Raw genomic sequence first — 227997 nt, 5'->3', positions numbered from 1 at the left:
AAGGGCCACATATAAGAGGAGATGTAGTCAACATGAATCAAACCGCTTCGAAGAAACAGCAATGGTTGCGCGTCACGCAGATCGCCGTGGCGAGCGCCGCGTTCGCCGCGCTGGCGGCATGCGGCGGTGGCGGCGACAACAATAGTTCGAGCAGCAACACGCCGCCGGGGGGCGTCTCGCTGCAGGTCGTGTCGTTCGGCGACAGCCTGTCGGATGTCGGCACCTACCAGGCCGCGGTTCAGGCGAACGTCGGCACGGGCGGCGGCCGCTTCACGACCAATCCGGGCGAAATCTGGACGCAGAAGGTCGCCGAGTACTACGGCGGCACGCTCACCCCCGCCTACGTCGGCGGCTTCGGCAACCCGCTCACCGCGGCGGGCGGTCTCGGTTATGCGCAAGGCGGATCGCGTGTCGATTTGCAACCGGGCATCGGCTTCGCGCCGAACAGCATGGCCGCGACTACGGTGCCGGTCACGACACAGGTCAGCCAGTATCTGTCTGCGCACAACAACAGCTTCAATGGGAACCAGCTCGTGCTGATCAACGGCGGCGCGAACGACATCTTCATCGCGGTGCAAACGATCTCGGCTGCCAGCGCGCAAGCGGCGGCAACGGCGGCGGCGGCGATCGCAAACGGCGCCAACCCGGCCGACGCGCAGGCGGCAGCAACTGCCGCGATCCAGTCGGTCGCGCAGGCCCAAGGAGCGGCGATCGTGACCGCGGCGACCAAGTTCGTCGGCACAGTGCAAAAGATCGTCGCCGCGGGCGCGCAACATGTGGTGGTGTCGAACGTGCCTGATATCGCGAAAACGCCGCAAGGCCTCGCCGCGGGCCCACAAGGCCTGGCAGTCATCGACGGGCTGGTCCAGGCCTACAACAGCGTGCTGAAGCAAGGCCTCGCGTCGACCTCGCAGGTCATCTACCTGGACTCGTACACGTTGCTGGACCAGACGTTGGCCAACTATCAGGCGCTCGGCTTCACCGTGTCGAATACGGGCACCGCGTGTAACTTGGCGTCGATGAACGCGGCCGCGACCGCCTACGCGACGAAGAACCCGAGCGTGCTCGCATCCGGTCAGACGCCCGCGGATTTCGGCAACTTACTCGCGTCGTCGCTGTTCTGCTCGCCGCAGACCTACACGGTGGCCGGCGCGGACCAGAGCTACGTTTTCGCCGACCTCGTGCATCCGAGCACCCATACGGGCGCGCTGATCGCGCAGCAGGTCGAGAAGCAAATCGCTGCTAGCGGGCTTGGCAAGTAACACAGCGTCAAGCTTGCCTGGATAGCAAAAGGCCCGGCTCGTTGAACGAGCCGGGCCTTTGCCTTTTTCGGGTAGCCGCGCTATGCACCGCAGCGAGCCGATCGCATCAGTTCTGCGCTTCGAATGCCGCCGCCGCGCGCCCGAGCCGATCGTTGACCGCGATCCATTCGATCGTGTCCGGCAGCTTCTCGATCAGAATTCGCGTGACGTTCGCGCGATCGAGCGCGCGCAGCAAGCCGTAGAGTTCGCGTGCATAGACGTGCGGATCTTCCGGCGCGGCGACGAAATGCACGCCGTCGGCATCGGCCCACTGTCCCGCACGCGACGCGCGCGCGACCAGCGCGACGCGCTCGCCCTGCTCGCGCACCGCGAGCAGCGGCTCGAGCTCGCTGAACGGCAGCAGCGCGAGCGGCGTGCGCGGCGCGTAATGCGCTTTCAACGTGCCCGACGCGCGTGGCGCGGTCGCGTCCGACCCGTCGGGCAGACGCGGCGCCTCGCCGAGCACGTCGGCGATATCCTGCGGCGTCACGCGACCTGGCCTCAGCAGCGCCGGAAAGCCGCGCGACAGATCCAGAATCGTCGACTCGATGCCGACATCCGACGCGCCGCCATCGAGCACATGAATCGCGCTGCCGAACTCGTCGCGCACATGCTGCGCGGCGGTTGGGCTCACATGTCCGAAGCGGTTGGCCGACGGCGCGGCGACGCCGCCATGCCCGCTGCGCAACGCGCTGAACGCTTCGAGCAACGCCTGCGCAACCGGATGCGACGGGCAGCGCAAGCCCACCGAGTCCTGTCCGCCGCTGACCGCCGCGGGTATGCGCGCGGCGCGCTTGAGGATCAGCGTCAGCGGTCCCGGCCAGAATGCGTCGATCAGGCGCTGTGCATCGGATGGCAAATGTTCGACCCAGTAGTTCGGATCGCCGTGCGGCGCGAGATGCACGATCACCGGATGATTGGCCGGCCGCCCCTTCGCCGCGTAAATGCGCGCGACCGCGTCCGGGTTCTCGGCATCGCCGCCGAGGCCGTACACGGTCTCCGTCGGAAACGCGACCAGCCCACCCGCGTCGAGCAAGGCCGCCGCCTGCTCGATCTGCGCCGCGCTGACCGGCAACGCGTTGGTAGCGTCCTCGGCGGGTTTCTGTTGATCCGGCATGGCGCGCGCTTCAGCTGGTAGCGATATGCAGCAGCCGCGCGCAATCGCGCGCCGCCGTGCGGGCTTCTTCGAGCGTCGACGCGGTGAAGTTCACGTGACCCATCTTGCGGCCGCAACGCGCCTCTTCCTTGCCGTACAGATGCAGGCGCGCGGCCGGCATCGCCGCGACTTCCTGCCACGGCGGCGTGACCGCCGCGCGCTTCGGACCGTCCGGGAACCACACGTCGCCGAGGATGTTCAGCATCACCGCCGGCGAATGCTGGCGCGTGTCGCCGAGCGGCATGCTGGTCATCGCGCGCACCTGCTGCTCGAACTGGCTCGTCGCGCACGCGTCGACCGTGTAGTGGCCGGAGTTGTGCGGACGCGGCGCCATTTCGTTGGCGACCAGCGAGCCGTCTTCGAGAACGAAGAACTCGACGCACAGCACGCCGACATAGCCGAGCTTCCCGGCGATCTGCAGCGCGGCCTGTTGAGCCTGCTGCACGAGCGCGGGCGATGCGTCCGGCGCGGGAACGATGGTGTGCGACAGCACGCCGTCGCGATGGGTGTTCTGCGCAAGCGGATAGACAACCGACGCCCCGCTCGCCGTGCGCGCGATCAGCGCCGACACTTCGAACTTCAGCGGCAGGCGCTTCTCCAGCACGCACGGCACGCCGCCGAGCGATGCATGCGCCTCGCGCACTTCCTCGGCGTTGCGCACGCGAACCTGGCCCTTGCCGTCGTAACCCATGCGCGCCGTTTTCAGGATGCCGGGCAGCACCGCTTCGAGCTCGGCATCGCCCAGCGCCGCAAGCGCATCCGACGACTCGATCACGACGTGCGGCGCAACCGTCACGCCCGACGACGCGATAAAGCGCTTCTCGGCGATCCGGTCTTGCGCGACGGCGACGCAACGCCCGGCCGGGCTCACGAAGGTAGTCTTGCCGAGAAAGTCGAGGCTCGCGGCCGGCACGTTCTCGAATTCGGTCGACACCGCCGCGCACAGCCGCGCGAGTTCGGTCAGCGCCGCTTCGTCGTCGTAGGCTGCGCGCAGGTGGCGGTCGGCGACCGCGCCGGCCGGGCTGGTTTCGTCCGGATCGAGCACGGCGACGCGATAGCCCATCGCCTGGGCGGCAAAACAGAACATGCGGCCGAGCTGGCCGCCACCGACCATGCCAAGCCATGCGCCGGGCAGAATCGGTGAAACCGGTGTGTTGTCTGGGTTCATCTTGGTGGTCGGTCGCAGCCGGATACGCGTCGCGCTCGCATACAGAGCGGCGGGCACCCGGCCGGGGGTCGGACAGGGGACGTCTTATCAAACAACCGGCGCGCTTACAGCGCCGGCAATACCATCGCGTGAGCCGCTTCGTTCTGGCGCACGCGGAATGCAGCGAGCTTGTCCGCGTATTCGGTGCTGGTGCCGGACAGCAGCGACACCGCGAACAGCGCCGCGTTCGCGGCGCCCGCCTCGCCGATCGCAAAGGTCGCGACCGGCACGCCCTTGGGCATCTGCACGATCGAATGCAGCGAATCGACGCCCTTCAGATACTTGCTCGCGACCGGCACGCCGAGCACCGGCACCGTGGTCTTCGCGGCCAGCATGCCCGGCAGGTGTGCGGCGCCGCCCGCGCCCGCGATGATTGCGCGAATGCCGCGCTCGCGCGCGCTTTCAGCATAGGCGAACATTTCGTCTGGCATGCGGTGCGCGGACACGACCTTCGCTTCGTACGGCACGCCGAATTCCTGCAGAATCGCGACGGCGTTTTTCATCACTTCCCAGTCGGAACTGGAGCCCATCAATACGCCGACGACCGGCGCATCATGCTTGTGGGCGGTTTGTGCTTCACTCATCTTTACGGCTTCCTTGTTTCCGGGCGATGCGCGCCTGACACGGCGCGCGCAATCAGATCAGTCGAGCTTGTGCCCGGTCAGGCGCTCGAGCGCTTCCTGGTACTTCTCGCCCGTCTTCGCGACCACGTCGTCCGGCAGCTTCGGCGCCGGCGGCTCTTTCTTCCACGGCTGGGTTTCGAGCCAGTCGCGCACGAACTGCTTGTCGAACGACGGCGGGTTGGTGCCGACCTGGTACTGATCGGCCGGCCAGAAGCGCGACGAATCGGCCGTGAGCGCCTCGTCCATCAGATACAGCTTGCCGTGGTTGTCGAGACCGAATTCGAACTTCGTGTCCGCGATGATGATGCCGCGCGTCGCCGCGTAATCAGCGGCTTCCTTGTACAGCCGGATCGAGATGTCGCGGATCGTGGCCGACAGCTCGGTGCCGATGCGGCGCTCCATCTCGTCGTAGGTGATGTTTTCGTCGTGGTGGCCCATCTCGGCCTTGGCGGCCGGCGTGAAGATCGGCTCGGGCAGCTTCTGCGCGTTCTGCAGGCCTGCCGGCAGTTGCACGCCGCAGACCGAACCGGTGGCCTGGTAATCCTTCCAGCCGCTGCCGGCCAGATAGCCGCGCACCACCGCTTCGACGAGAATCGGCTCGAGACGCTTGACGACCACCGCGCGACCCTTGACCTGCTCGACTTCGTCCGGCGCGACCACCGACTCGGGCGCGACGCCCGTCAGGTGGTTCGGCACCACGTGCTGGAGCTTCTCGAACCAGAAGTTCGCCATCGCGTTGAGCACGCGGCCCTTGTTCGGAATCGGCTCGCCCATGATCACGTCGAACGCCGACAGACGGTCGGTCGTGACGATCAGCAACTGGTCGTTGCCCACCGCATAGTTGTCGCGGACTTTGCCGCGGCCGAGCAGCGGCAGCGAGCGGAGCGTGGATTCGTAGAGGGTAGACATCGTCGTGATTCGCTAAAAGTGGGGCAAAAAATGTGACCGGAACAAAAGGGAAACGCCGTTCCCCCGATGATGCGGGAACGGCGATCGGACGACAACCTGGCCAAACGGCCAGGTGCGGAGCCAAAACTACAGCTTAGCGGACGACTTGCGAGAGCTCGCCCGACTTGTACTTCTCCGCAATTTTATCAAGCGAAACCGGCTTGATCTTGCCAGCCTGGCCTTCGCAGCCGAATTGCATGTAACGGTCGATACAGATCTTCATCGCCGCTTCGCGCGCCGGCTTCAGGTAATCGCGCGGATCGAACTTGCTCGGGTTGGTCGCCATGTAGCGGCGGATCGCGCCCGTGATCGCCAGACGCAGGTCGGTGTCGATGTTGACCTTGCGCACGCCGTGACGAATACCTTCCTGGATTTCCTCGACCGGCACGCCGTAGGTCTCCTTCATGTCGCCGCCGAATTCGCGGATTTCCGCGAGCAATTCCTGCGGCACCGACGACGAACCGTGCATCACGAGGTGCGTGTTCGGAATGCGCTGATGGATTTCCTTGATGCGCTGGATCGAAAGAATATCGCCCGTCGGCTTCTTGCTGAACTTGTAGGCGCCGTGCGAGGTGCCGATCGCGATGGCCAGCGCGTCGCACTGGGTCAGCTTGACGAAGTCGGCGGCCTGCTCCGGATCGGTCAGCAGCTGCTCGCGCGTCATCGTGCCTTCGGCGCCGTGGCCGTCTTCCTTGTCGCCCTTCATCGTTTCGAGCGAACCGAGCACGCCCAGTTCCGCCTCGACGGTGACGCCGATCGAGTGCGCCGCTTCGACGACTTTGCGCGACACTTCGACGTTGTACTCGTACGATGCGACCGTCTTGCCGTCGGCTTCGAGCGAACCGTCCATCATCACGCTGGTGAAGCCGCTGCGGATCGCCGCCATACACACCGCCGGCGACTGACCGTGATCCTGGTGCATCACGACCGGAATGTGCGGATACGACTCCACCGCTGCTTCGATCAGATGGCGCAGGAACGGCTCGCCCGCGTACTTGCGCGCACCAGCCGACGCCTGCATGATGACCGGGGCGTTGACCTTGTCGGCCGCGGCCATGATCGCCTGCACCTGCTCCAGGTTGTTCACGTTGAATGCCGGAAGGCCATAGCCGTTTTCCGCGGCATGGTCCAGCAGTTGACGCATTGATACGAGAGGCATGCTTAAACTCCTTGGATTGAAACGAATTCTTTTGCCGTCGGCATCTTTTGCGGCGATTTTATCGCGAAGCAGGCGGCGTTCCCGCGGCGACACCGGCGCTTTGGTGCGCCGTCGCACATGGGCCGTGCGGCTCTCGCCGGCCTGCTTCGCTCAATCGAGCCCGTGCCGATCGAGCAGTCCTGCCTGATCAGTACGGCTCACCGACCCGCACGATCTTCAACGTATTGGTGCCGCCCGCTTGACCCATCGGCTCGCCGACCGTCAGCACGACCATGTCGCCGTGCGAAGCGTAGCCCTTGCCGACCACCGTTTCGAGCGCCTGCTGCAGCGCCGTGTCGCGGTCGGTGTTGGTGTCCAGATGCAGCGACGTCACGTTGCGGTAAAGCGCCATCGCCCGTTCGCTGCCGACGCGCGGCGTCAGCGCGAAGATCGGCACGTGGGTCCAGTGGCGCGACATCCACAGAGCGGTCGAGCCCGACTCGGTCAGCGCGACGATCGCCTTGGCGCCGAGGTGATAGGCGGTGAACAGCGCACCCATCGCGATCGACTGGTCGATCCGCGTGAACGTGCGGTCGAGGAAGTCCTTGTCGAGCTCCGACTGCTCGGACTTTTCCGCTTCGACGCAGATCGCGGCCATGGTCTCGATGGTCTGCACCGGATACTTGCCCGCCGCCGATTCCGCCGACAGCATCACCGCGTCGGTGCCGTCGAGCACCGCATTGGCGACGTCCGACACTTCCGCGCGGGTCGGTACCGGCGCGTGGATCATCGACTCCATCATCTGCGTCGCGGTGATCACGAACTTGTTCGACTCGCGCGCCATGCGGATCATGCGCTTTTGCAGCGCCGGCACGGCGGCATTGCCCACTTCCACGGCCAGGTCGCCACGCGCGACCATGATGCCGTCCGACGCGTCGAGAATGCCTTGCAGCGCCGGAATCGCTTCAGCGCGTTCGATCTTCGCGATCATCTTCGGCTTGATGCCGTACGGCGCGCCGGCGATGTTCGCGAGCTGGCGGGCCATTTCCATGTCGGTCGCGTTCTTCGGGAACGACACCGCGATGAAATCGACACCGAGCGACATCGCCGTGCGGATGTCCTCCATGTCCTTCGCGGTCAGCGCGGGCGCCGACAGACCGCCGCCCTGGCGGTTGATGCCCTTGTTGTTCGACAGCTCACCGCCGATCTTCACGATCGTGTGGATCTCCTGGCCGATCACGCGCTGCACGTTGAGCACGATCAGGCCGTCGTTGAGCAGCAGCACGTCGCCCGGTTTCAGGTCGCGCGGCAGATCCTTGTAGTCGAGGCCGACGCGCTCGTCGTTGCCGAGCTCGCATTCCGCATCGAGGATGAAAGGATTGCCGGTGACGAGCGTCGTCCGGCCGTTCTCGAATTTGCCGACGCGAATCTTCGGGCCTTGCAGGTCCGCCATGATGGCGACTTCGCGGCCGGCCTGACGGGCCGCCTCGCGAACGTATTCGGCGCGCTGACGATGGTCGTCGGCGGTGCCGTGTGAGAAATTGAGCCGCACCACGTCCAATCCTGCCTGAATCATTTGCAGCAGGATTTCCGGCGTGCTGGAAGCCGGACCGACAGTAGCGACAATCTTGGTGGCGCGATGCATGAGTCTCCTCGTCTGGATGGGATCGCTGGAAAGAGCGCTGCGGGGCTGCTGCGGAGTTCGCGCATCGAAAGATGCTACGTGGGGTCGCGCGCCGGTTGTGGCCGGTGTCGCTTTGTGGAGTGAGGCAGGTGATGCGGGTGATGCGGTATTCGGGACCGGCGCCTCGCGCGCCGGAGATCCGCTGTGCTGCTTGCCGGAAGGCTGTTCCGGCCGGGCCGAATCGTGTTGGCCAGATTCGGCTTGCAAAGTTGGCGGCTGCTCCGCGTCGGTGGCCGCCGGCGCTACTAGCGCCTCGGCGGCCACGTCCTGTTCGGCCCTCGCCGACGCAGCGACCGCGCGTGTCGCGCGCTCCCGTGCCGGCGTTGTCGCGTTACCGCGCGGCGCTTTCGCGCCACGCGCCTTGGTCGACTTCGCCGCTGGGGAGCGCGTCGCCACGTTAAGCCCGCGATTCCAGAACTTCGACCGCCGGCAGCTTCTTGCCCTCGAGGAACTCGAGGAACGCGCCGCCGCCCGTCGAAATGTAGCTGACCTGATCGTGGATGCCGTACTTGGCGATCGCCGCGAGCGTGTCGCCGCCGCCCGCGATCGAGAACGCCGCCGAGCGCGCGATCGCGTCCGCGAGCGTCTTCGTGCCGTTGCCGAACTGGTCGAACTCGAACACGCCGACCGGGCCGTTCCACACGATCGTGCCGGCCTTCTCGAGCTGTGCGGCGAGCACCTTGGCCGTTTCCGGGCCGATGTCGAGGATCATGTCGTCGTCCTGCACATCGGCGACGGCCTTCACTTCGGCCTCCGCGGTCGGCGAGAACTCCTTGGCCGTGACCACGTCGGTCGGGATCGGCACTGAGGCGCCGCGGGCCTTCGCCGCGTCGATGATCGCCTTCGCTTCGGCGACAAGATCGGCCTCGGCGAGCGACTTGCCGATCTTCAGGCCGGCCGCGAGCATGAACGTATTGGCGATGCCACCGCCGACGATCAGCTGGTCGACCTTCTCAGCGAGCGACTTCAGGATGGTCAGCTTGGTCGACACCTTCGAACCCGCGACGATCGCCACCAGCGGACGCTTCGGTGCGCCGAGCGCCTTGCCGAGTGCCTCGAGCTCAGCCGCGAGCAGCGGACCGGCGCAGGCAACCGGCGCGTACTTCGCGATGCCGTGCGTGGTCGCTTCCGCGCGGTGCGCGGTGCCGAACGCGTCGTTCACGTAGATGTCGCAGAGCTTGGCCATTTTCTGCGCGAGCTCGTCGGAATCTTTCTTTTCGCCCTTGTTGACGCGGCAGTTTTCGAGCAGCACGACCGAGCCCGGCGCGACGTTCACGCCGTTTTCGACCCAGTTCGCGACGAGCGGCACGTCGCGGCCGAGCAGCTCGGCGAGACGCTTCGCCACTGGCGCGAGCGAATCTTCCGGCTTGAAGTCGCCTTCGGTCGGGCGACCCAGGTGCGAGGTGACCATCACGGCGGCGCCGGCGTCGAGCGCGGCCTTGATGGCCGGTACGGAAGCGCGGATGCGGGTGTCTTCGGTGATGTTGCCTTGATCGTCCTGCGGCACGTTCAGATCGGCGCGGATGAACACGCGTTTGCCGGACAGCTTGCCTTCGGCGATCAGGTCGGAGAGACGCAATACCTTGTTCATGGGCTTGAGTAGGCGAGTTGATGAGAAGGCGGTGGCGGACAGCGCGCGGGGACGAGGCGCGGCGAACTCCGGCGCTTCGGCCCAACGGCTCCGCGGGATCGGGCGCCGGCGGCCGGCCGCGGCACTAGGCGCCTTGCTGCGGCGCGCTCAACCCGGAAAAGGGCATTTTAACTGATCCCAACGGCCATCTGACCGCGACGCGGCGAATGTCGCGTATTTGACCGCGAGGCCGTCGATGCCGCGCGCCGCGGCGTCATCGCCACACCTGGGGCCGGACCGTCACAGGAAGACGCGCATCAGCGTGAACACGACCATCCCGGTCACGATCGTGCCGAGCATGGTGCGGCGCCACAAAAACCAGCCGAGGCCGGCGAGGGTCGCGTAGAGCTCATGATTGGAAGCCGCGAACGACAGCCCCTCGGGTGTCGTCAGCACGTCGGGCACCACCACGGCGGCGAGCGCGGCGGCCGGCGCGTAGCGCAGCATTTTCTGCACGCGCGCGGGCAGCACCGTGCGCTCGCCGCCGATCAGGAACATCGCGCGCGTGAGCGCGGTGACGAAGGTCATGCCGATGATGGCGAGCCAGATTTGCGTTGAGGTCATCGGGAGTCTCCGGCGCGATCGTTTACGCCGCGGATGCGGCGCAGGTCCGCGCGCTCGATCATCAGGTCGGCTGCGCTGCCGGCGACGATCGCCGCGATCACCGCGAACGGCAGCGCGAGCCGGTACGGCAGATCGAGCGCGAGCAGCGCCACGATGGCGGCCACGCTGACCGCGGCCAGCGTGGAGCGCGTCGCGACCGCCGACACCATGATGGGCAACAGCGCGAGCGTACCGGCGAGCGCGAGCCCCCAGTTGTCGGGAATCAGGCTCGCGAGCAGGATGCCGACGATCGACGACACCTGCCACGACAGCCAGCTCGCTACCGCCATGCCCCAGAAGTACGCCTCCTTGCCCGGCACGTAGCCGGTCGGAAAGCTCCTCTTGACGAACAGCAGATAGATCACGTCGCCGTTGAAATAGCCGAGCACGATGCGCCGCCACATCGGCAGATAAGAGAAGTGCGGCGCGAGGCCGACGCTGAAGATCACGAAGCGGGTGTTGACCATCGCCGCGGTCAGCAGCACGGTCCACACCGGCAGCTTCGCCGCGAGGAGCGGCAGCACCGCCAGCTGCGACGAACCGGCGTAGCACAGCAGCGACATCGTGAGCGCCTGCGGCAGCGTCAGCACGGACTTGCTCATCGCGATGCCCGTCACGAGGCCCCAGGAAAAAATTGCCATCAGCGTGGGCGCATAGGCGCGCGCGCCTTCACGAAAAGCGCGGCGATCGGTGTCGGACAGTCGAGCGAGCATCGGGCGAAGATTGCGGGCGCAGGAAACGCCGTCGAGAAGGCCGGGCCGGCACCAGCTTGCGAGACCTCCTGCTGGCGCATCCCGATTGGATTTATGCGTGCGCTGGATTATAGCGTCCAGGGTGCGCCCAAATGCCCGTTGTGTGTGCAAAAGACGCTAAAATAGCGCTCCCGGCTATGTCCTGCGCTCATGGCCGCACCTCATAACGCACCTGCTGGAGAACCGTATGTCAATGGCCGACCGCGACGGCAAGATCTGGATGGATGGCAAGCTCATCGACTGGCGCGATGCCAAAATCCACGTGCTCACCCACACGCTGCACTACGGCATGGGCGTGTTCGAGGGCGTGCGCGCTTACAAGACGGCCGACGGCGCCACCGCGATTTTCCGCCTGCAGGAGCACACCAAGCGCCTGCTGAACTCGGCGAAGATCTTCCAGATGGACGTGCCGTTCGACCATGAAACGCTCGCCGCCGCGCAGCGTGAAGTGGTGCGCGAGAACAAGCTCGAAACCTGTTATCTGCGCCCGATCATCTGGGTCGGCTCGGAAAAGCTCGGCGTGTCGGCCAAGGGCAACACGATCCACGTCGCGATCGCCGCGTGGCCGTGGGGCGCGTACCTCGGCGAAGACGGCATCACCAAGGGTATTCGCGTGAAGACGTCGTCGTTCACGCGCCATCACGTGAACGTGTCGATGGTGCGCGCAAAGGCGTCGGGCTGGTACGTGAACTCGATCCTCGCGAACCAGGAAGCGATCGCCGACGGCTATGACGAAGCACTGCTGCTCGATGTCGACGGCTACGTGTCGGAAGGCTCGGGCGAGAACTTCTTCCTCGTCAACAACGGCAAGCTGTACACGCCCGACCTGTCGTCGTGCCTCGACGGCATCACGCGCGACACCGTGATCACGCTCGCGCGCGACATGGGCATCCATGTGATCGAAAAGCGCATCACGCGCGACGAAGTCTATACCTGCGACGAAGCGTTCTTCACCGGCACGGCAGCCGAAGTCACGCCGATCCGTGAACTCGACAACCGCCAGATCGGCGCCGGCGTGCGCGGCCCGATCACCGAAAAGCTGCAGTCCGCCTTCTTCGGCGTCGTGAACGGCAAGAGCGAGAAGTACGCGCACTGGCTCACGAAAATCTGAGCGACGTTCTGAGATGCGCAGCGCCGCCCGTCGGCGGCGCACTGCAAGCACCCCGCATACAACGAGAAAGTGTCATGAGCGAAATCAAGGAAATGCCGCTGGTCGAACTGACGGCAAAAGATCTGCCGGCATATTGTCCGAACCCGGCCATGCCGCGCTGGAGCGCGCATCCGCGCGTCTTCATCGACGTGTCGCACGGCGAAGCGCGTTGCCCGTATTGCAGCACGCGCTACAAGCTGCGCGACGGCGAAGTGATCAAGGGTCATTGATCGAACGCATCGAGCGGTTCTGAGCCGGCTTCAGCGGCGCGAGGCGTGACGTTCTGATCGCGCGCTCGACGCGCCGCAGGCTCGATCGCACGACCCGCGGGCCTCGCGCCGCGCGGCTTCCCGCTTTCCCCTTCTACCCATCCGAGCGCCACGCGCATCGCGCGCGGCGCTTGTTATCGACACCGGACACTCACCCTGATGCGTCGCGCGTTGGTTATCGCACCGAACTGGATCGGTGACGCATTGATGGCGCAGCCGCTGTTTGCGCGCCTCGTGAAATTGCATCCGCGCATCGTCATCGACGCGGTCGCGCCCAGCTGGGTCGCCCCCGTGCTCGAACGCATGCCGGAAATCCGCGACGTCTACGCGACCGATCTCGCCCACGGTAAGCTGCAGATGCTGCGCCGCTGGCAGCTGTCGAGCGATCTGCGCGACGTCGGCTACGACGCGGCCTACGTGCTGCCGAACTCGTTCAAGTCAGCGCTGATTCCGTGGCTGGCGGGCATTCCGCTGCGCATCGGCTACACCGGCGAGAGTCGCTACGGCATGTTGAACGTGCGTCACGCGAATCCGCGCAAGGACGCCCGGCCGCCGATGGTCGGCCACTACGCCGCCCTCGCCTACGCGCCCGGCGCCAAGGTCCCCGAAGATCTGCCGATGCCCCGTCTCGACACGGATCTGAACGAGGCGTCGCGCGTATCGGCGCGCTTCAATCTCGATACCCGCGTGCCGCTGCTGGTGTTCTGCCCGGGCGCCGAGTACGGTCCCGCCAAGCGCTGGCCGCCCGAGCACTTCGCGGCGCTTGCGCAGATGGTCGGCCAGTCGTTCCCGTACACGCAGATCGTCGCGCTCGGTTCGCCGAAAGACGCGCCGCTCGCGCAGGCGATCGCCGAAAAAGCGCCGAACGTGCGCAACCTGTGCGGCCAGACCGCGCTCGGCGAGGCCTGCGCGCTGATCGCTCGGGCCAACGCGGTCGTCACCAACGACTCCGGCCTGATGCACGTCGCCGCCGCGCTGCGCCGCCCGCTCGTGGCCGTTTTCGGTTCGACCGATCCGCGCCACACCCCGCCCTTGTCCGAGCTCGCGAAGGTACAATGGCTTCATCTCGAATGCAGCCCCTGTTTTGAGCGCGAGTGCCCACTCGGTCATCTGAACTGCCTGAAGCAGCTGAGCGCCGAGCAGGTTTTCGGCGATTTGCGCGGCATGCTGCTCGCGCAGCGCTGAGCCGACTGGTACTTGCACGCAACACCGCACGCCCCCGAGCGCGTCGCGTCATGTTCGCGCCTTGCGGCACGGGCAAGCTGACGCCCGGGGGCGATGGTCCGGCGCTCTGGACCGTCCCGCTACCGCTGACCCGCAACCGCGCGCCGCGCACTAGAGACTGACGAGCCATGCCACGTTTTGCCCATATCTTCGAAGCCGCCGCCGATACCCTGAACGCCTACTATCAGGCCGTCGCCGAGGTCAATATCGACAGTTTGATGGGCTTGTGGATCGACGAGGAGTTCGTCAGCTGCATCTGCGCGGACGGCTCGCATCTGCACGGTATCGAGAACATCCGCAATGGCTTGCAGGCTCAGCTCGAAGCGCTGCCGGTGTCGATCGAGCCGCTCGACATCCGCGTCTACGACAGCCTCGGCACCGTCGTCTATGCGATTGCCGAAGCGCATCGTCCGGCCGATCCGACCGCCACGCCCGCGATGGTCTTCACCACCTACGTAATGGTCCACGAGCGCGGCGAATGGCGCATTGCGCATATTCACGCGAGCCCGATGCCGAACGAGGCCGCCAGTCAGTTCGCGACCAAGATGCGGCATGGCCAGGGCCCGCTGCACTGACGCGCGGCACCACGACCGATTCAGATTCACGTTTTTTCGCTTTTCCGCCGGTATGAGTTCGACGCCACATAAACCCGCTTCCTCCGGTACGGCCCCCGCCAAGGTGGCGGCCGCCGTCGAGGCGACCGTCGAGCTGCTGTACCGGGCGCCGCTGTGGCTGCCCAACCGGCATGCGCAGACGATCGTCCCGTCGTTGTTCGCGCGCCGCCCCGCCGTGTCGTTTCGGCGCGAGCGCTGGGACACGCCGGACGGCGATTTCATCGATCTCGACTGGGTCGCGCACGAAACTCCGCCCACCGATACCGCTCCGCTTTTCGTGCTGTTTCACGGCCTCGAAGGCAGTTCGTCGTCGCACTACGCGGTCGCGCTGATGGCCGCCGCGCGCGAATACGGCTGGCACGGCGTGGTGCCGCACTTTCGCAGCTGCAGCGGCCCGCTGAACCGGCTGCCGCGCTTCTACCATCTGGCCGACAGCAATGAGGTCGACTGGATCCTGCGCCGCCTGCGCGCCGCGCATCGGGGGCCGGTGGTCGCGGCCGGCGTGTCGCTCGGCGGCAACGTGCTGCTTCGCTGGCTCGGCGAGCGGCAAAACGATGCGGCGCAGGTGGTAGCCGCCGCCGCCGCGATTTCGACACCGATCGACGTCCACGCGGGCGGCCGCGCGCTGTCGCAGGGCTTCGGCCTCGTCTATACGCGCAGCTTCCTGAAGACGCTGAAACACAAGGCCAACCAGAAGCTCGAGCAGTTCCCGGGCCTATTCGATCGCGACGCGATGCTCGCGAGCCGCACGATGTACGAGTTCGACAACGTGGTGACCGCGCCGCTGCACGGCTTTCGCAATACCGACGACTACTGGAGCACCGCAACCACCCGTCCGCTGCTGCCGCTCATTCAAGTGCCCACGCTGGTGCTCAACGCGCGCAATGACCCGTTCCTGCCGGCCGAAGCGCTGCCGTCGCGGCAGGAGGTATCGGCGGCGGTCGAGCTTTATCAGCCCGAGCACGGCGGCCACGCGGGTTTCATGACCGGGCCGTTCCCGGGCCGCATCGACTGGCTATCGCGGCGCTTGTTCGGCTATCTGGAACAACACGTCGATCATGGATGACATCGTCAAACAGTCACTCGCCAAATGGCCGAACGTGCCGAGTTGCACCGGCTGGTTGATGCTCGACCGGCGCGGCAACTGGCGCATGCGCGACGAAGCGGCCCAGGCGAGCGGCGCGCACGGCGTGCCGATCCGGCACGAGGCGCTGCTGGGCTTCATCAACCGGAACTACGAGGCCGATGAGCGCGGGCAGTGGTATTTCCAGAACGGGCCGCAACGCGTGTATGTCGAGCTGGCTTACACGCCGTGGGTGGTCAGATTGTCCGCGCGCGCGGATGGCACGCTCGCACTGCACGACCAGGGCGGCGGCGCGTTCGAGCCGGCGGCGGTGTTCGTCGATGAAGACGGCGGCATTCTGTTCGCCGATCGCTCGCAGCCGGCACGCATCGCGGCGCTGCACGATCACGACCTCGAAATCTTCTCGGATCACGCGACGCTCGCCGACGATGGTTCATTGAGCGGCGCATTCCACTGGAGCGCTCAACTCACACTGCCGCTGCAAAGCGTGCGACGCGATCAGGTGGCCGCGCGCTTCGGCTTCGTCGCAAGCCCGGCGGCGGCGCAGGTCTGACGCACGCGCCGGCGTGCACCTGCGTCCACCCTACCCCTTCTCGTCGAGCCGCTCCTCCTTGTAGCGGTTCTCCATCTCGTGCAGACGCGCGTCGACGGTCGCCAGGTCGTAATAGCCGATCGTCTTCAAGTCGCGCGCGTCCTTCAACTGCCGGATCGCCGAGGGCCACGCGCCCTCCAGCGCGAACTTTTCCGCCATCGCGCGATGCTGCGTCAACGCATCGCCACTGCCCGCACTCGCCTGCGCGAGATACAACCACCACGCGGGTTGATCGGGATGCGTCCGGGTTTCCTTCTTCGCGAGCGCCTGCGCGTCGGTGAAACGGTGCAGCGTCAGCAGCGTGCGGATATGCATATCGATCGCGGCGTTCGACTGCGGCCAGCGCTTCTGCGCGAAGTCGGCGAGACGCGCGGCTTCGTCCGCATGACCGGCACTGCGCGCGATGTCGGTCGCGAGCACGTCGAGGCTCGGCGAATCGCGCTCAGGCTCGCCTTCCGCACGCGCGCCGGAGACGAACGTCGCGCGCGCGCTCGCAAGGGAGGCGGCCGCGTCGTCGTAGCGCTCGAGCAACATCTGCCCGTAGGCGATGCCGTACCAGTTGGCCGCAACGTTCAGCGCGGTGCGGTCCTCGATTTCCGAGCGCAAACGCGAAATCTCGTCCGCGTAGTCGCTGCGCGAATGGCCCTGCAACAGACCCGCGCGCGCGCGCACGAAGCCGTACTCGGAGTCTTGATGCGGCTGCCGGTACGGCGCGCGGCGCGCACGGTCCTCCATGTCGGCGATCCGCTCGCCGGTCAGCGGATGCGTGCGCGCGTAGGCCGGAATGCCGTTGTCGTTCATCGCCGCGCGGTCGAGCCGGTGGAAGAACGTCGGCATCGCGTAGGGATCGTAGCCGGCACCGGCGAGCAGCAGAAAGCCGACGCGGTCCGCCTCCTGCTCGGCCGATCGTGAGAAGCGCAACTGGCTGTCGACCGCATACGCCTCGCTGCCGAGCGCGATCGCGCTGCCGAGGTCGCCGCTATGCGCGAGTACGCCTGCCAGCACGCCGAACAGCACGCCGACGAGCGCCGCGTAGCCGCTGCGCTCGCCGTTGGAGATCATCCGCGAGATGTGCCGCTGCAGCACGTGTCCCATCTCGTGACCCAGCACCGCCGCGAGTTCGGACTCGGTCTGCGTCGCCACGATCAACCCGGTGTTCACGCCGATGAAACCGCCCGGCAGCGAAAACGCGTTGATCTGCGCGTCGCGCACCCCGAACAGTTCGAAATCCGGACGGTAACCGCCGATATACAGCGCGCTGGCCGCCGCTGCGAGCTTGGCGGCGACCGAATTCAGGTAGTCGCGCACGAGCCAGTCGTCGAGATAATCGGGGTCGCGGCGTATGTCGCGCATCACGCGCTCGCCGAGCTTGCGTTCGGCCTGCGGAGTCAGCGAGCCGGCGCCGCCGCTGCCGAGATCGGGCAACTGCTGCGCGACGATCGGCGCGCGCCAGTCGTTGCTGCCGGTTTTGCCGCCATTGCTGCCGCTAGCGCCGCCATTGGAAAAACGGCTCTGCGCGCCGCCGTAGGTGCCGAACACGCCGCGCGCGATGTCGGGCGGCAGGCTCGGATCGACCGCGTCGCTCGGGCCGCTAACGAGCGGCGCCTCGGACGATGGGGTTCCCGGCGCGAGGGCCGCTCCGCCGGTCGATTGCGCGAACGCGCCGGGCGGCATTGCGAGTGCGACAGATAGCAAGGCAGCGAGGAATCGTTTTGAATGCATCGCGAAGCCGGTCTGACGAAGTCGAAAAACATCGCCCGTGGCCCGGACTAAGATAGCGGGCAAGGACGTCGAAGGACGCGTACAAGGCAAAACGCACGGTACCGCACAGCGCAAGTGTAATCAGCCGCCGCGCCGATTCGGGGCCGCGCCGCACTGCTATGATAGGCGCCCTCTGAAGGAGTCAACCATGCTTGAACTCACTCATTTCGATGCGTCTGGTGACGCGCATATGGTGGACGTCGGCGGCAAGCAGGAGACGAAGCGCATCGCGATCGCGCGTGGCTCGATCCGCATGCTGCCCGACACGTTCGCGCTGATCCGCGACGGCAACGCCAAAAAGGGCGACGTGATCGGCGTCGCGCGGATCGCGGCGATCCAGGCCTCGAAGCGCACCGCCGATCTGATTCCGCTGTGCCACCCGCTCGCGCTGACACGCGTGAAAGCCGACTTCGAACTCGACGAGCAGATGCCCGGCGTGCATTGCACGGTCCAGGTCGAGACGTTTGGACGCACGGGCGTCGAAATGGAAGCGCTCACCGCCGTGCAGGTCGGGCTGCTGACCGTGTACGACATGTGCAAGGCGGTGGACCGCGGCATGACCATCACCGATGTGAAGGTGATGGAAAAGCATGGCGGGAAATCGGGGGACTGGGTCGCGCAAGCTTGAAGCGCGGGTCGACAACTATCCGGGTAGCACCATGACCATCGACGAACTGCTCAAGCAGCTACTGGCGTTTCGCGACGCGCGCGACTGGCGGCAGTTTCACACGCTGCGTAACCTGATCGTCTCCACCGGCATCGAAGCCGGCGAGCTTCTGGAGACGATTCAATGGAAGTCCGACGCGCAGATCGACACGCTGCTCAGTGATCCCGAGCAATCGACGAACCTCCGGCACGAGTGCGCCGACGTCTTCATGTACCTGCTGCTGGTGGCTCATACCGCAGGCTTCGATCTCGTCGACGCGGCCGCGGAAAAACTGAAGCTGAACGAAGCGCGCTACCCCGTCGACAAGGCGAAAGGCACGGCCGCGAAGTATTCCGAGTTGTGAACTTAGAGGCGAGGAGGCCTGCCTTGACGCGAGCACGCCGAAGCCTCCGCGGCCCGATCAATCTTCGTCGCTGTCGTCATCCGGTGCCGCATCCGCTGCGGGCCTGCCGTAGCGCTTCACCAACTGCTCCTTGAAACCCGCGAGCGACTTCTGCTCGTCGACGAGCTGGTACACATAGCCGAGCTGCGCGGGCCAGTCCTTCAGTTCCTCCGCGAAAATCCGCAAGCGTTCGACCGTATCGAGCGCCGCCGCGGTATCGCCGGTCAGCGCCTGTAGCACCGCGTAGCGACGCAGCACGGTTTCGCCCGGCAACAGTGCGATCGCCTGCTTGTGCATCGCGAGCTTGCGTTGCAGGTTCAGCGGATTCATCGGCTGCAGTGTCGCCAGACCGTATTCGCCCCACGCGCCGAACATGAACGAAGGATCGGCGGCGTACTGTTCGGCTGGACGCTGACCGTAGTACAGCACCTCGGCGCGCGCATAGTCGCGATAGATCGGATACAGCGCGGCGAGTCCGCCGAATACCACGACCGCGAACGCGCCGAGCGACAGTTTCGCGGGCACCGCGCGCAACGGCCGCGTTTCGAGCAAGCCGAACACGAACATCGCAGGCAACAGGAAGAACATGTACTGCTGCGGATACTCGACGAGCGCATGCATCGTCAGCACGCCGATCAGCGCGATGCCGAACACGCGCGTGGCGCTTTGCGGCGCACGCACGACACGCACGAGCCACGCGACGAGACCCACGAGCACGATCCCGAGTCCGATAAGACCGGTTTTGGCGAGCAGATCGACGAAGATGTCATGCGAGTTGTTGGCGATTTCGACGCCGCCCAATTGCCTGACGAGCGCGAACTGATAGCTCGGAAATTCGCCCCAGCCGACGCCGAGCAGCGGATGCTGCTTGAACATCGTCCAGCCGTATTTCAATAGCGCGATGCGCGGCGCGATTTGACCGGCATCCTGGAAGCGCTCGGCCGCCGACTGCCCGAGTTCGAGGTGAAAACGCACGTTGGCCCAGCGAATCACCGCATTGACCACGAAAAACAGCACCGCGAGCGCGATCGGCACCAGCCAGTCACGGCTGCTACGACGCGATTGCGGTTCGTTGCGAGTCTGCGCGAACGCCATCCAGAAGCCGGCCACGACGATCACCCCCATCTGCAGCCACGGACCGCGCGACACGGTCAGCGCGAGGCCGACGGAGAAAATCGTCGACACGAGCAGCCAGATAGGCAGCGCGATGCGGCGCGTCTGCACGAGGTACAGCGCGCCCGCCATCGCGAACGCGATATAGGTCGCGAGGTGGTTCGCCTGCGCCATGTTGCCGAACGGCCGGCGATCGACAGTGATGTTGTACGCGACGATGAGCGGCGCCACGCGCGTTTCGAGGTGAAACAGCTGGATCACCTGGCTGAACACCGAGAACAGGCCGCCGACGATCAACGCCCCCGCCGCCCAGCGCAACGCGGTCTCGTCGAGTTTCACACGCGTGAAGCCATAGCCCACGTGCGCGGCCATCCACGCAGCGAGCAGGAAGCCCGCGCCGAGCCAGTTCATCGACGGCTCAGCGACCGGCAGCACGAACGTTTGCAGCACCAGCAGGAGGCCGAACAGCAAGGGCACGAGCGCGACCATGGGCGACGCGAAGCTCACGCGCGGCCGGGCGGTCGCGACCGTCAGCATGACGGCCGCCCCGGTCAGCAGATACAGCGCGAGCGAGGTGAATTCGGAGTAGAAGGTTGGGATCGGATACGTATGGTTGGCAACCGCGTAGGGCAGGATCAACGCAAGAGCCAGCAGTACGAGAGACAGGTAGCGCGCGAAAGGGGTGGGCATCGAATCAACGGTGGGCGTCAGCAACCGGCGCACTATACAAAAATTTCGTTGCACTGTGCGCCGGTTCGGCCGAAATAGGCTGCAAATCAGCCCTTTACGTTGTGGCTTCGAGTCGTCCGGTCAGCGCCCGGCCGTCGTCTCGTTGGCTTGTTCAGTTCATCTGCCCCTTACGATCGGCACTCGGGCGGCGCCAGATTCGCCGCGAGCGTCGGCGCTTCACCCGGCATCGGCCCCGACCCCGGCGCCGGCAACGAAGACGCGCTCTTGCCGCTCGCAAAGCATTCCCACGTCAGCGCGCCCGTCTGCACCGTGTCCTTGGCCAACGCGACACGTGCGCTCGGCGCATCGGCGTTGTCCGGCACCGAGGGCACCAGCGTTATCGTGTTCGCGCCGGCCTGCGCGACGCGCGTCGAGTACCTGATCGTGATCTGACCGGTGTCGTCGTCGATCTGGATGGACTCGACGTTGCGGGTGGCGGGCGGCGACGCATAACCGCCGCTGAATGCGTTGCCGCTCGCGGCGTTTTCGGCCACCGCGAGCCGCGCCGACGCCGCGAGCGACAAGCCCTCGCCGACCCGGCTGCGCGCCAGATAGTCCTGATACGCGGGAATCGCATAGGCCGCGATCACGCCGACGATCGCCAGCACGATCATCAGCTCGATCAACGTGAAGCCGACGCCGCAGCGCCGGCAAAGGCGCGCGAACCAATTCTCGCGCCAACGTGCGCGGCGCGACCTACGCGAAAATTGCGTCGATTGAGAGTAAGGGGAATACGGCAGGGTAACGATCATCGGCAGACTCCTGATACGAGAAACGCGTGACCCGTGGATCGGGAACAGGCGTTTCCATCGTAGCGAGCGACGCTTGCGCGTCACAGTCAGCCGGATGGCCAGGCTTGCATTCGGACGGCATCACGGCTTAGGCAGCGGCGCACCGTCGATGCCATGCTCACACCGCCGCGCGTTTCGCGTTACGGCGCTTCAACAGATAACCGACGATCACGACGAACAGCGCGCCCGCGATGCTCATCCCGTATTCCGCGACGGGCGTGTCGAGGATCGGCCAACGGTCGCCGGCCGGGTCGTTGACCATCAGACCGCCCGCGATCCAGCCGAGCAGGCCCGCGCCGAACAGCACGATGCCCGGAAAGCGATCGAGCAGCTTCAGAATCAGCTGGCTGCCCCACACGATCAGCGGAATGCTCACGACGAGGCCAAAGATCACCAGAGCCAACCGGTGCTCGTGCTCCGCGGCTTCGGCCGCGCCCGCGATCGCGATTACGTTGTCCACGCTCATTACCGCATCCGCGATGATGATCGTCTTCACCGCCGAGATCAGCTTGTCGGCCGGCTTGACGTTGTCGTGAACGTCGTGCGCGGGCGCGAGCAAGCGCACGCCGATCCACAGCAGCAGCAACCCGCCCGCGAACTTCAGGAACGGCACGTCGAGCAGCGCGACCGCGAATGCGATCAGCACGACGCGCAGCAGGATCGCGCCGGCGGTTCCCCACACGATGCCGCGCATGCGTTGCGACTGCGGCAGGTTGCGGCAGGCGAGCGCAATGACGACCGCGTTATCGCCGCCGAGCAGCACGTCAATGACGATGATCTGAAAGACCGCGCCCCAATTGAGCGTCGTGAAGAATTCGAGCATGGAAAAAAGAATAAGAAAAAATCTACCGAGCGGACAGCACGACGGCGCAAGTGCGGACGAAAAAAAAGCGGGGGAGTCTGCACTCCCCCGCTTTTCGGGACCGCTCGCTCACGAAAGGACTTCGTAAGCGTATCAAAATCGCGCGCTCACGGCACGCGAATTCGATTTACAGCATCGCCTTCAGAAGACGCGCCATTTCCGACGGGTTCTTCGTGACCTTGATACCGCATGCGTCCATGATTTCCAGCTTCGCTTCAGCGGTGTCCGCACCGCCCGAGATCAGCGCGCCGGCGTGGCCCATGCGCTTGCCCGGAGGCGCCGTGACGCCGGCGATGAAGCCAACCACCGGCTTCTTCATGTTGTCCTTGATCCAGTGCGCGGCGTTCGCCTCGTCCGGACCGCCGATTTCGCCGATCATGATGACGGCGTCCGTATCGGGATCGTCGTTGAACATCTTCATCACGTCGATGTGCTTCAGACCGTTGATCGGATCGCCGCCGATACCGACTGCCGAAGACTGGCCGAGGCCGATCGCGGTCAGCTGGCCGACTGCTTCATACGTCAGCGTGCCCGAACGCGATACGACGCCGATGCGGCCCTTGCGGTGGATGTGACCCGGCATGATGCCGATCTTCAGTTCGTCCGGCGTGATCGTGCCCGGGCAGTTCGGTCCGAGCAGCAGCGTCTTGCGGTTTTCGCGACGCATACGGTCCTTGATCTCGATCATGTCGCGGACGGGGATGCCTTCCGTGATACAGATTGCGAGATCCAGGTCGGCTTCGACGGCTTCCCAGATTGCCGCAGCAGCGCCTGCCGGCGGAACGTAAATCACCGACACGGTTGCGCCCGTTTCAGCCTTGGCTTCAGCGACGCTAGCGTAGATGGGGATGCCTTCGAAATCTTCGCCGGCGCGCTTCGGGTTCACGCCCGCGACGTACGCTTCGCGGCCGTTTGCGTATTCACGGCAAGCACGCGTGTGGAACTGACCGGTCTTGCCGGTGATGCCCTGCGTGATGACCTTGGTGTCTTTGTTGATCAGAATCGACATGTATTGACCTCTGTTCGTTTGGCGTCGCGCGGTAGCGCCACGCGGCGCGATGCTTCACGCCTGTGTCGCTCGCGCGCCGCCACTCGTCATTTTGGCAAATGAGCTGGTAAATGCGCCGTAGACAGGTGGCTTACGCCTTGCCCGAAGCAGCCGCGACGACCTTCTGAGCCGCTTCTTCCATGCTGTCCGCCGAGATGATCGGCAGGCCGGATTCGGCGAGCATCTTCTTGCCCAGGTCTTCGTTCGTGCCCTTCATGCGGACCACGAGCGGCACCTTCAGCGACACGGCCTTCGACGCCGCGATCACGCCTTCCGCGATCACGTCGCAGCGCATGATGCCACCGAAGATGTTGACCAGAATCGCGGTCAGGTTCGGGTTCTTCAGCATGATCTTGAACGCTTCGGTAACCTTCTCGGTCGTAGCTCCTCCGCCGACGTCGAGGAAGTTCGCCGGTTCGCCGCCGAACAGCTTGATGGTGTCCATCGTTGCCATTGCGAGGCCAGCGCCGTTCACGAGGCAGCCGATGTTGCCGTCGAGCGAGATGTACGCGAGGTCGAACTTCGACGCTTCGATTTCAGCCGGATCTTCTTCGTCCAGATCGCGGTAAGCGACGATTTCCGGGTGACGGAACAGCGCGTTCGAATCGAAGTTGAACTTCGCGTCGAGTGCGATGACCTTGCCGTCGCCGGTCAGGATCAGCGGGTTGATTTCGGCGAGCGATGCGTCGGTTTCCCAGAATGCTTTGTACAGGCCTTGCAGGATCGCGCGGGCTTGCGGGATCGAAGCGTCGGGCACGCCGATCTTCTTCGCGAGGTCGTCTGCTTCCGAGTCCTTCAGGCCGGTCGACGGATCGACCGCAACCTTGTGGATCAGCTCAGGCGTCTTTTCCGCGACTTCTTCGACGTCCATGCCGCCTTCGCTCGATGCCATCACGACGATCTTCTGCGAAACGCGATCGATCACGAGACCAACATACAGTTCCTTCTTGATGTCAGCGCCTTCTTCGATCAGAAGGCGATTGACCTTCTGGCCTTCCGGACCGGTCTGGTGCGTGACGAGCTGCATGCCGAGGATCTGGTTCGAGTACTCGCGAACCTGTTCCAGCGACTTGGCGACCTTGACGCCGCCGCCCTTGCCACGGCCACCTGCGTGGATCTGAGCCTTGACGACCCACACCGGGCCGCCGAGCTCTTCCGCGGCCTTGACCGCATCATCCACCGAGAAGACCGGCTTGCCGCGCGGTACCGCGACGCCGAATTTCCGCAGGATTTCCTTACCCTGGTACTCGTGAATCTTCATGCGTGATTCCCTTCAGTCTGAGAGTTGGATAGAACTTCGATTCCGTTTTGCCGCCGTTCAGGCCGGCGCGTCGCCGCTTGGTGCGCGAGTCGCCGCGTCGTCCGACGAGGCCGCGCGTTCCGCCGGACGCGGTGCGTGGCCATACCAGCGCGGATAAAACTGTTTCACCGCCTCGCCGTCGAAACGCAGCGCGTGGCAGCGTCCCAACTGGAATGGCGGTTTGTCGTTGGAATGCTCGCCTGTGCCGTTAGACGATTCGTCTCCCGAACCCGCGTTCGCGCCCGGCGTGCCTTCATCGGTGTTCCAGACTTCGCCGGCGAACGCCTGGATCGCGGCGGTCGGCAGCATCGCGCACAGCTCGGTGAGATGCGTGCAACCGGCCGTGCCGGCCAGCAAACGGGCAGCATCGCGACGGAAGTTGTGGAACAGATTGAGCCCGATGAGGGCACGGTAGGCGGGATTGCTGGCCTGGCATAACCCTGGATAGGGTACCCAGTCGGACGACGCCTCGGCGTCGACGACATTGAGCTTGCGATCGATGGTGATGCGAAGCCAGAGTTCATGGATCGGCTGACCATTGGGCCGGATTCCCGACGGAAGCGCCACATCTCGAGGCTTTTCGTCGGTCAGGCACGCTTCCACATCCCACAGGCCATCGGCTCGCTCGTAAGCTTCCGCTCTGATTGCGCGACGATGGCGCAACTGACGGGACACTGGCGGGGAGAGCGACATGCGGGAAGGAAAGGCCGGATTGGAAAACTTCTGGATTTTAGCATAACGGGTATTTGGGACAGCCCCGATTGCGCACGGCCTCGCGCCGGGCTACGGCGCGGCAATCGACCGGCCGTCGGGGCTGACGTGCTAGTCGCCGTCCCAGATGTCGTCAATACCCTTCAGGATTTTGCCGATCGTCGCGCCGGAGAAGCCGCGCGACGCCAGGAAGCGCGCCTGCTTCGCGCGCTCGGCCGGGGTTTTCGGCAGCTGGCCGAACTTCTTGCGCCAGACCGCCTGAGCGCGCGCGAGTTCGGTTTCACGCAATTGCGCACTCGCCTCTTCGACCAGCACTGGGTTCAGCGCGTGCTGCTTCAGTTCGCCGAGAATGCGGCTCGTGCCGAGCCGCGTTGCGCGCCGGTGAACCAGACTTTCCGCGAAGCGCGAGTCCGATAGCCAGTTTTCGGCTTCCAGTGAGTCAAGCACCGTGTCGAGCGAATCGGTTTCCTCGACGTAGGGCTTCAGCTTGCGCGCGAGTTCGGCGCGGCTATATTCGCGACGCGACAGATAGCCGAGCGCGCGCGCTTTCAGCGGACGGGTTGGGCGTTGTGATTTTCTGCTGTCGTCTTGGTCGGCCTGCCCCGGTTTCGCTTCGCCGGCCTGGCGACGCGAACGGGTGTAGGTGACTTCGGAGGGGGATTGGGAATCGTGTCCGGAGAGATCCGGGCTGGACGATGCTGCAGGGGATCCGGACCGTGTACGCTGCGGCCCGCGGCCTGCGGCGCGGTCATGTGCGTCGAACGATTCGAACGGATCGAATGGATCGCCGGAATCAGGCGATCCATCCGCCGTGTCGCGCGGGCCGTCCGGATAGCGTCCGGAGTCGGAACCGGACAGAGGCCGGCCTTTGCGTATCACGTGATGCTTACTCTTCTTCGCCCGCGACTTCAGCGTCCGCGCCGGTCACGGCGTCCGCCATCGCGGTGACGCCCAGCGATTCGCGGATACGGTTTTCGATTTCGCGAGCGATGTCCGGATTTTCGCGCAGGAATTCACGCGCGTTGTCCTTGCCCTGACCGATCCGCTCGCCGTTGTAGCTGTACCATGCGCCAGCCTTGTCGACGATCTTCGCCTGCACGCCGAGGTCGATGATTTCGCCCTGACGCGAGATGCCCTCACCGTACAGGATGTCGAAGATGGCTTCGCGGAACGGCGGCGACACCTTGTTCTTGACGACCTTCACGCGTGTTTCGTTGCCGATCACTTCGTCGTTCTTCTTGATCGAACCGATGCGGCGAATGTCCAGACGCACCGATGCGTAGAACTTCAGCGCGTTACCGCCCGTGGTGGTTTCCGGGTTGCCGAACATCACGCCGATCTTCATGCGGATCTGGTTGATGAAGATCACGAGGCAGTTCGTGCGCTTGATCGTGCCGGTCAGCTTGCGCAGCGCCTGCGACATCAGACGCGCCTGCAGACCCGGCAGCGAGTCGCCCATTTCGCCTTCGATTTCCGCCTTCGGCACCAGCGCCGCGACCGAGTCGATCACGATCATGTCGATCGAGCCCGAGCGCACCAGCGCGTCGGCGATTTCGAGCGCCTGCTCGCCGGTGTCCGGTTGCGAGACCAGCAGGTCGGCGACGTTCACGCCGAGCTTGCCCGCATATTGAATGTCCAGCGCGTGTTCCGCGTCGATGAACGCCGCAGTGCCACCGAGCTTCTGCATTTCGGCGATGACCTGCAGCGTCAGCGTGGTTTTACCGGACGATTCCGGACCGTAGATTTCGACCACGCGGCCGCGCGGCAAACCGCCGACGCCCAGTGCGATGTCGAGGCCGAGCGATCCGGTGGAGACCACCTGGATGTCTTCGACTGCCTCACCTGCGCCGAGCCGCATGACCGACCCTTTGCCGAACTGCTTTTCGATCTGCGCGAGCGCGGCGGCGAGAGCCTTGCTCTTTTCAGCAGTCAGTCCAGCCGAGCCTTTCTTGCTTTCTTCCATGAATCGTCCTTTGCTATGATGAACGGCGTCTGAGGCAGGTGTGCACCCGTGGTTTCACTCGAATTGAGCGGAGCCTGCAGGACATCACACGAAACGCAGACACTGTATAAAAAAACAGTGGTTTTGGCAAGCGCGATTATGATGCGAACGCGCATTTTTAATGTCGCGTCACCCCCACTACCCACAATAATGTTCGGAGACCGCTGCGCGCCGGGGCAAGCCCCACGGTGCCGGCAAAGCCAGGCTGGCGCACCATGCGAATTCTGATTGCCGAAGACGACAGCATACTCGCGGACGGTCTGGTTCGATCACTCCGCCAATCGGCCTATGCGGTCGATCACGTCAAAAGCGGCGTAGAAGCCGATACCGCGTTGTCAATGCAGACGTTCGACCTATTGATCCTCGATCTGGGCCTGCCGCGCATGTCCGGGCTGGAGGTGCTGCGCCGCCTGCGCGCGCGCAATTCGAACCTGCCCGTGCTGATCCTGACCGCCGCAGACAGTGTCGACGAACGCGTCAAAGGCCTCGACCTCGGCGCCGACGATTACATGGCCAAGCCCTTCGCACTGAACGAACTCGAAGCGCGCGTGCGCGCGCTGACGCGGCGCGGTGCCGGCGGCGGCCCGACCGTCGTGCGGCATGGCTCGCTGTCGTTCGATCAGGTGGGCCGCATCGCCTATGTCAACGACCAGGTGATCGATCTGTCCGCGCGCGAGCTCGGTCTGCTCGAAGTGCTGCTGCAACGGATCGGTCGGCTGGTCTCGAAAGAGCAGCTCGTCGACCATCTGTGCGAATGGGGCGAGGAAGTCAGCAACAACGCGATCGAAGTCTACGTGCACCGGCTGCGCAAGAAGATCGAGCCGAGCGGCGTGCGCATCATCACCGTGCGCGGGCTCGGCTACTGCCTCGAAAAAGCGGCGCCGCCCGCGAATGCGAACACGCCCGCCGCCGGCTCCGAGCCGCAAACGGCGCAAACGGCACAAGCGGCACAAGCAGCACCACCTTCCCCCGCGCCGTCGTCCGCCGCGATGCCGGCGAGCCATCACTACAAATAGAGGCCAGCGATGTCCGCACGCGCTGATCGCGCCACGGCGCACGCGGCGGACCTCGACGAGGCGCGCGACGCGCGCTACGCCAACCCGTTCGCCCCGCCCGACGAAACCGAAGCCGCCGCCGAGGCGCGTCCGCGCTCGCTGTTCGGCGAGATTCTCGACTGGATGCTCGCCCCGCTGCTGCTGTTGTGGCCGATGAGCCTCGCGGTCACCTATCTGGTCGCGAAATCGATCGCGAACGGGCCGTTCGACCGCGCGCTCGAAACCGACGCCTATGTGCTCGCGCGCCAGATCCATCCGGTCAACGGCGTCGCGGAGCTGTCGCTGCCCGACTCGACGCGCGACTTCCTGCGCGCCGACAACGTTGACAGCGTGTTCTTCCAGGTGCTCGGCACGCGCGGCGAGCTGGTGGCCGGCGAGCGCGACATGCCGCTGCCGCACGAGGAGGACCGCCCGCCACCGGGCCTCGTCGAATTCCGCGACGACGTGCTGCGCGGCAACGACATCCGCGTCGCGTATACGACCGTCGAGTTTCCGCAGACGCCGGGCGCGCAGCCCGTGCTGGTGCAGGTCGCCGAAACGCTCGACAAGCGCAGCCAGCTCGCCAACGACATCATCAAGGGCGTGATCCTGCCGCAGTTCGTGATCCTGCCGCTCGCGATCCTGCTCGTGTGGTTCGGGCTATCGCGCGGGCTCGAGCCGCTGCATGCGCTGCAGGCGCATATCCGCGCGCGGCGGCCGGACGATCTGTCGCCGCTCGAAGCGCGCCGCGCGCCGCCGGAAATCGAGCCGCTCGTCACGTCGTTCAACGATCTGCTCACGCGCCTCGAACAGAACATGGAGCTGCAAAAGCGCTTTATCGCCGACGCCGCGCATCAGATGAAAACGCCGCTCGCCGGGCTGCGCACGCAGGCCGAGCTTGCGCTGCGCCAGAACGCGTCGGCCGAGGTGCATCGCTCGCTCGAACAGATCGCGACGAGCTCCGAGCACGCCGCGCGGCTCGTCACGCAGCTGCTCGCGCTCGCGCGCGCGGAGAACCGTCGGTCGGGGCAGATCTTCACGCCGGTCGAACTCGGCGAACTCGCGCGCAGCGCTGTGCGCGAATGGGTGCAGGCCGCGCTCGCGAAGCAGATGGACCTCGGCTACGAAGCGCCCGACGAGCCGGTCGAGGTCGCCGGCAATCCGGTGATGCTGCGCGAAATGCTGTCGAACCTGATCGACAACGCGATCCGCTATACGCCGGCGGGCGGCCGCATCACCGTGCGCGTGCGGCACGACGCCCCGGCGCGGCTCGTGCATCTGGAAGTCGAGGACACCGGGCTCGGCATTCCGGCCAGCGAGCGCTCGCGCGTGGTCGAGCGCTTCTACCGGATTCTGGGCCGCGAGGGCGACGGCAGCGGCCTCGGTCTCGCGATCGTGCGCGAGATCGCGGCGATGCACGGCGGCGAGCTCGCCATCGACGACAACGTCTACCAGGAATCGCCGCGGCTCGCCGGCACCCTGGTGCGCGTCAGCTTGCAGGTGCTCGAACGGGGGCGGGACTTACCCTAACACGGCCGTATTGTCAGCTTGATCGTCAGCGTGTTTTTGAGATATTTCAGCGCGGATCGCGCAAATATCGCCGCACATTGACCGAAATTGATCGCCTGTTCGCCGGTTTACCGGACTACCCCAGGTTTTGGCGTCGAGTCAGAACGCCGTAAGTTTCCACTCCAATAATCGGTTGCACGGGGACGCCTGCGCTGGCGATCCGTGTGTATATCAATATTGGAGACGACATATGGCTACCGTTGGCGGGCAACTCTCGCACGCGCCGATGACGCGCGATGAGAAGCGGGTGATCTTCGCATCGTCGCTGGGTACGGTTTTCGAGTGGTACGACTTTTATCTGGCCGGTTCGCTTGCGGCCTTCATCAGCAAGAGCTTCTTTTCCGGCGTCAATCCGACCGCGGCGTTCATTTTCACGCTGCTCAGCTTCGCCGCGGGCTTCGCGGTGCGGCCGTTCGGCGCGGTAGTATTCGGACGGCTCGGTGACATGGTCGGGCGCAAGTACACGTTCCTGATCACGATCATCATCATGGGTCTGTCGACGTTCCTCGTCGGCTTCCTGCCCGGCTATGCGGCGATCGGCATCGCTTCGCCGGTGATCTTCATCGCGATGCGCCTGCTGCAAGGTCTCGCGCTCGGCGGCGAGTACGGCGGCGCCGCGACCTACGTGGCCGAACACGCGCCGGCGAACCGCCGCGGCTTCTACACCGCGTGGATCCAGACCACCGCGACGCTCGGCCTGTTCCTGTCGCTGCTCGTGATCCTCGGCGTGCGCACTTTCATGGGCGAAGACGCGTTCGGCGCCTGGGGCTGGCGCATCCCGTTCGTCGTGTCGATTCTGCTGCTCGCGGTGTCGGTGTGGATTCGCCTGCAACTGCATGAGTCGCCGGTGTTCGAGCGCATCAAGGCCGAGGGCAAGACCTCGAAGGCGCCGCTCTCCGAAGCGTTCGGCCAGTGGAAGAACCTGAAGGTCGTGATTCTCGCGCTGCTCGGCCTGACGGCCGGCCAGGCTGTCGTGTGGTACACGGGCCAGTTCTACACGCTGTTCTTCCTCACGCAGACGCTGAAGGTCGACGGTACGAGCGCCAACATCATGATCGCGCTCGCGCTGCTGATCGGCACGCCGTTCTTCCTGTTCTTCGGCTCGCTGTCGGATCGCATCGGCCGCAAGCCGATCATCATGGCCGGTCTGCTGATCGCCGCGCTGACGTACTTCCCGCTGTTCAAGGCGCTCACGCACTACACGAACCCGGCGCTCGAAGCCGCAACCGCGAAGTCGCCGATCGTCGTGATCGCCGATCCGGGCGAGTGCTCGTTCCAGTTCAACCCAGTGGGCACGGCTAAGTTCGTGACCTCGTGCGATATCGCGAAGGGCGCGCTGTCGCGAGCCGGCCTGAACTACGACAACGTCGCGGCGCCGGCCGGCACGATCGCGCAGATCCGCGTGGGTGATACGGTCGTCAACACGTTCGACGGCCGCGCCCCCGACGCGAAGGAGCAAGCCAAGACCTTCGAGAAGACGCTCGCCGCGACGCTGAAGGCCGCCGGCTACCCGCCGAAGGCCGATCCGGCTCAGATCAACTGGCCGATGAGCGTCGTGATCCTGACGATCCTCGTGATCTACGTAACGATGGTCTACGGTCCTATCGCGGCGATGCTGGTCGAGATGTTCCCGACGCGCATCCGTTATACGTCGATGTCGCTGCCGTATCACATCGGCAATGGCTGGTTCGGCGGCTTCCTGCCGGCGACCGCTTTCGCAATCGTCGCCGCGCGGGGCAACATCTACTCGGGGCTCTGGTATCCGATCATCATCGCGGTGATCACCTTCGTGATCGGCATGCTGTTCGTGCGCGAAACCAAGGACTCGGATATCTACGCAAAAGATTGAGTGGACCGCGAGTCCGGGCCACCTGAAAAAGTTGTGCGCCGGGGGTTGACAGCCTCCGGTTGCCCCAGCATAATCTCGCTTCTTTCGGCGAATTAGCTCAGTCGGTTAGAGCGACGGAATCATAATCCGCAGGTCCGGGGTTCGAGTCCCTGATTCGCCACCAGCTTCAAGAAAAAGCCGCTGTCCCACAAGGACAGCGGCTTTTTTGTTTTTCAACGCTGCCACGTCAACTCAGGTCGTTACGCGATCCGGCCGGTGTCGGGTGAAAGAGAAGCGCCACGACGGTCACCACACCGAACGCCGCCCCCGCATAAAACGTCATGGCGGCACCCACACGTTCCCACAGCTGACCTGCGATAACGCTCGAAACCAGCGTCACGATGCCGCTCAGCAGATTGAAGAAACCAAATGCAGTCCCACGCAGATGCGCCGGCGCCGTGTGCGCGACCATCGTGGCGAGCAGGCCTTGAGTCATCCCCATGTGCAGCCCCCAAAGCGCTACCCCGACGACGACGACACCCCAGTGGGTGCCGTGCGCCAGCACGAGGTCGGCGCCGATCAACACGATCAGACCACCGATCAGCAGCCGCGTATGACGCATCGTGTCCGCGAGTTTCCCGAATGGATAAGCGGACAGCGCGTAGACGACATTCATTGCCACCATGACCAGCGGAACGAGCGCAATCGGTACGCCGCTACCCATCGCACGAAGCACCAGGAAAGCCTCGCTGAATCGCGCCAACGCGAACACAGCCCCTATCCCTACGACCCACCAGTAGTCCAAACCAAGGTCCTTGAGACTCTGCCACCTCACAGGGTTGCTTCTCTTCGCGCGAACCTCGTGCTCGGGCTCGGTGATACCGAACGTCAAAAGCGCGACCGCGAGCACGCCGGGAATGACGGCAAGCCAGAACGCAAGCCGAAAATTGTCTGCCCATATCAGCATGATGAGAACGGCCAGCAGTGGTCCGACAAACGCACCGACCGTATCGAGCGACTGGCGCAGGCCGAAGGCCGCGCCACGAAGGTGTTGCGGCGTGACATCTGCGATGAGCGCATCGCGAGGCGCACCACGAATGCCCTTGCCGACACGGTCGATGACGCGCGCCGTCACCACGACTCCCACCGACGACGCAATGGCAAAAAGCGGCTTGCTCATCGCGCCGAGCGCATACCCGGCGACGGCGAGCCACTTCCGGTTGCCGAGGTAGTCACTTAGCGTTCCCGAAAACACCTTGACGATTTGAGCCGTGGCCTCCGCGACGCCTTCGATGAGCCCAATCGCGCCGGCCCCGGCGCCAAGGCTCGCCAAGAGAAACATTGGCAGCAGGCTGTGGATGATTTCGGATGAGATGTCCATGAAAAGACTTACACATCCTAGAACCCACACGCTGCGTGGAATCTGCCGCACGACATTGACTTGCGATTCGTTTCGCATTCGATAGGGATGGCATCAAATAACGCGGTAGAAACGGTACGGACGCATGCGAGCGCTAGCGCAGTTCGCTACGACCGCTACATCTTATCTGGCATCGCTGAGTCGGATACCTCCGCGGCGCGTCACCGATGGCGGCGCAAGAATTGCTGTCGCACTGTGGGAAATGCCCAGCGCTGGGTCTGGCTCGTTCATCGCGAGCGTGGCTTGCGAGCGAGCGTTACGCGAGCATCCGGATGGAACGAACGATGAGCAATGGCGTCGCAGAGTATGGGCAGTGAAGCGCCGCGGGTTTCGTTGGCAGCTCCGTCTCTTGAGAGAATAGCGCCCCGAGAAAGTCTGGCAAGTTCTCTCCGGAGGTTCAACGCGCGTCCACAATGCAGAACCTGGCAGGCTTCCTTCCGCAATTCCGTCGCAACTTCGAGGAGGTTCCTAAATGACGTTCCGCACCGTCGCGCTTGCCGCAACCACCGCTGCGCTCACGCTCGCCGGCACGACCGCCGCCCTCACCGCACAGGCCCAAACGCCGAGCACGTCCGACAGTCAATGGCGCGCCAGTTCGACCATGCTCGCGACGCTGCTGCAGGACGGCTACAAGATCGTCGCCGTGGTCAACAACGGGCCGGCCGACACGATCTTCGTGCAGCGCGATCAGAGCGCGTTCAAATGCATCGATGCGCAGCAACCGGAAGCAAAAGCGAAAACGGCGGCCGCGGGCTGTTATGAGCTGGTACCGCCGAGCGGCGGCGCGCCAGCGTCGGAATCCAAATAACGTGATTTGAAGCGCGTGCCCAACGTCGCTCGGGCTCGCGCGAAAGACTTCAGCGCCTCGCCGACACCGCGACGCTTCAGCGATCCACCAGCCGGCTCAGGTTGCCGCGCACCCGCTGGAGCAGCGCGATCAACTGCGCCGCTTCTTCATCGCTGAAACCATTGAGCGCTTCGAGCGCGACCTCGTCGCCGACCTTGCGCGCCTTGCCGAGCGTGCGCTCGGCCTTCGGTGTCATGCGCACCTGGCGCTCGCGGCGATCCTGCGGATTTGCGGTCCGCGCGATCCAGCCGCCCTCCTCCATCCGATCGAGCAGCCGGCCCGCCGAGATCGGCGCGACCTCGAGCAGATCCGCGAGCCGGGCCTGATTGATCTCGCCGTAATGGCCGAGATAGGCGAGCACGCGACACTGCGCGCGAGTCAGGTCGACCGACGACTTCGCGTGATCGTCGAATCGCTTGCCCGCCAGCCGGCCGACGTCGTAGATCAGAAAGCCGAAGCGCTCTTCGAATTGGGTTTTCATGCGCGGATTATACGGAAGCAGTTCGGCTTTCAGCGTGCTTACCCCCTGCGTTCGAGGTTCAGCACAACTCCCAATAGCGCAAACCCGCATTGGCGATATACTAAGCATGCTTACGATATCGACCCTCCCCACCTTTCATGTCTTCCGCCTCCACGCCGGCGAGCGCCACTGAGCTGCTCAACCGGCCGATGATCACAGTCTCGATCATGCTCGCGACGCTGATCCAGACGCTCGACAGCACGATCGCCAACGTGGCGCTGCCGCATATGCAAGGCACGCTGTCCGCGTCGCAGGACGAGATCACGTGGGTGCTGACTTCCTATATCGTCGCCGCCGCGATCGCCACGCCGCTGACTGGCTGGCTGGCGGACCGCCTGAGCGTCAAGCGGCTGCTGCTGATTGCAATCGGCGGCTTCACGGTGGCATCGGCGTTGTGCGGTCTCTCCGAGACGCTGTCGCAGATCGTCGTGTCGCGTTTGCTGCAAGGGATTTTCGGCGCGTCGCTCGTGCCGCTGTCGCAGTCGATCCTGCTCGACATCAACCCGCGCGAAAAGCAGGGCCAGGCGATGGCCGTATGGGGCATGGGCGTGATGGTCGGGCCGATTCTCGGGCCGACGCTCGGTGGCTGGCTCACCGATAGCTACAACTGGCGCTGGGTGTTCTTCATCAACGTGCCGATCGGCGCGTTCGCGCTGTTCGGCGTCGCAACCTTCCTGCCCACGCGCGAGCCCAAGCACGACGTGAAGTTCGACGCGTTCGGCTTCGTCACGCTCGGCCTCGCAATCGGAGCGTTGCAGGCGATGCTCGATCGCGGCGAGCAGCTCGACTGGTTTTCATCGACCGAGATCGTGATCGAGGCGCTCGTCGCGGCGATCAGCTTCGCGTTCTTCCTCGTCCACACGGCGACGGTCGGCGAGCGCTCGTTTTTCAAGTACAAGTTGCTGAAGGACCCGAACTTCGCGACCGGCACGTTTTTCATCTTCGTGATCGGCGCGGTGATGTACGCGACCCGCGCGCTGCTGCCGCCGATGCTGCAGAACCTGATGGGCTATCCGGTCGCGACCACCGGCCTCGTCACCGCGCCGAGCGGCGCCGGCACGATGGTCGCGATGCTCATCGCCGGCCGGCTGCTCAGGCGCGTCGACGCGCGGCTTCTATTGCTCTGCGGCTTCCTGATCTCGGCGTTCGCGCTGTGGCAGATGATGCATTACACGATCGTGCTGTCGGAGTCGAACATCGTGTGGCCCGGCGTGATCCAGGGCTTCGGGCTCGGCCTCGTGTTCGTGCCGCTGTCCGCACTGACGTTCTCGACGCTGTCGCCGGAGCTGCGCGCGGACGGCACCGCGACCTATAGCCTGATGCGCAATATCGGCAGCAGTATCGGCATTTCGATCGTGCAGACGCTGATGACGCGCAACACGCAAATCTCGCACGCGGACCTCGCCGCGAACGTGACTGCGTTCAATCCGGCGCTGCAGTCGATGCTCGACGGCGGCTCGAGCTACGACATCGCGGCACTGAACGCGTCGATCACGCAGCAGGCGGCAATGGTCGCGTATCTGAACGACTTCAAGCTGATGTTCGTGGCGACGCTGCTGGTCATCCCGCTATTGCTGCTGATCCGGCCGTCGCATAAGGCGCCGGATGCGTCGGCCGCGCATGCGGCGATGGATTGAGATCGAGCTCGGCGCTGTCCGCCTCAGCCTTCGATTCGCCCGCGCGTCACGCCGAGCAATGACGACATCGCCGCGTACGCCGCCGCGGTATCGCGCGCGCGGATCGCGTCGTACACCGCCGTGTGCTCGGCGAGCGACGCGTTGAACACATCGGCGCGTTTCGCATTGAGCCGCAACTGTGCCTCGAGCGTGCGCTCGATCAGCGCGCCGAGCGGAATCAGCAATTCGTTGCTGCACGCGGTCAGCACGCACAGATGGAACTGCAGATCCGCACGCACCCATTCATCGACGTTACGCGCCGCCACCATCGCGGCATGGGCGGCCGCAAGCGCGCCCAAGGTGTCATCGGTGCACGCGGTGGCCGCGAGGCCGGCCGCGTAAGGCTCGATCATCTCGCGCATTTCCTGCAGCTTGAGTGCGAACGCCATCGGCTCGGCGACGCGCGAATACCAGTCGAGCAGATCGGCATCGAGCAGATTCCACGCGGACTTGACCCGCACGCGTGTACCCACGCGCGGCCGCGATTCGATCAGTCCTTTCGACGTCAGCGTGCGCAGCGCCTCGCGCAGCACCGTGCGGCTCACACCGAACGTCTCCATCAACTCGGCTTCGCGAGGCAGGATCGACTCCGGCGCATAGTCGCCGCGCAGAATCGCGGTCGCGAGCAGTTGGGTGACTCGCCCATGCAGATCGTGCGGAATGGTTTTCTCCTCGCGGGTGGTGGTCTCGTCGCGCAACGGCGACGAGTATTCCAAATCTCACCACTATGTGACAAATAGTACTATTAATAGTATTTTAGTGCACTTTTGTTGTAGCATGGAACTCCCAAAATTCTTTGCGTGCCGGCAGATCGTCAGGAGACTCACATCATGAAAATCACCAAGCTCGAAACCTTCATCGTCCCGCCGCGCTGGTGCTTCCTCAAGATCGAGACCGACGAAGGCATCGTCGGTTGGGGCGAGCCGGTGGTGGAAGGCCGCGCGCATACGGTCGCCGCCGCCGTCGAGGAACTCTCCGACTATCTGATCGGCAAGGACCCGCTGTTGATCGAGGACCACTGGCAGGTGATGTACCGCGCGGGCTTTTATCGCGGCGGTCCGATCACGATGAGCGCGATCGCCGGCGTCGACCAGGCGCTCTGGGACATCAAGGGCAAGCATCACGGCGTGCCGGTGCATGCGCTGCTCGGCGGCCAGGTGCGCGACAAGATCAAGGTGTACTCGTGGATCGGCGGCGACCGCCCGAGCGATGTCGCGAACAACGCGCGCGCGGTGGTCGAGCGTGGCTTCAAGGCCGTCAAGATGAACGGCTCGGAAGAGCTGCAGATCATCGACACCTTCGACAAGGTGCAAGGCGTGATCAACAACGTCGCGGCGGTCCGCGAGGCGGTCGGGCCGAACATCGGCATCGGCGTGGACTTCCACGGTCGCGTGCACAAGCCGATGGCGAAGGTGCTCGCCAAGGAACTCGATCCGTACAAGCTGCTGTTCATCGAAGAGCCGGTGCTGTCGGAGAATGCAGAGGCGCTGCGCGACATCGTGAACCAGACCAATACCCCGATCGCGCTCGGCGAGCGTCTGTATTCGCGCTGGGACTTCAAGCACATCCTGTCGGGCGGCTACGTCGACATCATCCAGCCGGATGCCTCGCACGCGGGCGGCATCACGGAGTGCCGCAAGATCGCCGCGATGGCCGAAGCCTACGACGTCGCGCTCGCGCTGCATTGTCCGCTCGGCCCGATTGCGCTCGCAACCTGCCTGCAGATCGACGCGGTCAGCTACAACGCGTTCATCCAGGAACAGAGCCTCGGCATCCACTACAACCAGGGCAACGACCTGCTCGATTACATCAAGAATCCGGAAGTCTTCAAATATGAAGACGGCTTCGTGTCGATCCCGCAGGGCCCGGGCCTCGGCATCGAAGTGAACGAAGAGAAGGTGCGCGAGATGGCGAAGGTCGGTCATCGCTGGCGCAATCCGGTGTGGCGTCACACGGACGGCAGCGTCGCCGAATGGTGATTCGTAGGCCATTGCGCCCGCGCGTTCCGGCCACGTGACGCGCGGGCCGCCCGCCCTGCCTCGATCTCCGCCCAGCCTTATCCCGCCCGGCCCTCGCCACGTTTGTTCGGTATCGGACAGACGCATGGTCTGCTCCTTGCTGAAATGCATGCCGACAACGCATGCAGCGGGGACACCATGGGCGAATTCCTTCCTGACTATCTGATCCGCGAACAGGCGGCGGTCGGCGCGCTGGTCGTCTTCGGCGTGCTGCGCATCATCGGCGCGATGGTCGCCTACGAGCGCGGATGGAGTATCGCGGTGGTCGGGAAATGCTTTATCGCGGCGGCAGTGCTGTACTGCCTGCCGCAGGTTTTCGATCTGCTCACGCAGATGGTCGGCACGCACGCGGCCGGCGCCGAACTCGAAGGCAAGGCCGCGGGCTGCGCGATCGCGTTGTTCTGCGCGCCGATTCTCGGTCACCGCCTCGGTCTCGAGTAAGCGCGCTTCGAGCCGGGCCGCGTGATGCGACTGACGCCTGCATTGCCGGAACGGGCGCGCGACGACGCGCCGTTTGCCTGAAGAGTAGTAGCGGGTGCGCTGGCCACAGCCAGGCGACCGTGTGTATTGCGCCGCACGTGCTTCGCAGTGCGGCGCTTTTTTATGCGGCTCGCCGCGCGTTCAACCGAGCGCAGCAAACGCCGGCACGGTGTGCGACAACGCGGCCGCGACGACGAACACACCGATCATCACGAGCGCTTCCAGATAGATCACGTTGACGAAGGTATGCGCATCCATCGTCGACGCGGTACGACGCAGCCGCGGCAGCGCCGAGGTTCGATTCAGCGCGCCGAGCACGAGCGCGAGCGCGACCAGTACGAGCTTCAATGTCAGCACATGGCCCCACGTGCTCCCCTGAATCGCTTCGAACGACCCGCCCGAGCCGCGCACGGCATTGAAGACGCCCGACAGCAACACCAACGCGACCGCGACGAGCGACACGTTCGACACCTGGGTCGCCGTGCGAATCAGCATGCCGCGCGCGGTCGATGCGCCGAGCGCCGGCAGCACCGCGAAGCCCGCGGCCATCGCGACACCGCCCCATACGCTCGTCGCGAGCACGTGCAGCGTCTGCATGCCGATCGCGGCCGACATCACGCCGGCATCCGCAGCATGACCGAGCGACGCCTTGCCCGCCGAGATCGCGAGCACCGCGAGCCACAGCAGCGTGTTACGCAGCATGCCCGTGCCATGGCTCAGCGCGGTGCCGAGCAGCACCAGCGCGCCGCCGAACGCGACGCTCCAGCCATAGCCGACATGCGTTTGCGTCAGCACCATCGGCACCATGCCGAAAGCCGCGGGCAACGCGACGCCGCTCATCGACGCCGCCTGATACAACAGCCAGCCGAGATCCGCGAGCACCAGCACGATGGTCGCCGCGAGCATCGAGCGATGTGCGCGCATCCAGCCGGGGCGCGCCGGTGAAGTGCCTTGCAGCCCGTCTTTCGCGAGCCAAGCGCCGAGTAGCGCCGAGCCAACGGCGAAGCCGAACGCGACGTTCATGAGCGCGGCCATTGCGACCTGCCCGATCCACAGTCCGTCGAAGTTCATTTGACGTTGAACGCGAAGTCGCCTTGCGTACGATGGCCATCGGTGGCCACCGCGACCCAGTGCACCGCATAGCGGCCGCTCGACAACTGAGGCAGCGCGAGGCGCATCTCGCGGGCGTCCGCGCTGTCGACCGTCGATGCGGTCGAAGCCGCGGACTTGCCGCTTCCATCGGCGAGTGTGATCTTGCTGAACGCCGGCTCGAGCGGCTCGGTGAAATGAATGGTCACGTCGGCGGGCGCGACGGCCTCGGCGTTCGCGGCCGGCACGCTCGAGATCGGATGCGCATGCGCGAACGCGGTGGATGACATGGCCAGCGCCACCGCGCCGGACATCAACGCTCGCAGCGTCGATGAGGAGAAATCGAATAGCTTCATGTAAGGCCGATAGCGGATGAGAACGAACGGAACAAAGCCGGGCCGACGACGCGCATCGTCTGCACGACGGCCGGCGAAGCCCGGAAGTGTACGCTTCGATGGCGCGCGCGGGGATCGGTTCAACCTTGCTTGATGAGACAAAGCTGTTGATCACGACGCGCGACGCAACTGAAGTCCCAAACTGGCAAACGCGACACACTGTCGCATGGCGGTCACACCTGGAACCGCATCTAATGCGGCAAATAGTCACCATTACCCTTCGATGATAGAATGCTGCGTCGCCGCAGCGACGGCTGTCCTTCACACCGAGCCGCCCGAAGTTCGGTCAGGTCCCCGATTCTGATGGAGTTACGCGTGTCTTCAAGACGCCTCTTCCGCCCGTTGCTTGCCCTTCTGCTGATCGGCTCCGCGGGTGTCTATAGCGCTGCGAAAGCGCAGACCCAACCGAAGGCCCCCGACACGATGGAAGCGCGCGTGCAAGGCTGCACGGCCTGCCACGGCTCGCATGGGCAAGGCACCGACAACGACTACTTCCCGCGTCTCGCGGGCAAACCGGCGGGATATCTGTTCAATCAGTTGCAGAACTTCCGTGAAGGGCGCCGCAAGTACCCGCCGATGAACTACCTCGTCACGTATCTCTCCGACGACTACCTGCATCAGATCGCCACCTTCTTCTCGCAGCAGCGCCCACCGTATCCGACGCCGGCCAAGCCGACGGCCTCCGCCTCCACGCTCGCGCGCGGTGAGCAGATCGTGCTGCATGGTGATGCGAACAAGCAGGTTCCCGCGTGCGCGGCCTGCCACGGCAAGGCACTGACCGGTATGGAACCGGCGATCCCGGGTCTCGTCGGCCTGCACGCCGACTACATCAGCGCGCAGCTCGGCTCATGGCGTTCGGGCACGCGTCGTGCGATCGCACCGGACTGCATGCACACCATCGCCACGCGCCTTAGCGACGAAGACGTGAACGCCGTCGCGGCCTGGCTTGCCACGCAGCAGGCTCCGCAAAACCCCGTGCCGGCTCCGGCCCGCTCCTTGAAGACTCCGCTTGCCTGCGGCAGCGAACCGCAATAAGGCGCCGGGAGAGACATTCAAATGAAACGCAAGTCTTTGTTCGCCCTCTCGGCAGTCGTCGTGGTCGCGGCCGCCGCACTCGTTCCCGTCCTGTGGTCGGGCGGCGACCATCTGCACAGCAGCGGCGCGGCCGTCGCGGCAACGCCCGCGGACCAGGCCGACCTGATCAAGAAGGGCGAGTACCTCGCCCGCGCCGGCGACTGTATCGCCTGCCATACCGTGCGCGGCGGCCAGCCGTTTGCGGGCGGCCTGCCGATGGCCACGCCGTTCGGCACGATGTTCACGCCGAACATCACGCCTGACGACCAGTACGGCATCGGCAAGTGGACCCAGGACGACTTCTATCGCGCGATGCACACCGGCCGCTCGAAAGATGGCAGCCTGCTCTATCCGGGCTTCCCGTTCACGAGCTACACGAAGGTCACGCGCGCCGACTCCGACGCGATCTACGCGTACCTGCGCTCGGTCACGCCGGTCAACGTACCGAGCCGTCCGCACGAACTGAAATTCCCGTTCAACCAGCGCAACATGCTGATCGGCTGGCGCACGCTGTTCTTCCGTGAAGGCGAGTTCAAGCCGGACCCGACCAAGTCGGTCGAATGGAACCGCGGTGCGTATCTGGTCGAAGGCCTCGGCCACTGCGGCATGTGCCATACGTCGATCAACGCGATGGGCGGCCCGGTCAGCTCGGCGGCATTCGCGGGCGGTCTGATTCCGCTGCAGAACTGGTATGCGCCGTCGCTGACGTCGAACAGGGAAGCCGGCCTCGGCGACTGGGACCTGAAGGACATCGCCGATCTGCTGAAGACCGGCGTGTCGAACCGCGGCGCGGTGTTCGGTCCGATGGCCGAAGTGGTTCACAACAGCCTGCAGTATCTGTCGACCGAAGACATCAACGCGATGGCGACGTACCTGAAGACGATTCCGCAGAAGAGCGAAGCGCCGGAACCGCTGCAGCTCGAAACCTCGGAAAAGTTCGGCGGCGAACTGCTGAAGCAAGGTCAGAAGATCTACGCTGACAACTGCGCGAAGTGCCACGAAGACAATGGTCTCGGCCGTCCGCCGGCATTCCCGCCGCTCGCGAACAACCAGTCGATCCAGATGCCGTCGGCGGTCAACCCGATCCGCATGGTGCTGAACGGTGGTTATCCGCCGAGCACGGACGCGAACCCGCATCCGTACGGCATGCCGCCGTTCGCACAGTCTCTGTCGAATCAGGAAGTCGCAGCGGTCGTGACGTACATTCGTATGTCCTGGGGCAACCACGGTACGGCCGTGTCGCCGCAGCAAGTGGCCGAGCTGCGTTCGGCGCCGCTCGACTAAGCAGGGTTTGACGTACCCTGGGCGCGGCCTGCGAGTTTCGCGGCCGCGCCCTTCGTTTTTTCAGGACCGGTATCATGTGGGCCTGTTTGTGTTGGCGGTCGCCTTCGTGGGACCGTGCAGGAGGAAAGAGTCGTGCCTGTCGGTGAGCGTTTGAACAGCATTACCCATCTCGTCGGCGCCGTGCTGTCGGTGGTGGGGCTGGCGGCGCTCGTCACGATGGGCGCGCTCGCCGGCGACGCGTACAAGGTCGTCAGCTTCAGCGTGTATGGTGCGATGCTGTTCATGCTGTATGCGATCTCGACGCTGTATCACAGTGTCAGCCATCCGCGTCTGAAGGCGATTCTGCAGAAATGCGATCATTCGGCGATCTACCTGCTGATCGCCGGCAGCTACACGCCGTTCACGCTCGTCACGTTGCGTGGACCGTGGGGCTGGTCGCTATTCGGCGTGAGCTGGGGGCTCGCTGCCCTCGGCATCGTGCAGGAACTCACGCTCGGGCGACGCACCCGCAGCGTGTCGATGGTGCTATATGTGTTGATGGGATGGCTCGCGCTCGTAGCCGTCCGCCCGCTGGTGCAGGCGTTGCCGGCCGCGGGTACCGCGTGGCTCGTGGCCGGCGGCGTCATCTATAGCGCCGGCATCTATTTCTTCATCAACGACGAGCGCATCCGCCACGGACATGGTATCTGGCACCTGTTCGTACTGGCGGGCAGTCTGTGTCAATTCGTCAGTGTCGCGCGCTATGTCGCGTGACGTTCCACGGCGACGAATTGCAACTTAAGGCCAGTCGACGTGTCTGCATAGCGCGTTGAAACCATTCGGCACATCTGTGAGCGTGCCGCCGATTTCTCCGTGAACGGAACCGGGCTGCGGCCTCGCACACGCCATGCTGGCGTGTCGATGCCGCGCTGGTTTTTCCGCGTTGGGGTCCTATGGACTCAGCGGGGCCGTTCGCGAAACTGCATTGCAAAGAGCTTTTATGTCTTTTGATTCCCTCGGCTTGTCCGAACCGCTGGTCCGCGCTGTCAACGAACTCGGCTACACCAGTCCGACTCCGATCCAGACTCAGGCGATTCCGGCCGTGCTCAACGGCGGCGATCTGCTCGCCGGCGCGCAAACCGGCACCGGCAAGACCGCCGGCTTCACGCTGCCGATCCTGCAGCGCCTGAATTCGATGGCGCCGGCCGCCGGCGGCAAGCGCGTGGTGCGCGCGCTGATCCTCACGCCGACGCGCGAACTCGCCGCGCAGGTCGAAGAAAGCGTGCGTGCTTACGGCAAGTATCTGAAGCTGAAGTCGACCGTGATGTTCGGCGGTGTCGGCATCAATCCGCAGATCGATGCGTTGAAGCGCGGCGTCGATATCGTCGTCGCGACGCCGGGCCGTCTGCTCGACCATATGCAGCAGAAGACCATCGACCTGTCGCATCTCGAGATTCTCGTGCTCGACGAAGCGGACCGCATGCTCGACATGGGCTTCATCCACGACATCAAGCGCGTGCTCGCGAAGCTGCCGCCGAAGCGCCAGAACCTGCTGTTCTCGGCGACCTTTTCCGACGAGATCAAGGCGCTCGCCGACAGCCTGCTCGACTCGCCGGCATTGATCGAAGTCGCGCGCCGCAACACGACGGCCGAAACGGTCGCGCAAAAGATTCACCCGGTCGATCGCGACCGCAAGCGCGAACTGCTCACGCATCTGATCCGTCAGCACAGCTGGTTCCAGGTGCTCGTGTTCACGCGCACCAAGCACGGCGCGAACCGCCTCGCCGAACAGTTGACGAAGGACGGCATCAGCGCGCTCGCAATCCACGGCAACAAGAGCCAATCGGCCCGCACGCGCGCGCTCGCCGAGTTCAAGGACGGCACGCTGCAGGTGCTGGTGGCGACCGACATCGCCGCACGCGGCATCGACATCGATCAGCTGCCGCACGTGGTCAACTTCGATCTGCCGAACGTGCCGGAAGACTACGTGCACCGCATCGGCCGCACCGGTCGCGCGGGCGCGACGGGCGAGGCGGTGTCGCTCGTGTGCGTCGATGAACTGCAGTTGCTGAAGGACATCGAGAAGCTGATCAAGCGTCCGGTCCCGCAGGAAGTGATCGCCGGTTTCGAGCCGGACCCGACCGCGAAGCCGGAGCCGATCCAGCGACGCGGCCAGGGCGGCGGCGGGCGTTCGCCGCGCCAGGGACAAGGCGCCGGGCGCCGTGACGGCGGTGCTGGTGGTGGCGCATCGGCCAAGCCGGCTCAAGGCTCCGGTCAGCGTTCGGGACAGCGTGCGTCGAATGCTCAGCCCGCGCCGCGGCCGCAAGGTGCGAAGCCGGCCGGCAATGGCGGTCAGCCGCGTCGCGATATGCAGCGGCACGACGATCGGCCGCGTGCGGCCGCGCACGATGGCGCTCCCGCGCACCAAGCGCCGCGCAAGCCGCAAGGCAATCGTTCGTCCAACGGCAATCCGGGCGCGTTGCTCGGCGGCGGCGTGAAGCGCAACGATGCGCCGCGCGGCGCGCAACCGTCGCGCAACGGCGACCGCGGCCGTTAAGCGTCGCTCCGCCTAAAGGCTGCCGGCGCATCAGCCGTTTAGCGCTTCCTGCTCGAAGACTAACGGCTGCTCGCGGCGGCAGCCCGCTTCAAATGCTCGACCTGCTGTTCCCATCGCTCGAGCACCGCATTCCCCTCTCCCTGCAATTCGAACGTGATGCCGCCCGTCAGGCGCGCATAACGGACGCTTTGCGCTTCCGCTGTGTCGATCGAGCCGAGCAGATAGACGAGGCCGCTGTCGTCGCCCGCAACCTCGGGCAGCGGCACAACACGCAACTGCACCTGATAGAACGCCGCATCGCAGACGAAGCTCAGCGCCGCGCGCCCGCTTTGCGCAATCGCGCGTGTCGCGCGCGCTTGCGGCCAGAGCGCAATGCACAGCGTGCGCGAGTCGGGTGCATAGAGTTCGCCGACGCTCAGCAGCGATGTGCGCACGTGCCCGTTCGCATCGACGCTCAACAGCGACGCGGTGAAGCCCGCCTTGTCCGCAAGCGACGACCCGTCGAACAATGCGCGCACGTTGGCCGGCCATTCGTCGAACACGTTCTGTTCGAGCGGACGCGCGGAGGTAGATGCGGAGGAGGAATCGCTCATGCCATCGATCCAGTCGAAGTAGTCGGTAAAGCACAATCATGCCTCGAAAAAAGCAAAGCCCGCATCAGCGGGCTTGGCTTTCTGATTCTCCTCGAAGGCTCAGCGAAAGAACACATGCTGCGTGATCTTCGCGAGCGGATAATGCACACCCGGCTGAATGCGCGCCGGCAGATCGAGCGGCTTGAGCAGCATCTTCACGCACATGTCGGCGGACAGATTGCGCCGCACCAGCTTATTGATGCGCGCCGCGCGCTCACGGTTATACGCGGAGTCGTGCACGCGCTCCGGATAGCGAATCGCGAACACGTGGCGCAATGCGATCTCCGAATCTTCGTTCTTGATTTCCATCACGCGACGCATCAACGCGCCGAGCACCGCGAGCCGGCCATTGCCCTCAATCCGGTTGTACTTCTTGAAGTACTTGAAAAAGTGTTTGTAGTGGCGGACTTCGTCGGTGCGGATGTTGTCGGTGATCTGCTTGAGCACCGCCTCGTCCGAGCATTCGTTGATCGCTCGATACAGCGTCGCGGTACCCGTTTCGACGACGCAACGCGCGACCATCTCCAGCGCGCGGGTCTTTTCGAAATCCTCGACCGAGCAAGTCAGCGAATATTCGCCCATGAAATTGCGGAACGCGGTGTGCCAGTCGAACTCGGGCCATACGTACGCGATATAGGTCTGCAGCGCCCGGCCGTGCTGCATTTCCTCGGGCTCCCACTCGTGGTTGAGCCAAGCCGAGACCTCAGGGTCGTCGTTGAAAAATGTACTCAGATTGCTGGTGTAGAGATCGGTGCCGCTTTCGATGAACGAAGCAGCGCACAGCAACAGCAGCAGGTCTTCGTTGGCCGCGGCCTTCTGCCGGTCGATGCGAGTCAGATCGATGTCCTCGATCCGCCAGGGCATGACATGGTTCAGCTCCGTGTGCATTGTGTCTTGCTCCCATGCTGTACCGACCCGTGGAGTTCTTCGCAACCGCCCCCGCGCTCGCCGTGATGTTCTCCGTGCCGGATACAACGCCGTGAATTAGAGTTGGGCCCTTGTACTCTGCATGTTAGCCGGAGATATCCGACCATGCAGTTCACACAGCACAGACCATGCCGCAACGACGCAGTTCCGATTCCAAGATAGTCGAAATCTTGCCGCGTATTAAAACGATGTGCGCAAGGCAAAAAAAAAGCCAGCCCAAAAGGCTGGCTTTTCGGACAGACACCAGGTCCGGCGGGGTTGGGGCACGGGCGCCCCAAGTGGCCGCCCTCTTCCTCAGGCATCAGGCAGGTTGTACCTCGCCCGAGACGGGGCGGTCGCGACGCATGCGCAGCGCAACGATGATCAGCGATACGCCCGAAAGCACCGCCGCAAGCAGCACGTAATAACTCGGCGCGAGTTTGTCGCCGGTCAAATGAATGAAGGTTTCGACGATGGTCGGCGCGAAGCCGCCGAAGATCGTCACGCCGATGCTGTAACCGATTGAAAGGCCAGTCGAGCGCACCCGCGTCGGGAAGATCTCCGACATCAGCGCGGGCATCGGCCCCGAGTACGAAGCCTTGAAAATACCGGCGACGCCTTGCAGCACGAGCAGCCAGCCAATCGTCGGATGGGTCTGCAACCATGCGAACATCGGATAGATCAGCAGGCCCATCAGGATCGACGTGCTCAGCATGATGCGAATTCGGCCGATGCGATCGGACAGCGCGCCCATGATCGGCGAGAAGATGAACTGCATGCCGCCGTTCAGCACGACCACGCCGAACGACGCGGCCGCCGCCATATGCAGTTGCTTGACCGCGTAGAGCGGCATATAGAGCTGCAGCACGTACACCCCGACCGTCGACTGCGCAACGATACCGATCGCGAGCAGCAGGTTGACCCACTGATTCGAGAACGACGCGTCCTTCGAACCGTTCACGGCCTTGGGTTCGCCAGCCGCTTCGCTAGCCGCGCGCTCTTCACGCAATGCGAGGAATTCGGGCGTCTCGTCGAGATGCGAGCGGATGTAGTAGCCGACCGGCCCGACCAGCAGACCGAACACGAACGGCACACGCCAGCCCCAACTGTTCAGATGCTCGGCCGGCAGCCACGCGGTCAGCAGCGAACCGAAGGCTGCCGCGGTGATCGCCGCGAGACCCTGGCTTGCGAACTGCCAGCTCGCGTAGTAGCCGCGCCGCGTCGCGCTGTGTTCGACCATGAACGCGGTCGCGCTGCCGAACTCGCCGCCGACCGCGAAGCCCTGCACGAGCCGCGCGAACAGCACCAGCAGCGGCGCCGCGAGACCGATCGTCGAAAACGGCGGCATCACGGCCATCGTGAAAGTACCGACCATCATCAGCGCGATCGCGAGCGTCAGCGCCGCCTTGCGGCCCTTGCGGTCGCCGTACACGCCGAGCACGATCGCGCCGAGCGGGCGCATCAGGAACGAGATGCCGAAGGTGGCGATCGCGAGCAGCGTCGACAGCCACTCGTCCTGCATCGGGAAGAACTGTTTCGCGATGACCGTCGCGAAGTAGCCATAGACCAGGAAGTCGAACCACTCGAGCGCGTTACCGATCGACGACGAGAAAACGATCCGCCGCACCATTGCTTTCGAAAGCGGCGCGGCGTGAGGAGAAGCGCTTGTCGCATGCGACGCGGGGGTGTGCATGATGGTCTCCTGCTTGCCTGCTGCGTGATTGCTGTGTTGGGCGCGGCTTCGCCTGCATCGGCGAGGCGGCTGGTGGGCGGGCAATAGCGCGGCATATGGAATGCCGCGCTTTCATTGCCTGTTGCCCGGTGTCTGAGCTGAGCTGGGCTCCGGCGTGGACCCCAGCTCCGCGCGTTGCCTCGTCGTGGCCTAGAAGCCGGCCGCGAGACCGTCGCGGCGGCTGTCGCTAGCCGCCACGTAGCCGCGCTCCGGCTCGTTGCGATCGAGCTTCCAGATGAACTGGCCGGAGCCGAAGTCCATGTACGGATCGTCGACCGACTTGATCGTGTGGCCGAGCTTCTGCAAGCCCTCGGTGGTCTTCGGATCGAGCGTCGACTCGATATCGACCGTGAAGTCGCGGTTGACCTTCCAGCGCGGCGCATCGCACGCGGCCTGCGGCTGCTGAGCGTAGTCGAGCATGCGCACCACGGTCTGCAGATGGCCTTGCGGCTGCATGTCACCGCCCATCACGCCGAAGCTCATCACCCCTTCCTGCCGGCCGTTCACCTGCTGCGTGAGGAATGCCGGAATGATCGTGTGAAACGGCCGCTTGCCGCCCTCGACGACGTTCGGCGACTTCGGGTCCATCGAGAAGCCGCAGCCGCGGTTCTGCAGCGCGATGCCGCTGTCGGGCACCACGACACCCGAGCCGAAGCCCATGTAGTTCGACTGGATGAAGCTGACCATCATGCCGCTCTCGTCCGCGGCCGACATGTAGATCGTGCCGCCCGCCTTCGGCATGCCGAAGTCGAAGTGGGTGGCGCGCTTCGGGTCGATCAGCTTCGCGCGCGAGCTCAGATACGCGTCGTCGAGCATCTGCTCGGGCGTGACTTCCATCGAGCGCGGATCGGCGACGTAGCGATACAGATCGGCAAACGCGAGCTTCATCGCTTCGATCTGCAGATGCTGCGACTCGACGCTGTCGACCTTCAGCGACTTCACGTCGAACTTTTCGAGGATGCCGAGCGCAACCAGCGCCGCGATGCCCTGGCCGTTCGGCGGAATCTCGTGCACGGTGTAGCCGCGATAGTCCTTGCCGATCGGCTCGACCCAGTCAGCGCGGTAGTTGCGCAGATCGTCGGCGGTCAGCGCGCCGCCACCTGCGCGCGCGAAAGCGGCGATCCGCTCGGCGATCTCGCCTTCGTAGAACGCACGCGGGCCTTGCTCGGCGATGAGGCGCAGCGTCTTCGCGTGACCGGGGAAGCGCACCAGCTCGCTGACCTCGGGCGCACGGCCGCGCGGCATGAAGGTCTGCGCGAAGCCCGGCTGATCCTTCAGCTCCGGCACCGCGGCCGCCCACTTGTACGCGACGATGCTCGCCACTGCGTGACCGCGCTCGGCGATCTGGATGGCCGGCTCCATCAGGTCGGCGAACGGCAGCTTGCCGAACTTCCGGTGCAGCGCTTCCCAGCCGGCGATCACACCCGGCACCGTGACCGCATCCCAGCCGCGCTTCGGCTGCTGCGCGAGGCCGTTTTCCTCACCGTATTTGCGCCTGAAGTAATCGACGTTCCACGCGGCCGGCGCTACGCCCGACGCGTTCAGACCATGCAGCTTCTTGCCGTCCCACACGAGCGCGAACGCGTCGCCACCCAGGCCGCACGACACCGGCTCGACCACCGTGATCGCGGCGGCGGCCGCGATGGCCGCATCGACGGCATTGCCGCCCTTCCACAGCATGCGCAGCCCGGCCTGCGCGGCGAGCGGGTGCGAGGTCGAAACGATATTGCGTGCGAATACGGGCAGACGTTGCGTCGGATACGGGTTTTGCCAGTTGCTGAAGCCAGTCATGTCGAACACTCTCGAAAGCGCGGGCCGGCACGAAAAAGTCGCCGGACATCAGGGGAAAGGTTGTAAAGCAGGTCAATCGCGAAACCCAGGATTGCATCGCGAAGCGCGCCAAAAAACAAATTCATTTATTAAATGAATAAATGCGGAATGCGCCTGAATGAGGGGGATCGAGCAAATCCGGCGTGCTCGCGGCGAATCCAGCGGACTGCGCCAGTTGGCGGACAAGGGGCGCGATGGTCTTACAATAGCCGCAACCGCGTTCGTCGACGGCCGGCCATCGGCCAGCCCGCTTGATGACGGCGACGGACCGCGCCGACACAACAGCCACGACACTCCACACATGACACGAGACCCCCGCCTGACTCTCAACGCCCGGCAACAGGAATTGCTGGAGTGGGTGCAACGCGACGGCTTCGTGACCGTGGACGACCTCGCGAGCCACTTCGACGTCACCCCGCAGACGATCCGCCGGGACGTCAACTGGCTCGCCGATATGAACCTGCTGCGCCGCTATCACGGCGGCGCCAGTCTGCCGACCAGTTCCGAGAACGTTTCCTACACCGCGCGCCAGCGCATGTTCCATGAAGAGAAGCGACGCATCGCAGCGCTGGTGGCCACTCACATTCCGGATCAGGCATCGCTGTTCATCAATCTCGGCACGACCACCGAGGAAGTGGCACGGGCGCTGAACCGTCACCGCGGCTTGCGCGTGATCACGAACAATCTGAACGTCGCGAGCATGATGAGCGGCTACCCGGACTGCGAAGTGCTAGTGACGGGCGGCATCGTGCGGCCGTGGGACAAGGGCATCGTCGGTGAGCTGGCGATCGATTTCATCCGCCAGTTCAAGGTCGATTTCGCGATCATCGGCACGTCGAGCATCGAAACGGACGGTACGCTGCGCGATTTCGACACGCGCGAAGTGCGTGTCGCCGAGGCGATCATCGAGCACGCGCGCACCGTTTTCCTCGCCGCCGATCACTCCAAGTTTGGCCGTCCCGCGCTAGTTCGCCAGGGACATCTGGAGCAGATCGACGCGCTGTTCACCGACGCCGCCCCGCCCGCCGACATGGCCGAAGCGCTGAACGCCGCGAATTGTCAAATCTACATCGCCGGATAATTCCAGGCGTTCTCCGCCATGCTGCGGTGCACGCAAAACCTCGCGTGAAATCAAGAATTTGGCCGCAGGGCCGGACCGCCTATCGCGCCGCCAATTGTCAAATGGAAAATTAACGGGGACCAGGTTGGCGTTTCATCGGTGCTCGCCTACACTCCAGTTCCCCAGCGTACGTTGCGAGTTTCGCACGGCGTCGGTTGTGTGAATCTGTCGTGTAAGCCGTACCTCCCGCCCTGATCTTCAGCGGACCCCCGCCCCGGCCCAAGGCCGACTGCAAGGCTGTCCGCCATTTGCTGACATGGAGAGAACGATGCTGAGTCCGCATGAATTCGCCACGTTGTTGCTCGTCAAGGACGCCCCCAACCAGGTCGAAATGGACCGAGAAGAACTCGACGCGTTGCTCGAACGCCAACTGGTGCAACTCGAACGCCTCGCATCGGGCAACGAAGAATGGCGCGTGACGGAAACCGGCGACACCGCATTGCGGGCCATAAAACGTTATTCCTGAATGATCCCTGCAGTTGACAGCGGGCCGCCTTTGCGGCCCTTTGTTGTGCGCGTCTCATTTACGCAGTAAATTCACGCGACGGACTTCTCACCCTCGCGCATGCCAAAGACGCTCTCCGCCGACGACATACAGCAGTTTCGCGAAGCGATGCGACGCGTCGCGGAAAACGCGTTCGCTACCCGCGGCGCGCAAGGCGTGACGATGCGCGAGCTGGCGAAGGAGCTCGGCTGCAGCGCGATGACACCGTATCGCTACTTCCGCGACAAGGAAGAGATTCTGGCGATGGTCCGCGCCGCCGCGTTCAACCGCTTCGCCGCGCGCCTCGAAGCGGCCGCGAAAGCGATCCCCGCGACCGCCCCCGCCATCGATCACAGCGCCGTCAGCCGGGCCTATGTCGACTTCGCGCTCGATGAGCCGCACGCCTACCGTTTGATGTTCGATCAGACGCCGCAACAGCAAGGCGCTTACCCTGAACTGGCCGCGGCGTCGCAGCGCGCGTGGCGTCTGCTGGAAGCGCACTTCGAGCGGCTCGTCGAGGCGGGCGTTCTGGAAGGTGATCCGCGTCTGATCGGCTACGCGTACTGGACGAGCCTGCACGGCTTCACGATGCTCGCGCTCGTGAACCAGTTGCCGCCGCCGGCGGCACAACAGGCCGATTCCGCCGGCGACGGCGCACATGAGCCGTCGCGCGAAGCGGTGTTCGCGCAGATCCTGCGCATGTTGTGGCGCGGAGCGTTGTCGCCGCAAAAGTGAACCGGTGCGCCGGGCAGGAGGCGCGAGAGTCGGGCTCGCCAGTCACCCACTGCCGTTTAGCCGCTCCGCAAGGTCGGATCGACAGTCGCCCGCCAGCCGAGCGCTCTTGCGCGCTGCTCGTTGAAGAACTCGACCCACTGGTTGCGCACCTTCGGATCGCTGCTCGTCCCCTCGCTCGCATGGCGCTGCGCGATCGACGCCTGGAACGCGCAGAAGTCGTCGTTCGACAGCCGACCGCGCCGGTTTGCGACATACGCATCGAAGAACGTCTCATAGACGATCTGCGCGTCGTGACCGTAGTCGACGGTTTGCGGCGTGCACATCTTCTGCAACGCCTCGAACGACGTCGCGCCCCTCGTCCCTTCCAGACTCGGCGTGCTCACGCATCCTGCCAGAAGCGCGGCAGCGCCGATCATCAAAAATCCTCGCATTCATCACCTCGAAATGGCTGCTGCCAAGAGTATCGTCCGCGGTCGCGCGTAACGCCACTCCGGCGCCTTTCGGTCCGCGTTCGTTCAAGTCAAGCGAACTTTACTTTTTCGAATATGTTCATTAGAGTTCGAAAACGAACATGATTCGTTCAATTAGCTTTCCAAACCACGTCCCGATTCGATCCAGAGGGCTCAGCAGGTGACGCAACGCACGAAATACGATTTGCTCGTCGTCGGTGGCGGGATCAACGGCGCCGGCATCGCCCGCGACGCGGCCGGCCGTGGTCTGTCAGTGCTGCTGTGCGAGCAGGACGATCTGGCCGCACACACGTCGTCGGCGAGCACCAAGCTGATCCACGGCGGCCTGCGCTACCTCGAGTACCGCGAGTTCGGGCTCGTGCGCAAAGCGCTGCAGGAGCGCGAAACGTTGCTGCGCGCGGCGCCGCACATCATCTGGCCGCTGCGCTTCGTGATGCCGCACCTGCCTGATCTGCGCCCCGCCTGGCTGATCCGCGCGGGTCTGTTCCTGTACGACCATCTGGCTAAACGCGAACTGCTGCCGGGCTCGCGCGGCATCGTGATGAGCCGGCATCCGGCCGGCGCGCCGCTCGTCGAAACGATCGAGCGCGGTTTCGTTTATTCGGACGGCTGGGTCAACGACGCCCGCCTCGTCGTGCTGAACGCGCTCGACGCGCACGAGCGCGGCGCGACGATCCTCACGCGCACGAAGCTGATCGCCGCCGTGCGCGCCGGCGGCGAGTGGCGCGCGCAACTGCAACGCGCGGACGGCGCGACGCTCGACGTGCGCGCCGCCGCGATCGCGAACGCGGCGGGCCCGTGGGTCGGCGAGCTGCTGAAGGGGCCGCTCGGCCGGCCGTCGTCCCATAGCGTGCGGCTCGTCAAGGGCAGCCACATCGTCACGCGGCGCCTGTTCGAACACGACCACGCGTACATCTTCCAGAACCCGGACAAGCGGATCATCTTCGCGATTCCGTATGAGCACGACTACACGCTGATCGGCACGACCGACCTCGAATATCGCGGCGACCCGTCGCAAGTCGCGATCGACGCCAACGAAACGCAGTACCTGTGCGATTCGATCAACCGCTACTTCAGGCAGAAGATCTCGCCCGCCGACGTGCGCTGGAGCTATTCGGGCGTACGCCCGCTGCTGGAGGACGAGAACGCGGACAATCCGTCGGCGGTCACGCGCGACTACTCGCTCGAACTCGACGCGCCCGCGAACGAGGCGCCGCTGCTGTCGGTATTCGGCGGCAAGATCACGACCTTTCGCAAGCTGGCCGAGCAGGCCGTCGATACGCTCACCGATGCGCTGCGCCGCGGCGCACCCGCGTGGACCGCCGACGCGCCGCTGCCGGGCGGCGACATCGCGCAGGCGAACTTCAATCGCTTCCTTGGCGAGTTCTCGCGCGAACATGCGTGGCTGCCGGCATCGCTCGCGCATCGGCTCGCGCGCGCGTATGGCACGCGCGCGAATCGCGTGATCGGCTCGGCGCGCTCGCGCGCCGAACTCGGTCGTGAGTTCGCGCCGGGACTGCACGAAGCCGAGCTGATTTATCTGCGCGATACGGAGTGGGCGCGTACCGCGCAGGACGTGCTGTGGCGGCGCTCGAAGCTCGGCCTGCATGTCGAGCCGGGCACGCTCGAGCAGGTCACGCGCGACATCGACGCGTGGTTCGCGCACGAACCGGCCCCGCAGAGCGCTTAGGCGACGCGGCAGACGCCACCCCGCGAGCAGAGCCGGCCACCCACCGCTGCTTCGGCTGGACGACGCCGGCACGCGCCCTCACACTATGGCGGCCCGCTCACAACAACACGCCGCCCGCATCGCCGGCCAAACGATCCGGCGATCCGTAACATGCATGGAGAAGAGACAATGCAGGATCAGTACGTCCTCGCGCTTGACCAAGGCACAACGAGCTCGCGCGCGATGCTGTTCGACCGGCGCGGCAACGTCGTGTCGACCGCGCAAAAGGAATTCCAGCAGATCTACCCGCAGCCGGGCTGGGTCGAGCACAATCCGCAGGAAATCTGGTCGAGCCAGGCCGGCGTCGCCGCCGAGGCGGTCACGCGAGCCGGCATGAACGGCCCGTCGATCGCGGCGATCGGCATCACGAACCAGCGCGAAACCACGATCGTGTGGGATCGCGAAACCGGCCATCCGATCTACAACGCGATCGTCTGGCAGGACCGCCGCACCGCCGACTTCTGCGACGAACTGAAAGCGCAAGGTCTCGAAGCGAGCGTGCGCGCGAAGACCGGTCTGCCGATCGACTCGTACTTCTCGGCGACCAAAATCCGCTGGATTCTCGACAACGTCGAAGGCGCGCGCGAAAAATCGCGACAGGGCCGGCTCGCGTTCGGCACCGTCGACAGCTGGCTCATGTGGAATTTCACGAAGGGCGCGTTGCACATCACCGACGTAACCAACGCGTCGCGCACGATGCTGTTCAACATCCACACGCTGAAGTGGGACGACGAACTGCTCGCCGCGCTCGATATTCCGCGCAGCATGCTGCCGGAAGTGCGGCCGTCGTCGGAGGTGTACGGACCGACGGTGACCACCGTGTTCGCCTCGAAGATTCCCCTCGCGGGCATCGCCGGCGATCAGCACGCTGCATTGTTCGGCCAGATGTGCACCGAGTCCGGCATGGTCAAGAACACCTACGGCACCGGCTGCTTCCTCGTGATGAACACAGGCACCAAACCGATCGAATCGAAGAACAATCTGGTGACGACGATCGCCTGGCAGATCGGCGATCGTATCGACTACGCGCTCGAAGGCAGCATCTTCATCGCCGGCGCGGTGGTGCAGTGGCTGCGCGACGGCCTCGGCATCATCAAGAACGCGGCCGAAATCGAAACGCTCGCGCGCAGCGTGCGGCATTGCGACGGCGTGTATCTGGTGCCGGCGTTCGCCGGCCTCGGCGCGCCGCACTGGAACGCACGCGCCCGCGGCACGCTGTTCGGCGTCACGCGCGGCACGACCTCCGCGCATATCGCGCGTGCGGCGCTCGATTCGATCGCGTATCAATCGCTCGACGTGCTGAAGGCGATGGAAGCCGACTCGGGCATTCGCATCGGCGAGCTGCGCGTGGATGGCGGCGCCTGCGCGAACAATCTGCTGATGCAGTTCCAGGCCGACATCCTCGGCGTCGACACGGTGCGCCCCCAGGTGTCGGAGACGACCGCGCTCGGCGCGGCCTATCTGGCCGGTCTCGCGGTCGGCTACTGGAAGGACATCGACGAGTTGAAAAGCCAGTGGAAGCTCGAGCATCGCTTCACGCCAGCGCTGCCGCACGCGGAGGTCAGGACCTGCCTCGATGGCTGGCAGCGCGCGATCCGCGCGGCGAAGGCCTGGGCCGATACACCATAAGGCCATAAGTCTGCGGGCGGCAGAACATCGAAAGAACGTGGTCAGAAAGCACGTATGATGACGCTTTTCACCCCGACGAGCGGGCTTGCAACCCGCCGCCCGCGCGCGTTGCGCTTATCGTTTTTCAGGCATGATCGACCACCTCATCTGTGACTGCGACGGCGTGCTCGTCGACAGTGAAGTCATCGCCGATCGCGTGATGTTCGACACGCTGACGGCCACCTTCCCCGGCATCGATTTCGCCCCTGTCATCAAAACCGCGTTCGGCCAGCAAACTTCGCGCTTTCTCGCCGGCCTCGAAAAGCAGTTCGACATCACGCTGCCCGCGAACTTCCTCGATACGATCGAGCACAACGTCGAGCTCGCGCTTGCCGCGTCGCTCGGTCCGATCCACGGTGTGCGCGACGCGCTCCAACGCGTCACACTGCCGGCCGCCGTCGTGTCGAACAGCCGCATGACGCGCGTCAGCGCATCGGTGCGGCGTGCGGGTCTGCAGCAGATTTTCGGCGAGCGCGTGTTCAGCGCCGAGCAGGTCGCGCGGCCGAAACCCTATCCCGATGTCTATCTGTTCGCGGCCACCTCGCTCGGCGTCGAACCGGCGCGCTGCCTCGTCGTCGAGGACAGCGTCTCGGGCCTGAACGCGGCCCGCGCGGCCGGCATGAAGACGATCGCCTTCGTCGGCGCGAGCCATATTCCGGACGGCTATGCGGATGCGCTGCGCGCGATGGGCATCACGCGAATCATCAAGCACATGGATGAACTGCCGGCGCTGATCGACGCGGGCGTGCGCGGTGAGTTCGGCGACGTGCAGTCGTAGCGGCTTCGCGCAACGCCGATAAAAAAGCCGGTTCTTCGTGCGAAGAACCGGCTTTTTGCGTGATGGCACCGCGTACCGCTCGACGGATGATGGCCCGTCAAGCCTCGGCCAACGCACCCTCGCGCACCTGCGCGAGCGTCTCGCGAAACTCGACCAGCTCGGCGATCGTCAGCATCGGCAGATCGTGTTGCGCGGCAAAGCGCTCGACGTCCGCGCCGCGCGTCATCGTGCCATCGGCGTTCATCAGTTCGCACAGCACGCCGGCCGGCTTTAGGCCCGCGAGGATCGCGAGATCGACGGTGCCTTCGGTGTGGCCGCGCCGCGCCAGCACGCCGCCGGGCATCGCGCGCAGCGGGAACACGTGGCCCGGGCGCACGATGTCGGCGGGCTTGGCCGTATCGGCGATCGCCGCGCGGATCGTGGTCACGCGATCCTGCGCGGACACGCCGGTGCTGACGCCTTCACGCGCTTCGATCGACACCGTGAACGCGGTGCCGTGACGGCTTTCGTTGTTGACGGCCATCGGCGGCAGTTCGAGCGCGCGGATCTTGTCGTCGGGCAGGCACAGACACACGATGCCGCTGCATTCACGGATCAGCAGCGCCATCGTTTCGACCGACAGGCGCTCGGCCGCGACGATCAGATCGGCTTCGTTCTCGCGGTCGTGGTCGTCCTGCAGCACCACGGCGCGACCGTCGCGCAGCGCCTGCAAGGCGGCGGCGATACGCGGCGGAACGGCTTCGGTGGCAAGCAGAGGGAGATCGGCGAAGGCATCGTCTGCGATCGTCGACGGAGCGGGAAAAGTAGCAAAGGACATGTTGAAACGCTCATCGCAAAAGTTGGGCGAGAAACGTTTCAGGGCATTGCAAACAGACTGACACGCTGCCGCCTGGCACGCCGCACGAAAGCGGACGATGATCGGCCGCCCAGGCTACGGGCGGCATCGCGGAACGCACATGACTATCTGCACATCTTCTTCCATCCGGACTATGACCGTCGGCTCTGGCTTCTGACCAGATCTGCTGACCCCGCCGCGGTCTGCGCTACTGCGTAGACCACTCGATGCGGGCGCTCGCGGGCTTGCCGGCTCACGCTGTCGCGCTGCCGGCCTACCGCCGGTGGGGAATTGCACCCCGCCCTGAAGACGCACTGATTGCCGGTTTGACCGGCCGGCGAAGCATACAACAGTCGCGCGAGCGCTGCAGCGCGACGAATAAAGACCCTACTGACGGCGTTGGCCCTGCATCGACGCCCTGACCTGCGCCAGAACCTCGAACGCCGTCGATCCTCAACCCGGTACGCCTTCGCGCGCAGCTTCATCGCGTGCGGCGCTCGCGGCCCGCACTTCCCAGCGCGGCGGCGTCTCAGCCCGCAGCGTCACGCGAAACGCGCGTGCCTCGGTGTCGCCGGGATTGCGCAGGCTGTGCGGCTGGTCGGCGTCGAACACGATCGCGTCGCCGGTCGCGAGCAGCTGGCGCTGGTCGTGCACGCTGACTTCGAGCGTGCCGTCGCTGACCACCAGATTCACCGTCGTGCCCGGCGCGCGGCGAATGCCCGCCTCCGTATGCAGCGGCGCGATCCGCAGTTCGTGAAACTCGGCAGCGATCGACTCGTCGTCGGGATACAGCGGGCGCACCGAGTAGCGCCCGTTCGCGCTGACCACGCGGGCCGAACGCTCGGCCGGCAGATGCTCGAAGCCGTTGGTCGCGTGACGCCGCAGGAACGCCGCCACCGACACCTTCAGCGCCGCCGCCACCTTGCACAGCACCTTGATCGACGGCACGCTGCGCGCCGACTCGATCTGCGCGAGCATCGCGCGCGATACGCCGGACGCGCGCGCCAGCGCATCGAGCGAAAGCTGCCGTTCGGCGCGCAGCCGCGCCAGATTCACGCCGACCAGCTGTTCGAGCGCATCGAACGGTTCGGCGGAGCGCGGAGCGGCGTTGGTATCGGCATCGGCCGAAGGATCGCGGACCAGCGCGAGCGGGGAATGCATATTGGCCTCCAGAGCGCCGCCCGGCGGCGCGAGAGCAGTAAGTGGAGGCAAGATAGCATCGGCTTTCGCCGCGCCCAACGAAGTTATCTTCACACTGTTATCAGCATCGCAGAGGCAAGCAACTGACGACTTACGTGCTTTGCGCGAGCGCGCGCGCCGGCGCATCCATCCGCGCCGCGAACCATGTGAGCAGCAGCGCGGCGACGCTGACCGCGGCGGCGACCCAAGGCAAGGTATCGAGCGCGTGACCGTGATTGATCACGAGACCGCCGAGCCACGCACCCGCCGCATTACCGACATTGAACGCACCGATGTTCAGCGTCGACGCGAGATTCGGCGCGGCGGCCGCCTTCTCGACCACGCGCATCTGCAGCGGCGGTACCGTCGCAAACGCCGCGATGCCCCACACGAATACCGTGACCGCGGCGGCCAGCGGCGAATGGCTGGTGCGCGCGAAGAACGCCATCACGACTGCGAGCACGGCGAGGATGCCCATCAGCGACGGCATCAGCGCACGGTCCGCGAGCTTGCCGCCGACCATGTTGCCGACCGTCAGGCCCACGCCGAACAGCACGAGGACCAGCGTCACGCCACGCGGCGAGAAGCCGCTCACCTGCTCGAGGATCGGCGCGATATACGTGAACACGACGAACACGCCGCCGAAGCCGAGCACCGTCATTGCGAGCGCGGTCCACACTTGCGGGTCTTTCAGCACGCGCACTTCGTGGCCGAGGCCGGCCGGCCCGGTGTCGTGGCGGTTCGGCACCAGCGCGCTGATGCCCGCGAGCGACAGCACGCCGAAACCGCTGACGATCCAGAACGCCGCGCGCCAGCCGAACTGCTGGCCGATGAAGGTGCCGAACGGCACGCCGAGCACGTTGGCGAGCGTCAGGCCCGTGAACATCAGCGCGATCGCGCTCGCGCGCTTGTCGGCCGGCACGAGCGAGGCGGCGACCACCGCACCGATGCCGAAGAACGAGCCGTGCGCGAACGAGGTCACGACGCGCGCGATCATCAGCACCGAATAGCTCGGCGCCAGCGCGCACAGCACATTGCCGACGACGAACACACCCATCAGCAGTTGCAGCGCGAATTTGCGCGACATCCTGCTCGTGATCACCGCGAGCAGTGGCGCGCCGACCGCGACGCCAAGCGCATAGCCGCTGACGAGCAGGCCCGCGGACGGAATCGACACGGCCAGATCGCGCGCAACCTCGGGCAACAGGCCCATGATGACGAATTCGGTCGTACCGATCGCGAATGCGCTAATCGCGAGCGCGAGTAATGGAATGGGCATTTTTCTGCTCCGGGAATGAGGTTGGATCAGGACTCGGGCTGGATGGTCTGGCGCGCCGCTGTGACGAATTCGATGACGACGCCCGGCGCGAGCGCGACGAACAACTGCCGCTCCGCCGGTTGCGCGGCGCTCGCCGGCACCTGCGCGGTCTGATAGCCGATGTAGTGCGCGTCGAGCCGCTCGAGCAACGCTTGCCATTCGCCCGCGCTATCGAGCCGAAAGGCGATGTGATCGACGCGCGGCGTGATGCGGCCCACCGCGCCGGAAGCCGGCGCGCCGATCAGATGCACGAGCGGGCGGCCGCTTGCGTACAGCCAGTAGCCGTCGACGGAAAACGACGGGCGCGCGCCGTCGGTAAGCCCGGCGATATCGACGAAGAAACGTCGGGCCGAATCGAGCTCGGCGGTGACGATGGTCGCGTGATCGAGTTGCATGGCTAAGGACAGCAGCGGAGTTTCGACGGGTGCATTGTCGCGGCGCCGCCCCGATTTGATAATTGGCGTAGCATTTGAAGCATTTTCAAATTCCGCTTGAAAGCCAGCGATGGATAACCTCGGCGACATCCGCCTCTTCGTCGAAGCGGCGCAGCAAGGCAGCCTCTCGGCGGCGGGCCGCAAGATGGGTCTGACGCCCGCCGCGGCGAGCGCGCGGCTCGCGAAACTGGAAGCGAGGCTCAAAGCGCGCCTGTTCGAGCGCACCACCCGGCAACTTCGGCTCACCGACGAAGGCCGCCTCTACCTGAACTGCTGCCGCCAGGCGCTGCAATCGCTCGACGACGCCGAAGCCGCGCTGCAAGCGGGCCAGGGCGTCGTGCGCGGCAAGGTGCGGGTGTCGGCGACTTCGGACTTCGGCCGCAATCTGCTGATGCACTGGCTCGACGAATTCAACGCGCTGTACCCGGACGTGACGTTCGCGTTGACGCTGTCCGATGCGCTGGCCAATCTCGTGCAGGAAGACATCGATCTGGCGATCCGCTTCGGCGTGCCGCAGGACAGCTCGCTGGTTGCGCGCCGGCTCGCGCCGAACCGGCGCGTGTTGTGTGCATCGCCGGAATACATCGGGCGTCGCGGCGAGCCGAAAAACCCGCTCGACCTCGCCAATTTCGATTGCATCGTGCTCGGTACCACATCGGGGCCGGCCAGCGAATGGCGCTTCACGCGCGGCGACGAGGTGCAGCACTACAGCGTGCCGTTCGAAGCGGCGCGCGAAACCAATGACGGCGCGGTCGCGCGCGAATGGGCGTTGCGCGGCTACGGCATTGCGATCAAATCGATGTGGGACGTCGAAGCGGACCTGCGCGCCGGCCGCCTGAAGATCCTGCTGCCGGAGTGGCGCTACCCGGACGCGCCGCTGCACGCGCTGTATCACCGCAACCGCTTCATGGCGCCGCGCGTACGCGTGCTGCTCGATTTCCTCGCCGAGCGCTTCGCGCAGGTGTCGGATGAACTGGAACGCCTGTTGGGACTGCCGCCGGACCGGCCAGTGAGCGCCCAGTGAGAGCCCAGTGAGCGCCAAAACCCCCGCAGCGTGAAGGGCTATAATATGCAGTTACGCTGCGAAGACGCGCGCAAGCCGGCCATCACGCGCCGCGCTGCCGCGCGCCGCGGCCTCCTTCACCTTTTTACGACGCCCCCAGGTTAACCACTGCGACCGGCGAAATTCGATGACCAAGAAAGTTTATGTAAAGACCTTTGGCTGCCAGATGAACGAGTACGACTCCGACAAGATGGTCGACGTGCTCGGTGCCGCTGAAGGACTCGTCAAGACCGACACGCCGGAAGATGCCGACGTGATCCTGTTCAATACCTGCTCGGTGCGCGAAAAAGCGCAAGAAAAAGTCTTCTCCGACCTCGGCCGCGTGCGCGAGCTGAAGGACGCGAATCCGAATCTGATCATTGGCGTGGGTGGCTGCGTCGCTAGCCAGGAAGGCGCATCGATCGTGGCGCGCGCGCCGTACGTCGATATCGTGTTCGGTCCGCAAACGCTGCACCGCCTGCCGCAAATGATCGACGAGCGCCGCGCGAGCGGCCGCGCGCAGGTCGATATTTCGTTTCCCGAAATCGAGAAGTTCGATCACCTGCCGCCGGCGCGCGTCGAAGGTCCGAGCGCGTTCGTGTCGATCATGGAAGGCTGCAGCAAGTACTGCAGCTACTGCGTGGTGCCGTACACGCGCGGCGAGGAAGTGTCGCGTCCGCTCGACGACGTGTTGACCGAAATCGCCGGTCTCGCCGACCAGGGCGTGCGCGAAGTCACGCTGCTCGGCCAGAACGTGAACGCTTATCGTGGAAAATTCGGCGGCGCGCTGACCGTGGGCTCGACCGAGATCGCCGACTTTGCGACGCTGATCGAATACGTCGCGGACATCCCCGGCATCGAACGGATTCGCTACACGACGTCGCATCCGAAGGAATTCACGCAGCGCCTGATCGATACCTACGCGAAGGTGCCGAAGCTCGTCAGCCACCTGCATCTGCCGGTACAGCACGGCTCCGACCGCATCCTGATGGCGATGAAGCGCGGCTACACCGTGCTCGAGTACAAGTCCGTGATCCGCAAGCTGCGCGCGATCCGCCCTGATCTGTCGCTATCGACGGACATGATCGTCGGCTTCCCCGGCGAGACCGAGGAAGACTTTGCGAAGATGATGGCGCTCGTCGAAGAGATGAAGTACGACACGAGCTTCTCGTTCATCTACAGCCCGCGCCCCGGTACGCCGGCCGCGAACCTGCACGACGACACGCCGCGCGAGGTGAAGCTCAAACGCCTGCAGCATCTGCAGGCCACGATCGAAGAGAACGTGCAGCGCATCAGCGACGCGATGGTCGGCAAGGTCGAGCGCATTCTGGTCGAGCGCCCGGCGCGCAAGGACCCGAACGAGCTCGCGGGCCGCACCGAGAACAACCGCGTCGTCAATTTCCCGGCGCCGGTCGCGTCGCATGCACGGCTGATCGGCCAGATGGTCGACGTGAAGATCGTGCACGCGTACCCGCACTCGCTGCGCGGCGAACTCGTGATGGTTCACGACGACAGCGCCGCCGTCACGCACTGAGCACACTGAGCGCACTGACCGACATTCTGAGTATCGCAACCGACAGGATCGACTCACCGCCTTGAAGACCACTCAGCAGCATCTGGAATTCACCGCACCGCGCGAAGACAACGCGCGGCTTGCCAACCTCTGCGGACCGCTCGACGAAAATCTGCGGCAGATCGAGCAGGCGCTCGACGTGACCCTGCAGCGCCGTGGCCACCGCATCACGATCCTTGGGCGCGGCGCGAAACTCGCGCTCACCGCGCTCGAAAACTTCTACAACAGCGCACGCGAGCCCTTGTCGGTCGACGACATCCAGCTCGCGCTCGTCGAAGTGCGCCATCCGGCGCGCCATCGTTCGAATGGCAACGGCAATGGCGACGGCGACGGCGACGGCGACGGCGACGCGCGCTTCGCGGGCAACCCCGATCATCCGTTCGACCAGCCCGCCGATGCGAATGCGAGCGAAGACGATTTCGAGGAATACGGCCCGAAGCTGTACACACGGCGCGCGGATCTGCGCGGCCGCACGCCGGCGCAGCGCGAGTACCTGAAGCAGATCGTGTCGCACGACGTCACCTTCGGCGTCGGCCCGGCCGGCACCGGCAAGACCTACCTCGCGGTGGCCTGCGCGGTCGACGCGCTCGAGCGCGACCAGGTCAAGCGCATCGTGCTGACGCGCCCGGCCGTCGAAGCGGGCGAGCGGCTCGGCTTTTTGCCGGGCGATCTCGCGCAGAAGGTCGATCCGTATCTGCGTCCGCTGTACGACGCGCTGTACGACCTGCTCGGCTTCGACAAAACCGCGAAGATGTTCGAGCGGCAGATGATCGAAATCGCGCCGCTCGCGTACATGCGCGGCCGCACGCTGAATCACGCGTTCATCATTCTCGACGAGGCGCAGAACACCACGCCCGAGCAGATGAAGATGTTCCTCACGCGGATCGGCTTCGGCTCGAAGGCTGTCGTCACCGGCGACACGACCCAGGTCGACCTGCCGCGCGGCCAGAAGAGCGGGCTGATCGAAGCGCAGCAGGTGCTCGGGAACGTGCGCGGCATCGCGCTCACGCGCTTCACGAGTGCGGACGTGGTGCGCCATCCGCTGGTCGCGCGAATTGTGGAGGCGTACGATGCGCATGCGCAGAAGTCGACCGCCGCGGCCGATTCGCGCTAAAGCGATGCGCTTCGCAGCGCGAGGCCCGCGTGGCCTCGCGACCACGCCGCAAAAAACGAATGAGCCACGAACGCCACGCATAGAATCCGCATGAGCCGCACCCCAAAACTAACACTGAGCCTGCAATTCCCCGCGGCCAAAGCCTGGCCGGAACACAAGGCGTTGCTGCCGCGCGCGACGGTGGCAGGCTGGATCAAGGCGGCGCTGTTCGCGGACGGCGAACTGACGGTTCGCTTCGTCGACGCCGAAGAAGGCCGCACGCTGAACCGCACCTATCGCGGCAAGGATTACGCGACCAACGTGCTGACCTTCGCCTATGCCGAATCGGAAGACGACCCGGTGACGGGCGATCTGATTCTGTGCTGCCCGGTGGTCGAGAAGGAAGCCGCCGAGCAGGGCAAACCGCTCGCCGCGCATTACGCGCACCTGCTCGTGCACGGCACGCTGCATGCACAGGGCTACGACCACGAAATCGAAGAAGAAGCCGAGGAAATGGAAGCGATCGAAACCGAAATCCTCGCCCGGCTCGGCTTTCCGGACCCTTATCAATAGACGTCCCCGCCCCTCCTCCAACCGAATCCACCGTGAGCACTCCGTCCCCCGAAGCCGAGATCCCCGTGCGCTGTCCGGACTACCCGCCGGTGCTCGGCGACTCGCGGCTTCTGACGGACGACGAACTGCGCGCGTCGCTCGAATGCACGTTGCGCGGCTGGGACCGCCAGAGCGACCTGTGGCTGTTCGGCTATGGCTCGCTGATCTGGAACCCGGGCCTGCCCACCGTCGAAGCGATGCGCTCGAAGGTGCACGGCTATCACCGCGGCCTCTATCTGTGGTCACGGGTGAATCGCGGCACGCCCGAGCAGCCCGGCCTCGTGCTCGCGCTCGATCGCGGCGGCTCGTGCACCGGCATGGCGTTCCGGCTCGCGGCCGATGGCTCGATGCCGCACCTCGAAGCACTGTGGCGCCGCGAAATGCCGATGGGCTCGTACCGTCCCGCGTGGCTGCCATGCGTACTCGCGGACGGCCGGCGCGTCGACGCGCTCGCCTTCGTGATGCGCCGCGACGTGCCGAGCTACACCGGCAAGCTGCGCGACGACATCATCCAGACCGTGCTGGGCTGCGCGAGCGGCCGCTACGGCACGACTTTCGATTACGTGAGCCGCACCGTGCATGCGCTGCGCGAAAGCGGGATGCCGGACCGCGCGCTCGAAGCGCTGCTCGCGCGCTGCAAGCCGGCCGTGTAATTTCGTCATCTCGGCGAAAACCCCACCCGCGACTTTTTTGCCGGCGAGCGCTTTTGCCCGCGTAATCGGTTAGGATGATTCCACGCTCCGCCTTCGCGGCGCGTCCGTTTCACCTTGGCTTCACTCATCGCCAGGCCCGGCCGGACACGGTTCCGCCATGTGCCTGGTGTATCCTTAACGCTCTGTAACAGCGCGCTCAGTCTCGCCGGGCGCACTACCATGAACGACACGTATCCCAGTCGACGCCATACCGGACGCCATCTCGACAAACCGCAGGAAAAGCGCTCGCTGCTCGAACGCCTGACCGACTTCATCTCGCCCGAACCCGACTCACGGGCCGAACTTCTGGAAATTCTGCAGGACGCGCACGAGCGCAACCTGATCGACGCCGACTCGCTGTCGATGATCGAAGGCGTGTTCCAGGTTTCGGAATTGAGCGCACGCGACATCATGGTGCCGCGCGCGCAAATGGACGCGATCAATATCGCGGACAATCCCGCCGAATTCATCCCCTATGTACTGGAGAAAGCGCATTCGCGCTATCCGGTCTATGAGGGCAATCGCGACAACATCATCGGCGTGCTGCTCGCGAAGGATCTGCTGCGCTACTACGCCGAAGAGGAATTCGACGTGCGCGGCATGCTGCGCCCGGCCGTGTTCATCCCCGAATCGAAGCGGCTGAACGTGCTGCTGCACGACTTTCGCGTGAACCGTAACCACCTCGCGGTGGTCGTCGACGAATACGGCGGCGTCGCGGGCCTGATCACGATCGAAGACGTGCTGGAGCAGATCGTCGGCGACATCGAGGACGAATACGATTTCGACGAGGAAAGCGGCAACATTATCGCGTCGCCGGACGGACGCTTCCGCGTGCGCGCGCTGACCGAAATCGAGCAGTTCAACGACACCTTCGGCACGCATTATTCAGACGAAGAAGTCGACACGATCGGCGGGCTGGTCACGCATCACTTCGGCCGGGTGCCGCATCGCGGCGAGAAGGTCCGCCTCGACGATCTGATCTTCGAGATCCTGCGCGGCGACGCCCGCCAGATCCACATGCTGCTGGTGCGCCGCGACCCGCTTGCGGGCCAGCGTGAACGCGAGTCGCAGCACGTGCAGACCTGAGCCGGCGGCTCGGGCCGATGCACGGCCCGAGCGCCCGCGCGCTGTTATTGCAGGCGCATGTTGTCTACGCGTTTTCCTACTGATTTACCCTTTCAACTTCCGACGCCGACCGCGCAACAATGGCCGACCCGATCACTTCCGACTCGCACCGCGGCGTGAGCGCTGCCGCCCCCGCTCCCACCGACGACGTCACGCGCAGCCGCGCGCTGCCGCGCTGGCACTACCTCGTCGCACTGGCCGCGGGCGCGGCCAATACGCTGTCGTTCGCGCCGACGCCGCATGGCGGCTGGCTGCAACTCGCGATCTTCGTGTTCTTCTTCGCGTGGCTCACGCGCAGCACCGGCTGGAAAAGCGCCGCGCTGACGGGCGGCGCGTTCGGCTTCGGCAACTTCGTGAGCGGGGTCTGGTGGCTGTATGTGAGCATGCACTACTACGGCGGCATGCCGGCGCCACTCGCGGGCACGGCGCTCGTGCTGTTCTCGCTGTATCTCGCCCTCTATCCGGCGCTCGCCGCGGGGATATGGTCGTTCTGCGCGGGCCACGCGCGCAACGGCGCGGCCGACGAGCGCGCGCCATTCTCGCCGACCTGGCACGGTGCACTCGCTTTTGCCAGCGCGTGGGCGATCGGCGAATGGCTGCGCGGCACGGTGTTCACCGGCTTTCCGTGGCTCGCCACCGGTTATGCGCAAGTCGACGGTCCGTTGGCGGGGTTTGCACCGGTGGTCGGCGTGTATGGCGTCGGCTGGATGGTCGCGCTGACGGCCGCATTGATTGTGCAGGCGTTGCTTGCGCTGCTGCCGTCGTGGCGCCCCGGGTCTGCCAATGAATCGCGCGAGCCGGATGCCGCCGCCGCTGGTGACGTCGACAGCCGCGCCGCGCGAGGCCGCGGCACGCGCGTCGCCGCCATCGCGGTGCCAGCCTGCGTCGCCCTCGCGCTGCTCGTGGTCGGCCTGCTGCTGCCGCTCGTGCAGTGGACGACACCCGCCAACGCGCCGCTGACGGTGCGGCTACTGCAAGGCAACGTGAAGCAGGAGATGAAATTCGAGGAAGCTGGCTTGCGCGCGGCGGTCGATGAGTATCTACAGATGATCACGTCGAAGCCGGCAGATCTGATCGTCACGCCGGAAACCGCGATTCCAGTGCTCGCGCAGCAGCTTCCGCCGAACTTCGCAGCCGCGATCCGCCAGTTCTCGGATTCGACCGGCAGCGCGCTGCTGTTCGGCGCGATCGGCGGCACCATCACGCCGGATGGCCGGGTGGTCGACTACACCAACAGTCTGTTCGGCGTGACGCCCGGCTCGCACGAGATTTATCGCTACGACAAGCACCATCTGGTGCCGTTCGGCGAATTCGTGCCGTGGGGCTTCCGCTGGTTCGTGAACCTGATGAACATTCCGCTCGGCGATTTCTTCCGCGGCCCGCCGGTGCAAAAGCCGTTCATGGTGCATAACCAGCCGGTCGCGGTGAACATCTGCTACGAGGACATCTTCGGCGAGGAAATCGCGCGAATGCTGCGCGAGAACGCGACGCCCGCCGGCGTGCTGATCAACTCGACCAACCTGGCCTGGTTCGGCGACACCATCGCGCTCGACCAGCATCTGCAGATCGCGCGCATGCGCTCGCTCGAAACCGGCCGGCCGATGCTGCGCGCAACCAACACCGGCATGACGGCCGCGATCGACGCGAACGGCCGCGTGATCGGGCGCCTGACGCCATACACGGTCGGCTCGCTCGACGTCAACGTGCAAGGCACCGCCGGCAACACGCCTTACGTGATGAGCGGCAACAACACGGTGCTCGCGGTGTCGGTGCTGCTGCTCGCGATCGGTTTCGCGTTCGGACCGGGGATCGCGCGGCGACGCAACGGCAAGCGGTAACGCCGGCCCCGACGTCAAACGAACACCACCCGCATAAAAAAATGCGCCTGACATGCAGGCGCATTTTTTTATGCTCATTCGAGCTTCATCAATCCTTCGGCGCGGTATCGATGAACGACTGCCGCTGCGACAGCTTCTGGAAGTGCTTGTCCAGGTTCGGATGCGATTCGCGCCAGTTCAGTTCCGGCATACGGAAGTCCAGATAGCCGAGCGCACAGCCCATCGCGATGTCGGCCAGCGTGTAGTGAGTGCTCGCGCACCACGGCTTGCTGCCGAGTCCCTGCGACATCGCGATCAGCGCTTCGTCGATCTTGCGCTGCTGCCGCGCGACCCACGCGTCCACGCGCTGTTCGGGCGCGCGCTGCGTGCTTTCGAGGCGGATCAGCACGGCCGCGTCGAGCACGCCGTCGGCTAGCGCCTCCCAGCAGCGCACTTCGATGCGCTCGCGCCCCGACGGCGGAATCAGCTTGCCCACCGGCGACAGCGTATCGACGTATTCGCAGATCACCCGCGAATCGAACACGGCCTCGCCGTCTTCCATCACTAGGCACGGCACCTTGCCGAGCGGGTTGAAGGTGTGAATCCGGGTATCCGGCGCCCAGACGTTCTCGGGCACCAGTTCGTAGTCGATCTTCTTGTCGGCGAGCACGATGCGCGCTTTACGCACGTACGGGCTGCCGAGCGAACCGATGAGTTTCATCATGACCTTCTGCCTTTTTCTGAATCCGGCGAAAGTATAAGTGGTCTAAGCCTTTCGCGAACGTGCTGGCGGCATCTTCGCGAACTGCCCGCCGAGCCGCTGTAGACGGATTGCAACATGACGGCGACCGCCGCGCCGTCGGAATCCGCACAAAGCGAGTCGATGTCGCGCGCGGAGAATGGGGCCAGGAGACACGCGGCGCTACAATCGCACGATGAACCAGCCGACCGAACCCACCATCGCCATCGACGTCTACCGCACGCGCCGCGAGCGCGTTCTCGCCGCGCTGCGCGCCGCGGGCGGCGGCGTCGCCATCGTCCCGACCGCGCCGGAAGCGCTGCGCAACCGCGATACTGACTATCCGTACCGCCACGACAGCTACTTCTATTATCTGACCGGCTTCACCGAGCCCGAAGCGCTGCTGGTACTCGACGCCAGCGCCGCGCCCGGCGCGCCCGCGTCGGTGCTGTTCTGCCGCGAGAAAAACGTCGAGCGCGAGACGTGGGAAGGCTTCCGCTTCGGCCCCGACGGTGCGCGCGAAGCATTCGGGCTCGACGCCGCGTTCCCGATCGGCGAACTCGACACGCAGCTGCCGCGCATCATCGCCGACAAGCCGGCGCTGCACTACGCGTTCGGCAGCTCGGCACATCTGGACGAGCAGGTGCGCGGCTGGCTCGACGCGGTGCGCGCGCAAAGCCGCAGCGGCACCGTCGCACCCACGGCCGCGCGCGACCTGCTGCCGTTGCTCGACGAGATGCGGCTCGTCAAGGACGACCACGAGCTCGCGATCATGCGCCGCGCCGGGCAGATTTCGGCGGCCGCGCATCGTCGCGCGATGGCGGTGTGCCGCCCCGGCGTCCGCGAGTACGAACTCGAGGCCGAACTGCTCTATACGTTCCGCAAGTTCGGCGCGCAGGCGCCGGCCTATACGTCGATCGTCGCGGCCGGCGCGAACGCGTGCGTGCTGCACTACCCCGCCGGCAACGCAATCGCGCGCGACGGCGACCTGATCCTGATCGACGCGGCCTGCGAACTCGACGGCTATGCGTCCGACATCACGCGCACGTTCCCGGCGAGCGGCCGTTTCACGCCCGCGCAGCGCGAGCTGTACGACATCGTGCTGGCCGCGCAGCAGGCCGCCGTCGATGCGACGCGCGCCGGCGCGAGCTTCGACGATCCGCACCAGGCCGCGCTGCGCGTGCTGTCGCAGGGGCTGCTGGACACCGGCATCGTGCCGCGCGCGAAGTTCGCGTCGGTCGACGACGTGATCGCCGAGCGTGCCTACGCGCCGTTCTACATGCACCGCACCGGCCACTGGCTCGGCATGGACGTGCACGACTGCGGCGACTACCGCGAGCGCGGCGCGCCGCGCGACGAAGCGGGCGCGCTACCGTGGCGCACGCTGCGCGCGTCGATGACGCTGACGATCGAGCCGGGCTTGTATGTGCGCCCGGCCGAGGGTGTGCCCGAGCGCTACTGGAACATCGGCATCCGCATCGAGGACGACGCGATCGTCACGCCGACCGGCTGTGAGCTGATTACGCGCGACGTGCCGGTCGCCGCCGACGAGATCGAGGCGCTGATGCAGGAAGCGCGAGCGGTTCATCAACAGAGGACCTGATCGGCGATGAACGAAGCATCTCCATCGGCGGTGATCCTGAGGCCCGCCTCCCACCAGCAGGGGTTCGATTTCGATGTGACGATCGTCGGCGCCGGGCCGGTCGGCCTCGCGCTCGCCGGCTGGCTCGCGCGCCGCAGCGTGACGCGCGAGATGAAGATCGCGCTCGTCGACGCGCGCGAGCCGGAAGATTCGATCGCCGATCCGCGCGCGATCGCGGTCTCGCACGGCAGCCGGATGATCCTCGAGCCGCTGCGCTGGCCGGCCGACGCCACCGCGATCGAGCGCATCCACGTGTCGCAGCGCGGTCATTTCGGCCGCACGCTGATCGATCATCACGAGCACGGCCTGCCCGCGCTCGGCTACGTGCTGCGTTACGGCTCGATCGTGCATGGCCTCGCCGACGCCGTGCACGCGACGCCGGTCCACTGGTTCCGCTCGACGTCGGCCGGTGCGCCGGTTCAGGAGCTCGACGGCGTCACGCTGCCGATCGAAACCGCGGGCGTCGCGCGCCAGTTGCGCACGCGGATTCTGGTGAACGCCGAGGGCGGCCTGTTCGGCGACCAGAAGCACGCGAAAAACCCGAGCCGCGCGACGGACGAAGCCGCCGGCGCACGCAGCATCGGTAAAAACGCCGCCGCCTCGCGCGACTACGGCCAGACCGCGCTGGTCGGCACGGTCACCGTGTCCGCACCGCAGCCGCACGTCGCATGGGAGCGCTTCACGTCGCAAGGCCCGATCGCGCTGCTGCCGATGGGCGGCGTGCGCGGCGCCGACTACGCGCTCGTCTGGTGCTGCGCGCCCGACGAAGCCGCGCGCCGCGCGCAGCTCTCCGACGAAGCGTTCCTGCGCGAACTCGATGCCGCGTTCGGCGACCGCATGGGCCGCTTTACGCACATCAAGGGCCGGGCGTCGTTTCCGCTCGGTCTCAACACGATCGACACGCTCGTGAACGGCCACATCGTGGCGATCGGCAATGCGGCGCAGACCTTGCATCCGGTGGCGGGCCAAGGCCTCAACCTGGGTCTGCGAGACGCGCACGCGCTCGCCGATGCGCTGTCGGTCGAGGGCCCGACACCGCTCGCGCTCGCCACTTTCGCGCAGCGCCGCACGCTCGACCGGCGCCTGACGATCGGCTCGACCGACACGCTCGCGCGCCTGTTCACCATCGACTTCGCGCCGCTCGCGGTACTGCGCGGCCTCGCGCTGACCGCGCTCGAATTCGTCCCGCCGGTGAAAACCGCGCTTGCCCGCCAGATGATGTTCGGCCAGCGCCGCTAGGGGCGCAAAACGCCGCGCGGCTCTATGAGCCGCGCGACTTTCATAGAAGATTTAACAAGTTACGAGACCTGGTTCGCGAGTCCCGGCAACCCGTTAACGCTAAAATGGTGGTTTTCCCTCGCATTTCGCGCTGCGCCGGCCGTCACGATTGTCAAATCCTGAGCCGACGTCGGCGCACGCTCACGTCATGCCCACTCTTGGCCCCCACAATCTGCGCAACAACCTGTTCGTCGCCCCGATGGCCGGCGTGACCGACCGGCCGTTCCGCCAGCTCTGCAAACGGCTCGGCGCGGGCTACGCGGTGTCGGAAATGGTCGCGTCGAACGCGCAGTTGTGGAAAAGCGAAAAGACCATGCGCCGCGCCAATCACGAAGGCGAGGTCGAACCGATCGCGGTGCAGATCGCTGGCGCCGACCCGGACATGATGGCCGAGGCCGCCCGCTACAACGTCGCGAACGGCGCACAGATCATCGACATCAACATGGGCTGCCCGGCCAAGAAGGTTTGCAACGTGGCGGCCGGCTCGGCGCTGCTGCAGAACGAACCGCTCGTGCAGCGCATCGTCGAGGCCGTCGTGAACGCGGTTGGCGTCGGGCCCGACGCGGTACCCGTCACGCTGAAAATCCGCACCGGCTGGAATCGCGAGAACAAAAACGCGCTGAACGTCGCGCGTCTCGCGCAAGCAGCGGGCATTTCGATGCTGACCGTGCACGGCCGCACGCGCGCCGACCTGTACCACGGCGACGCCGAGTACGAAACCATCGCCGCCGTCAAAGCGGCGGTCAACATTCCGGTCGTCGCGAACGGCGACATCACGTCGCCGCAAAAGGCGCGCGAGGTGCTCGCCGCGACCGGCGCGGACGCGATCATGATCGGCCGGGCCGCGCAGGGCCGTCCGTGGCTGTTTCGCGAGATCGAGCATTTCCTGCAGACGGGCGAGCTTCTGCCGCCGCCGCGCATCGACGAAATCCAGCAGGTGATGAACGAGCATCTCGAAGATCACTACGCTTTTTACGGGGAATTTACCGGTGTTCGCACTGCGCGCAAGCACATCGGCTGGTACACTCGCGGCCTTTCCGGCGCCAACCTGTTCCGGCATCGCATGAATACGCTGGACACCACGCGCGAACAACTCCTCGCCGTCAACGAGTACTTTGACGCGCAAAAGGCGATCTCAGACCGCCTCGTCTACGTCGACGAAGCGCCCGGCAACCCCGGGCTCGACAGCCAGGGCGAGGACAACACCGACCGACTAGCAGCATGAGCAAGAACAACATCGAACAATCTGTCCGCGACAGCCTGGATGTGTATTTCCAGGATCTCGACGGCTCCAATCCGCACGACGTCTACGACATGGTCATTTCATGCGTGGAAAAACCCTTGCTCGAAGTGGTGCTCGAGCAGGCCAACGGTAACCAGTCGCTGGCCGCCGAGTATCTCGGCATCAACCGCAATACGCTGCGCAAGAAGCTGCAACAACACGGTTTGCTGTAGCGCGTTGTAGTTTCTCGCGCCCTGCCACGTTTCCCCTTCGGCTTTTCGTCTTCATCATGATCAAGCAAGCGCTCATCTCCGTTTCCGACAAGTCCGGCATCGTCGACTTCGCCAAATCGCTGTCGGACCTCGGCATCAAGATCCTGTCGACCGGCGGCACCGCGAAACTGCTCGCGGACGCGGGCCTGTCCGTCACCGAAGTCGCCGACTACACGGGCTTCCCGGAAATGCTCGACGGGCGCGTGAAAACGCTGCATCCGAAGGTGCACGGCGGCATCCTCGCGCGCCGTGATCTGCCCGAACACATGGCCGCGCTCGAGAAGCACGACATCCCGACCATCGACCTGCTGGTCGTGAACCTGTACCCGTTCGTGCAGACGGTTTCGAAGGAAGAGTGCTCGCTCGAAGACGCGATCGAGAACATCGACATCGGCGGCCCGACGATGCTGCGCTCGGCCGCGAAGAATCATCGTGACGTGACGGTGGTGGTCGACCCGGCCGACTACGCGGTCGTGCTCGACGAAATGCGCGCGAACGGCAACGCGGTGTCGTACAAGACGAACTTCCGTCTCGCGACCAAGGTGTACGCGCATACCGCGCAGTACGACGGCGCGATCACGAACTATCTGACGAGCCTGACCGACGAGTTGCAGCACTCGTCGCGCAACGAGTACCCGGCCACCTTCAACATGGCGTTCAACAAGGTGCAGGACCTGCGCTACGGCGAAAACCCGCACCAGAGCGCGGCGTTCTACCGCGACCTGACCGTGCCGGACGGCGCGCTCGCGAACTACAACCAGTTGCAGGGCAAGGAACTGTCGTACAACAACATCGCCGACTCCGACGCGGCGTGGGAATGCGTGAAGACCTTCGACGTGCCGGCCTGCGTGATCGTCAAGCACGCGAATCCGTGCGGCGTCGCGGTGGGCGCGAACGCGCACGAAGCGTACTCGAAGGCGTTCCAGACCGACCCGACCTCGGCGTTCGGCGGCATCATCGCGTTCAACCGTGAAGTCGACGAAGCGGCCGCGCAAGCCGTCGCGAAGCAGTTCGTCGAAGTGCTGATCGCGCCGTCGTTCAGCGCCGAAGCGCGCCAGGTGTTCGCGGCGAAGCAGAACGTGCGTCTGCTCGAAATCGCGCTGGGCGAAGGCCATAACACGTTCGATCTGAAGCGCGTCGGTGGCGGCCTGCTGGTGCAGTCGCTCGACTCGAGGAACGTGCAGCCGCGCGAGCTGCGCGTCGTCACCAAGCGTCATCCGACGCCGAAGGAAATGGACGATCTGCTGTTCGCATGGCGTGTCGCGAAGTACGTGAAGTCGAACGCGATCGTGTTCTGCGCGAACGGCATGACGCTCGGCGTCGGCGCCGGTCAGATGAGCCGCGTGGACTCGGCGCGTATCGCCAGCATCAAGGCGCAGAACGCCGGCCTGACGCTGGCCGGTTCGGCGGTCGCATCGGACGCGTTCTTCCCGTTCCGCGACGGTCTCGACGTCGTGGTCGCGGCAGGCGCGACCTGCGTGATCCAGCCGGGCGGCTCGGTGCGCGACGACGAAGTGGTCATGGCCGCCGACGAGCACAACATCGCGATGGTGCTGACGGGCGTGCGTCACTTCCGTCATTGATCGGCTGAAGGTCGCTAGCTGAAAAAAGGCCCGGCGGGTTGTCCCACCGGGCCTTTTGTCTTGCAGCGACGCGTTCAATCGTCCGGTTCTTTGCGGGCGTAACCGTCCCGAACCTGCTCATGCTGGCTGATGTACGTGCCCAAACCCTGGCCTCGCCGCGCGAGACGCTTAAGTACCGTGAGATGCTCGGCGCCGACACTTGCCTCTGTGTACCAATACACGGTGCCCGGCCGAAAGCGCACCTTGATGAAATCGTCGCCGATTTCATAGGCGTCGACGCCCGAGTCGCGGCTGAGATTGCGGTAGCGCTCCATTCCAGATCGCCCTCCTCGTGCAAAGCCTTTAGCAGCTTTTATTCCGCTAAGCGTGCTGCCAGCGGTCCGCCGCACGCCGCGTTCGTTGTAGTATCGCAGGCACCTGGTTTTTATCGCTTGTGCGGCACTTCATGAGAATTCTCGGCATCGACCCCGGCCTGCGCGTGACCGGCTTCGGCGTGATCGAACAACACGGCCACACACTGAGCTATATCGCGAGCGGCGTGATCCGCACCGCCGACGCGGATCTGCCGTCGCGCCTCGGCACCATCTTCGCGGGCATCTCGACGCTGATTCGCGAGCACGCGCCGGATCAAGCGGCGATCGAAAAAGTCTTCGTCAACGTCAATCCGCAGTCGACGCTGCTGCTCGGCCAGGCCCGCGGCGCCGCGATCTGCGGGCTCGTCGCGGGCGGCGTGCCGGTCGCCGAATACACCGCGCTGCAGCTTAAGCAGTCGGTGGTCGGCTATGGCCGGGCGACCAAGGAGCAGATGCAGCAGATGGTCGTGCGGCTCTTGAGCCTGTCGGGCGTGCCCGGCACCGACGCCGCCGACGCGCTCGGCATGGCCATCTGCCACGCGCACGGTGGCTCGACGCTGAGCACGCTCGGCGGCATTGCCCCGGCGCTCGCGAAGAAGGGTCTGCGAGTGCGGCGCGGGCGTCTGGTCGGCTAGCGCGACGCGGATACGCGATGACGTTCGCGCCGCCGATCCGCTGCGCTACACTCGCGCATTCCCACCCGACTCTGAAAACTAATCCGCCATGATCGGTCGCATCGCCGGCGTTCTGCTGGAAAAAAACCCGCCGCATCTGCTCGTCGACTGCAACGGCGTCGGCTATGAAGTGGACGTGCCGATGAGCACGTTCTACAACCTGCCGTCGACCGGCGAGCGCATCGTGCTGCTCACGCAGATGATCGTGCGCGAGGACGCGCATCTGCTATACGGCTTCGGCACCGCGCAGGAACGCGCGACCTTCCGCGAGCTGCTGAAGATTTCCGGCATCGGCGCGCGCATGGCGCTCGCGGTGCTGTCCGGCATGAGCGTCGCGGAGCTCGCACAGACCGTCACGATGCAGGACGCCGCGCGCCTCACGCGTGTGCCGGGCATCGGCAAGAAGACCGCCGAGCGGCTGCTGCTCGAACTGAAGGGCAAGCTCGGCGCCGACCTGGGTGCAATGGCGGGCGCCGCGTCGCCATCCGATCACGCGTCGGACATCCTCAATGCGCTGCTCGCGCTCGGCTACTCGGAAAAAGAAGCGCTCGCGGCGATCAAGAACGTGCCGGCCGGCACGGGCGTGTCCGAGGGCATCAAGCTCGCGCTGAAGGCGCTGTCGAAGGGCTGATGCGCGATCCGCGCGCGGTACAATGGACAGATGATCGAAACCGACAAACTCGCCGCCGAGCGCATCATCGCGGCCACGCCCGTGTCGCCGAACGAAGAAGCGTTCGAACGCGCGCTGCGCCCGCGTCAGCTCGACGAATATGTCGGGCAGGAGAAAGTCCGCGGCCAGCTCGAAATCTTCATCGAGGCCGCGAAGCGCCGTTCCGAATCGCTCGACCACGTGTTGCTATTCGGTCCGCCGGGCCTCGGCAAGACCACGCTCGCGCACATCATCGCGCGCGAGATGGGCGTCAATCTGCGGCAAACGTCGGGGCCGGTGCTCGAACGCGCCGGCGACCTCGCCGCGCTGCTCACCAATCTCGAAGCCAACGACGTGTTGTTCATCGACGAAATCCACCGGCTCTCGCCGGTCGTCGAGGAAATCCTCTATCCGGCGCTCGAGGATTATCAGATCGACATCATGATCGGCGAAGGACCGGCCGCGCGCAGCGTGAAGCTCGATCTGCAGCCGTTCACGCTGGTCGGCGCGACCACGCGCGCGGGCATGCTGACCAATCCGCTGCGCGACCGCTTCGGCATCGTCGCGCGACTCGAGTTCTACAACGCCGAGGAGCTTGCGCGCATCGTCACGCGTTCGGCCGCGCTGCTCGGTGCGCAGATCCATCCGGACGGTGCATTTGAAATCGCCCGTCGCGCGCGCGGCACGCCGCGTATCGCGAACCGCCTGCTGCGGCGCGTGCGCGACTTCGCCGAAGTAAAGGCCGACGGCAACATCACCGCGCAGGTGGCCGACGCCGCGCTCAGCATGCTCGACGTCGACGCGGTCGGCTTCGACCTGATGGACCGCAAGCTCCTCGAAGCGATCCTGTACAAGTTCGACGGCGGCCCGGTCGGTGTCGACAATCTCGCGGCGGCAATCGGTGAGGAGCGCGACACGATCGAAGACGTGCTCGAGCCGTATCTGATCCAGCAGGGCTTCCTGCAGCGCACGCCGCGCGGCCGCGTCGCCACGCTGCTCACGTATAGGCACTTCGGGCTGGCCGCGCCGGATTCGTCGAGCGCGCTGCCGGGTCTGTGGAATTCAACGAACTGAGTCACACGACGAGGTCGACCAGGATGTCCGATCAGACCGAGCAACCCGGCCCTTCCAACCGTTCACCCGTCAATCCCGCCGGCGACCCGTCCGGTAATTTCGCGGCGCGCCTCACCCACCGCCTGCGTTCGAAGCTCGCCGCCGGCGTCACGCATCTGACGACCGGTAGCGGACCGGTGCTCGACTACTCATCGCCGCCGGGCGATCCTGGCCTGTTCGGGCCGAACTCCGTGTGCTGGAAAGTCCACGCCGACTTCACGTCGATGATGGCGGGCGGCATCAGCGCGCTGCTGCTGCAAGCGCTGCATCCGCTCGCGCTCGCGGGCGTCTGGGACCACTCGAGTTTTCGCACCGACATCCTGGGCCGGCTGCGTCGCACGGCGACGTTCATCGCCGGAACGACATACGGCAGCAAGAGCGATGCGCTCGCGTTGATCGAGCGCGTGAAGCGCATTCATCTCGACGTGACCGGCGTCGCACCGGACGGCCAGTCGTATCGCGCGAGCGAGCCCGCGCTGCTGACGTGGGTGCACGTCGCGGAAGTGTCGAGCTTCATGACCGCGCATTTGCGCTATGTGAATCCGGTGCTGTCCGTCACCGCGCAGGATCAATACTTCGCGGAAACCGCGCGCATCGCGGAAATGCTCGGCGCCGTCGATATTCCGCGCTCGCGCGCCGAGATCGAGGCCTACCTGCTTGCGATGCGGCCCGCCCTCGTCGCCAGCGAGCGCACGCGCGAAGTCGTCAGGATTCTGATGAACGCGCCCGCACCGAGCTTCGCGATGCGGCCCGCCGGCACGCTGATGCTCAACGCGGGGGTCGATCTGTTGCCCGACTGGGCGCAGACGATGCTCGACCTGAATCGCTACGCGGTGCTGCGTCGAACCTTCGCACGGCCTGGCGTGCGGGTCGTCGCGCCAGTAATCCGCTGGGCGCTGGTCAATGGCGTATCGAAGCGGGCGCGGCGGCGCGCGGCGGCGGCGCGGCGGCAGGATTGATCGCGCCGCGCGAGCCGGGCCATTCTCGGCTTCGGCTTACCGCTTCGACTCCGGTCCCTTCCTGAAACCATCGTCGTCGGCGCTGCCGGCTTCGAGATGCGATACGTCCGCCCACGTCACGATTGTCGCGCGATCGTTCCCGTAATCCACGACGTTCAGGCTGGTGTTCAGCAGCGGGTAATTGCGCGGTGCGTCGAGCGGCATACTGGTTGCAAAGCGGTGCACACAGTCGAGCACGCCGCCATGCGTGACACACACGATGCGCCCACCCGGATGCGCGGCGACGAGCGGTTCGATCGCATGCATGATGCGGTGGTAGAACACGCGTTGCGACTCGCCCTCGGGCGGCGCGAAGCCGGGATCGCGGGTTTGCCACTGCGCGTATTCGTCAGGGAAACGTAGCGCGATCTCGTCGCTGTCATGGCCCTGGAACGCGCCGTACGAGCGCTCGCGCAAGTTCTCACGCGATTGCAGCGGCAAGCCGAGCGCCTCGCCGATCGGCTGCGCGGTCTGCTGCGCGCGCTGCAGGTCGCTCGAGTAGATCGCGTCGAGCCGCGCGCCCTGCTTCGCCTCGGCGGCTAGACGCTGCGCGAGACGTTGCGCCTGCGCGATGCCGGTCGTCGCGAGCGGAATGTCGATGTGGCCTTGAATCCGCTTGATGCGGTTCCAGTCGGTCTCGCCGTGCCGGATGAACAGGATCTGCGTCGTCATGAGAGAGGGGTGCGGTTCGCGGTTGTGTCCAGCGGCTATTGTCGCAAAAAGCGGCGGCGCGGCTCGCATGCCGCGACCGCAGCTCGCACCGTTCGCTCTCTTTTATGCGTTGGTCTGCAACCAGAACGTGACCGGTCCGTCGTTGACGAGCGACACCTGCATGTCCGCGCCGAACTCGCCGGTCTCGACGATCGGATGCTTCGCGCGCGCGGCCGCGACGAAATAGTCGAACAGGCGCTTGCCCTCGTCGGGCGGCGCGGCCGGTGTGAAGCTCGGACGAAGGCCGCTGTTGGTATCGGCTGCGAGCGTGAACTGCGACACCAGCAGCAGGCCGCCCGCGCGTCCTGCGCCGTCGAGATTTTGCACCGACAGGTTCATCTTGCCGGCCGCGTCGCTGAACACGCGGTAGCCGAGCACCTTGGCGAGCAGCTTGTCGGCCACCGCCTCGGTGTCGCCGCGCTCCGCGCAGACGAGCGCGAGCAAGCCGGCGTCGATCGCGCCGGTTACGCGATCGGCGACGCGCACTTCGGCGCGCCGCACACGTTGGATCAGCGCGATCACGCCGTCAGCGTCACGCGTGCGAAGCGGCGCTTGCCGACCTGCACGACGTACTCGCCCGCCTCGACCTTCAGGCCTTTGTCGGACACCGCGGTGCCATCGATCTTCACGCCGCCCTGCTCGATGTTGCGCAGTGCCTCGCTCGTCGACGGCACGAGGTTCGCCTGCTTCAGCAACTGGCCGATCGCAAGCGGTGCGCCCGCGAGCGTGACAGCCGGAATATCGTCGGGCACGCCGCCCTTCGCGCGATGATTGAAGTCCTCGAGCGCGCGCTCGGCATCCGCCTGCGAGTGGAAGCGCGCGACGATTTCCTGGCCGAGCATCACCTTGAAGTCGCGCGGATTACGGCCCGCTTCGGCTTCGCGCTTGAAGCCGGCGATTTCGTCCATCGGACGGAACGACAGCAGCTCGAAGTAACGCCACATCAGCGTGTCGGAGATGCTCATCAGCTTGCCGAACATGTCGGTCGGCTTTTCGCTGATGCCGATGTAGTTGTTCTTCGACTTCGACATCTTCTCGACGCCGTCGAGCCCTTCGAGCAGCGGCATCGTCAGGATGCACTGCTGCTCCTGGCCGTACTGCTTCTGCAGCTCGCGACCGACCAGCAGGTTGAACTTCTGGTCCGTGCCGCCGAGTTCGAGGTCCGCGTTCAGCGCGACCGAGTCGTAGCCCTGCATCAGCGGGTACAGGAACTCGTGGATCGAGATCGGCACGCCGCCCTGGAAGCGCTTCGTGAAGTCCTCGCGCTCGAGAATGCGCGCGACCGTGTAGCGCGACGCGAGCTTGATCATGCCGTCGGCGCCGAGCGGCATCGACCATTCGCTGTTGTAGCGGATCTCGGTCTTGTCGCGATCGAGCACCAGTGCGGCCTGCTCGAAGTAGGTCTTCGCGTTCGACTCGATCTGCTCGCGCGTGAGCGGCGGGCGGGTCGCGTTGCGCCCGGACGGGTCGCCGATCAGCGACGTGAAATCGCCGATCAGAAAAATCACCGTGTGGCCGAGGTCCTGCAGCTGGCGCATCTTGTTCAGCACGACCGTGTGGCCGATGTGGATGTCGGGTGCGGTCGGATCGAGCCCGAGCTTGATGCGCAGCGGCTTGGCCGTCGCCGCGCTGCGCGCGAGCTTTTGCGCGAATTCGTCTTCGATCAGCAGTTCGTCGACGCCGCGCTTGGTCACGGCGAGCGCGTGACGGACTTCGTCGGTGATCGGGAAGGCGGAAGCGGGATTGGGCTGGGTGGACTCGGTGCTCATGCTGGAAACGTGAAGTCGCGAAAAAACAGGATTGTCCCATAGATGCGCGCCGCCGCGCCCACTGACGCGCCCTGCGCGGCCACGCGGCAGGCGATTTCGTTGCCGCTCGCGTCGCTTTCGGCGTTTGCGCCGATAATCTGCTACAACGAATCGCAATGAACATCGACAGGAGCAGCGACGTGGCGCAAGACCCCGCAGACGGCATCTATTTCGGACTGATGTCGGGAACCAGCATGGACGGTGTGGACGGCGTGGCCGTCCGGTTTGCCACGGGGAAACCACCCGAAGTGCTGGCCGAGGCGTTCGTCGGCTTTTCGGCCGGCATCCGCGACGCGCTATTCGCGCTGCAACAGCCGGGGGATAACGAGATCGAGCGCGAGGCGCTCGCCGCCAACGCGCTCGCGACGCGCTATACGGTGTGCTGCCACGATCTGCTGCGCGACAGCCGCGTATCGGCCGACGAGGTCCGCGCGATTGGCGTGCATGGGCAGACCGTGCGGCATCGGCCGGAAAAAGGTTATACGCGGCAGATCAACAACCCGGCGCTGCTCGCGGAGATGTTGCATATCGACGTGGTCGCCGACTTCCGCAGCCGTGACGTCGCGGCGGGCGGCCAGGGCGCGCCGCTCGTGCCCGCTTTTCACGCGACGATTTTCGGCGCGAAGGACGAAACACGCGTCGTCTGCAATCTCGGCGGCATCAGCAACATCACGATCCTGAACGCGACGGGCGGGGTGCGCGGCTTCGACTGCGGCCCGGCGAACGCGCTGCTCGACGCGTGGGCCGAGCGCCATCTCGGCAAGCCATTCGACGAAAACGGTCATTTCGCGGCGAGCGGCCAGGTCGATCGCAAGCTGCTGAACGCGCTACTCGACGAGCCGTTCTTCGCCGAGCAGCCGCCGAAGAGCACCGGCCGCGATCTGTTCAACACCGCATGGCTCGATGCGAAGCTCGAACCGTTCGCCGCGCTCGCACCAGCCGACGTGCAGGCGACGCTCGTCGCGCTGACCGCGGTGACGGTCGCGCGCGAGATCGAGCGGCATGCATCCGACGCGCGGGCTGTGTACGTGTGCGGCGGCGGCGCGCGCAATCCGGAGATCATGAAGGCATTGCAGCAGGCACTCGAAGACAGCGGCGTGAGCGGTGTGCCCGTGCTGACTACCGACGCGCTAGGCGTGCCGCCGAGCCAGGTCGAACCGCTCGCGTTCGCGTGGCTCGCGATGCGCTGCATCGCGCGTCTACCGGGCAGTCTGCCAAGCGTGACGGGGGCGTCCGCGGAGCGGGTGCTGGGCGCGATTTATCCGCGGTGAGGAGAGGTCACAGCGAAGAAGCCCACGCCTTCTCTTGCCGCCGCGCTGCTTTCGCGGCGCGGCGGCAATAAAAAAACGGGGCCGAGGCCCCGTTTTCGCTGTGGCTTGATCAGCCTTTTCGCTCAGACTGAGAACGACGAACCGCAACCGCAGGTCGTGGTCGCGTTCGGGTTCTTGATGACGAACTGCGCGCCGTTGATGTCATCCTTGTAGTCGATCTCTGCGCCGACCAGGTACTGGTAGCTCATCGAGTCGATCAGAAGCTGCACGCCGCTCTTGTTCATCACGGTGTCGTCTTCGTTGATCGCTTCGTCAAACGTGAAGCCGTACTGGAAGCCCGAGCAGCCGCCGCCCTGCACGAACACGCGCAGTTTGAGCTCCGGGTTGCCTTCCTCATCGATCAGTTGCTTGACCTTGTCAGCCGCTGCGTCGGTAAAGACGAAGGGGGCCGGCATCTCGGTCACGGGGGTGTCGGTGACTGCGTTCATTCGAACTCTCCAAAAAGCTTTAGCCGATATTGTAGGGCTGTTCCGGATATCGTGCTGATGCCCACAAAATCAATGGGTTCTTGTTGCAAGGTCGATGCAAGGCGAGCCGTTGCCGCTCGAGCGAACGAGACCTAGTCGCGAACCCCAGTGAACCATAAAAAAAGCCGCCTTCGCACATGGCGTTGGCGGCTTTTTGCTGCAAACCGGCGTGAAGGCCGGTTCGCGCCCGAAACGATTAACGCTTCGAGAACTGCTTGCGGCGACGTGCCTTGTGGAAGCCGACCTTCTTACGTTCGACTTCACGGGCGTCACGGGTAACGAAGCCAGCGTTCGACAGTTGCGGCTTCAGCGTTGCGTCGTAGTCCATCAGAGCGCGGGTGATGCCGTGGCGAACCGCACCGGCTTGACCCGTTTCACCGCCACCGGTCACGTTGACCTTGATGTCGAACGTGGTGCCGTGGTTCGTGAGTTCCAGCGGCTGACGCACGATCATCAGCGACGTTTCGCGGGAGAAGTAGTCGGCGATGGGCTTGCCGTTCACAACGATGTCGCCCTTGCCTGCCTTGATGAACACGCGAGCGACGGCGCTCTTGCGGCGGCCCGTGCCGTAATTCCAGTTACCGATCATGTGGGCTCCCCTTAGATCTCGAGCGCCTTCGGCTGTTGTGCCGAATGCGGATGCGTTGCGTCAGCGTAGACCTTCAGCTTCTTGATCATCGCGTAGCCGAGCGGGCCCTTCGGCAGCATGCCCTTGACCGCCTTCTCGAGCGCGCGGCCCGGGAAGCGTTCCTGCATCTTGCCGAACGTCGTTTCATAGATACCGCCCGGGTAGCCCGAGTGACGGTAGTACTTCTTGTCGGTAACCTTGTTGCCCGTGACCTTCAGCTTGCCTGCGTTGATAACGATGATGAAATCACCGGTGTCGACGTGGGGAGTGAATTCAGGCTTGTGCTTGCCGCGAAGACGGTGTGCCACTTCGCTGGCGACACGCCCGAGAACCTTATCCGTCGCGTCAATCACGTACCATTCGCGCGTCACCTCATGGGCTTTTGCGGAAAACGTCTTCATGATCGATCCAAAAAAATTGCTGCGCCCAGTGTGTTCTTTCCTGCTTGTAGTGTGCGCATCGAGGCGCGTGCAGGCTCTCCCTGGTTCTTCTTCCGCGGGCGCGGATGCGGAAAAGCCCTGAATTATAAAGGAATTTGTAGCCGCAAGTCAAAAGGCGCGATGCGCTCGCCATGGGCGGTCCGAAATCGGGGCAAAACGACGGACAACGGCCGGCGAAAAAAAACCCGAACAAGTGGTTCGGGTTTAATCCACCAAAGGAGGAGGTGGAGGAGACAGCGGAGGTTGCAGAACTGCTGCAACGATGAGTGGATTATAAGAGTCGCCCTTGTGCAACGCAAGAATATTTGCATTGCGAAACGCGCTTTCATAATGCGATAGATTCGGCGCACTGAGAAGGTTTTGCAAAATCCCTTATGGATCAAGCACCAAGGGCAAAACAATTCAAACGGCATCAGACATCCGCTAGAGTAAAACCCCTAAAGCGAGCACGGAATGAGGGAATCGTCCGTCCATTCCGCGCTGCAGCAAGAAAGCAATCAGTGTGCATGGATAGCGGATGCGGTCGGCCTGAGCTAATTGTCAGACACCGGGCTACAATGCCGTCTCGACAAAGCGATGCGCGGTGGGAGTGACAGCATGGAATGCAAAGTAAGCTGGATGGGACAGGACGGGATGGCGTTCGCGGCCGAGACGGGCAGCGGCCATCTGATCGCGATGGACGGCGCACCCGAGGGTGGCGGACGCAACCTCGCACCGCGTCCGATGGAAATGGTGCTGCTCGGCACCGGCGGCTGTACCGCCTACGACGTCGTGATGATCCTGAAGAAGAGCCGCCAGGAGATCGCCGGCTGCTCGGTGACGCTGAAGGCCGAGCGCGCAAGCGAAGATCCGAAAGTGTTCACGAAGATCCACTTCCACTTCACGGTGACGGGCAAGAATCTGAACCCGGCGACCGTCGAGCGCGCGATCAATCTGTCGCACGACAAATACTGCTCGGCGTCGATCATGATCGCGAAGACCGCCGAACTCACGCATTCGTTCGACATCGTGGCGCTCTGAGCGCGATAGGGGCAGCGGCCACGGGCCGCCATCCGCGCCCCAAATGAAAAAGCCGGCGTCCCAACGGACGCCGGCTTTTCTTATTCAGCGGCAAAGCAGGCCGATAAGCCGGATTCTGTGCACGCCCCACGTCCGGAGACGCGACGCGCGTGGCAGCCATTCCTCTAGGCGCGCCATTACTGACGCGCTCAAGCTTCCTACCCGCAGACGAGACGGGGGCCCCGTCCTGCATCGCGAAGATGCGCGCCTGCCTACTTGGAATTGCTCCGGGTGGAGGTTACCGTGCCGGTCTGCCTTGCGACAGCCGCGGTGCGCTCTTACCGCACCGTTTCACCCTTACCTGATCCCGGCTTGCGCCGGGCCATCGGCGGTTTGCTTTCTGTTGCCCTGTTCCGCGTGTCGCCACGGATGGCCGTTAGCCATCACCCTGCCCTGTGGAGTCCGGACTTTCCTCGCCCTCGTTGGCCGAAGCCGCCGAGGCCGCGACTGCCTGGCCTGCTTTGCTGGCGCGGATTTTAACACCGAACGCAAAAGCGCCTAACGCTTGCGCCGCCCCGCTCGGAACACGTTCGTGTCGTCATAGAACGCGGGTGATTCGTTCTCGGGCCACCAGCCCGGAATGCCGAGCACCGGCAGCGGTGCGAACAGGCGGCTGGTCAAAGCGTCGGTGCCGAGCAGCGCGGTGCTGACCGCTTCATCGAGCCATGCGTCGCGCGCCAGGGTGTCCCAGTCGAAATATTCGGCCGGAACGTCGACGATCCACGCATGGCCGGTGCAGCCCTTGAACGGCGCGACCAGCTTTTCGAGCAGCGCATGACCGAAGCAACGTACTTCGCAGTCGCGCCCCCATGCGTCGCGCCGTGCGACGAACAGCGTTTGCCAGTCGAAACCACGTAGCGCGGCGCTCAGCGCAGGATCGGCGCAAGCGAACAGCAGCGCGTTTTCGTCGAACAGGGTCAGCATGTCGCGCACGCCGCCACGCGTCGGGCCGACGCCGAGCACGTCGAGTTCCGCCGACTGGCGCGCGTTCAACGCCGCCTTGATGCGCGGAAACGCGAACCACATGGAGCCGTTGAAGAAGTCGTGCAGATTGTGGCGCGTCGGCACGCAACCGGTCGACGCGATATGCCCCTCGTACGCGGCGCCCGGTGGCAGATCGTCCTGCGCGATAAACGCGAGCCGCTGGCCGCGGCCGGTGGTCTGTTGCATCTGGGCCGCGTCGGCATTCATCGCGGCGAGCAGGTCAGCGTGGCCGGTCAGCGCGGCTTGCTGCCAACGCTCGCCGCGTGCGGCGAATTGCGCGAACCACGGCGTCGACCAGTCGATTGCGGCGAAGCCTGCTGGCACAGGCTCGGGTGCCATGCCGCGTACAGCTTGGGCCGCGGCTTCACGCGCTACCGCGGAGCCGGCGTTCGCCGCCACATCAATATTGGCAGCGCGCTGCCCCGCCTCACGCTCGGGCATTTAACACAGCCTCAAACGAGACGCCAGCCGATCGATTCACCGCCGCGCAGCGGCACGACCGGCGTATCGCCAGCCGGCAGTTCGGCCGGCAGCGTCCATTCCTCGCGACGCAGCGTGACCTTCTCCGTATTGCGCGGCAGACGATAGAAGTCCGGCCCGTGAAAGCTCGCGAAGCCTTCGAGCTTGTCGAGCGCGCCGGCCTTGTCGAATGCCTCGGTGTAGAGCTCGAGCGCGTGCAGCGCGGTGTAGCAGCCCGCGCAGCCGCACGCATGCTCCTTCAGCCCCTTCGGATGCGGCGCGCTGTCGGTGCCGAGGAAGAAACGCGGATCGCCCGAGGTCGCCGCCTCGACCAGCGCGACGCGATGCGTCTCGCGCTTGAGCACCGGCAGGCAGTAGTAATGCGGACGAATGCCACCCTGGAAAATCGCATTGCGGTTGTACAGCAGATGGTGCGCGGTGATGGTAGCGCCCAGCAGCTCCGGCGCGACGCCCGCTTCGCGGACGTAGTCTGCCGCGTCCTTCGTCGTGATGTGCTCGAACACGACCTTCAACGCCGGAAACGCGCGGCGCAGCGGCATCATCACGCGATCGATGAAGACCTTCTCGCGGTCGAACAGATCGATGTCCGAATCCGTCACCTCGCCGTGCACGAGTAGCGGCATGCCTACTTCCTGCATCACTTCCAGTGTCTTCGCGCACTTCATCAGATCGGTGACGCCCGCGTCCGAGTTCGTCGTCGCGCCCGCCGGGTACAGCTTCACGCCGTGCACGAAGCCGCTCTCTCGCGCGCTGCGGATTTCGTCGGGCGGCGTGTTGTCGGTCAGGTACAGCGTCATCAGTGGCTCGAATTTCGCGCCCTCGGGGATCGCGGCGATGATGCGCTCGCGATACGCCTTCGCCATCGCGGTCGTCGTGACCGGCGGCTTCAGGTTCGGCATGATGATCGCGCGGCCGAACTGGCGCGCGGTGTCAGGCAGCACGGCCGCGAGCATCGCGCCGTCGCGCACGTGCAGGTGCCAGTCGTCCGGGCGGACCAGCGTGACGGAATCGGGGGAAACGTTGGAAGCAGTCATGGCAGGAATTCGAGACTTCGCGCGCCTCGCTGATCGACCGGTCAAACCGCGTTATAGCGGCCCAAACACGTGTCAATTTTGCTATTTGGCGTCTACGGCTCGGTGATATGCTTGGAAAATCATCATTGTAACGGCTCGCTCCGTTCACAGGCTCACCCGCAACATGTGCCAACTTCTCGGAATGAACTGCGCCGCGCCGACGGACGTTACCTTTTCCTTCACCGGATTTGCGGCGCGCGGCGGCGTCACCGATCACCACGCCGACGGCTGGGGCATCGCCTTCTTTGAAGACAAAGCCTGCCGCCTGTTCATCGATCATCAATCGTCGGCCACCTCGCCGATCGCCGAGATGGTCAAGCGCTACCCGATCAAATCGAAAAACACGATCGCGCACATCCGCAAGGCGACCCAAGGGCACATCCTGCTCGAAAACTGCCACCCATTCATGCGCGAACTGTGGGGGCGTCACTGGATCTTCGCGCATAACGGCGATCTGCAGGGCTACGCGCCGGAGTTGAACGGCGTGTATCAGCCGGTCGGCACGACCGACAGCGAACTCGCGTTTTGCGCGCTGTTGCAGGGTTTACGCAAGGCTTTCCCGGCCACGCAGCAGCCGCCGCTCGACGAGCTGTTCGGCGCGCTCGAGGCGCTCACGCGTGAAATCACGCAATACGGCGTGTTCAATTTCCTGATGTCGAATGGCCAGGCGCTGTTCGCGCATTGCTCGACGCATCTGCATTACCTCGTGCGTCACTGGCCGTTTTCGACCGCGCATCTGGTCGACGCGGACGTATCGATCGATTTCGCCAAATACACGACGCCCGAAGACCGCGTCGCCGTCATCGCGACCAAGCCGCTGACCGACAACGAAGTGTGGACCGCGTTCAAGCCCGGCGATCTGCTGATGTTCCGGCATGGCGAAGTGATCGGCCAGGCCCATATCCCGGTGCCGAACTCGGTGCTCGAAAAGCTGCGCAATCCGGCGCTCGATGCATCCGCATCGGCGACGACGATCGCGGCGTCGAACGGCGCGCAGCCGGTGGGCACGCACGGAGCCACGCATTCGCCCGACAGCGAACCCGATCTCGAAGCCGCGGATGATGCGGCGGCGTTCGAGTCATAAACCGCTGACGTCGCCCTCAGCCAGGCAACAAAAAGCCGCTCCACCGAGCGGCTTTTTTGATCCCCACGCAAGCCTCGGCAACGAGGCCTGCCCGGCGAATCTCAGTGCAGGATCTTTGCGAGAAAGTCCTTCGCGCGATCCGACTTCGGATTCGCGAAGAAGTCTTCCTTGCGGTCGTCTTCGACGATCAAACCCTTGTCCATAAAGATCACGCGATGCGCGACCTTCTTCGCGAAGCCCATTTCGTGCGTCACGCACATCATCGTCATGCCTTCCTGCGCGAGTTCGACCATCACGTCGAGCACTTCGTTGATCATTTCCGGGTCGAGCGCCGAAGTCGGCTCGTCGAACAGCATTGCGATCGGGTCCATGGACAGCGCTCGCGCAATCGCCACGCGCTGCTGCTGACCACCGGACAGCTGCCCCGGATACTTGTCCGCATGCGCGCGCAGACCGACGCGATCGAGCAGCTTCAGGCCCTTCGCGGTCGCCTCGTCGTTCGAGCGGCCGAGCACCTTGACCTGCGCGAGCGTCAGGTTCTGCACGATCGACAGATGCGGGAACAGCTCGAAGTGCTGGAACACCATGCCGACCTTCGAGCGCAGCTTCGACAGATTGGTTTTCTTGTCGGTCAGCGACTGGCCGTTGATGACGATCTCACCCTTCTGGAACGGCTCGAGGCCGTTCACGGTCTTGATCAGCGTGGACTTGCCCGAGCCGGACGGCCCGCACACCACCACCACTTCGCCCTTTTTGACTTCCGTCGTGCAGTCGGTCAGCACCTGGAAATGGCCGTACCACTTCGAAACATTCTTGATAGAGATCATCTTGCGACCTTTTTCTGAAGACTTTTGACGAGGCTCGACGCGATAACGCAGATCACGAAATAAACCGCACCCGCGAACAGTACCATCTCGACATTCGTGCCGTCACGATCGCCAATATTCGTGGCCGTGCGGAAGAAGTCGGCGAGGCTGATCACGTACACGAGCGATGTATCCTGAAACAGCACGATCCCCTGCGTGAGCAGCAGCGGCACCATCGCGCGAAACGCCTGCGGCAGCACGATCAGACGCATTGCCTGCCCATAGGTCATGCCGAGCGCGAACGCGGCGTTGACCTGACCGCGCGGCACCGCTTGAATGCCGGCGCGAATGATCTCCGAATAGTACGCGGCCTCGAACAGCGAGAACGCGACCATCGCCGAGGCGAGCCGGATGTCGATGTCGGCCGACAGACCGAGCACGCTTTGCAGCACCTGCGGCACGATCAGGAAGAACCACAGCAGCACCATCACGAGCGGGATGGAACGGAACAGCGTCACGTAGCCCTGCGCGAACCATGCGAGCGGTTTGACCGACGACAGTCGAAACATCGCGAGAATGGTGCCCCAGATGATGCCGAACACGATCGCGACGAGCGTGATCTTGAACGTGATGATCGCGCCGGTCCACAGCGTCGGCAGCGCGCCCGGAATACCGCTCCAGTCGAAATGATGCATCACTTGCCTCCGATGTAGCCTGGCAGCCGGGACTTCGCTTCGACCCAGCGCATCAGGAGCATCACGATCACGTTGATCAGCATGTACGCGACCGTGACCGCGATGAACGACTCATAAGTTTGCGACGTATAGTCGACCAGCTGGCGCGCCTGCGCCGACAGATCGAGCAGACCGATCGTCGAGGCAACCGCGGAGTTCTTGAAGATGTTCAGAAACTCGGAGGTGAGCGGCGGCACGATGATCCGGTAGGCGACCGGCAGCAGCACGTAGCGATACGTCTGCCATTGCGTGAAGCCCACCGCGAGACCTGCCGCGCGCTGGCCGCGCGGCAACGCGTTGATGCCCGAGCGCACCTGCTCGCACACGCGCGCGGCGGTGAAGAGGCCCAGACACACGATCGACGCCGAGAAGAACTGCGCGCCCGGCGGCAATTGCTTGAACCAGGTGCCGATCGACACGGGCAGCAACTCCGGTATCACCAGATACCAGATGAAGAACTGCACGATCAGTGGAATGTTACGGAAAATCGCGACGTAGACGGTGCCGACGCCCGACGCCCATTTGTTCGGCACCGTGCGCAGCACACCGAACAGCGAGCCGACGATCAGCGCGATCACCCATGCCGACAGCGACACGGTGACCGTCACCCACAGCCCCGAGAGCAGCCAGCCCAGGTAGGTGGTCGGCTCGCCCGTGGAGACGGGACTCAGCAAAATGCCCCAGTTCCAGTGATATGACATGACCAAGACTCCGGCAAAAAGAAACGGAAGAAGCGCGTGGCCCCTTCCGTTCCGTTCAGCGTTTCGAAAGTGTCGAAAAAGCAGCTAGGGTTTAGTCGATTGCCTTGTCGTTCGGGTTCTTGAACAGCGCACGCATGTCGTCGCTCATCGGGAAGTTCAGGTTCAGGCCCTTCGGCGGGATCGGCGATTCGAACCAGCGCTTGTAGATCGTTTCGCCTTCGCTCGACAATTGGACCTTCGCGATCGCGTCGTCGGCGACCTTCTTGAAGTCGGCGTCGTTCTTGCGCAGCATGCAGCCGTATGCCTCACGCGATTGCGGCGTGCCGACGATCACGAAATCGTTCGGGTTGCTCGACTTGGCGCGCTCGCCGGCGAGCAGCGCGTCGTCCATCATGAACGCGGCGGCACGGCCCGTCGACAGCGTCAGGAACGACTCGCCGTGATCCTTCGCGCTGATGATGTTCATGCCCATGTTCTTGTCCTGGTTCATCTTGCGAAGCAGGCGCTCGGACGTGGTGCCGGCGGTCGTCACGACCGTCTTGCCCTTCAGGTCCGGGAAGTCCTTGATGCCCGAATCTTTCTTGGTCATCAGGCGCGTGCCGATCACGAAGATCGTGTTCGTGAAGGCGGCCTGTTGCTGGCGCTCGAGGTTATTCGTGGTGGAGCCGCACTCGATGTCGACCGTGCCGTTCTGCACGAGCGGAATGCGGTTCTGCGACGTGACCGGCACGAGCTTCACCTTCAGGTTCGGCATGTTCAGCTTCTGCTTGACGGCCTCGACGATCTTCGTCGCGTAATCCTGCGAGTAGCCGATCACGTTCTGCTTGTCGTCGTAATAAGAGAACGGGATCGACGACTCCCGATGGCCCAGCGAAATGACGCCCGTATCCTTGATCTTTTTCAGCGTCCCCGAGTCTTGCGCATGCGCGCCAACCGTAAACAATCCGAGAGTGGCGAGCAACAGCGCAGCTTTTTTAACCTTCATCTTGATCTCCTTGGCAAGAACCGGCGCCAGTGTAACAAAGTAATTTTTCTGAAAGTATTCCTATTAACCATGCTGTTGCGCGCACGCCTCGATGGGCCCGCGGCGCGGTCGCACAGCCGTTTCGCGCATACGAGAAGGCGGGCGGCATCGATAGGATGCCGCCCGCCGGTCAAACACGCCGTCTTGTGGACAGCGCTGATGCACAAAATTTCGGCGGTTTCGCCTCCCGGCCCGGATACCGGGCCGCGTCACCGCCGCTTCCAACAAGATAGGACAGGGTCCATCAGGGATACAAGCCGCGCATCTCGCGCGCTTGCAAAATCCGCTTACACGCGACGATGAACGCCGCCGTCCGCACCGACACGTTCTGCTCGCTCGACACCTGCCACACCGCCGCGAACGCTTCGCGCATCACGCGCTCGAGGCGCTCGTTGATCTCGTCTTCGGTCCAGAAGAAGCTCGAAAAGTCCTGCACCCATTCGAAATATGACACTGTCACACCGCCCGCATTCGCGACCACGTCCGGAATCACGAGGATGCCGCGATCGTGCAGGATGTCGTCCGCCGCCGTGGTGGTCGGGCCGTTCGCGCCCTCGACGATGATCCTGGTCTTGATCTTGCCTGCGTTCTTTTCGGTGATCTGGTTTTCCAGCGCCGCCGGAATCAGGATGTCCGATTCGACGGTCCAGAACTCATCAGCGGTGATCGCGTCGGCTTCAGGGAAACCGCCGACGCCGCCCTTCTTCGCGACGTAATCGAGCAACGCGACCGCATCGATCCCGGTGGACTTGTACACCGAGCCGGTGTGGTCCTGCACCGCGACGACCTTCGCGCCCGCTTCCTGGAACAGACGTGCGGCGATGCCGCCGACGTTGCCGAAGCCCTGCACCGCAATACGCGCGCCTTCGATGTCGAAGCCGATCCGGCGAGCCGCTTCGCAGCCCACCACGAACACGCCGCGGCCCGTCGCCTCGCGGCGGCCGAGCGAGCCGCCGAGCGTGATCGGCTTGCCGGTCACGACGCCGGTGGCCGTCTGCCCCTGATTCATCGAGTACGTGTCCATCATCCACGCCATGATCTGCTCGTTCGTGTTCACGTCCGGCGCGGGGATGTCGGTATTCGGTCCGATGATGATGCCGATCTCGCTCGTGTAGCGGCGCGTCACGCGCTCGAGCTCGCCCCGCGACAGCGTGCGCGGATCGACACGGATACCGCCTTTCGCGCCGCCGTACGGCACGTTCACCGCCGCGTTCTTCACCGACATCCACGCGGACAGCGCCATCACTTCGGAGAGCGTAACGTCCTGGTGATAGCGCACGCCGCCCTTGCCCGGACCGCGCGACACGTTGTGCTGCACGCGATAGCCCTCGAAGTGCGCGACCGTGCCGTTGTCGAGTTCGATGGGCACATCAACGACGAGAATGCGCTTCGGGCGCTTCAGGGTTTCCAGCCAGCGGGACAGCGAACCGAGGTACGGCGCGACGCGGTCGACCTGGCGCAAGTAGTTGCCCCAAGGGCCGAGGTCTTCTTTGTTGAGGTAGGAGGGAACGGACTGCAACGTTGAGGCGGCTTGTGCCGATTCTGCGGCTTGTTGCTGGGATGACATGAACGCTCCGGCGTTTGATCGAGTACGGGCATTGTGGAAAAACGCCGTGTTGAAATCCAATGCCGTTTCCTTATCCGGTTATGTCTTTCTTGCATAACGTTCGGAAAGCCGCAAGTTCGTGTCGCCGCGACGCAGGTTCGAGCTCGAGTTTTATGCCGCGTTTCAGGCGGCGCTCCGCCTGAGCTCCTCCGACACCACGTCCCACAACTGACGCACGAGGATCTGGCGCGCGTCGTCGCTTTTCGCGGCGAGCTTGTCGCGGTACAGGCGAATCTCCATGCTGAGCGTCAACTGCCCTTCGGGCGTGCCGCGCATCGCGCGATCGAGGCGGATCAGCCGGCCTTCGGCCACCGCATCTTCGACCGCGCTATGCGGCAGAAACGCGATGCCGTGACCAGCGAGCGCCATCGCCTTGAGCCCCTCGGCCATGTCGGTTTCGTAGAGCCGGTCGAGATACAGGCGCTCCGGCGCGTTTGCAAGAATCACCTCGGTCATGCGCCCGAGGTATGCGTTCGGCGTGTACGACAGATACGGCGCGGGCGCGTCGGCCGAGCCCGGCAGCGTGTGACGCGGACGGCCCGCGCGGGCGGGCGCCGAGAACGGGCTGATCGGCTCGTGGCCGAGCGTCAGCATGTCGTAGCGCGCCGGATCGAGCGCGACCGGGTGGCTCGGATGGTGATAGCCCATCATCAGATCGCAGCCGCCTTCCACCAAGGACAGCGCCGCGTCGTGCACGTTCAGCGCGCGCAGCCGCGTGTGGATCGGGCCCATCTGCGCTTCGATGCGCTGCAGCCAGCGCGGAAAGTAAGTCAGCGACAGCGTGTGCGGGACCGCGAATTCGATCGTCGCCTGCGGCGTCGCCGTATGGCCGCGCAACAGCGCGCGCGCCTCATGGAATTGCGACAGCATCGCGAGCGCCTGCTCGTTGAACACCTGCCCGGCCGCCGTGAGCCGCGTTGGATAAACAGAACGGTCGATCAGTTCCGTGCCGAGCCACGCTTCGAGCGCCTGGATGCGGCGCGAGAAAGCCGGCTGCGTGACGTGGCGCAGTTCGGCCGAGCGGCTGAAACTACGCGTTTCCGCGAGCGAAATGAAGTCTTCGAGCCATTTCAGTTCCATGCGAGTGCGTTTGCCGGCGAGAGGGAAGAAGTCTGCATTCTAGCGGCGCGAGGTGCGGCCGACGCATCCGGACGGGCGCATCGCATCACAGTGGTAAAATCCACGGTTCCCTCCGTTCCCGATCCGCTCGCTGAGCGCTCAGTGCCTTAACCCGCGCCTCAACCTGCGCCTCAACCCGGTCCTCATCATGTCCGACACCCGCCCCGACACCCTGTTCGCGCTGAACGCGCTCTCCCCGCTCGACGGCCGCTATGCCGCCAAAACCGAAGCCCTGCGCGACTGGCTCTCGGAAGCCGCTTTCATGCGCAATCGCGTGACGGTCGAAATCCACTGGCTGATCGCGCTGTCGCGCGCCGGCTTCGCCGAAGTGCCGCGCTTCTCCGACGCATCCGAGCAGTTCCTGCTGCAACTGGCTGAGCGCTTCACCGCGCACGACGCCGCGCGCATCAAGGAAATCGAGCGCGTGACGAACCACGACGTGAAGGCCGTCGAATACTGGCTGAAGGAGTCGGTGAAGGGTCAGGAAGAACTGGAACGCGCGAGCGAGTTCATCCACTTCGCGTGCACGTCCGAAGACATCAACAACACGTCGCACGGTCTGATGCTCGCCGGCGCGCGCGAACACGTGATCCTGCCGGCGCTGCGCTCGGTGCATCAACGCCTCGTCGCGCTCGCGCATGCGCAAGCCGCCCAGCCGATGCTGTCGCGCACGCACGGCCAGCCGGCCAGCCCGACCACGCTCGGCAAAGAAATCGCCAACGTCGCCGCGCGTCTCGCGCGCGCGATCGAGCGCATCGCGAAGGTCGAACTGCTCGGCAAGATGAACGGCGCGGTCGGCAACTTCAACGCGCACCTGTCCGCGTATCCGGAGTTCGACTGGGAAGCGTTCTCGAAGGACGTCGTCGAGAACCGTCTGAAGCTCACGTTCAATCCGTACACGATCCAGATCGAACCGCACGACTACATGGCCGAGCTGTTCGACGCGATCTCGCGCGCGAACACGATCCTGCTGGATCTCGATCGCGACGTGTGGGGCTACATCTCGGTCGGCTACTTCAAACAGCGCACGAAGGCCGGCGAAATCGGCTCATCGACGATGCCGCACAAGGTCAACCCGATCGACTTCGAAAACTCCGAAGGCAACCTCGGCCTCGCGAACGCGACGCTGCGTCACCTCGCCGACAAGCTGCCGGTATCGCGCTGGCAGCGCGACCTGACCGACTCGACGGTGCTGCGCAACATCGGCGTCGCGTTCGGCTACTCGCTGCTCGCGTACGACTCGCTGATCCGCGGCCTCGACAAGCTCGAAGTGAACGCGCAGCGTCTGAACGAAGACCTCGACAACTGCTGGGAAGTGCTGGCCGAGCCAGTGCAAACCGTGATGCGCCGTTACGGCATCGAGAACCCGTACGAGCAGCTGAAGGAGCTCACGCGCGGCAAGGGCATCACGCGCGAGGCGCTGCAGAGCTTCATCGGCGGCCTGGCGATTCCGCAGGACGCGAAGGACCGTCTGCTCGAAATGACGCCCGGCTCGTACATTGGCAAGGCCGTCGAACTGGCGAAGCGGATCGGCTGATCGGCTGGCCCAGCTTCGGCGCATAAAAAAGCCGCTCCGAGGAGCGGCTTTTTTTCGTCCCGCGCTCGAAGCCGGAACGCGGGGGAATCAAAGACTCAGCGCGCTTCGACCTGCCTGAGCGCCTCGTCGACGATCTGTTCCGGCGTCAGATCGATGCTGACCGTGATCGCTTCATCGTCACCCGGCTCCTCGAGCGTATCGAGCTGGCTTTGCAGCAGCGACGGATCGAAGAAGTGCCCGGTGCGATGCCCGAGACGCTCCGCGAGCACCTCGCGCGAACCCTTCAGGTAGACGAAGCACACGTCCTTGTCGCCGGCGCGCAGAATGTCGCGATACGAGCGCTTCAGCGACGAACACGTGAACACCGCCGTCTCGCCCGCCTTCTGCTTTTCCTCGATCGCCGCGCGGATCGTCTTCAGCCACGGCCAGCGGTCTTCGTCGGTGAGCGGAATGCCGTGGTGCATCTTCTCCTTGTTCGCCGCGCTATGGAACGCGTCGCCGTCGGTGAACGTGCAATGCAGACGCGCGGCCAGCATTTCGCCAATCAGAGACTTACCCGCGCCCGACACGCCCATTGCGATCAGAATCATTTGAAACTCCTTACAGGACCGCCGCGAGTGCGAAGGTCAGGGCCAGCCCCATCACCGAAATGATGGTTTCTAGGAGCGACCACGTCTTGAAGGTCTGCACCACCGTCATGCCGAAATATTCCTTGATCAGCCAAAAGCCGCCGTCGTTCACGTGCGAGAAGATCAGCGAGCCCGAGCCGGTTGCGAGCACCATCAGTTCCGGTTTCACCTGCACCGCACCGGCCGCCGCGATCGGCGCGACGATGCCGCAGGCGGTCGTCATCGCAACGGTGGCCGAACCGGTCGCGAGCCGGATCATCGCCGCGACGATCCAGCCGAACAGCAGCGGCGACAGATGCACCGCGGTCGCGACGTTGGTGATTTCCTTCGAAATGCCGCTATCCATCAGCACGCGGCCAAAACCACCGCCTGCGCCGACGATCAGTGTAATACCCGCGATCGGCGCCAGACACTCGCCGCAGAACTTCTGGATCTGCTCGCGGTTAAAGCCGCGGCTCGCGCCGAAGGTCCAGAAGCTGACCAGCACGGCCGTCAGCAGCGCGACGTCGGTGTTGCCGAAGAAGCGCAGCAGATCGTTCGGCAGCGTCTTCGGTTCGAACACCAGGTCGGCCCAGCTGCCGACCAGCATCAGAACCACCGGCAACAGGATCGTGGCCAGCGTGATGCCGAAGCCTGGCAGTTCGCGCTTCGGTGCGTTGGTTGCCACGCCGTTGCCGTTATTCGCGTCGTGACTGAGAAACTGCGCGGCAAGCGGATTTTCCTTCGGCAACTGGATATGGCGGCTCACCAGCAGCGCGAACAGCGGACCGGCGACGATCGCGCAGGGGATGCCGACGATCAGACCATAGGCGATCGTCTTGCCGATATCCGCGTGATAAGCCTGCACGGCGAGCAGCGCGGCCGGGTGCGGCGGGATCAGCCCGTGCACCACGGACAGACCCGCGACCATCGGCAGGCCGACCAGTAGCAGCGATTTGTTGGTGCGCTTGGCGACGTTGAATGCGATCGGAATCAGCAGCACGAAACCGACTTCGAAGAACACCGGCAAGCCGACGATGATCGCGACGACCATCATCGCCCAGTGAATGTGTTTCTCACCGAACCAGTTGATCAGCGTGGTCGCGACGCGCTCGGCGCCGCCCGATTCGGCCATCATCTTGCCGAGCATCGTGCCGAGACCGACGACGATGGCTATGTGCCCGAGCGTGTTGCCGTTACCCGTTTCGAACGATTTGACGATGGTCTGCATCGGCATGCCGGCCACGAGGCCCAGCAGCAACGACACGATGATCAGAACGAGAAACGGATAGACCTTCAGGCGCGTGATCATGAAGATCAGCAACGCGATCGCGATTAACGCGTAGACCAGCAACATGCTTCCGTGGGCAGATTCCATGAAGCCCCTCCTTTGGTTTATTGGTTTCAGAGTGCGGATGCGGCCGGCACTTCGTCTCACGGCAACCTGCGCGATGCCTGAAAACCCGGCTGGCCGCGCGGACGCTGAATTTTACTGTTTGTTTCAAAAACGCGCGCAAATCCAGCACGCATATCAAGCAAAAAAAGAGTCTCGGCGCGACAGCCTGATGCGGCTGTATCGACGAGACTCCTGTGCCCGGTTTAGCTAACCGATGCGCTGTCGTTTTGCGGGCTTAGTGCGCGGGCGCCGCCAACTGGCTCGCGGCGCGCGCGAGGCGCGTCACCTCATCCCAGTTCTGCGCGGCGAGTGCGGCCTTCGGCGTGAGCCACGAACCGCCGACGCAGACCACGTTCGGCAGCGACAGAAAGTGCGGTGCGCTTTCCGGCGTGATGCCGCCAGTCGGGCAGAACTTCAGCGCCGGGAACGGACCGTGGAACGCCTGCAGCATGGGCACGCCGCCGGCCTGCTGCGCGGGGAAGAACTTGACGATCTCGTAGCCGAGCTCGAGCGCGAGGATGATGTCCGACGGCGTCATCACGCCGGGCAGCAACGGCAGACCCACATCCTGCGCGGCCTGGTGCATGTCCTTGGTCAGACCCGGCGACACGCCGAACTGCGCGCCGGCCGTCTTCGCTTGCGCGCAATGCTCGGGCTTCGTGATCGTGCCGACACCGACCACGATGTCGTCGGCGAGCTCGCACGCACGCTCGATCGCGCCGAGGCCCGCCGGCGTGCGCAGCGTGATTTCGAGCACCTTCACGCCGCCCGCGTGCAACGCGCGCGACACGTGTTCGCCCTGTTCGACCGTGTCGAACGCGAGCACCGGAATCACCGGGCCGAGGCGCACGATATCGCTTACTGTTTTCGACGTCATAGTCAGACTCCTTGTTTCTGCAGCGCCGCACCGGCTTGCGCGGTGCTCGTGTGATGGTCGCTGGGTTGATGGGCGTGCTTGTCGCCATGCTTGTGGTGGCTGCCGTGACCGTGCTGGCCGTCAAGCGCGCCGCCCTCGCCGATCAGCTTGCCGAACACCGACGCGCCCTGCTCCGCCGGCGCCGCCGCCGCACGGAACACGCCGAACAGCTCGCGGCCGAAGCCGGCTTCGTTGTCTGCCTGATGAAGCGGCTCGGCGTTCGGACGCGCGGCCCATTCGGCTGCGTCGATCTCGATGTCGAGCACGCCCGCTTCCGCGTCGATGACCAGCGTGTCGCCCGTGCGGACCTTGCCGAGCGGGCCTTGCAGCAACGCTTCCGGCGACACATGAATGACCGCCGGCACTTTGCCCGACGCGCCCGACATACGGCCGTCGGTCACTAGCGCGACATGGAAACCCTGATCCTGCAACACACCGAGCAGCGGCGTCAAACGATGCAATTCGGGCATGCCGTTTGCACGGGCGCCCTGGAAGCGCACCACCGCGATGAAGTCGCGCTTGAGCTCGCCCTTGTCGAACGCTTCCTGCACCGCTTCCTGCGAATCGAACACGATTGCCGGCGCCTTCACCTTGCGATGCTGCGCCGCGACCGCCGAGATCTTGATCACGCCGCGGCCGAGCTTGCCCTGCATAAGACGCAGGCCGCCGTCAGGCTGGAACGGCTCCTGGATGCCGCGCAGCACCGCGGTATCCGCGCTCGCCTCGACGCCCGCGACCCATTGCAGCTTGCCGTCGAGCAGCTTGGGCTCCTCGGTGTAGCGCTTCAGGCCCTTGCCCGCGACCGTGTTCACATCTTCATGCAGCAGCCCCCCTTCGAGCAGATTGCGCACGAGGAACGCAACGCCGCCCGCCGCGTGGAAGTGGTTCACGTCGGCCTTGCCGTTCGGATAGATCTTCGCGAGCAGCGGCACCGCCTGCGACAGCGTGTCGAAGTCGTCCCAGTCGATCACGATGCCGGCCGCACGCGCGATCGCGACGAGGTGCAGCGTGTGATTGGTCGAGCCGCCGGTTGCCAGCAGCGCGACGATGCCGTTGACGATCGCCTTCTCGTCGATCACATGGCCGATCGGCATGTAGTGGCCGCGCTCGACCGTCAGATCGAGCACGCGGCGCGCGGCCTGCGCGGTCAGCGCGTCGCGCAGCGGCGTGTGCGGATGCACGAAGGCCGAGCCCGGCAGATGCAGGCCCATCACTTCCATCAGCATCTGGTTGCTGTTCGCGGTGCCGTAGAACGTGCAGGTGCCGTGGCTGTGATACGCGGCCGCTTCCGCTTCGAGCAGCGCGTCGCGGCCGCACTGGCCGGTCGCGAACTGCTGGCGCGTCTTGGCTTTGTCGTCGTTGGACAGGCCGCTCGTCATCGGACCGGCCGGCACGAAGATGGTCGGCAAATGGCCGAATTGCAGCGCGCCGATCAGCAGGCCCGGCACGATCTTGTCGCAGATGCCGAGGCATAGCGCCGCGTCGAACATGTTGTGGGTGAGCGCGACGGCCGTGCTCATCGCGATCACTTCGCGCGAGAACAGCGACAGCTCCATGCCCGCGTTGCCCTGCGTGATGCCGTCGCACATCGCCGGCACGCCGCCCGCGAATTGCGCGACGCCGCCGTTTTCGCGCGCTGCCTGTTTGATGATGTCCGGGTAGTTTTTGTACGGCGCGTGCGCCGACAACATCTCGTTGTAGGACGACACGATGCCGATGTTCGGCTCGCGGATCTGCTTGATCACGAGCTTGTCGTTGCCTTCGAGACCGGCGAAACCGTGGGCGAGGTTCGCGCACGACAACGCGCCGCGTGCCGGGAAGCGCCCCTGCGCATGCTGGATGCGGGCCAAATACGCTTCACGCGTGGGCTTGCTGCGCTCGATCACGCGTTGCGTGACCTTCAACAATTGCGAATGCGGGGAAACCATCGGAGCTCCTTCGTCGCTGGCGGCAGGCGCACGCATGACACCAGGCGGTATCGCGGGGTTGTGATATCGAACCACGCCATATTAGTAGAAAAACTACACGATCGCAATTAAGAACGCTGTTGCGGTGCCGCATCGAACGACTCGCCAAGTCGCCCTATCGGCGGCGCCTTAGCGCTTTACAGCCGAAACCCAGGGAATACACTTACTCACCAATATGTAGTTTTTGTACCTAGTTTTGTGCGCCAACGACCAATCGGATATAGTCCACACGTTCTTCAGCATAGTGCGAGTTTTCCGATGATGCTGTCCCAAGTGGAACAGATGCGTGATCAGCTGCGCCCGTCCGAGCGCAAGCTGGCCGATTATGTGATCGAGGCGCCGCGCGAGGTGCTCGATCTGTCGATGACCGAGGTCGCCGCGCGCGCGGGCGTGAGTCAGCCGACGATCGCGCGCTTCTGTCACGCGCTCGGTTTTTCCGGCTTTCGCGAATTCAAGATCCGGCTCGCGCAGGGCATCGCGAGCGAAGTGCCTGCCGTCTATCGCGACGTGCGGCCCGACGAGCCGACACCGGGCGTCGCCGCGAAGGTGCTCGACCGGACCATCGGTGCGCTGATTCAGGTGCGCAACAATCTGTCTTCGGATAGCGTCGCGGCGGCGATCGACATGCTCGCGCAGGCGAAGCGCATCGAGTTCTATGGCGCGGGCGGCTCCGGCATCGCCGCGCTCGACGTGCAGCACAAGTTTTTCCGGCTCGGCATGCCGAGCGTCGCGTATTCGGACCCGCATACGTTTCTGATGTCAGCCGCGCTGCTCGGGCCGGGTGACATGGTCGTCGCGATTTCCAACACGGGCCGCACGCGCGACATCATCGATGCCGCGAGGGCCGCGCTGAACGCGGGCGCGAAGGTGATCGCGATCACGCACGGCAACTCGCCGCTCGCGCGGCTCGCGACCGTGGGACTCTTCGCGAACGTCGACGAAGACACCGACATCTTTTCGCCGATGACCTCGCGCGTGTCGCATCTGGCGATCGGCGACATTCTGGCGGTCGGTGTCGCGCTGAGCCGCGGGCCCGAACTGGTGGAAAAGCTCGCGCAGACGAAGGAAGTGATACACCGGCGGCGGGTGGACTCGCAGGGGTAATCCGCTCCGATAAGAAACGCAAAAGGGCGGTGTGCCATTCGACCGGCACACCGCCCTTTGTCTTTTCCAGCGCCCTGCTTAACGCCGTCAGCCGCTCAGAACGGCTTGATCACCACCAGCGCGACCGCCGCAAGCATACCGAGCACCGGCAGCTCGTTGAACATCCGATACCACTTGTCCGAGCGGCGATTCTGGCCGCGTTCGAACGTGCGGAGCAGCACGCCGCAATACGCGTGATAGATGACGAGCAGCACGACCACGCCGACCTTCGCGTGAATCCAGCCCTGCCCGCTGCCGATGCCGATCACGAGCCACAACCACAAGCCGCACGCGATCGCGGGCACCGCGATAAAGCTCATGAAGCGGAACAGCTTGCGCGCCATCAGCAGAAGACGCGCGGTCGCGGCGGGTTCCGTTTCCATCGCCAGATTGACGAAGATGCGCGGCAGATAGAACAGGCCGGCAAACCAGGAGGCAATCAACACGATGTGAAACGTCTTTACCCAAAGCATCGGCGGGGGTCCTTGTGGTCCTTGTTGTTGTGTTCGTTGTGGCGGTGCTTCGATTCGTGCTTATTGACGACCTTCGCCGTGCCCGAGCACGACGTACTTCAGCGACGTCAGCCCGTCCAGTCCGACCGGGCCGCGCGCGTGCAGCTTGTCGTTCGAGATGCCGATCTCGGCGCCGAGACCGAACTCGAAGCCGTCCGCGAAACGCGTCGACGCGTTGACCATCACGCTCGCCGAATCCACTTCGCGCAGAAAGCGCATCGCGCGGTCGTGGTCTTCGGTAACGATCGCGTCGGTGTGCTGCGAGCTGTAGGTATTGATGTGATCGATCGCCGCGTCGATGCCGTCGACCACCTTGATCGCGAGCACCGGCGCCAGATATTCGGTGCGCCAGTCTTCCTCGGTCGCGTCGACGAGCGGGCCGACGCCCGCATCGGCCAGCACAGCGCGCGCCGCCGCGTCGACGCGCAGCTCGACGTCCTTGCCGCGATACAGCTTGCCCAGCGGCGGCAGCACTTCGGCTGCGATGCCGCGCGCGACCAGCAGCGTTTCCATCGTGTTGCAGGTGCCGTAGCGGTGCGTCTTCGCGTTGTCGCAGACGTTGAGCGCCTTCGCCAGGTCCGCGCGATCGTCGACATAGACGTGGCAGATGCCGTCGAGGTGCTTGATCATCGGCACGCGCGCTTCGTTCATCAGACGCTCGATCAGGCTCTTGCCGCCGCGCGGCACGATCACGTCGACGTATTCGGTCATCGTAATCAGCTTGCCGACCGCCGCGCGGTCCGACGTCGCGACCACCTGCACCGCGTCTTGCGGCAAGCCGGCCGCTTCGAGCCCCTCGCCGATCAGCCTGGCGAGCGCGGTATTGCATTCGAGCGCTTCGGAGCCGCCGCGCAAAATGGTCGCGTTGCCGGACTTCAGGCACAGCGCGGCCGCGTCGATCGTCACGTTCGGGCGCGATTCGTAGATGATGCCGATCACCCCGAGCGGCACACGCATCTGGCCGACCTGGATGCCGCTCGGCCGATACTTCAGATTGCTGATTTCACCGATCGGATCGGCCAGCGCCGCGACCTGGCGCAGGCCTTCGACCATCGTCTTCAGCGCCTTGTCGGACAGCGTCAGACGGTCGATGAACGCAGCGTCGTGGCCCTTGCCGCGGGCGCGCTCGAGGTCGCGGGCGTTGGCGGCCTTCAGCAGATCGGCATCGCGCTCGATCGCCTCGGCAACGGCCGCAAGCGCCGCATTCTTCGCGGCGGTCGACGCCCGCGCCATCGCGCGCGAAGCCTGGCGAGCGCGTTGGCCGAGGTCGGTCATGTACTGGTCGATATCCATGGTCATTCTCGTGATGCCCCGCACGTTGACGTGCGGTGGTCGGGCAAGATTAGCGAAAGATCAAACGATTGTAAGTCGGGTGCCTGGGCTTTGCTCGCGAGGGGCAGCGGGTGCGCTGTGCGGTCGCGGGTTTGCCGTTGCGTTGTGTTGAGCCCGTGGCATGGGAAACACGGTGCTCTGCATGTGACGCGATTGACGGTTGCTGTGCGATTGCAATCGCCGCCGAAGCTCGCCCGCGCCCAGTTGCTCAGCCTGGCCGCCGCGCTGGCGCCGCAGTCGGCGCCCGAGGTCGCGGCGGCGTCACTGGCGGCACCGCCGACGGTTTTGGCGCGGCCACCGTCATCGCGAGTTCGAACAGGCCGTCCCACGGATCGGGCGGCGGATCGTTGCGATGATTGCCCGGCGTGCCGCCCGACAAGCCCTTGACCTGCCGATCGAGCCTCGCCGCCAGCGCGAGCGCCTTCTCGAGCGCCGCTTCGCTGACACGCGACAGCGCCGGCCCGATCAGCCGTTCGCGCGGACCCCACACGCGGTTCTCGCGCGTGAGCACCGCGAGAGGCTTGCCGGCTGCGACGCCGCGCTTGATCCGCAACAGCGTACGCACTTCCTCGACGACGGCCCACAGCACGAGCACCGCCGCCTCTCCTTCACCGCGCAGGCCGTCGAGCATGCGCGCGAGACGGCCGACGTCGCCCGCGAGCATCGCCTCGTTGAGCTTGAAGACGTCGTAGCGCGCGACGTTGAGCACCGCGTCCTGCACCTGATCGAAGCTCAGCGAGCCGCTCGGATACAGCAGCCCGAGCTTCTGGATTTCCTGATGCGCGGCGAGCAGATTGCCCTCGACGCGCTCGGCGATGAAAGCGAGCGCGCGCCGCCCTTCTTCGCCGGCTGCGACGCGCTGGCCTTGAGCCGCGAGCCGCTGCCCGACCCAGTTCGGCAGTTGCGCGCGCTCGACCGGATCGATCTTCAGCGCGACACCCGCATCGGCGAGCGCGGTGAACCATGCTGACTTCTGCGTGGCCGCATCGAGACGGGGCAGCGTGATCATGGTCAGCACGTCGTCGTTGACGGTGGATGCTAGCGCCTTCAGCGCATCCGCGCCTTCCTTGCCCGGCTTGCCCGACGGAATGCGCAACTCGACCAGTTGACGGTCGCCGAACAGCGACATCGACTGGCTCGCGCCGAGCAGCGAGCTCCAGTCGAAATAGCGCTCGGCCGTGAACACCGAGCGGTCAGTGAAGCCTGCCGCGCGCGCGGCCGCCCGGATGCGGTCGCACGCTTCCTGCGCGAGCAGATGCTCGTCGCCGTACACGACGTACAGTCCGGCGAGGCCGCGGGCGAGATGCGCTTCGAGCGCGTCAGGTCGCAGTTGCATGGCTGGCGGTTGACGGGATGGATGAGATTCGACGCATCGCTAACGGCGCGATGCTCACAGCGGCGGCGGCGGCAGCGGCGCGCGCGGCGCGATGGCCGGCACGGCCTCGGCCGGCGTCGGATGCAGCGAGCGCACCACGCCGAGACGGCGGATCAGCTGATCGACCGCGTCGTTCTCCATGTCGGCGAACAGGATGTCGGACTCGGCGGCCTTCGCTTGCGAGAACTGGTCGCTATAGGTCATCGCGCGGTTCAGCGCGATCACGCTGCCCGGAATCAGCACGGTGCCGTCCTTGCCGGTCAGCGTGTAGGTCATCTGCAGATTCAGCTGATACTCGGCGACGACGCCCAGCGAATTCAGCGTCAGCGTGCTGAGGTTGCGGTTCTGCGTGATTTGCAGGATCGCGTCGGCATTGGCGACCGAGTTGACCACCACGGTGTCGCTGCCGCCCTGCACGATGCGGGTGAAGCGCGCCATGGCCGCGGGCGAGCCGCCCGACACATAGAGGCGCTTGAACGCGAAGTCCTGCTGGCCGCGCAGCTTGAAGCCGCAGGCCGACAACATCATTACGCTGCAAGCGAGCGTCAAAAACGATCTGCGAGTCACATTCGCTCCCGGTTCGCAGTGGATTCGCGGTGCCGAGGAACGCCACCGTGCGGGCGGCGCCCCATCTGCCGGATGAGGGCCCGGAACGTCAAACGACCACGTTCACGAGACGGCCCGGCACCACGATGATCTTCTTCGGCGCCTTGCCTTCGCTGAACTTCGCGACCATTTCGTGCGCGGTCGCTTGCTGCTCGATCGCGTCGCGCGATGCATCCTTCGCGACCGTGATCGCGCCGCGCACCTTGCCGTTCACCTGCAGCACGAGTTCGATCTCGGCCTGTTCGAGCGCCTTCTCGTCGACCTTCGGCCACGGTGCGTCGAGCAGCGGGCCGAATTCGTCGGCGTAGCCGAGCTCCTGCCACAGCTGGAACGTCAGGTGCGGCACGACCGGGTACAGCACGCGCAGCATCACGCCGTAGGTCTCACGCAGCACGGCCGTCTGCGCGCCCTTCGCGCCGTCGAGCGCGTTGAGCATCTTCATCGCGGCCGATACCACCGTGTTGTACTGCAGACGCTGATAGTCGAAATCGGCCTGCTTCAGCACGCTGTAGATCTCACGACGCAGCACCTTGTCGGCATCGTTAAGTTGCGTGGTGTCCAACTGGCCACCCGTGCGCAGCGCGGCTTCGTTCGTGTAGCCGAAGTTCCAAACGCGGCGCAGGAAGCGGCTCGCGCCTTCGACGCCCGAACCCGACCACTCGAGTTGCTGCTCGGGCGGAGCCGCGAACATCACGAACAGGCGCGCGGTGTCCGCGCCGTGCTGATCGATCAGCATCTGCGGGTCGACGCCGTTGTTCTTCGACTTCGACATCTTCTCGACACCGCCGAGCACGACCGGCTGGCCGTCCGCGTTCAGCACCGCGCCGACCGGGCGGCCCTTGTCGTCGAACGACACGGTCACGTCCGCCGGGTTGTACCAGGTCTTCTTGCCCGCGTCGTTTTCGCGGTAATAGGTTTCGTTGAGTACCATGCCCTGCGTGAGCAGGTTCTTCGCCGGTTCGCCGAATTTCACAAGACCGAGGTCGCGCATCACCTTCGCCCAGAAACGCGAGTACAGCAGGTGCAGGATCGCGTGCTCGATACCGCCGATGTACTGATCCATCGGCGCCCAGTAGTCGGTGCGCTCATCGACCATCGTCTTCGCATCCGGCGACGCGTAGCGGTAGAAGTACCACGACGAGTCGACGAAGGTGTCCATCGTGTCGGTTTCGCGCTTCGCCGCGCCGCCGCAGCTCGGGCACGTGCAATTCAGGAACGCTTCGGACTTCGCGAGCGGATTGCCCGTGCCGTCCGGCACGAGGTCTTCCGGCAGCACGACCGGCAGGTCTTTTTCCGGCACCGGCACGTCGCCGCACTTTGGGCAGTGGATGATCGGAATCGGCGTGCCCCAGTAACGCTGGCGCGACACGCCCCAGTCACGCAGACGCCACGTGATCTGCTTGTCGCCGAGGCCGAGCTCCTTCAGATCGGCGGCGATGCGGTCCACCGCTTCGTCGTACGCGAGGCCGTCGTACTTGCCGCTGTTCACCAGCGTGCCGGTCTTCTCGCCGTACCATTCCTGCCACGCTTCGGTCGAGAACTCCTTGCCTTCGACCGCCACTACCTGTTTGACCGGCAGACCGTACTTCTTCACGAACGCGAAGTCGCGCTCGTCGTGCGCCGGCACGCCCATCACCGCGCCTTCGCCATAGGTCATCAGCACGTAGTTGCCGATCCACACCTCGACCTGCTCGTGCGTCAGCGGATGCGTGACGTAGAAGCCGGTAGCCATGCCCTTCTTTTCCATCGTCGCGACGTCGGCTTCGGCGACGCCGCCGCGCTTGCATTCGTCGATGAACGCCTGCAGTTCGGGCTTGTCTTGCGCAAGGCGCGTGGCGAGCGGATGCTCGGCGGCGATCGCGCAGAACGTCACGCCCATGATCGTGTCGGCGCGCGTCGTGAACACGCGCAGCAGCTTCTGCTCACCGTCGATTTCGTACGGGAAGCCGAAGTTCACGCCGAAGCTCTTGCCGATCCAGTTCTGCTGCATGATCTTCACGCGCTCGGGCCAGCCGAGGCCGTCGAGATCGTTCAGCAGCTCATCCGCGTACTGCGTGATGCGCATGTAGTACATCGGGATTTCGCGCTTTTCGACGAGCGCGCCCGAGCGCCAGCCGCGCCCGTCGATCACCTGCTCGTTCGCGAGCACGGTCTGGTCGACCGGGTCCCAGTTCACGGTGCCGGTTTTCTTGTACGCGATGCCCTTTTCCAGCATCTTCAGGAACAGCCACTGGTTCCATTTGTAGTAGTCGGGGCTGCAGGTCGCGACTTCGCGCGACCAGTCGATCGCGAGACCCATCGACTGCATCTGCTTCTTCATGTAAGCGATGTTGTCGTAGGTCCACTGCGCGGGGGGCACGTTGTTGGCCATCGCGGCGTTTTCCGCCGGCATGCCGAACGCGTCCCAACCCATCGGCATCAGCACGTTGTAGCCGTTCATCCGCAGATAGCGGTACATCACATCGTTGATCGTGTAATTGCGCACGTGCCCCATGTGCAGCTTGCCCGACGGATACGGCAGCATCGAGACGCAGTAGAACTTGGGCTTGTCGGTGGTTTCCGTCGTCTTGTAGGCGTCGATGGCGCGCCATTGCCCTTGCGCGGCGGCTTCGACGTCGGAGGGAACGTATTTTTCGTGCATGGTGTGATGGGATCGCTAGGTTCGGTGCTTTCGCACCGGCCCGGTGCTCTGCAGAATGTCGTTGCGTCGTTTCCCCTTTGACGGGGAAAGGGCTGATTATACCGTTCGCGGACGGGTGCGCCGCTACGCGCGGCATGGTGCGGGGCGGGGTACGCCGGATTCGTCGACGCGGTGCGCGCCCGGCGGCGCCCGGTGATGCTCAGTGCTGCGCGGCGGGCGGCGGCGGGTCCGTCACGAAGCCGATCCGCTCGAGCCCCGCTTGCTGCGCGGCGCCCATCACCTGCGCGATCACTTCGTAGCGCGTCGAGCGCTCCGCGCGCAGCTGGATGTCCGGCTGGTCCGCCTGCTTGCCGGCCTCGGCGAACTGCATGCGCATCTGCGCGAGCGTGATCGGCTTGCCGTTCCAGTAGAGCTTGCCGGCGCCGTCGATCGACAGCGAGATGGTCTGCGGGGTCTGGCGCGCGGGCGCCGCCGCGACCTTCGGCAGATCGAGCCGGATCGCGTGCGAGAACAGCGGCGCGGTAATGATGAAAATCACCAGCAGCACCAGCATCACGTCGATCAGCGGCGTCATGTTGATCTCGGCCATCGGCGCGGCCGTCTGCTTCTTCTCGAGTCCGCCGAATGCCATGTCGCCTCCTTGCGTCTGAGTTTGGTCCTGCGATGGGCGGTGTGTCGTGTGGGGTAGGTCGCGATTTATCGGGCCCGCCGCACGCCAGGCGTCAGCGGTGTGCCTCGTGCGCCGCCTGCTGCGCGCGCGGCGGCGTCGCCGCGTGCTCGGGCGAGCACACGTACGCGTGCAAATCGTGCGCGAATCCGTCCAGGTCCTCGGTCAATTGCCGCACGAGGCGGCCCAGCACGTTGTAGCCGAGCACCGCCGGAATCGCGACCACGAGACCGAAAGCGGTCATGATCAGCGCCTCGCCGACCGGTCCCGCGACGTTCTCGATCTGCGCCTGCCCGCTCGCCGCGATGCTGCCGAGCGCGTGATAGATGCCCCACACGGTGCCGAGCAGACCGACGAACGGCGCGGTGCTACCGACCGACGCCAGCAGCACCTGACCGAACTCGAGCCGCCGCTGCGACGCGTTGAGCGCCTGGCGCAGCGCGCGCAGCACCCGTTCGCTGCGCTCGACGCGCGCGAGCAGCGCACAGGGAATGTCGACCTCGGCCGCATGGAGCGCCGCTTCGGCGAGCGGCGCGAACACGCGCTCGCGGTCGGTGCGGCGCAGGATGGCGACGCCTTCGGCGAGCGTCGGCGCCTGCCAGAAGCGCGCGATCGCCCGCGAGGACTGGCGTTTCGCGCGCGTCAGAATCCAGCTCTTGACGATCAGAAAACACCAGCTCGCAATCGACATGGCCAGCAGTACGTAGGCGACCGCAAGCGTGATCGCGTCGCTCGTTTGCAGGTAATGAATGATGCCGCTGCTGGCTGCCATCTGACCTCGCCTTCGGAAAGTGACTTCGGGAGGGCGCGCTCGGGATGCGCTGCCCCGCCTATGCGCAACGAACTTCGCTCAACGCAGGCCGAGCACGTCCTGCATATCGAAGAAGCCGTTGTCGTGGCCTTCGAGGAAGCGTACAGCACGAAGCGCGCCTTGTGCATACGACAGGCGGCTCGCCGATTTGTGCGTGATCTCGATGCGCTCGCCGATGCCCGCGAACAGCACCGTATGATCGCCGACGATATCGCCGCCGCGAATCGCCGAGAAGCCGATCGTCGACGGATCGCGCTCGCCGGTCACGCCTTCGCGGCCGTAGACCGCGCAGTCGTCGAGATTGCGGCCGAGCGCGCCCGCGATCACTTCGCCCATCGTCAGAGCGGTGCCGGACGGCGCATCGACCTTGTGACGATGATGCGCCTCGATGATCTCGATGTCGTAGCCGGTCGAGAAGTGCCGCGCCGCGTATTCGAGCAGCTTCAGCGTGACGTTCACACCGACGCTCGTGTTCGACGCGAACACGATCCCGATCTTTTCCGCCGCCGCGCGCAGTTGCGCTTTTTGCGCGTTGTCGAAGCCGGTCGTGCCGATCACCATTTTCACGCCGTGGCGCTGCGCGGCTTCGAGATGCGCGAGCGTCGCGTCCGGGCGCGTGAAGTCGATCAGGTGGTCGGATTCGGCAAAGACGCGCTCGATATCGTCGGACAGCAGCACGCCGGTCTGTTTGCCGAGAAACGCGCCGGCGTCCTGGCCAAGCTGCGCCGCGCCCGTGCGGCACAGCGCGCCGGAGAGCGTCGCGTCGGCATCGTTGAGGACGGTTTCGATCAGCATGCGGCCCATACGGCCCGATGCGCCTGCAATGGCAATTTTCATGACGATGAGGATTCGGAAAGAGTCAACCGGGATGGAGCCCGGCGAATGCACCGACCAGTGTGCCGGGGAATGCGCCCGGTCGATATAGGGACAAGCGGCGACAGGCGGCACGATCTTGCGGCGAGGTCGGTCGGCTCGCTGCTGAAGCCAACGCGCGCGGCCAACCGGGACGGCTCGCTCAGGTGACTGACTGATACGGCCCGCTGCGGCGCCCCACTGCCGCGGCGCACTGCGGCACCAGGTTCATGCGGCCCAAGCGGCGCATTTCCGGCCTCGCCTGACGCCGGACAAACACACACCTGGCGGGCGCTGCACATGTGGCGCGCAGCCCGCCTCACAACACCGACAAGCGGATCAGTTGCTCGTTCCGGACGTCGACGGCGAACCGTTCGGCGTCGAGCTGTCGCCGCTTTGCGAGCCCGTCGGGCCGACCGGGTTGCTCTCGTTTTCCGGCGCCGGCGGCGGCGGACGTTTGAACTGGAACTGCGGCTGGCCGCCGGCCGTCGGGCCTTGCGTCGGGATCCCGCCGGCGCCAGCTCTCGGCACGGCCGAACGGACGGACGGCGTGCGGCTCGGCGTCGACACCGCGCTGGTCGCGCGATTGGCCGCCTGGGCGGCTTCCGCGTTGGCGTCCATGGACGGCGTGGCGGCCTGCTGGGCGCCTTCGACCGACGGCGAGCGCGTCGTATCCACCGTGGCCGGCGCCGCGGCGGCAGCGGCCGCGCTTGCGGCGGCTGCATCGCTGGCGGCCACGGCCGCGCTCGCAGCGGCCGGCGGCGTCGCGGTCGAGCGACGGCCACCGCGGTCGCCGTCGATTTCGGCCAGCAATTCGAGATTGGTCGGCAGATCCTCGCCACCCGTCCAGTGGGTCACGGTGTCGCCCGAGAAGAACACGACGAAGTCGCGTTGCTGAACGATCGAGGTGTTGCCGCGCTTGAAATAGAACGTGTAATCCCAGCGATCCGCGTGGAACATGTCGGTCAACAGCGGTGTGCCGAGCACTTGACGCACCTGTGCGCGCGTCATGCCGACCTTCATCTGGCCGGCCATTTCCTGCGACACGAAGTTACCTTGCACGACCGTAATCCGATACGGCGTAATGCTTTGGGCAACGCGCTGGGTCAGGCTGTCGTACGTGGAACATCCGGCAAGAACCGCGACAGTCGCGACAGCGATCAAGGTACCCCGCATGCGGCTCCCCCGGTAAATCAATTGAGATTTAGAAATCATTTCACTCACCGTGCGGGCCCGCTTGCGGGCCGCGCTCATTCCATCGAAAATGACCAGAACGGCAAAACACATTACTATGAGAGCCCAGCATTGTACTCTAGGGATCCCTTGTCATGACCAATCCAACCGATCTCAAGAATATCGGGCTCAAGGCGACCCTTCCGCGCCTCAAAATTCTTGAGATTTTCCAACACAGCCCGGTACGTCATTTAACCGCCGAAGACGTGTACCGCAACCTCCTGCACGAGGAACTCGATATCGGTCTCGCCACCGTGTATCGCGTGCTGACGCAATTCGAGCAGGCCGGCCTGCTCTCGCGCAGCAATTTCGAATCGGGCAAGGCGGTGTTCGAACTGAACGAGGGGACGCACCACGATCACCTCGTGTGCCTCGATTGCGGGCTCGTGGAAGAGTTTTTCGACCCCGAAATCGAAAGTCGTCAGCAGTCCATCGCCAAGGCACGCGGCTTCAAGCTGCAGGAGCACGCGCTCGCACTGTATGGGGCGTGCACGAAGGAAAATTGCCCGCATCGTAAGCACTGATGCGTGGCGGGCCGCGTGCGAGTACGCGGCCTGGCAAGTCAGAAGAAAGACCCGGCCGATGAGAATCGGTCGGGTCTTTTTTGTTCAGCGGCGGCAAATACGGCTATCCGGCTAGTTCCACGCTCGGCTCGAAGGCGAGCCGCCACGGCTCGGCCAACTGCAATTCGTCGCAATTCGGCGCGTCGCCGCCACGATCGACGACGATGAACTCGCTGACCTGATCCAACGCGAGCAGCGGATGGTGCCAAACCCCTTTCGCGTAATTGACGCCCTGCCACGCGTCGGTCCAGAACGCGCGCATCCGCGTGGCGTCGAACTCGCCGGCCGGCGCGACCACCACCAGATAGCGGCCCGCGCGTAAGGGAATGAAAGCCTGGCTGCCGAGCGGATGCCGCTCCATCATCGTGATCTCGACGGGCAGCGCGCGCGGCTGCGCGCGAAACAGATTGACGAGCGGCCGGCCGCCCTGCTCCGCCACGTCGACGCGCGCGAGGTCGTGATAGCGCTCGGTCGTACCGCCATTGATCGGAAAGTGACGCGCGCCGTCGAGTTCGATCACATCGCCGAACAGCGCGAAGGCCGCGCGCGTCAGGCGTTCCATCTGCAGGATCTTCATGCGTGCCGCTCCCTGATGTTGCGTGCGTTAAGCGATCTCGCCCCACAGACGCAGGCGTGACACGCCGCCGTCCGGGAAGATGTTGAAGCGCACGTGCGTGACCGGCCCGAGCGCGGCGAGGTCGTCCGTGAACGTGTGCACGTGATCCATTTGCAGTCTCTGTTCGCCGAGCAGCACCGGCCAGAACATCGCCTGCGTGACGAGGGAATCGTCGGTGCCGCCCGTCACCGATGCCGCCTGCAGCGAGCAGCGGTCCGGGAAGTTGCCCTTGAAGTGCGCCGTGTCCACTTCGATCCTGCGAATCACGCCTGGCCGTGCGAGCGCGACGATCGCCCAGTCGTTGCCCGGCTCGCGACGGCGCCGGGTTTCCCAGCCGTCGCCCATGTTCACGCCACGGCCCGGCATCAGCATCTGCGAGGCCGGCCCGAAATGCTGGTTGTTCGCGGCGACGAGGTACGCGCCGTTCTCGATCGCGGCGAGATCGAGCAGCGTGCCGCGCTCGACGCGGCTCCAGTCCCGCTGCGGCTGCCCGTACACGCGCAGTCGCGCGAGCCCGCCGTCCGGGTATAGATTCACGCGCAGATGGGTGACCGGGCGCGCGTCTTTCACTTCGACGTAGTGATGCTGGTTGCCCTGTAGCGTCGTCGCCGGCACGAGCGGCTGCCAGTCGGCGTGCTCTGGCGGCACGTCAGCGTCGCTGTGGCAGGCATCGATCGACGCCGCCGGCGGGAAATTGCCGGTGAAGTGGCTCGTGTCGAGATCGACGCCATGCACGACGCCCGGCCGCGCGAGACGGATCACGCAATGGTCGTGGCCGTTCGTGCGCTTGCGGCGCGTCTCCCAGCCGTCCATCCACTTGCCGTGGTCGTCGTATTTGCCGGGGATGAACACCGCCGGCTGCGGCTCGAGCATGCGCTCTTTCGGTGCGAAGAATTCGTCGCTGGCGAACAGCGCCTTCGCGCCGAGGCGCGGATCGGCGAGGTTCATATAGCGGCGCGTGAAGGCGGGAGCGTTCGGGTCGAGGATCGGGTTGGCCATGATGTCGGTCAGTGTCGAAGAGGTCAGAAACGGCCGGCGGCGCCACGGGGCCGCCGGTTTGCCAAAAAACTGTCTAGGTACGGTTCCGGTCGGTCTGGTCAGACCAGGGCGGGCGCGCCGCCGTCAGAGTGCCGCCGCGTGTTCGCCAGCGCCCGGCTCGGCGAGTGTGTCGTCGACGGCCGGCACGTAGCGCAGTGCCGCGTCGCGATTCAGCACGCGGTGTGCGCGCGCCTTGTCGATATCGTTTTCCCATACGGCGACCACCACCGTCGCGACGCAGTTGCCGATCAGATTGGTCAGCGCACGGGCGATGCCGACGAACCAGTCGACCGGCAGAATCAGCACGAGACCGAGCACCGGAATCGCGGGAATCGCGGACAGCGTCGCCGCGAGAATCACGATCGCCGAGCCCGGAATGCCGTGCGCGCCCTTCGACGTCACCAGCGACACCAGCACGACGACGATCAGGTCGTGGACGGACAGCGGGGTATTGGTCGCCTGCGCGATGAACAGCACCGCGAGCGTCAGATAGATCGAGAAGCCGTCGAGGTTGAACGAGTAGCCGGTCGGAATCACGAGACCGACCGTCGAATCCTTGACGCCCATCCATTCGAGCTTGCGCATGATCTGCGGCAGCACGGCGTCGGACGACGCGGTGCCGAGCACGATCGACAGTTCTTCGCGCAGATAGCGGATCAGCTTGAAGATGCTGAAGCCGGCGAGCCGCATCACCGCGCCGAGCACGAGCACGACGAACACCACGCAGCTCGCGTAGAACACCAGCACGAGCATGCCGAGCTGCTTGAGCGACTCGACGCCGTAGGTGCCGGTCGTGAACGCGATCGCGCCGAGCACGCCGAGCGGCGCGAGCTTGATGATGAAGCCCATCACGCGGAAGAACACCTGCGACAGTTCATCGATCAACCCGCTCACGCGTTGCGCGCGCTTGCCGAGCAGCGACAGCGCCGAGCCGAACAGCACCGAGAACACGAGGATCTGCAGGATGTCGCCGGTCGCGAACGCGTTGATCGCCGTGTCGGGGATGATTTTCAGCAGGAAGCCCGCGGTGTCCTTCAGGCTCTTCGCGTGCTCGGTATAGGTCGTGAGCGACGCCGCATCGAGCGAACTCAGGTTCACGTTCATGCCGGCGCCCGGACGCGTCACGTAAGCGAGCACCGCGCCGATCACGAGCGCGATCGTCGTCATCGCCTCGAAGTAGATCACCGACTTCAAGCCGACGCGGCCGACCTTGCGTAAATCGCCCGCGTGCGCCATGCCGCTCACCACCACGCAGAACACGATCGGTCCGATCACCATCTTGATCAGCTTCAGAAAGCCGTCGCCGAGCGGCCGCAAGGACTGCGCGAAATGCGGAAACACGGCACCGAGCACGATGCCGACCACGAGCGCTATCACGACCCGGCCAAATAGCGAATTGAAGAATTTCAACACGGCTTCCTCCTGCGGATGGTTGTCTCGGTCACTTCTGTTCAGACTGGTCCGACCAGTATTGTTATGGCGAATGGTAGGAAGCCGATATAGTCCCGTCAAGGACTGATCGAGCAGTGTTTACCCGTTATTTTTTCGGCGATTTCGGGTCGGATTCAGGATGCGCGACGCCGTGCGGCGCGCCGTTTCCGACCGCGTATTAGAATTGCGGTCAGACCACGCCACCAAGTGAGCTTTTATGAAAAACGTCCCGCACACCGTCACTGACGCGGCCATCGCGACCATCCGCGAGCGCATCGAAGCGGGCGTCTATCCGGTGGGCAGCCTGCTGCCGGCGCAGCGCCAGCTATCCGATGAACTGTCGATCAGCCGAGCGTCATTGCGCGAAGCGCTCTCCACGCTCGAAGCGCTCGGCCTGCTGGTGATCCGCCCCGGCAAGGGCGTGTACGTGGAAAGCGCGCAGGCGAAAACCGCTCAGGCGTGGCGTTTCGCCGAGCAGTCGTCGCTGCCCGACACGTATCAGATGCGCTACGCGCTCGAAGGCTTCGTTGCGCGCATGGCGGTGCTCGCGGTCACCAACGACGACCTCGCGTGGCTCGAGGAAAACGTCACCGCGATGCAAAGCGCGCTCGCCTGCGAGGAACTCGACGAAGCGGCGCGGCTCGACTACGCGTTCCATATGCGCATCGTCAGTATCGCGGGCAATGCGGCGATCGAGTCGATCCTGCGCAGCAGCGCCGAGATCATGAAGGAAAGCCAGCGCATGCCGTTCTACCGGCGCGAGCGGGTGCTGTCCACCTACACCGAGCATCGCGCGATACTCGACGCGCTGAAGGCCCGCGATTCGCTCGCGGCCGGCAAGGCGATCGAGACGCACATCGCGAACGCCGCGCAGCGCGCGGGCGTCTATTTCCCGACGCCGTAGCCGCCGCGCCGATACCGCAGACGACAAAAAGCCGCTCCGAGAAGCGGCTTTCTCATGCAGCGTGAAACCGGCAGCTTACTTCGCGTTCGCGAGCGCCACAGCCGTGTCCAGCATGCGGTTCGAGAAGCCCCACTCATTGTCGTACCAGCTCGACACCTTCACGAGACGGCCCGACACCTTGGTCAGCGTCGAGTCGAACGTCGACGAAGCCGGGTTGTGGTTGTAGTCGATCGACACGAGCGGTGCGTCGTTGTAACCGAGAACGCCCTTCAGCGAGCCTTCCGATGCTTCCTTCATGATCGCGTTGACTTCCTCGACCGTCGTGTCGCGCGCGGCGATGAACGACAGGTCGACGACCGAAACGTTGATCGTCGGGACGCGGATTGCATAGCCGTCCAGCTTGCCGTTCAGTTCCGGCAGCACGAGGCCGACCGCCGATGCAGCACCGGTCTTGGTCGGGATCTGGCTATGCGTAGCCGAACGCGCGCGGCGCAGGTCTTCATGGTACACGTCGGTCAGAACCTGGTCGTTCGTGTACGCGTGGATCGTCGTCATCAGGCCATTCACGAGACCGATCTTGTCGTTCAGCGGCTTGACCAGCGGCGCGAGGCAGTTGGTCGTGCACGATGCGTTCGAGATGACCGTGTCCGATGCCTTCAGCACGTTGTGGTTCACGCCGTAGACGACGGTCGCGTCGACGTCCTTGCCGCCCGGCGCCGAGATGATGACCTTCTTCGCTCCGCCCTTGATGTGCGCGCTGGCCTTTTCCTTGGTCGTGAAAAAGCCCGTGCACTCCATCACGACGTCGACGCCCAGCTCGCCCCACGGCAGTTCGGCCGGGTTGCGGTTCGCCAGCACGCGGATCTTGTCGCCGTTCACGACGAGGTAGTCGCCGTCCACCGACACCTGGCCCGGGAACTTGCCGTGCGCGGTGTCGTACTGCGTCAGGTGGGCGTTGGTCTTCGCATCGCCCAGATCGTTGATGGCGACGATTTCGATATCGTGCTTCTTGCCGTTTTCATAGAAGGCGCGCAGGGTATTGCGGCCGATCCGGCCGTAGCCGTTGATTGCGACGCGAATCGTCATGATTTATCTCCTGATGGCTAAAAAATCCGTTTATGTTCGCCTGGTCGGACATCCGGTTCGGTGCGTTGCCCCGCGCATCCACGGGCACGACGGCAACGCGACGCAACCATCAGCCGAGAGCGGCCTTGACCGTCGCCACCACGTGCTCGACGGTGAAACCGAAATGCTTGAACAGCACACCTGCCGGGGCCGACTCGCCGAACGTGTCGATGCCGACCACGCCGCCTTCCAGACCCACGTACTTGCGCCAGAAATCCGACACGCCCGCTTCGATCGCGACGCGGCGCACGCCATGCGGCAGCACGCGTTCGCGGTACTCGGCGTCCTGCTTGTCGAACACCGTTGTCGACGGCATCGACACGACGCGTGCGGCAATGCCTTCGCGCGCGAGCGGCTCGACGGCCTTCATCGCCAGTTCGACTTCCGAGCCCGTCGCGATCAGGATGATCTTACGCGCGACGATCTCTTCGTCCCAGTCGCGCAGCACGTAGCCGCCCTTCTCGATGTTGGCGATCTGCGCGTCGGTGCGCTCGTTGAACTGCAGGTTCTGACGGCTGAAGATCAGGCACGACGGACCTTCATGCTCGATCGCATGGGTCCAGGCCACCGCGGTTTCGACCGTATCGGCCGGGCGCCACGTTTGCAGATTCGGAATCAGGCGCAGGCTCGCGACGTGTTCGATCGACTGGTGGGTCGGGCCGTCTTCGCCGAGACCGATCGAGTCGTGCGTGAACACGAAGATCGACTGCGACTTCATCAGCGCGGCGACGCGCAGCGCGTTGCGGCTGTAGTCCGAGAACGTCAGGAACGTGCCGCCGAATGCCTTGTAGCCGCCATGCAGCGCGACGCCGTTGATCGCGGCGCTCATGCCGAATTCGCGCACGCCGTAGTTCACGTAGTTGCCGGCGGCACGGCCTTCGGCATTCACGCGCACCGGCTTCGCGGCTTTCCAGTTGGTCAGGTTCGAGCCGGTCAGGTCGGCGGAACCGCCGAGCAGTTCGGGCAGCACGGCCGACAGACCTTCGATGGCCTGCTGCGACGCCTTACGCGTCGCGACGGTCTCAGCGCGTTCGTTCGCGCCCGCGATGATCGCTTTCGCCTTGTCTTTCCAGTCGGCCGGCAGCTGCTTCGCGCTGCGGCGCTTGAACTCGGCGGCTTCCTGCGGATACTTGGCCGCGTAGGCGGCGAACGCCTTGTCCCACTCGGATTCAAGGCGCGCGCCCGCGTCCTTCGCATCCCATGCCGCGTAGACTTCCTGCGGGATCACGAACGGCTCCCACTTCCAGCCGATCGCTTCGCGCGTTGCCGCGATTTCCTTGTCGCCGAGCGGCGCGCCGTGCGAGTCGTGCGAGCCCGCCTTGGTCGGCGCGCCTTCACCGATCACGGTCTTGCAGCAGATCAGCGTCGGCTTGTCCGACTGCTTCGCCTGTCTGATCGCCGCGTCGACCGCGTCGACGTCATGGCCGACCACGTTCGGGATCACGTTCCAGCCGTACGCTTCGAAGCGCTTCGGCGTGTCGTCGTGGAACCAGTGCACCACTTCGCCGTCGATCGAGATGCCGTTGTCGTCGTAGAACGCGATCAGCTTGTTCAGCTTGAGCACGCCCGCGAGCGAGCAGGCTTCGTGCGAGATGCCTTCCATCAGGCAGCCGTCGCCGACGAACACGTACGTGTGGTGGTCGACGATCTTCGCGTCGGGCTTGTTGAATTCTGTGGCGAGCAGCGACTCCGCGAGCGCCATGCCGACCGCGTTCGCGAGACCCTGGCCGAGCGGGCCGGTGGTCGTCTCGACGCCCGGCGTGATGCCGTATTCCGGATGACCCGGCGTCTTCGAATGGAGCTGGCGGAAGTTCTTCAGCTCTTCCATCGGCAGGTCGTAGCCGGTCAAATGCAGCAGCGAGTACAGCAGCATCGAGCCGTGACCGTTCGACAGCACGAAGCGGTCGCGATCGGCCCATTGCGGGTTCTTCGGGTTATGGCGCAGATGACGCGACCACAGGGCAACGCCGATTTCGGCCATGCCCATCGGCATGCCCGGGTGGCCGGAGTTCGCCTTTTGAACGGCGTCCATGGACAACGCGCGGATCGCGTTAGCCATCAGGGAAGTGGGTGCGGGAGACGGGGTCGTCATGTCGAGTCCGGAGACAGAGTCAGAAAGCGGAGCGCGCTTGAGGCCCGGAAGCTCGGCGGCCAGTTCGCTACGGCGCACGATGCGGCGCCAGGAGACGCGAAACGGGCAGAGCAAGCGGACAAGGCTGAAAGCGTCACATTCTAGCAGAAGGTTAACCCCTACCCGGCCGGAAACCCGCCCGGCCGCGCGGTTCAACGCACTCCGCCCGGCGGCGGCATTCACGATCCGAGCAGCTGTTTTGCCCACGCTGCCGATCGAGCCCGTCCGCCGTGGACGCCCCGTTATTGTTCCAGCCTTGTGCCGGCGCCGTCTACGGATTTCCTCATGCGCGGCTCGGTCCGCTCGATGCCCGGATGTCTAGCGAGCTCCGCTACGGCCCGACCGATTCGCACGCTCGCCGAACGTCCCGCCGCATACCGCATCGATTCGCTGCGTCATGACGAACCAGCGGTGCACGCGGGGCAACTCTCGGCAGCGCGAACGGCGCGCGATAAACTGAGTCCGACGACGAAACCATCCATTTGAAGCGTGGACACCTGGAGCGAACCGGTTCGAGCGAAGCCGGCATGCCGCGCCGGAGCGAAACCCGCAACAGTGGCCACGCTGCCCCACGAGATCCGGAGAACTCCATGACCGCCCCTCGCCCCGCCGGTGTGCCCTGGCTGACCCCCTATCTGACGGTGCGCGACGCGCGCGTCGACGGCGTTTTTTTCGGCGGCGTTCGGCTTCGACGTGCGCGACAGCGTGCAGGACGATGGCGTCGTCATGCACGTCGAGATGACCTATCAAGGCCAATTGATCGTGATGTTCGCGCCCGAAGGCGCGTTCGGCTCGACCGCGAAGACGCCGAAGAGCGCGGGCACGATCGCGCCGCAATCGTTCTATGTCTATGTCGAGGACGTCGATGCCGTGTATGCTCGCGCGCTCGCGGCCGGCGCCAAGTCGCTGAGCGAGCCGCAGGACCAGTTCTGGGGCGACCGCTTTGCGCAGGTCGAAGACATCGACGGCTATCGCTGGGCGCTCGCCCGCCACCTTTCCTGAATCCGAGAGTCTTTCGTCGATGCCCCGTTTTTTTGTTGATGCGCTGCTTTATCCCGATGACGTGATCGCATTGCCCGACGACGTCGTGCGCCACGTGGCCGTGCTGCGTCTGCAGCCTGGCGACTCGTTGGTGCTGTTCAACGGCCAGGGCGGCGAATACGGCGCCGAACTCGTCGAGGTCGAGCGTCGTTCGGCTCGCGTGAAAATTGGCGAATTTCGCGCGGTGGAGGTCGAGCCGCCGTATCGGCTGACGCTCGCCCAAGGCATTGCAGGCGGCGACAAGATGGACTGGTTGATCGAGAAGGCGGTCGAACTCGGCGCCTCTGGCTTCGTGCCGCTCGCGACCGCGCGCAGCGTCGTGCGCCTGACCGGCGAGCGGGCACAGCGGCGGCAGCAGCACTGGCAGGGTGTGGTGCGGGCGTCGTGCGAACAGTGCGGGCGTAATCGGCTGCCAGACGTGATGCCGGTGTGTGAGATTGGCGCGTGGCTCGATACCCTCGCGCGCGAGCCGGCGCCCGACGAGTTGCGCCTGCTGCTGTCGCCGCGCGCGAGCATCGGCTTTGCGGCGCTGCCGGACGCGCCGCCGCCGGGTGGCGTGACGCTGCTGATCGGCCCCGAAGGCGGCCTTTCCGCCGACGAGGAAACTGCCGCCATTGAACAGGGCTTTACCGCAGTCGGCTTGGGCCCGCGTGTGCTGCGCACGGAAACCGCGGGGATCGCGGTGCTTGCCGCGCTTGCGGCGCGCTGGGGTGGTTGGTAAGCGGGAGCTTCCACAAGCAGCGCCGCAAAAAAACAACGGCCCGCTAATTAGCGGGCCTTTGCCGTTTATACCGCGACGTTAACTGCCAGGTCCAAGCAGAAACGCCTGAACAGGCGAACATTCTACGAGCCTCAGGCGAACGAGTAAAACACCCGGAACGCGACCTTGCGCTCGGCCCAGAATTCGGCCGCTTCACGGAACACGTCGAGCAGCGTTTCGCGCCCTTCCTTGTCGAATTTCTGCGCGATCGGCAGGTGTTCGAGCACGATTACGAAGCCAGGCTGCGCGCCGGCCTTGTGCACGAGGTCGGTCAGGCAATCGTAGAGCGCGTCGTAATTCTTGCCGAAATGCTTGGGAAACAGAAACGACGTCGCGATCGTCTCGAGCACTTCCTGCTTCGAGGCGGCGTTCGCGCAATACGCATACAGAAAGTGCTGGCCAAGGTGGTTGGCCTCGTCGGCGAGATCCTGCACGCGGAACGCGCGGATCGACTGCACGATGTTCGGCCGCACCGTCCTGAAAAGGCTCATGGGCTCTTCGTTCGATGAAACCACCGTGCCAGCCTCGCTTTGGTTGTCGCGACCCTGCTCGTCGGCGCGCATCTTCATGACGCGTTGGAACAAATTGCCGTCGCCGGCCGCGAAAAGATCCGTCGCGACTCCGGAATCGTGCGCGTAGATGTTGTCGCTCATGCCGTTCATCCCAATGTCATTCAACAATACGGTTAAAACTGGTGTAATGGTCGTCCGAGTAATAACAATTGTCGGTTCGCTGTAGCGGACCTCCGCAGACGATGCGGCGCGCCCCGCGATTACGCGCGTGAGGCGTGGGGACGGTGTATTCGTGGTAATAGCCGCGCCGATGAGCGGGCAGCACCCGTTCGTAGTTGCCGAATACGATGCCGTCCTTCTGATACGGGTAAGGCCCGCCGGCAGCAATGAGGTTCAACGTATCGACCGCCTCGCGCGGCAATTGCGCCAGCGCGATGGTGCCTACCTGCGCTTCCGCCACAGCTGGCGCCGAATAGTCTCGCGCCAGCGCCTCGGGCGCCGAACTTGACAACGCGCAGAGCGCGGCAGCACCGATCAGCACGCCTTTCATGCGCAACCAGTTGCGTGCCATGTATCAGGTTTCCCCGCTGTCAGACCACGAGTTTGACGACCATGAAAGTCGTAAGGGTATCGCTAATAGCCTTTGGAATCAACGTTCGACGGCCCGACGACACCCCGCCTCGCCGCGCGGATAGCCGGCCGTCGGGGCTTTGACGACTTTTGACAGAATGTTTAGCGCGATCAGGCTAAACTGAGCTCAATCGTGATCGAACGCAGCGCAAGCGGTGCAGGCTGCCGGTGGCCGAGGCGCTCGATTGCGGTTGTTAGAGCCTGGAACCACTCAGCCGAAAGGCTGTGTCATTGCCATTTTTCGGGGTGGCGATCCCCAGCTTGCCCTGAAGGCGTGCCCATTGCGGGCACGCCGTTTTTTTCAGGGCGCGCCGGTTGGAGAACCGGCGCCGGGCCTGTCGCGGCCCGGTCACGATGTGCGCTTAGCGGGTTGCGCTGACGTCCGCAACCAGCAGCGCCGCCATGTTGACGATCCGGCGCACCGTCGCCGACGGCGTCAGCACGTGCACCGGCTTGGCCGCGCCGAGCAGGATCGGGCCAATCGCGATGTTGTTGCCGGCCGCCGTCTTCAGCAGGTTGTACGCAATGTTGGCCGCATCGATGTTCGGCAGCACCAGCAGGTTCGCGTCGCCTTCGAGCGTCGAATCGGGCAGCACTTCGCGGCGCAGGTTGGAGTCGAGCGCGACATCGCCGTGCATTTCGCCGTCAATCTGCATCTCCGGCGCGCGTTCACGCAGGATCTCGAGCGTATCGCGCATCTTCTGCGCGCTCGGCGCGTTGCTCGAACCGAAGTTCGAATGCGACACCAGCGCGACCTTCGGCTCGATACCAAAGCGACGCACTTCCTCGGCCGCCATGATCGTGATCTCGGCCAGTTCCTCCGGCGTCGGATCGACATTCACGTGCGTATCGACGAGAAAAATCTGCCGGTTCGGCAACACCAGCCCATTCATCGCCGCATACACCTTCGCGCCCGGCTTCTTGCCGATCACCTGGTCGATGAAGTGGATATGGCGGTGCGTCGTGCTGACCGTGCCGCAGATCATGCCGTCCGCCTCGCCTTTCCTGACCATCATCGAACCGATCAGCGTGGTGCGGCGGCGCATCTCGAGCTTGGCCATCTGCGTGGTGATGCCCTTGCGCGACATCATCTTCGCGTATTCCTGCCAGAACTCACGGTAACGTTCGTCGTGATCGGTGTTGACGACCGTGTAATCCTGCCCGGCGACGAGACGCAGGCCATAACGAGCGATCCGCTGTTCGATCACGGCCGGCCGGCCGATCAGAATCGGCTTGGCGAGCTTTTCGTCGACGACGATCTGAATCGCGCGAAGTACACGTTCCTCTTCGCCTTCCGCGAACACGATGCGCTTCTTCTCCGGCTCGACGCTGCGCGCGAGCTGGAAGATCGGCTTCATCGTCGTGCCGCTGTGGTAGACGAATTGCTGCAGATGCTGCGCGTACGCGTCCATATCCTCGATCGGACGCTCGGCGACGCCACAGTCCATCGCGGCCTTCGCCACTGCAGGGGCGACCTTCACTATCAGACGCGGATCGAAGGGCTTCGGAATCAGGTATTCCGGTCCGAACGACAGATCCTGGATGCCATACGCGGTCGCGACGATGTCGCTCTGTTCTTGGCGCGCCAGTTCGGCGATCGCGTTGACGGCGGCGATTTCCATTTCGCGCGTGACCGTCGTCGCGCCCGCGTCCAGTGCCCCGCGGAACAGGAACGGGAACACCAGCACGTTGTTGACCTGGTTCGGGTAGTCGGTGCGGCCCGTGCACAGCACCGCGTCCGGACGCACTTCGAGCGCGAGTTCCGGCAGGATTTCCGGCGTCGGGTTCGCGAGCGCGAGGATCAGCGGCTTGGCGGCCATCTTCTTGACCATGTCCTGCTTGAGCACGCCGCCAGCCGACAGGCCGAGGAACACGTCCGCGCCGTCGATCACCTCGGCGAGCGAGCGCGCGCTGGTTTCACGCGCGAAACGCTCCTTGTCCGGGTCCATCAGTTCGGTACGGCCCTTGTAGACGACGCCCGCGAGGTCGGTCACGGTGATGTTTTCGAGCGGCAGGCCGAGGTCGACCAGCAGGTCCAGACAGGCGAGCGCCGCCGCGCCAGCGCCGGACGAGACCAGCTTCACTTCCTTGATGTCCTTGCCGACGACCTTCAGGCCGTTGGTGACCGCCGCCGCGACGACGATCGCGGTGCCGTGCTGGTCGTCATGGAAGACCGGAATCTTCATGCGCTTGCGGCATTCGCGTTCGACGATGAAGCAGTCCGGCGCCTTGATGTCTTCGAGGTTGATGCCGCCGAAGGTCGGCTCGAGCGCGGCGATCACGTCGACCAGCTTGTGCGGATCGGTCTCGTTGATCTCGATATCGAACACGTCGATGCCGGCGAACTTCTTGAACAGGACGGCCTTGCCTTCCATGACCGGCTTCGACGCGAGCGGGCCGATGTTGCCGAGACCCAGCACCGCGGTACCGTTCGTGACGACGCCGACGAGGTTGCTGCGCGCGGTGAAGCGCGCGGCGTTCAGCGGGCTCTCGACGATTTCCTCGCACGCAAATGCGACGCCAGGCGAATATGCCAACGCGAGGTCGCGCTGGTTGATCATCTGCTTGGTCGGGGCGATCGCGATCTTGCCGGGAGTCGGAAACTCGTGGTAATCGAGGGCTGCTTCGCGGAGTTTGGTATTGACGGGATTCGACATAAGGCGGGCTTCGGAGGGCAGATTAGAATAGACGTTCGACGGCATTGTAGCCCCAATTGCCCACGCAATTCCTTCAATACGGGTACAACTGCCGCGACTGAAACAGCGTGAAAGCGCGTTGCCCGTTGCACCGCTCGCCCGTTGCTTGCGACCGGGCATTACGCTCGAATCTCCTGACCTGCGCTATTTCTCCACTCGTTCTCCGCTCATCGCCCGCCATCATGCTTTCCGAGTTTTCGCTGATCGACCGCTTCTTCGCCCGCCGCGCCGCCCAAGCGCGGCCCTCCACTACCGAAGGCGGCACGCTCGGCATCGGCGACGACTGCGCGTTGCTGGCACCGCCTGCCGGCGAAATGCTGGCGATCTCGACGGACATGCTGGTGGAAGGCCGTCACTTCTTCGCCGATATCGATCCCGAAGCGCTCGGTCACAAGGCGCTCGCGGTCAACCTGTCGGACCTCGCGGCGATGGGCGCGCAGCCGCAGGCATTCACGCTCGCCTTCGCGCTGCCGCAGGCCGACGAAGCGTGGCTATCCGGATTCAGCGAAGGCCTGTTCGCGCTGGCCGAGCGCTACGGCTGCGAGCTGATCGGCGGCGATACGACCGGCGGGCCGCTCAATCTGTGCATTACCGTGTTCGGCAGCGTGCCGCCGCAAACAGCATTGCGCCGCGATGCCGCGCAACCCGGTGACGACATCTGGATTTCCGGCACGCTCGGCGACGCGCGCGCCGGCCTCGGCGTGCAGCGGGGCGAATGGTCCGCCGATCCGAACGACGCCGCGACGTTCCGCCAGGCACTCGAACGCCCCGAGCCGCGCATTGCGCTCGGCCTCGCGCTGCGCGGCATCGCACACGCGGCGCTCGACCTGTCGGACGGACTCGCCGGCGATCTGCTGCATATCCTGGAGCGCTCGTCGGTGAGTGCAAGCGTCGACGTCGACGCGGTGCCGCGCTCGGCCGCGTTGCGCCGACTGCCACCCGACGTCCAGCAGCGCTGCACGCTAGCCGGTGGCGACGACTACGAGCTGTGCTTCACCGCGCCCGCTGCCGCGCGCGCCGCGGTCGAGGCCGCCGCGCACAAGGCCGCTGTGCCGGTCACTCGCATCGGTACAATAAGCGCACTGGAGGCGGCCACCGACCGCCCGGCCATCGCGTGGCGCAACGCCGCCGGCGCGCCGCTCACTCTGACGCTGCAAGGTTTCGATCACTTTCATGCAGAATGACCCCCCGCTCGGCCCCGCCGACGACTTCCTCGGCAGCGAGCCGCCGCAAGCACCAGAACCGCGCGCGCCGAAGCCCGCTCAGCCACGCCGCGCGACCGCGCGCTTCATGCTGTCGCATCCAGTCCACATCCTGTCGCTCGGCTTCGGCAGCGGGCTGTCGCCCGTCGCGCCGGGGACGATCGGCACGCTGTTCGGATGGGCGTCCTTCGCGGTACTGAGCCGCTATCTGACCGTTATCGAATGGGGCGTGCTGATCGGCGTCGGCTTTCTCGCCGGCATCGCGCTGTGCGGCTTTACCGCGAAGCGGCTTGGCGTCGAGGATCCGTCGGCGGTAGTGTGGGATGAAATCGTCGCGTTCTGGCTCGTGCTGCTGATGGTCACGCCTGCCACGCTCGCCGCTCAGGTTTGGGCATTCGTGATCTTCCGCTTCTTCGACATGGTGAAGCCGCCGCCGATCGGCTACTTCGACCGTCGGCTGAAAGGCGGCTTTGGCATCATGTTCGACGACCTGATCGCCGCGTTCTTTACGTTGCTCGTGATTGCACTGTGGCGGATGTCGGTTTGAGCGCTGCCCGAATGCTACCTGAGCACCGTTCGGCTCTTCTGGTCGCCACCCGGCCCCTGCCGTTCGCCGCGCCTCACGGCCGGCTTCGTTTTCCGGATTGACTGACGCCATGCCTACCGATTCCGTCGTTCACCAGCTTGCGATCCGCGTGAGCAACCGTCTGCGCGACGAGCGCCTGATGCTCGTGACCGCCGAGTCCTGCACGGGCGGCATGGTCGCGACCGCGATCACCGACATCTCCGGCAGCAGCGGCTGGTTCGAACGCGGCTTCGTCACGTATTCGAACCAGGCGAAGAGCGAAATGATCGGCGTGCCGGCCGACCTGATCGAAAAGCACGGCGCGGTCAGCGAACCGGTCGCCCGGGCGATGGCTGAAGGCGCGCTGCGCAACAGCCGCGCGCAGGTGTCGCTGTCGATCACGGGCGTCGCTGGGCCCGGTGGCGGCACCGAAACCAAGCCGGTCGGCATGGTGTCGTTCGGCTGGACCAATCGGCTGCATACGTCGGTGGAAACGAAGATTTTCAAGGGCGATCGCGAGCAGATCCGCGTGCAGGCCGCGGCGCACGCGCTGCGCGGCCTGCTGGCGCTACTCGACGAACGCGAGCATTGAGCGGCGTCTAACTGTCACTGAGGAGGCGAACAATGCCGGATTCGCGCGCGATCGCAGATGAACTGATCCGCCGCTTCGACCTGAAGCCCCATCCCGAAGGCGGCTTTTTCGCGGAGACCTATCGCTCCGCCGCGCGCGTGCTGCGCGCCGGCGACGCAAGCGAGACTGAGAACACCCGTGCGGCATCGACCGCGATCTATTACATGCTGTGCGACGGCGCGCATTCGGCGTGGCATCGGATCCGATCCGACGAAGTCTGGCATTTCTACGCCGGCGAGCCGCTGCTGGTCCATGTGCTCGATGAAGGCGAGGCCGACGGTGCGCTCGTCACGCACCGGCTCGGCAATCCGCTCACGCATCCCGATATGGTGTATCAGGCCGTCGTGCCCGCCGGTATGTGGTTCGCGGCCGAGTGCGCCGATCCGGCGTCGTTCGCGCTGGTCGGCTGCACGGTCGCGCCGGGTTTCGAATTCAGCGAGTTCGAACTCGCGGAGGTCGATGCGCTGAAGGCGCGGCATCCGCGCCATGCGGAGTTGATCGGGCGACTGGGACCGGCGCGCTGACGCGCCGCTCCTCGATTCAACGAAACGCGTTGATCCGGTCGCGGGTGTCCTTCGCTGCCTGCGCGGCCGCTTGCGCGAAGTCGTCGCCCTTGCCCGCGTAGATGATCGCGCGCGAAGAGTTGATCAGCATGCCGGTGCCGTTCGCGGTACGTCCGGCGCTCACGGTGGCCTGCACGTCGCCGCCTTGCGCACCAATGCCCGGAATCAGCAGCGGCATGTCGCCGACGATCCCGCGCACCACTTCGATTTCCTTCGGAAACGTCGCGCCGACCACGAGCCCCAGTTGGCCGCTCGCATTCCACTTCTGCGCGGCCAGTTGCGCGACGACCTGGTACAGCGGCCGGCCGCCCGTCTCGAGAAACTGCAAGTCCGAGCCGCCCGCGTTCGACGTGCGGCACAGCACGATCACGCCCTTGCCCGCGTGCTCGAGATACGGCTCGATCGAATCGAAACCCATGTACGGATTGACCGTCACCGCGTCGGCCTGGTAGCGCTCGAACGCCTCGCGCGCGTACTGCTCGGCGGTGCTGCCGATATCGCCGCGCTTGGCGTCGAGAATCACCGGCAGGCCCGGATGGTTCGCGTGAATGTGAGCGATCAGCTGCTCGAGCTGGTCTTCCGCGCGATGCGCGGCGAAGTAAGCGATCTGCGGCTTGAACGACGACGCATACGACGCGGTTGCATCGACGATCGTGCGGCAGAACTCGAAGATCGCGTCGGCGCGGCCCGCGAGCGCGCCCGGAAATTTGCTGGGCTCGGGATCAAGCCCAACGCACAGCAGCGAGTTCGTGCGCTGCCAGGCGTCGTTGAGTGTCTGGATGAAATTGGACATGGTGAGTCTCGCGGCGAGCCGGTAATCGGAGGAGGCGCGTATTTTACCCGTCCGACGATCGCCATCCGTCGATGGCGGTCAGCGCGCGGCCCGCACCTCATTGACTGTGGCTACTGCCTGCGCCGCGCGCCACGTGCACCCGGCATCGAGCGCAGGCCAGTCCGCTCGACCGTGAAGCGGAACGTGCGCGTCAACCGCTCGCCGCGCTTGAGCAGCGTCATGCCGTTTTCGCTCGCGCCGCCGGCCAGGTTCATCGCATTGATCGGATGATCGACCGGCTCGAAGCAGAAGAAGTCTTCCCCGGGCGGTGTGTACAGCACGTAGTAGTCGGTATCGGCGGCGATGTTCAGCGACAGCCGGCGCTTCGGCCACACCACCGCCGCCTGGCCGCTCCAGCCGGTGAACGCGTGATTGACGATCGTCTCCGGCAGCGGATACGCGACGCCGAACTGCCACGCGGGCGGCGCCGGCACGTGACGCACCGGCAGCCAGTCGTCGCCCGACAGCCACAGGCCGCCGGCCGCCGCCGACAGCTCGGTGTCCTCATCGCGCACGAAGAACGGATGCACGCCGAGCCCGAACGGCAGCGTCTCGCGGCCGGTGTTTTCGATTTCGAGCGCGACGATGAGCGTCGGGCCGTCAAGCGTATAGGTTTGCGTCGCGCGGAACGCGTACGGCTTGCCGTCGCTGCGGTCGAGCGCGAGGCGCACGTGCTCGCGGCCCGTGTCGAGCACCTGCCATTGCGCGAGCCAGCCGTCGCCGTGAATCGGCAGCGGTTCATCGGCGCGGTTGCGCGGCACCTCGACGCGCCGCCCGCCCACGCTGAAATGACCGCCGCCGATGCGGTTCGAGTACGGCAACAGCGGATAGCAGGCAAGCTGGTTCGGTTCCGTATCGACACCGACTTCACTGCAGCGCCGGAAGATCGGCGTCAGCGCGCCGTCGTCGCGCCAGTCGAAGCGGGTCACGCCGCCGCCGAGCGTCGGCGCGACATCGAGACGCAATTGCGAGTTGGCGAGCGTGATGCACGCGACATCGCCGGCACTGCCTTCGCCGAGCGCGACCGCCGATGTGCTCGGGCCCGCCAGCACCGGATTGGCCGCCGCGGCAAGTCGCGAGCGTCGCGTTTGAGAGGTTGGGGATGAGGCTGAAACGAGATTCGCAACAGTCATATCTGGCTCCATCGAGAGGCGTGGGACGTTGCCGTCAGGATTGACGGGAGTTGCGGGCGATTTTTTATGAGCAATTCGCCTCGAGTCCGAACTGCATGCTGCCGATTCGTTGCCGGCCGGTCGCGGGCGTATCGCTAGCAGACCGAAACTGCTACATCGACTTCTGCTTCACCTTCAGGATCGCGGCCCCGGCGCGCGGCCGGGGCTGCGTCATTCTGCGCTAGATCGGCGCGCCCTGGAACAGCGGTTCCGCAACACCGCGCCGTGCGAGCGTCGCGACGAACAGGTCGCCCGCGAGCGTATCGGCCGCGCGCGCCGTCGCATCGAGTTCGGCGTAGGCGCTCGTGATGTACAGCGTGTCGAGCGCCTTCTCGCCCTGGGTGCTGCCCGCGGCCTCGCCGAGCGCGGCACCGCCGATCGCGACGCAGCTCGGCTGCGTGGTCGGCACGTCGATGCGCTCGGTTTCCACACCATCGGGACCGTAGCGCACCACGCGCGCGCCGCCCCACTGCGCGTTCCACAGGCCGCCGTCGCTGTCGACGGTCGAGCCGTCGGGGATGCCGTTCGCATCGGTTAGACGCGTGAACACGCGATCGTTCGCGATGCTGCCGTCCGCGCGATAGTCGCACGCGCGGATTTCACGCGTCGGCGAATCGCAGTAGTACATCGTCGCGCCGTCGGGACTGAATGCGATGCTGTTCGAAATTGCCGGCGCTGGCAACGGTAAGCGTTCGAGCGATAGATCGTGATTCAACCGATAAAAGCCGGCGACCCTCTGCCGTTGCCCGCTTTCGTCCTTAGTGCCGAACACGAAGCGCCCTTGCCGATCGCAGCGGCCATCGTTCACGCGCGTGTTCATGCCGGGTTCGACGTCGACGATCCGCTGCGTAGTGCCGGTCTGCAGATCGAAAAACGCGAGATGCGATGCGAGCCCGAGCAGCACGTAGCGCGGGTTTTCGCACAGCGCGAAGGTGGCGAGCCGCTCGGGCATGTCGAACGAATCGCTGCTGCCGTCGGCCGGATCGTAGCGCCACAGCCGCGCGCCCTCGATATCGGTCCAGTAGAAACGGCCGCTGCGGGCGCACCAGGTCGCGCCTTCGCCGAGTTCGCACTGCGCGTCGAGCAGCAGCGTGGCCCGCTGCACGCGCGGGTTGCCGCTCACGCCCAGCCTCCGTCCACGACGATGTCCTGCGCGGTGATCATGCGGCTGTCGTCGGCGGCGAGGAACAGCGCCATGCGCGCGAGGTCGGCCGGCATCAGCTCGGCGTCGATGCACTGGCCTTCCTTGATCTGCCGGCGGCCGTTGTCGTCGAGCCACAGGCGCAGCTGCTTCTCGGTCATCACCCAGCCCGGCACCAGCGTGTTGACGCGGATATTGAAGTGGCCGAGGTCGCGCGCGAGCCCGCGCGTGAGCCCCTGCACCGCCGACTTCGACATCACGTACACCGGATAGCCGCCGTTCTTCAGCATCCAGCTGATCGAGCCGAGGTTGATGATCGAGCCGCTGCGCGCGGCCTTCATGTCCTCCATCACGGCCTGCGCCGCGAAGAACTGGTGGCGGATATTGACGGCGATGCCCGCGTCGAACGACTCGCGCGTGACGTCGGCAATCTGATGGCGCTTGTCGTTCGCCGCGTTGTTGATCAGCACCTGGATCGGACCCAGCGCCGCCTTCACATCGGCGATCGCTTTTTGCAGCGCGTCGACATCGGTCAGGTCGCAGGGGAGAAACAGCGGCTTGTGCTTCGAATCGCCGAGCTGGTCGGCGAGGGCTTCGCCGGCGCTCGCGTCGATATCGAAGAACGCGACGCGCGCGCCCTGCGCCGCGAAGTGCTCGACGAACGATGCGCCGATGCCGGTCGCGCCGCCCGTGATCAGCACCGTACGGTCGACGAGGCTCGGATAGCGCGCGTACGCGGTGTCAGCGAGACTGACGTTTGCATTGGCCGGAGACGACATCGTTCGATTCCTTTATGAGCTTGGGATGGGGTGAAAGCGACTCAGTCGCGCGAGCCGCGGTTCTTCAACTGGTCGAGCAACACGGCCGCGAGCAGGATCGCGCCGCGCACCAGGTACTGGTAGAACGCGTCGATGTTCAACAGGTTCATCACGTTCTCGACCGTGCCCATGATCAGCACGCCGATCACGACGCCCGAGATCGTCGCGCGGCCGCCCAGCAGCGACACGCCGCCGAGCACGCACGCGGAGATCACGTTCAGCTCGAAGCCTTCGGCGGCATTCGGCTGACCCGACGTGATACGCGACGCGAGAATCACGCCGGCGAGCGCGGTGACGGCGCCCTGGATCAGGAAGATGTAGACGCGCGTGCGCTCGACGTTGATACCGGCGAGCCGCGACGCTTCCGGATTACCGCCGATCGCGAGCGTATTGCGGCCGTACACGGTCTGGTTCAGCATCACGCCGAACACGATGAAGCAGATCAGCGTGACCCAGATCGGCAGCGACACGCCGAAGAACGTCAGGCCGCCCAATGCGATGAAGGTATCCGACGACACGCCGACCGCCTGACCATGCGACACGATGAAACCGAGGCCGCGGACGATTTCCATCGTCGCGAGCGTGGTAATCAGCGCGTTGATGCGCAGATAAGCGATCACCGCGCCGTTGACGAAACCGATCACCGCGCCCGCCGCGACCGCCGCGATGATCGCGATGACCGTGCTGTTGGTCGCGTTGAGCACCATCGCGCACAGCACGCCGGCGAATGCGACGGTCGAGCCGACCGACAGGTCGAAGTCGCGCGACGCGAGGCAGAACATCATCGTGCACGCGACCATGCCGATCTGCGAGATCGACAGAGCGAGGCCGAGCATGTTCTCGATCGAGAAGAAATGATCGACGGTCAGCGACATCGTGACGAACATCACGATGAAAATCACGATCAGGCTGTACTCGGTGATCTGCTGCCACCACTTGGCCTTGTCGCTGGTCTGCGGAATCAGCGCGTCGGCCGCGCTCTTGGCGGCCTGCTGCGCGAGGTTTTCTCTGGCTTGCATGTTCAATACTCCTCCCCGTTCCCCACGGGTTGCGGACTCTCGTCCGGATAAGGTTCAGGCCGCGCGCGAGCCGCTCTGGTTGGCTGCGTTGGCGTTCGTGTTCGAGTCACCAGGTAGCGCGGTCGAGCTTTGCGGCAGCGCGAGGCTCAGCACCGACTGCTCGGTCGCATCCTTGCGCGCGAGCTCGCCGGAAATGCGGCCCTGGCGCATCACGACGATCCGGTCGGACACGCCGAGCACTTCGGGCAATTCCGACGAAATCATCACGATCGCGCAGCCGCGCTCCGCGAGCTGATAGATCACGTTATAGATCTCGTGCTTCGCGCCGACGTCGATGCCGCGCGTCGGTTCGTCGAGAATCACGACCTTCAGATCTGGCTCGGCGAGCCAGCGCGACAGAATCGCCTTCTGCTGGTTGCCGCCCGACAGGAAGCGGATCTTCTGCCGGCGATGCGGCGTCTTGATCTTCAGCAGCTTGATGAAACGGTCCGCCGTCTGCGCCTCTTTCTTGCGATCGAGAAACACGCCCGCGCGCAGATAGTGACGGCGGCAGCTGATGTTGATGTTCTCCGCGACGCTCGCCATCGCGACGATGCCTTCTTCCTTGCGATCCTCGGGGCACAGCACGATGCCGTGTTTGATCGCCTCGCCCGCGCTGCGCACCTTGATCGGCTTGCCGTCGAGCACGAGTTCGCCGCCCTTGCGATGCTCGGCGCCGTACACCAGATGCATCAGCTCGCTGCGGCCCGCGCCGACGAGTCCGAAGAAGCCGACGATTTCGCCGCGCCGCACCTCGAAGCTGGCCGGCTGCGCGAGCGGATGACCTTCGATCGCCTTCGCCGCGAAGCGCACTTCGCCGAGCGGCCGCGCCGTATAGCTATAGATGTCCGAAATTTCGCGCCCGACCATCTCGCTCACGATCGTGTCGCGCGATACGCCTTCGAGCGTCGGATGCGACGCGACCTTGCGGCCGTCGCGGAAGATCGTGCACGCGTCGCACAGCTCGTAGATCTCGTCCATCCGATGCGAGATGTAGATCATCGCGCGGTTGTCGGCGCGCAGATCGCGCACCAGCTTGAACAGCACCTCGGTCTCGCGATGCGACAGCGAACTGGTCGGCTCGTCGAGCGCGATCACGCGCGCATTGCGCATCAGCGCCTTGCAGATTTCGACCATCTGCCGCTGCGCGATCGACAGCTTGCGCAGTTTCGCGTTCGGATCGAGCGCGACGCCCATCGCTTCGAGCCGCTCGCGCACGAAGCGCTTCGCCTCGCGCTTGTCGACCCAGCCGAGCGCATTGGGCAGCTGGCCGAGCAGCAGATTTTCCGCGACCGTGAGGTCGGGCACGTACTGCAGTTCCTGGTGAATCACCGCGATGCCGGCACCGATCGACGCGGCCGCGCTCGGAAAGCGCACCTCCTTGCCGTCGATCATCATGCGGCCCGAATCGGGCTGATACTCGCCGCCGAGAATTTTCAGCAGCGTCGATTTTCCCGCGCCGTTTTCGCCCATCAGGCCGTGCACCTGGCCGACGTTGACGTCGAAGGACACACCGTCGAGCGCACGCACGCCTGGAAAAACCTTGCCGATATTGTCAAAACGTAGCGTCGCTGACACTTCGCCTCCTCATCCCTCATGTAGACCGTACGCGCGCCGCCCTCCGCAACAGGCGGAGAAAGCGGCGCGCCGGCGGTGTACTTCATGTCACCGCAAGACCCGCGATTACTTCGACGCGAGGCCCATCTTCTCGCGCACTTCGCCGACGTTGTCGCGCGTCGCCAGCATGCCGGTCGTCAGCGTGAGCAGCGGCGGCTCCTTGCCCTGGGTGATCCACGAGTACATCAGTTCCGAGGTTTCCTCGCCGTGGCGCTTCGGGCTGATGATCACGGTGCCGAAGAAGCCCGTCGGCTGCGGCTTCTTGAACTCGTTCAGCGCGGATTCCGAACCGCCGATGCCGATACCGATCATGTTGTCGGCCTTGAAGCCACGGCCTTCCGCCGCGCGCACCGCGCCGAGCACGCCTTCGTCGTTCAGCGCGTAAGCGACCCAGTGCTTGAACTGCGGGTTCTTGGTCAGCGCGATGTTGGCGGCATTGAAAGCGTTTTCCGTGTCGGTCTTCGCTTGCGGCGCGGTGATCACGTTCGCTTTCGGGAAGCCCGCGGCGACCAGCGCGTCGGTCGCGCCGGTGGTGCGGTCATGCGCGGTCGGCAGCTGTTCATAGGTCACGTCGATCGCGCCGACGTCCTTCATGTCCCAGCCGCGCTTCTTGATTTCAGCCGCGATGCCGTCGCCGACCTGCTTGCCGATGTTATACGCCGAGATGCCCATGTGCGGCACCGCTTCGATCGGCTTGCCCGCGCCGTCGACGAGGCGGTCGTCGACCGTCATCATCTTCAAGCCGTCGGCTTTCGCCTTCGCGACGATGCCCGGCCCGAGCTTGACGTCGGGCGTGCAGATCACGAAGCCCTGCGCCTTCTGCGCGGCGAGGTTATCGATTGCGCTCATCACCTTCTCGCCCGACGGCGCGCCGATCTTCACGAGCGTGAAGCCCTTCTCCTTGGCGGCGATCTCGGCGAACTTCCATTCGTCCTGGAACCACGGCTCTTCCGGCTGCTTCACGAGGAAGCCGATCTTGACCGTATCGGCAGCCTGTACGACCGGCGCGTTGAAGAGCACACCCGTCGCCGCCGCTGCCAGCGTGAGGAAAATTCTGCGTTTCATGATGCGTGTCTCCTGACTAATTGATAACGAGAAGGTAATCGGCCGCGTCTTCTAATACCGGTCCTGACACACGCGGCCAGCGCGTCGTCCGGTGTTCTGTGCGTCTCTTCGCGATGCGAATTCAGTCGTGATACAGCGCCGAGCGGCCGCCATCGACGGTGATGCAGCTCGCGTTGATGAACGGCGCCTCGTCCGATGCGAGGAACACCGCGGTCATCGCCACTTCCTCCGGGCGCCCGATGCGCTTCATCGGCTGCAGATCGAGCGTCGCCTGCTGCGCGGCGGCCGGATCGGGCTGCTCGTTCCACCAGTCGTGCGTCAGCTGCGTCTCGATGTAGCCCGGTGCGATCGCGTTCACGCGCACGTTGCACGGCGCGTACTCGATGCCGAGCGCGCGCGTGAGGCCGATCACGCCATGCTTCGCGACCGGATACGGGAAGCAGCCCGGAATGATCTTGAACGCGTGGGTCGACGCGATATTCACGATGCTGCCCGCGCCGCGTTCGACCATCCCCGGCAGCACCGCGCGACAGCCATTCCACACGCCGTCGAGATCGACCGCGAAGCAGCGCCGCCAGTCGGCGTCCGTCATCGTCAGCGGATCGCAAAACACGTTGATGCCCGCGTTGTTGACGAGGATGTCGAGCGCACCGAACGCGCGCTCGCCTTCGCTCACCGCATGCCGCAGCGACGCGGGTTGGGTCACGTCGGTCTGCACCGCGAGCACGCGCGCGCCTGCGCCGACTTCCGCCTCGATCCGCGCCGCCGTGCGCTGCGCCGTGTCGAGATCGAGTTCCGCCAGCACGACCGCCGCGCCCTCGCGCGCGAATGCGAGCGCGATCGCCGCGCCGATGCCGCGCCCGGCGCCGGTCACTAGAGCGGCTTTGCCGGCGAGCCGGTTCATTTCTTCGCTCCTGCGCGAGCGATCCGCAGACCGTTGATGAACGCCTTCGCATGCGACGCGGTCACCGCCGCGCTCTGGCCCGGCTTGTAGAGCGCCGAGCCGAGGCCGAAACCGTTGGCGCCGGCGCTCAGGAACGGCCCCATGTTGTCCGGGTTGATGCCCCCGACCGGCACGAGCGGCACCTGCGCGGCGATCACCGCGCGCCATGCCTTGACGACCTGGCAGCCGAGTTGCTCGGCGGGGAACATCTTCAGCACGTCCGCGCCGTTCTTCAGCGCGATGAACGCTTCGGTCGGCGTCGCGACGCCGGGCGCGCAGGCGAGGCCGCGCGCCTTCGCGGCGATCACGACATCCGGATCGCTGTGCGGCATCACGATGAGTTCGCCGCCCGCCGACTTCACGTCGTCGACGTACAGCGGATGCAGCACCGTGCCCGCGCCGACGATCGCGTCGGCCGGCAGCACCTTGCGGATCGCGGAGATGCTGTCGAACGGCTGCGGCGAATTGAGCGGTACTTCGACGATGCGAAAACCCGCTTCGTACAGCGCTTGACCGTGATCGGCCGCGTCGGCGGGCGTGACGCCACGCATGATCGCGATCAGCGGACAGACTTCGAACGCGGCGATCAGACCCGCGTGCGGCATGTAGGGTCCGGGCAGATTGATATGTGGTTGCATGTCGGTTCCTTGTTTCGTGAGCGTCGTAAAGGCTCTGCCGCCGGTCAGCCCGCTCGCGCCGCCTGCGCGGACGGCTGCACGAGCCCCGCTGCTACCGCAACGCGCCACAGGCCGCGTTCGGTCGCGTGTCTGACCGGTTCCGCGCGCAGACAGCCGAATTGCGCGAGCGCGAGGCGGTAGCGCTCGCATAGCGCGTCGTTGCCGATCAGCCGCAGACTCTGCTGCGCGAGCGAGCTGCCTTGCTGAGCGAGCACCGCTTCGAGGCCGGCGAGTTCGTGTCCGATCAGCAGGCCCGACAGATAGTCGGGCTGAGCGTCGCTCGACAGCGCGCCGGTCAAGCCGAGCGTGCGCGTGCTGAACACGGTCGCGAGCACGCCCGCCTGACCTTTCTCGCGCGCGATGTTCACACCGCGCAAAAATGCTTCGGTATCCGGCCGATCGGGCGTGACCATCGTACGGCCGAGAATCGTGTGCTCGCGCAGCGCGGCGAATACCTCGCCAGTCATGAAGGTGTGAAAACGCTCGATGCGCTCCGCCTGCACGACCGCCCATTTCGCGTGCGTGCCGGGCAGGCCGATCAGTGAGCGAGCGTTGCTGTCGACGGCGCTCGTGCCTTGCGCGCCGTTCGCATCCGCGCTGAGCGCGCCGAAAATCTGCGTCTCCTCGCCGCGCATCACGTTCGGCAATTCGCCGCGTTGCAGCACGCCCGGCACGATATGCAGCGTCGCGCCGCGCGCGGTCTGCACCCGGACGATGCCGGCCACCAGCGCATCGGCGTTCGCGGGCGTCTCGACATACGGCGCTTCGAGCCAGCCCTGCGCGCTGCCCACCATCCCCGCCGCGATCACCGGCACGCCGCGCCCATGCTCGAGCCACGCGCCGCAGGCGTCGTCGAACGCCGCGTCGAAGCCGCCCTCGGCCGCGCTGCGCGGCAGATTCATAATGCCGGCCGACGATGCGCGCGTCGCCAGCACGCGACCGTGCACGTCGAACAGATACGCGCGCAGCGACGTCGTGCCCCAGTCGAGCGCGATCAGCGCGGCATGCGTGAAATCGACGGCGGCGGTATCCGTGCCATCGGTCGCGTCCGGCTGCACGCCCGATGTGGGCCCGGCGGGCGCCTGGTGGTTCGCCAGCGTGGCGGTGCCCGCTTGTTTCATCGCTTGATCCTGCGCGTGGCCGGTTGCGGTGCGCGCCAACCGAGTTCTTCCGAAATCGCGCGCGCCTCGCGCTGCACGACCGGAATCAGTTCGTCCATCCGTTCGAGCGGCATATACGGAATCGTGCTCGCCACCGACAACGCCGCGACGATCGCGCCCGACGCATCGCGCACCGGCGCCGCGACGCAACGGATCGACGCTTCGTTCTCTTCGAGATCGAACGTGTAGCCGCCGGCCGCGTAGTTCGTCATGCGCTGCAGGAAGGTCGGCGCGTCGGGGCGGTTGTCGGGCTTGAAGCTGACGCCCGCGAGCGCGCGGCGCGACGCCTCGAACAGCGACTGCCATGCGTCCGGCGCGAGGTCGAGCATCATCGCCTTGCCGATGCCGGTCGACGCGAGCGGCATCCGATGGCCGACCCGCGAGCGCATTTCGAGGCCGCGCGTGCCGGGGATCTTGTCGATGTACAGCACGTCGTCGCCGTCGCGCACGCCGAGGTGGATCGTGTCGAGCGTCTGCTCGGCCAGCGACTGCAGGTGCGGACGCGCGACGGCCGTCAGCGGCATCTGTTCGAGCGCGATGGTGCCGAGCTCGATCAGCTTCGGCCCGAGCAGATAGCCGCCCTGCACCTGGCGCAGATAGCGCGCCTGCACGAGGCTGCTGACCAGTCGATGCGTGGTGCTGCGGGTGGTGCCGAGCGCGGCGCCGAAGCTGCGCAGATCGCGCACGCCGGCCGCCGCCGCCTCGAGAATCGCGAGGCCGCGCAACAGTGTCTGTGTGCCGGCCTGCTGCGGCGTGATTTCCAGCAGCGTGACCGGCAGCCCGAGTCCGTCGACGGTCGCCGCGCGCTGCACCGGGCGCGACGCCCTTGCGGTTGCGGACGCACTGGCGGCGACATTGGCGGTGACGGCTGAAGCCTCGCGCGGCGCGGGATTCGCGGCGCGGTCCGGCGCGCCGTTCGACCCCGGCGCCGCCTCGGTCGGGCTAGCCCCGTGAGTAGGCATCGCTTTGTTCATGGCGATTCGCTTTCGGATGGTTTCTGCGCTTAGCGCGCGGGGCCGGAGAACAGGGCGGGAACGCGTGCGGCGCCGCGCTCGCGCGGCTGCTGTGGTTGGCTGCCAGACATGTTGGCCTCGTCTCCGGTTTTTTTGTGTCGCGGTTCGCTGTTTCAGCGCGCTGGAGCGCCTACTTGCGATGCATGTTGGCTTGGATTGTAGGGCGACTTTTGAGAATCACCAATATGTGAATGTTGAGTCCAGATAGTGAGATTTTAGTTGGCAATCAGCTGTTTAGCGGAACGCAGCGCCTCCGCGAAAAGACGCAAAAAAGCCCGCGCGAGGCGGGCTTCGGAACTGAAAACCAGGGGATCGACAGCCCTTTTCAATCCGGCAATTCGGCCGCGCCCATCCGCCGCGCGATGACTCGCGCGCGTTGCGTGAGATACGCCGAATTCCTGTGTTCATCGAAATACTTGGGGCGCGGCAGCATCACCGCGAGCCGCGCCGACTGCGCGGCCGTGAGCTTGCTCGCCGAGGTCTTGAAGTAGTACTGCGCGGCCGCCTCGGCGCCGTACACGCCGTTGCCCCATTCGACCGAGTTCAGATAGATCTCGAAGATGCGCTGCTTGTCCATCAGCGTTTCGAGCATCCACGTGATGATCAGCTCCTGGCCCTTGCGGATATAGCTTTTCTCGCGCGACAGGAACAGGTTGCGCGCAAGCTGCTGCGAGATCGTCGAGCCGCCGCGCACGATCCGGCCTTGCGCCTTGTTGCGCTCCCATGCCTGCAGCATCGCGTCGGTTTCGTAGCCTTTGTTGTTGACGAAGTTCGCGTCTTCGGACGCGATGATCGCGCGCTTCAGGTTGCGCGAAATCTGCTCGTACGGCACCCACGTGCGCTGCACCGACAGATCCGGCCGGTCCTGCGACAGACGCCACGCGTCCGATCGCATGAACGCGGTCGAGCGCGGATTGACGACGTTCCAGATCGCGATCTGCGCGAAGTAGTACGCCTGCGTCGCGAGCCAGGCGATGACCACGACCGCGATCAGCCAGGCGAGCCAGCGCAGCGGGCCGGCCTGGCCGCGCGAACCGTTGGCGCGCCGCGTCGCTGTCATGGTGCGTGCTATCCGCGCGCTGACGTTATGCGGGCGACGGCGCCGTCAGCAGCGCGCGCAACTCGGCGAGCACCGGCGCGCCGTCGGGGCGCACACCGCGCCACACATAGAACGATTCGGCGGCCTGCTCGACCAGCATGCCGAGGCCATCGGCGCCGCGCGCGCCGAGCTTCGCCGCGTGCTGCATGAAGACGGTCGGATGCGCGCTGTACATCATGTCGTAAGCGAGCGTGCCGTTGCCGAACGCGCGGTCGTCGCACTCGGGCAGCGACGCATCGAGGCTGCCTGCGGTCGCGTTGACGATCACGTCGTACTGCCCCGCTTCGATCGCCCGGGCGCTGCCGCCGCTCAGACGGCAGTGCGCGTCGCCGGCAGCCTGAGCGAACTGGTCGACCAGCGCCTCGGCCTTCTGTGCCGTGCGGTTGACGATAGTCAGCGTATGCGGCGCGCGGTCGAGCATCGGCAGCACCACACCGCGCGCGGCCCCGCCCGCGCCGAGCAGCAGGATGCGCGCGCCTTTCAGCGACACACCGAGATTCACCTCGATGTCGCGCACGAGGCCGAAGCCATCCGTGTTGTCGCCGTAGATGCCGTCGGCGTCGACCCTCAGCGTGTTTACCGCGCCGGCCGCCGCGGCGCGAGGCGACAGCGTGTTCGCGAACGCATGCGCGTCGAGCTTGAACGGCACCGTCACGTTCAGGCCGCGCCCGCCCGCTTCGATGAACGCGCGCACGTGCGGCACGAACGCGTCGACCGGCGCGAGCAGAGCGCCGTACTCGACCGGCTCGCCGGTTTGCGCGGCGAAGCGGCCGTGGATGAACGGCGACTTGCTATGTCCGACCGGATTGCCGATGACCGCGTAGCGGTCGCGCGTTGGGTTGCCGCTCATCGTCCCGGCTCCGTGATGTGTTGGTCGTTGTCGGCGGTGTTCGATGCGGCGTTGCCGTTGCCGTTGCCGCTTGCCGCGGATTCGTCGGCGCCGGGGTTGTCGTTCGGATTGCCGCCGTCGGCTTCGGCTTGCGCCTCCGCTTCGCTTTCGGCGCTGTCGTCCGCTGCGTCGAGCAACTCTTCGTCGCCCTCGTCCTCGCCTTCTTCGGCTTCGGCGCCGCTCGTTACAGTCGGCGCATCGAGCACGTGCAACAGACGCACCGACGCTTCGATCGTCAGTTCATCGATCGACATCACTTCCAGCTGCAAACGCGTGCCGCGCGCATGCACGCCGAGACCCGGCACGTGCAGCAGGAGCGGAATTTCCTCGAGACGCACGAGATCGCCCTTCACGACCGACGCGACCACCTGCTTGCGGTTTTCCTGCGTGAGCCAGCGCAGACACCAGAAGTACTCCATGCGGCGCTGGTAGTCGGCGTACGCGGTGTAGGTGTCGTCGAAGCCCTGCACGACCGCGAACAGATCGGCGTCCTTCGGCTTGAACGGCGCGGCGAGCTTCGCGGTCACGCCATGCTGCACGCACGCGATCAGCTGCCACTGGTTCACGAGGTCGACGTAGCGGCGCAGCGGCGACGTGCTCCACGCGTATTGCGAGACCCCGAGCCCTTCGTGCGGCGCCGCGTTGGTCTGCATGCGCGTGCGCTTCGGGCCGCTTGGCGCGCCGAACGCGCGCTGCGTGCGATAGATGCCCGGCACGCCGTGATCATGCAGGAACGCGCCCCACGACGAGTTCGCGAGAATCGCCAGCTCGGCGACGATCGTGTCGAGCGGCGAGCCGCGCCGGCGCGGCGTGATCGTGATGTGCTCGCCGTCGACGTAGAAATTGAAGTCGGTATTGCGCTGCACTTCACGGCGCAGGCCGTAGCCGGCGCGCGCGGTCTGGCGCTTTTCGAACAGTGCTTGCGCGAACGGCCACAGCACGGCGATATCGTCCTTGTGCGGATACTCGCCGGTGCCCTCGGCGAGCGCCTGCTCGGTGACGACTTCGTCGAGCGTGTTGTGACGCAGGTTGTTCTTCACGAACACGCGCTCGGCGCGCGTTTCGCTCGCGACGATCTCCTGCGTCTCGCGATTGACGATCACATACAGCGACAGCGCCGGCCGATATCCGCCCTCGGCGAGCGTGAAGGTGTCGACGACGCTGTCGGGCAGCATCGTGATCTTGTCGCCGGGCATGTAGACCGTCGACAAACGAGCACGCGCGATCGCATCGACGTCGTCGCCGCGCTGAATGCCGAGCGCCGGCGCGGCGATGTGCACGCCGATCCGCACGCGGCCGTCGGCCAGATGCTCGACCGAGAATGCGTCGTCGATTTCGGTCGTGGTGATGTCGTCGATCGAGAACGCTTCGACGTCGGCCTGCGGCAGATCGTCGGGCACGTTCGCGGCCGCAACGGTCGGGAAGCCGGTGCCGTGCGGAAAGTACTCGGACAGGAATTTCGCTTCGTGCAGCGCGCGCGGCGACGCTATCGCGCCGCATTCGAGCATCAGCCGCGCCTGCGAGATGCCGCGCGCGGCCGCGGCGCCCTCGAGCGCCTTGTACTCGATCGTGTTCTTGTCGGGCTTAGTCAGGAGCGCGAGGCCCTTGCCGCCCGCGAACGTTTCCGGCAGACGGCCTGCCTTCAGTTCTTCCTCGTACTGCGCCTGCACGAGCGCCTGCTGGCGCTTGCGCTCGAGGCCCGCGAGCGCCATCTTCAGCTGCTCTTGCGGCGCGCGCTGGTACATGCCGCGGCCCTTGCGGCGGAAGTACACCGGCGAGCCGTGCATGCGCAGCACCAGCGCCGCTCGCTCGATCGCGCCGAAGCTCGCGCCGAAGTACTCGGCGCCCAGCGTCGCGAACGGGAATTCATCGTCCGGCGCGCATTCCCACAGGAAGTCCAGATCGATCTCCTGCGCCAACGTGTCGGCCTGCTGCATCAGTTCGGCCGCGGTGGGCTTTTCGAACTCGATCAGCACGTCTTTCGCGCGCACCTTCGCGCGCCGGCCGCCCGGCAACTCGACCTGAAACGCGTCACCCTGACGCGACAGCACGCTGCCGGCCTTGAAACTGCCCGATTCCTCGAAGAAAACGTTCACTCAATACTCTCGTTCTGACTTGCATCTGCCGGCGCGCCCGACGCCCTGTGGCGATCGATCACTGCATGAGCGGCACGGCAACCTGTTCGTGATAGTGAATCCGCGGCGCGCACTGCGCGTGCCAGCGGGTTGAATCTTGCGACCAGCGGTGGCGGTCGGTGTGTCTTTCCGGCCGATGTCCTTGCGGGGATCGGTGCCGCCGCCCTTGCGCGCCGTCAGGCCGCCGCGCGTGGCGCCGGCGGCTCGACGTGTTCGCCGTCGCAGAAGGCCAGCACGTCGTCGAGATACTGCGCGAACTCGCTGATCGCGTGGTCGCTGCCTTCGATCAGCGTGGTGCGCGCGCCCGGATAGTGCGCGAGCATTTCGCGATAGTCGAGCACTTCGTCGCCGGTGGCTGCCATCAAATAATAGCGTTCGGGCCGCGTGATCGACGCCACGCCGAGCGGGCGCAATTCATCCAGATGATGCGGCTCGACGACGATGCTGCCGCCGCCATGCCACAACGGCTGCTCGCCGAGATACGCGCTCAGGTCGCGCTGCGGCACGACCGCCGGATTCAGCAGCACGGCCGACCAGCCGTGCTTCTCGGCCAGATGGGTGGCGAAGTAGCCGCCGAGCGAACTGCCGATCACCGTCACCTGCCGTGCATCGCCGTTCGCACGTGCGGCGGCGACCAGCGATTCGGCAAGCGCCACGGTTTCGAACGGCGACACCGGCAGCATCGGGCAACACCACTCGTCGGCGCGGCCGAGTTCTGCCAGACGCGTCGCGAGCAGACGCGCCTTGAACGAATTCGGCGACGAACGGAAACCGTGCAGGTAGAGAATCACGACGCGCCTCGCGTCGAAAGACCGTCGAGCAGCTTCTGATGTACGCCGCCGAAGCCGCCATTGCTCATCACCAGAATCTGGTCGCCGGGACGCGCGGCGTGGACTACCGCCTTCACGAGCGCGTCGAGGTTGTCGAAGGCCTGCGCCTTGCCGTCGAGCGGCGCGAGCGCTTCGCCGAGGTTCCAGCCGAGCGCGTCGCGCCCGCTCGGCGCACCGTAGCCGAACACGAGGTCGGCGTCCGCGAGGCTTGCCGGCAGTTGCGCTTTCATCACGCCGAGCTTCATCGTGTTCGAGCGCGGTTCGAGCACCGCGAGAATTCGCGTGTTGTCGCGGCCGACCCGCGCACGCAGCCCGGCCACCGTCGTCTCGATCGCGGTGGGGTGATGCGCGAAGTCGTCATATACGGTCACGCCGTCGACGCTGCCGCGCACTTCCATGCGGCGCTTCACGTTGCGGAAGCTCGACAGCGATTTCGCGGCCTGCGCGGGCGGCACGCCGACGTGGCGCGCGGCGGCGATCGCGGCGAGCGCGTTCATGCGGTTATGTTCGCCCTGCACCTGCCAGTCGACCACGCCGACGCGCTCGCCGCTGTGATAGACGGCAAAGCGTTCGTCGACGGGCACGCCCTGCTCCGCCGGCTGGATCTCCCAGCCACCCTGCACCCCGAAGCGCTCGACCTCGCTCCAGCAGCCGCGCGTCAGCACGCGCTCGAGCGCGTCCTCGCGGCCGTTCGTGACGACGCGGCCAAGGCGCGGCACTGTACGGATCAAATGGTGGAACTGCGTTTCGATCGCGGCGAGATCAGGGAAGATGTCGGCGTGATCGAATTCGAGATTGTTCAGCACCGCCGTTTTCGGGCGGTAATGGACGAACTTCGAGCGTTTATCGAAGAATGCGGTGTCGTATTCGTCGGCTTCGATCACGAAGAAGCTCGAATCGGTGAGCCGCGCCGACACGCCGAAGTTCAGCGGCACGCCGCCGATCAGAAAGCCCGGATTCAGGCCCGCGTCTTCGAGCAGCCAGGTCAGCATCGAGCTCGTGGTGGTCTTGCCGTGCGTGCCGGCCACGGCCAGCACCCATTTGCCGTTCAGCACGTGCTCGCCGAGCCACTGCGGACCGGACACGTACGGCAGGCCGCGATCCAGAATCGCTTCCATCAGCGGATTGCCGCGCGTGACCACGTTGCCGATCACGAACAGATCCGCGTTCAGGCCGTTCAGCTGTTCCGCGTCGTAGCCCTCGATCAGACGGATGCCTTGCGCCTCGAGCTGCGTGCTCATCGGCGGATAGACGCCGGCGTCGCAGCCGGTCACCGTGTGGCCCGCATTGCGCGCGAGCACCGCGAGTCCGCCCATGAAGGTGCCGCAGATGCCGAGGATGTGGATATGCATAAGCCTGTCGTGCCGTGGGGGCGTTTTTTGCGAGGGATGGGAGGCCGCAGGACGGCCGGAACGACCGTCTGCAAAGGACGCCTATTGTAACCGACACGGCGCGCGCCGCCCCTGCGGGCCACGCCCGGCGCCGCCCCGTCCGGGCCGCCTAGCCGCGTCGCCAGGCCCGATCTAGTATGATGCAGGGATGGTCCGCAAATCACATTTCGATCCGCAACGCGTGCGCGAGGAAATCGCGATCGCGGCTGCGCGCATGATTGCCGAAGACGGTCTGGACTACGCCAGCGCGAAGCGCAAGGCGGCCCGGCAGGTCGTCGGCGAAACCCGTATTGCCGGCGAATGGCTGCCGGACAACGACCAGATCGAAGAAGAAATCCGCGAATATCAATCGCTGTTCCAGGGCGACAGCCAGCCGGCGCTCTTGCGGCGGCTGCGTGTGATCGCGGTCGACTGGATGGAGCGGCTCACGCCGTTCAATCCGTATCTGACGGGCGCGGTACTCGGCGGCACGGCCGGCGAGCATTCGGACGTGCATCTGCAGGTCTTTTGCGACAACCCGAAGGAAGTCGCGATCTACATGCTCAATGCGAACATCCAGTACGACGTGTCGGAAACGCGCCATTTCGCGGGACGTGGCTATGTGGAGACGCTGAGCTTTCTGTGGCGTCCCGCGGACGACCGCAACGCCGAGCCGGTCGGCATCCATGTAGCGCTGTACGAAACCGACGACCTGCGCGGCGCGGTGCGCGCCGACGCACGCGGCCGCACGGCGCGGGCGAACCTGCAGGCGGTACAGGCGCTGCTCGACGGCGACCAGGTGCCATCCTTCACCAATTGATCAGACAGAGCGGAGCACGATGAACACAAGACGTATGCTGGCGGGCGTGGCCGTTGCGCTGCTCGCCGCGGGCGGCGGTGTGCTGGCCAATCACTGGCTCAATCGCGGCGCCGACGTCGCGTACGCGGCGCAGGGTGGGTCACAGCCTGATACCCCCGCGAGTCCCGTCCAGCAGCTGTGGAGTGCGCCGGTCACGAATGTCGACGGCAAGCCGCAGTCGCTGAGCATGCTCAAGGGCCACCCTATCGTCGTCAACTTCTGGGCGTCGTGGTGTGGCCCGTGCGTCGAGGAAATGCCTGAGCTGTCGCAGATCCAGCGCGAATACGCGAAGAAAGGCATCCAGTTCGTCGGTCTCGGCGTCGACTCGGAAAAAAACATCCAGACCTTCCTGCAGAAGGTCAAGGTCGCGTACCCGATCTACGTGACCGGTTTCGGCGGCGCCGACCTCGCGCGCGCGTTCGGCAACAATGCGGGCGGCTTGCCGTTTACCGTCGTGATCGACGCAAAAGGCAACATCCGCTCGACAAAATTGGGCCAGATCGACCCCGCGGCCCTGCGTCAGACGCTCGACACGCTATAAATTTCCCGATTTCTGACCCTGCGCTTGTTGGCGCCCGCTTGCGTGCAGAACGAGCGAAAATGCGCGGATAATCCCCGATTTTGAGTGAAGTTCGGCTCACGGCTGTGCGGCGGCCCGCCCCGGCCGCCCCCGCGTACGCGCGCGAAACTAGACAAGTTTCTCTAATCAGCGCTAAAGTGCGCGCAATTCCACGGAAAAAGAAGCGACCATGACGCGCCTGCTGGTACTGCACGGACCCAACCTCAACCTTCTCGGCACCCGGGAACCCGAGGTCTACGGTCGCGTGACCCTGCCGCAGATCGATCAGGCGCTGGCGGACCGTGCAGCCGATGCGGGCGTCGAACTCGCATCGTTCCAGAGCAATCACGAAGGCGCGCTGGTCGACCGCATTCAGGCGGCCCGCACCGAGCAAACCGATTTCATCCTGATCAATCCCGCCGCGTACACGCACACGAGCGTGGCCATTCGGGACGCACTAGCGGGGGTCGGCATCCCGTTCGTCGAGGTTCATCTGTCGAACGTGCATCGCCGGGAACCGTTCAGGCATCACTCGTATTTCTCCGACCAGGCAGAGGGCGTGATTTGCGGCCTCGGCTGGAAGGGGTATCTGTACGCGCTCGAATTCGCGCTCGACCGGCTCGCCGCCGGCTCGTCGCGCGGCTGAATCCAAACACGTCCAATTTGAGCCGGCTACTGCACCTTTGCACACGCCGGCACACTACGCATTGAAAGGGGCACCCTGATGGATCTACGTAAACTCAAAACTCTGATCGACCTCGTCTCGGAGTCCGGTATTTCCGAACTCGAAGTGACCGAGGGCGAAGGCAAGGTCCGCATCGTCAAGAATGCGCCGCCGGTTTACGTCCAACCGTCCGCCTCGTACGCCGCACCGCAATTCCCGCAAGCCGCGCCGGCAGCAGTCGAAGCGCCGGCCGCCGCGAACGCTCCGGCCACGCCGGCCGCCGCCGCGCCGCAAGGTCACGTCGTCACCTCGCCGATGGTCGGCACGTTCTACCGCGCGCCGTCGCCGGGTGCCGATCCGTTCGTGCAGGTTGGCGACACGGTCAAGGAAGGCCAGACCATCTGCATCATCGAAGCGATGAAGCTGCTCAACGAGATCGAAGCGGACAAGTCGGGCGTGGTCAAGGAAATCCTCGTCGAAAACGGCCAGGCGGTCGAGTACGGCCAACCGCTGTTCGTGGTCGGCTAACGCGGCACGCACCATTCGCCGCCCGCGCGCCGCTCGTCCCGAGGCGCGCGACCGATCCTCTGCGGCAGCCGGCGTCGTGACCGACCCGGCGCCCATTGATGAGTCGAAAACCCGCTATGTTTGAAAAAATCCTCATTGCCAATCGCGGCGAGATCGCGCTTCGTATCCAGCGCGCCTGCCGCGAGCTCGGCGTCAAGACGGTCGTCGTCTACTCGGAAGCCGACAAGGAAGCCAAGTACGTGAAGCTCGCCGACGAGGCGGTCTGCATCGGCCCGGCCCCGTCGAATCTGAGCTATCTGAACATGCCCGCGCTGATCAGCGCGGCCGAAGTGACCGACGCCGAAGCGATCCACCCCGGCTACGGCTTCCTGTCGGAGAACGCCGACTTCGCCGAGCGCGTCGAGCAGTCCGGCTTCACCTTCATCGGCCCGCGTCCGGAAACGATCCGCATGATGGGCGACAAGGTCACGGCCAAGCAGACCATGATCAAGACCGGCGTGCCTTGCGTGCCCGGTTCGGAAGGCGCACTGCCGGACGATCCGAAGGAGATCGTGAAGATTGCCCGCCAGATCGGCTATCCGGTCATCATCAAGGCAGCGGGCGGTGGCGGCGGCCGCGGCATGCGCGTGGTCCATACGGAAGCGGCGCTCGTCAACGCGGTCAACATGACCCGCGAGGAAGCCGGCCGCGCGTTCGGCAACCCGCAGGTCTACATGGAGAAATTCCTCGAGAACCCGCGGCACATCGAAATCCAGGTGCTCGCCGACTCGTTCAAGAATGCCGTGTGGCTCGGCGAGCGCGACTGCTCGATGCAACGCCGTCACCAGAAAGTGATCGAGGAAGCGCCGGCGCCGGGCATCGCGCGCCGTCTGATCGACCGGATCGGCGATCGTTGCGCGGATGCGTGCAAGAAGATGGGCTATCTTGGCGCGGGCACCTTCGAGTTCCTGTACGAAAACGGCGAGTTCTACTTCATCGAGATGAACACGCGCGTGCAGGTCGAGCATCCGGTGACCGAACTGATCACCGGTGTCGACATCGTGCAGGAACAGATCCGCATCGCGGCCGGCGAGAAGCTCGCGTTCCGTCAGCGCGACATCCAGTTCCGCGGCCATGCGATCGAATGCCGGATCAACGCCGAAGATCCGTTCAAGTTCACGCCGTCGCCGGGACGCCTGACGTCGTGGCATATGCCGGGCGGCCCCGGCATCCGCGTCGATTCGCACGCCTACAATGGTTATTTCGTGCCGCCGAACTATGATTCGATGATCGGCAAGCTGATTGCTTACGGCGCCACGCGCGAACAGGCGATCAGCCGGATGCGTATCGCGTTGTCGGAAATGGTGGTCGAAGGCATTCAGACCAACATCCCGCTGCACCGCGAGCTGATGCTCGACGCGAAGTTCGTCGAAGGCGGCACCAGCATCCATTACCTCGAAAACCGGCTGGCCGCGCGTCAGCAGGTCGCGGAAGAAGCGTAAGTCATGAGTTATCGGGAACTGGTCGCCGAACTGGCGCGCGAGCACGCGGAGGAGTTCTCCGACGCGCTGCTCGAGCTGGGCGCGCTGTCCGTGTCGGTTGAAGATGCCGACGCCGACACGCCCGACGAGCAGCCGCTGTTCGGCGAGCCCGGTCTCACGCCGGATCGCACGGCATGGCAGCATTCGCGCGTGATCGCCCTGCTCGCGCCGGAGCACGATCCGGCCGTGCTGCTGACCGCCGCGGCCAACGAAATCGGACTCGATGCCGCGCCGGCCTATACCGTGCGCGAGGTCGAGGAGCAGGACTGGGTGCGGCTCACGCAGTCGCAGTTCGATCCGATTCAGATCGGCGAGCGCATCTGGGTGGTGCCGTCGTGGCACGATGCGCCGGACCCTGACGCGCTCGTGCTCGAACTCGATCCGGGCCTCGCGTTCGGCACCGGCAGCCACCCCACCACGCGCCTATGCATGGAGTGGATCGAACATGCGATCAAGCCCGGCCAGTCCGTGCTCGACTACGGCTGCGGCTCGGGCATCCTCGCGATTCTCGCGAAGAAGTGCGGCGCCGATCCGGTGATCGGCATCGACATCGATCCGCAGGCGGTCGAATCGGCGCGTCACAATAGCGAGCGCAACCACGCCGACGTCACCTATGGCCTGCCCGATGCCTGCCCGGCCGGCGAATTCGACGTGGTGGTCGCGAACATTCTGTCGAATCCGCTGAAGCTGATGGCGTCGATGTTGTCGTCGAAGGTGAAGCCGGGCGGCCGCATCGCACTGTCGGGGATTCTCGCGCGCCAGGCCGACGAAGTCGCGCAGGTCTACGCCCGCTGGATCGACATCAGCGTGTGGCGCGAACATGAAGGTTGGGTGTGCCTCGCCGGAACGCGCCGCGAAAGCAATTAGAATAAGGCATATTGTCAACCTAACGGCCTCTGGCTCAACGGCTCGATATGCACCTGGCGACGCGTTGCCCCTTCTGCGAAACTGTTTTCCGTCTGCAACCGGCGCAGCTTGCACAGCGCCGCGGCCTCGTGCGGTGCGGGCATTGTCAGGAAGTCTTCGACGCATCGAGCAGTCTGTTCGACGTCTCCGAAGGCGGCGATTTTTCGAACGCCAAACCGGTTGCCGCCGCGGCGGCGATCGAAGCGCTGTCGGGAGTGCGGCAACCAGGCTCGGATTTCAGCAGCGACGCATGGGCCCCGAGCGCGCTGGCTCCGGAACAGGACTCCACCAGCATTTCCCGCAGCACGCTCGACTCCCGTTTGCGCGACCACGCGAGCAGCGTGCCGCTCGCGCCGCTGTCGCTCGGCGGCACCGAGCACGCAACCGTCACGTCGGGCACGCCGCGTCAGGCGACCGAACCTGAACTGCGCGCTGGCGCTTCCCCGGCGCCGCTCTCCCCGGACGATGAGCCGACGCTGGCCGACGCGCCGCTCGAACCGTTCGCCTATCCCGCTGACGACGCGGTCGATGAACCGCCTGTCGCCCCGCCCTCCGCGCCTGCTGCCCCACCGCGAGTCGACAACGAAGCGCCACGCGTCTGGCACAAGGTCGAACGCCCCGAGCCGTCCATGCTCGACGAACCCGCGCGGCGTGAGCCGGCAAACCTTCATGGCATGCGCGACAACGAACCGCACTTCGGCGCGGCCGGCGTAGGTGCGGCCGGCGTAGGTGCGGCCGGCTTCGGCGCCGCCGCAGGCGCTGCCGGCGCCGGTGGTCCCGGCGGCCCGCGCCCGCCGGGAGGCCCGGCGCCCGCCCCATCGAGCGGCGAGCCGTTCTCGGTCAATCCTCCGATCAGCGCTGGCGACGATCCGTTTCCGGTTATGCGCGAAACCCGCCCGGTGGACGCCGGTCGCGTCGGCTGGATCGTCGCCGGCGTGGTGCTCGCCGCGCTGCTCGTCATTGCGCTGCTCGCGCAACTCGCGTGGTGGCAACGCGAGACCATCATGGTCAACGTGCCGCGCTCGCAGATCCTGTATGCGCAAGCCTGCGCGCATCTCGGCTGTCAGCTGACGCCGCCGCACGACATCGAAGGCTTGCTGGTCGAGCCCTCCGATCTGCGGCAGATCGACGGCCCGCACAAGCTCGAACTGAAGATGCCGCTGCACAACCGCCTGAACATCGCGCTCGCCTACCCGGCGATCGAACTCACGCTGCTCGACGATCAGAACAACGTCGCGGTGCGGCGCGTGCTATGGCCGCAGGATTACGTGCCACCGGGCACCGTGATCGCGGCCGGCCTGCCCGCGCACGCGACACAGACGATGATCGTGCACCTCGACACCGGCACCGCGATCGCCTCCAATTTCCGCGTACAGATCTTTTATCCGTAACGCACCCTCGCGCGCCCGCTCCCGAGCGGGCGCATCATTGTCGTCACTGACGCCCTTTTCGGAGCACAACACATGAGTCAAGTCACGCTGGGTGGCAACCCGATCGAAGTAAGCGGCACTTTCCCGTCGGTCGGCCAGCAGGCCGCCGCGTTCTCGCTGGTCGGCCGCGACCTGAAGCCGCTGACGCTCGCCGACTTCGCCGGCAAGCGCAAGGTGCTCAACATCGTCCCGAGTCTCGACACGCCGACCTGCGCAACGTCGACGCGCAAGTTCAACGAAGCCGCCGCGAAGCTCAGCAACACGGCAGTGATTGTGGTGTCGGGCGACCTGCCGTTCGCGGCGTCGCGCTTCTGCACGACCGAGGGCATCGAGAACGTGGTGACCGCGTCGACGTTCCGCGGCCACGAGTTCGCGCAAGCGTACGGCGTCGATGTGACGAGCGGTCCGCTGACCGGCCTGACCGCGCGCGCGGTCGTCGTGCTGGACGAGAACGACAAGGTCTTGCACGCCGAGCTGGTCGGCGAGATCAAGAACGAACCGAACTACGACGCAGCGCTCGCCGCGCTGAAGTAAGCCCTCTCGCTCGCGAACGACGGCGCCGCGCCTCGCGTGGCGCCGTCGGCGCGGCGCGTCTGTCTTCCTATCCCACCGTTTTCATACAGGAACGCTCGCCTTGGCTACGCTCATCTGCGGCTCGCTCGCGTACGACAACATCATGACCTTCGAAGGCCGCTTTCGGGAGCACATCCTGCCGGAGCAGGTCCACATCCTGAACGTAAGCTTTCTCGTGCCGACCATGCGTCGCGAGTTCGGCGGTTGCGCGGGCAACATCGCGTATGCGCTGAATCTGCTCGGCGGCGACGCGCGCATCATGGGCGCGATCGGCGCCGTCGACGCGCAGCTTTATCTGGACCGGCTCGCGGAGCTCGGCCTGTCGACGGAAAACGTGCTCGTCGTGCCCGACACCTACTCGGCGCAGGCGATGATCACGACCGACCTCGAGAACAACCAGATCACCGCGTTCCATCCGGGCGCGATGATGCAGTCGCATCAGAACCGCGCCGACGAAGTGAAGGGCTTGACGCTCGGCATCGTCGCGCCGGACGGCTATGACGGCATGGTTCAACACTCCGAGCAGCTGGCCGCCGCAGGCGTGCCGTTCATCTTCGATCCGGGCCAGGGCTTGCCGCTGTTCGACGGCGAGACGCTGCGGCGCGTCATTGAACTTGCTACCTATGTAGCGGTCAACGATTACGAAGCCGCGCTGGTGAGCAATAAGACCGGCTGGTCGATCGAGCAGATCGCCAGCAAGGTCGATGCGCTGATCATCACGCTCGGCGAAAAGGGTGCTCAGATCCATCACGGCGGCGCTATCGAAGAAATCCCGGCGGTCAAGGCCAGGCGGGTGCTCGATCCCACCGGTTGCGGCGACGCATTTCGCGGCGGCTTGCTCTACGGTATCGAGAAGGGCCTCGGTTGGGCAACCACCGGCCGTCTCGCCAGCCTGATGGGCGCACTGAAGATCGAGCATCAGGGCCCGCAAAACTACGCGCCCAGCCGGGCGGAAATCAACGAGCGGTTCAAGCAGGCCTTCGGATACGACCTGCACTGATATCGCGTGCTATGGGAGTTTGGGAATGAGAACCTCGAGTCGCCTGATCGTCGCCACCTTGATCGCCGGTTCGCTGGCCATGTCGGGGTGTGCGGTCAACAGCAGCTCTCCCGACGTTTTCACCGCTTCGCAGGCGCAGCGTGAACAGACGGTGCGCATGGCCACGGTGGAAAGCGTGCGCGCGGTCCGAATCAGCACGAACGAAGGTCAGCCGATCGGCATAGGCGCACTCGGCGGCGCGGCGCTCGGCGCGCTCGCTGGCACTGCGTTCGGCGGCGGACGTGGCCAGGTCGCGACGGGTATCGTCGGCGGCATCGGCGGTGCGGTCGCCGGCAATGCGATCGAAAACCGTGTGGCGATGCGCGACGGCATCGAAATCACCGTGCGGCTCGACAACGGCGACATGCGCGCCATCACCCAAACTGCCACCGGCGAAATCTTCCGCGCCGGCGATCGCGTGAGGCTGCTGTCGAGTGGCGGCGTCACGCGCGTCACGCACTAAGCGCAGTTCCCCTCCCGCGCGGCCGCGCGTAGTTCAGCGCCGCGACGACGACATCACACGCATGCGCCCTCCCGGGTCCATGCGTGTTTTTCTTTCCGGGCGACGGGCAAAAAAAACCCGCCACCGGCACACCGGTAACGGGACATTGACCGGGTGGCGCTCGCAACAGCTCGAGCACGACCCGGTCATCCGACACATCGTGCGATGTGTCGACGTACTGCTACAGCTACTGCTTACGGACGGCTGCCCGTCGGGAACGGCCATGCCGCTGCTGGGTTCAGCGCGGTCTTCACCGTCGCCGCCGGTGCGCTCGAGACAGCAGGCGCAGCGGGAGCAGGCGCGGCCTTCTTGGCGACAGCCTTCTTCGCAGGGGCAGCCTTCTTCGCAGGTGCAGCGGCCTTCTTCGCGGCAGCCTTCTTGGCAGGTGCAGCTTTCTTGGCTGCAGCCTTTTTCGCAGGCGCGGCCTTCTTGGCAGCGGTCTTCTTCGCCGCGGTCTTCTTCGCCGGTGCTGCTTTCTTCGCTGCGGTCTTCTTCGCCGGTGCCGCCTTCTTCGCTGCGACCTTCTTCGCTGCGACCTTCTTCACCGCGGCTTTCTTCGCCGGTGCTGCCTTCTTCGCCGCGACCTTCTTGGCTGCAACCTTCTTCGCCGCGACCTTCTTCACTGCGGCTTTCTTCGCCGGTGCTGCCTTCTTCGCCGCGACCTTCTTCGCCGCGACCTTCTTCGCTGCAACCTTCTTCGCTGCGACCTTCTTCACTGCGACCTTCTTCGCGGCGACCTTCTTGGCCGGAGCAGCCTTCTTAGCCGGAGCAGCCTTCTTTGCTGCGGTCTTCTTTGCTGCGGTCTTCTTGGCCGCGGCTTTCTTTGCAGTTGCCATCATTTTCTCCTTCAGGTTTTCAGATGAGGTCAGTTCAAACTACACCCTTCGTCAAAACCCGCTTCCCGCGGACGCTTCTCAGGGCGCGCGCTACGAAGCGGGCTATTCATCGGCGTACGCAGGTGCAACGCGCTTACGCTAATGAATGCGGTAAGGCGCGCCGTGCCCCAAGGCACCGCGCGCCAAATCTGGTCGGCGTCGCGAGGCGACGCCGGCAATTGCTTGATCGGGCCGCCGGCAACGACGCCAGCGGCTTTTTCCGGGGGGAAGTTTGCCCATCCCACTGAAGGGTCCGCAAAGTGCCTGTCATGTTTGTGGGCCGTCAAGGCACCGGGCACGCTTTGCATCAGGCCGTTCTGCTCCTAACCCGGGGCGCCGCGGCCACAGGCGGCGGCATCCCCATCAATGAAACCATCCGCGACGCGAATCCCGGCTTACTCCCAGGACAGCGCACCGCCAGTCTGATATTCGATCACTCGCGTCTCGAAGAAATTGCGTTCCTTCTTCAGGTCGATCATCTCGCTCATCCACGGGAACGGGTTTTCCTCGTTCGGGTACAGCGGATCGAGACCGATCTGCTGGCAACGGCGGTTGCAGATGAAGCGCAGATAGCTCTTGAACATCGACGCGTTCAGGCCGAGCACGCCGCGCGGCATCGTGTCTTCGGCGTAGCGGTATTCGAGCTCAACCGCCTGCTGGAAGATCGCGCGAATTTCGGCGCGGAACTCAGCCGTCCACAGGTGCGGGTTTTCGAGTTTGATCTGGTTGATCAGGTCGATGCCGAAGTTGCAGTGCATCGACTCGTCGCGCAGGATGTACTGGTACTGCTCCGCCGCGCCGGTCATCTTGTTCTGGCGTCCGAGCGCCAGGATTTGCGTAAAGCCGACGTAGAAGAACAGGCCTTCCATCACACAGGCGAACACGATCAGCGAGCGCAGCAGCGTCTGGTCTGCTTCGAGCGTACCGGTATTGAAGGCCGGGTCGGTCAGCACGTGGATGTACGGAATCAGGAATTCGTCTTTCGCGCGGATCGACGGGACCTCGTGATACGCGTTGAAGATTTCGCCCTCGTCGAGACCGAGCGACTCGACGATGTACTGGTAAGCGTGCGTGTGGATCGCCTCTTCGAACGCCTGACGCAGCAGGAACTGGCGGCATTCGGGCGCCGTGATGTGGCGGTAGGTGCCCAGCACGATGTTGTTGGCGGCGAGCGAGTCGGCCGTCACGAAGAAGCCCAGGTTGCGCTTGACGATGCGACGCTCGTCTTCGGTCAGCCCGTTCGGGTCTTTCCACAGGGCGATGTCGCGCGACATGTTCACTTCCTGCGGCATCCAGTGGTTGGCGCAACCCGCCAGATACTTTTCCCAGGCCCACTTGTACTTGAACGGCACCAGCTGGTTGACGTCAGTCTGGCCGTTGATGATGCGCTTGTCGGCGACATTGACGCGCGCTTCGGAAGCGGCCGCCGCGTTGGCAGCATGAGCGACGGGAGCAACAGCGATGTCGTTCGCGAAGACTTCTTGAGCGGAGGGAGCATGAGGAGCGGAACGCGTTCCGATTTGCGAACCCACAACCGACCCCGCAGCGTTGCGCAACACGTTCGGTTGCGTCGCGCTCGAGGGAGTTACGGCAGTGATCTCGTCATCCCAGTTGAGCATAAATGTCACCATCAATTTAGAACGGTTTGTACCATCTTTTCACGAGCGATAAAAGAGCTCACTCGCGAAAATTCCTGTTTTCGATTCGCGTTGCTACGTTCATACAACACTTTGTTCGACATGCTGCGTGTGACTCATGCAGTCACGCATCGAGTGACGCGTGATGATCGCGTGTTGAACATGTGTTGCCGAGGTCCTTCGCGAGCTCGAAGAGCAACGTTTCGACACGACGTTTCGTTGCTCTATCTATGTGTATTGCGCAGTGCGTTCGCGGCATCCGCCGACCGATCGATGGACCGGTCGATGCCGCGCGAATCGCTCATCGCGAGAGTCGGCGGTGAGCCGCGTTGAGCATGTTGCGTCAGCGTTGGCGGTTGAGGTGCGATGCCATGTCGAGCGATCGTCTGGTGTTGCCAACTGCTGTGTTGCTTCGCTGCATCGACGAGCGGTGAGACTTCGATTCTGCTCACCGCTCATCGCCCTGCTTCCACTTCATCAATGGGGCGCGTCGCTCGCCGCCTGCGGGTCATCACCTACGACCCTCGTGTGCAGTTAGCAAGCATCGCTCCCGCTGCTTGCCTCTCGTTACTGGCAAGCCTCGCACTCGTCGAAGCCAGGATCGCCCGGACGCATCATGCAGACCGGACCATCCGCTTCGGGTGCCGCTTCGACTGTGACCGCGGCAGTCGCTGCCGCTGCCCGGAAGCCGCCGCTCACGCCATCCGCCACACCACCCGTCGAGCCGCCCACACCGAAGCCGCCTGCGCCGCCCGAGCCGTCATGCCCCGAGCTCACCGCGTTCAGCGCGCCGTGCGCGACCGTCGACTTCTCGACGTGCGTCGCCGCCATCGTGCGGAGATAGTAGGTGGTCTTCAGACCGCGCAGCCATGCGAGCTTGTAGATCTCGTCGAGCTTCTTGCCCGATGCGCCCGCCATGTAGATGTTCAGCGACTGCGCCTGGTCGATCCACTTCTGACGACGCGAGGCCGACTCGACGAGCCACACCGGATCGACTTCGAACGCGGTCGCATAGATCGCGCGCAGGTCGGCCGGGATGCGGTCGATGCGCGACAGCGTGCCGTCGAAGTACTTCAGGTCGGCGACCATCACTTCGTCCCACAGGCCGCGCGCTTTCAGGTCGCGCACCAGGTAGTCGTTGACCACCGTGAACTCGCCCGACAGGTTCGACTTCACGTACAGGTTCTGATAGGTCGGCTCGATGCACGCCGACACGCCGATGATGTTCGAGATCGTCGCGGTCGGCGCGATCGCGACACAGTTCGAGTTGCGCATGCCGTAGGTCGCGATGCGCGAGCGCAGCGCCGGCCAGTCCATCGACTCGCTCGAATCGACCTCGACATAACCGCCGCGCGCTTCGGCGAGCAGCGCCACCGAGTCTTGCGGGAGGATGCCGCGATCCCACAGCGAGCCGCGGTAGCTCGAGTAGCGGCCGCGCTCTTCGGCGAGCTCGGTCGATGCGTAGTACGCGTAGTAGCAGACCGCTTCCATCGAGCGATCGGCGAACTCGACCGCTTCGGGCGACGCGTACGGCGTACGCAGCACGTGCAGGCAGTCCTGGAAGCCCATGATGCCGAGGCCGACCGGACGGTGCTTCAGGTTCGAGTTGCGCGCCTTGGCGACCGCGTAGTAGTTGATGTCGATCACGTTGTCGAGCATGCGCATCGCGACGCTGATCGTGCGCTTGAGCTTGTCGTGGTCGAGCGCCACCGTGCCGTCGGCCTGTTCCTTCAGGTGCGCGACGAGGTTCACCGAGCCGAGGTTACAGACGGCGATTTCGGCGTCGCTCGTGTTCAGCGTGATTTCCGTGCACAGGTTCGACGAGTGGACGACGCCGACGTGCTGCTGCGGCGAGCGCACGTTGCACGGGTCCTTGAACGTGATCCACGGATGGCCGGTTTCGAACAGCATGCCGAGCATCTTGCGCCACAACTGCGCCGCCGGAAGCTTCTTGAACAGCTTGATCTCGCCACGCGCGACCTTGTCTTCGTAAGCCGTGTAAGCCGCTTCGAATTCGGCGCCGAACTTGTCGTGCAGATCCGGGCAGGTGGACGGCGAGAACAGCGTCCAGTCGCCGCCTTCCATCACGCGCTTCATGAACAGGTCGGGAATCCAGTTCGCGGTGTTCATATCGTGCGTGCGACGACGGTCGTCGCCGGTGTTCTTGCGCAGCTCCAGGAATTCCTCGATGTCGAGGTGCCACGACTCTAGGTACGCGCACACCGCGCCCTTGCGCTTGCCGCCCTGGTTCACCGCGACCGCCGTGTCGTTGACGACCTTCAGGAACGGCACCACGCCCTGCGACTTGCCGTTGGTACCCTTGATGTGCGAGCCGAGCGCGCGCACACGCGTCCAGTCGTTGCCGAGACCGCCGGCGAACTTCGACAGCAGCGCGTTTTCCTTCAGCGCTTCGTAGATGCCGTCGAGGTCGTCGTCGACCGTGGTCAGGTAGCACGACGACAGCTGCGAGCGGCGCGTACCCGAGTTGAACAGCGTCGGCGTCGAGCTCATGAAGTCGAAGCTCGACAGCACGTTGTAGAACTCGATCGCGCGCGCTTCGCGGTCGATCTCGTTCAGCGACAAACCCATTGCGACACGCATAAAGAATGCCTGCGGCATTTCGATACGCACGTTGTCGTGATGCAGGAAGTAGCGGTCGTACAGCGTCTGCAGACCGAGGTAGCCGAACTGCAGGTCACGGTTCGCGTCCAGCGCGGCGCCCAGACGCTTCAGGTCGAACTGCAGCAGCTTGTCGTCGAGCAGCTCGGCTTGCACGCCGCGCTTGATGAACTGCGGGAAGTACTCGGCGTAGCGCTCGCCCATCTCGGCTTGCGTGACTTCTTCTTCGAGGATCTCGCGGCGGATCGTGTGCAGCAGGATGCGCGCGGTGACCTGGCTATAGGCCGGGTCCTTCTCGATCATCGTGCGGGCAGCGAGGATGGCCGAGTCGTAGACCTGGCTCATCGGTACGCCGTCGTACAGGTTCTTCACCGTTTCCGCGACGATCGGCTCGGCGCTCACCGCGTCGCCGAGGTTCGCGCAGGCGGACTCGATGATGCCGCGCAGCGCGGCCATGTCGAGCGGACGCGTGATGCCGTTGTCGGTCACGTTCAGGCCCGGGGTGCTCGCGGCATCTGCATGGTCGTCATGCGCGCGCGCCTGGTTGCGCTTCTCGCGATACAGCACGTAAGCACGCGCGACGTTGTGCTCGCCGCCGCGCATCAGCGCGAGTTCGACCTGATCCTGAATGTCTTCGATATGGAACGTGCCGCCGTTCGGACGGCTGCGCACCAGCGCGCGCACCACGTTCTGCGTGAGTTGCTCGACCAGTTCGCGCACCCGCGCCGACGCCGCGCCCTGACCACCGTTGACGGCGAGGAACGCCTTCGTCACGGCGATCGCGATTTTCGACGGCTCGAACGACACCACGGTGCCGTTGCGGCGGATCACCTTGTAGTCGGCGTAGCTCGCTTGCGGCGCGAGCGACTGTGCGCCTTGAGTCTGGCCGAAAGCCTGGCCAGTCGGTGAGCCCTCGTACCGGGTGGTCACGTTGTCGGTGGTTTGCATGTGCAAAGCTCCTGGTCTTGGAAATGGCGGCGAGTGCCGCGGATTAAAACGAACGCCGCGCCGCCGCGTGCGCGAGCGATGAGGTGCAGGAAAGCCGGCTCTGCCGGTTGGCGGGATGCAACTGCGAGGAAGCCTGGTTCGATTTGATGACGGTCTTCATCGGGTCGGTCGCGATCACTGGCTGGTCCTTTCCTGAATGCTTCTGGATGCGGCCGGAGATCCCCCACCGGCTGCGCCCCCAGGAATTTTTCTTCGCTGTCTGGAATGCTTGCGGCGCCGTGCTCGGGGAGCGGGGCGCCGCCTACTTATCCACTCTTATTCACTCGGTTATGCACATGGTTATTCACAGCACAACACAAGATATAGTGCGAAACTCAGTTGTCGGCACCAAGTATAGTGGAGATTCGAGACAGGTCAAACCGTTTTATTTGCGTTCGAAGTCTTGACTTTTGCGTTGCGCGACGCGCATTAGCTCCCCGGAGAAGCAGGCTGCGCCTCGTTCTCTGCGGATCACGCAAGATCGTGCGAAGGGGGATTACCGCGTTTCGGAAAACTTGAGATAGGGGAAATACCGACCGTCCAGCGACGTGTCGTGTTGCAGCCGCGGCCACTCGAAATGTGGACCGGGATCGGTCTTGCGACCGGGTGCGATGTCGGAGTGTCCGGCAAGCGCGTCGATCGGATAGCGCGCCTTCAGCGCGCTCACCAGCGCGGCGAGCGTGCGATATTGCGCCGCTTCGAAGGCGGTGGTGTCGCTGCCTTCGAGCTCGATGCCGATCGAGAAATCATTGCAGCGCTCGCGGCCGAAATAATTCGACGGTCCCGCGTGCCACGCGCGCTCATTGCACGACACGAACTGCTCGAGCGCGCCGTCGCGATGAATCACGAAATGCGCGGACACACGCACGCCGCGCAGATGCGTGTCGTAGTACGGGTGGGCGTCGCAGTCCAGCGTGTTCTGGAACAGCTCGGCAATCGCGGTGCCGCCGAACTCGTTCGGCGGCAGACTGATGTTGTGAACGACGATCAGCGTCGGAACCGCGCCTTGCGGCCGCGCTTCGAAGTTCGGCGAGGGGAGCTTGCGTGCGGCGGGAACCCAACCGTCGGCATCGACGGTGAAGACGTTGCTCATCGGGCGTCGCGGCCGCTCGGACGCGCGCTGTGACGCTGCGCGTGCGCGGCGCAGCAGAACGCCTGCCCCGCGACGTTGACCGAGTCGCTCTTCGGTGCATGCACGCCGCACTCGACGCAGCGAATCATCGGTTCGGCGAGCTGCGGCTGTTGTCCATTCGAAGAACGCGCGCCGCCATTCGCGGCGCCGTCGCCGTTGGCGCCGCGCGCGCCGGTGCGTTGCGCGGATTGCGCGTCGTGGCGGCGCAGCGCCTTCACGAGCCACTGACCGACGATGAACAGCAGAATCAGCAAAAAGATTTGTCGCATGGGGACGCTCACACTACAGGCCGGTGCAACAGCACCTCTAAAACGAAACGGCTGCCGACGTACGCGAGCAACAGCGCGACGAACGAGGCCAGCACCCAGCGCAATGCCGCACGGCCGCGCCAGCCGGACACCTTGCGCGCGGTCAGCAGCGCGCCGAACATCACCCACGAAAGAATCGCGAACACAGTTTTGTGATCGAGCCGCAACGCGCGGTCGAGCAGCTGCTCGCTGAACAGGATGCCCGACAGCAGCGTCAGCGTGAGCAGCACGAAGCCGGCGCCGATCAGACGAAACAGGAGCTTCTCGAGCGTGAGCAGCGGCGGCAGCGTGTCGAGCCAGCTCGACCACCAGCCGTTGCCCGACGCCGCATGTCGCTGCGCAAGAGCGCCGCGCATCGAATGCAAACGCCGCTCGATCGCCAGCATCAGCACCGCGTGCAGCGCCGCGATCGCGAACAGACCGTACGCGATGTTCGCAATCAGGAAGTGCAGCTTGAACATCGGCGCGGCCGCATACGGCAGCACGCGCACGCCGCCGAACGCAAGCGGCAGCAGCGATGCGACGCACGCGAGCGGCAACACCAGCAGGCGCAGTCCGTCGAGCGGGAAGAAGAAGCTTTCGATCCAGTAGATACCGGCGCCGAGCCAGAACATTGCCGACAGCGCGAACGCGAAGCCGAACACCATCGCGTTCTGTGGGAAGATCGTGGTATGCAGCAGTACGCCGTGAGCGAGCAGCGCGACGAATAACAGCGCGCGCCCGGGCGCGCTCATGCCGGAGGCCACCAGAGCGCCCGCGTGGGCGGCTTGATCGGGCAGCGGCGGCACGCTCTCGAGCAGCGGATGCAAGGCCGCGTGCCGGTGCGAGCGCCAGCCGGCCACGGCAAGACCGCCGTAGAGAAGCGCGGTGAGGGCATACAGTACAATATCCATATTCGAAGTTTACACTAGGGCCCTTCCCCGCGACGCCTTCCGCTTCGCGCGCTGCGCGGGCCCCACCGTTCATCGCTCCCCATGCTCGACAATCTGACTCAACGGATGGCGCGCGTCGTCAAGACGCTGCGCGGCGAAGCCCGGCTCACCGAGGCGAACACCCAGGAAATGCTGCGCGAGGTGCGTCTCGCACTGCTCGAGGCCGACGTGGCGCTGCCCGTCGTGCGTGAGTTCATCGCGAAGGTCAAGGAGAAGGCGCTCGGCGAGGAGGTGATCGCCAGCCTGTCGCCGGGTCAGGCGCTCGTCGGCGTGGTGCAGCGCGAGCTGACCGCGGTGATCGGTGGTGATTACGAAGGCAAGGCCTCCGAGCTCAATCTCGCCGTTACGCCGCCCGCGATTATCCTGATGGCGGGTCTGCAGGGCGCCGGTAAAACGACCACGGTCGGCAAGCTCGCGAAGCTGCTGCGCGAGAAGTACAAGAAGAAGGTGCTGACGGTTTCGTGCGACGTCTATCGTCCCGCCGCTATCGCGCAGCTGAAAACGGTGACCGAGCAGGTCGGTGCGGACTTCTTCCCGTCGGAGCCGAACCAGAAGCCGGTCGACATCGCGCGCGCCGCGGTCGACTGGGCCAAGCGCCACTATCACGACGTGCTGCTCGTCGACACGGCCGGCCGTCTTGGTATCGACGAAGCGATGATGCAGGAAATCGCCGCGCTGCACGCCGAGCTGAAGCCGGCGGAAACGCTGTTCGTCGTCGACGCGATGCTCGGTCAGGACGCGGTCAACACCGCGAAGGCGTTCAGCGACGCGCTGCCGCTCACCGGCGTCGTGCTGACCAAGCTCGACGGTGATTCGCGCGGCGGCGCGGCGCTGTCGGTGCGTCACGTGACGGGCAAGCCGGTCAAGTTCGTGGGCGTCGCCGAAAAGCTCGACGGCCTCGAAGTGTTCCACCCGGACCGCATGGCGAGCCGGATTCTCGGCATGGGCGACATTCTTGCGCTCGTCGAGGAAGCGCAGCGCGGCGTCGACGTGCAAGCCGCGCAGAAGCTCGCCGACAAGGTCAAGAAAGGCGGCGACTTCGATCTCAACGATTTCCGCGCGCAGCTCTCGCAAATGAAGGGCATGGGCGGCTTGTCGTCGCTGATGGACAAGCTGCCCGCGCAGTTCCAGCAGGCCGCCGCCGGCGCCGACATGAGCCAGGCCGAGAAGCAGATGCGCCGCATGGAAGGCATCATCAACTCGATGACGCCAGCCGAGCGCGCCAAACCCGAGCTGATCAAGGCGACCCGCAAGCGCCGCATCGCGGCCGGCGCGGGCGTGCAGGTACAGGAAGTCAACCGCATGCTGAACCAGTACGAACAGATGCGCACGATGATGAAGAAGCTCAAGGGCGGCAACCTGCAGAAGATGATGCGCGGCATGAAAGGCATGATGCCCGGCATGCGCTAAGCTTGATGGGACCGGCGCGCGCTCGCGCCGATGCGCAGCGTGGCTGACTTCGGCATCGTGCGGGTTTATTCTGTAGCGCATCGCGTCGTCCCTCGCGTGAACGTCCCTCGGGATGTTGCCACTCACACTATGTATACAGTTATCGGCCGTCAGACGTCATGAACCGCGAAGAAGCCCTACAGATTTTTCAACATTCCGAAGAGATCGTTTCGGCCTCGGACGTCACCGCGTCGATCGCCCGCATGGCGGCCGCCATCCGCGACGAGATGAGCGAGGACTTCCCGCTCGTGCTGTCGGTGATGGGCGGCGCCGCGGTGTTCACCGGCATGCTGCTGCCGCACCTCGATTTCCCGCTCGAGTTCGACTACATCCACCTGACGCGCTACCGCAACACGACCAAGGGCAGCAACGAGATGCAATGGCGCGTCGCGCCGGCCGAGTCGGTCAAGGATCGCGTGGTGCTCGTGCTCGACGACATCCTCGACGAAGGCGAGACGATGGCCGCGATCCGCGACCGCATCCTCGCGATGGGTGCGAAGCGCTTCCTGTCCGCGGTGCTGTGCGAGAAGATCATTCCGAAGGCGAAGCCGCTGCGCCCCGATTACTGCGGCTTCGAAGTGCCGGACCGGTACGTGTTCGGCTGCGGGATGGACGCGAAGGGTTACTGGCGCAACCTGCCGACCATTCGGGCGTTGACCGAGGGGGCGTGAGCGGCGCGTCCGCGTACCGGCGAAAAAAAAGCAGCCCGCCAGGCTGCTTTTTTTATGGCTGCGACGGTGGCGACTCGAGCATCGGCTCCCGCTTCACAGCTTGTGCACGAAAGAACGGATCCCGCCGAGCATCATCTCGACTGAAATCGCGACGAGCACCAGCCCCATCAGCCGCTCGAACGCCGCCATCACCCGTTCACCGAGCCACGCCTGAATGCGCTCTGCGAGCATCAGCACGATCGCGCAGATGATCATCGTGACGGTCAGCGCGCCGACCCACTCGAACGTCTGGCCCGGCGCCTGCGAGGTCAGCAGCATGACGGTCGCCAACGCCGACGGACCTGCCAGCGCCGGAATCGCGAGCGGCACGATCAGCGGCTCGCCGCCGCGCGCGTCGCCGCCGAATGGCCCGTCCGGATGCGGAAACACCATGCGCAGCGCGATCAGAAACAGGACAATGCCGCCGCCGATCCGCAGCGACTGGTCACTCAGGCTCATCATGCGCAGAAAGCTCTGCCCGAGCACCATGAACACCAGCAGGATCGCAAACGCGATCGCGACCTCGCGCAGGATCACGACCGTGCGGCGCTCCGGCGACACCCCGCGCAGACAGCTAATGAAGATCGGGATGTTGCCGAGCGGATCGGTGATCAGGATCAGCAGCACCGTCGCGGACAGGAAGGTGTACTCCACTGCCCGCCCCGCTTAGTTCGCGAGCGCCGCGCGCACTTTATCGATCACCGTCTGCGCGGCGTCAGCGACCGGCAGCAGCGTCGCTTCTGCGTGGCGACGGCCCTGATACTCGATTTTGCCGTCCTTCAGTCCGCGGTCGCCAATGACCAGCCGGTGCGGCACGCCGATCAGCTCCCAGTCGGCGAACATCACGCCCGGACGCTCGCCGCGATCGTCGAGGATGACGTCGATGCCGGCCGCGACGAGTTCCGCGTACAGCTTGTCGGCCTGCTCACGTACCGCGTCGCTGCGGTCGTAGCCCATCGGACACAGCACGACTTCGAACGGCGCGATCGACTCCGGCCAGATGATGCCCTTGTCGTCGAAATTCTGTTCGATCGCGGCGCCGAGGATACGCGTGACGCCGATGCCGTAGCAGCCCATTTCCATCGGCCGCGGCTTGCCGGTTTCGTCGAGACAGGTCGCGTTCATCGCTTCGGAGTACTTCGTGCCGAGCTGGAACACGTGGCCCACTTCGATGCCGCGGCAGATGTCGAGCACACCCTTGCCGTCCGGCGACGGATCGCCCTTCTTCACGTTGCGGATGTCGGCGACGACCGGCTCCGGCAGGTCGCGGCCCCAGTTCACGCCGGTGGTGTGATAGTCGACCTCGTTCGAGCCGACCACGAAGTCGCTCATGTTCGCGACCGTGCGGTCCGCGATCACCTTGACCGGCTTCTTCGTGTTGATCGGACCGAGATAGCCCGGCGGCGTCCCGAACGTTTCGATGATCTCGGCTTCGGTCGCCATGCGGAAGTCGGCGAGACCGGGCAGCTTGCCGACCTTGATCTCGTTCAGGTCGTGGTCGCCGCGCAGCATCAGCAGCCAGATGGTCGGCTCGGCGCCTTCGTTTTCGGTGGCGAGAATGACCGACTTGATCGTGCGCTCGAGCGGAATGTTCAGCAGTTCGGCGACCGCCTCGCACTTCGCCTTGCCGGGCGTCGCGGTCTTTTTCATGTCCTCGGCGGGCGCGGCGCGTTGCGCGATCAGCGGCAATGCGTCGGCGGCCTCGACGTTCGCGGCGAAATCGGAACTCGGGCAATAGGCGATCGCGTCTTCGCCGGTGTCGGCGATCACGTGGAACTCATGCGAGCCGCTGCCGCCGATCGAGCCGTTGTCCGCCGCCACCGCGCGGAACTCGAGGCCGAGGCGCGTGAAGATGCGCACGTACGCCTCGTACATCTTGCGATACGACTCGCGCAGACCTTCCGCGTCCTTGTCGAACGAGTACGCGTCTTTCATGATGAACTCGCGGCCGCGCATCACGCCGAAACGCGGACGGATCTCATCGCGGAACTTCGTCTGGATCTGATAGAAGTTGACCGGCAGCTGGCGATAGCTCTTGATCTGGTTGCGCGCGATGTCGGTCACGACTTCCTCGTGCGTCGGACCCAACACGAAATCAGCCTGCTTGCGGTCCTTGAAGCGCAACAGCTCGGGACCGTACTTCTCCCAGCGGCCCGATTCCTGCCACAGTTCGGCCGGCTGCACGGACGGCATCAACAGCTCGATGGCGCCTGCCCGGTTCATTTCCTCGCGCACGATCGCTTCCACCTTGCGGATCGAACGCAGGCCGACCGGCAAGTAGTTGTAGATACCGCCCGCGACGCGGCGGATCATGCCCGCGCGCACCATGAGCTTGTGGCTGATGATTTCGGCGTCGGCGGGCGCTTCTTTGAGGGTGCCGATAAAGAAACGGGAAGCTTTCATTCAAGGTGTCCAAAAGCGGCGGCTTCCGGTGGGACCGCCAGAAAAGGTGAAAACATGGGGAAAATCGACACAGATCAGCGGCGAAGCCAGCGGGGTTCGCCCGACTCGCGGCACCCTGTCCCCGTGCGGCGCCGAAACCGCCGCGCAAAGCCTCTCGCAAGGGATCCGGCACGGAAAACCGACAGGCTACCGCAAACACGGGCTGTTGCGGCGAATCGCGGCAATCTCATGCGATTCGGTGCGTAGGGTCCGTTATCTGTTTATAATCAAAGCAATTTTAAAGGATTCGAAGGTGGTTGTATGCTGGATCGTGAAGGCTTTCGCCCGAACGTCGGCATCATCCTCTTGAACGCGCACAACGAGGTGTTTTGGGGCAAACGGCTCCGTGAACATTCCTGGCAGTTTCCGCAAGGGGGCATCAAATATGGCGAAACCCCCGTGCAAGCGATGTATCGGGAGTTACACGAAGAGACCGGACTGCTTCCTGAGCACGTCAAGGTGATCGGTCGCACGCGCGACTGGTTGCGTTATGAGGTGCCTGACAAGTTCATCAAGCGCGAAGTACGCGGTCATTACCGCGGCCAGAAACAAATCTGGTTTTTGCTCCGGATGGTAGGACGCGACTGCGACATCTGTTTGCGCGCCACCGACCACCCCGAGTTCGATGCGTGGCGTTGGAACGAGTATTGGGTACCGCTCGACTGTGTGATCGAGTTCAAGCGGGATGTGTATCAGTTGGCGCTGACGGAGTTGTCCCGTTTCATGCGCCGGCCTGCGCCGCGTGCGGAAAAACCTGGCGGGCATCATGGGTCGCGTTATCCCCGGATAGCGTCGTCGATGCAAAGCCCGCCGGATTCCGCGGTAAGCACGGTGGTCACCACCGTCACTACCGTAAGTTCGGTCAGTGTCGAAACATCGACGCGCGTGCTGGTCGTGCCGGATTGCGGCCCCGGCTCACCGGATGCAAACATTGCACCGGAGCATGAGCAGGAAACGGCCGAAGCCGACGAGGTCGGCGCCCCGTCAGTCCGACGAGGGGTGCGCGATTAACCATTCCAAGGCGGCGGCTCACGCCGCCTCTCTCTGGCGCGGCCTTCGGGCCGCGTCCGTCTTTCGAGGGAATCAGATTGAAAGCATTTGCACTCGCCGTGGCATGCGTCGCCACCGGCGCCCTGCTGGCAGGCTGTTCGAGCGCCGGCAAACCGACCAATAAAGACGACAGCGAGTTCGTCTATCTGCTGGATCGTAAGAGCAACTGGGTTGAAAACAAGGTCGACACGTTGCCGCCGCTGCCCACCGACACGAACCTGCTGCCGTTCGAGGTCTCCGGCAATACGCCGCTGCAATTCGCGATCGACCCGAAATCGGTCAGCGTCGGCGACGACGGTGTCGTGCGTTACACGGTGGTCGTCACGAGCCCGGGCGGCGCACGCAACGTCAATTACGAGGGCATCCGCTGCGATACGTATGAATGGCGTCAGTACGCGGGCCTCAACGCCGATCACGACGGCTGGGACACGACGGTCGCGAACCAGTTTTCGCGCATCGAAAACGGTGCGCTGAACGCGTACCAAGCCGCGCTGTATCAGGACTATATGTGCGCGAACAAGATTCCGACCGGCAACGCGCAGCGCATCGTCGAGAACATTCGTTACAAGCGCACGCAGACGTCGCAGATTCATTGAGGCCGTTTGTGCGGCACACCTAATTCAGGCGCCGTTGCCTACACATGACGACAAAAAGCCGTTCCAGCCTGCGCTGGAACGGCTTTTTTGTCGGCGCTTTGTGCGCTCGCATCCTGAAAGATCAAATCAGCACGAGATTGTCGCGGTGAATCAGCTCGGGCTCCAGCATATAGCCCAGCACCGACTCGATTTCGCCGCTCGGACGCCGCTGGATCAGCTTGGTTTCCGCGCTGCTGTAGTTCGTCAAACCACGTGCGACTTCACGGCCCGACGCGCTCAGACACGCGATCACCTCGCCGCGCGCGAAAGCGCCCTGCACGCCGACGATGCCGATCGGCAGCAGGCTCTTGCCGCCGGCGGTCAATTTTTCGACCGCGCCGTCATCGATCACGACGTGGCCGCGCACCTGCAGGTGATCGGCCATCCATTGCTTGCGCGCCGCCATGCGCGCGGTGCGCGCGATCAGCTGCGTGCCGATCGCCTCGCCGGCCGCCAGTCTCAGCAGCACGTCCGCTTCGCGCCCACTCGCGATCACCGTATTGGCGCCGCTATGGGCTGCGCGCTTCGCGGCAAGAATTTTGGTCAGCATGCCGCCGCGGCCGAGGCTCGAGCCCGCGCCGCCCGCCATCGCTTCCAGATCGGGCGCGCCGGCGTCGGCTTGCTGGACGAGCGTCGCGTTCGGGTTCTTGCGCGGATCGGCGGTGAAGAGGCCTTGCTGGTCCGTCAGAATGATCAGCGCGTCGCCCTCGATCAGATTGGCGACCAGCGCGCCGAGCGTGTCGTTGTCGCCGAACTTGATTTCGTCGGTGACGACCGTGTCGTTCTCGTTGATGATCGGTACGACACCGAGCCGCAGCAGCGTGAGCAGCGTGGAGCGCGCATTCAGATAGCGCTCGCGGTCGGCGAGGTCGGCGTGAGTAAGCAGGATCTGCGCAGTCTGGATGGAATGTTCGGCAAAGCGGCTTTCGTACACTTGCGCGAGGCCCATCTGGCCGACCGCCGCAGCCGCCTGCAATTCATCGATTTCACGCGGCCGCTTTGTCCAGCCGAGCCGCTGCATGCCCTCGGCGATCGCGCCCGAGCTGACCAGAACGACTTCCTTGCCCTGCGCGCGCAGTGCGGCAATTTGCGCGGCCCAGCGGCCGATCGCCGCATGATCGAGGCCGCGCCCGTCGTTCGTGACGAGGCTCGAACCGACTTTGACGACCAATCGCCGTGAATCTGCGATGACGGAACGCATTGTGCGCTGTCTCCCAAGATGACGCGTGATGCATGCCGACACCCGCTGCAGGCGCCGGCGCGCGACTTGTTATTCGTGCGGATCGCTGCCCGGGGTCGCGGCCGGTACCTGCGTCCCCTCGCGGAAACGCACGTCGGAGGCGAGGTCTTCGGCTTCGGCCGCCCGTTGCGCGTCGGAGTGCTCGGCGAGGTAGTCGAACACCGCATAGCAAAGATTTTCACAGCCCTGGCCAGTCAGCGCCGAGATCTCGAACACCGGACCGTCCCAGCCAAAGCCTTCGAGGAAAGCCGCCACGCGCGCTGCACGCTCGTCCTCGGGCACCATGTCCAGCTTGTTCAGCACGAGCCAGCGTGGTTTCTGATAAAGCTCTTCGTCGTACTTGCGCAGTTCGTTGACAATCGCTTTCGCTTCCGCGACCGGATCGATCGATTCATCGAACGGTGCGATGTCGACGATGTGCAGCAGCAGCCCGGTGCGCTGCAGGTGGCGCAAGAATTGATGGCCGAGGCCGGCGCCTTCCGCCGCGCCTTCGATCAGCCCCGGAATGTCCGCAATCACGAAGCTGCGGCTCGGCCCGACGCGCACGACGCCGAGGTTCGGTGCGAGCGTGGTGAATGGGTAATCGGCAATTTTCGGCTTCGCGTTCGACACCGAAGAGATGAACGTCGACTTGCCTGCATTCGGCATGCCGAGCAGACCGACGTCAGCCAACACTTTCAGTTCGAGGCGGACCATGCGGCGCTCGCCCGGCTTGCCGTCGGTTTTCTGACGCGGCGCGCGGTTCGTGCTGGACTTGAAATGGAGGTTGCCGAGACCGCCTGCGCCGCCTTGCGCGATTTGCACGCTCTGGTTGTGCTCGGTCAGATCGGCGATCAGTTCGCCGGTTTCCATGTCCGTGATGGTCGTGCCAACCGGCATGCGCAGCGTGATGTCGTCGCCGCCCTTGCCATAGCAATCTGAGCCACGACCGTTTTCGCCGTTGCGCGCCAGATGTTTTTTCGCGTAGCGGTAATCGATCAGCGTGTTGATGTTGCGGTCAGCAACGGCAATCACGCTGCCGCCCCGGCCGCCATCACCGCCATCGGGGCCGCCGAACGGAACGAACTTCTCGCGGCGCATCGACGCGCTGCCATCCCCTCCGTCGCCGGCGATGACTTCAATCCTCGCTTCGTCAATGAACTTCATGCGTTACTCCGTCCCGTGGTGTACTGCTCGATTCGATGCAGGGGTTGTTACTGATTGGATGCTGCTATTTTGCCGCGCGGGCCGCGCGTTGATCAATCGACCGAAAGGCATAGTCGCCGGTGATGAGCTGTTGGCTGCGCGGCTTCGGCGCCACACGAAAGAGGCGCCGCAATAAAAAAAGCCCCGCGAACTTCGCGGGGCCTTTTCCGGTCCTGAAGCCCGTGCCTGACTAAACTCAGGCTGCCGGGACGACGGAAACGGTGTGCTTCTTCGCCGCGCCCTTCGTCGAGAACTGGACGTGGCCGTCCTTCAGCGCGAACAGGGTGTGATCCTTGCCCATGCCGACGTTCTCGCCAGCGTGCATGCGCGTACCGCGCTGACGCACGATGATGCCACCAGCGTTGATAGCCTGGCCGCCGTAAACCTTAACGCCGAGGCGCTTCGATTCGGAGTCGCGGCCGTTCCGGGACGATCCGCCTGCCTTTTTGTGTGCCATTTGATTTGCTCCTTAACCGGTGCGCTTACGCGTTGATCGCGTCGATGCGCAGTTCGGTATAGTTCTGGCGGTGGCCGCCATGCTTCTGGTAGTGCTTCCGGCGACGCATCTTGAAGATCGTCACTTTGGCGTGACGCCCTTGCGACACGACGGTAGCCTTGACGGAAGCCCCACTGACCAGCGGCGTACCGAACTTAATCGATTCGCCTTCGCCCACTGCGAGAACCTGGTCGAGCGTGATTTCAGCGTCAATGTCTGCCGGTATCTGTTCTACTTTAAGTTTTTCGCCGACGGCAACCTTGTACTGCTTGCCGCCGGTTTTTATGACCGCGTACATTGAGAACCTCACTCTGTATTCATTTTTCCCACGCACCGCGCGCGGAAACTCTCAATTATACATAGAGTTAGCTGCTCGGTCAAAACCTGCTTACCAAACCGCCTACCGTTCGGGTTCGCCACCTGTCGCAGGCGCTCGCAGACAATAAACCAGCGAGGCGCGGCGGTCCGCAGACGCCCTTGGCGAGCGGTCCTCGCGCCGTGCGGAAAGCATCCGCACCGCAGCCGGCGACCCGGAAGCGCCCCGATCGCCTTATAATTCGCGGCACTACCCAATTCAGCCATCATGTCGTCGACTGCCACCACCTCCCCCAACGTCGCCAGCCTGCTTGCTCCGATCGCCGAAGACATGCAGCAGGTCAATCGCGTCATCCGGCAACGTCTTGCGTCGGACGTGATGCTGATCAATCAGATTTCCGAGTACATCATCAGCGCCGGCGGAAAGCGGCTGCGGCCCGCGCTGCTGTTGCTGGTGGCGGGCGCGCTGGGCGACACGACGGGACACCGGCACGAGCTTGCCGCGGTCGTCGAATTCATTCACACGGCCACGCTGCTGCATGACGACGTGGTCGACGAGTCCGACCTGCGGCGCGGGCGCCAGACCGCCAACGCGCTGTTCGGCAACGCCGCGAGCGTGTTGGTCGGTGATTTCCTGTATTCGCGCTCGTTCCAGATGATGGTCGGCGTGGGCAAGATGCGCGTGATGGAAATTCTGTCGGAGGCGACCAACATCATCTCCGAAGGCGAAGTGCTGCAGTTGTTGAACATGCACGATGCCGACGTCGACGAAGCCCGCTACATGCAGGTGATCCGCTACAAAACCGCAAAGTTGTTCGAGGCGGCCGCCCAACTCGGGGCGGTGCTCGCCGGAGCGGACGCGAAAACCGAAGCCGCCGCCGCCGAATATGGCCGCCGCATCGGCACCGCGTTCCAGATCATGGACGACTGGCTCGACTACACCGGCACGGCCGAGTCGATGGGCAAGAACGCCGGCGACGATCTGCGCGAAGGCAAACCGACGCTTCCGCTCATCTATCTGATCGAACGCGGCACGCCCGAGCAATCGGCGCTCGCGCGCGAAGCCATCGAGCAGGGTGGCACCGACCGTTTCGATACGATTTTCGACGCTATCACGCGATCGGGCGCGCTCGACCACACGCTCGAGTGCGCGAAACAGGAGGCGCAGGCAGCCGCGGCAGCAATTTCTTCATTTCCCCATTCCATTTTCAAAGAGAGCCTGCTAGAATTATGTTCTTACTCGACGGCAAGACAGTCTTGAACGAGACTGAAACGCCGAAATAGTCCGAATCGAGTCAGCAGTACCAAATCGGGGTGTAGCTTAGCCTGGTAGAGCGCTACGTTCGGGACGTAGAGGCCGGAGGTTCGAATCCTCTCACCCCGACCAGATTCTCCTTGTTAGCTCAAGGTTCAAAAACCGCCGCAGCATTGCTCGGCGGTTTTTTGCTTTGCGCGGGAGCTTTTTGCTGCTCTCCTGCAGCCTTTCGCTGCTTTCTTTTGCTCCGGCACGGCAGGCACAGCGCGTACGTCGCGACGTTGGCGATCCAGCAGCGGCGTCAGCCGCCGTCCACGGCGGAGCGCGCGCCCCCTCTGCTATATTCTCTTCATCCTTTCCCTTTTTTTCACGACGCGTGGAACAACTTCCCTTATGGGCGCAGATCGGCGCCGTCCTTCTGCTGCTTGTCTGCTCCGCCTTCTTTTCCATTTCCGAGACAGCGATGATGGCGCTGAACCGTCATCGGCTCAAACATCTCGCCAGCAAAAACACGCTCGGCGCGAAAACGACCCAGGGACTGCTCGCAAAAACCGATCAGCTATTGAGCGTCATCCTGATCGGCAACAACCTGTTCAACACGATCATTCCGGTCCTGACTACATCGCTCGCGTTGCATACGTTCGGCCGCAATAGCCTCGTGCTGTCGATCGCGACCGGTATCGTCGCGTTCCTCATTATCGTGTTCGCGGAAATTACGCCGAAGATCGTCGGCGCGACGTTTCCCGAGAAAATCGCACTGCCCGCGAGCCTGCTGATCGCGCCGTTGATGCGCATCGCGAGACCGGTGATCTGGTTCGTCAACCTGTTCGCCACCGGCATCCTGCGTGTGCTGCACATCAATACGAAGGGCGCGCGCGATCAGCGACTGTCTACCGAAGAACTACGCACCATCGTGCTCGAATCCGGCAGCTTCATGCCGACCAAACACCGCAGCATCCTGCTCAATCTGTTCGACCTCGAAAACATCTCCGTCGACGACGTGATGATCCCGCGCCGCCGCATCGAGGCGCTCGACTTCGATGCGCCGTTCGAACAGATCCTGCATCAACTCGAGACCTGCTATCACAACAAGCTGATCGTCTACCAGGGCGACATCGACCGCGTGCTCGGTGTGCTGCATGTGCGCAAGACACTGTCAGCGCTGCACAACCAGGAGCTCGAACGCGATACCTTGCGCGAGCTGCTCGCCGAGCCGTATTTCGTGCCCAGCGGCACGCCGGTGTTCCAGCAGTTGCAGTACTTTCAGGAGAGCCGGCACCGCATCGCGCTCGTCGTCAACGAATACGGCGAACTGCAAGGCCTCGTCACGCCGGAAGACATCATCGAGGAACTGATCGGCGAATTCACCACGTCGATTCCGCGTGGCGCCAGTTCGCGCGGCGGCTGGAACGAAGCGGGCGAATGCATCGTTGCAGGCAGCATGCCGTTGCGCGAGCTGAACCGCTGGCTGCAACTCGCGCTGCCCACCGATGGTCCCAAAACGCTCAACGGCCTGATTCTCGAAATTCTCGAAGACATCCCCGACGGCGACGTCTGCGTGCGCATCGGCGACACCAAGCTCGAAGTGATGCGCAGCGACGATCAGGCAATCCGCACCGTCAAGCTGTTCAAACCGCCGTCGCGCACCAAGGCCGGAAAAGCAAGGTCAGGCTGAAGCCCGCACAGTCGCTCGCTAATTCATGGTCAGCATTGCACAGGCTCGCGACGCGCGCCATTAGCCGAATGGCCGAATGGCACTCGGACGCTCTCATCCGGAAGATGAAGCCGTCATGTTCTACAGGCGGCTCATCACCGGTCTCTTATGCAAACACCCTTCGCCACCACCGCGGCATTGCGGCGCCCACTCGCTGCCGACGGCGAATCCAGCGCAACGAATCTGAACGATCCGGACAATGCCCCGGCCGTGCGTCTGTTGACCGACACGTTGCACGAAGCGACGCGGCGCAATGCGTCGGATATCCACATCGAGCCGGCCGAGCACGGCTGGCGTGTGCGCCTGCGTATCGACGGCGTACTGCATGAAATCCCGCGGCCGCCCGCGCATCTGCGCGATGCGTTCGTCACGCGTGTCAAGGTGCTCGCGCGCATGGACATCGCCGAGCGACGCGTGCCGCAAGACGGCCGGCTACGCCTCGCGACGTCGCCAGGGCGACTCGAGGATTACCGAGTCAATTCACTGCCGACGCTGTTCGGCGAAAAGCTGGTACTACGACGGCTCGACGCGCTACCCGCAGATTTATCACTCGATTCGCTCGGCCTCGATCCGCGGCAGCGCGTGGCCGTCGATGCCGCGATCCGCGCGCCGCACGGTCTGATGCTCGTCACCGGACCAACGGGCAGCGGCAAGACGCTTTCGCTGTACTGCTTCCTGAATCTGCTGAACGGCGAGGCACGCAACCTCTGCTCGGTGGAAGATCCGGCCGAGATTCAGCTGGCCGGCATCAACCAGGTCAGCGTGCGCGAAAAAGCCGGGCTTACGTTCGCGGTCGCACTGCGCGCGTTCCTGCGTCAGGACCCTGACGTGATCATGGTCGGCGAAATCCGCGACAACGAAACCGCCGACGTCGCCGTGAAGGCCGCCCAAACCGGCCACCTCGTGCTGTCCACGCTGCATACCAACGACGCCCCCGCAGCCATCGCGCGCCTCATCGATATCGGTGTCGAGCCGTACAACCTTGCCGCCGCGCTGCGGATGGTGACCGCGCAGCGGCTGGTGCGGCGACTGTGCGTCGAGTGTCGAGCACCTGCGCCCCATTCCGCGGCCGCGCTCCACGCGGCGGGCTTCGGCGAACACGAGCTGGACGGCTGGCAACCGTATGCGGGGACCGGCTGCGCGGCTTGCCATGGCATCGGCTACCGGGGGCGCGTCGGCATACATCAGGTGATGCCCGTTTCCGACGCGATGCGCGAGCTGATCGTCACAAGCGCGGGCGCGCACGAGCTGGGCCGCCTCGCGCACACCGAACAGGTCGCGACGTTACGCGACGCGGCGCTAGCGCGCGTGCGCGACGGCACCACCAGTCTCGCCGAAGCGCTCGCCGCCACGGAGGTCGCATGAGTATCCCCGCGCTGTCACCGACAGGGTCCGTCTCAGCCGATCTGCGCTTCAGGTGGCGCGGCGTCGACGCGGACGGCACGCGTCATAGCGGCACGCTCATCGCGCCCGACGCGAGCGCCGCGCGCACGCTGCTCAAACGCGACAACCTCTTTATCGTCGAGCTCGCAACGCAAGGGCCGGCGCCACGCCCAAAGACCAGCGCGGCCGATGTCACGCTATTCACGCGACAACTGTCCAGTCTGCTGCGTGCCGGCTTGCCGCTCGCGCCCGCGCTCGAACTGCTCGCGCAGACGCCGGCGTCGGGTCAGCGGCAAGGCATGCCGCGGATCGTCGGTACGGTCGCGCGAGATATCACTGCCGGCCTGCGGTTTTCGGCGGCCCTGCAGCGGCATCCGGCGCAGTTCAATGCGCTGTATTGCCAACTCGTCGAGGTGGGTGAAGCGGCGGGCGCGCTCGTCACCGTGCTCGCCCGCCTCGCCGACGATCGCGAACGCGCCGCCGCACAGCGTGCAAAGGTGCGCGCGGCTCTCACCTATCCAGTCGCGATCCTGCTGCTCGCGATCGCGATAACCGCCGCGTTGCTGGTGTGGGTCGTGCCGACGTTCAAGCAGATCTTCGATGGCTTCGGCGCCAGGCTGCCCGCGCCGACGCAGTTCGTGCTGGCACTTTCGGCGGGTGCCGCGCGCTGGAGTGTGCCGCTGTTCGCGCTGATGCTCGCAATGAGCTCGGCCATCTCGTTCGTGCTGCGTCGATCGACCAGCGCGCGCATCCGCTTCGCTCGCCTGTCGCTCAACCTGCCGGTGGCCGGCCCGCTGCTGCGCACGCTGTGCGCAGCGCGCTGGAGTCGCGCGCTCGGCACTTTGCTGTCCGCCGGCACACCGCTCGCCGACGCGTTCGATTCGCTCACCCAGGCGACCGGCAATGCCTTCTTCGATCGCGCAACGGCAAGCATCGCCATCAGACTGCGGCGCGGCGAACGGCTCGCCGCGGCGATGCGCGCGGCCCGCTGCTTTCCTGGCGAGGTCGTGCAGCCCGTTGCGGTCGCCGAGGAATCTGGCGCGCTCGACAGCATGCTGCTCGATGTCGCGTCGCTCGCGGATCGCCAGGTGGACGACCGCATCGGTACGCTGTCGAGCCTGTGCGAACCGCTCGTGATCGTCGTGCTCGGCACGCTGGTCGGCGGCCTCGTAATCGCGATGTATCTTCCCATTATTCAACTCGGCAACGTGGTGTAGCATCGCAGCCGAATCCACTTCATGACCATGCAGGCTCCTCTACCGCTCGTGTCACAGACTTCCTCCAGCTTGCTCGCGGGCTTACTGCCAGGCCGCTTTGCAGGCGATATCGGCCTCGCGCTCGCGAGTCTGCCCGCCGGGGTGCAGATCGCGTTCGCGATCGTGCTCGGCCTCGTGATCGGCAGCTTCCTGAACGTGGTCGTGCATCGGCTGCCGATCATGCTCGAGCGTGCCTGGCGCGCCGAAATCAGCGAGGCCACCGACGAGCCGCGGCCCGGCGACGGACTGCCCGAGCGCTACAACCTGTGGGTGCCGCGTAGCGCGTGCCCGCATTGCGGCCACGTACTGAGCGCGTGGGAAAACTTGCCGGTGTTGAGCTACCTGCTGTTACGCGGCCGCTGTTCCGCATGCGGCACGCACATCAGCGCACGTTATCCGCTGCTCGAAATCGCGAGTGCAGCTTTCGCCGCAGGCGCATTGATGGCGTTCGGCCCGACCTTGATGGCACTCGCCGCGTTCGGCCTGTGCGCAACGTTGCTTGTGATGAGCGCGATCGATATCGACACGCATCTGCTGCCCGATTCCTTGACCTTGCCGCTGTTGTGGGCCGGCCTGATCGTCAATTTCAACGGCATGTTCACGAACCTGCATGATGCGGTCCTCGGGGCTATGTTCGGATATCTGGTGTTATGGGCCGTGCATTGGGCGTTCAGGCTCGTGCGCGGTATCGAAGGCATGGGCTATGGCGACTTCAAACTGCTCGCGGCGCTCGGCGCGTGGCTCGGCTGGCCCGCACTGCCGCAAATCGTGCTGGTCGCCGCGGTGGCCGGCGCCGTGATCGGCCTCGCGGCGACGTGGCGCGGCCGTATGCGCTTCGAAGAGCCGCTGCCGTTTGGGCCATTTCTCGCGGCGGGCGGTGCGCTCACGCTGTTTGCCGGCACGCCGCTTTACCTGGCTTTGGGAGGCTGAAGCATGTTCGTTGTGGGACTCACCGGCGGCATCGGTAGCGGCAAGTCGACGGTTGCCAATCTGTTTGCCGCGCGCGGCGTGCCGCTCGTCGATACCGACGTGATCGCGCATCGCATCACCGCGCCGCATGGATTGGCGATGCCGCACATCGCCGCCGAATTCGGCACTGAGTTCGTCGCCGCCGACGGCTCGCTCGATCGCGCGCGCATGCGCACGCTCGTGTTCAGCGACGACACCGCGCGCAAACGTCTGGAAGGCATCACGCATCCGCTGATTCGCGCGGAAACCGAGCGCGAAGAGCGCGAAGCGCAAGGGCCGTATGTGATCGTCGTGGTGCCGTTGCTGGTCGAGTCCGGCACCTGGAAGAACCGTGTGAATCGCGTGCTCACCGTCGATTGCAGCGTCGACACGCAAATCGCGCGGGTGATAAGCCGCAACGGCTTCAGCCGTGAGCAGGTGCTCGCGATCATCGCGCGCCAGGCCACGCGCGAAGCGCGCCTCGCCGCCGCCGACGACGTGATCGTCAATGACAATGCGCCGCTCCTGGAACTCGAGGCGCAGGTGGACGCTCACCATCAAGCGTATCTGTCGCTCGCGAAGGGTGAGGCCGAGTCGTAGCGCGCGGAGCTCTCAGGTCGGCCTCGCTTGCACGCATCAAGCGCATGGTGCCCCGTGAGGCGGATACGCATCTTCGGCACGCGTCGTCAGGGCACAATTGAACTTTGCGCGCATGCGAGAGCCGAAGCGCTCAGAACACCGGGAACTGACAAAAAAGTTGCGAAAGCACGCGGAAAGCGTGCGTGATTGCCTGGGTAGTCCCACGGCATTAGAATGTTTTGCATTCCTGTCACCGACCACGCCCGAGGCGAGCCCGCTTGATCCTTTACGAGTACCCCTTCAATGAGCGAATCCGGACGCTGTTGCGGCTCGAAGATCTGTTCGAGCGCTTCACGTTCTTTCTGACTCAGGAAGATGCGCGGGAACATCACGTCGCACTGACAACGCTGTTCGAAATCTCCGAAGTAGCTGGCCGCGCAGATCTGAAGTCGGATCTGATGAAAGAGCTCGAACGGCAGCGGCAAACGCTCGCGCCGTTTCGCGGCAATCCGGGCATCGAGCAGAACGCGCTCGAAGCGGTGCTCGGCGAAATCGAGCAGACACTTGCGGGGCTCACGCAGATGCAAGGCAAGACCGGCCAGCATCTTGCAGACAACGAATGGCTCGCGAGCATTCGCAGCCGCGCAATCATCCCCGGTGGCACCTGCAAATTCGACCTGCCCTCGTATTACGCGTGGCAACAGTTGCATCCCGATCAGCGTCGCCAGGACATCGCCAAGTGGGTCACGCCGCTTTTGCCGCTGCGCGACGCGGCCACGATCGTGCTGCGGCTCGCGCGCGAGTCGGGCCAGGCGTCGAAGGTGATGGCGATGCAAGGCAGCTATCAGCAAATGCTGTCGGGCCGCTCGTATCAATTGATGCAGGTTCGCGTCGCGCCCGAATTGCGCGTGATTCCCGAAGCGAGCGCCAACAAGTACATGCTGTGGGTGCGTTTCACGGTGCAGGACGGCGATCTGCGGCCGCGTGCGGTCGACGTCGACGTGCCGTTCCAGCTCACGCTCTGCAGCCTGTAATCGCCTGATAATCGCCGCCGCATCGGGCAGCGCACCCCGGATTTGACCGAACGCGCCTTTGAAGTGGCGCGAAATAGCCCTATATTCGTTACTTGTTCCGTTTGCGATTGACCGTCCGACCGTATGCCTACCGTCGTCAAATGTCCTACCTGCGGTAAAGATGTCCGCTGGATCCCCGAGAGCCGCTTCCGTCCTTTCTGCTCCGAGCGCTGCAAGCAGATTGATCTCGGCGCATGGGCCGCCGAAAAATACCGGATTGGCGGCAACGAACAGGAAGGGTCTTCGTCCGAAGAGGAAACGCCGCGCGGCGACTACAACCCGCACTGAGCGAGCCAGTAAAAGGCCACGCGAATCGCGACGCTGCCGAGACAGCGCCACGCTATCGCGTGGCCTTTTCAGCCACTCTGTTTCAACCGATCACTTGTTCTCGGCCGCCAGCCACTCCAGCACCGGGATTGTGGCCGGTAACAACGGCGAGACATCCGCAGGCAAGCTCTGCCACACGAAGGCCTGGCCTTCACGCCCGTGGGGCTCGCCCGACCACTGCGTCACCTTGCAGAAGAACAGGCGCACATAGGCGTGCGGATAATCGTGTTCGAGCGTGTGCCACAGATGGCTCGCTTCGACCTCGATTCCCAGCTCCTCGTGCAGCTCGCGCGCAAGCGCGGCCTCGACTGACTCACCCGCCTCCAGCTTGCCGCCCGGAAACTCCCAGTAGCCCTCGTACGGCTTGCCCGCCGGACGCTGCGCGAGCAGATAGCGCCCGTCAGGCTGCACCAGCACGCCGACCGCGACCTCGGTGACGGGCCGGCCGGCGCCGTTAGTGCCGGCGCTATTGCCCGCGTTTTTGCCAGCGTCGCTCATGCCGGCGTCTTACGGCCAGACCAGTCGCGCGCGAATTGCCATGCGACCCGCCCCGAGCGCGAGCCGCGTTCGAGCGCCCACACGAGCGCATCGCCGCGCGCCGATTCGATCTCGGCGTCGTCGCAACCGAAATGACGCAGCCAGTGCGCGATGATCGTCAGATAGTCGTCCTGTTTGAACGGATAGAAGCTGACCCACAGCCCGAAACGCTCCGACAGCGAAATCTTCTCTTCGACCAGTTCACCCGGATGAATCTCGCCGTCCGACGTGTGCTTGTACGTTTCGTTGTCGCTCATGTACTCGGGCAGCAGATGGCGGCGGTTCGACGTCGCGTAGATCAGCACGTTGTCGGACTGCGCGGCGACCGAGCCGTCGAGCGCGACTTTCAGCGCCTTGTAGCCCGACTCGCCTTCTTCGAACGACAGGTCGTCGCAGAAGACGATGAAGCGCTCCGGGCGCTTCGCGATCACATCGACAATGTCGCCGAGGTCGTGCAGATCGTCCTTGTCCACTTCGATCAGACGCAGGCCGTCTTTCGCGTAAGCGTTCAGACACGCCTTGATCAGCGACGACTTGCCGGTGCCCCGCGCGCCCGTCAGCAGCACGTTGTTGGCCGGCTGCATGCGCACGAACTGGCGCGTGTTCTGTTCGATCAGCCCCTTCTGCCGATCGATGTTCTGCAGGTCGTCGAGCGTGATCGACGAAATGGCGGGCACCGGCTGCAAGTAGCCGCGCCCCTGGCGCTTGCGCCAGCGAAAGGCGACTGCGGCCGACCAGTCGATGTCCGGCGCGGCGGGCGGAAGCATCGCTTCCAGGCGGCCGAGCACGGCTTCGGCCCGGGTCAGAAACTGTTCGAGTTTGTCCATGGTAAGTAGGCGGCCCGCGGCCGCGCTTTGAACCTGATTACGAGCGGTAGTCGGCGTTGATGCTCACGTAGTCGTGCGACAGATCGCAGGTCCAGATCGTGGCTTGCGCATTGCCGCGGCCGAGCACGACGCGAATGCCGATCTCGCTCTTTTTCATCACGCGCTGGCCGTCTTCTTCGCGGTACGCCGGGTTGCGGCCGCCGGCAGTCGCGACCAGCACGTCGTCGAGATACAGATCGATCTTGCCGACGTCGAGATCGTCCACGCCGGCATAGCCGATCGCCGCGAGAATGCGGCCGAGGTTCGGGTCCGATGCATAGAAGGCCGTCTTGACGAGCGGCGAATGGCCGATCGCGTAGGCGATCTGGCGGCATTCGCCGACGCTCGAGCCGCCTTCGACATGCACGGTCATGAACTTGGTCGCGCCTTCACCATCGCGCACGATCAGTTGCGCGAGGCTCTGCGCGACCTCGGTCACCGCGTCGCGCAGCGCTGCATAAGCGGGCGAATCGGTGGACGTGATCGCCGGCAGGCTTGATTTGCCCGACGCGATCAGGATGAACGAATCGTTGGTCGACGTATCGCCATCGATCGTAATGCAGTTGAACGAGCGGTCCGCGACGTGCTTCACGAGTTCGTCGAGCACGGGCTGCGCGACGGCTGCGTCGAACGCGAGGAAGCCGAGCATAGTCGCCATGTTCGGCTTGATCATGCCGGCGCCCTTGCTGATGCCGGTCAGCGTTACCGTGTGGCCGTCGATCGTGACCTGGCGCGAGCTCGCCTTCGGCAGCGTGTCGGTCGTCATGATCGACTGCGCCGCGTCGTACCAGTTTGCTTCCTTGCGATTCGCGAGCGCGGCCGGCAAACCGGCCTTCAGACGATCGACCGGCAGCGGTTCGAGGATCACGCCCGTCGAGAACGGCAGCACCTGCTCGGGCAGGATGTCGGCGAGACGCGCGAGTTCCGCGCAGGTTTCGCGCGTCGCCGCGAGGCCCTGCTCACCGGTGCCCGCGTTCGCGTTGCCGGTGTTGATCACCAGCGCGCGAATCGGCTTGCCGCCCGCGCGCACGCGCTGCAGGTTCTCGCGGCAGACCGTGACGGGCGCCGCGCAGAAGCGGTTCTGCGTGAACACGCCGCCGACCGTCGCGCCTTCGTCGACGGAAATGACGAGCACGTCCTTGCGGTTCGGCTTGCGGATATTCGCTTCCGCCCAGCCTAGCGTGACGCCGGCGACGGGGTGGAGTTGAGCGGGATCGATCGAGGGAAAGTTGACAGCCATGGTCGCGACCTGTCGAAGAAAATGCCGGCGGACGCCGGCATCGGGGAAACGGAACTGATGACCCGGGCGTGTTGCCGGGTCACCCGCGAAATCAAAACGGACAAGCGGCGCTCAAAAGCGACGCGGCGCGCCCTGAAGCGCGCCGCGTCGGCAATTATGCGATCTTGCCGTGGCACTGCTTGTACTTCTTGCCGCTACCGCACGGACACGGGTCGTTGCGGCCGACTTTCGGCACGTTGTCGGTATTCACGTTCAGGGTCTGCGGCACCGCGCCGTGGCCATGACCATGGCTCATTGCGTCGCCGATCATCGCGGCGGTGGCCGCTTCGGCTGCAACCGGCGCGGCGGCGCCGGCTTCCGCGAACTCGGCATGACGGAACTCGACGTTCTCCAGATGACCGCCCTGCTCTTCCATCTGCTCCGCGGCCGCTTCGAGCTGCTCCGGCGACTGGATCTGCACGTTCATCACGATGCGCGTGACTTCGAGCTTCACCGCGTCGAGCATCGCGGCGAACAGTTCGAACGCCTCGCGCTTGTATTCCTGCTTCGGGTTCTTCTGCGCATAGCCGCGCAGATGGATGCCCTGACGCAGATGGTCGAGCGCGGCCAGATGCTCGCGCCATGCGCGGTCGAGCGTCTGCAGCATGATCGAGCGCTCGAACGCGCTGAACGATTCACGGCCGACCAGCTGGACCTTCGCTTCGTACCCCTCGTCCGCGGCGGCCTCGACAGCTTCGAGAATCTCTTCCGCGCTGATCGAGTTCGACTCGTTGATCATTTCCTGGATCGCGAGGTCGAGCTGCCATTCGTTGCGCAGCACTTCTTCGAGCTCGGGCACGTCCCACTGTTCTTCGATACTGCCCACCGGCACGAATTGATGCACGATGTCGCCCACCACGCCGTGACGCATCGCGGTGATGGTCTCGGTGATGTCGTTCGCTTCGAGCAGTTCGTTGCGCTGCTGGTAGATCACCTTGCGCTGGTCGTTCGACACGTCGTCATATTCGAGCAATTGCTTACGAATATCGAAGTTGCGCGCCTCGACCTTGCGTTGCGCCGATTCGATCGAACGCGACACGATGCCTGCTTCGATCGCCTCGCCTTCCGGCATCTTCAGACGGTCCATGATCGCGCGCACGCGGTCGCCCGCGAAAATGCGCAGCAGCGGATCTTCCAGCGACAGATAGAAGCGCGACGAACCCGGGTCACCCTGACGGCCAGCACGGCCGCGCAGCTGGTTATCGATCCGGCGCGACTCATGACGTTCGGTGCCGATGATGTGCAGACCGCCCGCAGCCTTCACCTGATCGTGCAGCGTCTGCCATTCGTCGTGCAGCTTCTGGATGCGGCGTTGCTTTTCGTCGTCGGAGAGCGTTTCGTCCTGCTCGATGAACGACGCCTGCTTCTCCGCGTTGCCGCCGAGCACGATGTCCGTACCACGGCCGGCCATGTTGGTCGCGATCGTGATGCGTTGCGGACGACCCGCTTCGGCGACGATCGCCGCTTCGCGCGCGTGCTGCTTCGCGTTCAGCACTTCGTGCGGCAAGCCGGCCTGCTTCAGCAGATGCGACAGCAGTTCCGAGTTCTCGATCGACGTCGTGCCGACCAGCACCGGCTGCCCGCGTTCGTAGCACTCGCGGATGTCGCGGATCACCGCGTCGTAGCGTTCCTTCGCGGTCTTGTAGATCTGATCCTGCTTGTCGATCCGCTTCGGCGGACGGTTGGTCGGGATCACGACCGTTTCGAGACCGTAGATCTCGTTGAATTCGTACGCTTCGGTGTCGGCCGTGCCGGTCATGCCGGCCAGCTTCGCGTACATGCGGAAATAGTTCTGGAACGTGATCGACGCGAGCGTCTGGTTCTCGCTCTGGATCTTCACGTGCTCCTTCGCCTCGACCGCCTGGTGCAGACCGTCCGACCACCGGCGGCCGGCCATCAGACGGCCGGTGAATTCGTCGACGATGATCACTTCGCCGTTCTGCACGACGTAGTGCTGATCCTTGAAGAACAGCGTATGCGCGCGCAGCGCCGCGTACACGTGGTGCATCAGCGTGATGTTCTGTGGCGCGTACAGGCTTTCGCCCTCACCGATCAGACCCCACTCGGAGAGCAGCCGCTCCGCCTTTTCGTGGCCAGACTCGGTCAGGAACACCTGACGGCCTTTTTCGTCCAGCGTGTAGTCGCCAGGCTTCTCGACGCCGGTGCCGTCCGCCTTCTCTTCGCCGATCTGGCGCTCGAGCAGCGGCGGCAGTGCGTTCATGCGCACGTAGAGTTCGGTGTGGTCTTCGGCCTGGCCGGAGATGATCAGCGGCGTACGCGCTTCGTCGATCAGGATTGAGTCCACCTCGTCGACGACCGCGAAGTTCAGGCTCCGCTGCACGCGCGCGTCGGTCTCGTAGACCATGTTGTCGCGCAGGTAGTCGAAGCCGAATTCGTTGTTGGTGCCGTAGGTGATGTCGGCGGCGTAGGCTTGCTGCTTCGCCGTGTGCTCCATCTGCGACAGGTTGATACCGACCGACAGACCGAGGAAGTTATAGAGACGCGCCATCCACTCGGCGTCGCGCTGCGCGAGGTAGTCGTTGACCGTGACCACGTGGACGCCGCGGCCCGACAGCGCGTTCAGGTAGACCGGCAGCGTCGCGACGAGCGTCTTGCCCTCGCCGGTGCGCATTTCGCTGATCTTGCCGTAGTGCAGCGCCATACCGCCGATCAGCTGCACGTCGAAGTGGCGCATCTTCAGCACCCGCTTGCTGGCCTCGCGGCAGACCGCGAACGCCTCCGGCAGGATCTTGTCGAGCGATTCGCCGCTCGCGACGCGCTGGCGGAATTCACCCGTTTTGGCGCGCAGTTGGTCATCCGTCAATTGCTCGATCTGCGGCTCGAGCGCATTGATCGCCGCGACGGTCTTTTGATATTGCTTGACCAGCCGCTGATTACGGCTGCCAAAAATCTTCTGTAGAAAACCGGTGGTCATCGGATCGGTGTCTGCGTCGCGGCTTCGGCTGGCTCGCGGTGTGCGCTACATGCATACCGCGCCTGGGTCGGAAAGTCCTCGGCGGCTTAGTCCAAGAGTGAATTCGAATCGGGCATTTTAGCACGCGCCTCCGGCTGCGCTCGTGTCGGAGCCGTGACGGCGCCGGCTCTGTTCGGCCCCGCCAGGCAACCTTCAGCGCCGCGCGGACCGGCATCGCAAGCTGCCCGCGCGGTACAATCGCGGCGTGAGCGCGCATGGGGCGAGTTCACGTGTCAATGCCAAACATGAGCCGTTTTTCGTCCTTTTCAAGGCCGCCGAAGCAGTTCGATCTGCGCCGCCCGCAACCGCTCGCCGAGGTTCTCGGCCGCACGGACGCGTTCGCGGCGTTGCGCGCGGGCGTCGAGCAGATCGCCGCGCTCGAGAAGGATCTGCGCGAGCTTTTGCCCGATTATCTGGCGACGAGTGTCGAGCCCAGCTTCATCAAGGAGGGCGTGCTGGCGCTATTCGCCGCGCACAACGCGCTCGCGGCGCGTCTGCGGCATCTGGAGCCGCGGCTGCTGGTGGATTTGCAGCAGCGCGGCTGGCCCGTGCAGGCGCTGAAGATTCGCGTGCGGCCGCAGCCGCTTAAAGAACCGCCGCCCGTCAAGCAGGCGCGCATGACGCCGGCTGGCGCCGCCGCGCTGCAGGCGTTGAGCGAATCGCTCGAGCCGTCGCCGTTGCAGGAAGCGCTCGCGCGCATGGCCGCGCGGCATCGGCGCAATCGCTGAACGCTGAGCGAAAAAAACGGCCCCGAGGGGCCGTTTTTCATCTGCCTGCCTGTCACGCCGGCTTTATGCGAACGCCGTCTGCGTTTCGTACGCGAAGCCGCGCGGGGCCTTTCGCGTGTCGTCGAAGGTGACGATTTCGTACGAGTCTTCGTGCGCGAGCAACTCGCGCAGCAATGCATTGTTCAGGCCGTGGCCGGACTTGTACGCGGTGTACGACGCGAGCAGTGGGTGACCGATCACGTACAGGTCGCCGATCGCGTCGAGCATCTTGTGCTTGACGAACTCGTCGTCGTAACGAAGGCCGTCGTTGTTCAGGATGCGGTACTCGTCGAGCACAATCGCGTTGTCCATGCTGCCGCCGCGCGCGAGGCCGAGCTCACGCATCATTTCCACTTCATGCGCGAAGCCGAACGTGCGGGCGCGCGCGATTTCGCGCACGTACGACGTGTTGGCGAAATCCACTTCCAGCGCCTGACCGGTTTTGTCCACGGCGGGGTGACGGAAGTCGATCGTGAACTTGAGCTTGAAGCCGAAATACGGATCGAGGCGCGCGAACTTGTCGCCGTCGCGGATTTCGATCGGCTTCGTGACCTTGATGAATTTCTTCGCTGCGTTCTGCTCTTCGATACCCGCCGACTGGATCAGGAACACGAACGAACCCGCGCTGCCGTCCATGATCGGGATTTCTTCGGCGGTGACGTCGACGTAAAGATTGTCGATGCCAAGACCGGCGCAGGCGGACATCAGATGCTCGATGGTCGACACGCGCGCGCCGTCTTTCTGCAACACGGAAGCCAGACGCGTATCGCCAATCGCCATCGCCGACGCAGGAATGTCCACCGGCGTGGGCAAATCCACGCGCGAAAACACGATGCCAGTGTCCGGCCCCGCCGGACGGAGCGTCAGATTGACTTTACGGCCGGAGTGCAATCCGATACCGACAGTCTTGACGATCGATTTGATTGTGCGCTGCTTCAACATGGTGGTCTTCTATTCGATTGAAAATCCTAATCAGGATTTTTTATTCCATAGCCGCAATTATACTCCAATCCCCAGACCAGCGTCTTTGCGGGGAACGTGACAATCTGTTTCGCTGCATTACCCATTGGGCTTAGCGACGGAAAGCGTGACGGGCCGATGCCCCGGAACGGAGGCGTTTCCGGTCATCGGCCCGCGTAACGGCCTGTCACAAAAGCGTCGTAATCACCGTTGCCGTCGCGCCACGCGGCATCAGCGCGCGGGTCGCGGCGAAGGTGCGACGTCAGCAACTAGCTCAACGTAGCGAGAATACTCGCTGCATCGCTGACTTCGAATTTGCCGGCGGCCTCGACGTTCAGCGTCTTGACCACGCCGTCGTCGACCACCATCGCGTAGCGCAGGGAACGAATCCCCATGCCGCGCGCCGACAGATCCTGCTCCAGACCAAGCGCCCGTGTAAAAGCCGCACTGCCGTCCGCCATCATGCGCACCTTGCCCGAGGTGTGCTGATCGCGTCCCCACGCGCCCATGACGAACGCGTCGTTGACGGACACGCACCAGATTTCGTCGATGCCGGCAGCGCGCAACTGCTCGGCATGCTCGACATAGCCCGGTACATGTTTGGCCGAACAGGTCGGCGTGAACGCGCCAGGCAATCCGAAGATCACCACGCGTTTGCCCGCCGTCTGCTCGCGCACGTCGAAACTGTTCGGTCCGATCGTGCAGCCCGCCCGGTCGTCTTCGACATACTCGAAGAGCGTCGCGTCGGGCAGCTTTTCACCTTCCTTGATCATGCTCAGTCCTTTGCATCGATGCGAAGCACGCTCGCACGTCCTCGTGTCGCAGTGAATATCGGTTCGGCCTTTTCAACTATAAGCCACACCGTGCGGCGGCAGTCACTTCGTCCGCCTCGCGAATCCGCAGAGGGCAGTTGCCCCTGCCGCGAACCAGACGATACGCGACCTGCTTGCCGTTCACCCGCCACGCTCGTGCGTTCGTCCGCCAGCGCTGCACTTGCGACCTCAGTCGCAGCGCGGCAACGAAGCCTGCCCGTGCGCTCAGTCCGCCTGCTTGCGCAGGAATGCAGGAATGTCGTACGTATCGACGCCCTTTTCCTGCAACGCCTGCACGTGCGAGGCCGCCGTGTCGCGCGACGTGCGCCACACCGCCGGCGTGTCGAGCGCGCCGTAGTCGGCCGTGCTGGCATGGCCTGCCGCCGGTGCGTACGCTGCGTGCGCCATCGCGCCGACCGGCTGGTTGTCGGTGCCGGTGCGCAGCAGCGTCATCGGTGCCGATTGCTGCTTCTTCGCCGCGCGGCCGAGACCCGTTGCCACGACCGTCACGCGCAGCGCGTCGCCCATTGCATCGTCGTACACGGCGCCGAAGATCACCGTCGCATCTTCCGCGGCATAGCTCTTGATCGTGTTCATCACTTCGCGCGTTTCCGACAGACGCAGCGAACGGCTCGACGTGATGTTGACCAGCACGCCACGCGCGCCCGACAGATCGACGCCTTCCAGCAGCGGGCTCGCGACGGCCTGCTCGGCCGCGAGACGCGCGCGATCGACACCGGCAACCGTCGCCGTGCCCATCATCGCCTTGCCCTGCTCGCCCATCACGGTCTTCACGTCTTCGAAGTCGACGTTGACGAGACCGTCGACGTTGATGATTTCCGCAATGCCCGCAACCGCGTTGTTCAGAACGTCGTCAGCGCACTGGAAGCACTTGTCCATCTCGGCGTCGTCGCCCATCACCTCGAACAGCTTGTCGTTCAGCACGACGATCAGCGAGTCGACGTGATCCTCCAGTTGTTGCGAACCGGCTTCCGCCACGCGCATCCGCTTGCCGCCTTCGAATTCGAACGGCTTGCTGACGACGCCGACGGTCAGAATGCCCATTTCCTTCGCGATCTGCGCGACGACCGGTGCCGCGCCCGTGCCCGTGCCGCCACCCATGCCGGCGGTGATGAACACCATGTGCGCGCCGCGCAGTGCGTCGGCGATGCGCTCGCGTGCTTCTTCAGCGGCGGCGCGGCCCATTTCCGGCTTGGCTCCTGCGCCCAGACCCGTGTTGCCGAGCTGGATCACCGCGGTTGCGCGCGAACGCGACAGCGCCTGCGCGTCCGTGTTCATCACGATGAAGTCGACGCCTTGCACGCCTTTGTTGATCATGTGCTGAACGGCATTGCCGCCAGCGCCACCGACTCCGACGACCTTGATGATGGTGCCGCTCGTTTCGGTTTCCAGCATCTGGAATTCCATGTTGCCTCCGTCAAGATAAAAAGTTACTGCCACTCGGCGTTATCCGGCAGGAGATCGGGCAACCTCCTGTCGCGCACCGGCCGCCGGCACCAGCGCGAATTTCTCGAAACCCCTGGTCAGAAGTTGCCGAGGAACCAGTCCTTCATGCGCGAGAACACCTGTCCCATCGACCCCGACTGCACTGCAACCTTGCGCCCGCGCATGCGCTGCGAGCGCCCTTCGACGAGCAGGCCCATTGCCGTCGAATAGCGCGGATTGCGCACGACGTCGGCGAGACCGCCCGCGTACTCCGGCACCCCAATGCGCACCGGCTTCAGGAAAATGTCCTCACCGAGCTCGACCATGCCGATCATCATCGACGCGCCGCCCGTCAGCACGACGCCCGAACTCAGCAACTCCTCGTAACCCGACTCGCGCACCACCTGCTGCACGAGCGAAAACAGTTCTTCGACGCGCGGCTCGATCACCGCCGCCAGCGCCTGGCGCGACAGCGTGCGCGGACCGCGTTCGCCGAGACCCGGCACTTCGATCATCTCGTCCGGATCGGCGAGCGCCTGCTTGGCGATGCCGTAGTCGACCTTGATGTCCTCGGCATCCGGCGTCGGCGTGCGCAGCGCCATTGCGATGTCGCTGGTGATCTGGTCGCCGGCGATCGGAATCACGGCGGTGTGGCGGATCGCGCCTTCGCTGAAGATCGCGATGTCCGTCGTGCCGCCGCCGATGTCGACCAGCACCACGCCCAGTTCCTTTTCGTCTTCCGTCAGCACCGCCAGCGACGACGCGAGCGGCTGCAGAATCAGATCGTTCACTTCGAGGCCGCAGCGTCGCACGCACTTGACGATGTTCTGCGCCGCGCTGACCGCGCCGGTGACGATATGCACCTTCACTTCGAGGCGGATGCCGCTCATGCCGATCGGCTCTCGCACGTCTTCCTGGCCGTCGATGATGAATTCCTGCGTGAGGATATGCAGCACCTGCTGATCGGTCGGGATGTTGATCGCCTTGGCCGTTTCGATCACGCGCGCCACGTCCGCCTGCGTGACTTCCTTCTCCTTGATCGCGACCATGCCGCTGGAATTGAAGCTGCGGATATGGCTCCCGGCGATCCCGGTGAACACGTTCGTGATCTTGCAGTCGGCCATCAGCTCGGCTTCCTCGAGCGCGCGCTGAATCGACTGCACGGTGGCTTCGATGTTCACCACCACGCCCTTCTTGAGCCCCTTCGATTCGCTCTGGCCGAGACCGATCACCTCGTAGTGACCCTCGCCCTTCAACTCGGCGACGATGGCCACTACCTTCGACGTCCCGATGTCGAGGGCGACCAGCAGATCCTTATAGTCTTTACTCATAGCGTGCTCAGTGCGTGTGATGTCCGTTTACTTCTTGCCCTTGTCGGGTTCGCTGATGAAGCGCATGCCAGCGGCACGAATCGCGAAACCGTTCGGATAGCGCAAGTCCGCATTCTCGATATCCTTTCCCCAACGTTGCGTCACCGCGCCCCATGCCGCGGTCAGGCGTTTGCTGCGATCGGCCAGCGTGTCCTGATTGCGTTCGCGGCCCAACTCCACCTGCGTGCCGTTCGACAGCTTCACCGTCCACGCGTAGCGCGGCGACAGCGTCACTTCCTCGGGCGTCGCGTTGATCGCCGCGAACCACTTCTGGAAGTCGTGATAACGCGCGACGACTTCCTTCGCCGTACCGTCCGGGCCGTCGAACGCGGGCAGTTCTTCGTCGAGCTCGCCCTGGTTCGCGGTGAACAGTTCGCCGTCGACGCTCACCAGCTGATCGCTGCCCCACGTCCCTAGCGGCTTGTACTCCTCGAGCGTGACAGCCAGTGCATTCGGCCACACGCGCCGCACGCTCGCGTGACGCACCCACGGCATCTGCTCGAACGCCTGACGCGCGGCGTCGAGATCGACCGTGAAGTAGTTGCCCTTCAGGCGCCCCACAACGCCGGCGCGCACCGTCGGCGAATTGATGTGCTCGGTGTCGCCGTCGATCTGGATCTCGCGCAGCGCGAAATTCGGGCGCTGGATCATCCAGTAACCGCCCGCCGCCAGCAGCACGAGCACCAGCAACGCGTGCAGCGCGTTGGTGGCGAGATTGAGCTGGCGAACGTTGTTCCACATGGTGTTGCTTGCGCTTACCCTGGTTAATCCTGCAGTGTCAGCGCCAACACGCCGACCACGAGTTCCTGATAGCTGATGCCGACCGCGCGCGCCGCTTTCGGCGGCAGCGAGTGATCGGTCATGCCGGGCGCCGTGTTCACTTCGAGGAAGTACGGCTTGCCTTCGCCATCGAGCATGAAGTCCGCGCGGCCCCAGTCGGTGCAGCCGAGCACGTCGAACGCGCGGCGCGCGAGCACCTTCAGGCGCGCTTCTTCTTCGGCGCCGAGACCACAGGGAATCAGATACTGCGTGTCGTTGGCGATGTACTTCGCGTGATAGTCGTAGAACTCGCCGGCTGGCACGATGCGGATCACCGGCAGATCCAGATTGCCGGCGATGCACGCGGTGTACTCGCCGCCGCCTTCGATGCTCTTCTCGACCACGACGATACGGTCGTATTTCACGGCCTCGATCAGCGCGGCCGGCAGCGCGTCCGCGCTCTTCACCTTGATCACGGCGACGCTCGAACCTTCGCTCGCCGGCTTGACGAACAGCGGCAGGCCGAGCTTCGCGACGATCTCTTTCGCGCGAGCTTCGTAGTCGTCACCGCGCAGCACCGCTTCGAACGGCGGCGTCGCAATGCCGAGCTGCTGCCACACGAGCTTGGTGCGGAACTTGTCGAGTCCGAGCGCCGAGCCGAGCACGCCGCTACCGGTGTAGCGGATGCCGTAGAAATCGAGCGCGCCCTGGATCTGGCCGTTTTCGCCGTAGCCGCCATGCAGCGCGTTGAACGCGCGCACGAAGCCCTCTTCCTTCAATGCCGACAGCGGACGCTCGGCCGGATCGAACGGATGCGCGTCGACGCCGGCGTCGCGCAGACCCTGCAGCACCAGGCGTCCGGAATTGAGCGACACCTCGCGCTCGGCCGAATTACCGCCGAGCAGCACTGCCACCTTGCCGAATTTTTTGGGATCGATACTGCTCATCTCACACCTTCAGTTCCTGAGCGAGGCGACCCGGCACACCGCCGATCGAACCCGCGCCCATCGTAATCACCACATCACCGTCGCGCACCACCGTAGAGAGCGCGTCCGGCACTTCATCGACCGTATCGACGAACACCGGCTCGACCTTGCCCGCGACACGCAGCGCGCGCGCCAACGCGCGGCCGTCCGCCGCGACGATCGGCGCTTCGCCGGCCGCATAGACTTCGGTCAGCACGAGCGCGTCGACGGTCGACAGCACTTTCACGAAATCCTCGAAGCAATCACGCGTGCGCGTGAAGCGGTGCGGCTGGAACGCCAGCACCAGGCGCCGACCCGGAAATGCGCCGCGCGCCGCCGCCACCGTGGCGGCCATTTCGACCGGGTGGTGACCGTAGTCGTCCACCAGCGTGTAGGAGCCCGCGGCCTGGCCGTCGCTGACGACCGGCACTTCGCCGTAACGCTGGAAGCGTCGGCCGACGCCGTTGAAATCCGCGAGCGCTCGCTGGATATCGGCATCTTTCACTTCAAGTTCAGTCGCAATTGCAATTGCGGCCAACGCGTTCTGCACGTTGTGCTCGCCCGGCAGGTTCAACGTGACGTCGAGCGGCGCCGCGTCTTCGCGCATCACGGTGAAATGCATGCGCCCTTCGCGCGCTTCGACGTTGACCGCGCGCACCTGTGCATCGGCCGCGAACCCGTAGCGGATGATCGGCTTCGACACGAACGGCAGGATCTCTTTTACGTTCGGATCGTCGACGCACAGCACCGCGATGCCATAGAACGGCAGACGGTGCGTGAATTCGATGAACGCCTGCTTCAGACGCGCGAAGTCGTGACCATAGGTATCCATATGATCGGCGTCGATGTTCGTGATGACTTCGATCACCGGGAACAGGTTGAGGAACGACGCGTCCGATTCGTCCGCCTCGGCGACGATGAAGTCGCCGGTGCCCAGACGCGCATTCGCGCCCGCACTGATCAGCCGGCCGCCGATCACGAAGGTCGGATCGAGCCCGCCCGCGGCGAGCACGCTCGCAACCAGCGACGTGGTCGTGGTCTTGCCGTGCGTGCCGGCGATCGCGATGCCCTGCTTCAGACGCATCAGTTCCGCAAGCATCACCGCGCGCGGCACGATCGGAATGCGGCGATGACGCGCGGCCAGCACTTCCGGGTTGTCGCTGCGCACCGCGGTCGACACCACCACCGCGTTCGCGCCTTCGATGTTCTCCGCCGCGTGCCCGATCGAAATGCGCGCGCCGAGCCCGGCGAGGCGCTCGGTGACCGCGTTGCCCGACAGGTCCGAGCCGCTCACCTGATAGCCGAGATTGACGAGCACTTCGGCGATGCCGCTCATGCCGACGCCGCCGATGCCGACGAAATGAATATGTTTGACGATGTGTTTCATTGCTTTCCTTCTGGGCTCACGCCCGCCATCGAACCCGCACCCGCCACCGTCGCGCAGATCTGCGCGACCTGTTCGGTGGCATCCGGTTTCGCGAGCGAGCGCGAACGCTCCGCCATTTCCGCGAGACTTTCCCGCGTCTGGCTACGCAACCAGTCGGCGAGCTTTTCCGCCGACAGATCGCGTTGTTGTACGACCAGCGCCGCGCCGTTGTCGGCGAGAAACGCTGCATTAGTGGTCTGGTGATCGTCGACCGCGTACGGGAACGGCACGAACAGCGCCGCGACGCCGACCGCCGATATCTCCGACACCGTCATCGCGCCCGAGCGGCAGATCACCAGGTCGGCCTGCGCATAGGCGCTCGTCATGTCGTCGATGAACGGCACGAGCGACACGTCCGCGCCTGCCTGCAAGCCAGCGGCCGCATAGTTCTCGCGCAGCGCATCGATATGCTTCGCGCCCGCCTGATGCACGATGCGCGGTCTTTCATTGGGCGCTAACAGCGCGACCGCGCGCGGGACGACTTCGTTCAACGCGGCGGCGCCGAGGCTGCCACCCACGACGAGCACGTTCAGCGGACCGTTACGCTGCGCGTAGCGTGCTTTGGGTGCATTCGCGCGCGCAAGTTCCTCACGAATCGGATTGCCGGTCCATTCGCCGTGCGGCAGCGCATTCGGAAACGCGACCAGCACGCGCTTCGCGAGCTTCGCGAGCACCTTGTTCGCGAGACCGGCGATCGAATTCTGTTCGTGTAGCACCAGCGGGCACCCGCTCAACGCGGTCATCAGCCCGGCCGGGAACGTGATGTAGCCGCCCATGCCGAGCACGACATCGGGCTTCACGCGACGCAGCACGCTCAGGCTCTGCGTGCACGCGCGCAGCAGATTCACCGGCAGCATCAGCTTGGTCTTCAGCCCCTTGCCGCGCACGCCGCCGAAGCGCACGTACTCCATCGGAATGCCGTGCTTCGGTACCAGCGTCGCTTCCATGCCCGCGGGGTTGCCGAGCCATACGACTTTCCAGCCCCATGCCTGCATCAGATGCGCGACCGCGAGCCCCGGGAACACATGTCCCCCGGTGCCGCCGGCCATCACCATCAGCGTGCGTTGTGGCGTGAGGGTCATACCTTCCCTCCACGCATCAGCACACGATTTTCGTAATCCACCCGCATCAAAACGGCGATCGCCACACAGTTCAGCAAAATGCCCGAGCCACCGTAGCTAACGAGCGGCAGCGTGAGACCTTTGGTCGGCAGAAGACCGAGGTTTACGCCCATGTTGATGAAGGTCTGCGCGCCGAACCAGATGCCGACGCCCTTCGCGACGAGACCCGCGAACGTGCGATCGAGTGCGAGCGCCTGACGACCGATCTCGAATGAACGGCGCACGATCCAGTAGAACATCAGGATCACGACGAGCACGCCGACGAAACCCAACTCCTCGCCGATCACTGCGAGAATGAAGTCGGTATGCGCTTCGGGCAGATAGTTGAGCTTCTCGACGCTGCCGCCGAGACCGACGCCGAACCACTCGCCACGCCCGAACGCGATCAGCGAGTGCGTCAATTGATACGCTTTGCCCTGTGCGTAGCGATCGTCCCATGGATCGAGGTACGCGAAGATCCGCTCACGACGCCAAGGCGAAGCCCACACCAGCAACGTAAATGTTCCCACCGCGGTCGCGACGAGGCCGCCGAACAGCTTGCCGTTCACGCCGCCGAGGAACAGCACGCCCATCGCGATCGCCGCGATCACCATGAACGCGCCCATGTCCGGCTCGAGCAGCAGCAGCGCGCCGACCAGGCCGACCGCGACCGCCATCGGCAGAAAGCCCTTGGCGAAACTGTGCATGTATTCCTGCTTGCGCACCGTGTAGTTCGCCGCGTAGATCGTCACCGCGAGCTTCATGATTTCCGACGGCTGCATGTTCGTGATGCCGAGCGGAATCCAGCGGCGCGCACCGTTCACACCCTTGCCGACGTGCGGAATCAGCACGATCACGAGCGCGACGAGCGAGATCAGGAAAAGCTTGGGCGCGTACTTGTCCCACGTCGAAATCGGAATGCGGAACGAGACGATGCCGACCGCCGAGCCCATCAGCACGAAGACGATCTGGCGCACGAGGAACGCCCAGTCGCGATACGACGCGTACTTCGGCGAATCGGGCATCGCGATCGACGCCGAGTACACCATCACGATGCCGAGTCCGAGCAGCGCGACGACGACCCACAACAGCGAGTGGTCGTAGTCGAGCATGCGCGAGCGCAGCGGCCGCACGCCGTTGACCGCGCTCGCGAGTCCGCTGCCACCCGTGCGGGTCGACGTGCGGGAAGACGTACCTGCGGCGGCGCCGTTGCCGCCGGTGGCTTCGCGCGAGCCGAAACGTTCCGACCAGCTCATATCATCGTCCCCCGTTCGGCCGCGATATCTTCGACCGTGCTGCGGAATACCGCTGCACGGTGTGCGTATCCCTTGAACATGTCGAAGCTCGCGCACGCGGGCGACAGCAGCACCGCGTCGCCGGGCTGCGCGATTGCAGTGGCCGCGCGCGTCGCTTCTTCGAGCGTCGCGTGATCGGTCATCGCGACGCCGCAATGTTCGAGCGCCGCGCGAATTTGCGGCGCGTCGCGGCCGATCAGCATCACCGCGCGGCACCAGCGCATCACCGGCGCGGCGAGCGGCTCGAATTGCTGGCCCTTGCCGTCGCCGCCCGCGATCAGCACGACGCGTTGCGCGAGACCGTCGAGCGCGGCGACCGTCGCGCCGACGTTGGTGCCCTTGCTGTCGTCCACGTAGTCGATGCCGTCGATCGACGCGATCAGTTCCACGCGATGCGGCTCGCCGCGATATTCGCGCAGGCCATGCAGCAGCGGTGCGCCGGGCAGACCGATCGCGCGCGCGAGCGCGTACGCGGCCAGCGCGTTCGCCGCGTTGTGCAGGCCGCGGATGCGCAGCGCGTCGGCTGGCATCAGACGCTTCAGCGCGATGTCGGGCGTTGCGGCTGCTTCGTTCTTGCGACGGCGCTTCGGCGTGGGCTCATCGCTCGCGTCGCGATCTTGCGCCTCGACGAGCCACACCATGCCGTTCTCGCGCAACAGGCCGTAGTCACCGTCGTTCTTCGGCTCGGTCACGCCGAACGTGATGACCTCCGCCTCGCCGCTGGTGGGCCCGAGCGACATCACACGGGCGTCGTCGCGATTCAGCACGCGCACCGTTCGTGTACCGAAGATGCGGCCCTTCGCGGCCGCGTACGCATCGAGTCCGCCGTGCCAGTCCAGATGATCCTGCGTGATGTTGAGCACGGCCGCCGCGTCCGGCGTAAACGTATGCGAGGTCTCCAGCTGGAAGCTCGACAGTTCGAGCACCCACACGTCGGGCAGCGCGGTCTGATCGATCGCTTCGGACAGCTTGTCGAGCAGCGACGGGCTGATGTTGCCCGCCACCGCGACCTTCTTGCCCGCGCGTTCGCACAGCAGGCCGGTCAGGCTCGTCGTCGTGGTCTTGCCGTTCGTGCCGGTGATCGCGATCACCTTCGGCGCGTAGCCGGATTCGCCGAGCGTGCGCAGCGCCTGCGAGAACAGTTCGAGCTCGCCCCACACTGGAATGCCCTGCTCGCGCGCCGCCGTGATCAGCGGCAGCAGATCGGCGGCGAGCGGCGACAGCCCCGGGCTGATCGCGACCAGTTCGACGCCTTCGAGCAGCACCGGCGAAAACGGACCGCCGACGAAATCGGCATCGACACCATGCGCTTCGAGAGCGGACAGGTTCGGCGGCACTTCGCGCGTATCTGCCACGCGCAGCCGACAGCCGTGCCTGGCGCACCAGCGCGCCATCGCGAGACCGGATTCACCCAGTCCCAGCACGAGCACCATCGGCTTTTGCCGATCCCGAAACTTCTCGCCGAACATCGCCTGCTTCCTTAAATACTGCTGCTTAACGCAATTTGAGAGTGGACAAACCGAATAGGCACAACATCAACGTGATGATCCAGAACCGCACGACCACCTGTGTTTCCTTCCAGCCCGACAATTCGAAATGGTGATGCAGCGGCGCCATCTTGAAGAAGCGCCGCCCTTCGCCGTAACGGCGCTTCGTATACTTGAACCACGTGACCTGCAGCATCACCGACAGCGTCTCCGCAACGAAAATGCCGCCCATGATGAACAGCACGATTTCCTGACGCACGATCACCGCGACCGTGCCGAGCGCGCCGCCGAGTGCGAGCGCGCCGACGTCGCCCATGAACATCTGCGCCGGGTGCGTGTTGAACCACAGGAACGCAAGTCCCGCGCCGCCCATCGCCGAACAGAAGATCAGCAGTTCGCCCGCGCCGGGAATGTGCGGAAACAGCAGGTACTTCGAGTAGACCGAGCTGCCCATCACGTATGCGAATACGCCGAGCGACCCGCCGACCAGCACGACCGGCATGATCACGAGTCCGTCGAGGCCGTCGGTTAGATTCACCGCGTTGCTCGCGCCGACGATCACCAGATACGTCAACACGATGAAGCCCCACACGCCGAGCGGATAAGTGATCGACTTGAAGAACGGCAGCAACAGGTCGGCGCGCGCCGGCAGGCCCATCGACAGGCCACTGCGCACCCACGCCATGAACAGGTCGAACACGCGCACGTTGCTCGCCTCGGACACGCTGAACGCGAGATACACCGCCGCGAACAGGCCGATCACCGATTGCCAGAAATACTTCTCGCGCGATGACATGCCGCGCGGGTCCTTGTAGACGACTTTGCGGTAATCGTCGACCCAGCCGATCACGCCGAAGCCGAACGTGACGAGCATCACGATCCAGATGAAGCGGTTGGTCAGATCGGCCCACAGCAGCGTGGCCACGCCGATGCCGAGCAGGATCAGCACGCCGCCCATCGTCGGCGTGCCCGATTTGACGAGATGAGTTTGCGGGCCGTCCTTGCGAACGGCCTGGCCGACCTTCATTGCGGTCAGCTTGCGAATGACCGCCGGGCCGCAGACGAGCCCGATCAGCAACGCGGTGATGGTCGCCATCACCGCGCGAAACGTCAGATAACTGAACACGCGCAAGAAGCTTGCGTCATTCTGCAGCCATTGCGCCAGCGCCAGTAGCATGCCTGGATCCTTCTTTTAATGTGCGGCGGGCGTCGAGCCCGCGGCATTGGGTTGTGGACTCGTAACGGCGTCCACCACGCGCTCCATTTGCATGAAACGCGAGCCTTTCACGAGAAGCGTTGCGGCAGCGCCGAAGCCGGCCTGCTGCAATTGCGCGACCAGCGCGCCGACATCGGCGACGTGGTGCGCGCCCTCGCCGTACGCGGTGCAGGCGTCGCGCGAGGCGTCGCCCATCGCATACAGCGCGTCGATACCGCGCTCTTTCGCATACGCGCCGATTTCGCGGTGAAACGCCGGGCCGTTGTCGCCGACTTCGCCCATGTCGCCCATCACGAGCACACGCGGCGATTCACGCGACGCGAGCACGTCGATCGCGGCGCGCATCGAATCGGGATTCGCGTTGTAGGTGTCGTCGATCACGGTTGCGCCCGCGAGCGAGCCGAGCGCGGCCTGCTTGACCTGCAGACGGCCCTTCACCGCGCCGAACGATTCGAGTCCGCGCTGGATCGCGTCGAGCGACACACCCGCGGCCAACGCGGCCGAGGTCGCCGCGAGCGCGTTGTGCGCGTTGTGATCGCCAAGCACCTGCAGCGTCACGTCGAGATGGCCTTGCGGCGTGTCGATGCTCAAACGCTTGCCGTCGAACGTGCCCTGCACCGCGGCTTCGGTGGTGCGCTCCGCGCTGTTCAACGCGAAATCGATGATGCGGCTGCCGGTAGCGGCGACGCGCCAGATGCTCGCGTACGCGTCGTCGGCGGGGAACACTGCGGTGCCTTCCGGTGACAGCGCGTGAATCACGCTCGCGTGTTCGAGCGCGACCGCTTCGACGGTCGCCATGAATTCCTGGTGCTCGCGCTGCGCGTTGTTGACGACCGCGACCGTCGGCTCGGCGAGCTTCGCGAGCTGTTCAGTTTCGCCCGGATGGTTCATGCCGAGCTCGACCACCGCGAGCCGATGCGCGGCATGCAGACGGAACAGCGTGAGCGGCAGGCCGATGTCGTTGTTGAAATTGCCGGCGGTGGCCAGACGCGCGTCCGCGCCGACCGCGGCCGCGAAGATCGACGCGATCATTTCCTTGACCGTGGTCTTGCCGTTGCTGCCGGTGACCGCGACGAGCGGCAGGTCGAACTGACGACGCCAGCCGCGCGCGAGCGCGCCGAGCGCTGCGCGCGTATCGGCGACGCGAATCGCTGGCACGCTCCAGTTCTCCGGCGTGCGCGCGACCAGCACGGCCGCGACGTTGCGCTCGGCGACTTGCGGCAGGAAGTCGTGCGCGTCGAATCGATCGCCCTTGATCGCGATGAACAGATCGCCGGGACCGGTGCTGCGGCTGTCGGTCGACACGCGTTCGAAGCGCACGCTGTCGTCGCCGCTGACGCTCGCGCCGGGAATCTGCGCGGCGGCTGCTCGTAGCGAGAACATCGTCATTCGCCACCTCCGCGAGTTTGTGTGGCCCGCGCGGCGAGCGCGAGGCGGGCGTGGTCCTGATCGGAAAAAGCGCGTTTCTTGCCCATGATTTCCTGTGTCGCTTCGTGCCCCTTGCCGGCCAGCACGATCACGTCTTCACGCGCGGCACCGCGGATCGCCTGCAGGATCGCGCTCGCGCGGTCTTCGACGCGGCGCGCCTGCGACGCATCCTGCATGCCCGCGGTAATTTGCTCGATGATCGCGAGCGGGTCTTCGCTGCGCGGGTTGTCGCTCGTCACGACGACGTGGTCCGCCAGCCGCTCGGCGATCGCGCCCATCAACGGACGCTTGGTCGCATCGCGGTCGCCGCCGCAGCCGAACATGCAGACGAGTTCGCCGCCGCGCGCGGTCGCGATCGGGCGCAGTGCCTCGAGCGTTTTTTCGAGCGCGTCGGGTGTGTGTGCGTAATCGATCACGACGAGCGGCTCGTCGTTTTGCAGTCGGCCGCCCAAACGCTGCATGCGGCCGTTCACCGGTTCCAGCTTTGCGAGTTCGGCGAGCGCCGCGCCGAACGGCACGTCCGCGGCGAGCAGCACGCCGAGCACAGCAAGCAGATTGCTGACGTTGAAGAGGCCGAGCGTTTGCACTTCGACGTCGGCGTTGCCCCAGTCCGAGGTGCTCAGATGAAACGCGGTGCCGGTCGCGGTCGCACGCACGTTCGATGCGGTCAGCCACGCGTCCGCTTGTGGCGCATTCGTGGCGCCGGCGTCGCCATGCTCGCCCTCGATGCCATAAGCGATGGTGCGAGCGTGACCACGCGTGCTCGCGAGCAAACGCCGGCCGGCGGCATCGTCGCGATTGATCACGGCCGCGCGCAGCTCGGGCCATGCGAACAGGCGCGCCTTGGCGGCTTCATAGGCCTCGAACGTGCCGTGATAGTCGAGATGGTCCTGCGTCAGATTCGTGAACACCGCGATGTCGAAAGCGGTGCCGTTCACGCGCCCCTGATGCAGCGCATGCGACGACACTTCCATCGCCACCGCCTGCGCGCCCGCGTCACGCAATTGCGCGAGGCTGCGCTGCAATTGCGGTGCGTCGGGCGTCGTGAAGCCGGTGTGCACGAGCTGACCAACGAGGCCCGTGCCGAGCGTGCCGACGATCGCACAGCGCGTGCCGCGCGCGGACAGCGCCGCGGCGACCCACTGGCTGCAAGACGTCTTGCCGTTCGTGCCGGTGATGCCGACCGCGAGCATCGCGTCGCTCGGATCGCGATACCACGCGCTCGCGATCGTGCCGGCGAGTTCGTTCAAAGCCGGTACCGCATGCGCGACGGACGCGTCGAGCTTGCCGGTGAAGCCTTCGGGTTGCACGAGCACGGCGGCCGCGCCGCGCTCGATCGCCGCGTCGATGAACGCGCGGTTGTCCGCGCCATCGACCGCGTACGCGAAGAATGCGTCGCCGGCCGCGAGCGAGCGCGTGTCGGCGTGCAGATGCGCGCCTGGCTGCACGTGCGCGCGCAGCCAGGCGAGGGCGTCGGCGATCTGCCGGTGCGCTGGATGTTGCTCGCGCAGCGCGCTCATCGCTCGACTCCTGGATGGGTTTTCTGGTTGGCGGAAATGGTCACCTTCTTCACGCCCGGGTTCGTCGGCAGCTTCTTCGCCCCGGACGGCGCCGACGGCGCGCCGGGCGCGGGCGGCGCCGAATCGTCGGACACCACCATCTGCTTGACCGGCATGTCGGGCGGCACGTTCAGCGCCCGCAGCGTATCGCCGACGATGCCCGAGAACACCGGGCCCGACACCTGGCCGCCGAAGTGGCTACCCGCCGTCGGCTCGTCGACCGACACTGCAACGACGATGCGTGGATTCGGCATCGGCGCCATCCCGACGAACGACGCGCGATATTTGGAGTGGTCGTAGCCGTGCGGTCCGTGCTTGTACGCGGTACCGCTCTTGCCGCCGACGCGATAGCCGGGCACCGCCGCATCCGGCGACGTGCCTTGTGCCGACACGACGGTTTCGAGCATCGCGCGCACTTCACGCGCGGTGGTCGGCGAAAAGATCTGCGGACCGGTGGCCGGCTGGTCGCCCGGCGCGTGGAAGATCGTCACCGGCATGATCTGGCCGTCGTGCGCGATCGCGGTGTACGCGCGGCCGAGCTGGAACAGCGACACCGACAGGCCGTAGCCGTACGACATCGTCGCCTGCTCGATGCGGCGCCAGCTCTTCCACGGACGCAGGCGGCCCGCCGCCGCGCCCGGAAAACCGACCTTCGGCGCCTGGCCGAGACCGATGCTGGTATACATATTCCACATTTCTTCGGGCCGTAGCTGCATCGCGATCTTCGTCGCGCCGATGTTGCTCGACTTCTGGATCACGCCGCCGACCGTCAGCACGCCGAAGCCGCTGTCGTCGGTGATCGGCGCGCCGTCGAGTACGAAGTGACCGTTGCCCGTATCTACCAGTGTAGTCGGCGTCACCCGGTGCAGATCGAGCGCGAGCGACACCGTGAACGGCTTCATGATCGAGCCCGGCTCGAACGTGTCGGTCAGGATGCGGTTGCGCAGCTGCTCGCCGGTCAGGTGCGAGCGGTCGTTCGGGTTGTAGGTCGGGTAGTTGACGAGCGCGAGCACTTCGCCGGTGCGCACGTCGATCACCATCGCCGCGCCGGCCTTCGCCTTGAATTTTTCGACGGCCGCTTTCAGGTTCGTATAGGCGATGTACTGGATCTTGCTGTCGATCGACAGGTCGACGTCCTTGCCATTGTGCGGCACGACCTGCTCGTCGACGTCCTCGATGATGTGACCAATCCGGTCCTTGATCACGCGACGGCTGCCCGAGGTGCCCGCGAGCAGCTTCTGGTCGCCGAGCTCGACGCCTTCCTGGCCCTCGTCCTCGACGTTGGTGAAGCCGATCAGGTGAGCGGTGATCTCGCCTTCCGGATAGAAGCGCTTGTACTCGGCGCGCGAGTAAATGCCGGGGATGTCGAGCGCCGCGACTTTGTCGGCGACGTCCACCGGCACCTGGCGCTTCACGTAGACGAAGGTCTTGTCTTCCGACAGCTTCGAGCGCAGTTCCTTCGTCGTCATGCCGAGCAATTTGCCGAGCGCGTCGAGCTTGTCGGCGCCGAGGTCGTCCGGCACCGATTCGGGAATCGCCCAGATTGCGCGCACCGGCAGACTCGTGGCGAGCACGAGACCGTTGCGGTCGAGAATCTTGCCGCGCGTGGCGGGCATGTCGATGCGGCGCTGATAGCGGATTTCGCCCTGCTTCAGATAGAACGCGTTCCCCGGCCCCTGAATCCAGAACGCGCGCCCGGCGAGCGCGACGAACGCCATGAACAGCAGGAACACGACGAGCTTCGAGCGCCACATCGGCAGGCGCACCGACAGAATCGGGTTGGCCGAGAACGCAACGCTCTTGTGCGCCGACGATTTTTTCATCGCGTGGCTCCGCGACGGGCTGCAACCGGCGCCGAGGCCGGCGCGGAAGTCGGAATGGGGGCGTCGAGCGCCGTTGCGGCACCCGGGGCGAGCGTCAGGTACTGCGTGCGGCCCGTGGTGGCCGATTGCATCTTCAGCGAGGCGGTGGCGAGTTGCTCGATGCGCGACGTTTTGGACAGCGCGCTCTGCTGATATTGAAGCTGCGAATAGTCCTGCTGCAGCTGACGCTCCTGCGACTGCGCGCGCTGCAGCTGGATAAAGATCTGACGCTGCTGATTGGTCGCGTTGACGACCGACAAGGCGCAGCCCATCACGATGATCAGCAGGAAGATATTGAGGCGGTTCATGGCGCGATCCGCTCCGCCACGCGCATCACGGCAGAACGGGCGCGCGGATTGTCGGCGACTTCAGCGTCGCTCGCAAAGACGCGGCCGATGATCTTGAGCGGAGGGCTCGGCAGGTCGACCGCGCGGATCGGCAGGCGGCGGTCGACCGCCGGCGTACTTGCGTGCGCCTGCATGAATCGCTTGACGATACGGTCCTCGAGCGAATGAAAGCTGATGACCACCAGCCGCCCCCCTTGCTCCAACAACGACAACGCTGCTTCTAGAACGACTTGCAGCTCCGCAAGCTCTTGATTGACGTGAATCCGTATAGCCTGAAAGGTGCGGGTTGCCGGGTCCTTGCCCTTCTCACGGGTTTTGACGACGTTAGCCACGATTTGGGCAAGCTCGCCCGTGCTGACGAGAGGCCCAAGACGGTCGGACTCTGCCCGGCGAGCAACAAGCGCCTTTGCAATCTGAAAAGCAAACCGTTCTTCCCCATAATCTCGTATCACCTCCGTCAGTTCCTGCACCGTAGCCCGCGCGAGCCAGTCAGCCGCGGATTCGCCGCGCGTCGGGTCCATCCGCATGTCGAGCGGGCCGTCGGCGCGGAAGCTGAAGCCCCGCTCCGGATCGTCGACTTGCGGCGACGACACGCCCAGATCCAGCAACACCCCCGACACACGCCCTACCCCGCGCTCCGCCATCGCGGCGCGCAGTGAAGCAAAACTCTCGTGGACGATGGCAAAGCGCGGGTCGGCGATCTTCTGCGCCGTCGCGATCGCGAGCGGATCTTTATCGAACGCGATCAACCGCCCCGCTTCACCAAGCCGCTCAAGTACGAGGCGGCTATGGCCGCCACGGCCGAACGTGCCGTCCACATACGTGCCGTCGGCGCGCGTGACCAGCGCATCGACCGCTTCGTTCAACAGCACCGTGCGATGCTGCAATTCGTTTCTCATCGCGAAGCCATATAAATAAGCCGCGATCAGAACGTGAAGTCTTTCAACGCGTCGGGCATGCCCTCGGCGATCGCCGCCTGTTCCTTCGCGGCGTAGATCTGTGCATCCCACAGCTCGAAATGACGGCCCATGCCGAGCAGCGTCACTTCCTTCTCCAGCGAGCCAGCCGCGCGCAACTCCGGCGACACGAGCACACGGCCTGCGCCGTCCATATCCACATCCATTGCATTGCCGAGAAAAATGCGTTTCCACCAGGCTGCGTTCATGGGCAGCTTGTCGACCTTGTCACGGAAGATTTCCCATTCGGGGCGCGGAAAGAGCAACAGGCAGCCGTCCGGGTGCTTGGTGATCGTCACCCGGCCCTCTGCCTGTGTTTGCAGCGCATCCCGATAACGAGAGGGGATCGACATCCGCCCTTTCGCATCGAGCGTCAGCGCCGACGCCCCTTGGAACACTTCGCTCTCCCCTATTGCGGTGCTGTTTGCGCCGCCCGCCCGGTCCGTGAAAATCTACCTGAAAGTGATGCCGAGAACACACAAAAATACACTTTCTCACACTGTCTCCCACTTTAGAGGAACGCTACACACGGGTCAAGGGAGCGGCCCGCTTTTCGGGCGGATTTTGTTTGTTAGAACAAGGACTTAGCGCGACTCCTTCACGTCCCGTATAAAACGGAAAACCATTATAAATGAATGGGCTAGTGCAACTTGTGAAGGTGATACGTGAACAGTGCGGGGAAACAGCGCGGATTGAAAGAGATCGTTAAGGGATTCTGAAAGGAAAAGGACGACGCTGCGGGGACGAATGACGAACGGCGCGCGCGGCGCCGTGCCACTTGCGATTAATGCGTTCAGCGATGCTCGATGCGATACGTGCGGTGCGGCGGTCGACGAAGCAAAGCCGAAACGCTCATATGTAGTAGGCGGTGCGCGTCATCACCTTCGACATCGCGCGCATCAACGCACGCGCCGGAAACGGCAACTCGATGCCACCCGCGTCCATCGCGGCCTTGCCGTGCTGCACTTCATCGGCGCGCATCTGCTCGACGATCGCGCGCGACTCGTGGTCCGCGGCGGGCAGCTGATCGAGATGACTGTCGAGATGCTGCTCGACCTGGCGCTCCGTTTCGGCCATGAAGCCGAGGCTCACGCGATCGCCTAGACGTCCCGCGGCGAGCCCGATCGCAAGTGCGCCGGTGTACCACAGCGGATTGAGCAGACTCGGACGCGAGTCGAGCGCCTCGAGGCGTTTGGCGGTCCACGCCAGATGATCCTCTTCTTCCGATGCGGCGTGATCGAACATCGCGCGCAATGAAGGCGAGTCGGTAGCGAGTTTCTGCGCCTGGTAAAGCGCCTGCGCGCACACTTCGCCGACGTGGTTCACCCGCATCAAACCAGCTGCATGCGCGCGCTCCGCGGGCGAGAGTTCGGGCGCCTCGGCCGTCGCCGCGGAAACCTTCGGAAGCGGCAGCGGGCGGCTCATCCGCGAGACCCCCGTCAGTGAGCGTAAACCCCGATCAAACTCGCCAATCAACTCGTCCAGCAACATAAAGCGCTCCCTGATTCGACAACCGCCGCATCGTTCCGGAAGGTCCGTGGGACAAGGCCTTGCGACGCGAAAGCCGCGATCCGACAGGCCTCAATTCGCATGAAATGGGCGGTTAATTTCGGATTCTAGACCATGTTGCGTAAACGAAACAGCGGCCGTCCGGAGCGCCTCCTTTTTCTTTGTCCCATGTATGCCTTTTGTTACATTACGTGGCAACTTCTCGCGAAGTTGGACAAGCAAGGCCTTAGCACCAACTAAATATTTCGCCTTGAACAAAAGATTCGTAATCCTTGGAGATCATTCGATGAAAAAGTCGCTTCTCGCTCTCGCAGCACTGGGCGCATTCGCAGGCGTCGCTCATGCGCAGAGCAGCGTGACCCTGTACGGCATCGTTGACGTTGGTATCAACATGAATACCAATGCTGGTGGCTTTCACAAGTACGACATGTCTAGCGGCGTCCTGCAAGGCTCGCGTTTCGGCCTGCGTGGCACGGAAGATCTGGGCGGCGGTCTGAAGGCGCTGTTCGTTCTGGAAAACGGCTTTGACGTGACCAACGGCAAGCTCGGGCAAGGCGGCCTGATGTTCGGTCGTCAGGCATACGTCGGTCTGTCGAGCACCTTCGGCACGGTCACGCTGGGTCGTCAGTACGACTCCGTCGTCGACTACGTGGGTCCGTTCGAATCGGGCGATCAGTGGGGCGGTTACATCGCCGCTCACCCGGGCGATATCGACAACTTCAACAACGCATATCGCACCAACAACACGATCAAGTACACGAGCGCGAACTACAACGGCCTGACGTTCGGCGGCACGTATAGCTTCGGCGGCGTCGCTGGTGACTTCACGCACAACCAGATCTGGTCGTTGGGTGCTGGCTATAACAATGGCCCGCTGGCATTGGGCGTTGGTTACCTGAACGCACGTACGCCTGCAGCATCGGGTGGTCTGTTCAACAACGGCGGCACGATCGCAACGAACACACCGGCCGTGGGTACTACTCCGGCTAACTTCGCAGTCACGAGCCCGATTTACGCTGGCTTCGCATCGGCTAACACGTATCAGGTCGTCGGCGCAGGCGGTGCGTACACGTTCGGCGCGGCAACCATCGGCCTGACGTATTCGAACATCCAGTTCGGCAACCTGGGCAAGACCTTCACGTCGCCGTTCACTGGTCAGAAGGCTACGTTCAACAACGGCGAAATCAACTTCAAGTACCAGTTGACCCCGGCACTGCTGGTCGGCGCAGCGTATGACTACACGCGCGGCGAACAGATCGAAGGCCACTCGCGTGCTCAGTACCATCAGGGCGCACTGGGCGTGGATTACTTCCTGTCCAAGCGTACCGACGTGTACCTGGTCGGCGTGTATCAGCACGCTCTGGGCGACACGGTCAACGCACCGGGCCAGGTGGTCGCAGCAACGGCAGGCATCAACGGCCTGACCGGTTCGTCGACCAACAACCAGTTCACGGCTCGTGTTGGTATTCGCCACAAGTTCTAATAAGTCGTAAAAAAGCAGTTTGCCTCAAAGGCGCCTTCGGGCGCCTTTTTTTATGCGCGGGTTTTGTAGGCGCAACGAAAAAGCCCGGCGCACTTTCGTGCGCCGGGCTTTTCTGTTCTTCGCTCGCTTAAGCCCTGCCGTCGCGCAACTCGCGGCGCAGGATCTTGCCGACGTTGCTCTTCGGCAGCTCGGTGCGGAATTCGACGACCTTGGGCCGCTTGTAGCCGGTCAGTTGCGTTTTGCAGTACGCGAAGATCTGTTCGTCGGTCAGCGACGGGTCCTTCTTCACGACGAACAGCTTCACGGCCTCACCCGAATGCTGATCGGGCACGCCGACCGCCGCGACTTCGAACACGCCCGGCAGCTTTGCGACGACGTCCTCGACTTCATTCGGATATACGTTGAAGCCGGACACCAGAATCATGTCCTTCTTGCGATCGACGATCTTCACGAAGCCGTCCGCGCTCATGATGCCGACGTCACCGGATTTAAAGAAGCCGTCGGCCGTCATCACCTTGGCGGTTTCGTCGGGACGGTTCCAGTAGCCCGCCATCAGCTGCGGGCCGCGGATGCAGATCTCGCCTGCCTGGCCGGGCGCCAATTCGTTGCCTGAGTCGTCGCGAATCGAGATCTCGGTCGACGGCAGCGGCAGGCCGATCGTGCCGCTGTATTCAGTGACGGTGACGGGGTTGCAGGTCACGCACGGCGACGTTTCCGACAGCCCATAGCCTTCGACGATCGGCGTGCGCGTCCGCTCGAACCAGCGCTTCGCGACCGCCTCCTGCACCGCCATGCCGCCGGCGTTCGCGGTCAGCAGCTTCGAGAAGTCGAGCTTGTGGAAATCGGGGCTGTTCAACATCGCGTTGTACAGCGTGTTGACGGCGGGAATCGTCGTGATCGCATAACCCTCGAGCGACTTGATCATGCCAGGGATATCGCGCGGATTCGGGATCAGCACGCCGAGACCGCCGGTGCGGATCGTCAGCAGCCCGCACACGGTCAGCGCGAACACGTGATACAGCGGCAGAGCAACGACCGTAATGAACTGGTCGATATCGGTGCGGTTCGCGCGCACCGGATTGAGCCAGACCTCCGACTGCAGCACGTTCGCGATCAGGTTCCGGTGCAGCAGCGTCGCGCCCTTGGCCACGCCGGTGGTGCCGCCGGTGTATTGCAGAAACGCGATATCGTCAGGCCCCTGCTGGACCGGCTTGAACGTCAGGCGCGCGCCCTCCGAGACCGCGTCGTTGAACTTAACGTGTCCGGGCAGGCTCCACGCCGGCACCATCTTCTTGACCTTGCGCACCACGAAGTTCACGAGCGGGCCTTTGATCCCCATCAGGTCGCCCATCGCCGCGACGACCACATGCTTGACCGGCGTATTGCGCACGATTGCCTGCAAGGTCCCCGCGAAATTTTCGAGCAGGATGATCGCCTCAGCGCCGCTGTCCTTCAGTTGGTGTTCGAGTTCGCGCGGCGTGTACAGCGGATTCACATTCACGACCACATAGCCCGCGCGCAGAATCGCGGCGATTGCGACCGGATATTGCAGCACGTTCGGCATCATGATCGCGACACGCGCGCCGCGCGCGAGCCCTTTCGACTGCAGCCACGCCGCAAGATGGCGCGAGAGCTGGTCGAGTTCACCGTAGCTGATCTGCTTGCTCATGCACACGAACGCCGGCTTCGCGCGGTGTTCGCGAAAGGCTTCCTCGAGCAACTCGGCCACCGACGAATAGCGTGTCGGGTCGATCTCTGCGGGAACGCCGGGCGGATAAGACTTCAGCCAGATTTTCTCCATGCAGCGTCTCCTGAATTATTTTCGAATGATCGTGCTAAAAACGCATCGTAGCATGGGCATATTGCCGCCAATGGTCAAAGCGATGGGGTTAGACGGCAGCCTCGAACTTGCGAGGCTCGCCGTCGGCTTCAAGGTGCGGTGCGGCTTTCAGGCCCGCTCGACTTCGACGAGACAGTCGTAAAACGTCGCGGAACCGCCGAGATCGGTGAGTGCCTGGCTCGTCAACTGGTTGGCGTTACGGCCGTCCGGCGCGAGCTTCTTCCACCAGATCGACAACCCGACGACCAGGCCTTCGCGCGCCCGGTCGGTCACGCGGGCGCGCGCCTGCATCGAGCCGCGGTCGTTGAAGATGCGCACCTGATCGCCGTCGCCGATGCCGCGCGCGCGTCCGCAGGGTGGATGTCGAGATGGGGCTCGCCCTCGGTAGCGCGCAGACTCTCGATGTTCACGAAGGTGCTGTTCAGGAAGTTGCGCGCTGGAGGCGAAATCATCGCGAGCGGATAGCGGGCCGCCAGTTCGGGCGAGCCGTCGGCCGATTCGTAGGGTGGCAGATAGTCCGGCAGCGGGTCGAGGCCCTGTTGCGCAAGGCGCTCGCTGTAGAACTCGCACTTGCCGGACGGTGTGCGAAAGCCGCCGCCGGCAAATGGCGCGTCCGGTAGATTGAGACGGGCCCAGCCGGCTTGCTTCAGCAGCGGCCAGTCGACACCGTCCAGCGTCTTGTCTTCCCAGCGAAATGCGGCTTGCGCTACGGCTTCGTCGCTGTCGAAGAGTGACGGTTCCGTCAGGCCCATGCGGCGCGCGAGGCCGCGGAAGATCTCGGTATTCGGGCGTGCGTCGCCAAACGGCGCGATCGCGGGCAGGTTGACCATCACGTGCGTGTGGCCGTATGACTTGTGCACGTCGAGATGTTCGAGCTGGGTCGTGGCGGGCAGCAGCAGATCGGCGTAATCCGCGGTGTCGGTCTGGAAATGCTCGAGCACGATCGTGAAAAGATCCTCGCGCGCAAAGCCAGCCGCGACGCGTTCGGAGTCTGGCGCGACCGCGACCGGATTCGAGTTGTAGACGACGATCGCTTCGACTTTGGGGCCGAACGTCGCGTCGCCCGGGTGCAGCAACGCGTCGCCGATCGCATTCATATTGATCACGCGGCTCGGCTTCGACGGCCAGCCCGGCATCAGGTCGGGACGCTGCAACGCGTGTGAGTCGACCGGCGCCCAACCGCTCGACGACAACAGCGCCCCGCCCGCGCGCTCGCGCCATGCGCCGGTCAGCGACGGCAAACACGCGATCGCGCGCACCGCATTGCCGCCGCCGCGCACCCGCTGCAGACCGTAGTTCAAGCGGATCGCGGCTTTCTTCGTGCTGGCGTAAAGTCGCGCAAGATCGGCAATTTCTTCCTCTTTGACGTCACAAATTTCCCTAACGCGTGACAGTGGATAGCTGAGCGCGCGCAGCTTCAAGTCAGCGAAGCCCAGCGTGTGCGCCGCGATGTATTCGTGGTCGAGCAGATCCTCGGTGATCAGCACGTTCATGATGCCGAGCGCGAGAGCCCCGTCGGTTCCGGGCTTCAGCGCGATGTGCTGGTGGCATTTCTCCGCGGTCAGCGAGCGATACGGATCGATTGCGATCAGCCGGGCGCCGCGACGCTTGGCTTCCTGCGCGCGCGTCCAGAAATGCAGATTCGATGCGATCGGATTGGCGCCCCAGATCAGAATCACTTCGCTTTCGGCGAAAAACTCGCTGTGCATACCGACGCCGCCGCCATACGTGTATTTGAGGCCAGCTGCGCCGGCAGCCGCACAAATCGTTCGATCCAACTGCGATGCGCCGAGCTTGTGGAAGAAGCGTTGCGCGATGCTGTCGCCCTGCACCAAGCCCATCGTGCCAGCGTAGCTGTACGGCAGAATCGCTTCCGGCGCGCGACGGGCAATTTCGCCGAGGCGGTTTGCGGCAAGGTCCAATGCTTCGTCCCAGCTGATCGGCGCGAAGCGGCCCTCGCCCTTGCGGCCGACACGCTTCATCGGCGTCGTCAACCGGTTCGGATGGTACACGCGCTCCGCGTAGCGGCTGACCTTCGTGCACAGCACGCCCTGAGTCGGCGGATGGTCGGGATCGCCGGCGACCTTGATGGCCCGTCCGTTGTCGACGGTCACGCGCATCGCGCAGGTGTCGGGGCAATCGTGCGGGCACACGGCGCGCGCGAATTCGGTCGGGGCGTTCATCGGCAAGGTGTCCTGGCAAGCAGAAAGCGATCGGGCAAAATGGAATTTTATTACGTCAATAGGCCGCCGACCCGGGTGGTGCCGCCAAAAATGCCTTCGGCGTAGAATGAATTATCCGCAGTGCCCGGGCCGACGCGGTCCGCGGCGATCTCATGCTCGTCGAGCACAAACGCATAATCACTCCATCATGAAACTCATCCCCGAAATTCAGGCCGCTCGCGGCGAAATCCAGACCCTTCGACGAACCATCCATGCCCATCCGGAACTGCGCTACGAAGAGACGGTGACCGCTGATCTCGTCGCGCGTTCGCTCGAGTCCTGGGGCATCGAGACTCACCGTGGTTTGGGCAAGACGGGCGTGGTCGGCGTATTGAAGCGCGGGAACGGCTCGCGCGCGATTGGTTTGCGCGCCGACATGGATGCGCTCCCGATCCAGGAACTCAACAGCTTCGATCATCGTTCGACGAACGACGGCAAGATGCACGCGTGCGGGCATGATGGACATACAGCGATGCTGCTCGGTGCCGCGCACTACCTGGCCAAACATGGTGATTTCGACGGGACGATCGTGTTCATTTTCCAGCCGGCCGAAGAAGGGGGCGCCGGCGCGAAGGCGATGATCGACGACGGCCTGTTCACCAGATTTCCCGTGGATGCCGTGTTCGGCATTCACAACTGGCCGGGCATGCCGGCAGGCCACTTCGGCGTGACCGAAGGCCCCATCATGGCGTCGAGCAATGAATTTCGCATCGAAATCAAGGGCGTCGGCTCGCATGCGGCACTTCCGCACAATGGTCGCGACCCGGTCTTTACCGCGGTGCAAATTGCCAGCGGACTACAAAGCATCATCACGCGCAACAAAAAGCCGCTGGATACCGCGGTATTGTCGATTACGCAAATACATGCCGGCGATGCGGTCAATGTCGTGCCGAACGACGCGTGGATCGCGGGGACCGTGCGGACCTTTACGACAGAAACGCTCGACCTGATCGAGTCACGCATGCGCAAGATCGCGCAAAGTACAGCCGAAGCATACGATTGCTCCGTTCAGATCCAATTCCACCGGAACTACCCGCCTACGATCAATAGTGGCGAGGAAGCGCGTTTTGCGGCGTCGGTCATGAAAGAGGTCGTTGGCGCGGAAAATGTCGATGACGCTGTTGAACCGACGATGGGCGCCGAGGATTTCTCGTTCATGCTGCTGGCGAAACCGGGTTGCTATGCTTTTTTGGGCAACGGCGATGGCGGCCACCGCGAAGCCGGCCACGGCGCGGGCCCTTGCATGCTGCACAACGCGAGTTATGACTTTAACGACGAGCTATTGCCGGTGGGGTCGACGTATTGGGTTCGACTGGCGCAGAAATTTCTGGCGCAGGGTAAGTAGAGAGTTGAGAAGCATTGAGGCGCGTGGAGGTTTTCGCTGTAAGCGCGTCTTCATTACCGTGTAGATTTCGTCGTTGAGTTTGGCTACTTTGGTGCCCACCAAACGAATGGTGGACGCAACAGTGGACAGCTCTCCTCAATCCGAACGGTCCAAGCGACCCAATTTTTCTGTTGAGTTCAAGCGGCAGATCGTCGAGGCGACGCTCAAGCCGGGCGCATCGGCCGCGCTCATCGCTCGCGAGCACGACATCAACGCCAATCTGCTGTTCAAATGGCGTCGTCACTATCTTGACGGCGATTTCGGCATGCCCGACGTGCCGTTGCCAGAGGCGCCTGCACTCAACTAGCTACCAGTGGCCGTAGCTGAGCCTTTACTGGAAGTGCCCGGCGAGCCCATCGCCGGACAGCGCCGGCACCTACGAGGTCGAATGCGGTGACGTCCGGCTACGCCTGAGCGCTGACACGCCCATCGCAAACCTGATCAAGATTGTGCGGGGTCTTGCCCGATGAGCCTGCTGATGCTGCCGTCCGCCGTTGGCCTGCCGTCCGGATCCCGAGTGTGGCTGGCCGCTGGAGTCACCGACATGCGGGCCGGATTCAACAGTCTCGCCGCCAAGGTGCAGACCGTGCTGAAACGCGATCCGTTCTGCGGACACGTCTTCGTGTTTCGCGGCAAACGCGGCGACCTGCTCAAAGTGCTGTGGTGGAGTGGCGATGGCATGTGCCTGCTGATGAAGCGTCTCGAGAAGGGGCGCTTTGTATGGCCTCAAGCCGACGGTGCCGTTATCTGCCTGAGCCCGGCGCAACTTGTCGATGCTGCTCGAAGGCATTGACTGGCGGCAACCGACGAGAACTGCACGACCGACCTCGGCGTTGTAAACGTCGTGGCCCGCGCGCAAACTGGTCGCATGACGCGCGCGAGCCCACTTCCCGACGATGTCGAAACGCTGAAGGCGATGCTGCTCAGCCACGAGGCGGCGCTGCGCGAGCGCGACGCGCAGGTGTTCAAACTGCAGGAAACGATCGACTCGCAACAAGCCGCACTGGCCTCGCGCACAGCCGAGGTCGAACACCTGAAGCTGCTCATTGTCAAGCTGCGCCGTATGCAGTTCGGTCGCAAGTCGGAGAAGCTGGACCATCAGATCGAGCAACTGGAGCTGCGCCTCGAAGAGCTTGAGGCCGACGAAGGGGCGGCGCCAGTCGAAATCCCGAAGGCGCCGCGCACGGCTGTGGAACAGGCACCTCGCAAGCCACTGCCAAAACATCTGCCGCGCTAGCTCCGAACCTACTTGCCTGAATCTGGCGGGAAGTGCTCGGAGTGCGGTGGCGAGATGCAGCCGCTGGGCGAAGACGTTGCCGAACAGCTCGAGTACGTACCGGCAAGCTTCCGGGTCATCCGTCAAGTGCGCCCGAAGTTTGCGTGCGTGTGTTGCGATCACATCTCTCAGGCGCCTGCACCGAGCCGGCCCATCGAACGCGGTGTCGCCGGCCCAGGGCTGCTCGCCCACGTCCTGGTCTCGAAGTTCGCAGATCATGTACCGCTTTACCGGCAGTCGGTCATGTACGCGCGAGAAGGCGTCGAGCTTGATCGCTCGCTGCTTGCGAAGTGGGTCGGTCACGCGGCGACGCTGCTGCAGCCGCTCGTTGAAACGTTGCGTCGACACGTGATGTCGGCGACCAAACTGCACGCTGACGACACGCCGGTTCCGGTGCTTGCACCGGGCAACGGCAAGACGAAAACCGGTCGCCTTTGGGTTTACGTGCGCGATGACCGCGCATCGGCCGACACGACGCCGTCGGCGGTGTGGTTCGTCTATACGCCGGCTCGTAAGGGCATCCAACCACGACAGTATCTCGAATGATTCAACGGCACGCTGCAAGCCGATGCATACGGTGGCTACCAGGCCATCTATGAAACCGGGCGCGTCACGGATTCGGCCTGTTGGGCGCACGCCCGACGTCAGTTCTATGAACTGCACGCAGCGCGCCCGAATGCGTTGAACACCGAGGCGCTTGAGCGTATCGGCGCGCTATACAGGATTGAGGAAACAATCAGGGGCAAGCCGCCCGACCAGCGCCGTGCGCATCGCCAGAAGCATGCGCGGCCGCTACTCGATCGAGTCCGTGCGTGGCTCACAACGGCGCTGGAGACCCTCTCGCGCAAATCGGATACGAGCCGGGCGATCCTCTATGCGCTGAACCGGTGGGAAGCGCTCACACGCTATTGCAATGACGGCCAGCTCGAAATCGATAACCTGCCAGTCGAGCGCGCGCTACGCGGGGTGGCCATCGGTCGACGTTATGCGCACTTCGGGATTATGCCAGGTAAGTGTGGCGAGCCGGACAGCAGGCGGAGCTCGCCACGTAGGATTCCACATAATCAAAGGGCCTCCAGAAACTTTAGAAGCGTGTCTGGCGGCCGGTAGCGGGATCGATGCGTCTTCAGTGGGGCAATCGCTGCCAGGGCACGCTCCTTCATGGCGAGATCTGCTTCAACGTAACCGTGCGTTGTCGAAGGACTCTCATGTCCGAGCCAGAGTGCAATGACCGTGATATCGACGCCGGACTGCAACAGGTGCATTGCGGTCGTATGTCGAAGCGTATGCGGCGAGATCGATCGCCCGATCAACGACGGACAGCGTGTCGCGGCTGCGTTTGCCGCGACGGCAATCCGCTCCGCAGCGTTCGAGCGCGTCATCGATCTTCCCCAGCGGTTAGGTAGCAAAGGTTGTTCGGCGCGCAGGCCTGCATATTCGATCCAGCGCCGAAGTTCGACAGCCGTATCCTTCCATATCGGTACTGTCCGTTGCTTGCGCCCTTTCCCGTGTAAGCGCACGCTCGGAGTGACATCGAACTCAAGATCGCTGACATGGATGCCAGTCAGTTCTGAGACCCGAGCACCGGTGTTGTAGAGCACTTTGAGGAGTGCCCTGTCACGCCTGCCATACCAGGTGTCTCTATCAGGGGCATCCAGGAGCGCCTTTGCCTCGTCACGGGTGAGGAATCCCAGCATTGGCTTGTCGGAGCGCTTCATCGGGATGGCCAGAATACGCTGTGCGATAAAGAGAGCCTGCGGGCACTGGGACGCCATATACTGCGCAAACCCGCGTATTGCGGCGAGCCTCGCGTTACGACTTCGTACTGAGTTGTGGCGCTCCACTTCGAGGTAGGCGAGGAATCCAACTACGAGGTCTGCGTCGATGTCGAGCAACGTAAGTTGTGCAGCTGATTTGCGGCATTGTTCTTCGGCGTAGCCGAGCAGAAGACGGAATGCATCGCGATATGCCGCGACGGTTCCCGGGCTCGCAGCCTGTTGTTGCATCAGACGCTCGGTAAAGAAGCGCTGGACCAAAGCGGCGAATTCGGCAGGTCGAGCCAACAGGGTATTGTTCATGCTGGAACCCCTTCGGCGTAGCGTTGGAAGCGTTCGCCCGCGATGTTCATCAGTTCAGGGATGCCAGTAAAGTACCAATAGGTATCGACTACCTTGGCGTGTCCTACATAGATCGACAATGCTGACAGACATCTCCCTATGTCCTCCTCTTCTCGGTAGAAGCGCAACGCGCTGCGCACGATGAAGGTATGTCGTAGATCATGCAGACGATGACGACGGTAGTCTCCGCGAGGTTTCCAGCCGAGCTGCCTCTCACATATTGCGTGCAACGTGTACAACATCTGGCGTTGGGTTACCGGCTGACCGCCTTCTCTCCGAAGAAGCGATCCGAACATCGATCAGGGACAAATCGGTCCCGGAAGTTGGCATACTCCCGCAACTGCCTGGTGACTGTATCGTGCATGGCGACATAGCGATGCTGATGACATTTGGAGTTGCGGACGTTAAGAACACCAGCATCGAGATCGACGTCCGCAACAGTCAGGTGAATCGCTTCGGAGATCCGCAATCCTGTCGTCAACAGCAAGCCGAACAACGCGCAACACGTTGCCGGGCGCAAACCTCCAGGTGGCCCAAGCAGGCTGGCTTCGGCCAGCAACGTTCGAATCTCCTGCTCAGTAAAGATATGTGGCACCAGCCGACGGTGTCCGCGACCTAGCAAATTCCTCGGTGGGATGACCGTTGTGGGATCTGAACGCATCTGGAACTTGGCGAAGCCGCGCAGTGTTTCGATACGGCGAGCCCAGCCAATCAAGGAGGCACGCTTCGAATCGCGAGCCCAGTCCGCCGCGAGATCCAGAGTCAGATGCTCTGCGCGACGCCGATCGGCGAAGCGGGCGAAGGATTCGAGCTGCCTGCCATCAATTGCTAGTTCGAAGCCGAAGCTGCGTCGATACGCAAGATATGCCGCCACACGGGCGGCCCAACCGCCGGTGATGTTCATGCCGTGCTCCCCGGCCATGACAGGGCAACCTCGCGCAGGCGTTCAAGATCCACACGAGCGTAGACGCGGGCCGTGTCCAAGCTCCGGTGCCGTAGCAGATCAGCGATCTCCTTGATCGAGACGTTCGCCCTCTGCAGACGAGTGGCGGTTGACCTCCGCAGCACATGCGTATTGCAGAACTGATCGTCCAGGTTGCAGCGTGCGAACGCCCGATTCATAGCGCTGCGAATCGCCGCGACGCTTAACGGAACGCCGAACGGCGCCCGGTGGCGTACAAATATAAATCGACTGTCGGTTGGCGGCCGCCCCCCTCGCAGGTATCGAGCTAAAGCAGCACCCGCTTGTTCAGGCAACGGCATACGTTGCGCACGGTGGCTCTTGGTGTGCTGTAAGGTCACGATGCCACGTCGCCAGTCTATTGCGTCAAGTGTCAGGCGGGTGGCCTCGTCTCCGCGCAGGCCAAGATCAAGAATGCAGCGAGCAATGGCATAGTCGCGCATGCCGGACGGGATGTTGAGATCAAAGGCCTGCAGGAAATGCTCGAGCTGGATATCCGAGAGTACCTTCGGCGGTTTCCGGTTTGGCCAGTTGGCGATCACCGGCAAAGTCAAAACAGCAAGGCGAGTATCGTCACCTTGCAACGCACGGAATCTCAGATAGCTTCGCAGACTAGTACAGACGAGTCCGAGTGAGCTGGGTTTCCAGTGTTGTCCGGCAAGGCTGGTCAGAAACGAGTCGACGGCCGGCGTAGTCAGATTGATGGACGCAGCGAACCCATCTGGCGTGCGGCTAGCGAAAAATGCTTCGAGGTGCCGAGCACGATAGACGCACGTCGAAGGAGCAAGGCCGCACGTGTCGCGCAAATACTCATGGAAGTTGTGCAACTCGTCTGCCAGCAGCCCTGGCGCGATCGCGGGCACGACATCCGCGTAAAGTGGCAATGCCAAAAGATGATGCAGCGCTGCGCGTGTCTCCGACACAACGGATCGGCGGGGTTCAGGGCAACGACAAACTCGAAGGTGATGCCGGACAAAGTGTTCGACAAGCGCCCCATCAACGTCGGAAGCAGATAGCCGCTGGCTCCTCATCCAATAACTGAAATGAGCCAGACATCGGAGATATGCTCCGATAGTACCTTGAGCATAACGTAGCCGTTCCAGCTCACCAATGTACGAATCGATGAACTGGCTCAGCGGCCCGTATATCAACCAGTCTCGGCGAGCGAGACGTTTCAGGCATGCATCGGTGGACATGATGGTCTCCGCAGGCGGGTTCGCGGAACTTCATCAGACCACAGATTATTATGCTGAGTTAGAACCCCTCGGCGCTGCTCTCTAGACGCCTTGGAGCTCGGCGGAGACTCGCGGGACGGATTGTTCTCCCCATAATCCTGAAGTGCGCATAACGTCGATTATGCTGATCTCAGCATAATCGACGCAACTATCTGTTCGCTGGAGCAGACTCCGGCGGCGAACGTGCCGCCGCGATCTACAGCCTCATTGGCACCGCAAAACTCAACGGCATCGATCCAGAGGCGTATCTGCGCTTCGTGCTCGCGCGCATCGCCGAGCATGCGATCAACCGCATCGATGAACTCGCACCGTGGGTCGTCGCCGATCAACTCCGCACCGCGGGCCTAAAGATCTCAGTCTCCAGTCAAGACGTCGCCGAGGCCACGCTTACTTTTCGCTTGCTTCAATGCTGTTTGTTGATTTCGGCCGCGTAAACGCAAAAACCCCACCGCTGGGGGTGGGGTTTCTGGCTTGTGGGGGAGCCTGACGATTACCTACTTTCACACGGGCAATCCGCACTATCATCGGCGTGGAGTCGTTTCACGGTCCTGTTCGGGATGGGAAGGGGTGGGACCGACTCGCTATGGTCATCAGGCATGACGGGTTGCTGCGTCGCTGTCAGGTTGGGGTCAACCTGGCGCCACAGCCAATCGGGAAGAAGCGTAAAGGATTCGTGTGTGGGTTGTGTTGTTTCTGGCGCAACACTGATCTCTCAACCGTGTGGGCTGGTGACTCCTGCGGGAGTTCCAGCGCATCCCTTTCGGGGATCGGACAGTCGCAAGCGCTAAAGCGCTAACTCATGTCGAAACACACCTGTTATAGGATCAAGCCTTACGGGCAATTAGTATCAGTTAGCTCAGTACATTACTGTACGTGCACACCTGACCTATCAACGTCCTGGTCTTGAACGACCCTTCAAGGGGCTCAAAGCCCCGGGGATATCTCATCTTAAGGCGAGTTTCCCGCTTAGATGCTTTCAGCGGTTATCTCTTCCGAACATAGCTACCCGGCGATGCCACTGGCGTGACAACCGGTACACCAGAGGTTCGTCCACTCCGGTCCTCTCGTACTAGGAGCAGCCCCCTTCAAATATCCAGCGCCCACGGCAGATAGGGACCAAACTGTCTCACGACGTTTTAAACCCAGCTCACGTACCTCTTTAAATGGCGAACAGCCATACCCTTGGGACCGGCTACAGCCCCAGGATGAGATGAGCCGACATCGAGGTGCCAAACACCGCCGTCGATATGAACTCTTGGGCGGTATCAGCCTGTTATCCCCAGAGTACCTTTTATCCGTTGAGCGATGGCCCTTCCATACAGAACCACCGGATCACTATGACCTGCTTTCGCACCTGTTCGACTTGTCAGTCTCACAGTCAAGCACGCTTATGCCATTGCACTATCAGCACGATTTCCGACCGTACCTAGCGTACCTTCGTACTCCTCCGTTACACTTTGGGAGGAGACCGCCCCAGTCAAACTGCCTACCATGCACTGTCCCCGATCCGGATCACGGACCAAGGTTAGAACCTCAAACAGATCAGGGTGGTATTTCAAGGACGGCTCCACGCAGACTGGCGTCCACGCTTCATAGCCTCCCACCTATCCTACACAGACCGGTTCAAAGTCCAATGCAAAGCTACAGTAAAGGTTCATGGGGTCTTTCCGTCTAGCCGCGGGGAGATTGCATCATCACAAACACTTCAACTTCGCTGAGTCTCGGGAGGAGACAGTGTGGCCATCGTTACGCCATTCGTGCAGGTCGGAACTTACCCGACAAGGAATTTCGCTACCTTAGGACCGTTATAGTTACGGCCGCCGTTTACCGGGACTTCAATCAGGAGCTTGCACCCCATCATTTAATCTTCCGGCACCGGGCAGGCGTCACACCCTATACGTCCACTTTCGTGTTTGCAGAGTGCTGTGTTTTTATTAAACAGTCGCAGCCACCAGTTTATTGCAACCCCTTCACCCTTCTGGCGCAGGCCAGTCAAGCTACCGGGGCGTACCTTATCCCGAAGTTACGGTACCAATTTGCCGAGTTCCTTCTCCCGAGTTCTCTCAAGCGCCTTAGAATACTCATCTCGCCCACCTGTGTCGGTTTGCGGTACGGTCACTGTGAAACTGAAGCTTAGAGGCTTTTCCTGGAACCCCTTCCAGTTGCTTCGCTTCCGAAGAAGCTCGCGCCACACCCTTGAGTCCTGTGCCCGGATTTGCCAGGGCACCCTCTCCAATGCAGCGACCGGGACTTCCAACACCCGGACAACCTTCCGCGATCCGTCCCCCCATCGCATTTCACAATGGTGCAGAAATATTAATCTGCTTCCCATCAGCTACGCATTTCTGCCTCGCCTTAGGGGCCGACTCACCCTACGCCGATGAACGTTGCGTAGGAAACCTTGGGCTTACGGCGAGGGGGCCTTTCACCCCCTTTATCGCTACTCATGTCAGCATTCGCACTTCCGATACCTCCAGCACACTTTCCAGTGCACCTTCGCAGGCTTACGGAACGCTCTCCTACCATGCACATAAATGTGCATCCGCAGCTTCGGTATATGGCTTAGCCCCGTTACATCTTCCGCGCAGGACGACTCGATCAGTGAGCTATTACGCTTTCTTTAAAGGGTGGCTGCTTCTAAGCCAACCTCCTGACTGTTTTAGCCTTCCCACTTCGTTTCCCACTTAGCCATATTTGGGGACCTTAGCTGGCGGTCTGGGTTGTTTCCCTCTTGACACCGGACGTTAGCACCCGATGTCTGTCTCCCGTGATTGCACTCTTCGGTATTCGGAGTTTGCTATGGCGAAGTAATCCGCAATGGACCCCACAACCATGACAGTGCTCTACCCCCGAAGGTGATACACGAGGCACTACCTAAATAGTTTTCGGAGAGAACCAGCTATTTCCAGGTTTGTTTAGCCTTTCACCCCTATCCACAGCTCATCCCCTAACTTTTCAACGTTAGTGGGTTCGGTCCTCCAGCACGTGTTACCGTGCCTTCAACCTGGCCATGGATAGATCACCTGGTTTCGGGTCTACACCCAGCGACTGGACGCCCTGTTCGGACTCGCTTTCGCTACGCCTGCCCTAATCGGTTAAGCTCGCCACTGAATGTAAGTCGCTGACCCATTATACAAAAGGTACGCCGTCACCCCTTGCGAGGCTCCGACTGTTTGTATGCATGCGGTTTCAGGATCTGTTTCACTCCCCTCCCGGGGTTCTTTTCGCCTTTCCCTCACGGTACTGGTTCACTATCGGTCGATCACGAGTATTTAGCCTTGGAGGATGGTCCCCCCATCTTCAGACAGGATTTCACGTGTCCCGCCCTACTTGTCGTACACCCAGTTCTTTCACAATGTTTTCGCCTACGGGGCTATCACCCGCTATGGCCGCACTTTCCAGAGCGTTCGGCTAACACTGCAAATAAAGAGTACAGGCTGATCCCATTTCGCTCGCCACTACTTTGGGAATCTCGGTTGATTTCTTTTCCTGCGGTTACTTAGATGTTTCAGTTCACCGCGTTCGCTTCACGCAGCCTATGGATTCAGCTACGGATACTCCATTAGGAGTGGGTTTCCCCATTCGGACATCTCCGGATCAAAGCTTGTTTGCCAGCTCCCCGGAGCTTTTCGCAGGCTACCGCGTCCTTCATCGCCTGTGATCGCCAAGGCATTCACCACATGCACTTGTTCGCTTGACCCTATAACGGGTGTGTCTCAGTTCAGACGCACGCGCTACAGGTTGAGTATTCGTGTTGCGCCGTATTCCAAAGCGATCTCTCGATCACTTATAAAATACATCGATACAATCACAACCCTGATTCACCTACTCACGCACCCATCTCCAGGTCCGCTTTCGTGAATCTCTTTACTACTTCTTCCTGATTGTTAAAGAACGACAGCCGATCATGAGTTGCCTCACATCGCGCTGACTGGCTCAATCGCCAATGCGCAACGCTCTGCATGTGTGCAGAACCCTGCGCATTGAGGATTGGTGGAGGATGACGGGATCGAACCGACGACCCCCTGCTTGCAAAGCAGGTGCTCTCCCAGCTGAGCTAATCCCCCAGTCATACAGCACACACTCCAGAGGGGCTCACCCGACCAGCTCACCAGACAAGACAGTGGTGGGTCTGGATGGATTCGAACCATCGACCCCCGCCTTATCAAGACGGTGCTCTAACCGACTGAGCTACAGACCCCTGAGTCTGTCTGCGTTGCTTCTCTAAACCACAGCCGATAAGCGTGAGCACTTGAATGCACTGAATGCATAGCTCTGGAAAGGAGGTGATCCAGCCGCACCTTCCGATACGGCTACCTTGTTACGACTTCACCCCAGTCATGAATCCTACCGTGGTGACCGTCCTCCTTGCGGTTAGACTAGCCACTTCTGGTAAAACCCACTCCCATGGTGTGACGGGCGGTGTGTACAAGACCCGGGAACGTATTCACCGCGGCATGCTGATCCGCGATTACTAGCGATTCCAGCTTCACGCACTCGAGTTGCAGAGTGCGATCCGGACTACGATCGGTTTTCTGGGATTGGCTCCACCTCGCGGCTTGGCAACCCTCTGTTCCGACCATTGTATGACGTGTGAAGCCCTACCCATAAGGGCCATGAGGACTTGACGTCATCCCCACCTTCCTCCGGTTTGTCACCGGCAGTCTCCCTGGAGTGCTCTTGCGTAGCAACTAGGGACAAGGGTTGCGCTCGTTGCGGGACTTAACCCAACATCTCACGACACGAGCTGACGACAGCCATGCAGCACCTGTGTGATGGCTCCCTTTCGGGCACTCCCGCCTCTCAGCAGGATTCCATCCATGTCAAGGGTAGGTAAGGTTTTTCGCGTTGCATCGAATTAATCCACATCATCCACCGCTTGTGCGGGTCCCCGTCAATTCCTTTGAGTTTTAATCTTGCGACCGTACTCCCCAGGCGGTCAACTTCACGCGTTAGCTACGTTACCAAGCCAATGAAGGCCCGACAACCAGTTGACATCGTTTAGGGCGTGGACTACCAGGGTATCTAATCCTGTTTGCTCCCCACGCTTTCGTGCATGAGCGTCAGTATTGGCCCAGGGGGCTGCCTTCGCCATCGGTGTTCCTCCACATCTCTACGCATTTCACTGCTACACGTGGAATTCCACCCCCCTCTGCCATACTCCAGCGCTGCAGTCACCAATGCAGTTCCCAGGTTAAGCCCGGGGATTTCACATCGGTCTTACAGCACCGCCTGCGCACGCTTTACGCCCAGTAATTCCGATTAACGCTCGCACCCTACGTATTACCGCGGCTGCTGGCACGTAGTTAGCCGGTGCTTATTCTTCCGGTACCGTCATCCCTCATGGATATTAGCCACGAGGTTTTCTTTCCGGACAAAAGTGCTTTACAACCCGAAGGCCTTCTTCACACACGCGGCATTGCTGGATCAGGCTTGCGCCCATTGTCCAAAATTCCCCACTGCTGCCTCCCGTAGGAGTCTGGGCCGTGTCTCAGTCCCAGTGTGGCTGGTCGTCCTCTCAGACCAGCTACAGATCGTCGGCTTGGTAGGCCTTTACCCCACCAACTACCTAATCTGCCATCGGCCGCCCCTTGAGCGCGAGGTCCCGAAAGATCCCCCGCTTTCCTCCACAGAGCGTATGCGGTATTAATCCGGCTTTCGCCGGGCTATCCCCCACTCCAGGACACGTTCCGATGTATTACTCACCCGTTCGCCACTCGCCACCAGACCGAAGTCCGTGCTGCCGTTCGACTTGCATGTGTAAGGCATGCCGCCAGCGTTCAATCTGAGCCAGGATCAAACTCTTCAGTTCAAACCTGTTACTGTTTTCGGTTTCGTCAGAAACCGGTCGCTCACTCAACGTACTGACGATGATCAATCCGTCTTTCGACAGATAAACCTTCCTCTAATACTGTGTGAGGCTTTCTGATACTTTTTGCCTTGCAGCAGATCCACAAGAATCCGCCGCCGCATTCCGCATCAAGCGCCCACACTTATCGGCTGTTAGTTTTTAAAGATCGATCCGCCCAACCCGCCGCGCCTGAACCACCACTACCCGGCACCGCTTCGTTTGCGTCGCTGCGTCTGCAGCAGAGAAACGAGATTATGGAGAACTT

At 64.4% G+C, this 227997-nt stretch carries 207 protein-coding genes, 4 tRNA genes, 3 rRNA genes, 1 other RNA gene, 4 pseudogenes and 1 riboswitch; of the genes and pseudogenes, 86 read left to right on the top strand and 133 right to left on the bottom strand.

Annotation, left to right across the window (positions count from 1 at the left end; genetic code table 11):
* Positions 1–32: 32 nt before the first annotated feature.
* Complete coding sequence (locus QFZ94_RS15605) at positions 33–1262, top strand: SGNH/GDSL hydrolase family protein (protein WP_429458016.1); 1230 nt, start codon at positions 33–35, stop codon at positions 1260–1262.
* A 106-nt stretch (positions 1263–1368) separates the two neighbouring features.
* On the opposite strand, the gene QFZ94_RS15600 is transcribed toward QFZ94_RS15605, so the two are convergent.
* From QFZ94_RS15600 to QFZ94_RS15560, 9 genes are all read right to left on the bottom strand, one after another.
* On the bottom strand, positions 1369–2418 hold the full coding sequence (locus tag QFZ94_RS15600; protein WP_429458014.1) for an L-threonylcarbamoyladenylate synthase: 1050 nt from the start codon (positions 2416–2418) through the stop codon (positions 1369–1371).
* A 10-nt stretch (positions 2419–2428) separates the two neighbouring features.
* The gene (locus QFZ94_RS15595; protein ID WP_429458011.1) at positions 2429–3625 is read right to left on the bottom strand and encodes a 5-(carboxyamino)imidazole ribonucleotide synthase; all 1197 of its coding nucleotides are present in this window, start codon (positions 3623–3625) and stop codon (positions 2429–2431) included.
* A gap of 104 nt (positions 3626–3729) precedes the next feature.
* Positions 3730–4248: a 5-(carboxyamino)imidazole ribonucleotide mutase gene (gene purE, locus QFZ94_RS15590; RefSeq protein ID WP_368583969.1), complete on the bottom strand. Its 519-nt coding sequence runs from the start codon at positions 4246–4248 to the stop codon at positions 3730–3732.
* A gap of 57 nt (positions 4249–4305) precedes the next feature.
* A complete protein-coding gene (locus tag QFZ94_RS15585) occupies positions 4306–5196 on the bottom strand; it encodes a phosphoribosylaminoimidazolesuccinocarboxamide synthase (RefSeq protein ID WP_013090424.1) in 891 nt (296 codons plus the stop codon).
* Positions 5197–5329: 133 nt separating this feature from the next.
* Complete coding sequence (fba, locus tag QFZ94_RS15580; RefSeq protein WP_368583970.1) at positions 5330–6394, bottom strand: class II fructose-bisphosphate aldolase; 1065 nt, start codon at positions 6392–6394, stop codon at positions 5330–5332.
* 187 nt (positions 6395–6581) lie between these two features.
* Positions 6582–8018, bottom strand: coding sequence for a pyruvate kinase (pyk, locus tag QFZ94_RS15575; RefSeq protein ID WP_013090425.1), 1437 nt, complete (start codon positions 8016–8018; stop codon positions 6582–6584).
* A gap of 436 nt (positions 8019–8454) precedes the next feature.
* A complete protein-coding gene (locus QFZ94_RS15570; protein WP_429458008.1) occupies positions 8455–9648 on the bottom strand; it encodes a phosphoglycerate kinase in 1194 nt (397 codons plus the stop codon).
* A gap of 279 nt (positions 9649–9927) precedes the next feature.
* The gene (locus QFZ94_RS15565; protein WP_429458006.1) at positions 9928–10251 is read right to left on the bottom strand and encodes an AzlD domain-containing protein; all 324 of its coding nucleotides are present in this window, start codon (positions 10249–10251) and stop codon (positions 9928–9930) included.
* The gene (locus QFZ94_RS15560; RefSeq protein WP_429458003.1) at positions 10248–11003 is read right to left on the bottom strand and encodes an AzlC family ABC transporter permease; all 756 of its coding nucleotides are present in this window, start codon (positions 11001–11003) and stop codon (positions 10248–10250) included. Before QFZ94_RS15560 ends, QFZ94_RS15565 begins: the two co-directional genes overlap by 4 nt.
* A 226-nt stretch (positions 11004–11229) precedes the next feature.
* Here QFZ94_RS15560 and QFZ94_RS15555 point away from each other — a divergent pair, with 226 nt between their 5' ends.
* The 6 genes from QFZ94_RS15555 to QFZ94_RS15530 all read left to right on the top strand — a co-directional run bounded on the left by QFZ94_RS15555 (position 11230) and on the right by QFZ94_RS15530 (position 15936).
* Positions 11230–12153 (top strand): branched-chain amino acid transaminase, encoded by a 924-nt coding sequence (locus QFZ94_RS15555; protein ID WP_429458000.1) that lies wholly within the window; start codon positions 11230–11232, stop codon positions 12151–12153.
* 74 nt (positions 12154–12227) lie between these two features.
* Entirely contained in the window at positions 12228–12422 is a 195-nt protein-coding gene (locus QFZ94_RS15550; protein ID WP_013090430.1) for a zinc-finger domain-containing protein, read from the top strand.
* Positions 12423–12620: 198 nt separating this feature from the next.
* Positions 12621–13646: a lipopolysaccharide heptosyltransferase II gene (gene waaF / locus QFZ94_RS15545; protein WP_176105137.1), complete on the top strand. Its 1026-nt coding sequence runs from the start codon at positions 12621–12623 to the stop codon at positions 13644–13646.
* A gap of 167 nt (positions 13647–13813) precedes the next feature.
* Positions 13814–14260, top strand: a complete 447-nt coding sequence (locus QFZ94_RS15540; RefSeq protein WP_368583975.1) for a nuclear transport factor 2 family protein — start codon at positions 13814–13816, stop codon at positions 14258–14260.
* 52 nt (positions 14261–14312) lie between these two features.
* A complete protein-coding gene (locus tag QFZ94_RS15535) occupies positions 14313–15365 on the top strand; it encodes a hydrolase (protein ID WP_429457997.1) in 1053 nt (350 codons plus the stop codon).
* Positions 15358–15936: a DUF2946 family protein gene (locus tag QFZ94_RS15530; RefSeq protein ID WP_368583977.1), complete on the top strand. Its 579-nt coding sequence runs from the start codon at positions 15358–15360 to the stop codon at positions 15934–15936. Before QFZ94_RS15535 ends, QFZ94_RS15530 begins: the two co-directional genes overlap by 8 nt.
* Before the next feature lie 30 nt (positions 15937–15966).
* On the opposite strand, the gene QFZ94_RS15525 is transcribed toward QFZ94_RS15530, so the two are convergent.
* Positions 15967–17697: a M48 family metalloprotease gene (locus tag QFZ94_RS15525; protein WP_429457994.1), complete on the bottom strand. Its 1731-nt coding sequence runs from the start codon at positions 17695–17697 to the stop codon at positions 15967–15969.
* A 187-nt stretch (positions 17698–17884) separates the two neighbouring features.
* On the opposite strand from QFZ94_RS15525, the gene moaC reads away from it, so the two are divergent.
* Together moaC and QFZ94_RS15515 are read left to right on the top strand one after the other, a co-directional pair.
* On the top strand, positions 17885–18364 hold the full coding sequence (gene moaC / locus QFZ94_RS15520) for a cyclic pyranopterin monophosphate synthase MoaC (protein WP_429457992.1): 480 nt from the start codon (positions 17885–17887) through the stop codon (positions 18362–18364).
* A gap of 31 nt (positions 18365–18395) precedes the next feature.
* Positions 18396–18746: a nucleotide pyrophosphohydrolase gene (locus QFZ94_RS15515; RefSeq protein WP_368583980.1), complete on the top strand. Its 351-nt coding sequence runs from the start codon at positions 18396–18398 to the stop codon at positions 18744–18746.
* 57 nt (positions 18747–18803) lie between these two features.
* On the opposite strand, the gene QFZ94_RS15510 is transcribed toward QFZ94_RS15515, so the two are convergent.
* From QFZ94_RS15510 to recA, 8 genes are all read right to left on the bottom strand, one after another.
* Positions 18804–20588: a PglL family O-oligosaccharyltransferase gene (locus QFZ94_RS15510; protein ID WP_429457989.1), complete on the bottom strand. Its 1785-nt coding sequence runs from the start codon at positions 20586–20588 to the stop codon at positions 18804–18806.
* Positions 20589–20755: 167 nt separating this feature from the next.
* Complete coding sequence (locus QFZ94_RS15505; protein ID WP_429457987.1) at positions 20756–21379, bottom strand: pilin; 624 nt, start codon at positions 21377–21379, stop codon at positions 20756–20758.
* Between the two features lie 157 nt (positions 21380–21536).
* Entirely contained in the window at positions 21537–22241 is a 705-nt protein-coding gene (locus tag QFZ94_RS15500; protein ID WP_018437749.1) for a TerC family protein, read from the bottom strand.
* 166 nt (positions 22242–22407) lie between these two features.
* Positions 22408–23289, bottom strand: coding sequence for a succinate--CoA ligase subunit alpha (gene sucD / locus QFZ94_RS15495; RefSeq protein ID WP_013090441.1), 882 nt, complete (start codon positions 23287–23289; stop codon positions 22408–22410).
* Between the two features lie 130 nt (positions 23290–23419).
* Entirely contained in the window at positions 23420–24589 is a 1170-nt protein-coding gene (gene sucC / locus QFZ94_RS15490) for an ADP-forming succinate--CoA ligase subunit beta (RefSeq protein ID WP_013090442.1), read from the bottom strand.
* 57 nt (positions 24590–24646) lie between these two features.
* Positions 24647–25321, bottom strand: coding sequence for a DUF2889 domain-containing protein (locus QFZ94_RS15485; RefSeq protein ID WP_368583983.1), 675 nt, complete (start codon positions 25319–25321; stop codon positions 24647–24649).
* A 129-nt stretch (positions 25322–25450) separates the two neighbouring features.
* Positions 25451–26218 carry a recombination regulator RecX gene (gene recX, locus QFZ94_RS15480; protein WP_429457984.1) on the bottom strand — a complete coding sequence of 256 codons (768 nt, stop codon included), beginning with the start codon at positions 26216–26218 and terminating at the stop codon, positions 25451–25453.
* A 7-nt stretch (positions 26219–26225) separates the two neighbouring features.
* Positions 26226–27302, bottom strand: a complete 1077-nt coding sequence (gene recA, locus QFZ94_RS15475) for a recombinase RecA (protein WP_368583985.1) — start codon at positions 27300–27302, stop codon at positions 26226–26228.
* Positions 27303–27556: 254 nt separating this feature from the next.
* On the opposite strand from recA, the gene QFZ94_RS15470 reads away from it, so the two are divergent.
* The 4 genes from QFZ94_RS15470 to QFZ94_RS15455 all read left to right on the top strand — a co-directional run bounded on the left by QFZ94_RS15470 (position 27557) and on the right by QFZ94_RS15455 (position 31956).
* Positions 27557–28357: a response regulator gene (locus QFZ94_RS15470; RefSeq protein WP_429457981.1), complete on the top strand. Its 801-nt coding sequence runs from the start codon at positions 27557–27559 to the stop codon at positions 28355–28357.
* Positions 28358–28366: 9 nt separating this feature from the next.
* Positions 28367–29905: a sensor histidine kinase gene (locus QFZ94_RS15465; RefSeq protein ID WP_368583987.1), complete on the top strand. Its 1539-nt coding sequence runs from the start codon at positions 28367–28369 to the stop codon at positions 29903–29905.
* 229 nt (positions 29906–30134) lie between these two features.
* Positions 30135–31793: an MFS transporter gene (locus QFZ94_RS15460; RefSeq protein ID WP_368583988.1), complete on the top strand. Its 1659-nt coding sequence runs from the start codon at positions 30135–30137 to the stop codon at positions 31791–31793.
* 86 nt (positions 31794–31879) lie between these two features.
* Positions 31880–31956: transfer RNA gene (locus tag QFZ94_RS15455), tRNA-Met, on the top strand.
* Positions 31957–32019: 63 nt separating this feature from the next.
* Here the strand turns inward: QFZ94_RS15455 and QFZ94_RS15450 are convergent.
* Complete coding sequence (locus QFZ94_RS15450) at positions 32020–33231, bottom strand: MFS transporter (protein WP_429457977.1); 1212 nt, start codon at positions 33229–33231, stop codon at positions 32020–32022.
* A gap of 433 nt (positions 33232–33664) precedes the next feature.
* On the opposite strand from QFZ94_RS15450, the gene QFZ94_RS15445 reads away from it, so the two are divergent.
* Entirely contained in the window at positions 33665–34000 is a 336-nt protein-coding gene (locus QFZ94_RS15445; RefSeq protein ID WP_176121782.1) for a hypothetical protein, read from the top strand.
* Positions 34001–34076: 76 nt separating this feature from the next.
* On the opposite strand, the gene QFZ94_RS15440 is transcribed toward QFZ94_RS15445, so the two are convergent.
* Positions 34077–34520, bottom strand: a complete 444-nt coding sequence (locus QFZ94_RS15440) for a MarR family winged helix-turn-helix transcriptional regulator (RefSeq protein ID WP_429457974.1) — start codon at positions 34518–34520, stop codon at positions 34077–34079.
* Between the two features lie 137 nt (positions 34521–34657).
* On the opposite strand from QFZ94_RS15440, the gene QFZ94_RS15435 reads away from it, so the two are divergent.
* Positions 34658–36196, top strand: coding sequence for a DHA2 family efflux MFS transporter permease subunit (locus QFZ94_RS15435; RefSeq protein ID WP_410848584.1), 1539 nt, complete (start codon positions 34658–34660; stop codon positions 36194–36196).
* 23 nt (positions 36197–36219) lie between these two features.
* On the opposite strand, the gene QFZ94_RS15430 is transcribed toward QFZ94_RS15435, so the two are convergent.
* The gene (locus QFZ94_RS15430) at positions 36220–36933 is read right to left on the bottom strand and encodes a FadR/GntR family transcriptional regulator (protein WP_368584071.1); all 714 of its coding nucleotides are present in this window, start codon (positions 36931–36933) and stop codon (positions 36220–36222) included.
* A 132-nt stretch (positions 36934–37065) separates the two neighbouring features.
* Between QFZ94_RS15430 and dgoD the strand changes: the two genes are divergently transcribed.
* Together dgoD and QFZ94_RS15420 are read left to right on the top strand one after the other, a co-directional pair.
* On the top strand, positions 37066–38214 hold the full coding sequence (gene dgoD, locus QFZ94_RS15425) for a galactonate dehydratase (RefSeq protein WP_176121784.1): 1149 nt from the start codon (positions 37066–37068) through the stop codon (positions 38212–38214).
* Positions 38215–38391: 177 nt separating this feature from the next.
* Positions 38392–38694 (top strand): hypothetical protein, encoded by a 303-nt coding sequence (locus tag QFZ94_RS15420; protein ID WP_013090463.1) that lies wholly within the window; start codon positions 38392–38394, stop codon positions 38692–38694.
* A gap of 180 nt (positions 38695–38874) precedes the next feature.
* Here the strand turns inward: QFZ94_RS15420 and QFZ94_RS15415 are convergent, their stop codons facing one another.
* Together QFZ94_RS15415 and copC are read right to left on the bottom strand one after the other, a co-directional pair.
* Positions 38875–39804, bottom strand: coding sequence for a CopD family protein (locus QFZ94_RS15415; RefSeq protein WP_368583992.1), 930 nt, complete (start codon positions 39802–39804; stop codon positions 38875–38877).
* On the bottom strand, positions 39801–40178 hold the full coding sequence (copC, locus tag QFZ94_RS15410; protein ID WP_368583993.1) for a copper homeostasis periplasmic binding protein CopC: 378 nt from the start codon (positions 40176–40178) through the stop codon (positions 39801–39803). The genes QFZ94_RS15415 and copC overlap by 4 nt, the downstream gene beginning before the upstream one ends.
* A gap of 342 nt (positions 40179–40520) precedes the next feature.
* Here copC and QFZ94_RS15405 point away from each other — a divergent pair, with 342 nt between their 5' ends.
* From QFZ94_RS15405 to QFZ94_RS15390, 4 genes are all read left to right on the top strand, one after another.
* Entirely contained in the window at positions 40521–41252 is a 732-nt protein-coding gene (locus QFZ94_RS15405; RefSeq protein ID WP_176380868.1) for a c-type cytochrome, read from the top strand.
* A gap of 21 nt (positions 41253–41273) precedes the next feature.
* Positions 41274–42575 (top strand): c-type cytochrome, encoded by a 1302-nt coding sequence (locus QFZ94_RS15400; RefSeq protein ID WP_368583994.1) that lies wholly within the window; start codon positions 41274–41276, stop codon positions 42573–42575.
* Positions 42576–42707: 132 nt separating this feature from the next.
* Positions 42708–43328: a PAQR family membrane homeostasis protein TrhA gene (trhA, locus tag QFZ94_RS15395; RefSeq protein WP_429457968.1), complete on the top strand. Its 621-nt coding sequence runs from the start codon at positions 42708–42710 to the stop codon at positions 43326–43328.
* Between the two features lie 226 nt (positions 43329–43554).
* Positions 43555–45111, top strand: coding sequence for a DEAD/DEAH box helicase (locus tag QFZ94_RS15390; protein WP_410848586.1), 1557 nt, complete (start codon positions 43555–43557; stop codon positions 45109–45111).
* A 59-nt stretch (positions 45112–45170) separates the two neighbouring features.
* On the opposite strand, the gene QFZ94_RS15385 is transcribed toward QFZ94_RS15390, so the two are convergent.
* The 4 genes from QFZ94_RS15385 to ggt form a co-directional block, all read right to left on the bottom strand.
* On the bottom strand, positions 45171–45704 hold the full coding sequence (locus QFZ94_RS15385; RefSeq protein ID WP_429457965.1) for a hypothetical protein: 534 nt from the start codon (positions 45702–45704) through the stop codon (positions 45171–45173).
* A gap of 99 nt (positions 45705–45803) precedes the next feature.
* The gene (locus QFZ94_RS15380; RefSeq protein ID WP_368583997.1) at positions 45804–46631 is read right to left on the bottom strand and encodes a ferritin-like domain-containing protein; all 828 of its coding nucleotides are present in this window, start codon (positions 46629–46631) and stop codon (positions 45804–45806) included.
* A gap of 340 nt (positions 46632–46971) precedes the next feature.
* Positions 46972–48342, bottom strand: a complete 1371-nt coding sequence (locus QFZ94_RS15375; protein ID WP_429457963.1) for an MFS transporter — start codon at positions 48340–48342, stop codon at positions 46972–46974.
* A 189-nt stretch (positions 48343–48531) separates the two neighbouring features.
* On the bottom strand, positions 48532–50172 hold the full coding sequence (gene ggt / locus QFZ94_RS15370) for a gamma-glutamyltransferase (RefSeq protein ID WP_429457960.1): 1641 nt from the start codon (positions 50170–50172) through the stop codon (positions 48532–48534).
* A 340-nt stretch (positions 50173–50512) separates the two neighbouring features.
* On the opposite strand from ggt, the gene QFZ94_RS15365 reads away from it, so the two are divergent.
* From QFZ94_RS15365 to QFZ94_RS15355, 3 genes are all read left to right on the top strand, one after another.
* Complete coding sequence (locus QFZ94_RS15365; protein WP_176121795.1) at positions 50513–51292, top strand: DeoR/GlpR family DNA-binding transcription regulator; 780 nt, start codon at positions 50513–50515, stop codon at positions 51290–51292.
* A gap of 307 nt (positions 51293–51599) precedes the next feature.
* On the top strand, positions 51600–51797 hold the full coding sequence (locus QFZ94_RS15360; protein ID WP_013090475.1) for a hypothetical protein: 198 nt from the start codon (positions 51600–51602) through the stop codon (positions 51795–51797).
* Between the two features lie 99 nt (positions 51798–51896).
* Positions 51897–52550 (top strand): TetR/AcrR family transcriptional regulator, encoded by a 654-nt coding sequence (locus QFZ94_RS15355; protein ID WP_368584001.1) that lies wholly within the window; start codon positions 51897–51899, stop codon positions 52548–52550.
* A 56-nt stretch (positions 52551–52606) separates the two neighbouring features.
* Here QFZ94_RS15355 and QFZ94_RS15350 read toward each other — a convergent pair whose 3' ends face one another.
* The gene (locus QFZ94_RS15350; RefSeq protein WP_368584002.1) at positions 52607–52966 is read right to left on the bottom strand and encodes a hypothetical protein; all 360 of its coding nucleotides are present in this window, start codon (positions 52964–52966) and stop codon (positions 52607–52609) included.
* A gap of 214 nt (positions 52967–53180) precedes the next feature.
* On the opposite strand from QFZ94_RS15350, the gene glpD reads away from it, so the two are divergent.
* The 3 genes from glpD (at position 53181) to QFZ94_RS15335 (ending at position 57195) form a co-directional block, all read left to right on the top strand.
* A complete protein-coding gene (gene glpD / locus QFZ94_RS15345) occupies positions 53181–54710 on the top strand; it encodes a glycerol-3-phosphate dehydrogenase (RefSeq protein ID WP_429457956.1) in 1530 nt (509 codons plus the stop codon).
* A 168-nt stretch (positions 54711–54878) separates the two neighbouring features.
* Positions 54879–56378 (top strand): glycerol kinase GlpK, encoded by a 1500-nt coding sequence (glpK, locus tag QFZ94_RS15340; RefSeq protein WP_410848590.1) that lies wholly within the window; start codon positions 54879–54881, stop codon positions 56376–56378.
* A gap of 130 nt (positions 56379–56508) precedes the next feature.
* A complete protein-coding gene (locus QFZ94_RS15335; RefSeq protein WP_176105100.1) occupies positions 56509–57195 on the top strand; it encodes an HAD family hydrolase in 687 nt (228 codons plus the stop codon).
* A 97-nt stretch (positions 57196–57292) separates the two neighbouring features.
* Here the strand turns inward: QFZ94_RS15335 and ribB are convergent, their stop codons facing one another.
* The 4 genes from ribB to QFZ94_RS15315 all read right to left on the bottom strand — a co-directional run bounded on the left by ribB (position 57293) and on the right by QFZ94_RS15315 (position 60922).
* On the bottom strand, positions 57293–58012 hold the full coding sequence (gene ribB, locus QFZ94_RS15330; protein ID WP_429457953.1) for a 3,4-dihydroxy-2-butanone-4-phosphate synthase: 720 nt from the start codon (positions 58010–58012) through the stop codon (positions 57293–57295).
* Positions 58013–58161: 149 nt separating this feature from the next.
* Positions 58162–58345: riboswitch (FMN riboswitch) on the bottom strand.
* A 138-nt stretch (positions 58346–58483) separates the two neighbouring features.
* A complete protein-coding gene (locus QFZ94_RS15325) occupies positions 58484–59191 on the bottom strand; it encodes a helix-turn-helix domain-containing protein (RefSeq protein ID WP_368584006.1) in 708 nt (235 codons plus the stop codon).
* Positions 59192–59321: 130 nt separating this feature from the next.
* Positions 59322–60488, bottom strand: coding sequence for an MFS transporter (locus tag QFZ94_RS15320; RefSeq protein ID WP_410848592.1), 1167 nt, complete (start codon positions 60486–60488; stop codon positions 59322–59324).
* 26 nt (positions 60489–60514) lie between these two features.
* Positions 60515–60922 carry an extradiol dioxygenase gene (locus tag QFZ94_RS15315; RefSeq protein ID WP_368584008.1) on the bottom strand — a complete coding sequence of 136 codons (408 nt, stop codon included), beginning with the start codon at positions 60920–60922 and terminating at the stop codon, positions 60515–60517.
* 109 nt (positions 60923–61031) lie between these two features.
* On the opposite strand from QFZ94_RS15315, the gene QFZ94_RS15310 reads away from it, so the two are divergent.
* From QFZ94_RS15310 to lnt, 7 genes are all read left to right on the top strand, one after another.
* Positions 61032–61985 carry a LysR family transcriptional regulator gene (locus QFZ94_RS15310; RefSeq protein ID WP_368584009.1) on the top strand — a complete coding sequence of 318 codons (954 nt, stop codon included), beginning with the start codon at positions 61032–61034 and terminating at the stop codon, positions 61983–61985.
* A 166-nt stretch (positions 61986–62151) separates the two neighbouring features.
* Positions 62152–63537: a tRNA (N6-isopentenyl adenosine(37)-C2)-methylthiotransferase MiaB gene (miaB, locus tag QFZ94_RS15305; protein WP_410848594.1), complete on the top strand. Its 1386-nt coding sequence runs from the start codon at positions 62152–62154 to the stop codon at positions 63535–63537.
* A 61-nt stretch (positions 63538–63598) separates the two neighbouring features.
* A complete protein-coding gene (locus tag QFZ94_RS15300) occupies positions 63599–64690 on the top strand; it encodes a PhoH family protein (RefSeq protein ID WP_429457948.1) in 1092 nt (363 codons plus the stop codon).
* A gap of 90 nt (positions 64691–64780) precedes the next feature.
* Positions 64781–65242, top strand: a complete 462-nt coding sequence (gene ybeY / locus QFZ94_RS15295; RefSeq protein WP_368584012.1) for an rRNA maturation RNase YbeY — start codon at positions 64781–64783, stop codon at positions 65240–65242.
* Positions 65243–65274: 32 nt separating this feature from the next.
* Positions 65275–65934 carry a gamma-glutamylcyclotransferase gene (locus tag QFZ94_RS15290; RefSeq protein WP_368584013.1) on the top strand — a complete coding sequence of 220 codons (660 nt, stop codon included), beginning with the start codon at positions 65275–65277 and terminating at the stop codon, positions 65932–65934.
* 219 nt (positions 65935–66153) lie between these two features.
* Positions 66154–67059 (top strand): HlyC/CorC family transporter, encoded by a 906-nt coding sequence (locus QFZ94_RS15285; protein WP_176105093.1) that lies wholly within the window; start codon positions 66154–66156, stop codon positions 67057–67059.
* 119 nt (positions 67060–67178) lie between these two features.
* Positions 67179–68936 (top strand): apolipoprotein N-acyltransferase, encoded by a 1758-nt coding sequence (gene lnt / locus QFZ94_RS15280; protein WP_429457944.1) that lies wholly within the window; start codon positions 67179–67181, stop codon positions 68934–68936.
* A gap of 88 nt (positions 68937–69024) precedes the next feature.
* On the opposite strand, the gene QFZ94_RS15275 is transcribed toward lnt, so the two are convergent.
* Entirely contained in the window at positions 69025–69639 is a 615-nt protein-coding gene (locus QFZ94_RS15275; RefSeq protein WP_429457942.1) for a glutathione S-transferase N-terminal domain-containing protein, read from the bottom strand.
* A gap of 211 nt (positions 69640–69850) precedes the next feature.
* Here QFZ94_RS15275 and QFZ94_RS15270 point away from each other — a divergent pair, with 211 nt between their 5' ends.
* The 5 genes from QFZ94_RS15270 (at position 69851) to purH (ending at position 75651) form a co-directional block, all read left to right on the top strand.
* Complete coding sequence (locus QFZ94_RS15270) at positions 69851–71257, top strand: aminopeptidase P N-terminal domain-containing protein (protein WP_429457940.1); 1407 nt, start codon at positions 69851–69853, stop codon at positions 71255–71257.
* 6 nt (positions 71258–71263) lie between these two features.
* Positions 71264–72535: a UbiH/UbiF/VisC/COQ6 family ubiquinone biosynthesis hydroxylase gene (locus tag QFZ94_RS15265; protein ID WP_429457937.1), complete on the top strand. Its 1272-nt coding sequence runs from the start codon at positions 71264–71266 to the stop codon at positions 72533–72535.
* 187 nt (positions 72536–72722) lie between these two features.
* Positions 72723–73799, top strand: a complete 1077-nt coding sequence (dusB, locus tag QFZ94_RS15260; protein WP_429457935.1) for a tRNA dihydrouridine synthase DusB — start codon at positions 72723–72725, stop codon at positions 73797–73799.
* A complete protein-coding gene (locus QFZ94_RS15255) occupies positions 73796–74029 on the top strand; it encodes a Fis family transcriptional regulator (RefSeq protein ID WP_013090496.1) in 234 nt (77 codons plus the stop codon). Before dusB ends, QFZ94_RS15255 begins: the two co-directional genes overlap by 4 nt.
* Before the next feature lie 56 nt (positions 74030–74085).
* The gene (purH, locus tag QFZ94_RS15250; protein ID WP_368584019.1) at positions 74086–75651 is read left to right on the top strand and encodes a bifunctional phosphoribosylaminoimidazolecarboxamide formyltransferase/IMP cyclohydrolase; all 1566 of its coding nucleotides are present in this window, start codon (positions 74086–74088) and stop codon (positions 75649–75651) included.
* Between the two features lie 74 nt (positions 75652–75725).
* Here the strand turns inward: purH and QFZ94_RS15245 are convergent, their stop codons facing one another.
* Entirely contained in the window at positions 75726–75965 is a 240-nt protein-coding gene (locus QFZ94_RS15245) for a hypothetical protein (RefSeq protein WP_410848602.1), read from the bottom strand.
* 131 nt (positions 75966–76096) lie between these two features.
* Between QFZ94_RS15245 and ruvC the strand changes: the two genes are divergently transcribed.
* The 4 genes from ruvC (at position 76097) to QFZ94_RS15225 (ending at position 79399) form a co-directional block, all read left to right on the top strand.
* Positions 76097–76639 carry a crossover junction endodeoxyribonuclease RuvC gene (ruvC, locus tag QFZ94_RS15240; protein ID WP_410848603.1) on the top strand — a complete coding sequence of 181 codons (543 nt, stop codon included), beginning with the start codon at positions 76097–76099 and terminating at the stop codon, positions 76637–76639.
* 88 nt (positions 76640–76727) lie between these two features.
* Positions 76728–77309 carry a Holliday junction branch migration protein RuvA gene (ruvA, locus tag QFZ94_RS15235; RefSeq protein ID WP_018421776.1) on the top strand — a complete coding sequence of 194 codons (582 nt, stop codon included), beginning with the start codon at positions 76728–76730 and terminating at the stop codon, positions 77307–77309.
* Positions 77310–77339: 30 nt separating this feature from the next.
* The gene (gene ruvB / locus QFZ94_RS15230) at positions 77340–78401 is read left to right on the top strand and encodes a Holliday junction branch migration DNA helicase RuvB (protein WP_013090500.1); all 1062 of its coding nucleotides are present in this window, start codon (positions 77340–77342) and stop codon (positions 78399–78401) included.
* Positions 78402–78424: 23 nt separating this feature from the next.
* Positions 78425–79399, top strand: coding sequence for an oxygenase MpaB family protein (locus QFZ94_RS15225; protein ID WP_368584022.1), 975 nt, complete (start codon positions 78425–78427; stop codon positions 79397–79399).
* 36 nt (positions 79400–79435) lie between these two features.
* Here QFZ94_RS15225 and QFZ94_RS15220 read toward each other — a convergent pair whose 3' ends face one another.
* From QFZ94_RS15220 to tyrS, 3 genes are all read right to left on the bottom strand, one after another.
* A complete protein-coding gene (locus QFZ94_RS15220; protein ID WP_368584023.1) occupies positions 79436–80110 on the bottom strand; it encodes a histidine phosphatase family protein in 675 nt (224 codons plus the stop codon).
* A gap of 102 nt (positions 80111–80212) precedes the next feature.
* Positions 80213–80671, bottom strand: coding sequence for a D-aminoacyl-tRNA deacylase (gene dtd / locus QFZ94_RS15215; protein WP_429457931.1), 459 nt, complete (start codon positions 80669–80671; stop codon positions 80213–80215).
* Positions 80668–81918 carry a tyrosine--tRNA ligase gene (gene tyrS / locus QFZ94_RS15210; protein ID WP_176121817.1) on the bottom strand — a complete coding sequence of 417 codons (1251 nt, stop codon included), beginning with the start codon at positions 81916–81918 and terminating at the stop codon, positions 80668–80670. Before tyrS ends, dtd begins: the two co-directional genes overlap by 4 nt.
* 179 nt (positions 81919–82097) lie before the next feature.
* Here tyrS and QFZ94_RS15205 point away from each other — a divergent pair, with 179 nt between their 5' ends.
* Positions 82098–83228, top strand: a complete 1131-nt coding sequence (locus QFZ94_RS15205) for an anhydro-N-acetylmuramic acid kinase (RefSeq protein ID WP_429461831.1) — start codon at positions 82098–82100, stop codon at positions 83226–83228.
* Between the two features lie 122 nt (positions 83229–83350).
* Here QFZ94_RS15205 and erpA read toward each other — a convergent pair whose 3' ends face one another.
* The 3 genes from erpA to rplM all read right to left on the bottom strand — a co-directional run bounded on the left by erpA (position 83351) and on the right by rplM (position 84784).
* Positions 83351–83716 (bottom strand): iron-sulfur cluster insertion protein ErpA, encoded by a 366-nt coding sequence (erpA, locus tag QFZ94_RS15200; protein ID WP_013090506.1) that lies wholly within the window; start codon positions 83714–83716, stop codon positions 83351–83353.
* Positions 83717–83951: 235 nt separating this feature from the next.
* Positions 83952–84344 carry a 30S ribosomal protein S9 gene (rpsI, locus tag QFZ94_RS15195; RefSeq protein WP_013090507.1) on the bottom strand — a complete coding sequence of 131 codons (393 nt, stop codon included), beginning with the start codon at positions 84342–84344 and terminating at the stop codon, positions 83952–83954.
* A gap of 11 nt (positions 84345–84355) precedes the next feature.
* Positions 84356–84784: a 50S ribosomal protein L13 gene (gene rplM / locus QFZ94_RS15190; protein WP_013090508.1), complete on the bottom strand. Its 429-nt coding sequence runs from the start codon at positions 84782–84784 to the stop codon at positions 84356–84358.
* Between the two features lie 636 nt (positions 84785–85420).
* On the opposite strand from rplM, the gene QFZ94_RS15185 reads away from it, so the two are divergent.
* Positions 85421–85843 carry an OsmC family protein gene (locus tag QFZ94_RS15185; RefSeq protein WP_429457929.1) on the top strand — a complete coding sequence of 141 codons (423 nt, stop codon included), beginning with the start codon at positions 85421–85423 and terminating at the stop codon, positions 85841–85843.
* Between the two features lie 88 nt (positions 85844–85931).
* Here QFZ94_RS15185 and rnpB read toward each other — a convergent pair.
* The 3 genes from rnpB to pyrC all read right to left on the bottom strand — a co-directional run bounded on the left by rnpB (position 85932) and on the right by pyrC (position 88380).
* Positions 85932–86345, bottom strand: an RNA gene (rnpB, locus tag QFZ94_RS15180) — RNase P RNA component class A.
* 35 nt (positions 86346–86380) lie between these two features.
* Positions 86381–87307 carry a DUF3025 domain-containing protein gene (locus tag QFZ94_RS15175; protein ID WP_368584025.1) on the bottom strand — a complete coding sequence of 309 codons (927 nt, stop codon included), beginning with the start codon at positions 87305–87307 and terminating at the stop codon, positions 86381–86383.
* A gap of 11 nt (positions 87308–87318) precedes the next feature.
* Positions 87319–88380: a dihydroorotase gene (pyrC, locus tag QFZ94_RS15170; protein ID WP_368584026.1), complete on the bottom strand. Its 1062-nt coding sequence runs from the start codon at positions 88378–88380 to the stop codon at positions 87319–87321.
* A gap of 163 nt (positions 88381–88543) precedes the next feature.
* Here pyrC and QFZ94_RS15165 point away from each other — a divergent pair, with 163 nt between their 5' ends.
* A complete protein-coding gene (locus tag QFZ94_RS15165) occupies positions 88544–89503 on the top strand; it encodes a class II glutamine amidotransferase (RefSeq protein ID WP_429457926.1) in 960 nt (319 codons plus the stop codon).
* 101 nt (positions 89504–89604) lie between these two features.
* On the opposite strand, the gene QFZ94_RS15160 is transcribed toward QFZ94_RS15165, so the two are convergent.
* From QFZ94_RS15160 to QFZ94_RS15135, 6 genes are all read right to left on the bottom strand, one after another.
* Positions 89605–90330: an amino acid ABC transporter ATP-binding protein gene (locus tag QFZ94_RS15160; protein WP_176105077.1), complete on the bottom strand. Its 726-nt coding sequence runs from the start codon at positions 90328–90330 to the stop codon at positions 89605–89607.
* Positions 90327–91004, bottom strand: a complete 678-nt coding sequence (gene gltK, locus QFZ94_RS15155) for a glutamate/aspartate ABC transporter permease GltK (protein ID WP_176380894.1) — start codon at positions 91002–91004, stop codon at positions 90327–90329. Before gltK ends, QFZ94_RS15160 begins: the two co-directional genes overlap by 4 nt.
* Positions 91004–91744 (bottom strand): amino acid ABC transporter permease, encoded by a 741-nt coding sequence (locus QFZ94_RS15150; protein ID WP_368584028.1) that lies wholly within the window; start codon positions 91742–91744, stop codon positions 91004–91006. Before QFZ94_RS15150 ends, gltK begins: the two co-directional genes overlap by 1 nt.
* A 91-nt stretch (positions 91745–91835) precedes the next feature.
* Entirely contained in the window at positions 91836–92729 is an 894-nt protein-coding gene (locus QFZ94_RS15145) for a glutamate/aspartate ABC transporter substrate-binding protein (RefSeq protein ID WP_368584029.1), read from the bottom strand.
* Positions 92730–93012: 283 nt separating this feature from the next.
* On the bottom strand, positions 93013–94335 hold the full coding sequence (locus QFZ94_RS15140; RefSeq protein WP_176121823.1) for a Glu/Leu/Phe/Val family dehydrogenase: 1323 nt from the start codon (positions 94333–94335) through the stop codon (positions 93013–93015).
* A 162-nt stretch (positions 94336–94497) separates the two neighbouring features.
* Positions 94498–95454 carry a LysR family transcriptional regulator gene (locus QFZ94_RS15135; protein WP_368584030.1) on the bottom strand — a complete coding sequence of 319 codons (957 nt, stop codon included), beginning with the start codon at positions 95452–95454 and terminating at the stop codon, positions 94498–94500.
* Between the two features lie 187 nt (positions 95455–95641).
* On the opposite strand from QFZ94_RS15135, the gene purB reads away from it, so the two are divergent.
* Positions 95642–97030, top strand: a complete 1389-nt coding sequence (gene purB / locus QFZ94_RS15130) for an adenylosuccinate lyase (RefSeq protein WP_368584031.1) — start codon at positions 95642–95644, stop codon at positions 97028–97030.
* Between the two features lie 95 nt (positions 97031–97125).
* On the opposite strand, the gene QFZ94_RS15125 is transcribed toward purB, so the two are convergent.
* From QFZ94_RS15125 to edd, 4 genes are all read right to left on the bottom strand, one after another.
* On the bottom strand, positions 97126–97620 hold the full coding sequence (locus tag QFZ94_RS15125; RefSeq protein ID WP_368584032.1) for a gluconokinase: 495 nt from the start codon (positions 97618–97620) through the stop codon (positions 97126–97128).
* A gap of 10 nt (positions 97621–97630) precedes the next feature.
* Positions 97631–99016, bottom strand: a complete 1386-nt coding sequence (locus tag QFZ94_RS15120) for a GntP family permease (RefSeq protein ID WP_368584033.1) — start codon at positions 99014–99016, stop codon at positions 97631–97633.
* Between the two features lie 253 nt (positions 99017–99269).
* Positions 99270–99911, bottom strand: coding sequence for a bifunctional 4-hydroxy-2-oxoglutarate aldolase/2-dehydro-3-deoxy-phosphogluconate aldolase (gene eda / locus QFZ94_RS15115; RefSeq protein ID WP_429457921.1), 642 nt, complete (start codon positions 99909–99911; stop codon positions 99270–99272).
* Between the two features lie 2 nt (positions 99912–99913).
* A complete protein-coding gene (edd, locus tag QFZ94_RS15110; RefSeq protein WP_410848608.1) occupies positions 99914–101878 on the bottom strand; it encodes a phosphogluconate dehydratase in 1965 nt (654 codons plus the stop codon).
* Positions 101879–102175: 297 nt separating this feature from the next.
* On the opposite strand from edd, the gene QFZ94_RS15105 reads away from it, so the two are divergent.
* On the top strand, positions 102176–103021 hold the full coding sequence (locus QFZ94_RS15105; protein ID WP_429457918.1) for a MurR/RpiR family transcriptional regulator: 846 nt from the start codon (positions 102176–102178) through the stop codon (positions 103019–103021).
* 95 nt (positions 103022–103116) lie between these two features.
* Here QFZ94_RS15105 and QFZ94_RS15100 read toward each other — a convergent pair whose 3' ends face one another.
* The 9 genes from QFZ94_RS15100 to QFZ94_RS15060 all read right to left on the bottom strand — a co-directional run bounded on the left by QFZ94_RS15100 (position 103117) and on the right by QFZ94_RS15060 (position 113032).
* Positions 103117–103533, bottom strand: a complete 417-nt coding sequence (locus tag QFZ94_RS15100) for a CopD family protein (RefSeq protein ID WP_368584037.1) — start codon at positions 103531–103533, stop codon at positions 103117–103119.
* Positions 103534–103593: 60 nt separating this feature from the next.
* Positions 103594–104865, bottom strand: a complete 1272-nt coding sequence (locus tag QFZ94_RS15095; protein WP_429457916.1) for a glutamate-5-semialdehyde dehydrogenase — start codon at positions 104863–104865, stop codon at positions 103594–103596.
* Between the two features lie 247 nt (positions 104866–105112).
* The gene (gene holA, locus QFZ94_RS15090) at positions 105113–106240 is read right to left on the bottom strand and encodes a DNA polymerase III subunit delta (protein ID WP_429457914.1); all 1128 of its coding nucleotides are present in this window, start codon (positions 106238–106240) and stop codon (positions 105113–105115) included.
* A gap of 54 nt (positions 106241–106294) precedes the next feature.
* Positions 106295–106846: an LPS assembly lipoprotein LptE gene (gene lptE, locus QFZ94_RS15085; RefSeq protein WP_429457912.1), complete on the bottom strand. Its 552-nt coding sequence runs from the start codon at positions 106844–106846 to the stop codon at positions 106295–106297.
* Positions 106847–106934: 88 nt separating this feature from the next.
* Positions 106935–109526 (bottom strand): leucine--tRNA ligase, encoded by a 2592-nt coding sequence (gene leuS / locus QFZ94_RS15080; RefSeq protein ID WP_429457910.1) that lies wholly within the window; start codon positions 109524–109526, stop codon positions 106935–106937.
* Between the two features lie 199 nt (positions 109527–109725).
* Positions 109726–110157, bottom strand: coding sequence for an ExbD/TolR family protein (locus QFZ94_RS15075; protein ID WP_368584042.1), 432 nt, complete (start codon positions 110155–110157; stop codon positions 109726–109728).
* Between the two features lie 91 nt (positions 110158–110248).
* Complete coding sequence (locus QFZ94_RS15070; protein WP_429457908.1) at positions 110249–110965, bottom strand: MotA/TolQ/ExbB proton channel family protein; 717 nt, start codon at positions 110963–110965, stop codon at positions 110249–110251.
* Positions 110966–111043: 78 nt separating this feature from the next.
* On the bottom strand, positions 111044–111841 hold the full coding sequence (dapB, locus tag QFZ94_RS15065; RefSeq protein ID WP_429457906.1) for a 4-hydroxy-tetrahydrodipicolinate reductase: 798 nt from the start codon (positions 111839–111841) through the stop codon (positions 111044–111046).
* A gap of 354 nt (positions 111842–112195) precedes the next feature.
* Positions 112196–113032 (bottom strand): outer membrane protein assembly factor BamE, encoded by an 837-nt coding sequence (locus tag QFZ94_RS15060; protein ID WP_410842478.1) that lies wholly within the window; start codon positions 113030–113032, stop codon positions 112196–112198.
* Between the two features lie 152 nt (positions 113033–113184).
* On the opposite strand from QFZ94_RS15060, the gene fur reads away from it, so the two are divergent.
* The gene (fur, locus tag QFZ94_RS15055) at positions 113185–113613 is read left to right on the top strand and encodes a ferric iron uptake transcriptional regulator (protein ID WP_027198845.1); all 429 of its coding nucleotides are present in this window, start codon (positions 113185–113187) and stop codon (positions 113611–113613) included.
* A gap of 103 nt (positions 113614–113716) precedes the next feature.
* Here fur and QFZ94_RS15050 read toward each other — a convergent pair whose 3' ends face one another.
* From QFZ94_RS15050 to QFZ94_RS15040, 3 genes are all read right to left on the bottom strand, one after another.
* Positions 113717–114229, bottom strand: coding sequence for an ureidoglycolate lyase (locus tag QFZ94_RS15050; RefSeq protein WP_368584046.1), 513 nt, complete (start codon positions 114227–114229; stop codon positions 113717–113719).
* Between the two features lie 27 nt (positions 114230–114256).
* A complete protein-coding gene (alc, locus tag QFZ94_RS15045) occupies positions 114257–115267 on the bottom strand; it encodes an allantoicase (protein WP_429457903.1) in 1011 nt (336 codons plus the stop codon).
* A 123-nt stretch (positions 115268–115390) separates the two neighbouring features.
* On the bottom strand, positions 115391–116719 hold the full coding sequence (locus tag QFZ94_RS15040) for a C4-dicarboxylate transporter DctA (RefSeq protein WP_410848617.1): 1329 nt from the start codon (positions 116717–116719) through the stop codon (positions 115391–115393).
* Positions 116720–116954: 235 nt separating this feature from the next.
* On the opposite strand from QFZ94_RS15040, the gene QFZ94_RS15035 reads away from it, so the two are divergent.
* Positions 116955–117641, top strand: coding sequence for a FadR/GntR family transcriptional regulator (locus tag QFZ94_RS15035; protein ID WP_176380908.1), 687 nt, complete (start codon positions 116955–116957; stop codon positions 117639–117641).
* Positions 117642–117716: 75 nt separating this feature from the next.
* On the opposite strand, the gene gap is transcribed toward QFZ94_RS15035, so the two are convergent.
* Positions 117717–118727 carry a type I glyceraldehyde-3-phosphate dehydrogenase gene (gene gap, locus QFZ94_RS15030; protein ID WP_013090539.1) on the bottom strand — a complete coding sequence of 337 codons (1011 nt, stop codon included), beginning with the start codon at positions 118725–118727 and terminating at the stop codon, positions 117717–117719.
* Positions 118728–118836: 109 nt separating this feature from the next.
* Positions 118837–120858 carry a transketolase gene (gene tkt, locus QFZ94_RS15025; RefSeq protein WP_429457900.1) on the bottom strand — a complete coding sequence of 674 codons (2022 nt, stop codon included), beginning with the start codon at positions 120856–120858 and terminating at the stop codon, positions 118837–118839.
* A gap of 629 nt (positions 120859–121487) precedes the next feature.
* Here tkt and QFZ94_RS15020 point away from each other — a divergent pair.
* A pseudogene (locus QFZ94_RS15020) lies at positions 121488–121899 on the top strand (VOC family protein).
* A 19-nt stretch (positions 121900–121918) separates the two neighbouring features.
* The gene (locus tag QFZ94_RS15015) at positions 121919–122659 is read left to right on the top strand and encodes a 16S rRNA (uracil(1498)-N(3))-methyltransferase (RefSeq protein WP_429457898.1); all 741 of its coding nucleotides are present in this window, start codon (positions 121919–121921) and stop codon (positions 122657–122659) included.
* A gap of 131 nt (positions 122660–122790) precedes the next feature.
* Here QFZ94_RS15015 and QFZ94_RS15010 read toward each other — a convergent pair whose 3' ends face one another.
* From QFZ94_RS15010 to QFZ94_RS15000, 3 genes are all read right to left on the bottom strand, one after another.
* Complete coding sequence (locus tag QFZ94_RS15010; RefSeq protein WP_013090542.1) at positions 122791–123351, bottom strand: barstar family protein; 561 nt, start codon at positions 123349–123351, stop codon at positions 122791–122793.
* A 16-nt stretch (positions 123352–123367) separates the two neighbouring features.
* On the bottom strand, positions 123368–123781 hold the full coding sequence (locus QFZ94_RS15005; RefSeq protein ID WP_368584051.1) for a ribonuclease: 414 nt from the start codon (positions 123779–123781) through the stop codon (positions 123368–123370).
* Between the two features lie 421 nt (positions 123782–124202).
* Positions 124203–126542, bottom strand: a complete 2340-nt coding sequence (locus QFZ94_RS15000) for an NADP-dependent malic enzyme (RefSeq protein WP_410848620.1) — start codon at positions 126540–126542, stop codon at positions 124203–124205.
* Between the two features lie 176 nt (positions 126543–126718).
* On the opposite strand from QFZ94_RS15000, the gene thiL reads away from it, so the two are divergent.
* The 4 genes from thiL to QFZ94_RS14980 all read left to right on the top strand — a co-directional run bounded on the left by thiL (position 126719) and on the right by QFZ94_RS14980 (position 129458).
* Positions 126719–127720, top strand: a complete 1002-nt coding sequence (gene thiL / locus QFZ94_RS14995; protein WP_429457895.1) for a thiamine-phosphate kinase — start codon at positions 126719–126721, stop codon at positions 127718–127720.
* The gene (locus tag QFZ94_RS14990; RefSeq protein WP_368584054.1) at positions 127710–128285 is read left to right on the top strand and encodes a phosphatidylglycerophosphatase A family protein; all 576 of its coding nucleotides are present in this window, start codon (positions 127710–127712) and stop codon (positions 128283–128285) included. The genes thiL and QFZ94_RS14990 overlap by 11 nt, the downstream gene beginning before the upstream one ends.
* A gap of 109 nt (positions 128286–128394) precedes the next feature.
* A complete protein-coding gene (locus QFZ94_RS14985) occupies positions 128395–128895 on the top strand; it encodes a CinA family protein (protein ID WP_013090547.1) in 501 nt (166 codons plus the stop codon).
* A 32-nt stretch (positions 128896–128927) separates the two neighbouring features.
* Positions 128928–129458, top strand: a complete 531-nt coding sequence (locus QFZ94_RS14980) for a cupin domain-containing protein (RefSeq protein WP_429457893.1) — start codon at positions 128928–128930, stop codon at positions 129456–129458.
* 16 nt (positions 129459–129474) lie between these two features.
* Here the strand turns inward: QFZ94_RS14980 and pyrF are convergent, their stop codons facing one another.
* The 16 genes from pyrF to mpl all read right to left on the bottom strand — a co-directional run bounded on the left by pyrF (position 129475) and on the right by mpl (position 147298).
* Positions 129475–130290, bottom strand: coding sequence for an orotidine-5'-phosphate decarboxylase (pyrF, locus tag QFZ94_RS14975; protein WP_368584056.1), 816 nt, complete (start codon positions 130288–130290; stop codon positions 129475–129477).
* Positions 130291–130400: 110 nt separating this feature from the next.
* The gene (locus QFZ94_RS14970; RefSeq protein ID WP_429457891.1) at positions 130401–131462 is read right to left on the bottom strand and encodes an aldose 1-epimerase; all 1062 of its coding nucleotides are present in this window, start codon (positions 131460–131462) and stop codon (positions 130401–130403) included.
* Between the two features lie 220 nt (positions 131463–131682).
* Positions 131683–132624 carry an SMP-30/gluconolactonase/LRE family protein gene (locus QFZ94_RS14965; RefSeq protein WP_410848624.1) on the bottom strand — a complete coding sequence of 314 codons (942 nt, stop codon included), beginning with the start codon at positions 132622–132624 and terminating at the stop codon, positions 131683–131685.
* Positions 132621–133421 carry an SDR family NAD(P)-dependent oxidoreductase gene (locus QFZ94_RS14960; protein WP_368584059.1) on the bottom strand — a complete coding sequence of 267 codons (801 nt, stop codon included), beginning with the start codon at positions 133419–133421 and terminating at the stop codon, positions 132621–132623. The genes QFZ94_RS14965 and QFZ94_RS14960 overlap by 4 nt, the downstream gene beginning before the upstream one ends.
* A 41-nt stretch (positions 133422–133462) precedes the next feature.
* Positions 133463–134479, bottom strand: a complete 1017-nt coding sequence (gene araH / locus QFZ94_RS14955; protein WP_368584060.1) for an L-arabinose ABC transporter permease AraH — start codon at positions 134477–134479, stop codon at positions 133463–133465.
* Positions 134480–134533: 54 nt separating this feature from the next.
* A complete protein-coding gene (gene araG / locus QFZ94_RS14950) occupies positions 134534–136096 on the bottom strand; it encodes an L-arabinose ABC transporter ATP-binding protein AraG (RefSeq protein ID WP_429457886.1) in 1563 nt (520 codons plus the stop codon).
* A gap of 105 nt (positions 136097–136201) precedes the next feature.
* A complete protein-coding gene (locus QFZ94_RS14945; RefSeq protein WP_368584062.1) occupies positions 136202–137200 on the bottom strand; it encodes an arabinose ABC transporter substrate-binding protein in 999 nt (332 codons plus the stop codon).
* Positions 137201–137321: 121 nt separating this feature from the next.
* Positions 137322–138104: an SDR family oxidoreductase gene (locus QFZ94_RS14940; RefSeq protein WP_176365584.1), complete on the bottom strand. Its 783-nt coding sequence runs from the start codon at positions 138102–138104 to the stop codon at positions 137322–137324.
* Positions 138101–138781, bottom strand: coding sequence for a 2-dehydro-3-deoxy-6-phosphogalactonate aldolase (locus QFZ94_RS14935; RefSeq protein ID WP_368584064.1), 681 nt, complete (start codon positions 138779–138781; stop codon positions 138101–138103). Before QFZ94_RS14935 ends, QFZ94_RS14940 begins: the two co-directional genes overlap by 4 nt.
* A 44-nt stretch (positions 138782–138825) precedes the next feature.
* Positions 138826–139941 (bottom strand): 2-dehydro-3-deoxygalactonokinase, encoded by a 1116-nt coding sequence (locus QFZ94_RS14930; protein ID WP_429457883.1) that lies wholly within the window; start codon positions 139939–139941, stop codon positions 138826–138828.
* Positions 139938–140954 carry an IclR family transcriptional regulator gene (locus QFZ94_RS14925; protein ID WP_368584066.1) on the bottom strand — a complete coding sequence of 339 codons (1017 nt, stop codon included), beginning with the start codon at positions 140952–140954 and terminating at the stop codon, positions 139938–139940. The genes QFZ94_RS14930 and QFZ94_RS14925 overlap by 4 nt, the downstream gene beginning before the upstream one ends.
* A gap of 364 nt (positions 140955–141318) precedes the next feature.
* Positions 141319–142053: a monofunctional biosynthetic peptidoglycan transglycosylase gene (gene mtgA / locus QFZ94_RS14920; RefSeq protein ID WP_368584067.1), complete on the bottom strand. Its 735-nt coding sequence runs from the start codon at positions 142051–142053 to the stop codon at positions 141319–141321.
* Positions 142054–142078: 25 nt separating this feature from the next.
* A complete protein-coding gene (aroE, locus tag QFZ94_RS14915; RefSeq protein WP_429457881.1) occupies positions 142079–142942 on the bottom strand; it encodes a shikimate dehydrogenase in 864 nt (287 codons plus the stop codon).
* Positions 142939–145077, bottom strand: coding sequence for a ribonuclease catalytic domain-containing protein (locus tag QFZ94_RS14910; protein WP_429457879.1), 2139 nt, complete (start codon positions 145075–145077; stop codon positions 142939–142941). Before QFZ94_RS14910 ends, aroE begins: the two co-directional genes overlap by 4 nt.
* Before the next feature lie 215 nt (positions 145078–145292).
* On the bottom strand, positions 145293–145907 hold the full coding sequence (locus tag QFZ94_RS14905; protein ID WP_429457877.1) for a YqiA/YcfP family alpha/beta fold hydrolase: 615 nt from the start codon (positions 145905–145907) through the stop codon (positions 145293–145295).
* Positions 145904–147298, bottom strand: a complete 1395-nt coding sequence (gene mpl / locus QFZ94_RS14900) for a UDP-N-acetylmuramate:L-alanyl-gamma-D-glutamyl-meso-diaminopimelate ligase (RefSeq protein ID WP_410848633.1) — start codon at positions 147296–147298, stop codon at positions 145904–145906. Before mpl ends, QFZ94_RS14905 begins: the two co-directional genes overlap by 4 nt.
* A 187-nt stretch (positions 147299–147485) precedes the next feature.
* Here mpl and QFZ94_RS14895 point away from each other — a divergent pair, with 187 nt between their 5' ends.
* From QFZ94_RS14895 to QFZ94_RS14850, 10 genes are all read left to right on the top strand, one after another.
* The gene (locus QFZ94_RS14895) at positions 147486–148136 is read left to right on the top strand and encodes a UDP-N-acetylmuramate--alanine ligase (protein ID WP_368587622.1); all 651 of its coding nucleotides are present in this window, start codon (positions 147486–147488) and stop codon (positions 148134–148136) included.
* A 19-nt stretch (positions 148137–148155) separates the two neighbouring features.
* Complete coding sequence (locus QFZ94_RS14890) at positions 148156–148716, top strand: TlpA family protein disulfide reductase (protein WP_429457874.1); 561 nt, start codon at positions 148156–148158, stop codon at positions 148714–148716.
* A gap of 208 nt (positions 148717–148924) precedes the next feature.
* On the top strand, positions 148925–149380 hold the full coding sequence (gene aroQ / locus QFZ94_RS14885; RefSeq protein ID WP_429457872.1) for a type II 3-dehydroquinate dehydratase: 456 nt from the start codon (positions 148925–148927) through the stop codon (positions 149378–149380).
* A 78-nt stretch (positions 149381–149458) separates the two neighbouring features.
* Entirely contained in the window at positions 149459–149926 is a 468-nt protein-coding gene (gene accB / locus QFZ94_RS14880; RefSeq protein ID WP_176121879.1) for an acetyl-CoA carboxylase biotin carboxyl carrier protein, read from the top strand.
* A 116-nt stretch (positions 149927–150042) separates the two neighbouring features.
* Entirely contained in the window at positions 150043–151407 is a 1365-nt protein-coding gene (gene accC / locus QFZ94_RS14875) for an acetyl-CoA carboxylase biotin carboxylase subunit (protein ID WP_013090569.1), read from the top strand.
* 3 nt (positions 151408–151410) lie between these two features.
* Positions 151411–152313, top strand: a complete 903-nt coding sequence (gene prmA / locus QFZ94_RS14870; protein ID WP_368587625.1) for a 50S ribosomal protein L11 methyltransferase — start codon at positions 151411–151413, stop codon at positions 152311–152313.
* A 47-nt stretch (positions 152314–152360) separates the two neighbouring features.
* A complete protein-coding gene (locus QFZ94_RS14865) occupies positions 152361–153743 on the top strand; it encodes a zinc-ribbon and DUF3426 domain-containing protein (protein WP_429457870.1) in 1383 nt (460 codons plus the stop codon).
* 72 nt (positions 153744–153815) lie between these two features.
* Positions 153816–154316 (top strand): thiol peroxidase, encoded by a 501-nt coding sequence (gene tpx / locus QFZ94_RS14860; RefSeq protein WP_176380931.1) that lies wholly within the window; start codon positions 153816–153818, stop codon positions 154314–154316.
* 100 nt (positions 154317–154416) lie between these two features.
* Positions 154417–155355 carry a carbohydrate kinase family protein gene (locus QFZ94_RS14855; RefSeq protein WP_368587627.1) on the top strand — a complete coding sequence of 313 codons (939 nt, stop codon included), beginning with the start codon at positions 154417–154419 and terminating at the stop codon, positions 155353–155355.
* Between the two features lie 25 nt (positions 155356–155380).
* The gene (locus tag QFZ94_RS14850) at positions 155381–155857 is read left to right on the top strand and encodes a glycine zipper 2TM domain-containing protein (protein WP_013090574.1); all 477 of its coding nucleotides are present in this window, start codon (positions 155381–155383) and stop codon (positions 155855–155857) included.
* A gap of 233 nt (positions 155858–156090) precedes the next feature.
* On the opposite strand, the gene QFZ94_RS14845 is transcribed toward QFZ94_RS14850, so the two are convergent.
* The 8 genes from QFZ94_RS14845 to QFZ94_RS14810 form a co-directional block, all read right to left on the bottom strand.
* The gene (locus QFZ94_RS14845; protein ID WP_429457867.1) at positions 156091–156732 is read right to left on the bottom strand and encodes a histone H1-like DNA-binding protein; all 642 of its coding nucleotides are present in this window, start codon (positions 156730–156732) and stop codon (positions 156091–156093) included.
* 29 nt (positions 156733–156761) lie between these two features.
* Positions 156762–157079, bottom strand: coding sequence for a hypothetical protein (locus tag QFZ94_RS14840; RefSeq protein WP_176380933.1), 318 nt, complete (start codon positions 157077–157079; stop codon positions 156762–156764).
* Between the two features lie 87 nt (positions 157080–157166).
* Entirely contained in the window at positions 157167–158390 is a 1224-nt protein-coding gene (locus QFZ94_RS14835) for a ribonucleotide-diphosphate reductase subunit beta (protein WP_429457865.1), read from the bottom strand.
* 585 nt (positions 158391–158975) lie between these two features.
* Positions 158976–161975: a ribonucleoside-diphosphate reductase subunit alpha gene (locus QFZ94_RS14830; protein ID WP_429457863.1), complete on the bottom strand. Its 3000-nt coding sequence runs from the start codon at positions 161973–161975 to the stop codon at positions 158976–158978.
* A gap of 43 nt (positions 161976–162018) precedes the next feature.
* Positions 162019–162153, bottom strand: coding sequence for a hypothetical protein (locus QFZ94_RS14825; protein WP_368587629.1), 135 nt, complete (start codon positions 162151–162153; stop codon positions 162019–162021).
* A gap of 357 nt (positions 162154–162510) precedes the next feature.
* Complete coding sequence (gene ampD / locus QFZ94_RS14820; RefSeq protein WP_429457861.1) at positions 162511–163107, bottom strand: 1,6-anhydro-N-acetylmuramyl-L-alanine amidase AmpD; 597 nt, start codon at positions 163105–163107, stop codon at positions 162511–162513.
* A complete protein-coding gene (locus QFZ94_RS14815) occupies positions 163104–163415 on the bottom strand; it encodes a PP0621 family protein (RefSeq protein ID WP_410848641.1) in 312 nt (103 codons plus the stop codon). Before QFZ94_RS14815 ends, ampD begins: the two co-directional genes overlap by 4 nt.
* A gap of 8 nt (positions 163416–163423) precedes the next feature.
* Positions 163424–164347, bottom strand: coding sequence for a cytochrome C assembly family protein (locus QFZ94_RS14810; protein WP_410848642.1), 924 nt, complete (start codon positions 164345–164347; stop codon positions 163424–163426).
* An 81-nt stretch (positions 164348–164428) separates the two neighbouring features.
* Between QFZ94_RS14810 and ffh the strand changes: the two genes are divergently transcribed.
* Both ffh and QFZ94_RS14800 read left to right on the top strand, forming a co-directional pair.
* Positions 164429–165796 carry a signal recognition particle protein gene (gene ffh, locus QFZ94_RS14805; RefSeq protein WP_176105005.1) on the top strand — a complete coding sequence of 456 codons (1368 nt, stop codon included), beginning with the start codon at positions 164429–164431 and terminating at the stop codon, positions 165794–165796.
* Between the two features lie 158 nt (positions 165797–165954).
* The gene (locus tag QFZ94_RS14800) at positions 165955–166506 is read left to right on the top strand and encodes a hypoxanthine-guanine phosphoribosyltransferase (RefSeq protein WP_018437636.1); all 552 of its coding nucleotides are present in this window, start codon (positions 165955–165957) and stop codon (positions 166504–166506) included.
* A 93-nt stretch (positions 166507–166599) separates the two neighbouring features.
* Here the strand turns inward: QFZ94_RS14800 and QFZ94_RS14795 are convergent, their stop codons facing one another.
* Positions 166600–167199, bottom strand: a complete 600-nt coding sequence (locus tag QFZ94_RS14795) for a MarC family protein (protein ID WP_013090584.1) — start codon at positions 167197–167199, stop codon at positions 166600–166602.
* Between the two features lie 12 nt (positions 167200–167211).
* Positions 167212–168948, bottom strand: a complete 1737-nt coding sequence (locus tag QFZ94_RS14790) for a proline--tRNA ligase (protein WP_429457858.1) — start codon at positions 168946–168948, stop codon at positions 167212–167214.
* A 300-nt stretch (positions 168949–169248) separates the two neighbouring features.
* Here QFZ94_RS14790 and QFZ94_RS14785 point away from each other — a divergent pair, with 300 nt between their 5' ends.
* Both QFZ94_RS14785 and QFZ94_RS14780 read left to right on the top strand, forming a co-directional pair.
* Positions 169249–169998 carry an RNA pyrophosphohydrolase gene (locus QFZ94_RS14785; RefSeq protein WP_176121900.1) on the top strand — a complete coding sequence of 250 codons (750 nt, stop codon included), beginning with the start codon at positions 169249–169251 and terminating at the stop codon, positions 169996–169998.
* A gap of 77 nt (positions 169999–170075) precedes the next feature.
* Complete coding sequence (locus QFZ94_RS14780) at positions 170076–170633, top strand: CNP1-like family protein (protein ID WP_176105000.1); 558 nt, start codon at positions 170076–170078, stop codon at positions 170631–170633.
* A 121-nt stretch (positions 170634–170754) separates the two neighbouring features.
* Here QFZ94_RS14780 and proB read toward each other — a convergent pair whose 3' ends face one another.
* The 4 genes from proB to rplU form a co-directional block, all read right to left on the bottom strand.
* Positions 170755–171873, bottom strand: a complete 1119-nt coding sequence (proB, locus tag QFZ94_RS14775) for a glutamate 5-kinase (RefSeq protein ID WP_176121902.1) — start codon at positions 171871–171873, stop codon at positions 170755–170757.
* Positions 171874–171942: 69 nt separating this feature from the next.
* The gene (gene cgtA, locus QFZ94_RS14770) at positions 171943–173058 is read right to left on the bottom strand and encodes an Obg family GTPase CgtA (RefSeq protein ID WP_429457856.1); all 1116 of its coding nucleotides are present in this window, start codon (positions 173056–173058) and stop codon (positions 171943–171945) included.
* Between the two features lie 235 nt (positions 173059–173293).
* Positions 173294–173554 (bottom strand): 50S ribosomal protein L27, encoded by a 261-nt coding sequence (rpmA, locus tag QFZ94_RS14765; protein WP_008923994.1) that lies wholly within the window; start codon positions 173552–173554, stop codon positions 173294–173296.
* A 25-nt stretch (positions 173555–173579) separates the two neighbouring features.
* The gene (gene rplU, locus QFZ94_RS14760; protein WP_007180329.1) at positions 173580–173891 is read right to left on the bottom strand and encodes a 50S ribosomal protein L21; all 312 of its coding nucleotides are present in this window, start codon (positions 173889–173891) and stop codon (positions 173580–173582) included.
* A gap of 285 nt (positions 173892–174176) precedes the next feature.
* On the opposite strand from rplU, the gene QFZ94_RS14755 reads away from it, so the two are divergent.
* From QFZ94_RS14755 to yacG, 9 genes are all read left to right on the top strand, one after another.
* Positions 174177–175169: a polyprenyl synthetase family protein gene (locus tag QFZ94_RS14755; RefSeq protein WP_026229109.1), complete on the top strand. Its 993-nt coding sequence runs from the start codon at positions 174177–174179 to the stop codon at positions 175167–175169.
* A gap of 49 nt (positions 175170–175218) precedes the next feature.
* Positions 175219–175295, top strand: a tRNA-Pro gene (locus QFZ94_RS14750).
* Positions 175296–175539: 244 nt separating this feature from the next.
* Entirely contained in the window at positions 175540–176838 is a 1299-nt protein-coding gene (locus QFZ94_RS14745) for an HlyC/CorC family transporter (protein ID WP_368586806.1), read from the top strand.
* A 147-nt stretch (positions 176839–176985) separates the two neighbouring features.
* Positions 176986–178242 (top strand): GspE/PulE family protein, encoded by a 1257-nt coding sequence (locus QFZ94_RS14740; RefSeq protein WP_429457854.1) that lies wholly within the window; start codon positions 176986–176988, stop codon positions 178240–178242.
* Positions 178239–179477 (top strand): type II secretion system F family protein, encoded by a 1239-nt coding sequence (locus QFZ94_RS14735; RefSeq protein WP_429457852.1) that lies wholly within the window; start codon positions 178239–178241, stop codon positions 179475–179477. Before QFZ94_RS14740 ends, QFZ94_RS14735 begins: the two co-directional genes overlap by 4 nt.
* 27 nt (positions 179478–179504) lie before the next feature.
* On the top strand, positions 179505–180446 hold the full coding sequence (locus QFZ94_RS14730) for a prepilin peptidase (RefSeq protein ID WP_429457850.1): 942 nt from the start codon (positions 179505–179507) through the stop codon (positions 180444–180446).
* Between the two features lie 3 nt (positions 180447–180449).
* A complete protein-coding gene (gene coaE, locus QFZ94_RS14725; RefSeq protein WP_368586809.1) occupies positions 180450–181064 on the top strand; it encodes a dephospho-CoA kinase in 615 nt (204 codons plus the stop codon).
* A 257-nt stretch (positions 181065–181321) separates the two neighbouring features.
* Positions 181322–182077: a cell division protein ZapD gene (zapD, locus tag QFZ94_RS14720; protein WP_008921182.1), complete on the top strand. Its 756-nt coding sequence runs from the start codon at positions 181322–181324 to the stop codon at positions 182075–182077.
* A 123-nt stretch (positions 182078–182200) separates the two neighbouring features.
* Positions 182201–182404: a DNA gyrase inhibitor YacG gene (yacG, locus tag QFZ94_RS14715; protein ID WP_368586810.1), complete on the top strand. Its 204-nt coding sequence runs from the start codon at positions 182201–182203 to the stop codon at positions 182402–182404.
* Positions 182405–182494: 90 nt separating this feature from the next.
* On the opposite strand, the gene QFZ94_RS14710 is transcribed toward yacG, so the two are convergent.
* The 4 genes from QFZ94_RS14710 to secA form a co-directional block, all read right to left on the bottom strand.
* On the bottom strand, positions 182495–182941 hold the full coding sequence (locus QFZ94_RS14710) for an NUDIX domain-containing protein (protein WP_368586811.1): 447 nt from the start codon (positions 182939–182941) through the stop codon (positions 182495–182497).
* A complete protein-coding gene (locus tag QFZ94_RS14705) occupies positions 182938–183807 on the bottom strand; it encodes an ATP-binding protein (RefSeq protein WP_410848651.1) in 870 nt (289 codons plus the stop codon). Before QFZ94_RS14705 ends, QFZ94_RS14710 begins: the two co-directional genes overlap by 4 nt.
* A 37-nt stretch (positions 183808–183844) precedes the next feature.
* On the bottom strand, positions 183845–185086 hold the full coding sequence (argJ, locus tag QFZ94_RS14700; RefSeq protein WP_429457846.1) for a bifunctional glutamate N-acetyltransferase/amino-acid acetyltransferase ArgJ: 1242 nt from the start codon (positions 185084–185086) through the stop codon (positions 183845–183847).
* A gap of 154 nt (positions 185087–185240) precedes the next feature.
* Entirely contained in the window at positions 185241–188060 is a 2820-nt protein-coding gene (gene secA, locus QFZ94_RS14695) for a preprotein translocase subunit SecA (protein ID WP_368586814.1), read from the bottom strand.
* Positions 188061–188344: 284 nt separating this feature from the next.
* Between secA and QFZ94_RS14690 the strand changes: the two genes are divergently transcribed.
* Positions 188345–188827, top strand: a complete 483-nt coding sequence (locus QFZ94_RS14690) for a DciA family protein (protein WP_410848653.1) — start codon at positions 188345–188347, stop codon at positions 188825–188827.
* 63 nt (positions 188828–188890) lie between these two features.
* Here the strand turns inward: QFZ94_RS14690 and lpxC are convergent, their stop codons facing one another.
* The 18 genes from lpxC to coq7 form a co-directional block, all read right to left on the bottom strand.
* Positions 188891–189808 (bottom strand): UDP-3-O-acyl-N-acetylglucosamine deacetylase, encoded by a 918-nt coding sequence (gene lpxC / locus QFZ94_RS14685; RefSeq protein WP_429457843.1) that lies wholly within the window; start codon positions 189806–189808, stop codon positions 188891–188893.
* A gap of 287 nt (positions 189809–190095) precedes the next feature.
* The gene (locus QFZ94_RS14680) at positions 190096–190599 is read right to left on the bottom strand and encodes a peroxiredoxin (RefSeq protein WP_013090605.1); all 504 of its coding nucleotides are present in this window, start codon (positions 190597–190599) and stop codon (positions 190096–190098) included.
* A gap of 264 nt (positions 190600–190863) precedes the next feature.
* Positions 190864–192066 carry a cell division protein FtsZ gene (gene ftsZ, locus QFZ94_RS14675; protein ID WP_013090606.1) on the bottom strand — a complete coding sequence of 401 codons (1203 nt, stop codon included), beginning with the start codon at positions 192064–192066 and terminating at the stop codon, positions 190864–190866.
* Between the two features lie 116 nt (positions 192067–192182).
* On the bottom strand, positions 192183–193415 hold the full coding sequence (ftsA, locus tag QFZ94_RS14670) for a cell division protein FtsA (RefSeq protein WP_008921172.1): 1233 nt from the start codon (positions 193413–193415) through the stop codon (positions 192183–192185).
* A gap of 27 nt (positions 193416–193442) precedes the next feature.
* On the bottom strand, positions 193443–194195 hold the full coding sequence (locus QFZ94_RS14665) for a cell division protein FtsQ/DivIB (protein ID WP_410848654.1): 753 nt from the start codon (positions 194193–194195) through the stop codon (positions 193443–193445).
* A gap of 23 nt (positions 194196–194218) precedes the next feature.
* Positions 194219–195160, bottom strand: a complete 942-nt coding sequence (locus QFZ94_RS14660) for a D-alanine--D-alanine ligase (protein ID WP_429457841.1) — start codon at positions 195158–195160, stop codon at positions 194219–194221.
* 1 nt (position 195161) lies between these two features.
* Positions 195162–196565, bottom strand: a complete 1404-nt coding sequence (murC, locus tag QFZ94_RS14655; RefSeq protein ID WP_368586819.1) for a UDP-N-acetylmuramate--L-alanine ligase — start codon at positions 196563–196565, stop codon at positions 195162–195164.
* Positions 196562–197686, bottom strand: a complete 1125-nt coding sequence (gene murG, locus QFZ94_RS14650) for an undecaprenyldiphospho-muramoylpentapeptide beta-N-acetylglucosaminyltransferase (protein WP_429457839.1) — start codon at positions 197684–197686, stop codon at positions 196562–196564. The genes murC and murG overlap by 4 nt, the downstream gene beginning before the upstream one ends.
* Positions 197683–198960, bottom strand: a complete 1278-nt coding sequence (gene ftsW, locus QFZ94_RS14645; RefSeq protein WP_176121921.1) for a putative lipid II flippase FtsW — start codon at positions 198958–198960, stop codon at positions 197683–197685. The genes murG and ftsW overlap by 4 nt, the downstream gene beginning before the upstream one ends.
* Complete coding sequence (gene murD / locus QFZ94_RS14640) at positions 198957–200468, bottom strand: UDP-N-acetylmuramoyl-L-alanine--D-glutamate ligase (RefSeq protein ID WP_429457837.1); 1512 nt, start codon at positions 200466–200468, stop codon at positions 198957–198959. The genes ftsW and murD overlap by 4 nt, the downstream gene beginning before the upstream one ends.
* A 25-nt stretch (positions 200469–200493) precedes the next feature.
* Positions 200494–201663 (bottom strand): phospho-N-acetylmuramoyl-pentapeptide-transferase, encoded by a 1170-nt coding sequence (mraY, locus tag QFZ94_RS14635; RefSeq protein WP_176104980.1) that lies wholly within the window; start codon positions 201661–201663, stop codon positions 200494–200496.
* A gap of 15 nt (positions 201664–201678) precedes the next feature.
* Complete coding sequence (locus QFZ94_RS14630) at positions 201679–203091, bottom strand: UDP-N-acetylmuramoyl-tripeptide--D-alanyl-D-alanine ligase (protein WP_429457835.1); 1413 nt, start codon at positions 203089–203091, stop codon at positions 201679–201681.
* Positions 203088–204650 (bottom strand): UDP-N-acetylmuramoyl-L-alanyl-D-glutamate--2,6-diaminopimelate ligase, encoded by a 1563-nt coding sequence (locus QFZ94_RS14625; protein ID WP_429457833.1) that lies wholly within the window; start codon positions 204648–204650, stop codon positions 203088–203090. Before QFZ94_RS14625 ends, QFZ94_RS14630 begins: the two co-directional genes overlap by 4 nt.
* Positions 204647–206512 carry a peptidoglycan D,D-transpeptidase FtsI family protein gene (locus QFZ94_RS14620; protein WP_368624204.1) on the bottom strand — a complete coding sequence of 622 codons (1866 nt, stop codon included), beginning with the start codon at positions 206510–206512 and terminating at the stop codon, positions 204647–204649. Before QFZ94_RS14620 ends, QFZ94_RS14625 begins: the two co-directional genes overlap by 4 nt.
* A complete protein-coding gene (gene ftsL, locus QFZ94_RS14615) occupies positions 206509–206859 on the bottom strand; it encodes a cell division protein FtsL (RefSeq protein ID WP_368586825.1) in 351 nt (116 codons plus the stop codon). The genes QFZ94_RS14620 and ftsL overlap by 4 nt, the downstream gene beginning before the upstream one ends.
* The gene (gene rsmH, locus QFZ94_RS14610) at positions 206856–207797 is read right to left on the bottom strand and encodes a 16S rRNA (cytosine(1402)-N(4))-methyltransferase RsmH (RefSeq protein WP_429457830.1); all 942 of its coding nucleotides are present in this window, start codon (positions 207795–207797) and stop codon (positions 206856–206858) included. Before rsmH ends, ftsL begins: the two co-directional genes overlap by 4 nt.
* 26 nt (positions 207798–207823) lie before the next feature.
* Positions 207824–208252 carry a division/cell wall cluster transcriptional repressor MraZ gene (mraZ, locus tag QFZ94_RS14605; protein WP_013090620.1) on the bottom strand — a complete coding sequence of 143 codons (429 nt, stop codon included), beginning with the start codon at positions 208250–208252 and terminating at the stop codon, positions 207824–207826.
* Between the two features lie 454 nt (positions 208253–208706).
* Positions 208707–209345: a 2-polyprenyl-3-methyl-6-methoxy-1,4-benzoquinone monooxygenase gene (gene coq7, locus QFZ94_RS14600; protein ID WP_429457828.1), complete on the bottom strand. Its 639-nt coding sequence runs from the start codon at positions 209343–209345 to the stop codon at positions 208707–208709.
* 304 nt (positions 209346–209649) lie between these two features.
* Between coq7 and QFZ94_RS14595 the strand changes: the two genes are divergently transcribed.
* On the top strand, positions 209650–210846 hold the full coding sequence (locus QFZ94_RS14595) for a porin (protein WP_429457826.1): 1197 nt from the start codon (positions 209650–209652) through the stop codon (positions 210844–210846).
* A 127-nt stretch (positions 210847–210973) separates the two neighbouring features.
* On the opposite strand, the gene QFZ94_RS14590 is transcribed toward QFZ94_RS14595, so the two are convergent.
* On the bottom strand, positions 210974–212647 hold the full coding sequence (locus QFZ94_RS14590) for a long-chain fatty acid--CoA ligase (protein WP_429457824.1): 1674 nt from the start codon (positions 212645–212647) through the stop codon (positions 210974–210976).
* A gap of 147 nt (positions 212648–212794) precedes the next feature.
* Positions 212795–214869, bottom strand: a pseudogene (locus QFZ94_RS14585) (molybdopterin-containing oxidoreductase family protein).
* A 187-nt stretch (positions 214870–215056) separates the two neighbouring features.
* On the opposite strand from QFZ94_RS14585, the gene QFZ94_RS14580 reads away from it, so the two are divergent.
* The 4 genes and pseudogenes from QFZ94_RS14580 to tnpC all read left to right on the top strand — a co-directional run.
* Entirely contained in the window at positions 215057–216253 is a 1197-nt protein-coding gene (locus QFZ94_RS14580) for a M20 aminoacylase family protein (protein ID WP_410848663.1), read from the top strand.
* 121 nt (positions 216254–216374) lie between these two features.
* Complete coding sequence (locus QFZ94_RS14575; protein ID WP_429457822.1) at positions 216375–216599, top strand: transposase; 225 nt, start codon at positions 216375–216377, stop codon at positions 216597–216599.
* Between the two features lie 159 nt (positions 216600–216758).
* On the top strand, positions 216759–217085 hold the full coding sequence (gene tnpB / locus QFZ94_RS14570) for an IS66 family insertion sequence element accessory protein TnpB (RefSeq protein ID WP_368586832.1): 327 nt from the start codon (positions 216759–216761) through the stop codon (positions 217083–217085).
* Between the two features lie 123 nt (positions 217086–217208).
* A pseudogene (gene tnpC / locus QFZ94_RS14565) lies at positions 217209–218552 on the top strand (IS66 family transposase); the annotation flags it as partial.
* Positions 218553–218632: 80 nt separating this feature from the next.
* Here tnpC and QFZ94_RS14560 read toward each other — a convergent pair.
* The 4 genes from QFZ94_RS14560 to QFZ94_RS14545 form a co-directional block, all read right to left on the bottom strand.
* Positions 218633–219646, bottom strand: a complete 1014-nt coding sequence (locus tag QFZ94_RS14560) for a tyrosine-type recombinase/integrase (protein WP_429457820.1) — start codon at positions 219644–219646, stop codon at positions 218633–218635.
* Positions 219643–219825 (bottom strand): hypothetical protein, encoded by a 183-nt coding sequence (locus QFZ94_RS14555; protein ID WP_429457818.1) that lies wholly within the window; start codon positions 219823–219825, stop codon positions 219643–219645. Before QFZ94_RS14555 ends, QFZ94_RS14560 begins: the two co-directional genes overlap by 4 nt.
* A 113-nt stretch (positions 219826–219938) precedes the next feature.
* Positions 219939–220589: a tyrosine-type recombinase/integrase gene (locus QFZ94_RS14550; RefSeq protein ID WP_429457816.1), complete on the bottom strand. Its 651-nt coding sequence runs from the start codon at positions 220587–220589 to the stop codon at positions 219939–219941.
* Complete coding sequence (locus QFZ94_RS14545; RefSeq protein WP_429457814.1) at positions 220586–221842, bottom strand: site-specific integrase; 1257 nt, start codon at positions 221840–221842, stop codon at positions 220586–220588. Before QFZ94_RS14545 ends, QFZ94_RS14550 begins: the two co-directional genes overlap by 4 nt.
* A 179-nt stretch (positions 221843–222021) precedes the next feature.
* Here QFZ94_RS14545 and QFZ94_RS14540 point away from each other — a divergent pair.
* Positions 222022–222315, top strand: a pseudogene (locus tag QFZ94_RS14540) (transposase domain-containing protein); the annotation flags it as partial.
* A gap of 47 nt (positions 222316–222362) precedes the next feature.
* Here the strand turns inward: QFZ94_RS14540 and rrf are convergent.
* The 5 genes from rrf to QFZ94_RS14515 all read right to left on the bottom strand — a co-directional run bounded on the left by rrf (position 222363) and on the right by QFZ94_RS14515 (position 227693).
* Positions 222363–222476: ribosomal RNA gene (gene rrf, locus QFZ94_RS14535) — 5S ribosomal RNA — on the bottom strand.
* A 225-nt stretch (positions 222477–222701) separates the two neighbouring features.
* A 23S ribosomal RNA gene (locus tag QFZ94_RS14530) occupies positions 222702–225581 on the bottom strand.
* Between the two features lie 291 nt (positions 225582–225872).
* Positions 225873–225948: transfer RNA gene (locus tag QFZ94_RS14525), tRNA-Ala, on the bottom strand.
* Positions 225949–226005: 57 nt separating this feature from the next.
* Positions 226006–226082, bottom strand: a tRNA-Ile gene (locus QFZ94_RS14520).
* A 78-nt stretch (positions 226083–226160) separates the two neighbouring features.
* Positions 226161–227693 (bottom strand): 16S ribosomal RNA (locus QFZ94_RS14515).
* The 16S, 23S and 5S rRNA genes sit together here with 2 tRNA genes alongside, the layout of an rRNA operon.
* Positions 227694–227997 lie beyond the last annotated feature (304 nt).

The organism is Paraburkholderia sp. JPY465, assembly GCF_050436725.1.
GTDB classification, from domain to species: Bacteria; Pseudomonadota; Gammaproteobacteria; order Burkholderiales; family Burkholderiaceae; genus Paraburkholderia; species Paraburkholderia youngii.
The sequence above is the reverse complement of the archived record's forward strand: the minus strand, read 5'-3'. Positions and strand labels throughout refer to the sequence as shown.

What these genes read in the sequence shown, in the direction of transcription:
- rpsI (WP_013090507.1), bottom strand. Translation starts at nt 84,344, where the DNA reads ATGATCGGTAACTGGAATTACGGCACGGGCCGCCGCAAGAGCGCCGTC.
- QFZ94_RS15435 (WP_410848584.1), top strand. Translation starts at nt 34,658, where the DNA reads ATGTCTTCCGCCTCCACGCCGGCGAGCGCCACTGAGCTGCTCAACCGG.
- QFZ94_RS14590 (WP_429457824.1), bottom strand. Translation starts at nt 212,647, where the DNA reads ATGGAGAAAATCTGGCTGAAGTCTTATCCGCCCGGCGTTCCCGCAGAG.
- QFZ94_RS15470 (WP_429457981.1), top strand. Translation starts at nt 27,557, where the DNA reads ATGCGAATTCTGATTGCCGAAGACGACAGCATACTCGCGGACGGTCTG.
- QFZ94_RS15310 (WP_368584009.1), top strand. Translation starts at nt 61,032, where the DNA reads ATGGATAACCTCGGCGACATCCGCCTCTTCGTCGAAGCGGCGCAGCAA.
- purE (WP_368583969.1), bottom strand. Translation starts at nt 4,248, where the DNA reads ATGAGTGAAGCACAAACCGCCCACAAGCATGATGCGCCGGTCGTCGGC.
- QFZ94_RS15360 (WP_013090475.1), top strand. Translation starts at nt 51,600, where the DNA reads ATGCTGAGTCCGCATGAATTCGCCACGTTGTTGCTCGTCAAGGACGCC.
- QFZ94_RS15390 (WP_410848586.1), top strand. Translation starts at nt 43,555, where the DNA reads ATGTCTTTTGATTCCCTCGGCTTGTCCGAACCGCTGGTCCGCGCTGTC.
- QFZ94_RS15150 (WP_368584028.1), bottom strand. Translation starts at nt 91,744, where the DNA reads ATGTCATATCACTGGAACTGGGGCATTTTGCTGAGTCCCGTCTCCACG.
- accB (WP_176121879.1), top strand. Translation starts at nt 149,459, where the DNA reads ATGGATCTACGTAAACTCAAAACTCTGATCGACCTCGTCTCGGAGTCC.
- erpA (WP_013090506.1), bottom strand. Translation starts at nt 83,716, where the DNA reads ATGAACGCAGTCACCGACACCCCCGTGACCGAGATGCCGGCCCCCTTC.
- accC (WP_013090569.1), top strand. Translation starts at nt 150,043, where the DNA reads ATGTTTGAAAAAATCCTCATTGCCAATCGCGGCGAGATCGCGCTTCGT.
- ruvC (WP_410848603.1), top strand. Translation starts at nt 76,097, where the DNA reads ATGAGAATTCTCGGCATCGACCCCGGCCTGCGCGTGACCGGCTTCGGC.
- ggt (WP_429457960.1), bottom strand. Translation starts at nt 50,172, where the DNA reads ATGACTGGCTTCAGCAACTGGCAAAACCCGTATCCGACGCAACGTCTG.
- ampD (WP_429457861.1), bottom strand. Translation starts at nt 163,107, where the DNA reads ATGAGCAACGTCTTCACCGTCGATGCCGACGGTTGGGTTCCCGCCGCA.
- QFZ94_RS15405 (WP_176380868.1), top strand. Translation starts at nt 40,521, where the DNA reads ATGGAGTTACGCGTGTCTTCAAGACGCCTCTTCCGCCCGTTGCTTGCC.
- ftsL (WP_368586825.1), bottom strand. Translation starts at nt 206,859, where the DNA reads ATGAACCGCCTCAATATCTTCCTGCTGATCATCGTGATGGGCTGCGCC.
- QFZ94_RS14840 (WP_176380933.1), bottom strand. Translation starts at nt 157,079, where the DNA reads ATGCAAAGCGTGCCCGGTGCCTTGACGGCCCACAAACATGACAGGCAC.
- waaF (WP_176105137.1), top strand. Translation starts at nt 12,621, where the DNA reads ATGCGTCGCGCGTTGGTTATCGCACCGAACTGGATCGGTGACGCATTG.
- QFZ94_RS14895 (WP_368587622.1), top strand. Translation starts at nt 147,486, where the DNA reads ATGGTCCGCAAATCACATTTCGATCCGCAACGCGTGCGCGAGGAAATC.
- QFZ94_RS15325 (WP_368584006.1), bottom strand. Translation starts at nt 59,191, where the DNA reads ATGCATTCCCCGCTCGCGCTGGTCCGCGATCCTTCGGCCGATGCCGAT.
- copC (WP_368583993.1), bottom strand. Translation starts at nt 40,178, where the DNA reads ATGAAGCTATTCGATTTCTCCTCATCGACGCTGCGAGCGTTGATGTCC.
- QFZ94_RS15595 (WP_429458011.1), bottom strand. Translation starts at nt 3,625, where the DNA reads ATGAACCCAGACAACACACCGGTTTCACCGATTCTGCCCGGCGCATGG.
- QFZ94_RS15355 (WP_368584001.1), top strand. Translation starts at nt 51,897, where the DNA reads ATGCCAAAGACGCTCTCCGCCGACGACATACAGCAGTTTCGCGAAGCG.
- lnt (WP_429457944.1), top strand. Translation starts at nt 67,179, where the DNA reads ATGGCCGACCCGATCACTTCCGACTCGCACCGCGGCGTGAGCGCTGCC.
- QFZ94_RS15445 (WP_176121782.1), top strand. Translation starts at nt 33,665, where the DNA reads ATGACGTTCCGCACCGTCGCGCTTGCCGCAACCACCGCTGCGCTCACG.
- QFZ94_RS14925 (WP_368584066.1), bottom strand. Translation starts at nt 140,954, where the DNA reads ATGAACAAAGCGATGCCTACTCACGGGGCTAGCCCGACCGAGGCGGCG.
- QFZ94_RS15375 (WP_429457963.1), bottom strand. Translation starts at nt 48,342, where the DNA reads ATGCACACCCCCGCGTCGCATGCGACAAGCGCTTCTCCTCACGCCGCG.
- pyrF (WP_368584056.1), bottom strand. Translation starts at nt 130,290, where the DNA reads ATGTCCAATTTCATCCAGACACTCAACGACGCCTGGCAGCGCACGAAC.
- QFZ94_RS14985 (WP_013090547.1), top strand. Translation starts at nt 128,395, where the DNA reads ATGCCTACCGATTCCGTCGTTCACCAGCTTGCGATCCGCGTGAGCAAC.
- QFZ94_RS14680 (WP_013090605.1), bottom strand. Translation starts at nt 190,599, where the DNA reads ATGATCAAGGAAGGTGAAAAGCTGCCCGACGCGACGCTCTTCGAGTAT.
- mraY (WP_176104980.1), bottom strand. Translation starts at nt 201,663, where the DNA reads ATGCTACTGGCGCTGGCGCAATGGCTGCAGAATGACGCAAGCTTCTTG.
- QFZ94_RS15270 (WP_429457940.1), top strand. Translation starts at nt 69,851, where the DNA reads ATGAACCAGCCGACCGAACCCACCATCGCCATCGACGTCTACCGCACG.
- QFZ94_RS14690 (WP_410848653.1), top strand. Translation starts at nt 188,345, where the DNA reads ATGAGCCGTTTTTCGTCCTTTTCAAGGCCGCCGAAGCAGTTCGATCTG.
- tyrS (WP_176121817.1), bottom strand. Translation starts at nt 81,918, where the DNA reads ATGAGCACCGAGTCCACCCAGCCCAATCCCGCTTCCGCCTTCCCGATC.
- QFZ94_RS14935 (WP_368584064.1), bottom strand. Translation starts at nt 138,781, where the DNA reads ATGCAACCACATATCAATCTGCCCGGACCCTACATGCCGCACGCGGGT.
- coaE (WP_368586809.1), top strand. Translation starts at nt 180,450, where the DNA reads ATGTTCGTTGTGGGACTCACCGGCGGCATCGGTAGCGGCAAGTCGACG.
- QFZ94_RS15570 (WP_429458008.1), bottom strand. Translation starts at nt 9,648, where the DNA reads ATGAACAAGGTATTGCGTCTCTCCGACCTGATCGCCGAAGGCAAGCTG.
- purB (WP_368584031.1), top strand. Translation starts at nt 95,642, where the DNA reads ATGTCCGACACCCGCCCCGACACCCTGTTCGCGCTGAACGCGCTCTCC.
- araH (WP_368584060.1), bottom strand. Translation starts at nt 134,479, where the DNA reads ATGCAAGCCAGAGAAAACCTCGCGCAGCAGGCCGCCAAGAGCGCGGCC.
- QFZ94_RS15010 (WP_013090542.1), bottom strand. Translation starts at nt 123,351, where the DNA reads ATGAGCGACAACATCTACGCGCACGATTCCGGAGTCGCGACGGATCTT.
- murD (WP_429457837.1), bottom strand. Translation starts at nt 200,468, where the DNA reads ATGTTCGGCGAGAAGTTTCGGGATCGGCAAAAGCCGATGGTGCTCGTG.
- prmA (WP_368587625.1), top strand. Translation starts at nt 151,411, where the DNA reads ATGAGTTATCGGGAACTGGTCGCCGAACTGGCGCGCGAGCACGCGGAG.
- QFZ94_RS15420 (WP_013090463.1), top strand. Translation starts at nt 38,392, where the DNA reads ATGGGCGAATTCCTTCCTGACTATCTGATCCGCGAACAGGCGGCGGTC.
- QFZ94_RS15070 (WP_429457908.1), bottom strand. Translation starts at nt 110,965, where the DNA reads ATGGCAGCCAGCAGCGGCATCATTCATTACCTGCAAACGAGCGACGCG.
- QFZ94_RS15415 (WP_368583992.1), bottom strand. Translation starts at nt 39,804, where the DNA reads ATGAACTTCGACGGACTGTGGATCGGGCAGGTCGCAATGGCCGCGCTC.
- QFZ94_RS14960 (WP_368584059.1), bottom strand. Translation starts at nt 133,421, where the DNA reads ATGTCGTCTCCGGCCAATGCAAACGTCAGTCTCGCTGACACCGCGTAC.
- QFZ94_RS15585 (WP_013090424.1), bottom strand. Translation starts at nt 5,196, where the DNA reads ATGTCTACCCTCTACGAATCCACGCTCCGCTCGCTGCCGCTGCTCGGC.
- QFZ94_RS15095 (WP_429457916.1), bottom strand. Translation starts at nt 104,865, where the DNA reads ATGGATATCGACCAGTACATGACCGACCTCGGCCAACGCGCTCGCCAG.
- mtgA (WP_368584067.1), bottom strand. Translation starts at nt 142,053, where the DNA reads ATGACAGCGACGCGGCGCGCCAACGGTTCGCGCGGCCAGGCCGGCCCG.
- pyrC (WP_368584026.1), bottom strand. Translation starts at nt 88,380, where the DNA reads ATGACTGCTTCCAACGTTTCCCCCGATTCCGTCACGCTGGTCCGCCCG.
- aroQ (WP_429457872.1), top strand. Translation starts at nt 148,925, where the DNA reads ATGACGCGCCTGCTGGTACTGCACGGACCCAACCTCAACCTTCTCGGC.
- QFZ94_RS14740 (WP_429457854.1), top strand. Translation starts at nt 176,986, where the DNA reads ATGCAAACACCCTTCGCCACCACCGCGGCATTGCGGCGCCCACTCGCT.
- fba (WP_368583970.1), bottom strand. Translation starts at nt 6,394, where the DNA reads ATGCCTCTCGTATCAATGCGTCAACTGCTGGACCATGCCGCGGAAAAC.
- ffh (WP_176105005.1), top strand. Translation starts at nt 164,429, where the DNA reads ATGCTCGACAATCTGACTCAACGGATGGCGCGCGTCGTCAAGACGCTG.
- QFZ94_RS15245 (WP_410848602.1), bottom strand. Translation starts at nt 75,965, where the DNA reads ATGGAGCGCTACCGCAATCTCAGCCGCGACTCGGGCGTCGACGCCTAT.
- alc (WP_429457903.1), bottom strand. Translation starts at nt 115,267, where the DNA reads ATGGCCAACCCGATCCTCGACCCGAACGCTCCCGCCTTCACGCGCCGC.
- moaC (WP_429457992.1), top strand. Translation starts at nt 17,885, where the DNA reads ATGCTTGAACTCACTCATTTCGATGCGTCTGGTGACGCGCATATGGTG.
- QFZ94_RS14785 (WP_176121900.1), top strand. Translation starts at nt 169,249, where the DNA reads ATGCTGGATCGTGAAGGCTTTCGCCCGAACGTCGGCATCATCCTCTTG.
- gap (WP_013090539.1), bottom strand. Translation starts at nt 118,727, where the DNA reads ATGACGATTCGCGTCGCAATCAACGGCTACGGCCGGATCGGCCGCAAT.
- recA (WP_368583985.1), bottom strand. Translation starts at nt 27,302, where the DNA reads ATGGAAGAAAGCAAGAAAGGCTCGGCTGGACTGACTGCTGAAAAGAGC.
- glpK (WP_410848590.1), top strand. Translation starts at nt 54,879, where the DNA reads ATGCAGGATCAGTACGTCCTCGCGCTTGACCAAGGCACAACGAGCTCG.
- QFZ94_RS15315 (WP_368584008.1), bottom strand. Translation starts at nt 60,922, where the DNA reads ATGCAACTCGATCACGCGACCATCGTCACCGCCGAGCTCGATTCGGCC.
- QFZ94_RS15400 (WP_368583994.1), top strand. Translation starts at nt 41,274, where the DNA reads ATGAAACGCAAGTCTTTGTTCGCCCTCTCGGCAGTCGTCGTGGTCGCG.
- QFZ94_RS14665 (WP_410848654.1), bottom strand. Translation starts at nt 194,195, where the DNA reads ATGTGGAACAACGTTCGCCAGCTCAATCTCGCCACCAACGCGCTGCAC.
- QFZ94_RS14815 (WP_410848641.1), bottom strand. Translation starts at nt 163,415, where the DNA reads ATGCGACAAATCTTTTTGCTGATTCTGCTGTTCATCGTCGGTCAGTGG.
- QFZ94_RS14970 (WP_429457891.1), bottom strand. Translation starts at nt 131,462, where the DNA reads ATGACTGTTGCGAATCTCGTTTCAGCCTCATCCCCAACCTCTCAAACG.
- purH (WP_368584019.1), top strand. Translation starts at nt 74,086, where the DNA reads ATGATCAAGCAAGCGCTCATCTCCGTTTCCGACAAGTCCGGCATCGTC.
- QFZ94_RS15485 (WP_368583983.1), bottom strand. Translation starts at nt 25,321, where the DNA reads ATGTCGCTCTCCCCGCCAGTGTCCCGTCAGTTGCGCCATCGTCGCGCA.
- QFZ94_RS14930 (WP_429457883.1), bottom strand. Translation starts at nt 139,941, where the DNA reads ATGAAACAAGCGGGCACCGCCACGCTGGCGAACCACCAGGCGCCCGCC.
- QFZ94_RS15450 (WP_429457977.1), bottom strand. Translation starts at nt 33,231, where the DNA reads ATGCGAAACGAATCGCAAGTCAATGTCGTGCGGCAGATTCCACGCAGC.
- murC (WP_368586819.1), bottom strand. Translation starts at nt 196,565, where the DNA reads ATGAAACACATCGTCAAACATATTCATTTCGTCGGCATCGGCGGCGTC.
- QFZ94_RS14810 (WP_410848642.1), bottom strand. Translation starts at nt 164,347, where the DNA reads ATGGATATTGTACTGTATGCCCTCACCGCGCTTCTCTACGGCGGTCTT.
- QFZ94_RS15555 (WP_429458000.1), top strand. Translation starts at nt 11,230, where the DNA reads ATGTCAATGGCCGACCGCGACGGCAAGATCTGGATGGATGGCAAGCTC.
- secA (WP_368586814.1), bottom strand. Translation starts at nt 188,060, where the DNA reads ATGACCACCGGTTTTCTACAGAAGATTTTTGGCAGCCGTAATCAGCGG.
- QFZ94_RS15160 (WP_176105077.1), bottom strand. Translation starts at nt 90,330, where the DNA reads ATGATCTCTATCAAGAATGTTTCGAAGTGGTACGGCCATTTCCAGGTG.
- murG (WP_429457839.1), bottom strand. Translation starts at nt 197,686, where the DNA reads ATGACCCTCACGCCACAACGCACGCTGATGGTGATGGCCGGCGGCACC.
- gltK (WP_176380894.1), bottom strand. Translation starts at nt 91,004, where the DNA reads ATGCATCATTTCGACTGGAGCGGTATTCCGGGCGCGCTGCCGACGCTG.
- sucD (WP_013090441.1), bottom strand. Translation starts at nt 23,289, where the DNA reads ATGTCGATTCTGATCAACAAAGACACCAAGGTCATCACGCAGGGCATC.
- rplU (WP_007180329.1), bottom strand. Translation starts at nt 173,891, where the DNA reads ATGTACGCGGTCATAAAAACCGGCGGCAAGCAGTACAAGGTTGCCGTC.
- QFZ94_RS14755 (WP_026229109.1), top strand. Translation starts at nt 174,177, where the DNA reads ATGTCGTCGACTGCCACCACCTCCCCCAACGTCGCCAGCCTGCTTGCT.
- QFZ94_RS15015 (WP_429457898.1), top strand. Translation starts at nt 121,919, where the DNA reads ATGCCCCGTTTTTTTGTTGATGCGCTGCTTTATCCCGATGACGTGATC.
- QFZ94_RS15185 (WP_429457929.1), top strand. Translation starts at nt 85,421, where the DNA reads ATGGAATGCAAAGTAAGCTGGATGGGACAGGACGGGATGGCGTTCGCG.
- QFZ94_RS15145 (WP_368584029.1), bottom strand. Translation starts at nt 92,729, where the DNA reads ATGAAGGTTAAAAAAGCTGCGCTGTTGCTCGCCACTCTCGGATTGTTT.
- QFZ94_RS14800 (WP_018437636.1), top strand. Translation starts at nt 165,955, where the DNA reads ATGAACCGCGAAGAAGCCCTACAGATTTTTCAACATTCCGAAGAGATC.
- rplM (WP_013090508.1), bottom strand. Translation starts at nt 84,784, where the DNA reads ATGAAGACGTTTTCCGCAAAAGCCCATGAGGTGACGCGCGAATGGTAC.
- QFZ94_RS15060 (WP_410842478.1), bottom strand. Translation starts at nt 113,032, where the DNA reads ATGCGGGGTACCTTGATCGCTGTCGCGACTGTCGCGGTTCTTGCCGGA.
- eda (WP_429457921.1), bottom strand. Translation starts at nt 99,911, where the DNA reads ATGACGTCGAAAACAGTAAGCGATATCGTGCGCCTCGGCCCGGTGATT.
- QFZ94_RS14710 (WP_368586811.1), bottom strand. Translation starts at nt 182,941, where the DNA reads ATGAGCGACGCTGGCAAAAACGCGGGCAATAGCGCCGGCACTAACGGC.
- ruvA (WP_018421776.1), top strand. Translation starts at nt 76,728, where the DNA reads ATGATCGGTCGCATCGCCGGCGTTCTGCTGGAAAAAAACCCGCCGCAT.
- QFZ94_RS14545 (WP_429457814.1), bottom strand. Translation starts at nt 221,842, where the DNA reads ATGTCCACCGATGCATGCCTGAAACGTCTCGCTCGCCGAGACTGGTTG.
- sucC (WP_013090442.1), bottom strand. Translation starts at nt 24,589, where the DNA reads ATGAAGATTCACGAGTACCAGGGTAAGGAAATCCTGCGGAAATTCGGC.
- dapB (WP_429457906.1), bottom strand. Translation starts at nt 111,841, where the DNA reads ATGAAAATTGCCATTGCAGGCGCATCGGGCCGTATGGGCCGCATGCTG.
- QFZ94_RS15220 (WP_368584023.1), bottom strand. Translation starts at nt 80,110, where the DNA reads ATGACGACGCAGATCCTGTTCATCCGGCACGGCGAGACCGACTGGAAC.
- dusB (WP_429457935.1), top strand. Translation starts at nt 72,723, where the DNA reads ATGCCCACTCTTGGCCCCCACAATCTGCGCAACAACCTGTTCGTCGCC.
- QFZ94_RS14705 (WP_410848651.1), bottom strand. Translation starts at nt 183,807, where the DNA reads ATGGACAAACTCGAACAGTTTCTGACCCGGGCCGAAGCCGTGCTCGGC.
- QFZ94_RS15320 (WP_410848592.1), bottom strand. Translation starts at nt 60,488, where the DNA reads ATGCCCATTCCATTACTCGCGCTCGCGATTAGCGCATTCGCGATCGGT.
- coq7 (WP_429457828.1), bottom strand. Translation starts at nt 209,345, where the DNA reads ATGTTGCTGGACGAGTTGATTGGCGAGTTTGATCGGGGTTTACGCTCA.
- QFZ94_RS15365 (WP_176121795.1), top strand. Translation starts at nt 50,513, where the DNA reads ATGACACGAGACCCCCGCCTGACTCTCAACGCCCGGCAACAGGAATTG.
- QFZ94_RS14550 (WP_429457816.1), bottom strand. Translation starts at nt 220,589, where the DNA reads ATGAACATCACCGGCGGTTGGGCCGCCCGTGTGGCGGCATATCTTGCG.
- QFZ94_RS15530 (WP_368583977.1), top strand. Translation starts at nt 15,358, where the DNA reads ATGGATGACATCGTCAAACAGTCACTCGCCAAATGGCCGAACGTGCCG.
- QFZ94_RS15000 (WP_410848620.1), bottom strand. Translation starts at nt 126,542, where the DNA reads ATGCCGTCGAACGTCTATTCTAATCTGCCCTCCGAAGCCCGCCTTATG.
- QFZ94_RS15465 (WP_368583987.1), top strand. Translation starts at nt 28,367, where the DNA reads ATGTCCGCACGCGCTGATCGCGCCACGGCGCACGCGGCGGACCTCGAC.
- thiL (WP_429457895.1), top strand. Translation starts at nt 126,719, where the DNA reads ATGCTTTCCGAGTTTTCGCTGATCGACCGCTTCTTCGCCCGCCGCGCC.
- QFZ94_RS15135 (WP_368584030.1), bottom strand. Translation starts at nt 95,454, where the DNA reads ATGGAACTGAAATGGCTCGAAGACTTCATTTCGCTCGCGGAAACGCGT.
- QFZ94_RS14730 (WP_429457850.1), top strand. Translation starts at nt 179,505, where the DNA reads ATGCAGGCTCCTCTACCGCTCGTGTCACAGACTTCCTCCAGCTTGCTC.
- QFZ94_RS14560 (WP_429457820.1), bottom strand. Translation starts at nt 219,646, where the DNA reads ATGAACAATACCCTGTTGGCTCGACCTGCCGAATTCGCCGCTTTGGTC.
- QFZ94_RS14835 (WP_429457865.1), bottom strand. Translation starts at nt 158,390, where the DNA reads ATGCTCAACTGGGATGACGAGATCACTGCCGTAACTCCCTCGAGCGCG.
- QFZ94_RS15380 (WP_368583997.1), bottom strand. Translation starts at nt 46,631, where the DNA reads ATGCACACGGAGCTGAACCATGTCATGCCCTGGCGGATCGAGGACATC.
- tnpB (WP_368586832.1), top strand. Translation starts at nt 216,759, where the DNA reads ATGAGCCTGCTGATGCTGCCGTCCGCCGTTGGCCTGCCGTCCGGATCC.
- QFZ94_RS14940 (WP_176365584.1), bottom strand. Translation starts at nt 138,104, where the DNA reads ATGAACCGGCTCGCCGGCAAAGCCGCTCTAGTGACCGGCGCCGGGCGC.
- QFZ94_RS14945 (WP_368584062.1), bottom strand. Translation starts at nt 137,200, where the DNA reads ATGAAACGCAGAATTTTCCTCACGCTGGCAGCGGCGGCGACGGGTGTG.
- QFZ94_RS15460 (WP_368583988.1), top strand. Translation starts at nt 30,135, where the DNA reads ATGGCTACCGTTGGCGGGCAACTCTCGCACGCGCCGATGACGCGCGAT.
- QFZ94_RS15100 (WP_368584037.1), bottom strand. Translation starts at nt 103,533, where the DNA reads ATGCTTTGGGTAAAGACGTTTCACATCGTGTTGATTGCCTCCTGGTTT.
- QFZ94_RS15500 (WP_018437749.1), bottom strand. Translation starts at nt 22,241, where the DNA reads ATGCTCGAATTCTTCACGACGCTCAATTGGGGCGCGGTCTTTCAGATC.
- QFZ94_RS14990 (WP_368584054.1), top strand. Translation starts at nt 127,710, where the DNA reads ATGCAGAATGACCCCCCGCTCGGCCCCGCCGACGACTTCCTCGGCAGC.
- QFZ94_RS15175 (WP_368584025.1), bottom strand. Translation starts at nt 87,307, where the DNA reads ATGCCCGAGCGTGAGGCGGGGCAGCGCGCTGCCAATATTGATGTGGCG.
- QFZ94_RS15350 (WP_368584002.1), bottom strand. Translation starts at nt 52,966, where the DNA reads ATGATCGGCGCTGCCGCGCTTCTGGCAGGATGCGTGAGCACGCCGAGT.
- QFZ94_RS14595 (WP_429457826.1), top strand. Translation starts at nt 209,650, where the DNA reads ATGAAAAAGTCGCTTCTCGCTCTCGCAGCACTGGGCGCATTCGCAGGC.
- QFZ94_RS15515 (WP_368583980.1), top strand. Translation starts at nt 18,396, where the DNA reads ATGACCATCGACGAACTGCTCAAGCAGCTACTGGCGTTTCGCGACGCG.
- QFZ94_RS15265 (WP_429457937.1), top strand. Translation starts at nt 71,264, where the DNA reads ATGAACGAAGCATCTCCATCGGCGGTGATCCTGAGGCCCGCCTCCCAC.
- edd (WP_410848608.1), bottom strand. Translation starts at nt 101,878, where the DNA reads ATGGTTTCCCCGCATTCGCAATTGTTGAAGGTCACGCAACGCGTGATC.
- QFZ94_RS15335 (WP_176105100.1), top strand. Translation starts at nt 56,509, where the DNA reads ATGATCGACCACCTCATCTGTGACTGCGACGGCGTGCTCGTCGACAGT.
- QFZ94_RS14625 (WP_429457833.1), bottom strand. Translation starts at nt 204,650, where the DNA reads ATGAGCGCGCTGCGCGAGCAACATCCAGCGCACCGGCAGATCGCCGAC.
- QFZ94_RS15035 (WP_176380908.1), top strand. Translation starts at nt 116,955, where the DNA reads ATGAAAAACGTCCCGCACACCGTCACTGACGCGGCCATCGCGACCATC.
- rpmA (WP_008923994.1), bottom strand. Translation starts at nt 173,554, where the DNA reads ATGGCACACAAAAAGGCAGGCGGATCGTCCCGGAACGGCCGCGACTCC.
- ftsW (WP_176121921.1), bottom strand. Translation starts at nt 198,960, where the DNA reads ATGAGCTGGTCGGAACGTTTCGGCTCGCGCGAAGCCACCGGCGGCAAC.
- yacG (WP_368586810.1), top strand. Translation starts at nt 182,201, where the DNA reads ATGCCTACCGTCGTCAAATGTCCTACCTGCGGTAAAGATGTCCGCTGG.
- ftsZ (WP_013090606.1), bottom strand. Translation starts at nt 192,066, where the DNA reads ATGGAATTCCAGATGCTGGAAACCGAAACGAGCGGCACCATCATCAAG.
- QFZ94_RS15535 (WP_429457997.1), top strand. Translation starts at nt 14,313, where the DNA reads ATGAGTTCGACGCCACATAAACCCGCTTCCTCCGGTACGGCCCCCGCC.
- QFZ94_RS15225 (WP_368584022.1), top strand. Translation starts at nt 78,425, where the DNA reads ATGTCCGATCAGACCGAGCAACCCGGCCCTTCCAACCGTTCACCCGTC.
- QFZ94_RS14830 (WP_429457863.1), bottom strand. Translation starts at nt 161,975, where the DNA reads ATGCAAACCACCGACAACGTGACCACCCGGTACGAGGGCTCACCGACT.
- rsmH (WP_429457830.1), bottom strand. Translation starts at nt 207,797, where the DNA reads ATGAGAAACGAATTGCAGCATCGCACGGTGCTGTTGAACGAAGCGGTC.
- QFZ94_RS15105 (WP_429457918.1), top strand. Translation starts at nt 102,176, where the DNA reads ATGATGCTGTCCCAAGTGGAACAGATGCGTGATCAGCTGCGCCCGTCC.
- proB (WP_176121902.1), bottom strand. Translation starts at nt 171,873, where the DNA reads ATGCGTTCCGTCATCGCAGATTCACGGCGATTGGTCGTCAAAGTCGGT.
- QFZ94_RS15255 (WP_013090496.1), top strand. Translation starts at nt 73,796, where the DNA reads ATGAGCAAGAACAACATCGAACAATCTGTCCGCGACAGCCTGGATGTG.
- QFZ94_RS15275 (WP_429457942.1), bottom strand. Translation starts at nt 69,639, where the DNA reads ATGATGAAACTCATCGGTTCGCTCGGCAGCCCGTACGTGCGTAAAGCG.
- ybeY (WP_368584012.1), top strand. Translation starts at nt 64,781, where the DNA reads ATGAGCCGCACCCCAAAACTAACACTGAGCCTGCAATTCCCCGCGGCC.
- QFZ94_RS15125 (WP_368584032.1), bottom strand. Translation starts at nt 97,620, where the DNA reads ATGATTCTGATCGCAATGGGCGTGTCGGGCGCGGGTAAGTCTCTGATT.
- tkt (WP_429457900.1), bottom strand. Translation starts at nt 120,858, where the DNA reads ATGACGACCCCGTCTCCCGCACCCACTTCCCTGATGGCTAACGCGATC.
- QFZ94_RS14845 (WP_429457867.1), bottom strand. Translation starts at nt 156,732, where the DNA reads ATGGCAACTGCAAAGAAAGCCGCGGCCAAGAAGACCGCAGCAAAGAAG.
- ftsA (WP_008921172.1), bottom strand. Translation starts at nt 193,415, where the DNA reads ATGAGTAAAGACTATAAGGATCTGCTGGTCGCCCTCGACATCGGGACG.
- QFZ94_RS14850 (WP_013090574.1), top strand. Translation starts at nt 155,381, where the DNA reads ATGAGAACCTCGAGTCGCCTGATCGTCGCCACCTTGATCGCCGGTTCG.
- QFZ94_RS15505 (WP_429457987.1), bottom strand. Translation starts at nt 21,379, where the DNA reads ATGATCGTTACCCTGCCGTATTCCCCTTACTCTCAATCGACGCAATTT.
- QFZ94_RS15605 (WP_429458016.1), top strand. Translation starts at nt 33, where the DNA reads ATGAATCAAACCGCTTCGAAGAAACAGCAATGGTTGCGCGTCACGCAG.
- QFZ94_RS15540 (WP_368583975.1), top strand. Translation starts at nt 13,814, where the DNA reads ATGCCACGTTTTGCCCATATCTTCGAAGCCGCCGCCGATACCCTGAAC.
- QFZ94_RS15440 (WP_429457974.1), bottom strand. Translation starts at nt 34,520, where the DNA reads ATGAAAACCCAATTCGAAGAGCGCTTCGGCTTTCTGATCTACGACGTC.
- QFZ94_RS14630 (WP_429457835.1), bottom strand. Translation starts at nt 203,091, where the DNA reads ATGACGATGTTCTCGCTACGAGCAGCCGCCGCGCAGATTCCCGGCGCG.
- mpl (WP_410848633.1), bottom strand. Translation starts at nt 147,298, where the DNA reads ATGCATATCCACATCCTCGGCATCTGCGGCACCTTCATGGGCGGACTC.
- QFZ94_RS15165 (WP_429457926.1), top strand. Translation starts at nt 88,544, where the DNA reads ATGTGCCAACTTCTCGGAATGAACTGCGCCGCGCCGACGGACGTTACC.
- holA (WP_429457914.1), bottom strand. Translation starts at nt 106,240, where the DNA reads ATGCAACTGCGACCTGACGCGCTCGAAGCGCATCTCGCCCGCGGCCTC.
- QFZ94_RS14865 (WP_429457870.1), top strand. Translation starts at nt 152,361, where the DNA reads ATGCACCTGGCGACGCGTTGCCCCTTCTGCGAAACTGTTTTCCGTCTG.
- lpxC (WP_429457843.1), bottom strand. Translation starts at nt 189,808, where the DNA reads ATGTTGAAGCAGCGCACAATCAAATCGATCGTCAAGACTGTCGGTATC.
- QFZ94_RS14735 (WP_429457852.1), top strand. Translation starts at nt 178,239, where the DNA reads ATGAGTATCCCCGCGCTGTCACCGACAGGGTCCGTCTCAGCCGATCTG.
- ribB (WP_429457953.1), bottom strand. Translation starts at nt 58,012, where the DNA reads ATGTCCTTTGCTACTTTTCCCGCTCCGTCGACGATCGCAGACGATGCC.
- QFZ94_RS14580 (WP_410848663.1), top strand. Translation starts at nt 215,057, where the DNA reads ATGAAACTCATCCCCGAAATTCAGGCCGCTCGCGGCGAAATCCAGACC.
- ruvB (WP_013090500.1), top strand. Translation starts at nt 77,340, where the DNA reads ATGATCGAAACCGACAAACTCGCCGCCGAGCGCATCATCGCGGCCACG.
- miaB (WP_410848594.1), top strand. Translation starts at nt 62,152, where the DNA reads ATGACCAAGAAAGTTTATGTAAAGACCTTTGGCTGCCAGATGAACGAG.
- QFZ94_RS14660 (WP_429457841.1), bottom strand. Translation starts at nt 195,160, where the DNA reads ATGAGCAGTATCGATCCCAAAAAATTCGGCAAGGTGGCAGTGCTGCTC.
- QFZ94_RS14890 (WP_429457874.1), top strand. Translation starts at nt 148,156, where the DNA reads ATGAACACAAGACGTATGCTGGCGGGCGTGGCCGTTGCGCTGCTCGCC.
- QFZ94_RS15050 (WP_368584046.1), bottom strand. Translation starts at nt 114,229, where the DNA reads ATGAAGATCCTGCAGATGGAACGCCTGACGCGCGCGGCCTTCGCGCTG.
- argJ (WP_429457846.1), bottom strand. Translation starts at nt 185,086, where the DNA reads ATGGCTGTCAACTTTCCCTCGATCGATCCCGCTCAACTCCACCCCGTC.
- QFZ94_RS15075 (WP_368584042.1), bottom strand. Translation starts at nt 110,157, where the DNA reads ATGGCATTCGGCGGACTCGAGAAGAAGCAGACGGCCGCGCCGATGGCC.
- fur (WP_027198845.1), top strand. Translation starts at nt 113,185, where the DNA reads ATGACCAATCCAACCGATCTCAAGAATATCGGGCTCAAGGCGACCCTT.
- aroE (WP_429457881.1), bottom strand. Translation starts at nt 142,942, where the DNA reads ATGAGCGGCAACCCAACGCGCGACCGCTACGCGGTCATCGGCAATCCG.
- QFZ94_RS15525 (WP_429457994.1), bottom strand. Translation starts at nt 17,697, where the DNA reads ATGCATTCAAAACGATTCCTCGCTGCCTTGCTATCTGTCGCACTCGCA.
- QFZ94_RS14980 (WP_429457893.1), top strand. Translation starts at nt 128,928, where the DNA reads ATGCCGGATTCGCGCGCGATCGCAGATGAACTGATCCGCCGCTTCGAC.
- QFZ94_RS15565 (WP_429458006.1), bottom strand. Translation starts at nt 10,251, where the DNA reads ATGACCTCAACGCAAATCTGGCTCGCCATCATCGGCATGACCTTCGTC.
- QFZ94_RS15385 (WP_429457965.1), bottom strand. Translation starts at nt 45,704, where the DNA reads ATGAGCGATTCCTCCTCCGCATCTACCTCCGCGCGTCCGCTCGAACAG.
- QFZ94_RS15550 (WP_013090430.1), top strand. Translation starts at nt 12,228, where the DNA reads ATGAGCGAAATCAAGGAAATGCCGCTGGTCGAACTGACGGCAAAAGAT.
- QFZ94_RS15120 (WP_368584033.1), bottom strand. Translation starts at nt 99,016, where the DNA reads ATGGAATCTGCCCACGGAAGCATGTTGCTGGTCTACGCGTTAATCGCG.
- QFZ94_RS15510 (WP_429457989.1), bottom strand. Translation starts at nt 20,588, where the DNA reads ATGCCCACCCCTTTCGCGCGCTACCTGTCTCTCGTACTGCTGGCTCTT.
- QFZ94_RS14620 (WP_368624204.1), bottom strand. Translation starts at nt 206,512, where the DNA reads ATGAAAAAATCGTCGGCGCACAAGAGCGTTGCGTTCTCGGCCAACCCG.
- QFZ94_RS15600 (WP_429458014.1), bottom strand. Translation starts at nt 2,418, where the DNA reads ATGCCGGATCAACAGAAACCCGCCGAGGACGCTACCAACGCGTTGCCG.
- QFZ94_RS15285 (WP_176105093.1), top strand. Translation starts at nt 66,154, where the DNA reads ATGAACGACACGTATCCCAGTCGACGCCATACCGGACGCCATCTCGAC.
- QFZ94_RS15560 (WP_429458003.1), bottom strand. Translation starts at nt 11,003, where the DNA reads ATGCTCGCTCGACTGTCCGACACCGATCGCCGCGCTTTTCGTGAAGGC.
- pyk (WP_013090425.1), bottom strand. Translation starts at nt 8,018, where the DNA reads ATGCATCGCGCCACCAAGATTGTCGCTACTGTCGGTCCGGCTTCCAGC.
- dgoD (WP_176121784.1), top strand. Translation starts at nt 37,066, where the DNA reads ATGAAAATCACCAAGCTCGAAACCTTCATCGTCCCGCCGCGCTGGTGC.
- QFZ94_RS15140 (WP_176121823.1), bottom strand. Translation starts at nt 94,335, where the DNA reads ATGTCATCCCAGCAACAAGCCGCAGAATCGGCACAAGCCGCCTCAACG.
- QFZ94_RS14790 (WP_429457858.1), bottom strand. Translation starts at nt 168,948, where the DNA reads ATGAAAGCTTCCCGTTTCTTTATCGGCACCCTCAAAGAAGCGCCCGCC.
- tpx (WP_176380931.1), top strand. Translation starts at nt 153,816, where the DNA reads ATGAGTCAAGTCACGCTGGGTGGCAACCCGATCGAAGTAAGCGGCACT.
- leuS (WP_429457910.1), bottom strand. Translation starts at nt 109,526, where the DNA reads ATGCACGAAAAATACGTTCCCTCCGACGTCGAAGCCGCCGCGCAAGGG.
- QFZ94_RS15005 (WP_368584051.1), bottom strand. Translation starts at nt 123,781, where the DNA reads ATGGCACGCAACTGGTTGCGCATGAAAGGCGTGCTGATCGGTGCTGCC.
- cgtA (WP_429457856.1), bottom strand. Translation starts at nt 173,058, where the DNA reads ATGAAGTTCATTGACGAAGCGAGGATTGAAGTCATCGCCGGCGACGGA.